This is a genomic window from Ochrobactrum vermis, from assembly GCF_002975205.1.
GTDB lineage: Bacteria > Pseudomonadota > Alphaproteobacteria > Rhizobiales > Rhizobiaceae > Brucella > Brucella vermis.
In genome coordinates, this window is sequence record NZ_PCOC01000001.1 from 229,031 (window position 1) to 459,716 (window position 230,686).

Genomic DNA, 230,686 nt, shown 5'->3' on the forward strand with positions numbered 1-230,686 from the left:
ATCGAGGCCGAAAATTTCCGTCAGGCTTTTCCCGAGGCTCGTATCATGTTGGCACCGAGCCCCGACAGAACCGGCGGAGCATTGATCGCGGTCGACAAGGATGATCTGGTCATTGGCGCTACGCGTGCAGCCCGTCTGGCAATGGGTCTTGACGATGCTGCTCTGGCAGTTTCGTTGCCGGCAGCAGATCTTCTCGGCTGGCATGCCGATCCACGTGAAGACATGGCAGAGTCGGAGCGGAGCGTTATTTTGCGGGCTCTTGCGCGCGCCGAAGGGAATATTTCGGCCGCTGCCGGACTTTTGGGCATCAGCCGTGCCACACTTCATCGCAAGCTGAACCGCCTGAAGATCATTCGTTCGCATTAGAGCGCGTTTCGATCTGATTGAATCAGATCGGTGCCCTATCTATTTGTTCAGACGCGCATCTTATCCGAAAACCGTTCCACACTTTTCGGGATGTGTTCTAAGCAGAAATAAGCGGACGCAACTGTCTCAATATTGCGACACATAACCTTGCGAGCTTGAATGCGCGGGATGACTCTTTCGTGTCGCCGGGCGATCCTCGACCATCAAGCGCTGTAGGAGCAGCGTTGTTTTTGGGAGGATGTCATGAACAAGGTTGAATTCAGCCGGACAGTGAAGCCGGCTTTTGCAAAGCGCTACGGAAATTTTATCGGGGGCAAATGGGTCGAACCCAAGTCGGGACGCTATTTCGAGAACACCTCGCCAGTGAACGGCCAGGTGCTTTGCGAAGTCGCCCGATCGGATGCTGCCGACGTTGAAGCGGCTCTCGATGCAGCGCATGCCGCCAAGGATGCCTGGGGTAAGACGAGTGCGGCTGAACGCGCACTTATCCTCAATCGCATTGCTGACCGGATTGAGGAAAATCTGCCCGCACTCGCTGCCGCCGAAACATGGGACAACGGCAAGCCGATCCGCGAAACCACCGCTGCCGATCTTCCGCTGGCTGTCGATCACTTCCGCTATTTCGCCGGTGTCATCCGCGCACAGGAAGGCGGCATTTCGGAAATCGACCACGACACGGTCGCCTATCACTTCCATGAACCGCTGGGCGTTGTCGGCCAGATTATTCCGTGGAACTTCCCTATCCTGATGGCGGTGTGGAAACTGGCTCCGGCGCTCGCCGCTGGCAATTGCGTGGTGTTGAAGCCCGCTGAACAGACCCCGGCCTCAATCCTAGTGCTGATGGAACTGATCGGCGATCTTTTGCCCGCAGGCGTGGTCAATGTCGTCAATGGTTTCGGTCTCGAAGCAGGCAAGCCGCTGGCATCCAGCCCGCGCATCGCCAAGATCGCATTCACCGGCGAAACCACGACCGGTCGCCTCATCATGCAATATGCCAGCCAGAACCTCATCCCGGTCACGCTGGAACTTGGTGGCAAGTCGCCCAACATCTTTTTCAAGGATGTGGCAGCCGAAGACGACGACTTCCTCGACAAAGCCATCGAAGGTTTTGTGATGTTCGCGCTCAATCAGGGTGAAGTCTGCACCTGTCCGAGCCGTGCACTCGTCCATGAATCGATCTACGACAAGTTCATGGAAAAGGCGCTGAAGCGTGTGGAAGCCATCGTGCAGGGCGACCCGCTCGACCCGGCCACGATGATCGGCGCGCAGGCGTCGAGCGAGCAGCTTGAGAAGATTCTGAGCTATCTTGATATCGGTCGTCAGGAAGGCGCCGAAGTGCTGACCGGCGGCGAACGCAATGTTCTGCCGGGTGATCTGGCGGGCGGCTATTACGTCAAGCCGACCGTGTTCAAGGGCAACAACAAGATGCGCATCTTCCAGGAAGAAATTTTTGGACCGGTCGTGTCTGTTGCAACCTTCAAGGACGATGCGGAAGCGCTGTCGATTGCCAATGACACGCTCTACGGTCTCGGTGCCGGTATCTGGACCCGTGACGGCACGCGCGCGTATCGCTTCGGTCGCGCCATTCAGGCGGGCCGTGTGTGGACCAACTGCTACCATGCCTATCCGGCCCATGCGGCCTTTGGCGGTTACAAGCAGTCGGGCATCGGTCGCGAAAACCATCTGAAGATGCTGGAGCATTATCAGAATACCAAGAACATGCTGGTGAGCTACAGCCCGAAGAAGCTGGGCTTCTTCTAAGGGGCGTTATATTCAGGCTCTGGCGGCCTGCAAACGGCATTCTTCTCCGCTTCCGGTGCTCGCGTACCTTTAAGTACGCTCCGCTCCGGTTCTCGAAGAACACCATCTTCGGCACGCCATAGCCAGAATCTAATCACCCCTTGTCCTCGTCACTGGGCGAGTTGCAATGCGAAGAATGCGTCTCCGCATTGCGTCTAATCAAAGAGCATTTCAGTCTTCCATGTCAGTATTGCGTTGGAAGAACGGTATCAGTTCACCCTCCCAAGGGGACTGACGAAGGGGCCTGGGCGAAAATGCCCGGGCGACCCTTTCCGACCGGAAGCCATCACGCGGCTGGCTGGACGCGGCAACAGGGTGCACCATATTTCCGACTACATTTCTTCCGTCCCGTCTCGGGGAACAGCTTGAAAGAAACTCAATTCGATAACGAAGGAGAGACTTTATGGCCAAGACAATGAAAGCGGCAGTGGTACGAGAATTTGGCAAGCCGTTGACAATCGACGAAGTGCCGATACCCGAACCGGGACCGGGCCAGATTCAGGTTGCCATTCAGGCTTCCGGCGTCTGCCACACCGATCTTCATGCCGCTGAAGGCGATTGGCCGGTGAAGCCCAATCCGCCGTTTATCCCCGGTCATGAAGGCGTTGGTTTCGTGTCGGGTGTCGGTGCTGGCGTCAAGCATGTGAAGGAGGGCGACCGCGTTGGCGTTCCATGGCTTTATACGGCCTGCGGTCATTGTCGCCACTGTCTCGGCGGTTGGGAAACGCTCTGCGAAGAGCAGCTCAATACCGGCTATTCGGTCAATGGCGGCTTCGGGCAATATGTGGTCGCCGATCCGAATTTCGTCGGCCATCTGCCGAAGAATATCGATTTCAACGAGATCGCGCCTGTGCTGTGTGCCGGTGTCACAGTTTATAAGGGCCTCAAGGTGACGGACACCAAACCGGGCGATTGGGTGGTGATTTCCGGCGTTGGCGGTCTCGGTCATATGGCGGTGCAATATGCCAAGGCCATGGGGATGAATGTTGCTGCCGTCGATATTGACGACAAGAAACTCGACCTTGCCCGTAAGCTTGGCGCGACGGTGACGGTCAATGCCAGGACGAATAAGGATCCGGCAGCCTATATCAAGAAGGAAACCGATGGCGGTGCGCAAGGCGTGCTGGTGACGGCGGTTTCTCCTATCGCCTTCGAACAGGCGCTCGGCATGGTGTCACGCGGCGGCACGGTTTCGCTGAACGGCCTGCCGCCGGGCGATTTCCCGCTGTCGATCTTCAACATGGTGCTGAACGGCGTCACCGTGCGCGGCTCCATCGTCGGCACCCGCCTCGATTTGCAGGAGTCGCTCGACTTCGCCGCGGACGGCAAGGTGCGCGCTACTATCCGCACTGAAAAGCTGGAAGATATCAACTCCATCTTCGATGATATGCGTCAGGGTAACATTGAAGGTCGGGTGGTAATGGATCTGACACAATAATGTTCAGGCGTTAATCTTAGAACGGGCATCGTAAAAGTGCCCGTTCATCTTCTTGGGAGGACGATATGGCGGAGGAAAACCTGGATGAAGGTCGAGGTCAGGTCAGCGCTACACCGGCAGCGCTCGATCTCATCCGTGAATTGCAGGCCGAATATGGGCCGATCATGTTCCACCAGTCGGGCGGTTGTTGTGACGGGTCATCGCCGATGTGCTATCCGCAAGGAGAATTCATCGTCGGGGATACGGACGTAAAACTTGGAGAAATCGGTGGCGCTCCAGTCTATATCAGCGGTCCGCAATATGAAGTTTGGAAGCATACTGAACTCATCATCGATGTCGTTCCGGGGCGCGGAGGCATGTTCTCCCTCGACAATGGACGCGAGCTCCGGTTTCTGACGCGCTCGCGGGTTTGCTCGGTTCCGTGATTTCCCTTTTCGTTTTATGTTGAAGCGGTTAGTTAGATCGGAGAGGGAGGGAGACGATCCGATATGGCCGCAGCAGGAAAACGAGCAACCATTCATGATGTGGCACGTCTTGCCGGCGTGTCGATCAAGACAGTTTCGCGCGTCTATAATGACGAACCGAACGTGCGTGAAGCCATTCGCGAAAAGGTCAGGCAAGCCGGAAGCGAATTGCGTTACCGGCCCAATGTTGCCGCCCGTAATCTTGTTGAACGGCGTTCACATCTGATCGGGCTGTTCTTCGAGAATCCGAGCGCCAGCTATGTCACCGAACTGCAGATGGGTGCGTTGGAACGGCTGCGCGACACGCGATATCGGTTGCTGATCTTTCCTGTCGAAAATCGTGAAGATATTCGTGGTTCGCTGATCGAAACGGCACATGCTTCCGGTCTCGACGGTATCATCGTGACACCGCCCATGTCGGACGATCCGGAAATTCTGGCCGAATTGACTGCCTCAGCAATGCCTTTTGCCCGTGTCGCAGGTGATGTGAATGTGCATCCGACCGACAGTGTCACAATCGATGACGAGGCGGCTTCCGTCGATCTCATGGAGTATCTTCTGAAGCTCGGTCATCGTCGCATTGCAATCGTCATTGGCGATCCAACCCACCGCTCAGCGGAGCTGCGTCTCGCGGGTTATCGGCGCGCGCTGGAAGATGCCAGAATCGAACGTAATCCCGACTATGAGGTGCAGGGTGGTTTTAGTTTTGCAAGTGGCCTCGCGGCGGGAAAGAAGCTGCTCTCGCTTGAGGAGCCACCGACCGCCGTGTTTGCGTCAAACGACGATATGGCGGCTGCCGTCATGCAGATCGCCTATGACCGTAACATCGCGATCCCTGATCAGCTAACGGTGGTCGGCTTCGATGACAGTGCAATTGCCTGCATGGTTTCGCCGCAGATCACCACCGTCCGCCAGCCGATTTTCGAAATGACCCGCGATGCAGCGGATATGCTCCTCAACCAGATCGAAACCGGCCATTTATCGCCCTCACGACGGATCGAGTATAAACTCATCATCCGCCAGTCGTCAGGTAAAGCGCCAGTCTAGGGAACAGGCTCTACAACTGACTCTAGCTCTGTGTCGGGTGCGAGGGGAAGAATCGCTCGCGGGCAAAATTGCGACCGAAGATCATATCGTATTGCAGCATCTGATAATCGCGCAGGAGCGGAGGGAAAGGCGGCTTCTGTTGCCAGCCTTCCTCGGCATTCTCTGATCGGTCGAAAACCGCGTGATTGTCAACGACCCGGTATTGTTCGTGCAACTGACGCAGGAAGCCTGTGTAATAGGGATGCTGCATCCCGGCCATGTCCAGAATGTGCAATGGCAGGAAGGCGGGGCTGATCGTACCGGTTCCCTGCTCGGCGCCACGCTTGTTTGACCAGAGGACAAGTGGCGTTTCATGCTGCAACATCAGATCAGCGGCAGGGGCCGTGCGACTTGCAACCCGGTTTGCCATAAATCCGGTCTCCACATAGACAGGACCGAGTGGTGGCAGATGATCGCCGAAGAACACCAGAATGGTTTCGCGTTCGCGCTTGGACGCCCAATCCATCAACCGTGCAAGGCTTGCATCAGCATCCATGGCGCCTTGTGAATAGGAGCGGATCGACTGGCGCGTATGCTCACTGGTGTCGGCCTGGACCTCTAGTTTGGAATCCGGGTAGCGATTGGTTTCGTAAGGGCCATGCCCCTGAAGGGAAACCGCGAAGAAGAAGAATGGCGCGTCCGTGGAATCTGCCTCGCGGATGATTTCATCGGTCAATGCCGCGTCGGAGGCCAATGAGCCGCGTTTTTCCAGCGGAGGCATGTTTTCTTCTGACATGAACCGGTCGAAGCCCATGTTTTCATAGACGGGACCACGATTCCAGAACCATTGGCGGTAGGGATGGATGGCACGCGTCGCGTAGCCCTGATCCTTGAAAAAGCTTGCAAGCGAGGGAAGCGGACGGCGAATATATTGCTGATAGGGGATGCTGCCGGAGGGTAGGAATGCTTTGGAAAAACCGGTCAGGGCCTCGAACTCGACATTGGCGGTCATGCCGCCAAATTCCGGCGAGAAGACATGTCCGGATTGTTCGGCACGGACTGTCGGGATCGGGTCTGCGCTGAAAGCCACACCCGGAAGGCGTGTCGGATCCCAAAAAGATTCGCTCATTACCATAATGACGTCAGGCTTGCTGGTGTCGAAGGCAGCAGGGATTAGCTGCGCAGGCGGCTCAATGGCGGCAATCGCTTCCGGCGAATAGCCTTCAGGGGCGAAGACAGTGGCCATTGGCACATTCAGGATGAAAGCCATGGTAAAGCCGTTATGCGCGTAATTTTCCTTCTGGTCCCACATGATCGGCAGAATGCGCAGGCGGTCGCGTGCAAGCGAAAACCTGGCATAGTCTGAAATCACCGCGAACCAGGCAAGCAGCGGTAGCGCGAAGGCGAGACGCAACATCCGTCCTTTTCTCGGGATCGGATCGAAGCGTCTCCACCAATACAGCGTGACGGTGATCATTAATGCTGCGGAGGCGATGAGAAGCAGCGCTATGCCCAAGGCACTCCATGGCCGGTCACGTACGAGCAGCGGTAGAAGGTCGACAATCTGGCGGGCATAGAGAAAATCGCTCGGATAAAGCGGATCGCCAAGATAGAGGCTTTTTTCCCGTGCTGTTGCGGCGGCGATCAGCGCCAGCGGACCGATAACAAAAAAGCCATAATGAATTCGCCCGAAAATGGCGTCGCTTGCTGTCAGCACCACGACGAAGAGTGCAACGGTCGTCCATGCGGGCTTATGCGGCGTGCGGAAGAACTGCATCGTGTCAGTGAACGAGCCGCGCACAATCCATTCGATGGAGAAAACGAGCAAGGTCGAGAGCACGATGGACGCAAGCGCGATTGCGGCAAGACGCAGGGGCCACGCAACACGGGTAGGCCCGAAAATCGCGGCATCGATCCAGCGACGCGTAGCGGTATTTTCCATCACACCCGGCATATTCTACTCACCAATTCCCGAACTTCTACAAAAATCCTGTCACATTTCCGTCATGGAAATGTCAAGCAACGCTTGGGCCGCGAGTGATACGCACCGTGATCTGAATGAATGATGAATGGAGAATATAAAATGAAAACAGGGCCGGAAAGATCGCGGCCCTGTCCATGGTAAGATAGCGGATCGGATTACGAAATGACGTCTTCCAGTCCTTTGGTCAGTTCCAGCGCCTGACGCTCGAACAGCCGGCGATAGATGCCGCCCGGCCTGCGAATTAGCGCGTCGTGGTCGCCTTCCTCAAGGATCTTGCCCTTGTCGAAAACCAGCAACCGGTCAAGCGCACGGACAGTCGAAAGCCGGTGTGCAATGACAAGCGTTGTACGACCGATCATCAGCCGTTCCATTGCCTGCTGGATCAGCACTTCCGATTCTGAATCAAGGCTCGATGTCGCCTCATCCAGAATAAGGATCGGTGCATCTGCCAGAAACGCACGGGCAATAGCCACACGCTGACGTTCACCGCCCGAAAGCTTCACACCACGTTCACCGACAAGCGTCGCGTAGCCCTTAGGCAGACGCATGATGAAGTCATGCGCACTTGCAAGCTTTGCAGCTTCTTCGATCTCCGCCTGTGTCGCGCCGGGGCGGGCATAGGCGATGTTTTCGGCCAGTGTCCGGTGGAACAGGATCGGCTCCTGCTGCACGATAGCAATCTGCGAACGAAGCGAAGCCTGTGTGACTTCGGCAATGTTCTGTCCGTCGATTTTGATGGCACCACCACTCACGTCGTAAAGACGCTGGATGAGCTTGACGAATGTCGTCTTGCCCGAGCCCGAATGACCAACCAGACCAACCCGTTCGCCAGCTTCAATCTTGACCGAGAAGTCGCGATAGAGAGCTGCATCATGATTGCCGTAATGGAAGGTGACGTTATCAAACGTGATCTCGCCATTTCCGATCTTGATCGCGCCCGCACCCGGCTTGTCGGCAATGCCGTAAGGCTCGGCCTCGATCTGAACCAGTTCTTCCATATCGTTGACCGAACGTTGCAGGTTACGGATATGCATACCCACATCGCGCAGATAGCCCTGCAACATGAAGAAGGCCGTCAGAACGAAGGTGATATCGCCCGCCGTTGCCTTGCCCTGGCTCCAGAGATAGAGCGCAAAGGCAATGACCACACCGCGCATCACCAGCAGGTTTACACCCTGAATGAAGCCGTTCAGCGTGCCGATCAGCCACGTGCGGCGTGTACGACCGCGCCACTTGGTGACGACCTTTGCAAGACGCCCATCTTCACGACCTTCCGCACCGAATGCCTTGACAACGGCGTTGCACGAAATAGCGTCGGCCAGAGCGCCGCCCATACGTGTGTCCCAGCTATTGGCAAGCGTTGCCGCAGGAGCGACAAAGCCAAGCGAAATCACAATCGTACAGACGATGAAAAGCACTGAGCCGATCGCAACAAGAAGACCCATCACCGGCCAGTACCACGACAGAAGTGCTACCGAGCCGAGCAGCATAAGGATCGACGGCAGCAGCGCTACGATCAGCGTATCGTTGAGCAGATCGAGCGCCCACATGGCGCGCGAGACCTTACGCACCGTCGATCCGGCAAAGGCATTCGCATGCCAGTCGGTCGAAAAGCGTTGCAGCTTGTGGAACGAGCTGGCCGCCATGTCGCTCATGATCTTCAATGTGAAGTCAGTAATGACATAGAAGGTCAGCTGACGCGTGATCAGTGCCAGCGCACCCAGCGCAAGCAGGACGATCAACGCGTGAATGGCTGCATCCCACGCTGCATCATTGCCCAATGAAAGCGCATCGACCAACCGCCCTGAATAGAGTGGCGTCAGAACATCTGCGGCTGTTGCAAGCAGCATGCCGATTATCATCAGCGCCAGCCGCAGAGGTTGACTTCGCCAATGGCCGAATGTGTAGCCGAGGACGTTGCGGAAGGCAGGTCCCCGGAAATCTATACGAAACCGAGTCATATCTATAATACCAGGCCGCGTTGAAACGGATTCTGGTTCCTTTAAAGAAGACAAAACAAGCAGCCAGTGATGGCTGCGGCAAATTTGGAAGTTTTTTTGAATGCGCCCTCTTAGGGAGGGCGTTCAGGCCTTAGCCTGCAATGCGGGCCAAAGACTTAAAGCTTGGAAGCGCCCGCGCAAACACTGGGCACCATCGGGAATGGGTAATAGACACGCATCTCATACCTCTTGCCAGTGTTGCAGATGCGTGCACAATAAATGAGCATAAAATTTTGCCAAGGCAAAAAATGAAGACTTTTCTATCCGCTCATTTGACTGTGACAAATTTGCAAGCCTTGTTCTGAGCCATGCCGATGCAGTCTTTCAGACTTGTGCCGAGCTCGCATTTTCACTTTTTTCGTTACAAGGCGGCTCCGGCCTTGCAATTCAACGGCTGATGGGTGATGGGTCATTTTGAGATATATCAGAGCCGTGCGGCGCACAGGGAGAGTTCATGACAATTCATCAAAATCTGATCGCTGGCGAGTGGGTTGGCGGTGACGGCACTGCCAACATCAACCCGTCCGACACCAATGATGTTGTGGGAACCTATGCACGGGCAACTGCCGAAGACACCAAGACAGCCATCGCTGCTGCGAAGGGCGCTTTCCCGGCCTGGTCCCGTTCCGGGATTATGGAGCGCCACGCGATCCTGCGTAAGACAGCAGACGAGATTCTGGCGCGCAAGGACGAGCTTGGCCGTCTCCTGTCGCGCGAAGAGGGCAAGACGCTAGCTGAGGGCATCGGTGAAACCATCCGCGCCAGCCAGATTTTCGATTTCTTCGCGGGCGAAGCCTTGCGTTTGGCTGGTGAAGTTCTGCCGTCTGCACGTCCGGGTATCGGTGTCGAGATCACCCGCGAACCGGTCGGCGTCGTCGGCATCATTACGCCATGGAATTTCCCAATTGCTATTCCGGCCTGGAAAATCGCTCCGGCGCTGTGCTACGGCAATACCATCGTCTTCAAGCCGGCCGATCTGGTGCCTGGCTGTTCCTGGGCGATTGTCGATATCCTGCATCGCGCCGGATTGCCGAAGGGTGTTCTCAACCTTGTTATGGGTAAGGGTTCTGTGGTCGGCCAAACCATTCTGGACAGTGCCGATGTTCAGGCCGTCACCTTCACGGGCTCGACGGGCACGGGCAAGCGCGTTGCGGCTGCCTCCATTGAACATAACCGCCGCTTCCAGCTTGAAATGGGCGGCAAGAACCCGGTCGTCGTTCTGGACGACGCCGATCTTGATGTTGCGGTCGAGTCCGTGGTCAATTCGTCCTTCTTCTCGACCGGCCAGCGTTGCACCGCATCCTCGCGCATCATCGTGACGGAAGGCATCCACGACAAGTTTGTTGCCGCCGCCATCGAAAGGCTGAAGGGCGTCGTGGTCGACAATGCGCTGAAGCAGGGCACGCATATCGGCCCGGTCGTGGATGAAAGCCAGCTTCAGCAGGACATGGATTATATCGAGCTTGGCCGCAAGGAAGGCGCAAAGCTTGCCTTTGGCGGCGAACGCCTGAACCGCGAAACGCCGGGCTTCTATCTCCAGCCAGCACTTTTCACCGAAGCCACCAACCAGATGCGCATCAGCCGCGAGGAAATCTTCGGCCCGGTCGCTTCGGTCATCCGTGTCAAGGATTATGAAGAAGCGCTTGCCACCGCCAATGATACGAACTTCGGCCTGTCGTCGGGCATCTGCACGATGAGCCTGAAATATGCGACCCATTTCAAGCGCAATTCGGAAGCGGGCATGGTGATGGTCAATCTGCCGACTGCCGGTGTCGATTTCCACGTGCCGTTCGGCGGGCGCAAGGGTTCGAGCTACGGTCCGCGTGAGCAGGGCCGTTATGCTGCCGAGTTCTACACGACGGTCAAGACGGCCTATACGCTGGCCTGATAGCGGTCTGAATGAATGTGAAAACCGGCGGTTTCCCCGCCGGTTTTTTATGCGGCTTTTTTCGGCCAGGCGGCAAGCTTGCGGGCGAAATGCGATACCATGCCATGCAGCAGCATGGTGAAACCCGCCAGCACGAACAGGCAGGCGAACATCAGATCCACCTTGGCGCGTCCATTGGCGAGCAGCATCAGATAGCCGAGGCCCTTCGATGCGCCGACCCATTCGCCCACCACAGCGCCGATGGGCGCGTAGATGGCGGCGAGGCTCAAACCCGACGCCAGCGATGGAAAGGCTGAGGGGATGCGGATGCGAAACAGGATCGCCATGCGCCCGGCCCCCAGAATTTCCGCCGCGTCGATCAGGCTGCTATCGGTACGCCGCATGCCGTCGAAGAAGGTCGAAACGATGGGGAAGAAGATCATCAGCACCGTGACCGCGATCTTCGATGCGGGACCGTAGCCAAGCCACAAGGTTAAAATCGGGGCGAGGGCGAAGATCGGGATCGCCTGACTGAACACCATGGCGGGCATGACAAGCCGCTGCGCCAGCGGCGACATCATCAGGCAGATGGCGGTGGCGATGCCGACCGCACTGCCGAGGGCGAGGCCGCCCAGCACTTCGCCGATGGTGGCGGCGGCATTTTCTGCAATCAGCCCGGCATTGCCGATCAGCGCCAGCACCACATCGAGCGGGCCGGGCAGAATGAAGCGCGGCATCTGGCCGATGCTCACTACCGCCTGCCAGATGGCCAGCGCCACCGCCGCCGACAGCAAGCCGTCGGCGATGCGCCTTGTGCGGGAACGATTTGAAATCGTAGCGTCCAATTATGCTGCCTTCATCATTTTGCTGACGCAGTTTCGGACGGAAAACCGGTTCCCACTTTTCCTGAAACTGCTTTCAACCCCATCGACCAGAACTCGGCTTCGAGCCTGCTTGCGGTGGCAAAAATCTGGCAGAGTTTTGCCCAGCGCGGGCTTTTCTCGAAGTCGGTGCCGATGCGGTCTTTGGCGGCCTGATCGAACAGCTTGCCGACCGTGTGGCACATGTCCTGATATTCAGGCCCCGCATAAGTATCGATCCACTCCTGATAGGGTGTGCCGGGCAGGGCGGTCACCGCGAGGTTGAGGCCGATCTCGCCATAACCATGCGCGCAGGGTACGAGCGCGGTCAACAGATCAAGGAAGTCGCCCGCCTGCCCGCAGTCGAGCACATAGCGCGTATAAGCGAGGTTTTCCGGCTCTTCCTTGGTCGCGTAAAGCTCGTCTTCGCTGATCCCCTCGCGGGCGCAGATGCTGACATGCAGCGGCAATTCCATATGGGCGAGACCGTGCATGATATCGGCGCAGAGCCGGGTTTCCTGCAATGTATTGGCCTTGACGACGCCGAGCGCGAAGGCGCGGGCATAATGGTGCAGATAGACATAATCCTGACGCAGATAATGCAGGAAGGCAGCTTTCGGCAGCGTGCCGTCGCCCAATCCGCGCACGAATTCATGCTCGATATAGGGCTTCCAGTCGGCAAGCGTTGCGGCGCGAAGGCGCGTGAACAGTTCGGATGAATAATGCGGCTGTGGCTGGCTCATGACTTGCTCCCTTCGGCGTTGACGTCGATGGCGAATTTCTCGACCGGCAGGATGGAGGGCACCAGATTGTGCTCCTTGAGATAGGCCTCATAACGCCGCCAGCGACCAGTATCGAGGCTCGCCGGTGCGCGTGAAAAGCGTGCGACCGTGTCTTTCCAGGCGCGCTGGTTCAGCTCGTCCTTGAGTTCGGTGCTGTAGGATGAAAACAGCTCATAACCCTTGTCCGGGTGATTGACGATATATTGCGCAGCCTTTTCGGTGGCTGCGAGGAAGCGCGAAATCTTGTCCTTTTCCGCCGCATCCAGTTTGTCGGAAGCGGCGACATAGACCAGCTCGTCATAGACCGGCACGCCCTCTTCCTCGACGAAGAAGCATTTGCCGGGCACGCCTTCAACAGTCATCTGGTTCAATTCGACGTTGCGATAGGCCCCCATCACCGCATCGACCTGCTTCGACATCAGCGATGGCGCCAGCGAAAAATTCACATTGATGAGTTCAACGTCGGAGAGTTTGACGCCATGCTGCCCGAGAATGGTGCCAAGCAAAGTTTCCTCGGTTCCGGCGACCGAATAGCCGATCTTCTTGCCCTTGAGATCGGCGATGGCATTCACCGATCCGTCGTCGCGGGTCATCAGGCAGTTGAGCGGCGAGTCGATCAAGGTCCCAACACGGACCAGCGGCAGCCCTTCATGCACCTGAAGATGCACCTGCTGCTGATAGGAAATGGCAAGATCGGCCTGTCCTGCCGCCACCATTTTGGTGGGCGTCGAGGCGTCGGCAGGCGCGACGATATCCACGTCCAGCCCGGCGTCCTTGAAATAGCCGAGCTTGTCGGCGACGATGATTGGGCCATGATCGGGGTTCACATACCAGTCGAGAATGAGCTTCAGCTTGTCGTCGGCGTGAGCGGCGGTGGCAGCGGTGAAAGCGAGGCCGAACAAGGCGGCGAAGACGGTCTTTTTCATGGTGTCTGCTCCAGAGCATGGTCAGCATAAGCGCGCGTGGTTTCGATCCATCGGCGCAGGCGGCTTTCGGGGTCGGCATTGAGGGTGATGTCGGTGACGACGGACACGATATCGGCGCCCGCATTGAAAACGCCCGGCGCACGTTCGACGCTCATACCCCCGATCCCGACCAGCGGAATGTCGCCGATCTGCGCCTTCCATTGGCCAAGGCGGGGCAGGCCCTGCTCGTGCCATTTCATCTTTTTCAAAATGGTCGGGTAGATGGGGCCAAGCGCGATATAGTCAGGCTTGACCGACAAAGCGCGGTCGAGTTCCGCTTCGTCATGGCTCGAAACACCCAGTTTCAAACCACCGGCGCGAATGGCGTCGAGATCGGCATCGTCAAGGTCTTCCTGTCCGAGATGGATGAAGTCGCAGCCTTCTTCCAGCGCGAGCTTCCAATAGTCGTTGACGATCAGCTGGCAGTCATGCGCAAGGCAGATTTCCCGTGCGGCGCGGATTTCACTGCGCAGCTCCGGCTCGGTCTTGTCCTTGACGCGCAACTGTACCAGCCTGACGCCGAGCGGCACCATGCGCTCCAGCCATTTTGCGCTGTCGAAGATTGGGTAAAACGGATCGAGGGCCATTACAAAAATGCCTTTCCGAGAAGAGGGGTGGATGGCGCGGCCATGTCGCGCGCTTCGATGGCGTCCGCTTCGAAAGCGAGCCGCCCGGCTTCAACCGCAAGCGCGAAACCGCGTGCCATGGCGATGGGATCGCCTGCCTTGGCAACGGCGGTGTTGATGAGCACGGCGTCATAGCCCAGCTCCATCGCCGCAGCCGCATGGGACGGCACGCCGATGCCGGCATCGACCACCAGCGGAATATCGGGGAAATGCGCCCGCATGGTCTTCAGTGCGTAAGGGTTGTTGAGGCCACGGCCCGAACCGATGGGCGCGCCCCAGGGCATCAGCACCTTGCAACCGGCTTCAATGAGCTTTTCCGCGACGACGAGATCGTCACTCATATAGGGAAAGACCTCAAAACCGTCGTCGCAGAGTATGCGCGCTGCTTCGACCAGACCGAACGGGTCGGGCTGCAACGTGTCGTGGTCGCCGATCACTTCCAGCTTGATCCAGTTGGTGCCGAAGATTTCACGCGCCATCTTGGCCGTGGTCACCGCTTCGCGGGGCGTGTGGCAGCCTGCCGTATTGGGCAGAATGGCAACGCCCAGTTCGCGGATCAGCGCCCAGAAGTCCTGTCCGGCGCGGGCCTCGCCGCTTTCGCGACGCAGCGATACGGTAACGATCCCCGCCCGCGAGGCGCGCACCGCATCGGCAAGAATAGCGGGCGATGGATATTCCGCCGTGCCGAGCAGCAGGCGGCTTTCAAACGTTTTGCCGTAGAATTCGAGCATCTCAGCCTCCCTGCATCGGGGCCAGAACTTCAATGCGGTCGCCAGCCGAGAGGGTCGCGGTGGCGCGCTCGTCGCTGGCCACGAATTCGCCGTTCAGCGCGGTTGCGACCACCGCTTCGTCGAGTTCGATTTCGGCGAGCAGCGCCGCCAGATTGGCCGCTGCCGTGGTGATGACTTCACCGTTCAGCACGATCGTCATGCATAGTCCTCCACAAATTCGGGCCTGGTTTCGGGCGCGGTCGCGCTCGCAACCGCCATGCGTGCTATCGCCGGCGAGAGCAGGAAGCCGTGGCGGTAAAGCCCGTTGACATAGATGGTTTTGCCACGCCGTCTCACGCGGGGCAGGTTGTCGGGAAAGGCGGGACGCGCATCGACGCCGGTTTCGAGAATTTCCGCCTCGCCAAAGGCCGGATGCAGGGCGTAAGCCGCGCTCAAAAGCTCCAGCGTCGAGCGCACGCTGATGCCACTGCGCTGATCGCTTTCGATCATCGTCGCACCGATCATGTGCACACCGTCGCCACGCGGCACGATGTAGAGCGGAATGCGCGGATGCAGGAGGCGCACCGGCCGCGAAAGGTTGATGTCCCGCGAGCGGACAACCAGCATTTCCCCCTTGACGCCGCGCAGATCCGGCAGTGCATCGCGGGCGCTAAGACCGCGTGCATCCACCACGATATCCGCATCGCTCATCGCTTCATCGGCTTCCGTATTGAGGTGAAAGACGACACCCTTTCGTTGCAGGTTTCCGGCCAGTTCAACCAGTGTCTTGCGCGGATCGAGATGCCCTTCACGCGCGAAGAACAGGCCCTGCCGGAAACGCCCGGCCAGATCGGGTTCCAGCGCATTGATGCGGTCGTGGTCGATTGTGTCGAAGGCTTCCGTGCGGCGGGCGAAACGGCGCAACTCGCTGGCATCGCGGTTGTGCGACAGAACCAGCGTGCCTTCGCGCTTGACGCCGGAGACGTGCTTTTCCCACCATCCGATGGATTCCTGACCGAGCCGCACCACAGGCTCTTCGGCGCTTTCGCCCTCGCACCATGGCGCCAGCATGCCGCCCGCAAGCCACGAACAGCAGTCGGAACCGATCTGCGGGCTGCGGGCAATCACCGTGACGGCATGGCCCTGATCGGTGAACTCGGCGGCGGTGGCAAGCCCGGCGACACCCGCTCCGATGATGGTGACGCGCATCACGCAATCTCCTCTGTTCGGATCGTCCAGAGGTTATGGAAATGATGCACCGGCCCATGGCCGTGTCCGATCTTCAACGTATCGGCGGCGCGGATTGCCCCTTGCAGATAGGCGTGCGCGTTCAGAACGGCTTTCTCCAGCGGCAGGTTCTTGGCAAGCTCTGCCGCAATGGCCGAGGAGAGCGTGCAGCCTGTGCCATGGGTGTTGACGGTGAGGATACGCGGCGCCTCGACGCGCAGCGTCGGCTGATCACGACGCACCAGCAGGTCGACGCAGATTTCGCCTTCCGCATGACCGCCCTTCATAAGAACGGCCTTCGCACCGAGTTCGAGCAAGGCGCGGCCCTGTTCTTCGGCGTCTGCATCGTCGAGCGCAAGATCGCAGCCGAGCAGGCAGGCCGCTTCCGGTCGGTTGGGCGTCAGCAATGTGGCGAGCGGAATGAGTTTCTGGCGCAAAAGCGCGATGGCGTTTTCACTCAAAAGCCGGTCGCCCGACTTTGCCACCATCACCGGATCGACAACGACGGGACCGGAAAAATGCGCAAGGCCGCGCGCGATGGCGTCGATGGTTTCAGGTACGGAAACCATGCCGATCTTCACTGCCGCAACATCGAGATCGCTGAAAACAGCGTCGATCTGCCCTGCTACGATGGCGGGCGGGATATCGTGCACCGCGCTTACCGCGCAGGTGTTCTGCACGGTCACAGCGGCAATGACGCTTGCGCCATAAACGCCAAGTGCGGAAAATGTCTTGAGGTCGGCCTGAATGCCAGCGCCGCCGCCGCTGTCGGAACCGGCAATAGTCACACAGATGGGCACAGACCGCGTCTGGCCATTGTTGGTTTTGGTTCGGGAGAAACTATGTTTCTGGTTCATCGTGTCGTCTCTCATTCCGAACGGAAAAATGAGACGCCATGAACCTTTATGGAGCGTAAGCTCCTGTGGGGATGAACCCCGTCCGCGACGCATCAAACTCCGTTCCCTACGCAGGTATTACCCGGATCAGGTTCAATGGGTTAACGCGAGAACGCGCCTCTCAGCCTCTTGCGAGGCACCCCAACGAATTTTGCATCCATAGGCATAGGCCGGAAGTTTTGAACGGTCAAGCAGTGTTCTGTTGTGTCTGGTACTGCGTCTGACGCGATGAAAACGCGATAATCAGAAAAAACTTATATGAAAGGGCTTTTCATATATGGTTTGTTAAAACCATTAGTCGTAATCTCTCTGCGGGGAAGTGTGCCTGGGTGGCAGTCCTCGCCTGTCGGCTCGTGAACTTGTCTGTTCATGAACACATGCGGAATATGATGTTCCAGTGAAAGGTTTTGTTGGCTGAATTAGCGGACGACACGTGTCGGTGCGGAGCAAGGGGTACATGATGGGGAAGCGGAAAGCCGGTCCGGAACGGGCGGAATGCATCATGGCGAGCACGTCCCAGCAGGATTTCCGTATTCTTTTCACCACCCATCCGACGCCGATGTGGGTCTATGATCCACAAACCCTGGGCTTCATCATCATGAACGATGCGGCCTATGCGCTTTACGGCTACACGCCCGATGAGCTGCCGGGCATGACTGTTCTCGATATTCGTCCACATACAGAACGCGAGCGTATGCTGAGCGCTGTCCGTGATCGTAGCGATCTGGAGCGCCCGGAGCGCTGGCAGCATTTGCGCGCGGATGGCGAAATCATCGAGGTTCTGACCTACGGGCGGGAAGTGCAGTTCGACGGCAGGGAAGCAATTCTGGCTATTGTTCAGGATAGAACGGAGTTGGCGGAAGCCAATCGTCAGGCAAGTCACGCCCAATCCTTACTGGACAGTCTCGTCAATAATCTGCCGCTTGGTGTTTTCGTCAAGGATATGCACGACGGCGGCCGTTATGTGCTCTACAATCAGGCTGCATCAACAGCGAGCGGACAGACGATAGAAGAAGCTATTGGCTCCACCGACCTTGATTTATTTCCCGAGCGCGAGGCTGCTGCTTTCAGCCAGCAGGACCGCATGGCGATGCGACGCCGGGAGGTGTTGAGCGTTGAACGCAAGGTCGCGCGCAAGGATGGAACTTCGCGAACGATGCGGATCATCAAATGCTCGATCCCACCGGTCGAGGACAACGAGCCTCGCTATTTGATTGGGCTTGTTGAAGATATTACCGAACGGCGCGAGATCGAGGAGCGCATGGCACATATCGCCATGCATGACAGCCTGACCGGCCTGCCGAACCGTGCCTATTTTGCGCACCATGTTGAGAGTCTGCTGAAAAAAGGTGGAGATTCTGAACCTTTTGCCTTGTTCTATCTCGACATAGACCATTTCAAGAACATCAACGACAGTATCGGCCATCAGGCAGGTGATCAGCTTCTGCAGGAAGTGGCGCGTCGGCTGAAGCAGATCACGACTTCAGATGAATTCATCGTTCGACTGGGTGGTGACGAATTTGCCATCGTTTATCGCAGCGGAACGCTGGCCCAGATTGCGATGTTCGCTGACCGTATCCTTTCCGCTTTTCAGGATCCGTTCAAACTGGTCGGCAACTCGGAATTTGTCACTTGCAGCATGGGCATTGCTCAAGCGCCGTTGCATGGTGATAACCCGGATGCGCTGATGCGCAATGCCGATCTTGCGCTTTACGCTTCAAAATCAGGCGGACGTCGCACATTCCGTTTTTATCAGCACTCCCTGCGTCTGGCAGCGGAGAAACGCCATGTCATGACCGGCGAGCTTCGACAGGCTCTGCTGGATGAACAGTTCGAGCTTCATTATCAGCCGATATTCAATCTTGAGAGCGGTAAGATTTCCGGTTTTGAAGCGTTGATCCGCTGGCGTCATCCGGGTCGCGGTATGGTTTCGCCTGCAGAGTTCATCCCGTTGGCAGAAGAAACAGGACTGATCGGACCGATCGGGGACTGGGTTTTGAGCACAGCATGTCGGGAAGCTGCGTTCTGGCCTGAGGATATAAAAGTTTCCGTCAATCTTTCGCCGGTCCAGTTCAGCCAGACCTCGCTTCTGCGCTCTGTCACCGATGCGTTGCAAGCCGCAAGCCTGTCCCCCGACAGGCTCGAACTTGAAATCACGGAGTCGGTCTTTCTTTCGAACAGCAAGAACAATATCGAGCTTTTGTTTGAACTTCGCCGATTGGGCGTTCGTATTGCGATGGATGATTTCGGAACCGGTTATTCTTCACTCAGCTATTTGCGAGCATTCCCATTCGATAAAATCAAGATTGATCGCAGTTTCGTTTCGGGGATTGAGGTCGATGCGCGCGATCTGGCCATCATCCAGGCCGTGGCAACTCTTGGTGCAGGCTTCAACATCGTCACTACGGCTGAGGGCGTGGAAACCGCGCAGCAGCTGGAGCGTTTGCGGACTGAGCGTTTTGGCGAAGTACAAGGCTTTCTGACCGGGAGGCCTATGCCTGCCGGGGACGTGCATTCCTTTATCCAGAACCGCAGCAACGTCGGTCTGGAAATGCCTGCAGCGCATAACAGATTGCCGATTTAGGATATGCTACGTTGCCGTTGCGCAGGGCTTTATAAGCTTTCGCGCCAATTAAAAACCCAAATCAAATGCTGCTTTGAAAAAGGGCTTGACCTTCCAACGGTGGGAAGGACTATCTAAGGAGCAACTCTCGAATTGTGCCCGTTGGGGCAGTGAAGGGAATTGCTATGAACAAGCCTGTTAATCACGAAACCATCAGCTTTCCTGTACCTGTTGAAGGGATGAGTTGCGCATCCTGCGTGTCGTCCGTGGAAAAAGCCGTGTCCAAAGTTCCCGGCGTTGACAAGGTTTCCGTCAATCTTGCAACGGAACGCGCTGATGTGACCTTCAAGGGTGCGCCGGATCTGCCTTCAGTGATAGATGCCATTCGCAAGGCAGGTTACGAAGTCCCAGCGGCAAGCATAGACCTGGCAATTGAAGGTATGAGTTGCGCGTCTTGCGTCAGCAAGGTTGAGAAGGCGTTGAACAGTGTACCCGGTGTCACCCGCGCCAGCGTCAATCTCGCAACCGAACGGGCTCATGTCGATCTGGCCGGGCAGGTGCCGGTTAGCGAACTGATAAAAGCGGTTGAAAATGCTGGTTACGAGGCGCGGTCGCTCAATGACAAGCAGGGCGGCGACCAACAGGAAACTCAATCAGAGAAACGGGACGCGGAAGCGGCTGAGCTGAAGAAAAGCGTCATCCTTGCCGCGGTTCTTACATTGCCGGTATTCGTGCTCGAGATGGGGTCGCATCTCATTCCGGCGGTTCATATGTTCGTCATGGACCGGATCGGCATGCAGAACAGCTGGTATCTGCAGCTTGTGCTCACCACGCTGGTTCTATTCGGACCAGGATTGCGTTTCTTCAAAAAAGGCATACCGACGCTCCTGCGTGGCACACCTGACATGAATTCTCTTGTCGTGGTGGGTACACTTGCGGCCTGGGGCTTTTCCGTCGTTGCGACATTCCTCCCGGGTGTGCTGCCCGAAGGTACGGTGAACGTCTATTTCGAAGCTGCCGCGGTCATCGTCACGTTGATCCTGATCGGGCGTTATCTGGAAGCGCGCGCCAAGGGACGCACGAGTGCGGCTATCAGCCGGCTGGTCGGCTTGCAGGCAAAATCAGCGCGGGTTTTGCGCGATGGACAAGCAATCGACGTGCCACTTGAAGATGTTCGAGCGGGCGACGTCGTACAAGTTCGTCCCGGCGAGAAAGTTCCGGTCGATGGTGAGGTGATTGAAGGTTCGTCCTATGTCGATGAATCGATGATCACGGGTGAGCCTGTGCCTGTCGCCAAGGAAAAGGGTGCGGAAGTGGTCGGCGGCACGATCAACAAGACCGGTGCTTTCACCTTCCGCGCCACCAAGGTTGGCCGCGACATGGTGATCTCGCAGATCATCCGCATGGTCGAGGACGCACAAGCCGACAAACTTCCTATTCAGGCTATGGTCGACAAGGTGACAGGCTGGTTCGTTCCTGCCGTGATGGCAGCCGCTGCATTGACCTTCGCTTTGTGGCTTGTGATCGGCGGTACGGGGATGCTGGGCTACGCACTGGTGAACGCCATTGCGGTTCTCATCATCGCCTGCCCATGCGCCATGGGCTTGGCTACACCCACCTCCATCATGGTTGGTACGGGTCGTGCAGCCGAGTTTGGCGTCCTGTTCCGTCGCGGCGACGCGTTGCAGACCTTGCGTGATGCTTCCGTTATTGCCGTCGACAAAACCGGCACGCTGACACAGGGAAAGCCTGCACTGGGTCATTTCGCGGCGGTTGATGGCTTTGAAAAGGACGAACTTCTGGCGCTTGTGGCAGCGGTTGAGGCGCGTTCCGAACACCCGATCGCCGACGCAATTGTGGAAGCAGCGAAAGCGAAGGGGTTGAATCTTGCGGATGTGTCAGCTTTTGAAGCAGTACCCGGTTTCGGCTTGAAGGCTCATGTATCTGGCCATGAAGTTGCCATCGGCGCTGATCGTTATATGGCAAAGCTCGGGCATGATGTTGCTGTGTTTGCCAATGATGCGAAGCGTCTCGGCGATGAAGGACAGTCTCCGCTCTACGCTGCCATTGACGGAAAGCTGGCGGCAATCCTGACCGTTGCCGACCCGATGAAAGAAACCACGCCTGCGGCCATTGCTGCCCTGCACCAACAGGGGCTGAAGGTGGCGATGATCACCGGCGACAACCGTCGCACGGCACAGGCAATCGCAAAACGTCTGGGCATAGACGAAGTGGTGGCGGAAGTCCTACCGGACGGTAAGGTCGAAGCGCTGAAGCGTCTTTCGGCTGGCGGCAAGCGGATTGCCTTTGTCGGCGACGGCATCAATGACGCGCCAGCCCTCGCTGCCGCCGATGTTGGTATCGCCATCGGCACCGGCACGGATATCGCGATTGAGAGCGCAGACGTCGTCTTGATGTCGGGCGATCTGCGCGGAGTGGTCAATGCCATTGCAATATCGAAGGCGACGATACGCAATATCGGTGAGAACCTGTTCTGGGCTTTTGCCTATAATGTCGCCCTGATCCCTGTAGCTGCCGGTGTTCTTTATCCTTTCACTGGAACGCTGTTGTCGCCGGTTCTGGCAGCAGGTGCCATGGCATTCTCAAGCATTTTTGTTCTGAGCAATGCCTTGCGGCTCAAGGCTTTCAAAAGCCCGATAGAGGTTTGAGCAAAAGAAAAGGCGCGGTCGCGGCCGCGCATTTTCGCTTTAGTGGGTTCCTACAGCCTTGCCGTAAGTGCGCACGACATTGCGAACCGCTTCGACCATCAGGGCATGCGGCGTTGCTTCGACCGCACCCGAGGCGACGGCCGGATAAAGCGTACCCAGATACTGGCTGATCAGCGTTTCGGGTATCTTGCGACCTTCCAGACGCTTCAAAAGCGCATCGACGGCGGCGGTCGCCACCGGGTGCGGCCAGTAATAGCGGATGCGGTCGCTATAGGAGAAATGGCGTTGCAGGCGCAGTTCCTCCGCGTCGCCGTGATAGTATTTTTCCCAGTTCTTCGGCTCGGCCAGAAGCAGCGCTTCCATCTTGCCGCGCAGGGTTTTTTCATCCGGCAGCTTGTCGAGGAAAGCCGCAATCTGGTCGAGACCGTAAAGCGCCTCGCGCAGTGCAAACGTCAGGCCGGGGCCGACTTTCAAAATGGCAAAACCGTCGTGCACGAGGTCGGAAAGCGCTTCCACCGGTTGGTAATCGGTCGAATGGGCTTCGAACACGAATTGCGGCATTTCGCTCAGAACACCGCTCAGCGCCGTCGCTTTTTCGCTGTTGTAGAAGACGACATTTTCGTTGCCGAATTCGACACCCGGCTGCACCACAACGCCGATGGCGCGGGCAAAGGCGTCTTCCAGTCCCAGTGCCGCGAAAGCCTTGCGGTGAATGGCGACGGTTTCGACTGCTGCGCCCGGCGTGGTCAGTTCCAGCTCTTCGATTTCTTCCATCGCGCCGCCGGGAATTGGCACTTCAGTGCCGATGATATAGACCGGCAAGTCATATCCGGCTTCGCGGGCCGCTGCTTCCGAAACCTTGGCCAGACGCGCGGCGCGCTCGGCGGTCACGGCATCAGGCAGCGCGACTGGCTCGCCAGCGCAGCCCATCGACGTATCGAGATGGATTTTGGTGAAGCCTGCGCGCACAAAGGCATCAATCATCACATCCGACTTCGCAAGGGCTTCTTCGGCTGGCAGATGCTTCCACGGGTTGGGGCCGAGATGGTCGCCACCCAGAATAAGCCGCTTGGTGTCGAAGCCGACGCGCGCGGCGATGTGTTCCACGAAGCGGCGGAAGTCGACAGGCGTCATGCCCGTATAGCCGCGATCCTGATTGACCTGATTACAGGTGGCCTCGATCAGCACGTCCGTCTCGGCCGCCATGCCTTCGAGGAGGGCTGCTTCGATCACCAGCGGATGTGCAGAGCAGATAGATGTGATGCCACCGCGAACGCCGCTGGCGTAACGGGCGGGAAGTACGCTCAGAACGTTCGTGCTGCTCATGCTGGAACTCCGTTTTTCTGCAAGAAGGCTACAATTTCAGCCATGGTCGAGGTGCCTTCCATCGGTCCCTTGACGCCGACGGCGCGAGCGCCGGTGGCATTGGCGATGACTAGAGCTTCCTTCGTTGCCATGCCGCGCAGCCAGCAGGTGATGAATGCCGCGCCAAAACTGTCGCCCGCGCCGGTCGGGTCGATTTCATTGACCTTGAAAGCAGGCGCGAAAACTTCGCCGGACTGGTCGAAATAGCTGGCGCCGTCCGCGCCGCGCTTGATCACAACGGCTTTGATACCGCGCGCCAGCAGTTCTTCTACGGCGGCTTTTTCCTCGGTCGCCTTGGTGAAGAGGAAAATTTCCGGGCCGCTCGGCATGAACAGGTCGGTGTTTTCCAGCGCATGGGCCAGTGCCTGGCGCATGCCCGGCAATTCCAGCATTTCCTTGCGGATATTCGGGTCGAAGGACACTGTGCCGCCCTTCGCCTTGATGCGGATTGTCGCCTCGTGGATCGCCGAAACGATACCATCGGAGAACAAGGCCGAACCCATAATATGCAGGTGATCGGCGGTCTCGATCAGCTTGTCGGCTTCCGGTGTCAGGCCAATCGCGCTGCACGCGCTGTGCTTGATGTTGAAGATGAAATCGCGATTGCCATCCGGGCGATAGCGCACGAAAGCGCTGCCGGTCGCGGCTGTGGGGTGTACGCCGATGGCCGAAACATCCACGCCGTCTTTTTGCAGGCGCTCGACATTGAGCGCGCCGAAATCGTCATTGCCGACCGCGCTGACCATGCCGCAAGGCTGGCCCATCTTGGCCGCCTGATCGATGAAGATCGCAGGCGCGCCGGAAGCGAACGGGCCGATCAACGGGATGGCGGATTTGAAACCGTTGCCGGTTTCCACGGCCATGATCTCGACGACGATTTCGCCGATGGTGATGATCTTTTTCATGAGGTGCACCGCAATTACGTCCGTACGGATTTGGAGCGCACATCGAGCCAGACCGCGACCAGAATGACCACGCCCTTGACGATGAGCTGATAGAAGTAAGGCACCGACAGCATGTTCATCCCGTTATTGATGACGCCGATGATAAGCGCGCCGAGAATGGTGCCGACCATGGTGCCGACGCCGCCAGCAAGCGAGGTGCCGCCCAGAACGACTGCCGCAATGGCGTCGAGTTCATAGCCCATGCCCGCATTGGTCTGCGCCGAGGACAGGCGCGACGAGAGCAGAATGCCGCTGATCGCCGCCATCACGCCGGAAAGCATGAAGACGATGATCTTGATGCGGTCGACACGGATGCCCGAATAGATCGCGGCTTCCTTGTTGCCGCCCGACAGGTAGATGCGGCGGCCGAACACGGTCTTGGACAGCAGGATATAGTTGAAGATGAACAGGACGCCGACGATCCAGATGATGATCGGCAGGCCGAGCCAGTTTTCCGACCCGATGGCGAGCCAGGTGTCGTTTTCGATGATTTCCGGCGCGCCATTGGTCGGCAGGCTGACCATGCCGCGATAGATGCCCATTGTCGCGACCGTCACGATGAAGGAGGGCAGCATCAGTTTTGCCGAAAGCACACCATTCAGTCCGCCCATGATGGCGCCCGCCGCGAGCGTGAAAACCACGGTTGGCACAAAGCCGAACCCCATGGAGAAGGCTTGCGCCGCCACCATGCCGGAAACCGCGATGATGGAGCCAATCGAAAGGTCGATCTCACCGAGCAGGATCACATAGGTCATGCCATAGGCGGCAACGGCAATCACCGCCACCTGCTGCATGATGTTCATGAAGTTGTTGAAAGCGAGAAAGCGCGGGTTCAACACTGCGAAGACCACGCAGAGCACGGCCAGCGAGACGATGATGCCGCCATATTGGCGCACCAGCGGGGAGGAGAAAAGCGAACGGCGGACTTCCGCGTCCACGGCTTTCTTCTGGAGATTTTGGGGGTTGCTCATAGGTGCATTCCTGCTGCGTAGCTCATGACGGTTTCGGGCGTAAGGCCATCGGCATCGACAATGGCGGCGACATGCTTGTTATGCATGATGGCCACCCGGTCGCTGAGGCCCAGCACTTCCGGCAGTTCGGAGGAAACCATCAGGATCGCCGCGCCATTGGCGGCAAGTTCACGGATGATGCGATAGATTTCGAATTTCGCGCCGACATCGACACCGCGTGTCGGCTCGTCGAGAATGAGGATGCGCGGCTTTGTTTGCAGCCACTTTGCCAGCACGATTTTCTGCTGGTTGCCGCCGCTGAGCGATCCGGCAACCGTGTCGATGGATGCCGTCTTGATGGCAAGGCGCAGAACTTCCGCCTTGGCGGCAGAGCGCTCTGCTCTGGAACGCATCAGGCCGAGCGGGCCAGTCAGCTGGCCAAGCCCCACCATATTGATGTTGCGCTCAACACTATGCGGAAGAACAAGGCCTTCTTCCTTGCGGTTCTCGGTCACGAAAGCAATGCCGTTGCGAATGGCATCGGTCGGCGAGGCAAGCGTGATGGCTTCGCCTTCGAGCCTGATTTCGCCCGTGGGCCGCAGCATCCCGAACAGCGCCTTCATCACATCCGAACGACCCGAACCGACCAGCCCGAAAAGCCCCAGGACTTCGCCCGGCTTCACATCGATGGAAACCTCGTGGAACTTGCCCGGAACGGACAGGTTCTTCGTTTCGAGAATCGGCGGAACATTGTCCGAAGGACGCGGCGCTTCACGTGGGGGATAGATATCGTTCATCTCACGACCAACCATCAGCGCGATCAGACGGTCGATGCTGGTCTCGCTCTTTTCGGCGGTCGTGACATATTCGCCATCGCGGACAACCGTAATGTCGTCGGAAAGCCGCATGATTTCTTCCATACGGTGCGAAATATAGATGACGGCAGTGCCCTTGGCCTTCAGGCGCTCAATGATCGAAAACAGAATTTCCGCTTCGCTGTCGGACAGCGACGAGGTCGGCTCGTCCAGAATGACGACGTCGGCGGGCTGGCTCAAGCCCTTGGCGATTTCGACGAGCTGACGCTGGGCAATCGAAAGATCGCCGACCTTGGCGCGGGGATCGACCGGAAGTCCCAGATTGGCAACAAGCCTGGTCGCTTCCGCATTCAGCTCGCGCTCGCGGATGAAGCCGAAACGGCTCGGCTCATGGTTCGCGAAAATATTCTCGGCAACGGTCAGGTTGCGGGAGAGGCTCAATTCCTGAAAGACGATGGCGATGCCGCTGGCGCGCGCATCGCGCGGGTTCTTTGGCGCATAGGCCGCGCCTTTGAGCAAAATCGTGCCGGAGGTCGGCTTGAACACGCCGGCCAGAATCTTCATCAGCGTGGATTTTCCGGCGCCGTTTTCACCGAGCAGCGTATGCACGCGGCCACGACGCACGGTCAGGTTCATGCGCTTCAGCGCGATGACCGGGCCGAAGGATTTCGCGATATCGCGAATTTCCAGAACCGTATCCGCTGCCGTCTTCTGCCCGGATGTGGTTTCTGTCACAGGAGTTGTCACTTTTGAGGCCTCCACGCTCCGTTTGCTACAGTCTGTCACGAACCGGATATGGCCGGGTCTGCACAGTCCTGCTGTCTAAAGGGATGCGGTGGCGGCTCGGAAAGGGGAGGCTTTCCGGGCCGCCACACGCTGAAAGGAAACAGCGACTGGGAGGAGTGTCGCTGCTTCACGCGGTGTTACTTGGTTTCGCCGTCCTTGGTGACGACGCCCGGAACGATTGGCTGCTTGGCCGGAACGCTCTCGCCCTTGATGACCTTGGCAGCGGTTTCAACCGCAACCTTGCCCATCTGATCTGGATATTGCGCTATAACGCCGACCATGATCGGGTCGTTCTTCACGGCGTTGCGGGCTTCTTCCATGCCGTCAAAGCCGATCACCTTGACCTGATTTTCGAGCTTGGCGGCCTTTACAGCCGATGCGGCGGCAAGTGCAGCGTCATCGCCGAAGCCGAAGATGCCGACGATATCCGGGTTGGCCTGCAGGATGTTCTGTGCCGTGGCCAGAGCTTCCGAACGGGTGATGCCCGGCTGGATCGCCACGATCTTGATGTCCGGATACTTGGCGATGGTCTTCTTGAAGCCTTCGACACGATCAACGACCGACTGCACGGTCGGATATTCGATGACGGCGACATTGCCCTTCTCGCCGATGGACTTTGCCATCAATTCGCCAGCCTTTTCGCCACCGGCAAAGTTGTCGGTACCGACAAAGGATGTCACGTCCACATTGATTGCAGGCACGTCGACGGTGATGACCTTGATACCAGCCTTTTCAGCCTTGTTGATGGCCGAGCGGACGCCCTTGCTGTCAACCGGCGAAATGATGATGACATCGACGCCTTTGGTGATGAAATCTTCCACATCGGCGAGCTGCTTGCTCAGGTCCTGATTGGCGATAGAAATTTCGAGCGGCACGTTTTCAGCCTGCGCTTCCTTCTTCATCGCGTCAGCGAGCGAGATGTAGAACGGATGCTGCTGGGTGAGAAGCGATGCGCCAACGCCTTCGGCAGAGGCAGCACCCGCCATCATGGCCAGAGCAACGCCGGAAAAGAGAATGCGGCCGAGAGAAGTGCGAAACATGATTTCCTCCGAATAAACCGGCGTCTGCCGGGGTGTCCTTCTAACAGGGACATGAATGATGACTTACCTGCTGGTTCATCGGACCGCAGCACTTTGCGTCAGTCTTCAAACCTACCGGAAGGGCAGGTGCCTTCAGCCCATTATCGAGCTTCTCTAGACATGATGGAGCTTGTTCAACGTGTCAATATAAAATTTTTCACGTGTAAATTTATAACGATTGAATTTGAGGTCAATTCGCGGGTGTGAATGGGGAAAACGCTGTGAATGATTGGATCGTGGTTCGTTGGGGCGTTGAAATTTGTTGCTTCTGCATGAAAATAAATTTACGCATGAAAAGAAAGCCGGGTAGCGCCTGAAAATCGCCTCGATACCCGCGATGGGAAAAGCAGGGCATGGCCGAACAGAAGATCAGGACGATGGAAGAGTTCGCAGCGGCAAGCGGATTGTCTCGTCCTACGGTCTCGAAATATTTCGATAATCCCGAAAACGTAAAACCTTCAACACGTGCACGTATCGAGAAGGCGCTCAAGGACTACAATTACCAGCCCAACATTTTTGCAGTCAGCCTTAATCGCAAGAAGCCGAAAAATATCGGTGTCATTGTTCCGCATATTTCGGATCCATTTTATGCAGAGATAATCCGCCAGATCGAAATGCGTTGTCTGGCTGAAGGCTACTGGACCATTGTACTGTCTTCACATGGTGAGAGAAAACTTGAAGCGCGAGCGATGCGGACGCTGATGTCTCTCAAGATTGCCGGCGTCCTGATGGCTCCCCTCGGTTTCGATACGGATGCGAAGCTTCTTGCCAGCTTGTCGGATTCGATACCTGCCGTTTTTCTGGACAGCCGTATCAGCGATGATCAGCCATTTGTTGGTACTGATAACCGGCAGAGCATCGGGAACATCACCGAATATCTCTATCGAACAGGGGAGCACCCCTGCTTTCTGGAAATGCCGGCTGTAAACCAGAATGCACTCGAGCGGCGTTCAGCCTATATCGAAACTATGGAGAGGCTCGGCGTTGAGCCGATCGTGCTGCCTATAACCGCAAAAAACTGGAATTTTGAGGAACTGGGTTACCAGGAGGCTAGCCGGATTCTTGATCGCGGCGGGTTTCCGACGCGTACCGTTTTGTGTGCCAATGATCGTCTCGCCTTTGGCGTTATTTCCGCGGCCTTCGAGCGTCGGCGCCATGTGGGACGCGAAGAGGGCTGCGATCTTCGTGTCGCTGGCCATGACGATCATCCTTTGAGCCGGTTCACCTGTCCGCCACTGACGACTGTTGCGCAGGATTATCGGCAAATTGCGGAACTCGGTCTCGATATGCTTTTCTGCCGTATCAATACGCAGGAAAGCGGTGCAGCGGTCGAGAAGGAAATCCGCCGTCTTGGTAGTCATCTCATCATGCGTGGCTCTGCCTGAAGAAACATTTCTTCGTCGTCTGGATTTTTTTCATGCACGCCTATGTGGATAGGCAGGCAGCATGGAGTTGTGCGGTAAACGAATTGCTGCAAGACTTGCGACCCATATACAGGAATGCCTCGAAATTGGTGAGCGGTTGATCCGCGCAGTTTTCCCCCATTTGCGGGATACTGAATATGCTGGAAGGGGGTAACGTCTTGCTTATCTGGTTAACTTCTATCGTCCTTCTCCTGATCGGGCTTGCGCTCGGTGCGGGAGGCATTTGGCTCGCCATGCTTGGTGGCAGCTGGTATTATATACTTGCGGCGATCGGCTTTCTGCTGACCGCCGTTTTGCTTTTCCGACGCAGTGCTGCTGCGCTGTGGGTCTATGCTCTTGTCATTCTCGGATCGCTCGGATGGGCTGTTTATGAAGTCGGTTTCGACTGGTGGCAGCTTGGCGCGCGCGGCGGCATCATTGTGCTGCTTGGATTCTGGATGCTGACACCATGGATCAGAAAACCATTGAACAATGGGACGGGCGATAGCGGTCTGCCGCTGGCGGCAGCGTCAGTGATTGCGGTCGTGGTCGCCGGCTATGCGATAACGCAGGATTCCTACAATATCACCGGAGATTTGCCGACGGAAAAGGTGGCTGCAACAGCGGATCTTGGCGGCAATGTTCCTGATGGCGAATGGCATCAGTATGGTCGAACGCCTTATGGCCAGCGCTACTCGCCGTTGGCGCAAGTAACGTCGGAAAATGTTTCGAAACTCCAGGTTGCCTGGCAGTATCAGACTGGCGACGTGAAGCAGCCCCAGGATGTGGGAGAAACGACCTATCAGGTCACACCACTCAAGATTGGCGATTCCCTTTATCTGTGCACACCGCATAACTGGGCCATTGCGCTGGATGCCGCAACCGGCAAGGAGAAATGGAAGTTCGACCCCAAAGTTGGCTTCAATACCGACCGCCAGCACCAGACTTGCCGTGGCGTAAGCTATTGGAAGGATGCAACTGCAACGGCGGGAGCGAAATGCGCTGAACGTGTCTATCTGCCGACGTCAGATGCCAGACTGATCGCACTGGATACGGCAACCGGAGAAATTTGCACGGATTTCGCCGATGGCGGGACGCTCGATCTCAGTCACGGAATGAAATACAATCCGGCAGGATATTATTACTCCACGTCACCCCCTGTCGTTGTCGGAGACAAGATAATCGTTGGCGGTGCCGTGAACGATAATTACTCGACTGAGGAACAGTCGGGCGTCATCCGCGCATTCGATATCCGCACCGGTCAACTTCTGTGGAACTGGGATTCGGGTAATCCGGATGTGACCACGCCGCTACCGGAGGGCGAACACTATACGACGAACTCTCCGAACAGTTGGTCCGTTTCAAGTGTCGATGAGAAGCTCGGGCTGATCTTTGTTCCGCTCGGCAACAAAGTGCCGGACCAGCTTGGTATGGATCGCAGCGAGAATGTTGAGAAATTTTCTTCATCCATCGTTGCTCTCGATGTGAATACCGGGCAGCTTCGCTGGGTGCGCCAGACCGTCCACCACGACCTTTGGGATATGGATGTTCCCGCCCAGCCGGTGCTTCTCGACATCAATGGCGTTCCGGCACTTGTCGGCCCGACGAAACAGGGCGATCTCTACGTTCTGGATCGGCGTACCGGCGAGCCGATCATTCCGGTCAGGGAAATCCCGGCTCCGACGGGCGCAATTCCGGAGGACCATACGGCTCCCACGCAGCCGATCTCGGACCTTACTTTCAGTCCGCCTCCCTTGCGCGAAAGCGACATGTGGGGCGTGACAATGTTCGATCAGCTCGCTTGTCGTATCAAGTTCCACGAATTGTTCTACGAAGGCCGATATACCCCGCCTTCACTGCGTGGAACGATTGTCTATCCGGGCAATTTCGGTGTGTTCAACTGGGGTAGCGTGGCAGTGGATCCGGTACGGCAAGTCATGTTCGGCATGCCGACCTATCTCGCTTTCACCTCACGCCTGGTTCCACGTGCGGATATCCCACCAAAGGGACAGGATGAAAAAGGAAGCGAACAGGGCTTGAATCGTAACGACGGCGCTCCGTATGGCGTCTTCATGGGGCCATTCCTCGGGCCGCTTGGCATTCCGTGCCAGACGCCGCCATGGGGTTATGTTGCTGGCGTCGACCTGCGTACCGGCAAGATTGCCTACAAGCATCGGAATGGCACGATCCGCGATATGTCACCGGTTCCGCTTCCGCTGAAGGTTGGCGTTCCGGGCATTGGTGGACCGATGATCACGGCAGGCGGCGTTGCCTTCCTCGGGGCAGCCGTGGACGATTATCTGCGCGCCTATGATCTGACTTCGGGCGAGCAGCTTTGGGAGGCTCGACTTCCTGCTGGCGGCCAGTCAACACCGATGACCTATACGGTCGGCGACCAGCAGTTCGTACTGATGGTGGCCGGTGGCCATGGTTCAGTCGGAACCAAACCGGGTGATTACGTGATTGCGTATACGTTGCCCAAAGGCTGAGTCAGTGGAGCATAATCCGACCGGAGTGAAACGAGGATCGATAAGATTATGCTTAAAATAGATGAGTTAGAACGCCGATCTGATCCAATCAGATCGGCGTTCTAACATGAAAGCAAGAATGCCAGGATCGTTCCCGGCGCTCTTTTGCGACACTCTCAGATTTTACCGTGTAGCAGCTCGCCTTTGCGAGGAGCGGGACGTTTACGGTTATCCGGGTTGCTTTCTGATAGCTGATGGATGATGGGGCAATCGGGGCGATTGTCGCCATGACAGTTTTTGGCCAGATGGCGCAGCGTATCGGCCATCTCCTGCAACTGGCGCATCTTGGCTTCAAGCTCCTCGACATGACCGAGCGCCACCTTCTTGACATCGGCGGATGCGCGGTTGCGATCGCTCCAGAGCGCCAGCAATTCCTTGATCTGTTCAACCTGAAAACCGAGATCGCGGCTGCGACGGATGAAACGCAGGGTCTCGACATCTCTCTGCGTATAGACGCGATAGCCCGAACCGGTTCTCTCGGCAGCTTCGATAAGTCCGATTGTCTCATAATGGCGGATCATCTTCGCCGATATGCCAGATGATGCAGCTGCCTGCCCGATGTTCATCCCGTTCCTCGCTGGCTGGTCGTTTGCAAGGATATAGGAATGCTGCGGCGCCTTTCAAAGAGGGACGATGCTTTCAGATAGTGCGTCCGGAACGCTTCATGAGATAATGCTCAATTGCTTGAAACCCATCGAAGATGAGTATGGCGAGCGCCGCCACCACGAGCCCGCCTTGCAAAACGAAAGCAAGATTGTTGGAAATGAGCCCGGCTATAATGACTTCCCCAAGTGTTCTGGCGGCGACCGTCGAGCCGATGGTAGCCGTTGCAAGGCCAATCACGGCAGAAAGTCTGATACCTGCCAGAATGACCGGCATGGCGAGCGGAACTTCGACTTTGACAAGTCGTTGCGCGCTGGTCATTCCCATGCCGCGCGCCGCCTCGATGACAGGCGATGGAAGGGTTGTCAGTCCCGTCAGTGTATTCTCGAAAATCGGAAGCAGACCATAGAGGAAGAGGGCAATCAGGGTTGGCTTGTCTCCGAAACCGAAGACTGGCACCGCCAGTGCCAGCACCGCAACAGGAGGAAAGGTCTGGCCGATATTTACAAGACTGCGTGAAAGCGGCAGAAACTCCGCCCCTTGCTTTCTGGTCACAAAGATCGCCATCGAGACGGCGACCATCGTGGATGCAAATGTTGCCAGAGCAACCAATCCGAGATGCTGCAAGGTTAATGTCATGAAGTTGGCGCGATCATAAATGACAGGCACCCCCTCGTTGACGAGAGGTCGAAACAAGGGCTCGAAAAGATGAGGCTGCAACAAAAATAACAGCAACACGCCAAAAAGCAGCGCTCGCGGAACAAGGGACAAAAACAATCTCATGCCGGACGCTCTGCCTGGTGCAGAAGCCTGTCCAGAGTGACTTGCCCAAGCGGTCTTCCATCATGGTCAAGAACAGGAAGGGCTTTCCGCCCCGACCATAAAAGTTCTGCAAGTGCATCACGTTGCGATGCTGTTACGGGCAATGTTTCACCACTTGCGTCACCGGGCTGCAGCACCGTTTTAAGATCCATGAGGGACAGGAGGCGGAAGGGGCGCTCGCCTGTCCCGACAAGGCGTTCGACGAATTCTGTTGCCGGATGGGCGAGAATTTCCGCAGGTTGGCCATATTGCAGCAGTTTGCCGTCATCCATGACGGCGATACGGTCACCCAGTGATATCGCTTCCTCCATGTCGTGTGTCACAAGGATTATGGTCGTGCCAAGGCGTTTCTGGATTGCCTTGAGGTCTTCCTGCGCTTTGGCCCGAATAACCGGATCGAGTGCTCCGAATGGCTCGTCCATGAGAAGGATGTTCGGTCCGGCAGCGAGCGCACGCGCCACGCCGACGCGTTGTTGTTGCCCCCCGGAAAGTTCATGCGGATAACGGTCGCGATAATCCGCTGGTTCAAGCTGGAAAAGGTCAAGCAGTTCATCGACGCGGGTATCGATGCGTTGTTTTTGCCAACCGAGCAGGAGAGGCACCGTCGCGATGTTTTCTGCAACAGTGCGATGCGGAAAGAGCCCGTTCTGCTGGATGACATAGCCAATTCGTCGCCGCAGAACATGGCCGGGCTCATCCATGATACTGTGGCCATCGATGCGGATTTCTCCGCCAGTCGGCTCGACCAGACGATTGACCATCCTCAGCAAGGTGGTCTTGCCCGAACCGGATGTCCCAACGATTGCTGCAATGCTGTGGGGTTCGATGGAAAAGCTCACAGCGTCCACCGCTGCGCGTCCATTGTAGCGCTTTGTGATATGTTCGAACTCGATCATAGAGAGCTACCTTTCTCAGTGATTTCGATGGCAGCGTCGAGAATGACAGCAGCACCAAAGGCGAGAAGAACGGTTGGCAAGGCGCCCAGCAATACAAGATCCATTGCCGTCTGCCCGATACCCTGAAAGATAAAAGTCCCAAAGCCGCCGCCGCCAATCAATGCAGCAATCGTCGTCAGGCCGATATTTTGCACCATGACGATCCGTATGCCGGTGAGAATGACCGGGAACGCCAGTGGAAATTCTGTCTTGAAGAGACGCTGCAGGCGCGTCATGCCCATACCACGCGCTGCATCCGTCACTGGTTCGGGAACCTGTGCCAGTCCGGCTACGGTATTTGCCACGATCGGCAGCAGCGAATAGAGGAAAAGCGCAACGAATGCCGGTGCTGCGCCAATACCACGAATGCCGAGAGCTGCTGCCCAGGGAAATTGCGTGGCGAACCAGCCGAGTGGCGCAATCAAAATGCCGAACAAGGCCATTGATGGAATGGTCTGCACGATATTAAGGCTGTTCAATATGAAAACGCGAAGTTTCGGTAAGCGATGGCAGATAAGCCCTAGCGGAATACCCACTACTGTGGCCGCCACAAGTGAACCTAAAGCCAGAGCAATATGTCGTTCTGCTTCGTTCCAGAAGCTTTCCGCACGGCTTTGATATTCCTTCATGAATGAAATGCTGTCCCAGAGCCCCGAAGAAAGCAGCGCAGCAAGAAGCAATCCCGCAATCACCAGCAGGCCGACACGTAAAAGCGGGCCAGCCCGCAGCCGGACCAGCCCATCCGCGACATAAAGTGCACTGGCGAAGAACAGCAGCCAGAAACCGGAAGCTGGGGAGACGCGGGCATAATTGTTTCCTGTTGGCGATAGGTATGAGGCAGCCAGCCCGATTGCCGCCATGACGGATGCGAGACAGAACAGAGCAGCAAGGAGCCGCAACAACCTGTGACTATGGATAACACCGATCAGCAGCCCTGCTGCCACAATAACTGCAAGCGATAGCGCCCATTCGGTCGGTAGAGCCTCAAAAAGATAACGAGGCTCACCTTGAACGATGCGGTTTGCCCGGAAGTTTGCGAATGGCAGAAGCAATCCCGTCAAGCCGATCGCTGCAATGACAAGTCCGAGCTTGTCGATGCATGTGAACAAGCTCTTCGTGCCATTTACCAGGATCGTCTGGCGTGTTGCATTCATACCCGGCAAATATCCGCTATCCCACTCTCTACTTTAGAAAACCGTTGGTCTTGAGAAAATCCTCGGCTACCGCCTTTGCCGGTTCACCACCCAGTTGCACGCGACCGTTGAGTTCCTGAAGGGTTGTGAGATCAAGTTTCTCAAAAACCGTCTTCAGCAGCTCTTCGATTTTGGGATTCTTCTCCAGTACTTCCTCACGGATGATTGGAGCTGGCTGATAGACAGGCTGCACATGCTTGTCGTCTTCGAGCACGACGAGCCCTGAGGGAGCAATGCCGCCATCTGTGCCGTAGACCATGGCCGCATTGGCGCCATTGGTCTGGTTGGCTGCGGCTGCGATGGTAGCCGCAGTGTCGCCACCTGAAAGTGTAATAAGCTGGTCAGGTTTCAGGGTGAAGCTATAGGCGGTCTGGAAGGCAGGCAGAGCCGCTGCCGAGTTCACGAATTCCGACGAGGCCGCCAGAATGACCTTTCCGCCTCCCGAAATGTATTTTCCGAAGTCGCTGAGGTTCGTAAGTTTGTTTTCATCGGCGACATCCTTGCGAACAGCAATCCCCCAGGTGTTGTTCGCCGGTGAAGGCGCCAGCCAGACGATCTTGTTGGCATCGTAATCGAGCTGTTTTGCCGCCTCAAATGCCTTGGCGGGATCTTTCCAAAGCGGATCGTCCGCCTTGTTGAAGAAAAAGGCGGCATTGCCCGTATATTCAGGATAAATATCGATTTCGCCGGCGGTGATCGCCTTGCGGACGACGGGGGTGGCACCGAGCTGGATGCGATCGGTTGTCTGGATACCATTCGCATTGAGAACGGCCAGAATGATATTACCGAGGACGCCGCCTTCGGTATCGATCTTTGAAGAAACGACCACCTGTGCCTGAGCGTGGCCGGAAAACTGAAACGCGCCCGCAAAGAGGGCAAATGCGACGGCACTCCCCTTCAATAGGTTCCTGTACGACATATCCTTCATCCCATCGCGCTGATTGTTCCTTGTGAGGATAAACTATAGCGCGAGCGGGAAAAGGAAACTGCCGTTCGACACCCCTCCTGACAGCAGGCTGGCAGGAGGGGTGATGTCATAAGGCTGGCTCAGGCAGCAAAATCGTTTTGCGTGCCATGTGCTTCAATAGCCTGCGCAAGGCGTTGCAGCGCATGAACATAAGCTGCCGAGCGGACAGTCACATTATGCTGCTTGGCGTGGTTCCAGATTGCGCGACCTTCGCGTTCCATAATGGTTTTCAGGCGCTCATGGATTTCTTCAAGCGTCCAATAATAGCCCTGACGGTTCTGTACCCACTCGAAGTAGGAAACCGTCACACCGCCCGCGTTTGCGAGAATATCCGGCAGGACGATGACGCCCTTTTCCTCCAGGATCTTGTCGGCTTCCGGAGTGACAGGGCCATTCGCAAGCTCGACAATCAGCTTGGCCTTGATGGATCCCGCATTGTCTGCATGGATCATGTTTTCCATGGCGCTTGGTACGAGCACATCGCAATCGGCAGCAATCAGCTCATCCGGGGTGATCGCTTCATGGCCGTTTTTGCCAGCGGTTGAAACAACCGACTTGTTCTGCGCTTTTGCTTCCAGAAGTGCATCGAGATCAAGACCATTGGCGCAGTAAACAGCACCGGACGAATCCGATACAGCGACGACCTTGTGACCATCGCTTGCCATCAGCTTGGCGATGAACTGGCCGGCATTGCCAAACCCCTGAACCGTGACACGGAGCTGCGATGCGAGGCCCAGATCTTGCGACAGATGACGCACAAGGTAGAAACCGCCGCGCGCCGTGGCATCATTACGCCCGAGCGAACCACCCAGTGCCAACGGCTTGCCAGTGATGACAGCAGGTGAGGATTGCCCGACAATCTGGGAGTATTCGTCCGCCATCCAGCCCATGATCATGGAATTGGTGTAAACATCCGGTGCTGGAATGTCACGATCCGGCCCGATGATACCGGAAAAGGCCTGAATGTAGGCGCGCGAAAGGCGTTCCAGCTCAGCCTTCGAAAGTTGCCGTGGATCGACCTGAATCGCACCCTTCCCGCCGCCATAGGGCAGGTTCATGACCGCGCATTTGAATGTCATCCAGAAAGCGAGGGTCTCGACTTCTTCCGCGGTCGATTCCGGATGGTAGCGGATGCCGCCCTTCGTCGGGCCACGCGTATCGTCATAGCGGCAGCGCCATGCAAGAAAGGATTTGCGCGAACCGTCGTCCATACGGATCATCAGCCGCACCTTCATGGTTTCACGCGCATATTTCAGCTTCTCGATGACATCCGCATCAATGTTGATATGGCCTGCAGCCTCGTCCAGACGGACAAGTGCGCTTTCGAGTAGATTCTCCTTAGTCACGGAATCACCTTTCTTGCGTTTATTTTATTATGGGTGCGATTTTACGAAAGAATGCGTAGTCCTTTGCGCAATAAAAGAAAAGGAAAAAGGACAATAATGTTGTCCTATTTTATGGGGGTGGTTTTTGAAACTGCTTTGCCGTCAGGTTGCAGACGTTGCCTTGCTTGTTCATGGTCGGACGAGATGTCGCGAAATGGTGGGCATGTCGTATTTGTGGCGTCTTTTGACGCAAGCCTGCTGTCGGGCTTGAAAGGGAAACAATACAAGTATCATCAAAGGCTTCGCTTGTGCCGTCAGGGCGCTTGCAGTCGCGAAACTGGTGGTTGTCCATGTCCCGCTTTTCTGCAGCTTCTATTATTAAAAACGCGCTTTCCGGTAACAAGAACTGGAAGCCGCAGTGGCCGAATGCCGAACCCAAGGCCGAATATGATGTGATCATTGTCGGCGCTGGTGGGCATGGTCTGGGTGCCGCCTATTATCTGGCCAAGGAACACGGCATCACCAATGTCGCGGTCATCGAAAAAGGCTGGCTTGGCGGTGGCAATACTGGGCGCAACACCACCATCATCCGCTCCAACTATCTCTATGACGAGAGCGCGCATCTCTACGAACATGCGATGAAGCTGTGGGAGGGGCTGAGCCAGGACCTCAACTACAATGTCATGTTCTCGCAGCGCGGCGTGATGATGCTGGCGCATACGGTGCATGATGTGCAGAGCTTCAAGCGTCACATTCACGCCAATCGTCTCAATGGCATCGACAATGAATGGCTGACCAAGGAGCAGGCGAAGGAATATTGCCCGCCGCTCGATATTTCGGCCAATGCGCGTTATCCGGTTGTTGGTGCCACCTTGCAGCGGCGCGGCGGCGTGGCCCGTCACGATGCGGTTGCATGGGGCTATGCGCGTGGCGCGACTGAGCGCGGCGTTGATATTATCCAGAATTGTCCGGTGACGGCCATCCGCCGTGATGCGTCGGGCCGGGTGACAGGCGTGGATACGCCACGTGGTTTCATCAAAGCGAAGAAAGTGGCTGTTTCTGCTGCTGGCAGCACATCCATTGTCATGGATACGGCAGGCGTACGGATGCCGCTTGAAAGCTTCCCGCTACAGGCGCTTGTTTCCGAGCCGGTCAAGCCGATCTTCCCTTGCGTGGTCATGTCCAACACGGTTCATGCCTATATCAGCCAGTCCGACAAGGGCGAGCTGGTGATCGGTTCCGGCACCGACCAGTATGTCTCTTACAGCCAGCGCGGCGGTCTGCCGTTGATCGAGCATACGCTTGCGGCCATCTGCGAAGTCTTCCCGATCTTCACCCGTATGCGGATGCTGCGCAAATGGGGTGGTATTGTTGATGTCACGCCGGATCGTTCGCCGATCATTGGCAAGACGCCGGTTCCGGGCCTTTTTGTCAATTGCGGCTGGGGCACGGGCGGCTTCAAGGCGACACCGGGTTCGGCGCATGTCTTTGCGCATACGATCGCCCGCGACGAACCACACTGGATCAACGCGCCATTCACGCTTGAACGCTTCACCACCGGTCGTCTGATCGATGAAGCGGCTGCTGCCGCCGTGGCTCACTAAGGAAATAGGGGAAACACAAAATGCTTCTTATCCGTTGCCCTTATTGCGAGATGGAACGTCCAGAGCTTGAATTCGCCTATGCAGGCGAAGCGCATATTGCGCGTCCAGCCGACCCATCGACGCTTTCCGATGATGAATGGCGTGATTTCCTGTTCACGCGCTCCAATCCACGCGGCGCCCATTATGAACGCTGGCGGCATATCAATGGCTGCGGTCGCTTCTTCAATGCGGTGCGCGATACGGTGAGCGACAAGTTCGTCACCACCTACAAGGCCGGTGAACCCCGTCCTGCTTTGGCAGAAACTCCGGCTGCGGAGACGAAATAATGACCGATATGCGCATTCATAACAAAGGCCGTGTCAACAAGGCCAAGTCCGTGCGTTTCAGCTTCAACGGCAAGACCTATTCCGGCTTTGAAGGCGACACGCTGGCATCTGCCATGCTTGCCAATGGTGAACATCTGGCCGGTCGTTCGTTTAAATATCACCGCCCGCGCGGCATTCTTTCTGCCGGTTCCGAAGAGCCGAATGCGCTGATGGGCGTTTCGCGTGGACCCGGCCGCTATGAGCCGAACACCCGGGCGACGGTTCTCGAACTCTATGACGGTCTCAAGGCCGAAACCCAGAACCATTGGCCGTCGCTCAAGCACGATGTCGGCGCGATCAACGATGCGTTCTATATGTTCTTCTCGGCAGGCTTTTACTACAAGACTTTCATGTGGCCCAAAAGCTTCTGGAACAAGGTCTATGAGCCTTTCATCCGTGGCGCTGCCGGTCTTGGCAAGTCGCCATCCGAACCGGACCCGGACACCTATGCCAGCCGCTATGCGTTCTGCGACGTGCTTGTCGCGGGTGGTGGACCTGCCGGTCTGGCCGCAGCCCTTGAAGCCGCAAAGAGTGGCGCGAAGGTTATCCTCGTTGACGAGCAGGCCGAATTTGGCGGCTCGCTTCTGTCGGAACCAGAGCCGGTCATCAATGGCCGCGCAAGCTGGGACTGGCTCAATGAAACCATTGCTGCGCTGAAAGCCAATCCGAATGTCACGCTTTTGCCGCGCACAACGGCCATCGGCTATTACCATCAGAACATGGTGGGCCTTTGCGAACGCCTGACCGATCATCAGGCCAAGCCAGCCACTAATGCACCGCGTGAGCGTATGTGGCGCGTGCGTGCCAAGCAAGTGGTGCTGGCGCAGGGCGCTATCGAAAAGCCGCTGGTCTTTGCAGGCAATGACCGTCCCGGCGTGATGCTGGCATCGAGCGCACGCACCTATCTCAACCGTTACGGCGTTAAGGTCGGCAATCAGGCTGTCGTTGTCACCTCGCATGATAGCGCTTGGCTTGCGGCTTTCGATCTCGCGGTTGCAGGCGTCAAGGTTCTAGCCATCATCGATGTGCGTTCAAGCGTTGCCGACAGCCTTATTAATCGTGCAAAAATGCTCGGCATTGAAACACTGACCGGCTGGACTGTGACGGACACAGGTGGACGCCATCGCGTGTCGTCGGTTCGCGCTAATCCGGTTTCCAATGGCTCGGTCGGTGCTGCGCGCACGATTGCCTGCGATGTGCTGCTGATGTCTGGCGGCTGGAATCCGAGCGTGCATCTTTTCTCGCACACGAAAGGCTCTCTCGTCTGGGATGAGGCGCGTCAGATCTATCTGCCGGGCGAACGCACCGAGGAAAGCCGCTGCGCCGGTGCAGGCAATGGCAATTTCGATCTGCAGGCCGCATTGCGTGAGGGTGCGGAAGCGGGTGCTGCTGCGGCCTCGGATGCCGGGCATAAGGCCAAGGCGTCTGAATATGCGGTTGCCGGCGATTTTGTCTGCGATGGCGTAAGCTGTCGCGAATTGCCAACGGATCGCGATCCGGGCAAGGCTAAGGCTTTCATCGATTTCCAGAACGATGTGACCGCCAAGGATATTCGTCTGGCCGTGCGTGAGGGTTTCCATTCCATTGAGCACGTCAAGCGCTATACCACCAATGGCATGGCGACCGATCAGGGCAAGACCTCGAACATCAATGGTCTGGCTGTTGCCGCCGACGCACTCAAGCGTCCAACGCCGCAGGTTGGTCTCACGACCTTCCGCCCGCCTTATACGCCGACGACCTTTGGGGCTTTCTGCGGTTATAATCGCGGCAAGCTGTTCGATGTGACACGCAAGACGCCAATCGATAGCTGGGCTGAACAGCATGGCGCAGCATTCGAGCCAGTCTCGCTGTGGCGTCGCGCATGGTACTTCCCGAAAACTGGCGAAGACATGCATCAGGCCGTGGCGCGTGAATGCAAGGCAACCCGCCAGTCGCTTGGCATGTTCGATGCCTCCACCCTTGGCAAGATCGAAGTGGTTGGCCCGGATGCAGCGGAATTCATGAACCGCATGTACACCAACCCATGGACGAAGCTTGGTGTCGGGCGATGCCGTTATGGTCTGCTGCTTGGCGAAGATGGCTTCATCCGCGATGATGGCGTTGTCGGTCGTCTGACGCAGGATCGTTTCCATGTGACGACCACGACCGGCGGTGCCGCGCGTGTTCTCAATATGATGGAAGATTATCTCCAGACCGAATGGCCGGACCTGAAAGTGCGGCTGACCTCGACCACCGAACAGTGGGCCGTGGTGGCAATCAATGGCCCGAATACGCGCAAGCTCATTGAACCGATGGTTGAGGGGCTGGATATTTCTGATGAAGCCTTCCCGCATATGTCGGTTGCGGAATGCAAATTCCTAGGCGTGCCAGCGCGTCTGTTCCGCATGAGCTTCACCGGCGAGCTGGGCTATGAAATCAACGTGCCTGCGCGTTTTGGCCTGTCGCTCTGGAAGGCGCTTTATGAGGCCGGTCAACAATATGACATCACGCCTTACGGCACCGAAACCATGCACGTTCTGCGCGCGGAAAAAGGCTATATCATTGTCGGTCAGGACACGGACGGCACGATAACACCCGACGATGCAAGCCTTGGCTGGGCTGTTGGCAAACAGAAGCCGGATTTTGTCGGCAAGCGCTCGCTGGCTCGCCCTGATATACTGAAGTCTGACCGCAAGCATCTGGTTGGTCTTTTGACCAACGACCCGAAGCTGGTTCTGGAAGAAGGCGCACAGATTGTTGCCGATCCAAAACAGGCGCTGCCGATGACCATGCTTGGCCATGTCACTTCGTCCTATTGGAGCGAGGCCCTTGGTCGGTCTATCGCGATGGCCGTGGTATCAGGCGGCAAGGATCGTATGGGCGAAACGCTTTATATGCCGATGTCTGATGGTAGCGTACACGAGGCGGTTGTTTCGGGCATGGTCTTCTATGACCCCGAAGGCAAGAAACTGAACGGATAAGGATTGAACCATGCTTGTTGAGACAAAACCTTATTCGAACCGCAAGGTCGTCATTCCAGGTCGTCTGGAAATCCACGCAGCCGATGACGCTGCCCGCTTTGTCCTGCGCATTGCTCCGGAAAAACTGGCCTTGGCTGAAAAGGCACTGGGTGCAAAATTCCCTGCTAAGATCGGTGGCCTTACGCGCAGTGGCGATATTGCCGTTGCCTGCATCGGACCGGATGAATGGTATATCTGGGCCGAGGAAAACAAGGGCGCAGCCATCGTGCAAGCTTTCGCCAAGCTCTATGAAACCGAGCCGCATAGCCTGACCGAGGTCAGCCATCGCGAAACCGGCATCGATATTTCCGGCCCGCAGGCCGAATGGCTGTTGAATGCCGCTTCCCCGCTTGAGCTCTCAAAGATGAGCTTTCCGGGTGCTGCCCGCACGATCTTCGATCATGCCCAGATCATCCTGCTGAAATGGGACGCCGATCATTACCGTATCGAAGTGTGGAACTCATTCGCAGATCACGTCTGGACCCTGCTGGAGCTTGTGAGCCAAGAGGTCGAACTGGCGATCTGATTGATACCTTATTCCTCTCAAAACGCCGCCCAACTGGGCGGCGTTTTTGCATTCGGAGGCCAACTTCAGTCTTGCCTTCTATAAATCCATATGTGAAGACTATATTTACATAAGAAATTTATGAGGAGGATATTTCCCGATGTCGGAAAGCGAACTGCCGCTGAGCGGGCTTGTCGTTGTCGATATGAGCCAGTTTCTGTCGGGGCCTTATTGCTCTTTGCGTCTGATGGATCTGGGCGCACGCGTCATCAAGATTGAACGACCCGATGGTGGCGATCTCTCGCGCAGGCTTTATCTGAGCGACACGGAAATCGGGGGCGATTCCACGATTTTTCATGCGATCAATCGCGGCAAGGACAGCCTTGCGATTGACCTTAAAAATCCTGACGATATGGCGGCTTTGAAGAAACTTCTCACGCAGGCCGATGTGCTGATCCAGAATTTCCGTCCTGGTGTCATCAAGCGTCTTGGCCTTGACTACGAGGCAGCCAAAGAAATCAATCCGCGTCTCGTCTATGCATCGATCAGCGGTTATGGCGAAGAAGGTCCATGGGTCGGGCGTCCGGGACAGGATCTGCTGGCGCAAGCGCGTTCGGGCCTGATGTGGTTGAATGGCGATGAAGGGCAAGGACCGGTGCCATTCGGTCTTGCTGTTGCCGACATGCTGGCAGGTGCTGCAGCAGCGCAAGGCATCCTTGCGGCACTCGTGCGACGCGGCATCACTAATAAAGGTTCGCATGTCGAAACCAGCCTTCTTGAAGCGCTGGTCGATTTCCAGTTTGAAGTGCTGACCACCCACCTTAATGATGGTCGTCGCCTGCCAAAACGTTCCGATTTCCGCAGCGCCCATGCCTATCTTGCAGCGCCTTACGGTGTCTATCCGGCAGCGGACGGTTATCTGGCCATTGCAATGATGCCGATCCCGAAACTGGCGGCACTTCTTGGAACCGACACACTAGCGCCGTTTGCAGATGATCCGAAAATTGCATTCAACAAGCGCGACGAGATCAAGCGCCTGATCGCCGATCGTATCGCCCAAAAGACCGTTGATGAGTGGCTCGCCATTCTGGAACCGGCTGATATCTGGTGCGCGCGCGTTTTCAACTGGGAAGAGCTGCTTGCAAGCGAAGGCTTCTCGGTTCTCGACATGCTCCAGACGGTGACGCGCGAAGATGACGTTTCCATCACCACCACACGTTCGCCGCTGCGTATCAATGGACAGCGTCCGAAGGTGGCACGCGCCGCACCGCGCATTGGTGAAAACAGCAAAGAAATTCGTGAGGAGTTCGGACTTTGAGCACCATCAAGCTGAAAGGCATGACCTGGAGCCATCCGCGCGGCTATGACCCGATGGTTGCTGGTGCCAAACAATGGTTGCAGGATAAGGGTGTCGAGATCGAGTGGGAAAAGCGGTCGCTGCAGGATTTCGAGACCTTTCCGGTCGAGGAACTGGCGCGCAATTTCGACATGATCGTGATCGACCATCCGCATGTGGGCCAGATCACCAAGGAAGGCTGTCTACTGCCGCTTGATGTGCCGGGCCGCGAAACGGAACTCAAGGCGCTTGCCGATGGTTCCGTGGGTCAGTCCTTCCCAAGCTATAACTGGCAGGGGCGGCAATGGGCATTTCCGTTAGATGCCGCGACGCAGGTTCAGGCATGGCGTCCGGATTTGATGGACAAGCCCGCAACCTCTTGGGGCGAGGTGCTGCGTCTTGCCCGCGCCGGGAAAGTTCTGCTGCCATTGCGCTCGCCCCACTCGCTGATGTGTTTCTACACGCTGGTCGCCAATGCCGGAACGCCTTGCTCAGTGGAAGGCGAGCTGATCTCTGTTGACGATGGCGCCAAGGCGTTCGAGCAACTGCGCGAGATTGCTTCGCTGGTGAAGCCGGAATGTTTCGGCATGGACCCGATTGCCGTGTTTGAGGAAATGGCAAAGCCGGAATCCGAAATCGCCTGTTCACCGCTGATCTACGGCTACGTGAATTATGCCATGCCGGGTTTCCGCGACCGCCTGATCCGCTTTGCCGATATTCCATCGGGTCCGGCGGGTGTTGCAGGGTCGGCTCTGGGGGGGACTGGCATTGCGGTTTCAGCCTTCAGCAAGCATCCGGAAGCAGCTATCGATTTTGCCTATTGGGTGGCAAGCGGCGACGTACAGAAGGGACTTTACGCAGCCTCCAACGGTCAGCCGGGACATGCCGACGCATGGGAAGACGATAGTGTGAATGCGGCGACGTCCGATTTTTATCGCGACACGCGCGCGACCCTGGAAGGCGCATGGGTGCGTCCGCGTCACGATGGCTATATGCCGTTTCAGGAAGCAGCCTCCGAGCGCATCAACAAGGGCTTGCTGGACAATGAGAAGGCGGAAGATGTCGTTGCCGATCTCAACCGGCTTTTCCGCGAAAGCTTCTGATTAATATGGTTTGGCTGGCGGTAAATCCGCCAGCCTGATTACAAATTACAATTTCCAGAGACGCGTTGCATTCTCAGAGAGAAGCAGCGCTTTTTCGTCTTCGCTGCATCCTTCAAGAAGCGCATGGGTTGTCGCAACCCATGTCGAAAGCCCGGCATCGACATTGCTTGCTAAGGTGCAGACCGGCCAGTCGCTGCCCCACACGATCCGCTCCCAGCCGAATGACCGAATAACATGCTCGACATAGGGGCGCAGGGTTTCTACGGTCCAGTTTTCGACATCTGCATAGGCGACCACACCGGAAATCTTGGCGACCACATTGTCGCGTTGCGAAATCTCGGTAATCCCCTTCTGCCAGCTTTCCAGCGCACCTGATTTGATATCAGGAACGCCGCAGTGATCGAGCACAAACTGCACGTCTGGGGCAAAATCGGCCAGCGCTAGCACCTTGTCGACCTGATGGGGAAGGGTGCAGAGATCGAAGGTCAGGCCAGTGCCTTCCAGCCGCTTGATATTCTCTCGAAACAGCAGGCCCTCGGAGACATTATCGGGTACGACATGCAGCACGCGACGAAAGCCCTTGACGAAAGGATTGCTGCGGCTCTGTTCTAGATATTCGGCAAATTCCGGTTCTTCCGGGCGGCAGGATGCAATTGCACCTTTGATGAAGCCATTTGACCCTATGGAAATCTCTTGAATGTGGTCAGTTTCAGCTTGAATGGCATCCTTCGCCACATCCACTTCCATATGCAACGCCGCATTAATGCCGCAGCGTTCGGCCTGCTTCCGATAGGTCTCAAACAGAAAGTCGCGGTTCAAGGCTGGTACGTCTCCCAGCCATGGATAATTGAGCGCGCTTTTGTCTATCAGATGCAGATGAGTATCGATAATCATGAAAACTCTCCTCTTATGTCATAGTTTCAAAAAAGAAGAGAGTTTTCAAATAAGAATTATCGGTCTCGTTTATTCTGTTGTTCCGATATCGGAACCGACCAGCTTTGAGAGGTCTTTGACTGTCTTCTGCAACAGGTCGATGGTCTGTGTGATATCGGGTGCGGACGCCGAATTGACGAGTGTGACATAAGGACAGGTCAGGGCTGCGATGCAGGAACCGTCAGGGCCGAGAATCGGCGCCGAGAGGTTATAGACGCCAGCCACCTGCGCACTTGGCATCATTTCATAGCCGCGCTCGCGGATCTGATCGAGCCGCTCATAGAAGCTTTCATCGAGCTTGATGCTGTCGCTGTCTTTTACATATTCGGCAATCATCATCTTGCGCTCTTCCGGTGAGCGGAAGGCAAGTAGCACATGACCGGAACCCGTATCGAACAGACTGATATGCGAGCCGACGCGGATCGAGATACCCCAATAATCCGGGGCTTCCTGCTGTGCAATCACCACGACGGAGCCACGGTCAAACACGGCAAGCTGGTTGGCCTGTTTTGAACGGTCGGCAAGTTCGCGCATGAAGGGCGTCGCAAAGGAAGCAAGCCTGCGCACCGGCGCATGAAGATGCGCAAGGCCGAACAGTTTAAGCGTCAGCGAATAGCGGTCGCCTTCGAGCTTGGTCACGTAACCGCGCTTCACCAGCCGATCGAGCATCCGGTAAAACTCGTTAGGGCTGCGGTCGAGATGTTTGGCAATCTCGGCCTGGCTTAATCCGCCATCGACGCTTGCCAGCAATTCGAGAATATCCAGCCCCTTGTCGAGCGCCGGCGCGCGATAACGATCATCTGTTTCCAAACTGGTTCCCTTCGTGAATAGCATACTTCATATACGAACATCTCGGGCGATGAAAGTAGTGAAGCCATCGAAATCGCCTTGACCGATTGTGAATAGTATGTTTGCATATAAATATAGGAAGCACAATCGGGTGCGGACTGGGGAGTTGTCCGTAAAAGCGTCGGCCTGAAGTCAGATTGGATTTTCAGGAAACACGATGATCGGGCTCAAGGAGGTTAGAGCGCCGTATGGGGCGCCCGGAAGGGCACGCGGTGTTCTGGTAGGAGGAGAAGCATGAGGCATTTCACGACATCTGTACTGGCAGGTTCTGTGCTGCTGGCTGCAGGGATGGTTTCTGCGGGGGCTGCGGAACTTCCGGGCAAATTTGAAGGCGTCACAATTGACGCCAAGCTCATTGGCGGTCAGCAATATGAAGCGCTTTATTCGCGCATTGCTGAATGGGAAAAGGCGACTGGTGCCAAGGTCAACATCCTGTCCAAGAAGAACCACTTCGAACTGGACAAGGAAATCAAGTCGGACATCGCTTCGGGTTCGATCAACTGGTGCGTTGGTTCCAACCACTCGTCCTTTGCGCCGCAATATCCTGATCTCTACGCCGACCTGAACGGTTTGCTTCCAAAGGAAGAAATCGAAGGTTTCGTGCCGTCAGTGATCAAGGCTTCGACGCTTAACGACAAGCTGGTCATGCTGCCACGCGCGCAGTTCGACGTCTCGGCGCTCTACTATCAGAAGAGCCTGTACGAAGATGATGCCAAGAAGACCGCTTTCAAGGAAAAATACGGCTACGATCTGGCACCACCAAAGACCTGGAAAGAAGTTTCCGATCAGGCTGTGTTCTTTGCTGATCCACCGAATTTCTACGGCACACAGTTTGCGGGCAAGGAAGAAGCCATCAATGGCCGCTTCTATGAAATGCTCGTTGCTGAAGGCGGTGAATATCTCAAGGACGGCAAGCCAGCTTTCAATTCGGAAGCCGGTGTCCGTGCGCTCGATTGGTTTGTCAATCTCTACAAGGCCAAGGCAGTTCCTGCCGGCACGACAAACTATCTCTGGGATGAGCTGGGCGCTGGCTTTGCATCGGGCACCATCGCAATCAACTTGGATTGGCCAGGCTGGGCGACCTATTTCAACGATCCAAAGTCGTCGAAAGTCGCAGGCAATGTCGGGATCGTTCCTCCACCTGCAGGTTCATCGGGCAAGCGCACCGGCTGGTCGGGTCATCACGGCTTCTCGGTCACTGAATCCTGCGGCACCAAGGAAGCTGCTGCTTCGCTCGTCTGGTTCCTGACCAATGAGGATTCGCAGAAGCAGGAATCGGCTGCCGGCACGCTGCCAACCCGTACCGCTGTCTGGGATTATGTCATCGAACAGGCTGCTTCCGATCCATACAAGAAGGAAGTGCTCTCGGTATTCCAGGAAACGGCAAAGACCGCTTTCCCGGTTCCTCAGACACCATCCTGGATCGAAATTTCAAACGCTGTCTATCCTGAGCTTCAGGCCGCGATCCTTGGCGACAAGACTTCGCAGCAGGCGCTTGACGATGCAGCCAAGAAAGCAACGCAGATCCTCGAGGATGCAGGCGAACTCTGATTTCGCTTGGTAACTCTATGGCCCGCCTTTGGGAAACCGACTGGCGGGCCATTTTGACAGGTTTTCCCCTTAGAGTGCCATGCATCCAATTGGACACATAAAGGACGCTCTAAACTATTGAATCTACGCATCGTGCTTTTCAAAAATCGATTTCGATTTTTAGGCCGGTGCTGTGGTCCGCCGCTTCGGAAGAACAATGTTTAAACGAATTTCCCCGCCGGTACTGCTTCTGCTTCCGGCCTTCATCATTCTCGCGGCGGTGGTCCTGTTTCCCCTCGCGCTTTCGCTTTATTCAAGCTTCACGCCATTCCGGCTGACGCGCCCTGACAGCCTGTTCACCTTCATCGGCCTGCGCAATTATCAGCGCATCATGAGCGATTGGGTGTTCTGGGCTGCATTCATCCGTACGGTGATCTTCCTCACCATCGCGCTCAATCTGGAAATGCTGCTCGGCCTTGGTCTGGCGCTGCTCATCAATAAGGCCACCCATGGCCAGCGCGTTTTGCGCACGCTGATGATGTTCCCGATGATGTTTTCGCCGGTGCTTGTCGGCTTCCAGTTCAAGTTCATGTTCAATGACAATATCGGTCTGGTGAACAATGCGCTCCAGTCGCTTGGCATTACCCACAACGCTATTCCATGGCTGATCGACGGTAATCTGGCGCTGTTTGCGATTTTGCTCGCAGAAGTCTGGATGTCGACCTCGGTATTCGCAATCCTCATTCTGGGCGGTCTTCTGTCCATGCCGCAGGACCCGGTTGAAGCGGCGCGCGTTGACGGCTGTACGCCATGGCAGACATTCTGCTATGTCATCTGGCCTTATCTTATGCCATTTGCCTTTATCGCAATGACCATTCGTTCGCTCGATGTGGCGCGTGCCTATGACATCGTGAAGATCATGACCGATGGTGGCCCGGCACGGCGAACCGAGCTGATCTGGACGCTGGTCGGGCGCACCGCCTATTCGGATGCGCAGATGGGCTTGGCCAATGCCATGGCCTATGTCGCGATCCTGCTCTCGATCCTCTTCACCGTAATGTTCTTCCGCAAGCTTGCAGCCGCACGCGCGCAAATTGGAGCGGAGTGGTAATCATGGCTTCCAAAACCCTCTCTAATGATCAGCATCGCCTGCTGCGTCGCGTCAAGAAAGTCGCCTACCTCATCGGCCTGTTTCTGGCGATGACCGTCATCTGCCTGCCGGGCCTGTGGATCGTGCTGTCCTCGCTGCGTCCGCCGGTCGAAATCATGGCAAAGCCGCCGGTCTGGATCCCGCAGGAAATCACGCTGGAAGCCTATCGCGCTATGTTCTCGGGCGCGGGCGCGGGGGGCATTCCGGTCTGGGATTATTTCCGCAACTCGCTCATCATTTCGGTCACCTCGACTGTGATTGCGCTGATCGTCGGCGTATCGGGCGGCTATGCCTTTGCGCGCTTCCGCTTCTGGGGCAAGTCTACAACCTTCATCGGCCTCATGCTGACGCGTTCGGTGCCGGGCATTGCGCTTTCGCTGCCGCTCTTCATGGTGTTTTCCCGCGTTGGCATCATCGACACGCATTTCGGCCTCATCCTGACCTATGTGGCACTGAATGTGCCGTTCACGATCTGGCTGATCGACGGTTTCTTCCGTCAGGTGCCGAAGGACCTGGCCGAAGCAGCACAGATCGACGGCTGCACGCGCTGGCAGGCTTTCTGGCAGGTGGAGTTTCCGCTGGCCGGTCCCGGCATTGCGACGGCAGGCATCTTTGCCTTCCTCACCTCGTGGAACGAATATGCACTGGCATCCCAGCTCACCCGTTCCGTCAATTCCAAGACCCTTCCTGTCGGTCTTCTCGATTACACCGCTGAATTCACCATCGACTGGCGCGGCATGTGCGCGCTGGCGGTCGTGATGATTATTCCGGCGCTGACCCTCACATTCATCGTCCAGAAACACCTCGTTGCTGGTCTGACGTTCGGCGCGGTTAAAGGTTGATATAGCAATGGCCCAGCTTTCCATCAAAAATCTCGTCAAGCGCTACGGCAATATCGGCGTCGTGCATGGCATCAATCTCGAAATCGCGGACAAGGAGTTCGTCGCGCTCGTCGGTCCGTCCGGCTGCGGCAAGTCCACGACGCTGCGCATGATCGCGGGTCTGGAATCCATCACCGATGGCACGCTGGAAATCGGCGGCAAGGTGGTGAACGATCTGCCGCCGCGCGACCGCAACATCTCGATGGTGTTCCAGTCCTATGCGCTTTATCCGCATATGTCGGTGCGCGAAAACATGGGTTTCTCGCTGAAGATCGCCAAGCAGCCGCAGGCGGACATCGACCGCCGCGTCAATGAAGCCTCGGCCATTCTCGGCCTCGAAGCGCTGATGGAGCGCCGCCCGGCGCAGCTCTCCGGCGGCCAGCGCCAGCGCGTTGCCATGGGTCGCGCCATCGTGCGCAATCCGGAAGTGTTCCTGTTCGACGAACCGCTGTCGAATCTTGATGCCAAGCTGCGCACCCAGATGCGCACCGAAATCAAGAAGCTGCACGCCAAGGTGCAGTCCACGGTCGTTTACGTGACGCATGATCAGGTCGAAGCCATGACGCTTGCCGACCGCATCGTCATCATGCGCGATGGCCATATCGAGCAGGCCGGAACCCCGGATGAAGTCTTCAAGCGTCCGGCGACGCAGTTCGTTGCCGGTTTCATCGGCTCCCCGCCGATGAATATGGGCGAGGCGACGGCAACGGGCGGCGATCTGGTCTTCGCCAATGGCGACCGCCTGCCGCTGCCTGCACAGTTCCAGGGCAAGGCCAAGGATGGCTCCAAGGTAACATTCGGTCTGCGTCCGGATGATGTCTTCCCGAAAGGTCATGGCATTTCCACCAGTGACGCCGTGTTTGAGAAGGACATGCGCGTTTCGATTACCGAGCCGCTCGGCAATGAAACGCTGGTTTTCGTGGAATTCGCCGGCAAGGAGTGGGTGGCGCGCATGCTGAACCCGCGTCACCTGCAGCCGGGCGAAACCATCACCATGCAACTCGATCTGTCGCAGGCGCATCTGTTCGATGTGGCAAGCGGCAAGACTTTGGCAGTCTGATCATGGCACGTATTGAAAAAGTTGAACTACGCATGGTTGACCTTCAGCCGAAGGTCAAGCGCACCGATGCAATCCAGAGCTTCGTCAGCCAGGAAACGCCGATTGTCACCATCACCGATAGTGATGGTGCGGTGGGTACGGGTTATAGCTACACCATCGGCACCGGCGGTTCGTCCGTCATGCGCCTGTTGAGCGACCATCTCGTGCCGCTGATCATCGGTGAGGAAGCCGATTGCATCGAAGCCATCTGGCGCAAGCTGGAATTTGCGACGCACGCCACAACCATCGGCGCGATTACCGCCTTGGCGCTGGCGGCCATTGATACGGCACTTTGGGACTTGCGGGCAAAAAAGCAGAACCTGCCACTTTGGAAACTCGCTGGCGGTGCCAAGGATCGCTGCCCGCTTTATACGACCGAAGGCGGCTGGCTGCATATCGAGAAAGAAGCGCTGGTCGAGGATGCTCTGCAAGCCAAAGCCAAGGGGTTCTCCGGTTCTAAGGTGAAGATCGGCAAGCCACATGGTTCGGAAGATTATGCGCGTCTTTCGGCTGTTCGTGCAGCCGTTGGTGACGGCTTCGAAATCATGACCGATTGCAATCAGGGCTTTACGGTGGACGAAGCCATTCGTCGTGCCGAGCGCCTGAAGGAGCTTGATCTGGCTTGGATCGAAGAGCCGATTCCGGCTGACGATCTCGACGGCCATATCCGCCTGACGCGCTCCACCCCGACGCCGATTGCGGTGGGTGAATCGATCTATTCGATCCGTCATTTCCGCGAATATATGCAGAAGGGCGCATGCTCCATCGTGCAGGTGGATGTGGCGCGCATCGGCGGCATCACGCCATGGCTGAAAGTGGCACATGCGGCGGAAGCCTTCGATATTCCGGTTTGCCCGCACTTCCTGATGGAACTGCATGTGAGCCTTACTTGTGCTGTGCAGAACGGCCGTTATGTCGAATATATCCCGCAGCTCGATGAACTGACCACCAAGGGTATGGAAATCCGTGATGGTCACGCCATCGCGCCGTCTGAGCCGGGCATTGGTATCGAGTGGGATTGGGACGCGGTGCGTGCCCGGTCAATCTCGGAATTCACCTGCGAGATTGTGGAGGCCGCATGACCACGCCCGTAAAACAGCGCATGGGCATGGTGATAGGGCTCAATGCGGAAAAGATCGCAGACTATAAGAAGCTGCACGCTGCCGTGTGGCCGGAAATTCTGGCGCTCATCTCGGAATGCAACATCACAAACTATACGATCTTTCTCAAAGAGCCGGAAAACCTGTTGTTCGGCACATGGGAATATGTCGGCACCGACTTTGAGGCCGACATGAAGAAGATGGCCGATAACCCGAAAAATCAGGAATGGTGGTCCGTCTGCATGCCGTGCCAGAAGCCGCTCGAAACCCGCAAAGAGGGCGAGTGGTGGGCGATGATGGAAGAGGTGTTCCATCATGACTGAGGCTTTCGATCCGAAGACGCTGCGCCAGTGGTGGGCAAAGCCGTCCGCGCCGAAGCCCATCGTGATCTTCGGCGCGGGCAGCATTGTCGGCGACGCGCATCTGCCCGCCTACAAGAAGGGCGGCTTTCCGGTTGCAGGCATTTTCGATCCCAATCTGGACAAGGCGCGGGAACTTGCCGACCAGTGGGGCGTCAAGGCTTATGCCAGCGCTGAGGAAGCGATTGCCGTCGAAGGCGCGATCTTCGATCTGGCGACGCCGCCATCGGCCCATGCGAAAATCCTGTCGCAATTGCCGGAAGGTTCAGCCGTTCTGATCCAGAAGCCGATGGGCAGCGACTTGGCTAGCGCGACGGAAATCCTGAAGGTCTGCCGCGCGCGCAATCTGAAAGCGGCGGTGAATTTCCAGCTTCGTTTCGCGCCGATGATGCTCGCGCTTTACGATGCCGTCGATAAGGGCCTGCTTGGCGAAGTGGTGGATTTCGACGCATGGCTGGCGCTTGCCACGCCATGGGGTCTGTGGCCTTTCCTGAAAGGTCTGCCGCGCATCGAAATCGCCATGCATTCAATCCATTATCTGGATTTCGTGCGCGGTCTGCTCGGCAATCCGCTCGGTGTTCACGCCAGGACCATTGGTCATCCGAACCACGACGTGGCCCAGACCCGCACCGCCGCAATTCTCGATTATGGCGACCGCGTTCGCTGCGTGCTGTCGGTCAATCACGATCATGATTTCGGCCGCAAGTTTCAGGCCTGCGAGTTCCGCATCTGTGGGACTGAAGGTGCGGCCTATGTGAAACTGGGCGTCAATCTCGACTATCCGCGCGGTGAGCCGGACGAGCTCTGGATCAAGCCCAAGGGCGGTGACGACTGGGTTTCCGTGCCGCTTGAAGGTGCATGGTTCCCGGACGCTTTCCTCAACCGCATGGCGCAGTTGCAGCGTTTCGCGACTGGCGAAGATGCTGAACTCGTCGGCTCGGTCGAAGATGCCTGGCACACCATGGCGCTTGTCGAGGCCGCCTATCAGTCGAGCGCAGCACCCGCCACGCCGCTTGCCGCAAAACCGGAGGGCTGACCATGGCCGAACAGAAAATCTACTACGAAGATTATGAAATGAACCATGTGCGCCTCACCACGGGCCGCACCATTACCGAAACGGATTTCGTGGTCCATGCCGGGCATACGGGCGACTTTTTCCCGCATCATATGGATGCGGAATTCGCCAAGACCTTGCCGGGCGGCCAGCGCATTGCGCATGGCACCATGATTTTTGCCATCGGCGTCGGCCTGACGGCGACGTTGATCAATCCGGTTGCTTTTTCCTATGGTTATGATCGCTTGCGGTTTATTCGTCCGGTGCATATCGGAGATACGATCCGCACGCGGGTTACGATCAGTGCGAAGGAAGATGACCCCAAGCGCGCCACGATGGGACGCGTGACGGAACGTTGCGAAGTGCTTAATCAGCGGGATGAAGTGGTGCTCGCTTGCGACCACATCCTGCTTGTCGAACGGAAGGCTTGAAAATGACGATACGCTTTGATGGAAAAACCGCGCTGGTGACAGCCGCAGCACAAGGCATTGGCCGCGCCAGCGCGCTGGCCTTCGCGGAAGCGGGCGCCAAGGTCTATGCGACCGACATCAACACCGATGCCCTCAAGGAAATCGAAGGCGTCAACGGCATCATCACCCGCAAGCTCAATGTGCTTGACGAGGCGGAAGTGAACGCGCTTGTCGCCGAAATCGGCCAGGTGGACATCCTGTTCAACTGCGCAGGCGTCGTTCATGGCGGCTCCATCCTCGAAATGAAGGACGAAGACCTCGACTTCGCCGTCAATCTCAACATCAAGGCGATGATCCGCACCATCCGCGCCGTACTGCCGGGCATGCTGGAGCGCAAGGACGGTGCCATCGTCAACATGGCTTCCGTCGCCTCGAGTGTGAAGGGCGTGCCGAACCGTTTCGCCTATGGCGTCACCAAGGCTGCCGTTATCGGTCTCACCAAGGCTGTCGCCGCCGATTATGTCGCCAAGGGCATCCGCTGCAACGCGATCTGCCCCGGCACGGTCGAAAGCCCGTCCTTGCAGGACCGTCTGCGTTCGCAGGGCGATTACGAAGAGCAGCGCGCGGCGTTCATCGCCCGCCAGCCGATTGGCCGCATCGGCCAGCCGGAAGAAATCGCTGATCTTGCCGTTTATCTCGCTGGCGCGACCTACACCACAGGTCAGGCGTACAACATTGATGGCGGCTGGACGATTTAGTCCTAGCGCCCTCTCTTTCATCCCCTAAAAGGAGCAAACTCATGAAATTTCTTCGTTACGGTGAAGCCGGTCAGGAAAAGCCGGGCATTCTCGATGCCGATGGTGCGATCCGCGATCTTTCCGCCCATGTAAGCGACCTTTCCGGTGCGGCTCTGACCCCCGATGCGCTGGCCAAGCTTGGCGCAATCGACATCAATTCGCTGCCGAAGGTTGAAGGCAATCCGCGCCTCGGCCCGTGCGTTGCAGGCACCGGCAAGTTCATCTGCATCGGCCTCAACTATGCCGACCACGCTGCCGAATCCGGCATGGCTGTGCCGCCTGAGCCGGTCATCTTCATGAAGGCCACCTCGGCCATCGTCGGCCCGAATGACGACGTTCTCATCCCGCGCGGCTCGGAAAAGACCGACTGGGAAGTCGAGCTCGGCATTGTCATCGGCAAGACCGCGAAATACGTGTCGGAAGACGATGCGCTGGATTATGTCGCCGGTTACTGCACGCTGCATGACGTTTCCGAACGCGCTTTCCAGATCGAGCGCGCCGGTCAGTGGACCAAGGGCAAGTCTTGCGACACGTTCGGCCCGACTGGCCCATGGCTGGTGACGAAGGACGAAGTCGCCGACCCGCAGAACCTGAAAATGTGGCTCACCCTCAATGGTGAAACCATGCAGGACGGCTCGACCAAGACCATGGTCTACGGCGTTCGCCACCTCGTTTCCTATCTCTCGCAGTTCATGTCCCTGCAGCCGGGCGACATCATCTCCACCGGTACGCCTCCCGGCGTCGGCATGGGCATGAAGCCGCCTCGCTACCTCAAGGCCGGCGATGTCGTCGAACTCGGCATCGAAGGCCTCGGCACGCAGAAGCAGAACGTGCGCGCTGACATCTAGGCTTTGTTTACGCATGATCCCGAAACCATTCCCATGTTTTGGGATCATGCCCTGATCACGGATATATCATGACGAAAATCACTGACCTGCGCGTCTTCGATCTGCGTTTCCCGACTTCGCAAAGTCTGGACGGCTCGGATGCCATGAACCCGGACCCGGATTATTCGGCGGCCTATGTCATCCTCGATACGGATGATGCGTCGCTGAAGGGCCACGGCCTTACCTTCACCATCGGACGCGGCAACGACATTTGCTGTCAGGCGATTCTCGCCATGCGTCATCTGGTCGTGGGTGCCTCGATGGATGATTTCCTCGCGGCCCCCGGCAAGTTCTGGCGTTACCTGACCGGCGACAGCCAGCTGCGCTGGATCGGCCCGGACAAGGGTGCGATGCATCTTGCCACCGGCGCTGTCGTCAACGCCTTCTGGGACCTGGCTGCAAAGCAGGCGGGCAAGCCGGTATGGCGGCTCGTTGCCGACATGTCGTCGGAAGAAATCGCCGACATTGTCGATTATCGCTATCTCACCGATGCGCTGACGCGCGACGAAGCCGTCGCGATCCTGCGCAAGGCGGAAGCGGGCAAGGCTGAGCGCATCGCCACGCTCGAAGCGGAAGGCTATGCCTGCTATACGACGTCGGCTGGCTGGCTCGGCTATGACGACGACAAGCTGCGCCGTCTTTGCCAGGAAGCCATTGATGAGGGTTTCCACCACGTCAAGATGAAGGTCGGCCGCGATCTCGAAGACGATATCCGCCGCCTGACCATCGCGCGCGAAGTGATTGGTCCCGACCGCTATCTGATGATCGACGCCAATCAGGTCTGGGAAGTCGATCAGGCGATCGAATGGGTCAACAAGCTGGCCTTCTCGAAGCCATTCTTCATTGAAGAGCCGACCAGCCCGGACGATGTGGCAGGCCATCGCAAGATTCGCGAAGCCATTGGCGATGTGAAAGTCGCGACCGGCGAAATGTGCCAGAACCGCATCATGTTCAAGCAGCTCATCGCGGAAGGCGCCATCGACATCGTCCAGATCGATTCGTGCCGCATGGGTGGTCTGAACGAAGTTCTGGCCGTGCTGCTGATGGCTGCCAAGTTCGGCAAGCCGGTCTGGCCGCATGCGGGCGGTGTGGGCCTGTGCGAATATGTGCAGCATCTGTCGATGATCGACTATGTGGCCGTTTCCGGCACCAAGGAAGGCCGTGTGATCGAATATGTCGATCATCTGCACGAGCATTTCATCGACCCATGCGTCATCAAGAACGCGGCCTATATGCCGCCATCGCTGCCGGGCTTCTCCATCGAGATGAAGCCGCAGTCGATTGCAGACTATACGTTCAAGGGCTGAACGCCATCGTTCTAAAATGCAGAAAAGCCGCGCTGAAAAGTGCGGCTTTTCTCTTTTCCAGATCCTAAAGGAAGCGGATCATCAACGCGCCGGTGAGCAGTAATACGGCTCCCGCAACGCGACCTGCGGTGATCTCTCGCACCGCAACGCCCATGAAGCCGATACGGTCGGCCAGCAATCCGGCCATAAGCTGACCGGCCACGGCAAGACCCATGACGGCGGCGGCACCGATGCGTGGTGTCAGCAGGATCGATGCGGTGACATAGATGCAGCCCAGCGCACCGCCCGCGACGAACAGCCAGCCTGCGGGCACGTTGAACGACGGAAGGTTGCCGGTCGCCTTTGCGGTTATGGCCGAGACGATGGCGAGAATGACCGCGCCTGCCAGAAACGAAATCGCAGCGGCAGTCGGTGGGGAACCAAGTCCGCGCGCAAGAGCTGCATTGATCGGCGCCTGAATGGCGATGCAGGCACCCGAAAGAATGCCGAACAAGGTCCAGAGCATGGAGATTTCCTCACTTGGAGAAGAATTTGGCGGGAGCTTATGAGATTAAAGTACTTGCAGAGGAAACCCAATAGGTCAACGTTTCGGACGGCCATGCTGATAGATTAACAAACAAAAGGTCCGGTAAAATATATACAGCTATGTAAGTATATGGAAAATTAGATGGTGCCCGGAGGCGGATTCGAACCACCGACACGCGGATTTTCAATCCGCTGCTCTACCAACTGAGCTATCCGGGCATCCGTAACAAGCGATTTGCTCGTTCAAGGCGGTGTTGGTTCCCGCCGGAAGTGGGTGGGTTATAGCATTAAATTTCGTGCTGTCCAGCACCGTATCGCAATTTTTATCAGCTTTTCTCACATCTTTGATAAATAGCTGATTTTATTGGAGGAAGCTGCTTTGCGGAGAGCCTAGTTTCCTTGTTCTTCCTCTTCGTCAATCGGCTTTCCTGGCAGTACGTAGCTACCGGACAGCCAGCGATTGAGATCAATGCTTTTACAGCGTGGTGAACAGAATGGGTAGGATTCGCGCGCTGAAGGCTTTCCGCATTCCGGGCAGGGACGTGCAGGACGCAACGGTGTCACGCGTGCACCCGCTGCTGTTGATATGTCCTTCTTGTCGCTCATGCTTGTTCTTCAGACCTTCCCGCTATCCCAGTTCGCGTAAACCGGATAGTCGACATCGTTCAGCAGGTTTATGGTCTCCTGCAGCGGTAATCCGACCACGTTGGTATAAGAGCCAACGAGCTTCACGACGAAACTACCTGCCAGTCCCTGGATAGCATAACCGCCGGCTTTCCCTCGCCATTCACCGGACGAGAGATAAGCATCCATCTGCTGGCGAGATAGCCGTTCGAAACGTAGCCGTGTTTCAACCAGCGTCTGACGTAAATTCCCGTTGGGCAAGACAAGGCTTACACCTGTAAAGACCTTATGTGTACGTCCGGAAAGCAGGCGCAAACACTCCCTTGCTTCGTCGGCAATCTCGGTCTTGGGAAGAATGCGACGACCAACAGCTACAACCGTGTCGGCGGCAAGAATGAACGCATCGGCGAAACTTGCATCGTCCTTGAGCTGTTCCTGTGCCTTGCGCGCCTTTTCCCGCGACAGACGTCGCGCCAGCGAGCGCGGGTGTTCCGCGCGCTGCGGCGTTTCATCTATATCGGCCGGATAGATATGGTCCGGTTCGATGCCTGCTTGCCCAAGAAGCTCGATCCTGCGTGGAGAACCGGAGGCAAGAACCAGCTTGTGTTGCGCGCTCATCGAATAGACATTTCCTGGAACGGGGACGGTTTGCTTACTTGAAGCGATAGGTGATGCGGCCCTTGGTTAGATCGTAAGGGGTCATCTCAACCAGAACTTTGTCACCGGCCAGAACGCGAATGCGATTCTTGCGCATACGACCGGCCGTATGAGCGATGATTTCATGTTCGTTTTCGAGCTTCACACGGAACATAGCATTGGGCAGCAGTTCCGTAACAACACCCGGAAACTCTAGGACTTCTTCTTTCGCCATGCGATACCTGTTTCTTTCTTTGATAAAATGCCGCTCTCGAGCGGTCTTTAGGTCGGAATTTGCGCGGAACCTATATGATTAGGCGGCATTTGTGAACAACGGAATTCCGCGAACTTAATGCTGGAGCAATTCCAGTAAAAGTGCGAAGCGGTTTTGCGTAGGATAATGCGCCGAAACAAATAGTTAGAGCGGTTCCGTCGATTCCGTACTAGCCGGAACCGTTCTTGTCAAAACGCTGCGTAATTTGCCGCTTCAGACGATCACGCACATCGCGATAAGCCGCCATGATCTGGCTTCTGCTGCCCGTCACGAGTGTAGGGTCCGGCGTCGGCCAATATTCAACAGCAACCGAGAAACCGCGCATTCGCTCAAGCACCGTATGGTGAGCGAGCGGTGTTAGCGTTACGATCAAATCAAAATAACCATCCGCAAGTTCTTCAAGGCCACGCGGTTGCCTATTATCGAGCGATAAGCCTTCTTCTTGAAGTACAGCATCGACAAAGGGATCGCGTTCGCCCCGTTTCACACCCGCGGAAGCTACATAAATATTGGGTGGCAAGGCCTGTCTTGCAAGTAGTTCCGCCATTGGTGAACGAATTGCATTCTTACCGCAGACGAAAAGCAGCGACGTTGGCAAGCGCTGTTTATGATCTTCGTTGTCATAGGCACTAACAGTCACGGGAGGTACATCGGTGATGGCCATCGATGATCAGCCCCTCCAGTGCAAAACGCAAACAAGTGTGAAGAGCCGCCGTGCAGTGTTGAAGTCAACCTCGATCTTGCCCTTCAGCCGAGCCTGAAGCGTTTGTGATCCTTCATTGTGCAGCCCACGGCGACCCATGTCGATCGCTTCGATCTTGCTCGGTGTGGCTGAACGGATCGCCTGATAATAGCTTTCGCAAATCATGAAATAATCCCGTACGACACGACGCAAAGGCGTGAGCGAGAGAATATGGGTCGCGACGTCTTCACCAGTTTCTCGTGCGATGGCGAAGATCAGTCGCGATTCCATCAGCGAAAGCTTCAGCCGGTAGGGCCCGCCCGTATCGTCTCCGAGGGGATGAAAAGAATTCTCTTCGATGAGATCAAAAATGGCCACCGCGCGTTCATGCTCGACGTCAGGCGTCGAACGCCCGATGGACTCATCGAGCTCGACGTCAACAAGGCGGGCATTTGGAACACCGGCAGTCATGTCACCTCATAGATTCAACCGGATGGCAACAGACTGCGCGTGAGCATCGAGGCCTTCGGCACGGGCGATCTCGATTGCAGCAGGTCCGAGGACACGCAGTTGATCAGGACCGAGCTTGAGAAGCGACGTACGCTTCATATAATCGAGAACGGATAAGCCGGATGAAAAACGCGCCGAGCGTGCCGTTGGCAGAACATGGTTGCAGCCGCCGACATAATCACCGATCACTTCTGGTGTGTAGCCACCGATGAAAATCGATCCGGCATTGCGGATTTTTGGCAACAAGGCTTCTGGGTCGGCGGTAGCGATTTCCAGATGTTCGGCCGCAATGCGATTGGCAAGAGGAATGGCTGCTTCGAAATCATCGATCAGAATGATCGCACCGAAATCACGCCAGCTAGCGGCCGCAGTCTGTGCGCGTGGCAGATTGCGGAGCTGCCTTTCGACGGCTTCTTCCACTGCTGTCGCCAGAGCTTCATCGTTGGTCATGAGGATCGACTGTGCAGCAGTATCGTGCTCCGCTTGCGCAAGAAGGTCGGCGGCGATCCAGTCGGGATTGTTGTCTTTGTCGGCAATGACCAGTACTTCCGACGGACCGGCGATCATGTCGATGCCAACCGTGCCGAAAACGATACGCTTAGCCGCCGCAACATAGGCATTGCCGGGGCCGACAATCTTGGCGACCGGTCGAATTGTTTCGGTGCCATAGGCGAGGGCAGCAATAGCTTGCGCACCACCGACACGGTAGATTTCGGAAACACCCGCCAGACGAGCTGCTACCAGAACCAGTGGATTGAGGATGCCGTCAGGTGCCGGAACCACCATGACGATGCGCTCCACACCTGCCACCTTGGCAGGAACGGCGTTCATCAATACAGAACTGGGATAGCTTGCCGTCCCTCCCGGAACATAAAGCCCCACAGCCTCAATGGCTGTCCAGCGCGAGCCGAGCTCAACGCCAAGCGCGTCTGTATAACGGTCATCTTTCGGTAGCTGACGCGCATGATGTTTTTCGATGCGCTCGTGAGCAAGTTTCAACGCCTCAATGGTTGAGGCAGGAGCTGCATCGAAAGCGGCATTGATTTCAGCTTCAGTGACCGCAATTCCAGTTCTATTGAGATCAATCCGATCAAGGCGACGGGAATAGTCGATGAGTGCACTGTCGCCTTCGCGACGCACGCGATCAACGATTTCGCGGGCTGCACGGTCAACGTCTTCAGAGGCCTCACGCTTGCTGGCGAGAAATGCCACGAAATTATTCTCGAAATCGGGATCGGTTTGCCTGAGCGTCTTGGCCACGCTTCTATTCCTTCAAATATGCTTTGCCTGACTGGCGTCTGGCTGACGAAAGACGGTTTGGTATAACCTTCTCTCAGACATTATGGCGAGGAAGTGATTCTGTTTCCCACGCCGCGCCGAGATCCGTCATTTGCGCTTCGATACATTCTACTTCAAGACGGATAGCCGCATTTGTCGAAAAAGTCAGTTCTATTGTTCCGGCAGGTGTTTCACCTACAGTGAACTGAATGGCCATCAGGGAAAGCACTTCATCGGATTTCTGACGGTCAATTCCGGTGGCCTTGGCCGCAATCACACGGTTGAAGTGCAGGGCCGTTTTCCGGCGTTGATATTGCGGCTTGCGTAGGAATTTGGGCTTGCTTTCCTCCCAGACAAAGCGGTTTGCAGTCAAAACGAAACGCTTCTCGTTCCCGAGATACTGGAGATCAGATACTTTCAAGACTGCGTCCTGAAGATGAGCGGACAGGACCTGTAAATCCTCCTCATCCAGCGCCACAAGCTTCAACATATCCATATTCCAGCACCACTTTTCCGTTGTCGGTCAATAACAGCTCCCGGCGGGCGGAAAATCAATTACCCACTTGGCCAGTTATCAACTTGGCATGTCAAAACAAAAAAATCGACAGGCTTTTCAAGCCTGTCGCCCTTCAACTGGAATCTCAAACGTTAAGCAAGAAAAAGCCGGAGCAATGAATGTCACTCCGGCCCGGTCATATCAACCACTGATACGTTCCACTATCGCGCCGCAACGTGACAGTTTTTCTTCGAGACGCTCGAAGCCGCGATCCAGATGGTACACACGGTTGACCGTGGTTTCGCCCTCGGCAGCAAGGCCCGCAATTACAAGAGACACCGAAGCGCGGAGATCCGTTGCCATCACCTGTGCGCCTTTCAGGCGCTCGACGCCTTCGACCGTCGCAGTCTGGCCGGACAGGGAGATTTTTGCGCCAAGGCGTGCCAGCTCCTGCACGTGCATGAAACGATTCTCAAAAATGGTTTCCGTGATGTGTGAAGTTCCCTTCGCCATGGTCATCAGGCCCATGAACTGAGCCTGCAAGTCTGTCGGGAAGCCGGGGAACGGGTCTGTCGTGATATCCACAGGGTGAATACCATGGCCATTGCGGACAACGCGAAGACCGCTATTGGTCTCGGTGATTTCAGCTCCAGCTTGCCGCAGCGTATCGAGGGCGGCTGAAAGCTGGCTTTCCTGTGCGCCTTCCAGGAGTACGTCGCCCCCGGTCATGGCGACAGCCATGGCATAGGTTCCGGCCTCAATACGATCCGGTATAACGCGGACGCGCGCGCCTGACAGGCTGGTAACACCTTCAATGTAGATAGTATCGGTTCCGGCACCGGTGATCTTCGCGCCCATGGCATTGAGGCAGTCGGCGAGATTGACGACTTCCGGTTCGCGTGCCGGGTTCTCGATTATGGTTTCACCCTTGGCCAGAGCGGCGGCCATCAGCATGACATGCGTGGCACCGACCGAGACCTTGGGGAAGCGATACCGCCCGCCGACAAGGCCACCTGTCGGCGCGCGCGCCTTGGCATAACCGTTTTCGATATCGATTTCTGCGCCCAGTGCCTGAAGGCAATCGAGCAGCAGATCAACCGGACGCGTACCGATGGCGCAGCCGCCCGGCAGAGACACGGTTGCTTCGCCCATGCGCGCCAGAAGCGGGCCTATCACCCAGAAGCTTGCGCGCATTTTAGACACCAGCTCATAAGGAGCGGTGGTATCGACAATATTGCGAGCGGTAAAATGAATCGTGCGCGAATAGGCGCCGTTCTGGTGTTCGCGACGGCCATTGACCGAATAATCGACACCATGATTGCTGAGGATGCGGATCAACTGCTCCACGTCGGCCAGATGCGGCACATTTTCGAGCGTCAACGTATCGTCGGTCAGAAGCGAGGCGATCATCAACGGCAGGGCAGCGTTTTTTGCGCCGGAGATTGGAATGATGCCGTTGAGCTTGTTGCCACCGACGATTTTGATGCGATCCATGCTGTGTCACCTTCTGGGCCGATGCCTTGCCCGATAAAATTGCACCAAATCCGGCAACCCTTGTGGCGCGGTGGCGCTGCGTCATGAAATTACGAGTCTTGCGGCCAAATTACGTCAACGACGAATCACGATGGGACGATATCGCTGCAAAGAACAGAAATGAGCTTTTACCGCAGAGCCCCCCTATCTTCAAGGAAGGCTTTGTTGCTGTGATTCTCAGTCAGTATCGTCGCTGGCAGCAGTGATACCGTCATTGCGTTCATCTGCTTCACCTGCGCGACGTGATCGCGATTGCGCTTTGCGGCGCATCAGATTCGCGCGCAATTCTTCGGCACGACGCTTTTTGCGTTGGTCCGATTGGGCTTGTTTCTCTTTGCTGGTCGTATTTTCGCTCATGTCGGTCTTCTACTACGGGAAAAAGGGCCAGAAAAGCGGCTTTCAAATCCATGCCCGACAGATTTCCACATTATGTGAAAAGAAATGCAATTGCTTGCTTGCGATTTGCGTAATGATGTGGCAGAAGTCCGCCGCACTCAAGAGATTGCTGCGGTAGCTCAGTGGTAGAGCACTCCCTTGGTAAGGGAGAGGTCGAGAGTTCAATCCTCTCTCGCAGCACCATTATCCTCTGATTGAATTCCAAAAATTCAGTTTTCTAGCGGTCCCCATGAATGCTGGTCATTATGGAAAGCGCTTTTCTTTCGCAGTCGACCTTTTCGATGTATACTGATTGGCAGATCGTCTGGCTTCAGCCCGGCGGATTGGCATCACGGGACACAGATTTATTCGGTGACCGTACGAAAAGCCGGAAATTGCGTGCAGGCCATGTCCTGACCGCCTCCTCGCCGTCAGGACTGCCTAACCCGCAGGAGGAGCGTCATGGCACAGTTTCATGTTATTGCAGGACGAGACCAATCAACCTTCTACCCTGAAGTTAGACGCATCCGCATGACGGATGTATTTGAAGCCTTGCGTCTGGGATTTGACGACTTCTGGGCAAAGCCTTCGCATTATGTTTTTCTTTGTCTCATATATCCCTTCGCAGGCTTGCTCATCACCTATTGGAGCACGAACGCAAACGCGCTGCCGCTTTTGTTCCCTTTGATGTCCGGTTTTGCTTTGATCGGCCCGATTGCCGCGTTGCCGCTTTATGAGATGAGCCGACGTCGCGAAGAGAAGTTGGATACGTCGTGGAAGCGCGCGCTTGATGTGACGCATTCTCCGGCATTGCCTTCTATCCTGGCTGTCGGCGCTTTTCTCTTCGCAATCTTTGTCGCATGGCTGTTGGTGGCCCAGAACCTCTATATTCACTACTTCGGCCCGATGCCTCCCGAGAACTTCTCGATGATGATGAACCAGATATCATCGAGTGAAGAAGGGCGTAGTTTGATCTTCATGGGCTGCGGGATCGGATTGCTTTTTGCAGTCGTTGTTCTGTGTTCGACGATTGTCACTTTTCCAATGCTGCTCGATCAGGATAGCGGTGCAGCGGCGGCAACTGCGACATCGTTGCGTGTCGTCATACGCAATCCCTTGGAATCGCTGCTTTGGGCGGCAATTGTAACCGCGATGCTAATTGTGGGTTTTGCCACGATGTTTGCCGGATTGGCATTGGTAATACCGATCCTCGGGCATGCGACCTGGCATCTGTATCGCAAGACAGTTCGGCGCCCGGCGCCAATGCGTATTTGACGACAGAATTGATCTGTAGATCCCACCCGAAACATCGCTTCGGGTGGGATTGCGATGGCTTTTGATTAAACTCTTTCAATCTTTTTGAGGTGTGGCGGCGTCCTGCCGCACCCCACCCCCCCTTTATTCTGCGGCTGGATCTGCTTTAGAAGAGCTATACGAGATTCGCGCAGATGATAATAAATAACAATAAGTTAGCGGAGCTCTCCTCGCAGCGCGTCAACGGGCTGGGTGGGCTTTCGATACATTTCAAGGACGGGCGTTCGCGCATTTCCAGGCTTTACCAGGAAGGCGCGGCCAAGATCCGCATGCCGCAGGTCGGAAGCGATCCGCTGGAAGCTATCCTGATTAACACATCAGGAGGGCTGACAGGCGGTGATCGATTGCGATGGGATGTGGAGCTTGGCGAGAACGCTTCGGCTGTCGTAACCACGCAAGCCTGTGAGCGCATCTATCGCTCAGGCGGCGGCGAGGCGCGCGTCGCCACGCGTTTGAAGGCGGCAAAAGGCACGCGTCTTGCTTGGCTTCCGCAGGAAACCATTCTGTTCAATCGCTCCGCGTTGTCACGAACGCTGGATGTAGAGTTGGAGGAAGGGGCGGAAATCCTGGTGGTGGAGGCGACTATTTTCGGACGTCTTGCCATGGGCGAGCGGGTTAATGAGGCAGCGTTCAGTGATCGTTGGCGCATGCGGTTAGGCGGGCGGCTTGTGCACGCCGAAGAATTTAGGCTGGGGCCAAACGTTGGGGCCGAATTGCAAGCTCGCCCAGTGACCGATGCGGCCTTTGCAGTTGCCACCGTGCTTTTGATTTCAGGGGAAGCTGGGAAACATCTGGAAGCTGCTCGGCGGATCATTGGGGAGGAGGGTGGTGCCAGCCTCTGGCAGGTTGGCGCGGCGACCAAGCTGATAATGCGGCTTTACGCGCCGGATAGTTACACGTTGCGCAAACGACTGGGGCCATTGCTTGCCCTGCTTAACGGCAAGGCAGGACTGCCTAAAGTTTGGACATTTTAAGTTCGCGGCAATACCGCCGCTTTTAACGCCAGCGGAATGAATGCCGCTTTGAAAGTATGAAGTTTGGAACGAAGTCATGAACTTGACGCCCAGGGAAAAAGACAAGCTTTTGATCGCCATGGCCGCCACGGTTGCCCGCCGCCGCCTGGAGCGTGGGGTGAAACTCAATCATCCGGAAACTATCGCATTGATTAGCGATTTTGTCGTTGAGGGTGCCCGCGACGGGCGCACCGTTGCCGATCTTATGGAAGCAGGTGCGCACGTTATCACCCGAGAACAGGTGATGGATGGTGTGCCCGAAATGATCCACGACATTCAGGTCGAAGCCACATTTCCCGATGGCACAAAGCTCGTGACGGTTCACGAGCCGATCCGCTGATTTTCAGGTTTCGCCGACGTGAACCTGTTTTTTGAAAGGTACGATAATGAAGAAGACTACGGTCCTTGCCGCAGGTGCAATGGCGCTCACCACAAGTCCTGCCTTTGCCCATCTTAATCCAGCCGAACATGGCTCGTTCGCGGCAGGCTTCACACATCCGCTCTCCGGCGCAGATCATATTCTGGCAATGGTTGCGGTGGGACTTTGGGCTGCTATGCTTGGCGGACGGGCTCTGGTCGTCGTCCCGGCTGCTTTTGTCAGTGTGATGCTGCTTGGCTTTGTGGCGGCACTTCTGGGCATGCCTTTGCCCTTCGTTGAGCCGGTTATTCTTGCTTCGGTGGTAGTGCTCGGACTTATGGTCGCGCTCGCCCTCCCTGTTTCACCGGTTGTCGGAGCGATCATCGCTGGCTTCTTTGCCTTCTTTCATGGCCACGCGCACGGCGGAGAAATCGGAGGTGCAACCTTCCTTTCCTATGCAGCCGGATTTGCATTCGCCACTGTGCTGCTGCACGCCACTGGTATGGGAATTGGCCTTGCAACTGGACGGATTATGACAGGCAAGAACGGCAGGGTTGCTCTGCGCCTGGCTGGAGGCGCCACGGCGCTTGGCGGTCTGATGCTGATGGTCGGGTGAGGTGTGACATGATCCCCGGCGAAATTATTACGCAGGACGGCGATGTAGAACTCAATCAGGGACAACCGACTATCACGATCAAGGTCGCCAATACCGGCGACCGCCCGATCCAGGTCGGTAGCCATTTTCATTTTTATGAAGTGAATGCGGCACTTTCTTTTGAGCGAGAAAAGGCACTTGGACAGCGATTGGACATTGCTGCGGGTACCGCCGTGCGATTTGAACCTGGCCAGGAGCGCGATGTGACATTGGTTCCAGTGGGCGGCAAGCGCGAGATCTACGGATTTCGCCAGATGGTCATGGGAAAGCTTTAGAACAAGGTGACGGAGACATTTCATGCCAGCCAGAATTAGTCGCGCCACCTATGCGCAGATGTTCGGCCCGACGGTCGGTGATAAGGTGCGCCTTGCCGATACGGAGCTTTTTATCGAAGTCGAACGGGATCTCACCACCTACGGCGAAGAGGTAAAATTCGGCGGAGGTAAGGTTATCCGCGATGGGATGGGGCAAAGCCAGTTGTCTCGCGCCGATGGCGCGATGGATACAGTTATTACCAATGCCCTGATCCTTGATCATACCGGTATTTATAAGGCCGATGTGGGACTGCGCGACGGGCGCATCTCGGTGATTGGCAAGGCCGGAAATCCGGATACGCAGCCGGGTGTTTCGATCATCATCGGACCCGGAACGGAGATTATCGCCGGTGAGGGCAAGATCCTCACCGCAGGCGGTATTGATACGCATATCCATTTCATCTCGCCGCAACAGGTGGATGAAGCACTCAATGCAGGCATCACCTGCATGGTCGGTGGCGGTACCGGACCTGCCCATGGCACGCTGGCAACCACGTGTACGCCGGGGCCGTGGCATATAGCTCGCCTCATTCAATCGTTTGATGGTCTGCCGATGAATATCGGCGTGTTCGGCAAGGGAAATGCTTCACTGCCCGGCGCATTGGAAGAAATGATCCGCGCGGGCGCCTGCGGTTTGAAGCTGCATGAGGACTGGGGCTCGACACCAGCCGCGATCGACAATTGCCTTTCAGTCGCAGATCGGTTCGATATTCAGGTTGCGATCCATACCGATACGCTGAATGAAGCTGGCTTCGTTGAGGATACGTTGGACGCTTTCAAGGGACGCACGATCCATTCCTTCCATACGGAGGGAGCTGGCGGCGGACACGCTCCGGATATTATTCGCGTGTGCCAGTATCCGAACGTGTTACCAGCTTCGACAAATCCGACCCGGCCTTACACGGTCAATACGATTGCAGAGCATCTCGATATGCTGATGGTGTGTCATCACCTGTCCCCGGCAATCCCTGAAGACATTGCCTTTGCAGAAAGCCGCATCCGGAAGGAAACAATCGCTGCAGAAGATATCCTGCACGATATGGGGGCGTTCTCCATCATTTCCTCCGACAGTCAGGCTATGGGCCGTGTCGGTGAAATGATCATTCGCTGCTGGCAGACCGCTGACAAGATGAAGAAGCAACGCGGCAGTCTTCCCGACGACAAGCCAGGCAATGATAATTACCGGGCTCGCCGCTACGTTGCAAAATACACCATCAATCCAGCTATCGCCCATGGCATGGCGCATGAAATCGGTTCGGTGGAAGTGGGCAAGCGCGCTGATCTCGTTTTGTGGAACCCTGCGTTCTTCGGGATCAAGCCGGAAATGGTGCTGCTTGGTGGCTGGATCGCAACTGCGCCAATGGGCGATCCGAATGGCTCGATTCCAACGCCGCAACCAATGCATTACCGTCCGATGTTCGGCTCGTTTGGGAAAGCACGCACCAACACCTCCATCACCTTTGTCTCGCAGGCTGCGATGGATGAAGGTCTTCGAGAGAAGATTGGGGTGGACAAGCAGATGGTTGCAGTGGCCAATACCAGAGGCGGTATCGGCAAGCATTCCATGATCCTCAATAATGCGATGCCGCAAATGGAAGTTGATCCGGAAACGTATGAAGTACGAGCGGATGGCGAACTTCTCACGTGCGAGCCTGTCGACGTCGTGCCAATGGCGCAGCGTTACTTCATGTTTTAAGCTTGAAAGGCAAACAAATGTTTCGTGCCACTGCCATTATCCGTGCTGATAAGGTGATCGACGCCGTGCCTGCCGGTCATGCCGTTCTTGAACGCGATGAACGTCATCTGCGGCGTAAAGCCATTGTTCTGGACGACGGCGAGAAGGTGCTCGTCGATTTTGCAGAGCCGGTTGTGCTCGAGCACGGCGACCGGCTTGTTCTTGATGACGGGCGCGAGATTGAAATCCGTGCTGCGAGCGAGGAACTTTATGAAATCCGCGGGCGTAATCCGCTTCACACAGCTGAACTCGCCTGGCATATCGGCAATCGGCATCTCGCAGCTCAGATCGAGATTGATCGTATCTTCATTCTTCGGGATCATGTCATAAAGGCCATGCTTGAAGGGCTTGGTGCGACAGTCATGGATGTAACGGCAATTTTCAGTCCGCTGCGCGGGGCCTATTCTGGCGGCCATTCGCACAGTGACCATGAAAATCATCATGGTCATCACACGCACGATCATGAGCATGAACATCATCACCACCACGACTGACACCACCACCGCTTTGCTGCGGTTGATGGCCTGGCTATCGCCAGTCTTTCCGGTGGGGTCGTTCAGCTACAGTCATGGACTGGAGCGGGCCGCCCATGATGGCTTTGTCACAGACATAGCCATCATGGGCGATTGGCTGGGCTGGCTTGTAACGCGTGGCTCCGGGTGGAACGATGCCGTGCTTTGCGCTGAAAGCTGGCGGTGTGCTGTTGCTGAAGGCGACCTTGTTGAAGTTGCTGAATTGGCCGAGGCATTGGCTGGTTCGCGTGAACGTCATATGGAAACGATGCTGCAAGGCGGTGCGTTCCTGACTGCGGCGAGAAGTTGGCCCGGTCCGGTTTTCGACCGCCTGCCGAAAGATTGCCCCTATCCGGTGGCAGTCGGTGCTGTCGCGGGCGCAAATAAAGTGCCCCTTGGATTTACACTCGCGGCCTTTCTGCAAGCTTTTTGCTTCAATCTTTTGCAGGCATCGATCCGTCTTTCTGTGATGGGGCAGAACGGCGTGACAGCAACAATGTCGGATCTGGAACCGGTTCTCGCCGAAACTGCGGCGCGAATAGAAAAAACAACATTGAGTGACCTAGGGTCTGCGACTTACATTAGCGACATCATGGCCATGAAACACGAAACCCAACATTCGAGGCTTTTTCGCACATGACAAAGAAAAACGGACCCTTGCGCATCGGTATTGGTGGACCGGTGGGATCGGGAAAGACCACGCTGACCGAAAAGCTTTGCAAAGCGCTACGTGATAAATACTCGGTCGCCGTGATCACCAATGATATTTACACACAGGAAGACGCCCTCATTCTGGCGCGTTGCCAGGCTTTGTCCGAAGACCGGATCATGGGCGTCGAAACGGGTGGATGTCCGCATACGGCAATCCGCGAGGATGCCTCCATCAATCTTCAGGCGATTGCGGAAATGAACCGGCGGTTTCCGGACCTGGATATCGTTTTCATCGAATCCGGCGGCGACAATCTCGCAGCCACGTTCTCGCCTGATCTGGCCGATCTGACGCTTTATGTCATCTCTGTTTGTCAGGGCGAGGAAATTCCGCGTAAAGGCGGTCCTGGTATCACTCGGTCAGACTTTCTCGTGATCAACAAAAGCGATCTTGCTCCTCATGTTCGTGTCGATCTCGACGTTATGCAGGGAGACGCTGCTCGGATGCGCGGCAAGCGTCCGTTCGGGTTCACGGACCTCTATCGCGGTAAGGGTGTATCGGAGATTATCGATTTTCTCGTTGAGAATGGTGGGCTGGAACCGCGCTAACTATGGTTGTTTGTTAAGCCGTTTGCGAGCCTCATGTTGCGAGGTTCGCAAATCGATGATTGGCTTGGGATAAGTGCTGCCTAGAACAAGGCCGGCGTCGGCAAGTACATCATTCGGCGCCTCAAATGGCTTGTGTAGCCATTTGTCGGGCAAGTTGGATAGTTCCGGTACCCAATGCCGGACATAACGCCCGTCGGCATCGAATTTTTCGCCCTGCAAGATCGGGTTGAATACCCGAAAATATGGCGCGGCATCCATGCCGCAGCCAGCCACCCACTGCCAACTTCCCGGATTGCTGGCGGCGTCCCCGTCCACGAGCGTGTCCCAGAACCATTTTTCACCTTTTCGCCAGTCAATGAGCAGATTCTTGGTAAGAAAAGATGCCACAAGCATTCGCACGCGATTGTGCATCCATCCGGTCGCCCAGAGCTGACGCATGCCAGCATCGATGATGGGAAAGCCCGTCAATCCGTAGCGCCATGCTTTGAAAACAGTTGGGTCGCTGCGCCATTTTATACCGGACAGTGTTTCACGCATATCGTACTGGCTGATGTCCCGGCGATGATAGAGCTGATGATAATTAAAATCGCGCCAGATCAGCTCAGACAGGAACTTTTCGCCACCGGCGCGTGCTGAATGGTGCTCATCCATAAACGCCAGCGTGGCGTGCCATGCCTGACGAGCGCTGATTTCTCCGAACCGTAGATGAGGCGAAAGTCTTGAGGTTCCATCAATGCCGGGAATGTCGCGATCCCCGGCGTAAGTCGGAAGTACGGTCTCCAGAAAATGCGTCAGGCAACCTCGCGCTGCATCTTCTCCAATCTCCCAAAGACCGTGCAGCTTTTTTGTCCATGATGGAGCATCGCGCGATACCGCATCTCTTGGCGTGATTTCAACATTCCATTGTCTTCGCGGAAGCGGGCGGGGCACATGTTGCAGACGCAATGCCTTAGCAAAGGGTGTAAAGACCTGATAGGGCGCGTTGTGCCCCGTTCCTAGCTCCCAGGGTTCGAGTAGAAGATTGCCGGTAAATGACGTTACGCTGGTCCCACTCTCTTTGAACAGCGCCTTCAGTTTCGCATCAAGTTCACGCTCTGCCGGTGCGTAGCGACGGTTCCAGAATAGTTCGGTAATGTCCAGTTTCGCGATCAACTGAGGAAGGATATCCCTTGGATCGCCGGTTTCAATGAGCAGTTCGATACCACGATCGGCCAACTGTCGTCGTATCGCTTCCAGACTTTGATCCAGCCACCACTGCGCCGCGCCGCCGGGCACACGTATCTCCGCGATAGTCTCGTGAATGTAAACCGCTACAATATTGCCACCTGTCTCTACGGCAGCATCCAGTGCGGGATTGTCATTGATTCGAAGATCGTTACGCAGCCAGACAAGCGCGTGATGCTTCATCAGAAAAATCCCATTGCAGAAAATTGATGCTGACTCACATATAGCGGAGAGAGCAAAAACTTCACTAGGTTGGGATTAGTCAATTCGGAAAATATGCGAAGCAACGCATAAGCATGCTCGGCATAATGCCGAAATAAATCACTGAATTGTCTTGAGAAGAATGGCGCACCCGAAAGGATTCGAACCTCTGACCCCCAGATTCGTAGTCTGGTGCTCTATCCAGCTGAGCTACGGGTGCTTGCCTTGTGTGCCGCTTGCTGCGGCGATGGGCGGTTGATAATCGGACGGATCGCTAAATGCAAGCGTCTTCTTAGAAAAAAATGTGGTTCTGCGAAGATTTATTGTCAGCCCCCGCATTTCCGGGCCTTTCAACCAAAACAGGCACAACGGCAGATTGTCTAAACGCTTTCTTCTGCCCGTTGGAAACTACGGCCCTCGCGTTGCGTCGGTAAATCAGGGATACGAATCTCGAAATGCGCTCCAACCGGGCGGTCTTCCCTAAGCTCGATTGTCCCGCCATGCGCGCGGATGAGTTCTTGTGCGATAGCGAGGCCGAGGCCGGTGCCATCACTCCGTGTCGATCCTTTGAAAGCCGTGAAGAGATTGTCGCGGGCCTTCTGTGGCAGACCGGGGCCGGTATCTTCAACACCGATGATCGCCGTTGTCCCAATTCTTCCAGCTGAAATCGTGAGCCGCTTGATGGTTGCCTCATCATTGGTCTGATCGCGTTCCATCGCTTGCACAGAATTCCGGCAGAGATTGCTCAGTACACGGAATAGCTGCTCCGAATCGACATTCAGTTCGAAATCTTCCGGGACAAGATTTTCGAACTCTATGCTGCTTTCCGAATTGGGGCTCAGGGTTTCCTGTACGTCCGCGATAATTGTGTGCAGCAGAATGCGGCGCGGGCGTGGTGGTGCTTCTTGCGAGCGGCCATAGGCCATCACGCTTTCGGAATAGCTGATTGCGCGGCTGAGTGTGCGAATGAGTTTGGGCGCAAACCGCTGCACCATTGGGTCTTCGGTATCGGCAAGCCGATCCGACATCAATTGCGCCGAAGCCAGAATATTGCGCATGTCGTGGTTGATCTTGGAAACGGCGAGGCCTAGGTCGGCGAGATGTTTTTGTTCCTTGAGCGTTCTCTGAAGATCGCTCTGAATATGGGATATTTGGCGCTGGGCTACGCCGAATTCATCCTTGCGGCTTTCAGGCACGAGGATGAGTGCGGGATTGTCCGGCGATGTGGCGAAATCGATCATGTTACGATGCATGATGCGCACCGGCCGCAGCAGCATTTCGTGAATAATCAGGTAGATCAGGCTTGCCGCTATCACCGAAATGATGAGCGAGATAAAAGTCACGTTGCGCGCATAGACGAGCATGGCATGTCGGAGAGGGGCATCCGAGGTCACGATTTCAATGATACGATCCGGAGAACTGGATGCCGAAACCGAACCATAGATTCGTAGGGTCCTGTCTCCACCGTCGAACAACGTTCCGAATGCGTCCCAAATGGCAGCCGCTTCACTGATATTGTTGAGATCAATGACCTGATCGATCTTGCCAGGAACCTCTGACATGGCGAGTAGGCGTGATGCACCGGCTTCTCGCATGGCAATTGCCTTTGTGCCGGTTGCAAGAAGCACCTTGTCCTGAATATCGCGCGGCACATCCATGTTGCCACCTGCGGCGAGAACCTCACTGACAGCCCCCACTGTATCCAGTCTTGAGCTCATCCAGCGCACGCGCATATTGGCGACGGACGGAACGAAGATCAGAACTTCAGTGATCAGCACTGCAAGCGCCGTCAAGAGCAGCAGTTTGCTTGAAAGCCGGTTGCGCCAGGGCAAACTTGTGAACTGAGTTGGTGAGAGCCGTTCAACGGTCGCAGTCTGAGAGGCTGCTTCAGGGGAAGGCGCGCCCGTGTCTGTGGTCTTTTCAACAACCGCCATAGCCTGCTTCCAATTCAAGGCGAACCGGCTCAATTGCCGCGGTGCTTCAACCCGTACGCCGTCGAAACGCAATACACAAAGGTAGCCTCCTATATATGGAGCCAACCGATAAATCCAACAGCCTTTGTTCAATCGGTTAAGAACACAACCGTTTCTGCGGGTTCGTGGAGCAGCATTACCGAAATTTAACTCGACGGCTTGAGCTCTTGCGTGCAAAATCTTGGCGGGAAAAATCCATGCATCCTTATGGGTTGTGTGATTTGCGTAATGTGAAGGCAATCATCATTCTGATACTATTTGCTGGCATTTTCCGCGTCCGACATAGTGGTATTTGAATACGAGGTCCGTCAGGGTGACGGTAAACCTCGGCGGAGAGCTGAATGAAATCCTTGAAGCAGATTGCCTTGTGCCTGCTCATAGCTGCAGTCGCGGTCGGCGGCTGGTATGCATACAAGAACAAGAATGATGTGGTGAAGGCTGTCGCGACAGGCGAAGGGGCGCCAAGAGGCGAGGGAGAACGTTCTGCGCCGCTCGTGGTTGTCGAGGCGGCTGGCGAAGAGACCATCAATAACCGCTTGACGGCTATCGGCTCAGCACGGGCCCTTAGTACCGTATCGATAACCCCATATTCCAGCGGATACATGACGAAGCTTTACGTCAAGGCTGGCGATAGCGTGAAGGAAGGCGACCCGGTTGCTGAGCTCGATGCCGAGACGGAGAAGATAGCCGTCGCCAAAGCCGAAACGGCGTTGAAAGATGCACAGACGACGCGCCAGCGCATTGCAAAATTGCGGGCGACAAACACTGCAACTGAAGTCCAGGTGGTCGAGACGGAACTGGCCGTCGCCAATGCACAGCTTGTTTTACAAGATGCGCAGCTTGCTTTGAGCCGGCGTACGGTTCGCGCGCCAATTTCCGGTATTGTCGGCATTCTTCCTGTCAATGTGGGGAACTACATTACTGCACAAACATCTATCGGTCGTATTGATGACCGATCGAAAGTGCTGATCGATATCTGGGTGCCGGAGCGGTTCGCGCCGCAGATCAAGGTTGGCCAACCATTGACTGCAGAATCGACTGCTTTCCCGGGGGAGACCTACAGCGGCGAGATCAACGCGGTTGACAATATGCTGGATGAGACGAGCCGTACGCTGCATGTCCGTGCAGAAGTGCCAAACACGCAGGATCGTCTGCGCGCAGGCATGTCGTTTTCCGTCACGGTTCTCTTCCCCGGTGATCGCTATCCCTCTGTGGATCCGTTGGCCATTCAGTGGGGAGCCGAAGGTTCCTATATCTGGCGCATCGAGGACGGTGTAGCCAAGAAAATCGTTGCTCGTATCGTTCAACGCAATTCAACCAACATTCTCATTGATGGCCCGGTGAAGCAGGGCGATATGATCGTCACGCAAGGTGTTCAAACTGTGCGAGACGATGCACCGGTGCGTGTAAAGGGCGAACAGGGTACGGCGCTGGCCGAGCCCGCCCCGGCAAAACGCGTTGCAGGATGAGGATGAAAGCGTGACAGGTCACAATTCCCCATCCGGCAACGGTGGATCGACGGCATTATTTATCCGTCGACCAGTTTTTGCTTTCGTTATAAATGTTTTGATTGTTGTCGCGGGCCTTGCGGCTTTCGCGGGCGTAGATATTCGTGAGCTACCGGACGTTGACCGACCGGTCGTGACAATCAGTACAGATTTCAGTGGCGCGTCCGCTGAAACAATCGATCGTCAGTTGACGCAGGTGCTTGAAAACGCCGTTGCGCGTGTTTCGGGGGTGAAGTCTATTTCCTCGACATCTTCGTTCGAACGCAGCCGCGTTACGGTAGAGTTCAACGATGGTGTGGACCTGAATGTTGCAGCCGCAGATATGCGTGACGCAATCTCTCGTGTCGCCAACGATGTGCCGGAAGAGGCGGATCCATCGCGCATCATCAAAGCGGATTCCAATGCTGATCCGGTGATGCGTCTGGCGGTGACCTCCGACACTATGTCTGTCGATGACATGACCGTTTTGGTCGAAGACCAGATACAGGATATTCTGTCAGCGGTGCCTGGCGTTGCCGACGTTCAGATCAACGGTGACCGCGACAAGATTTTCCGCATTGATATCAATCAAGCGCGCCTCGCGAGCTACGGTCTGACTATTGCCGATATAACCACAGCGCTCTCTTCCATGGGGCTCGACGCCCCTGCCGGTTCCTTGCGCAGCGCTGATCAGTCCATTGTGGTCCGTGCAACGGCAAATCTTGAAAAACCTGGAGATTTCGAGAACGTTTATATCAAGGGACGTACGCAGATCCGTGATGTGGCGACCGTTACGCTTGGGCCGGATATCGAAAGTTCGGCAGTGCGTTCCAACGGCAAGACGGCAATCGGTCTCGGTATCGTGCGTCAGGCACAGTCGAATACACTCGACATTTCGGAAGGCATACGTGCTGCGGTTGCCAATTTGCAGAAGACTTTGCCTGAGGGTGTTAATATTGCGGTCACCAGTGATGATGCGAATTTCATCAATGGTGCTATCCACGAGGTGGAAATCGCGCTGATCGCATCGGTGATTATCGTCGTTGCAATCATCTTCGTCTTCTTGTGGGATATACGCGCTACGCTCATCCCGGCCTTGTCCATGCCTGTCGCCCTCATAGGCACGATTGCAGCCATCTATCTGGCAGGATTTTCGGTCAATATTCTTACGCTTCTGGCGTTGGTCCTTGCTACTGGCCTTGTCGTCGATGATGCCATCGTGGTGCTGGAGAACGTTGTTCGACGACGCAATCAGGGGATGGGGCCGCGCGCTGCGGCGGTGCTTGGCACGCAGGAAGTATTCTTTGCCGTCATCGCGACAACGCTTACGTTGGCAGCAGTTTTTGTCCCGATTTCGTTTCTGCCGGGGCAGGCGGGCGGCTTGTTCCGTGAATTCGGGTTTGTTCTGGCGATTGCTGTTCTTTTGTCATCTGTTGTCGCGCTGACGCTTTGTCCGATGCTTGCTTCTCGCTTTCTCAAGGAGGGGAACGGCGAAGATGGAGGCCATGGTCCGCTTTTCCTGCGCCGTATCGGCAGGGGGCTGGCAACCTTCTATCGAAAGACGCTGCACATTTGTCTGTCAGCGCCGTTCGTGGTTGTACTCGTCGCAGTGCTGTTCGCAGGAGCATCCTATGTCGGTTACGGTCTGATCCGTCAGGAATTGACACCTTCGGAAGATCGTGCCGTTGCACTGCTGCGTGTCAACGGGCCGCAGGGTATCAGCGTGGAATTCCTCCAATCACAGCTCGATAAAATTGAGGAAGCGGTCCAGCCTCTGCGCGATAGCGGTGAAATCACCACCACCTATGCCATTGCGGGTTCTGGCGGGTCGTCCAATAACGGCTTTGTTGTCTTGACGCTGGCACCGTGGAAGGAGCGCGCTCGTAGTCAGCAGGAAATAATGGCTGACATTACCCAACGCATCAAAGGCATAACAGCGGTGCGTATTTTTACGACCCAGCCGAACAGCCTCGGTATTCGCGGTGCAGGTAACGGATTGCAGTTTGCCATTGTGGGTAGCGACTATGCCAAGCTACAGCCTGCTGCGCAGGCGGTCGTCGACGCACTGGAGAAAGATCCGCGGTTTGTGCAGCCCCGTCTTTCCGTTGAGCCGACCCAGCCGCAGCTTTCTGTTGAGATTAATCGTGAGCGCGCCTCCGATCTCGGTATTGACATTACGGGGCTCGCAAATGCCGTGCAATCCGTGCTTGACGGACGCAAGATCGGATCAGTCTATGTCGGAGATCGCAGCTTCGATGTGAAGCTCGTTGCCACCACCAATCCGATCAACGATCCGACCGATCTTGAAAACATATTCATGAAAACAACGGACGGCCGCTATGTTCCGATGTCGTCCATTGCAACGGTTGTTGAAAAAGCGGTCCCACCGCAGCTCAATCGCGAGACGCGCCAACGGTCGGTTTCTATAACGACAAATCTGCGCGACGATTTCGCGTTGGGTGATGCCTATAAGGCGGCGCAGGAAATCGCAGCACCTCTGCTGCCGCCGGGAAGCCATATCATCCCGCTGGCAGAAGCTTCGACGCTTAGCGAAACATCGAGCGGCCTTGCAATGGTGTTCGGCTTTGCCATCATCATCATTCTTCTGGTGCTCGCTGCGCAGTTCGAAAGCTTCATCAGCGCACTGATCGTGATGGCGACAGTTCCTCTGGGCCTTGGTTGTGCGGTTTTCGCTATGTTGCTTACGGGTACAAGCCTGAATGTCTACAGCCAGATAGGCCTTGTGCTCCTGGTCGGCATCATGGCGAAGAACGGTATTCTGATCGTGGAATTCGCCGACCAGTTGCGCGACAAAGGCTTGAGTGTTCGCGAAGCAATCGAGGAAGCATCGAATATTCGCCTCCGCCCGGTCTGCATGACGATGATCTGCGCGGTTCTTGGCGGCGTGCCGCTGGTTTTGGCGAGTGGTGCGGGCGCGGAAGCGCGCGTGGCTTTGGGCTGGGTGATTGTGGGCGGGCTTGGCCTTGCAACGATTGCGACGCTTTATGTGACGCCCGTTGCTTATCTGCTGTTGGGACGCTTTACGCAGCCCAAAGCAGAGGAAGAAGCACGTCTGGAGCGCGAACTCGTTCGGGCCGTGGCTTTGGAAGAGAAGTTGAAATAGAGCGATAGACGGACAAACAAAAACCCGGAAGCGCGCTTCCGGGTTTTTCATATTGAAATGCCGATAGATTATTTCTTCATGGCATCGGTGACCTTAGCGGTCCATGCGCCTTCCGGCTTCTTGGTAATGACCGGATCGGAACCGCCGCCGAGAAGCGTTTCGACTGTGCGGTCGGCAGCGGCGACATCGAGCGTGCCGTCCGAGCCGTCAATCAATTTGGCTATTTCCTTGACCATACGCTCCTGAACTTCCTGCTTCTGTGCACCGGAAGAATCATTGTCGAGAATGATTTCGGCTGCTTCGTCAGGATGTTCGGAGGCATATTGCCAGCCCTTCATCGAAGCGCGAACAAAGCGGGCAAGCTTGTCGACCATTGCAGGGTCATCAAGGCTCTTATCAAGCACGTAGAGCCCGTCTTCCAGCGTGGCGACGCCCTGTTCTTCATAAGGGAACACGACGAGCTGATCGGCAGGAATACCGGCATCGATCACCTGCCAATATTCATTATAAGTCATGGTGGAAATACAATCGGCCTGCTTCTGGATCAGCGGATCGACATTGAAGCCCTGTTTGAGGACAGTCACGCCATCCTTGCCGCCTTCGGTCGGGATTTTCAGATGGCTCATCCATGACAGGAACGGATATTCATTGCCGCCGAACCAGACGCCAAGCGTGCGACCCTTGAAGTCTTCAGGCTTGGTGATGTTGGTGTCCTTACGGCAGGTCAGCATCATGCCGGACTTCTTGAATGGCTGTGCGATGTTGACGAGCGCAACACCCTTTTCGCGAGTGGCGAGTGCGGATGGCATCCAGTCGACCACCACGTCAGCACCACCACCGGCGATCACCTGTGGCGGAGCAACGTCCGGGCCGCCTGGCTTGATGTCCACGTCGAGATTTTCGGCTTCATAGAAGCCTTTGTCCTTGGCGACGTAGTAGCCTGCAAACTGTCCCTGCGTCACCCATTTGAGCTGCAAGGTCAGCTTGTCGGCTGCCATTGCCGAGCTGCTCATGAGCGCGAGCGCCAGTCCGGCTGTTCCAAGGCATAGAGAAATTGCCTTTTTCATTTCAGTTCTCCTCTGGTTCTTTTTTATTGCGCGCATTTGCCCGAAAATCGGTTCCCACTTTTCGGAATGCGCTTTGGTCTACCTTATGGTGGCAGATGCCAAATCGTTCGGCTTATGCCCTCCTGTATGAAGGGTGCCAGAATGTCATTTTGCGCTCGATCAACGCGATCAGCCCGTAAGAGAGCGACCCTGCAAGAGCGGCTACAAAGATTTCAGCCCAGACCATGTCGACATTCATGCGTCCGATTTCCGCGGATATGCGGAAACCCATACCGACAATCGGCGTGCCGAAAAACTCGGCGACAATCGCACCAATCAGTGCCAGCGTGGAGTTGATCTTGAGCGCATTGAAAATGAAGGGCATGGCTGCTGGAAGGCGCAGTTTGATGAGCGTCTGCCAGTAGTTCGAGCCATAGGTCTGCATCAGGTCGCGTTCCATCGAACCACTTGCCGCAAGTCCCGCAACCGTGTTCACGAGCATGGGGAAGAAGGTCATGATGATGACAACCGCTGCCTTCGACTGCCAGTCGAAGCCGAACCACATCACCATGATCGGTGCGACACCCACGATGGGAAGGGCGGCAGCAAGATTGCCAAGCGGCAGCAAGCCTTTCCGCAAAAAGGGCACGCGATCAGCGATGATCGCCGTAATGAAGCCCAGTCCGCAGCCCGCGATATAGCCGATGATAACGGCCTTCATGAACGTCTGCTGGAAGTCGGCCCACAGGATCGGAACCGAGCTCGTGATCCGCGCCCATATGACCGACGGGGCAGGCAGAAGCACCTGCGGCACGGCAAACAATCGAACGGTGACTTCCCAAAGGAGAAGCATCGCAATGCCGAAGAGGGCAGGGACGGCAATGTCCAGCAGCTTCTGGCTGTGCGGGTTGCGCGCCTTGAGGCTCGCTACCCAACCTACAATTGCCCATGAGACGGCAATCAGCGCGATAATGATTATGACGTTCATCATCATGCCGCCGCCCTTTCTGGTCTTGCACCCATACGTCGGTTAACGATGCGTGCGATCAGTCCGACAAGTGCCACAAGCAGTCCCGCCATGATGGCCGCTGCGATGAGGGCGGCCCATATCTGAACCGTTTGACCGTAATAGGAACCAGCCAGCAAACGCGCGCCAAGACCTGCGACTGCACCCGTTGGCAGCTCACCGACGATCGCGCCCACAAGGCTGATGGCGACAGCAATTTGCATCGATGTGAACAGGAAGGGCATGGCCGCAGGCCAGCGCAGTTTCCAGAACACCTGATTGCGCGATGCATTGTAAGTCCGCATGAGATCAAGATGCATGACATCGGGGGACCGCAGTCCCTTGACCATGCCCACGGCGACGGGGAAGAAGGAGAGATAAGTTGATATGATGGCCTTTGGCAGCAGGCCCGAAATGCCGATGGCATTCAGCACCACAATAATCATTGGTGCGATGGCGAGGATCGGGATTGTCTGCGAGGTGATAATCCATGGCATCAGGCTTTTATCGAGTGTGCGTGAATGCACGATGCCGACAGCGAGCAGCACACCAAGTGCTGACCCCAGTACGAAGCCGAGCAATGTTGAAGAGAGCGTCACCCAGCCATGATAGACGAGGCTGCGCTTCGAACTCGGCTTTACATCAAAGACGGTTTTCCAGATTTCTTCTGCAACCTGATGCGGCGCTGGAAGGACCGGACGGTCCTGATACATCGTGTTGGCAACTATGGTCGAGAATGCAATCTCGGTTCCGGCGCGCTCGGCCTGATCGCGCTCAAACGGCGCGTTCAGGAATATCGCAGCCACATACCAGAGCCCGATGATGACGGCGAGAACTGTTGTCACCGGTACAAATTTGTCGCGAAAAAAGGCTGTCATTTCCGCCCCCCTTCACCTGATTTTTGCCCCCGCCATTTATTCATGGATATGCCCCAGCCGCAGGCCTTCGCGCACGCGATGGGCTATCTTCAGAAACGCCTCGGATTCCCGGATATCCAGTGTTCGGTCAGCACCAAGATCGCAGTCGATAATTTCATGAATGCGGCCGGGACGCGGGCTCATGACGACGATCTTGGTGGAAAGGAAAACAGCTTCAGGAATGGAGTGCGTTACGAAGATGACGGTTTTCTGTGTCGCAGCCCAAAGTTTCAGGAGTTGTTCGTTAAGGTGATCGCGAACGATTTCATCGAGTGCGCCGAACGGCTCATCCATCAGCAGCATGTCCGGGTCGAACGACAATGCCCGCGCAATGGAAGCGCGCTGCTGCATGCCGCCTGAAAGCTGCCATGGAAACTTCTTTTCAAACCCGGTTAGGTTCACCAGAGAGAGGTTTTTTTCGATCCGTTCTTTGCGCTCGGCAGCACTGTACCCCATGATTTCAAGAGGAAGACTGATATTGTCCTGAATGGTGCGCCACGGAAAGAGGGCTGCTGCCTGAAAGACATAGCCATAAGAGCGGTCAAGCCGCGCCTGTTCGGGCGTCTTGCCGTTGACTGTCACAGAACCGGATGTTGGCTGTTCGAGATCGGCCACCACACGCATCAGTGTGGTCTTGCCGCAACCAGAAGGCCCAATGAAAGAAACAAACTCACCGCGTTTGACAGTGAGATTGATGTTGGAAAGCGCATGAACCGGACCATCATTGGTCTCGAACACCAAGGAGAGATCCTTGATGTCGATCACTGTTTGCGCGTTTACTTCGCCCCGCTCCGGGGCCATGCTGTCATTCAAGTTCATGCGCGGTTCCCGAAGCTGGACGATGGCCATGGTTCAGACCCCTATCGGCATATGTTCGGCGCTGCGCTCCACCTTGCGCGGGGCCACGATTTCCTTCCATTGTGACAGTGCCCGGTTGACTGCGCCGTTTGGCTCACGCTCGATGAAGCGCCCGTCGCCCGGTTCTGCCGTGACACGGCCCTGATCGTAAGCGATGCGCCCGCGTGACAGCGTCATCTTTGGCAGGCCCTTGAGCTCAAAACCTTCAAACACATTGTAATCAATGGCAGAATGCTGCGTCTTGGCAGAGACCTTTTTGGTCGCCTCCGGATCCCAGATGATGAGATCAGCGTCTGCCCCTGGCAACACTGCGCCTTTCTGCGGATAGATATTGAGAATCTTCGCGATGTTGGTGGAGGTAACGGCCACGAATTCATTGGGCGTCAGGCGACCGGTACGAACTCCGCGGGTCCAGAGCACGGGAAGCCGTTCTTCCAGGCCACCTGTACCGTTCGGGATTTTGGTGAAATTGCCAATGCCATGGCGCTTTTGCTCGGTGGTAAAGGCGCAGTGATCGGTTGCCACAACTTGCAGGCTTCCAGCGGCAAGTCCGGCCCACAAGCTATCCTGGTTGACCTTGTCACGGAACGGCGGCGACATCACGCGCCGCGCGGCATAGTCCCAATCGCGATTATGATATTCGCTTTCATCGAGCGTCAAATGCTGGATGAGCGGCTCGCCATAAACGCGCATACCCTTCTGGCGGGCTCGGCGAATTGCTTCATGGCTCTGCTCGCAGGAGACATGCACCACGTAAAGCGGCACACCCGCCTGATCGGCGATCATAATGGCGCGGTTGGTGGCTTCACCTTCCACTTCCGGCGGGCGCGAATAGGCGTGGGCTTCCGGCCCGTCATTACCCTCGGCCATCAGCTTGGCCTGTAATTGCGCAACGATATCGCCATTTTCAGCGTGAACGAGCGGCATCGCGCCAAGTTCGGCGCAGCGCTGGAACGACGCGAACATCTCGTCATCATTGACCATCAAGGCGCCCTTATAGGCCATGAAGTGCTTGAAAGTATTGATGCCGCGCTTCACAACTTCCGGCATTTCGTTGAAGGCGCGTTCGCTCCAGCCGGTGATTGCCATGTGGAACGAATAGTCGGTGCGTGCCTTACCTGCCTTCTGGAACCACTCCTGAAGCGCGTCGAGCAGATTGCCTTCTGGTCCGGGCAGCACGAAATCGACAACCATCGTAGTGCCGCCAGCAAGAGCTGCGGCGGTGCCAGTATCGAAATCGTCGGAGGAATAGGTTCCCATGAAGGGCATCTGCAGATGGGTATGCGGGTCGATACCACCAGGCATGATATAGCAGCCGGATGCATCTATAACTTCATCGCCGGAGAGATTATCGCCGACAGCGACAATCTTTTCGCCTTCGATGAGAACATCGGCTTTAAAGGTGCGGTCAGCCGTGATGACGGTTCCGCCTTTGATGACCTTTGCCATTGTTCGTCGTTCCCCTTTTTGGTTTTGTTGCGAACAGTAGCAGTAGTGGATGGTTGTGAAATCAGCTTACAATTTCAGCAGTCTCCAATACCGCATGCAGAAGCACGTCGGTTCCCGCCGACGCCCATTCCTTCGAAATATCCTCGTCTTCGTTGTGACTGAGCCCATCTACGCAAGGACACATGATCATGGCCGTTGGTGCGACGCGATTGACCCAGCACGCATCGTGGCCTGCACCGGAAACAATGTCGCGGTGGCTATAGCCGAGCCGCTCCGCTGCATTGCGGATCGCCTCCACACAGCCAGTGTCAAAGGTAACCGGGTCGAAATGCCCAGCCACCTCGATCTCGATCCCGATGCCCAGTTCTTCGGCGATTTTAGGTGCTTCCTTTTCGAAACGCGTTTTCATCCCGTCCAGAACATCTTGGTTGGGCGAACGGAAATCGACGGTGAAAACAATCTGGCCTGGAAGCACATTGCGCGAATTGGGCGAGACATCGATATGGCCGACACCACCCACTGCATCCGGCTGGTAGGACATGGCGATCTCGTTGACGAGTTGCAGCATCTTGCCAAGGCCAAGGCTTGCGTTCTTGCGCATCTTCATCGGCGTAGAGCCGGTATGCGCTTCCTTGCCCGTCAGCGTCACTTGCAGCCACCACAGGCCCTGACCATGGCTGACAACGCCGATATCCTTTTGCTCGGCTTCTAGAATTGGTCCCTGTTCGATATGAAGCTCAAACATTGCGTGAATTTTGCGCTGCCCAACCGGTTCATTGCCTTTCCAGCCGATGCGCTCCAGCTCATCACCGAATTTTTTGCCCTTGGCGTCGGTGCGCTGATAAGCCCAGTCTTGCTCGTGAACGCCGGCAAAGACACCGGACGAGAGCATTGCAGGCGCAAAACGCGTACCTTCCTCATTGGTCCAGTTCACCACCACGATAGGGCGCTTTGTCTTGATATTGGTGTCGTTGAGCGTGCGCATGACTTCAAGTCCGCCGAGCACGCCGAGCACGCCGTCAAATTTTCCACCAGTTGGCTGTGTGTCGAGATGGCTGCCCATATAGACCGGATCGGCATCCGCATCTTCGCCGGGGCGAAGGAAAAACATGTTGCCCATCGTGTCGACGGTCATCGACAATCCGGACTTTTCACACCAGCTTTGAAATAGTTTGCGGCCTTCGCCGTCTTCATCGGTCAAGGTCTGGCGGTTATTACCACCACGCACACCGGGGCCGATCTGGGCCATGTCCATCAGACTGTCCCAAAGACGATCGCCGTTGACTCTAAGATTGCTGGTGAGCACCATGCGCTCTGCCTCCGCATTATGTATGTGCGTTCAAATTCGAGCCATTATACTGCTAGCTCGTATCCACCCGCCAATATATGTTCCCACGACCTGGCTCTTTGGCCACAATATTCTTGCCTTGCTGGCAAAAACTTGACTAGTTGGTCAAATTGCAGGCTAGAAGAGCGTTTGAATATGGTCAAGCGCTTTTGAAAAATTCTACACTGCTGAAAGGTGTCAAATGGCCACAGCTCCTTCAGACTCACGGACCGACACGGTCGGAAACGAGAAGATGTCGAACGAGAAATCGGAAGGTGCAACGCGTATTCAGGGTATAAATCGCAGGCTTATCCTCGACGCAGCACTCGAGGTTTTTTCCGCTTACGGATTTAGGGGTTCGACGGTTGATCAGATCGCCGAGAAGGCGGGCATGTCCAAGCCGAACCTGCTCTATTATTTTCCGCGCAAGCAGAACATTTACGTGACCGTGCTGGAGGATACGCTCGCCACCTGGCTGGAACCTTTTGAACACATCGATCCAGATGGTGAACCGCTGGACGAGTTGCGCCGTTATATCGCCGTGAAGCTGGAAATGTCGGCGAAAAAGCCGGAAGCCTCGCGCCTTTTTGCCAATGAGATTCTGCATGGCGCCCCGGCAATTTCCGACTTTCTTAAAGGACATCTGAAGCAGTTGGTTGATGAAAAGGCGAGGGTTATTCATCGGTGGATAGCTGAAAAGCGCTTGGCGCCGGTCGATCCTTATCACCTGATTTTCACCATATGGGCGGTAACGCAGCACTATTCGGATTTCTCCGTGCAGGTCGGTGCCGTTCTCGGGCGGCGTTCGGAGGAGGCGGGGTTCTACGATGAAACGGCCAAAGCGTTGAGTGCCATCATTCTTGACGGCATTCGCCCACGGAACGAAAATTCGCCATCATGAAGACGATTCGAATTTCAGCAGCTATCGTCCGCGATGAAGCGGGCAGTTTCCTTCTTGTACGCAAGCGCGGCAGCGAGATTTTCTTCCAGCCTGGCGGCAAGATCGATGCAGGCGAACAGCCTGAAACAGCGCTTATCCGCGAGATCAAGGAAGAGCTTGGCATCTTGATCGACCCAGGCCAGCTCCGCTATGCGGCAAAGATGTCGGCTCCCGCCGCCAACGAAGACGATGCGACGGTCGAGGCGGAGTTGTTTCATCTTGCGTTGAAAGACGGCCAGATACCGGTTGCATCCAGCGAGATTGAAGAGCTTCTCTGGAATTCGCCGGGTGACACAACGCGCCCGGTCGCTCTGTTATCGCAGAGCATTCAAACGCGTTTCGCGAAGGATTACTGAACCGTTCGCGGCTCTACACGGTTTCCGTCCGTGTCGAACAGGTGCAGATGTTGAGCTGGAAAACTCACATGAACTGTACCTTCCGCGTGTAGCGCATCGCGATCGAGCGTGAAAACTTTGAACGGCAATCCATGCAGGCTGAGATGCAGGATAATACCGAACCCGGTTGGCTCGACCAAATCCACATGCGTCGGGAGATTGCCTGATTGTTCCATCGTCACATGCTCGGGCCGGATACCGAGTGTCGCTGCGGCGCCATCATCGATGGACATGGGCTGTGACAATGCGATTTGTGTTCCGTCCTTGAGGCTCAGATGTGCTTTGCTGTTTTGTTCCCGATAGGTGACGTCCAGAAAATTCATCGCGGGTGAGCCGATGAACCCCGCTACGAAAAGGTTCGCAGGACGGTCATAGAGTTCGAGCGGCGATCCGACTTGCTGCACCACACCACCATGCATGGCCACGATGCGGTCGGCAAGCGTCATAGCTTCGATCTGATCGTGGGTGACATAGATCGAGGTTGCTTTCAGCTCGCTGTGCAGTTTCTTGATTTCGGCACGCATCTGCTCGCGCAGCCGCGCGTCGAGATTGGAAAGTGGTTCATCGAAAAGAAAAGCCTTTGGTTGACGGACAATGGCGCGGCCCATCGCAACACGCTGTCGCTGGCCACCGGAAAGCGCCTTCGGGCGTCGCTCCAGAAATGGTTCAAGACCAAGCTTGGCGGCTGTCGATTTGATGGCGCTCGCAATCTTCTCTTTCGGTGTTTTGCGCAGCCGCATACTGTAACTCATATTGTCGGCCACACTCATATGCGGATAGAGCGCGTAGGACTGGAAGACCATCGCAATGTCGCGGTCTTTCGGCGCCAGTTCGTTGACACGCTTGCCGCTGATTTGCACCTGACCGGCGGTTATCTCTTCAAGGCCGGCGATCATGCGCAGAAGCGTGGACTTGCCGCAGCCCGAAGGGCCAACCAGCACGATAAATTCCCCGTCTTCGATCTCAAGGTCGACACCGTGAAGCACGGCCAGTTCGCCATAGCTTTTGCGTACAGACTGAACGTTGATGGAAGCCATTGGAAACCCTTTCAGCCTTTGACTGCGCCGGCTGTCAGGCCTTGCACGAGATAGCGTTGAATGAGGAAGAAAAAGACGCAGGCCGGGATAAGAGCCAGAACGCCGGCCGCCATCATCTGCCCGAAGTCGACAGAGAATTTGGACACGAAAGTCAGGAGGCCGACCGGGAAGGTCGCAGCGTCATTGCCCGATATAAGCATCAGTGCGAAGAGCAATTCACTCCATGCGGCGGTGAAGACAAAGCCGAGCGTTGCCGCAATACCGGGCAGGGTCAACGGCAGGATGATCTGCCGGAAAGCCATGAACTGTGTCGCGCCGTCGATCTTGGCAGCTTCTTCAAGATCCTTTGGGATGCCGTCGAAGAATGACTGCATCAGAAACGTAGCAAAGGGTACGTTGAATGCCGAATAAACGACAATCAGTCCGAGCAGACTATTTGTAAGGCCGAGCGGTGCCATGATCTTGTAGATAGGCGCTATAAGCATCACCAACGGAAACATCTGGGTCAAAAGCATCAGTGCGACAATCCAATATTTGCCGCGAAAATTGAACCGTGACAGCGCGTAACCTGACAGTGATGCGAACAACGTTACTACAATTGCCGTCGACCCGGAAACAATCAGGCTGTTGCGAAAGAAGAGCGGAAACGAACTGTGATTCAGGACGTGTCCGAAATGCTCGAATGTGGTGCGTGACGGCCAGAGTCTCACACCTTCGCTGTAGAGCAGATCGTTCGGCGTGACCGAGACTTTCAGGACCCAGAATAGTGGAAACAGGGCAAACAGCACATAGAGCAGAATTGCACCGCGGTGGGCTCCGGTCAGGAGAAATTTGCGAGCGGTCATGATCTCAATCCTTGCTCAGCAATGACTGACGCAGGAGTACGATCAGCATGGAATAGACGAGGAGAAGCAAAAGCAGCACGAGCGCAATTGCCGAGGCGTAACCGAAATCCAGCCGCTTGAAAGCTTGTGTAAAAATATAGCTCGCCACGATCTGCGTGCGGTCGGCAGGCCCGCCGCCGGTCATTACAACGATCAGGTCTGCACTGTTCGCAATCCAAACCGTGCGCAACAAAATGGTGATGGCCATGGTCGGGGCGAGATAGGGAAGAGTGATCGAAAGAAAACGCTGCACAGGTCCGGCGCCATCTATGGCCGCCGCCTCGTAGAGATCACGAGGAATGGCTTGAAGCGCTGCCAGCATGGTGATCGCGAAAAACGGAATACCCCACCAGACACCTGCGGTGATGATACCCCACATAGCCAGATTGGGATCGGAGAGAATATTGTTCGGTTCGCTCATCAATCCGAGTGCGTAGAACCAGTGCGGCAACGGACCGATGACAGGATTAAAAAGCCAGGCCCAATTCAGGCCGGAGAGAAATGTGGGCACGGCCCACGGCAGGAAGACCAGAGCTTGAGCGATGCCGCGTCCGGCAAAGGGCTTGTCCAGGAGCAACGCCAGAATTAGCCCAAAGACGAATTGCAGCAGAACGGAACCGCCGGTCCACCACAGGGTATTTTTAAGCGCGTCATAAAAAGAGCCGTCCTCGGCGAGAGTGCGAAAATGTTCCAGTCCGATGAAACCGCCGGAGAATGGATTGAGGAGTTGTATGTCGCGGAACGCATAGGAAATACCAAGAACTAGCGGCACGAGCATGATCGCACCAATCAGGATCAATGCTGGTGCGCTATAAAGGTAAGGTTCCGATGCATGGGCAAGCCGCTGCAGGAAACTACGTCTGTCTTGTAGGGGGATAGTGGTGGTCATCACTCGCTTTCCCGTTGGAGCGTGGATGGGTGCGACATGAAAGGTCGCGCCAATTCAGGAGACAGGCGCAGATGACCCGCGCCTGTCTTCGCGGTTTACTTTTTGCCGGTCAGGAATTTTTGCTGTGCCTTGGTCAGATACTCTGCCCACTGGTCGGCCAGTTCGTCGGGGGTGATTTCACCCAGCAATGCCTGCTGCGAGGTCTTGATGACGAGCGAATCCTTGAAGAAGGCAAATTCTTCCAGATAGGTCGGCATAACAGTCGGCGTCACGTCCTTGTCGGCAAGCTCGTCGAACCAACCCTTGAACTGAGCTGTTTTGTAGAACGGATCGTCCTGGGCGGATTTCAGAACCGGCAATGCTCCGGTTCGCTTATTCCACGTGACATTGCCCTCCGGACCTTCCAGCGTCGCAATCAGTTTCCAGGCAAGATCCTTGTTCTGGCTGCCACTCATGATTGACCAGCCAGCAAAGCCGATAGTCGGGAAGGCTTTGCCATCAGGCCCCTTTGGCATAATGGTAACACCAAAATCCTCCGGCTTCATACGCTCGGCAATGGCTATAAGTGCGTCCGGGTCCTGATTGAGGAAAGCACAGGTGCCGCTATAGAAACCGGCCACGGTTTCATTGAAGCCCCAGTTGACGCTGTCCTTCGGAGCAAGGCCATTTTTGTAAAGGTCGACGACCCAGGCAAGGCCCTTCTTCCAGCCGTCGCTGTTCATGGTCGAGGTGCCGTCCTCATTGAAGAACGTATTGTTGCCTGCCATCGATGCGCCAAAGATGACCCAGCTGTTCAGCCCGCCGGGTCCGCCGCGCAGACAATAGCCAGACTTGCCCGGAAGCGCTGAAATTTTCTTCGAGGCTTCGAGGAATTCGCCCATGGTTTTCGGCGGTTCGGAAACACCGGCTTCGGCGAGCAGCTTTTTGTTGTAGAACATGGCATTCAGGTAGAAGCCATAAGGCAGCATGTAGGCCGTATCTTTGACGCTACGGCCAAGTTCCAGCGCGCGGTCGGTCAGGTCCGGCGTGGCCTGCCATTCCTTAAGATATGGCTCGAGACTCTCCAGCATTCCGTTGTTGGCATAGAGCGAAACCCAGGTGTCAGGCATTTCCATCACGTCGGGAATTTCGCCCGACGACACCATGGTCGCAAATTTCTGGAAGGATTCACCCCAGGGTAGCGAGATGATTTCCACCTTCGTGCCGGGGTTTGCTGCTTCGAATTTAGCAACGATAGACCTCAACGTTTCGGTGCGTTCCGGACTGGTGATGACTTCCACCAGCTTCAAGGTCGTATCGGCCATGGCCGTGCCGCTCATCAGCATGGCGGCAAATGCGGTTGCGATCAGTTTCTTCATGTGTCGTTCCCCTTTTTTATCCTCACGACTGTTTGTTTATGCAGTGGATGCGGCGATTGCCTCCTCAAGGTCCCGCCACAAGGCCTCTGTACCTTCCAGGCCGACATGTAGACGGACGGAGCGCGGATCGATGCCAAAGGTATGGGCGGAATTTGGCTGGGCGCGTTGCTGCAACACGACCTCGCCAGGGACGATCAGGCTTTCATGCCCGCCCCAGCTCACACCGAGTTTGAACAGCTTCAAATGATTGCAAAGTGTCCGAACGTTCACGCTATCATTGAAAATAACCGAAAAAAGCCCCGAGGTGCCCGCCAATCCAGCGGGAAGACGGTTGGCCAGCGCCGGGTGGCACACCGTTTCTACAATATCGAGTGCCTGCAGGCGTTTGGCGATTTCCAGCGCGGATGCCTCATGTGCTTTCATCCGAGTGGGTAACGTGCGCATGCCACGGACCAGCAGCCAGGCATCAAAAGGCGAAAGCTTGCCGCCAAGATAGGGATAGGTCTCCGCCCGGATCATGTCGACGAGGACTTTCGATCCGGTCACAACGCCAGCCACGACGTCACTGTGGCCGCCGAGATATTTCGACGCCGAATGTACAACGAGATCAACGCCAAGCGACAGCGGACGCTGGAAGATCGGGCTGGCCCAACTGTTATCAATAATGGTGAGGACGCCATTGCGCTTGGCGATTGCGGCCAGTGCGCCGACATCATGGGTTTCCATTACCCAGCTTGTCGGGCTTTCCATGTAGAAGATTTTCGCGCCGGGCAGCGCCTTCCCGACTGCTTCCTCGTCTCGGCCATCGACATACTCGACTTCGACACGCATCCGCTTCAGGATCGTGCCGAACAGGCGGAATGCATCGGGATACACATGGCGCACGGCGACAATGCGATCCCCCGGCTGAACAAAAGCCAGAACGCTGGCGGAGATCGCCGCCATGCCGCTCGCGAAGCCCAGTGCGTCTTCACCGCCTTCAAGTTTCGCCAGCATTTCTTCAAATGCGCGCACGGTCGGGTTGAGGCCACGCGTATAGATCGGCCGCACCTTCTCGCCCCGATAGGAGGCGACCATGTCGTCATAGCTCGGAAAGGTGAAAAGCGATGTCTGCACGATAGGCGGTACGACGGCGTCGAAAGCGTTGCCTTCATCATGCGCAACTGTCAGTGCGGCGAAATCGAGCGGGGCCATCCCGTCAGTCATTTGGACATTTCCTTGATATCTTCCTCGACGATGTCGAGTATTTTCAGAGTTTCCTGCCTTGCGGTCTCAGGATCCTGAGCCACGATGGCGTTGAAGAGTGTGCGGTGGAATGGAAAGGTCCGTCGTGCAAAATCAGGCCGATCAAATGGCTCCGACCAGAAGCTGACAAAGGCATCGCGCATCTGTTCCAGTAATTGCCGAAATAACGGATTGTGAGTGGCGTCATAGATGGCAAGATGAAATGCGAGGTCTTCCGGACCGGATGTGCCCTTGGCGAGGTGCACACGCTCCATTTCGTTAAGTTTTTCCTCAATGATCACAAGATCTTGGGCAGTTCGTTTACGGGCCGCCACCAAACTGGCTTCGGCTTCTATGCCGCGCCGTATCTCCAACGTCTGCAGCAACGCATCACGCAATTGGGTGGGGTTGAAGGAAAGCGGCATATGAATGGTGGCCGCAGTGATTGGCTTGAGAAGATAGGTGCCGCTGCCTTTGCGGGTCTCAATGACGCCAAGGGCCTGAAAATGTCGGATTGCCTCCCGAATAGTGGAACGCCCGACGGCAAGTGCGGTCATGAGTTCCCGTTCAGCCGGCAGGCGAGCACCTGCTTGAAGCTGCGCAGTCTGGATATAGGTGGCAAGTGCTTCCGTGACCTGCCGCGCCCGGTCCATGGGCGGCAGAGGCGCTATGGAAAGCTTCCCATCTCCCATTGCAAAATCCTGTCCTGTTGCCTGCTTTAGTGACGACAGCTTGACCAGACCTGTTCCCAATTATGATTAAATTGGTCTGACATCATAGTACTATGGTTGAAAAACTATCTGTGTCAAGCGGCCAGTTTGCCGAGTTCATTTGCATGTGAATGGGCCATTCGCATGCGCAGTTTTTCTTATTGCGGACAGAAGAGGTTGCCCCTATCAATCCGGTGAGGAGGCAACGTATTGTTTGCGTTGCAAGGGAGTGAAATCGCATGCAGTTAAAAGCAGCAGAAAAGCAGACGCTTGGCCGTACCGGTCTGACCGTGACTGCGCTCGGTTTAGGAACAGCGCCTTTGGGTGGGCTTTATGCTCCTGTGTCTCGTGCCGATGCGAATGCCTTGCTGGAAGCCGGTTGGGACAGCGGTATCCGTTATTTCGACAGCGCCCCGATGTATGGTTATGGTCGCTGCGAGCATCTTCTCGGTGATATGCTGCGCGAAAAGAGTGAGCGTGCAGTCGTTTCCACCAAGGTCGGGCGCCTGATGACCAACGCGCGCGCTGGTCGCACGCTGCCGCCATCGCCGCCAAAGAATCCGCTCGATTCGGGCTGGCACAACGGCCTCAATTTCCGTGAGGTTTTTGATTACAGCTATGACGGTGTCATGCGCAGCTTCGATGACAGCCAGCAGCGTCTCGGCTTTCCGGAAATCGATCTTCTGTATGTTCATGACATTGGCCGCGTAACCCATGCTGACAGGCACGAGTTTCACTGGAACGCGCTGACCAAGGGTGGCGGCTTTCGCGCACTGACAGAATTGCGCGAGGCAGGCAATATCAAGGGCTTCGGTCTTGGCGTGAATGAGTGGCAGATCATTCGCGATGCGCTGGAAGAGGCTGATCTTGATTGTTCGCTTCTTGCTGGACGCTATTCGCTGCTCGATCAGGTGTCGGAAAAGGAATTTCTGCCGGTCGCACAAAAGCGTGGCATGGCGCTGGTGATCGCCGGTGTGTTCAACTCCGGCATTTTGGCAGCACCGCGCGGCGGCGAACAGAAGTTCGATTATGCCGACGCGCCTGCTGAAATCATCGAGCGCACCAATCGCCTGCATGATATTTGCGATCAGTTCAATGTGCCGCTTGCCGCTGCCGCCATGCAGTTTCCGATGAGGCATGAGGCCGTCAGCTCCATTTTGATTGGTGTCCGTTCACCAGAACAGATCAGGCAAAATGTCGTCTGGTTCGAGCAATCGATCCCGGATGAATTCTGGACGGCTCTTCGCTCCGAAGGTCTCACTTCGTAATCATGACTTCCAAAATTCTCTGCGTTGGTGCCCTTACCATGGACACCATTCTCCGCCTCGATGTGCTTCCTTACGCGGCAGGTAAATATCTGCCGCGCGAAGCCGTCGAAATTGCAGCGGGCATGGCTTCAAGTGCCGCTGCCGCGATTGCCCGGCTTGGCGGCGACGTGGCGCTTTGGGCTTCTGCGGGGACTGATCCGGTGGGCGATCGCGCCATAGCGGAGCTTGAAGCCGAAGGCATCGATTGCGCTTATATCCGGCGGCTGGAAGGCGCGCGCACCGCATTTTCTTCGATCCTCGTTGATGCGAGCGGTGAACGCATTATCGTGCCTTTTTATGATCGTAGGCTTGCAAGTCCGTCTGATCCGGTGCCGCCGATTGCGGCGGGAACCTATGCGGCTGTCATGACCGACGTGCGTTGGCCGTGGGCCGCCGAAATGGCACTTCGTGCGGCACGCGATGCCAGTATTCCGGCCATATTGGATGCTGATACGGCACCTGTTGAATTGCTGGAAAAGCTGTTGCCGCTTGCAACGCATATCGTTGCGTCGGAACCTGCAGCAATCAGTGTGACAGGGACGACGGATTTGGTCGAATGTGTCCGCATTTTAGCTGACCGCTATGATGTTTTCACATCTGTCACGGCTGGCGCAGATGGCTGTTGTTGGGCGGCGGGTGCTGGCAAACCGGTTTCCCATTTGGCTGGCTTCAAGGTTGATGCAGTGGATACGCTGGCCGCGGGCGACGTCTTTCACGGCGCATTCGCACATGGTCTGGTTGAAGGCAAACCGATGATTGATATCATCCGTTTTGCAAATGCCGCAGCCGCAATCAAATGCGCGCGTTTTGGTGGGCGAGGTGGTTCGCCAAGCCAAAAGGAAGTTATTTCCTTCATCGAAACCGGCTTGGTTCCTGCCTAGAGCGCGTTTCGATCTGATTGGATCAGATCGGCGCTCTAACTTCTTCTATTTCAAACATAATCTTATCGACCCTCATTTCACTCCGGTCGGATTATGCTCCAAAAGCCAGTCAAAAACCGTCCCAAGATAGTGCGATTACGCGCTGAACTCGAATTGACTATTTACTAACATGTTAGTATGTGCAAACTTAAAGTTCAAACTTGGGAGGAGCCAGTTTTGGCACATAATCATTCCGGGCAGGAGCGCTTCGGGCTCTCTGCTGCACTTACCACACCATTCGACGCAGACGGCAAAATCGATGTCAGCCGTGCTCTGAAGCACGCGCGCGCGCGCCTCGATAATGGCTGCTCAAGCGTAACCTTGTTTGGCACCACCGGCGAAGGTTCTTCGATTGCCGATGCCGAGCGCGCCGCTCTTCTCGATGCATTTATCGCAGGTAGCTTTCCGGCTTCGAACATTGTTGTCGGCGTCATGGAAAATTCGGTTGCCGATGCGGTCCTGCAGGCAGGTGATGCACTGCGTCGCGGCTGTAAGGCCATTCTTCTCGCACCGCCTTCCTATTTCAAGAACCTTTCCGATGAAGGCCTGTTCAACTGGTTCTCGTCAGTCTTCGAAGGTTTGGCTGGTGATGCCCGTAGCATCATTCTCTATAATATTCCGTCGGTTACTGCCGTGGAGCTTTCGGTCGATCTCATCAGCCGTCTTCGCGCAGCTTTTGGTGACATCATCACCGGCGTTAAGGATTCGTCCGGCACCTGGGCCTATACGGAAAAGCTGCTTGCAGCCCACAAGGACATTGCGATTCTGATCGGCGATGAACGTGATCTTGCAGCTGGTGTACGTCTTGGCGGACAGGGTGCAATTTCTGGCATGGCCAATCTATTTCCGGATCGCCTTTTGCGAATGGTCAATGGCGGTCAGGATGATGCCGAGCTTGTTGGTGCCGTGCAGCAGTTGCTGAACTATCCGGTAACGCCTGCGGTCAAGGCTATGGTCGCGCGTCATACAGGCGATATGGAGTGGCGTCGGGTGCGTGCGCCGCTCGTTTCACTCAACGATGCGGATTTCAATGCAATTGGTAGTGTATTCGACCGTTTGCATATGGCAAAAGCTGCCTGATCACGACATAAGCGAATGGGATAGAGAGGGGACAGGTTTTGGCGGACGATCACAACGAACCGGTAAAATTGCGGGACAAGGCTTATCAGAGCTTCACCCAGCATTTGCTGGCGCGTGATTTTCATCCGGGCCAATTCGTTTCTCAGCGCCAGCTTGTCACAATGACGGGCTTGCCATTGGGCGCGATCCGCGAACTGATCCCGCGCCTTGAAGCGGAAGGTCTTATCAAGACTGTGCCGCAGCGTGGCCTCCAGATCGCCCATATCGATCTCAATCTGATCCGCGAAGCGTTTCAGTTCCGCCTTTTCATCGAAAAGGAGTCGATTGCGATTTTCTGTCAGTCGGCTTCCGATGAACTGCTGCGGTCGCTGCGTGCCGAACACGAAGACACGCTCAATCGCGCAATGAGTGAAGGCGAAACGCCCGAGTTGGAAGAGCAGGCGCAAAATATCGACTGGAGCCTGCATGATACGATTGTCGGCTCGCTCGATAATGAAATTATCTGGCGTGCCTATCAGACCAACACAATCAAGATGCGCCTGATCAATCAGGAGCGCTTCCGCATCACTGGACGCGTTATCCCTGTCATGCAGGAACATTTAGCCGTCCTTGCTGCAATCGAAACACGGGATCCGCAGACAGCCATGGATGCCATCGCCGTCCACATCAACAACGCACGGAAGCTGGCTTTGCACATTTAACGACCAAGGCCGGGCAAGAGGAGTTGCCAGGCCGGAAAAATTACAGGGGAGGAGCATGCAATGAATTTATTACGTCCAACACGTCGTCAGTTTCTGGCGGGAACAGCGGCCATTGCCGCCTCAGGTGTGACGGGCATCAGCCCGTCTTTCGCGCAGTCGTCCGTTGACTGGAAGAAATTTGCCGGAACAACGCTAGAAGTAAACCTCATCAAGAGCCCGCGCGGCGAAATCCTTCAGAAATATCAGAAGGAATTCGAAGAGCTGACCGGCATCAAGGTGAACTCCGAGCAGATGCCGGAACAGCAGCAGCGTCAGAAGGCGGTGATCGAGCTGACCTCGGGCCGTCCGAGCTTCGACGTGATCCACATCAGCTATCACGTTCAGAAGCGTCAGTTTGAAAAGGGCGGATGGCTTGCTGACCTGAACCCGTTCCTGAAGGATCCGACGCTGACTGATGCGTCGCTCACAGAAGCTGATTTCGCAAGCGCCGGTCTGACCTTCGCCAAGGATGCCAATGGCCGCTTCGGTGCACTGCCATTCTCGGTCGATTACTGGATCATCTACTGGAACAAGGAACTCTTTGCCGCCAAGGGCATCGAATTCCCGAAGACCTTTGAAGAGCTGGTAGCAGCCGCCGAAGCGCTCACCGATCCATCGACCAATACTTACGGGTTCGTCGCGCGCGGCATGAAGAACGCCAATGCGCCGGTCTATACCAGCCTCCTGCTCGGCTATGGCAAGCAGTCGGTTGATGCAGATGGCAACCTGCAGACGGATTCGGCTGAAGGTATTGAAGCTGCCAAGCTCTATCAGCGCCTGATGACCAAATCGGCACCTCCAGGCGTTGCAGGCTTCAACTGGGCTGAATGCCAGTCGAACTTCCTGCAGGGCCGTGTCGGCATGTGGCTTGACGGTATTGGTTTTGCACCGCCGCTTGAAGATCCGAACAAGTCGCGCGTTGTCGGCAAGGTTGGCTATGGCGTCATGCCAGCAGGCCCGAATGCACAGGCAGCACCAACGACCGGCGACGGCATCGGCGTGACGGAAGCTTCCAAGAACAAGGAAGCCGCATATCTCTATTGCCAGTGGGCTATTTCCAAGGAAATGGGCGCTCGCCTGTTGCAATCTGGGTCGGGTGTTCCGTTCCGCAAGTCCGTCATCGACGATGAGGCAGTGCGCAAGGGCGTCACCATGCCGGAAGGCTGGGTTGAAGCTCTCTCGAAATCTGCACCAATCAGCCAGCTCTGCCTGCCGGTCATCGTGCCTGTCACGGAATTCCGCGACATCATCGGTGTCGGCCTGACCAATCTTTTGAATGGTGCTGATGCAGAAGCTGAAATGAAACGCGCGACGGAAGAATTCCGTCCGGTCCTCGCACGGAGCGAAGGAAAATGACATCTGCCGCCCCGACAGGAGCAAAAACGGGAGCTGCTGCCAAAGCAGCTTCCTCCACCAGGGCGGTGACAAGCCGTCTGCGGCCGAGCTACTGGCCGTTTGTTCTTCCAGCCTTGATCACTGTCGGGGCGGTGATCGTCTTCCCATGGGTGTTTACACTGTGGATGAGTACCAACCAGTGGCAGCTTGGCGGCGAGCAGAGCTTTGTCGGTTTCGACAATTATTTGCGTCTTGCAACCGATATGCGCTTCTGGGAATCCATGTGGCACACGGTTGTTTATACGGTTCTGTCAGTCGTAGCACCGATGATATTGGGCACGATTGCAGCGCTGGTGTTTGACAGCAAACTGCCCATGCGCGGGCTGTTGCGCGGTATCTTCGTCATGCCGATGATGGCAACGCCGGTTGCGGTCGCGCTGGTCTGGACGATGATGTATCACCCGCAGCTGGGTGTACTGAACTATCTTCTGTCGCTGATCGGCATTCCGCCGCAGGAATGGATCTTCAACCAGAGCACGGTTATCCCGTCGCTGGTTGCTGTTGAAACCTGGCAGTGGACGCCGCTGGTCATGCTGATCGTGCTGGGTGGCCTTGCATCCATGCCGCGCGATCCGTTTGAAAGCGCGGAAATTGATGGTGCCAATGGCTGGCAGAAATTCCGTTACATCACGCTTCCGATGATCCTGCCTTTCATCATGGTTGCCGTCATCATCCGCTCGATTGATGCGCTGAAAAGCTTCGACATCATCTTTGCAATGACGCAGGGCGGTCCGGGAACAGCATCGGAAACCATCAATATCTATCTCTATAATGTGGCGTTTTCTTATTATGACATTGGTTACGGCTCAGCGATTGCCGTCGTGTTCTTCATTGTCATTATCGCCATGTCGATGATCCTTCTGGCGCTGCGCCAGCGGACCAAGTGGAACAGCTGAGGACAGATCATGGCAAGCAAGTCTATTCTTTCAAAGCTTGGCACGGCACTCGTGGTGTTCGTCATCGTGTCGCCTGCAATCTTCTTCTTCGTCTGGATGCTGTCGCTTTCGTTGAAGTATGAAATCGACAATGGTGCTTATCCGCCGATCCTGATTCCTGAACGCTTCGCCTGGTCGAACTATACCGGGATTTTCGAAACCAACGACTTCCTGCTCTATTTCTGGAACAGTCTTCTGGTCACAGGAACCGCGACCTTGCTGGCATTGATTGTCGGCGTTCCGGCAGGCTACGGCATTGCGCGACTGCGCGCCAACAAGTCGGCAATCGTCATCATGATTGCGCGTATGACGCCGGGTCTGTCTTACCTGATCCCGCTATTCCTGCTGTTCCAGACGCTCGGTCTTCTCGGCACGCTCTGGCCGCAAATCATCATTCATCTGGTCGTCACCGTTCCAATCGTGATCTGGATCATGATCGGCTATTTCGAGACAACACCGATGGAGCTTGAAGAAGCAGCCATTATCGATGGTGCTTCCTCGTGGCAGGTGTTCATGAAGGTGGCACTCCCGATTGCCAAGCCCGGCGTTGTGGTGTCGCTCATCCTCGCGGTGATCTTCTCGTGGAACAATTTCGTTTTCGGCATCGTGCTCGCAAGCCGCGAGACACGCACCCTGCCGGTCGCAGTTTACAACATGCTGTCCTTTGAACAGGTCAGCTGGGGTCCGCTTGCAGCTGCTGCCCTTGTGGTCACATTGCCGGTCCTGTTGCTAACCGTATTCGCACAGCGCCAGATCGTTGCAGGTCTGACCGCAGGCGCCGTCAAATAAGAGTTGAGGTTCAAGATGGCATCTGTATCCATCCGAAATGCAATCAAGAAATATGGCAATGTCGGCGTTCTGCATGGCGTGTCGGTCAATATTGAAGACGGCGAATTTGTCGTGCTGGTCGGGCCGTCGGGCTGCGGAAAATCCACGCTTCTGCGTATGATCGCAGGGCTTGAGGAAATCAGCGATGGTGAAATCGCCATTGGTCCGCGCGTGGTCAATGACCTGCGCGCCAAGGAACGCGATATCGCCATGGTGTTTCAGAATTATGCGCTCTATCCGCATATGACGGTGGCCGACAATATGGGCTTCGCGCTCATGCTGAAAAACGCCCCGAAGGAAGAACGCGACAGCCGTGTTAATCGTGCGGCGGAAATTCTCGGCCTCAACAAGCTGCTTGACCGCTTTCCACGCCAGCTTTCCGGTGGCCAGCGCCAGCGTGTGGCTATGGGCCGTGCGATTGTTCGTGATCCACAGGTGTTTCTGTTTGACGAACCGCTCTCCAACCTTGACGCCAAGCTGCGCGTGCAGATGCGTGGTGAGATCAAGGGGCTGCATCAGCGTCTGAAGACCACCACGATTTATGTGACCCACGATCAGATCGAAGCCATGACCATGGCCGACAAGATCGTCGTCATGCGCGATGGTCTGGTGGAGCAGATCGGCGCGCCGCTCGATCTTTATGATCGTCCGGCCAATATGTTTGTCGCGGGCTTCATCGGTTCGCCATCGATGAACTTCGTCAACGGCAAGATCGAAGAAGGTTCGTTTGTGACTGATGGTGGCTTCCGTATGCCGCTTCCTGAAGGCGACTACGCAAGCCTTTCGGGCAAGGCCGTTTATGGCATGCGCCCTGAGCACATGAAGATTGCCGATAACGGCGTGCCGGTCACAGTCGAAATCGTTGAGCCGACCGGTTCGGAAATCATGGTCATGGGCAAGCTTGGCGATCAGCCAGTCACTTGCCTGTTCCGCGAGCGCCTGACGGTGCGTCCAGGCGATGTGCTGACCATTGCGGTTGATCCAGCAACGAGCCATGTGTTTGAGCCGGAAAAAGGCATGCGCGTTAGTCGCTAAACATCAAATGTAACAAAAGAAAACGCCGGGCATTGGCCCGGCGTTTTCAATATTTGTGTTAGCGCGCATCCGGTTCCGAAAACCGGTTCCCACTTTTCGGAATGCGCTTTACTCCGCTGCTTCCTTGACGGCCATCGGGTTGTTCGGATGAGTCGTCCAGTTGGCATATTGTGCCGGGATCGGTGCCTTGGTGCGTGGATCGAAATCACCGATCTGCTCCATGGTGATGCAATCCTCGACCGGGCAGACATTGACGCAAAGATTGCAGCCAACGCATTCCTCATCGATCACCTCAAAGTGCCTCGCACCATTCACCAGATTGGTGATTGCCTGATGCGAGGTATCTTCGCAGGCAATATGGCAACGACCGCACTTGATGCAGGAATCCTGATCAATCCGTGCCTTGGTGACATAATTGAGGTTGAGATACTGCCAGTCACTCACATGCCCTACGGCCATGCCGCGGAAATCATCAAGCGTCTGATACCCCTTGCTATCCATCCAGTCGGAAAGACCATCGATCATTTCTTCAACGACCTTGAAGCCATAGGTCATTGCAGCAGTACAGACCTGAACGGTGCCGCAGCCCAGTGCAATAAATTCGGCCGCATCGCGCCATGTGGTAATGCCGCCAATGCCTGAAATCGGCAGGCCATAGGTTTCAGGGTCGCGTGCAATTTCCGCCACCATGTTCAGCGCAATCGGCTTGACCGCTGGTCCGCAATAACCGCCATGGCTGCCGCGACCGTCAATGGACGGAACCGGCGACATGCTGTCGAGATCGACCGACACAATGGAATTGATCGTGTTGATCAACGATACGGCGTCGGTGCCATTGGCCTTTGCGCCGCGTGCAGGCTTGCGGATATCGGTGATGTTCGGCGTCAGTTTGGTGATCACCGGCATCCGGCTATATTGCTTGCACCATTTCACGACCATGCCGACATATTCCGGCACCTGACCGACAGCAGCACCCATGCCGCGTTCGCTCATGCCGTGCGGACAACCGAAGTTCAGTTCGATGCCGTCAGCGCCGGTTTCTTCTACCAGTGGCAGTATGGCTTTCCATGCTTCTTCTTCGCATGGCACCATGATCGAAGCGATCAGTGCGCGGTCGGGCCAGCGCATCTTCACTTCTTTCATTTCGCGCAAGTTCACTTCGAGCGGGCGGTCGGTGATCAGCTCAATATTGTTAAGACCAAGCAATCGCCGGTCAGCGCCATGGATAGCGCCATAGCGCGGACCATTAACATTGACCACCGGTGGGCCTTCAGAACCCAGTGTTTTCCAGACCACGCCACCCCAGCCAGCCTTGAAAGCACGCTCGACATTGTAAGCTTTGTCAGTCGGCGGAGCCGAAGCCAGCCAGAATGGGTTTGGCGACTTGATACCGAGGAAGTTCGTTGAAAGATCAGCCATGTTTACTCTCCTCAGCCCTGTTCCTGGCCCAAAGGCACACTGCGGTCACGCGAAGCAGACGGGGTTGGCGCATGAAGCGCGCCGCCCGACAGTACCGCATCGGCAAAGCCTTCAATCGCTTCGGGACGTTTTGTCAGCGTCGCATGGATGGATTCGGCGGCAACCTTGCCGTCTTCCACTGATGCAACGGTCAGATCCTGACCACCTGCAACGCAGTCGCCCCCGGCCCAAATGCCCTCAATGGATGTGCGACGTTCATCATCGACGCTGATGCGTCCTTTGGAGAGGCCGATGCCTGAACCTGCAATTGGCTCTGGTTCAAACTTCTGACCGATTGCCTTGAAGACCTGATCTGCTTCAAGAATGAGATATTCGCCGGTGCCGGAAAGCTTGCCGCTATCGGCATTTGTATATTCAAACACAACCGCATTGACCGTGCCGTCTTCGCTCCGTTCAAGCGCGTGTGGCTGCAACCAGTGACGGATGACCACGCCATGAACCTGCGCCAATTCCTGTTCATAGGCGCTGGCATTCATGCTTTCCTGACCGCGACGATAAACGATTGTCACGTTTTCAGCGCCGAGCTTCTTTGTCTGGATTGCAACGTCCACTGCGGTCATGCCGCCACCAATAACCACAACATTGCGGCCAACGGGCAGGGACGAGAGGTCTTTTGCCTGACGTAGATTGGCGATGTAATCAACGGCATCAATCACATTGGGCGCGTCTTCGCCAACAAGTCTCAGATCATTCACTCCGGGCATACCCATGCCGAGGAACACCGCATCATAGCCCGCTTTCAAAGCTTCAATGGTGATGTCCTGACCCAGCGTCTGGTTATACTCGATATGGATCGCGCCAATTTTCAGCACGAATTCCAACTCGCGCTGGGCGAAATTATTGACCGTCTTATAGGCGGCAATACCATATTCATTAAGACCGCCGCCTTTGGCGCGGGCTTCAAAAATAGTGACCTGATGGCCATGCATCGCAAGGCGGTGCGCCGCAGAAAGACCCGCTGGACCCGCGCCAACAATGGCGATGTGCTTGCCGGTATCAGGTGCGCGCTTGAATGGGTGATTGCCGGTTTCCATCAGAACATCGGTGGCATAGCGCTGCAATTCACCGATCTTGACCGGTTTGCCTTCTGACGTTTCGCGAACACACACTTCTTCGCAGAGCGTTTCGGTCGGGCAGACGCGGGCGCACATGCCACCTAGAATATTTTCTGAAAGAATGGTCTTTGCCGCACCAATTGCGTTGCCGGTATTGATTTGGCGAATGAAACGCGGAATGTCGATGCTGGTCGGACATGCATTCATGCAAGGCGCATCATAGCAATAATAGCAGCGGTCGGATTCAACGAGGGCTTCATGCTTGTTGAGCGGCGGATGCAGATCATCGAAAACATGCGCATAATCGGCCTTTTCCAGCCGCGAGCCATGGATATCAGGCCCGTTCGCATGTCCCGGATTATCAATTGCATCAATAGGCGAATTCTCTGCTGATCTCATCGATCGCATCTCCCATTTTTGCTTGTTCAGGCGCGGGTCCCTTTGCGCACCTTGAACTCTGTTCCAGGCTGCGATCTTTACCGTCGCATGATGCCCGTTAATGACAGGATGACAGATTTTTACGGAAGGTCAAATTTTTTATCATCTGGTCAATTTATGAGAATTACTTACCAGAAATAGCAAAAAGGCCCGGCTTTGGAAGCGCGGGCCTATGATATTGAGCTCCGATGAAAATCAGAGTGGATCGGATTTGAGGCCGTCCGCTGTCGCTTTTGGGTCCGGGAGGGTTTCGGCTTCTTTGGGGAGTGCTGGGCGTGAGCTTAGTACCAGTGCACAGCCAGCAATGATGACGGCAGCGCCGACAAACTGGATAAACGACAGCTGTTCCTTGAGGAATACCGCGCCAACCAGAACCGCGATTACAGTGACTGCAAATTCGACGCTGATGGCTTTTGTCGGTCCGACATTTCCGACCAGCCTGAAATAAAGCACATAGGTAAGCGCGCTCATCACACATGCCGAAATCAGCAGATATGCGAAATCAACGAGCCCTGGCATGGCTGGCACAGGAATGGCAACAATCAGCGGCAAGGTCAGGATACCACCAAACACGAATGCGCCGATGGTGGTTTCCCATGAGCCGGTGCTGGACAAGCGGCGGCTGGCATAATTGCTGCCGAAAGCTGCCGAGAAGCAGGAGAAAAGCACTGCAATGCAGCCCATGATAAATTCAGGCGTAACCGCAACTGCCGGGAAGCCGACCAGCAGCACGATGCCGGTGACACCAAGCAACAGGCCAACGAGGCCGCGTGACGTGATGCGTTCTAGCCCCCAGAGCTGGCTGATAACCATCGAGAAAAGCGGAATGGATGCAACGCAAATCGCGGCCATCGCCGTTCCAATCAATGGCGTGCCGTAGGAAAGGCCGATCAACTGGCCCGCAACGGTGGTTGCACCAACAACGGCGAAGGGTTTCCAGCCAGCGTGAAAATCGAGTCCGCGTCCAGAGAATTTCGCAATCGCAAAAAGTGTTCCGGCGGCAATGAAGGAGCGGAAGGCAACCGCACCAGCCCAGCCAAAAGCTTCGACCACCCGCAGGACCACGAGGAACGATAGTCCCCAGGCCACGGCAAGAAAAATATAGGTCGCGATATCTCTGGGTTTCATGCCGATGGGCTTTCAGGAAGTATTGCGAATTATCGAATTGCTCAAGAGAAAGCGAAACTGTCGATTTTATAAGGATTGAAGCGAGATCAGGTCGTTTTTGCGGCGGCGTTCGACGCCGCTTCTGCGATATTGGCAAAGAAGCGGTCCGCGATCTTTCGCGCGACCGAGCCAAGCAGTTTCGTGCCGATTTGAGCCACTTTGCCACCGGCGTCTCCACGTATGGCGTAGGATAGAATCGTGTCGTCGCCATCTTCGTTCAGGCGCACATCAGTTGCGCCATGTGCAAATCCCGCTATGGAACCTTCGCCATGGCCTGAAATCGTATAGGAGATCGGCGGTTTCATATTCGACAATTCCAGAATGCCGTGAAAGCGGACTTTCAGGATTCCGAAGCTCACCTTGAGGGCGGCTCGTATTTCTGTTTCCGAAATGCGCTCGATATCATCGCAACCGGGAATGCAGGATTTCAGCGTTTCAATATCGTTCAACGCATCCCATACCGCCTGTCTTGGCGCTGCTATGCGTTCTTCACCTGTCAGGTCCATGCTTTGCTCCGAGGTGGATCACTCTAAATTGATCAATATGGTGTATATGACACTCTGTCCAAATTGGAAGTTCGGTAATTTATTTGCCGCAAATCCTCTCTAGAAGGCTTAATGTCCGCGATTAAATCGATTTGATTCGGGAGTAGCATCATGGCAAGAGACGCGACGAAGGTTGAAGCAACGGTCGCTAAGCTGAAAAAGCATTGGACGGAGAGCGCCCCGCACGACATGCGCGCGGCATTTCAATCCGATCCGGGCCGGTTCGAGCGTTATTCGCTGTCGCTGGACGATCTCTTGTTCGACTGGTCGAAATGCCGGATCAATGACGAGACCATTACGCTTCTGAAAGAATTGGCGCAGGCCGCCGATGTGGAAGGCCGCCGCGCCGCCATGTTCGCAGGCGAACACATCAACAATACCGAAGACCGCGCTGTGTTGCATGTGGCCTTGCGCGACACCTCGTCGAAGGAAGTGCTCGTTGACGGCCACAATGTGCTGCCGGACGTGAAGCAGGTTCTGGATCGTATGGCGGCCTTTGCCGACGGCATCCGTTCGGGCGCGCTGAAGGGGGCGACGGGCAAGAAGATCACCGATATCGTCAATATCGGCATTGGTGGTTCCGATCTCGGCCCGGTTATGGCGACGCTGGCGCTGGCGCCTTATCACGATGGCCCGCGCGCCCATTTCGTTTCCAACATCGATGGCGCCCATATTGCTGACACGCTGGCTCCGCTTGATCCGGCGACGACGCTGATCATCATCGCCTCGAAGACCTTCACGACCATCGAAACCATGACCAATGCGCAGACGGCGCGCAAATGGATTGCCGATGCGCTGGGCGAGGCGGCTGTGGGCGCGCATTTCGCTGCCGTATCGACGGCGCTCGACAAGGTTTCGGCTTTCGGCATTGCCGAAGAGCGCGTCTTCGGTTTCTGGGACTGGGTTGGCGGTCGCTATTCGGTATGGTCGGCCATCGGTCTGCCGGTGATGATCGCCGTCGGTCCCGAAAACTTCCGCAAGTTCCTCGCCGGTGCGCACGCCATGGATGTGCATTTCCGCGATGCGCCTATGGAGAAAAACCTGCCGATGTGGCTCGGTCTGATCGGCTACTGGCACCGGGCGATCTGCGGCTATGGCAGCCGGGCGATTATCCCCTACGATCAGCGTCTGTCGCGTCTAGCCGCCTATTTCCAGCAGCTCGATATGGAATCGAACGGCAAGAGTGTGACCGTGGACGGCAAGCCGGTTTCCGGCCCGACCGGACCAGTTGTCTGGGGCGAGCCGGGCACCAACGGCCAGCACGCATTCTTCCAGCTTCTGCATCAGGGCACCGATACGATTCCGCTGGAATTCATCGTGGCGGCTAAGGGTCACGAACCGGCGCTCGACAATCAGCATGAAATGCTTCTGGCCAACTGCCTCGCGCAGTCGGAAGCGCTGATGAAGGGTCGCACGCTGGACGAAGCCCGCGCTCAGTTGCAGGCAAAGAAAATGCCGGAAGCCGATGTCGAACGCATTGCGCCGCATCGCGTCTTCTCCGGCAACCGCCCGTCGCTGACGCTGGTTCACGATATGCTCGATCCCTATGCGCTGGGTCGTCTGGTCGCGCTTTATGAACACCGCGTGTTCGTTGAGGCGCAGATTTTCGGCATCAATGCTTTCGACCAATGGGGCGTGGAACTGGGCAAGGAACTGGCGACCGAATTGCTGCCAGTGGTTTCCGGCAAGGAGACGGCTGGCACCCGCGACGCCTCCACGCAAGGTCTTGTCGCGCATCTGCACGCACGACGCAAAGCTTGACGGCATAATCCTGCGTAATAGAAATGATGTGGAGCCGGGTTTGCACCAGACCCGGCTTCATTCGTATGAAAATGAAATGGGATGAGAAATGAAGACTGAGATCATCGAATTTGCGGGCGACGTGCCGGGAAATGCCATCGAACTGCGCGTGCTGCGCTTTGCGGGCAAGGGCGGCGATGCGCCGACCGCTTATCTGCAATCCTCCCTGCACGGTTCGGAACTGCCGGGGCAGGCTGCACTTCATTTCCTCATCCCTATGCTGAAAAAGGCTAGAGAAGAAGGCCGCATTCTGGGCGATATCACCGTGGTGCCGCAGGCCAATCCGGTCGGTTCGAACCAGTGGCAGGCCTATCAGCATCAGGGTCGCTTCGAGATGTTCTCGGCAGTGAACTTCAATCGCGCATTCCCGCTCCTGCCGGATTTCAACACGTCGGAACTGCCGGGGCCGGACGCGCCCGAAGGTTTGGTGAAGCGTCTCAAGGCAACGCTTTTGAAGCTCGCACTGCCGAATGACATCGTGCTTGACCTGCATTGCGACGATGAGAGCGAAAATTACGTCTATATCGCGAATGAATTCGTGGAAGACATGAAGGATCTGGCCGTCGCGCTCGATTCCACGGCGATCCTTGCCTGGGATACGACAGCGGATGCCGCCTTCGAGGAAGCCTGTGCGCATCCCGTTCTGCAACTGCCGAAGGACAAGCGCGACATGAAGCGCCGCGCCGTGACTACGGTGGAATTCCGCGGTCTGACCGATGTTTATGCCGATATGGGCAAGGGCGATGCGGAAGGTCTCTACAAGTTCCTCGTGCATCGCGGCGTCATCCGCGACGAGAGCGTCAAGCTCGACCTCGACTATAAGGGCCTCATATCGCCGCTCTCCAATGTCGAAATGGTCCGCGCGCCGCAAGGCGGCATGGTGTTCTTCCATGTCGAGCCGGGCGATCAGGTGGAAGCAGGCGCAAAGCTTGTCACGATTGTCACCGTGCCGGGCGAACCGGAACACGACATTGTCATGACCGCCCCGCAGGCCGGTCGCATCCTGACGCGCCGCTCGCTGCGCTATGTGCGCCGGGGTGACGATCTTCTGAAACTGCTCGGCGCGAAGCCGTCTACCGTCAAGAAGCGCGCGGGCGCACTCGAAGCATGAGTGCGACGCCCTTTGCCGACCGCCTGAAAGACATCCGTGCCGTTCTTTTCGATAAGGACGGCACACTGATCGATTTCGACCGCACCTGGTTTTCAGTGTCGTGGACATTGGCCCAGCGTTCGGCCCAGCGCTTGGGAGAGGGCGGCGAGCAGCATGCTCGCTCCCTGCTCGATGCTGGCGGCTATGACTGGGCGGCAAAGCGCTTTCGCGCCAATTCGGTGATCGCGGCGGGCACGGTGGAAGACATCGTTTCGCTCTGGCATCCGGAACTGGACAAGGCGGATTTGCGTAGCCTGATCGGTGAGTATGACCGTTATGCAGTTGAGGAGGGCGCGCGTTCGGCGGTCGCCATCGAAGGTCTGCGCGAAACGCTGGAAGCGCTGCGCGCCATGGGCTATCGGCTGGGCATCGCGACGAACGATTCTGAGGCGAGCGCTCATGCGACGGCCAAGGCGCTCGGCATTGAGAGCTTCTTCGAGGTGATCATCGGCTATGACACGGCAGCGCGTCCAAAACCCTTTCCCGATCCATTGCTGCATTTTGCGGAGAGGCTCGGGCTTCAGCCGCGTGAAGTCGCCATGGTGGGGGATAATCTGCATGATCTCGAAACGGCCCATGCGGCGGATGCGGGGCTGGCCATTGGCGTTCTGTCGGGCAACAGCCCGCGCGAGGCACTGGAACCGCATGCCGATGTGGTGCTTCAGTCCATTGCCGGTCTGCCGCAACTGCTGAAAGCCATAACGTAAAGCTTTCCGTTTTCTGATCTTCCGTTCAGAAGAATTCATCGCAGTGAGCCTTGCGGAAGCGGGGTCCTGCGGTAGCATGGCCGGGTTACAACCTCATCCGAGCTTAAGCCCATGATCCTTATCGGCCAATATGATTCACCCTTCGTGCGGCGCGTCGCAATCGCTATGCGCCTGTACGGCCTGCCATTCGAGCATTGGCCATGGTCCACATTCGGCGACCGTGACCGGCTTGCGGAATATAATCCGCTCAGCCGTGTGCCGACCCTGTTGCTCGACGATGGCGATGTGCTGATCGAAAGTGCGGCAATCCTCGATTATCTCGATGAGATTGCCGAGGCCGGAAAACCGCTGATCGCTGGTCACGGCATTGAGCGGCGTCAGGCGTTGAAGATTTGCGCGCTGGCCACGGGGCTTGCCGACAAGGCGGTGAGCCTTCTCTATGAGGGCCTTTTGCGCAAGGAACAGTCGCCGGTCTGGGTGGAGCGGTGCGAAACGCAGATCGGGCGTGTACTGGACGTTCTGGAGCAGGACCTTTCCGCACGCGGTTCGTCCTACTGGTTTGGAGCCGATATCGGGCACGCGGACATCGCGGCTGCCTGCGCCTTGCGTTTTTTGCGCGAGGCGCATCCGCATCTTTTCGACGAAACGAAATATCCGGCGCTGGCTACGCTCGCCGGGCGCTGCGAGGCGCTCGCTCCCTTTCAGGAAATCGTGCAGCCGCTTGCCCCGCCATCGGCCTGATCGAAAGAGAAAAGCCGGGGCGAAAACCTCGGCTGTTGATTTTGGCGATCAGTCGCGCAATTCGCGGCGCAGGATTTTACCCACATTGCTCTTCGGCAGGCTTTCGCGGAACTCGATTTCGCGCGGGCGCTTGTAGTTGGTGAGACGTTCGGCACAATAAGCCTTCACATCATCTTCGGTCAGGCTCGGGTCGCGTTTGACGACGTAGAGTTTCACCACTTCACCGGAGTGCTCGTTCGGTATGCCGATGGCGGCCGATTCCACGATGCCGGGATGGCCGGCAGCCACTTCCTCGATCTCGTTCGGATAGACATTGAAACCGGATACAAGGATCATGTCCTTCTTGCGGTCGACGATCTTTGTATATCCGCGTTCGTCCATGAAGCCCATGTCGCCGGTACGGAAGTAACCATCGGGCATGATCGCGCGGCTGGTCTCATCGGGACGGTTCCAATATCCCTTCATGACCTGCGGGCCCCGCACACAGATCTCGCCCACTTCGCCGAGTGAGAGATCATTCCCATCATCATCGCGAATGGCAATTTCGGTAGACGGGATCGGTACGCCTATCGTGCCTGAAAACTCGGTCGCATCGAGCACATTGGCACTCGCCACGGGTGAGGTTTCAGACAGGCCGTATCCCTCGGTGATGACACAGCCGGTCATTTTCTGCCATCGTTCAGCAACAGGGCGCTGCACAGCCATGCCGCCGCCAAGCGTCAGAAGCAGAGGCTTGAAATCGAGCGTCTGGAAATCCGGGTTGTTCATCAGTCCGTTGAACAGCGTATTGAGCCCCGGAAAGATATGGAACGGGTACTTTTTGAGTTCCTTGACGAAGCCGGGAATATCGCGCGGATTGGGGATGAGAATATTGCGCGCACCGAGTTTCAGGCCAGTCATCGCATTTACGGTGAGCGCGAAGATGTGATAGAGCGGTAGCGCACACACGAAATTCATCGCTTTCGGTTTGCCCTTGTTGCGGAATGCGACCGCTATCCAGGCGTCCATCTGCTCGACATTGGCGATGATATTGGTGTGGGTGAGCATCGCACCCTTTGATATGCCTGTCGTTCCACCTGTATATTGCAGGAAAGCAAGATCGGAGCCCTGAACAGGTGCTGGGTTGAACGATTTGCCACGCCCTTGCACTAGTGCGTCCTTGAAACGGACATGACCAGGGATCGTCCATTCGGGTACAAGTTTCTTCACCTTGCGGACGACAAAATTAATGATGTGCCCTTTGAAACCATGCATGTCGCCCATTGAAGCAACGATGATGTTGGGCACATGAATGGAAGGCAGCGCCTTCTGTACGGTCGCGGCAAAATTTTCAAGGACGATGAGTGCCTTGGCGCCGGAATCGTTCAATTGGTGTTCAAGTTCGCGTGGGGTATAAAGCGGATTGACGTTCACAACGACAAAGCCCGCACGGAGAATTGCCGTAAAGGCAATTGGATAATGCAGGACATTCGGCATCATCACCGCAACGCGGTCACCCTTGACGAGGCCGCGCGACTGCAGAAAAGAAGCCAATGCGCGCGAGTGGTCGTCGAGTTCCTTATAGCTAAGATCTTTACCCATACAGGTGAATGCGGGGCTGTCTGCGAATTGTCGGCAAGACGCCAGGATCATATCGCCAATGGAGGTCGCCTTGCTGAGGTCGATCTCGTGCGGAACACCAGCCGGGTATGATTTGAACCAGATTTTTTCCTCCGTCGGCGCAGTCTTGCCTGCTGAGTCTGCTGCGACGGATTCAACTATGGATGCACTTTGCCCAGTCGTTTTTTTCGCCATTTCTTCTCCCCGGATTGCTCCGTCTTAAATTGGGCAGCTTGTGCGCCCGCCGTCTCCCAAGCCGCCCGCCCCACGGACAGCTTCCTCGTTCATAAATGTGGTCGAGTTTTATACTCTTCGCAAGAGTTACATTGACGTAAGCGTAAATTATAAAAGAGTCGAGCGTCTTTCCCAATTTTGAAGTTTGGCAATCACAATAGGTTGAAACTTGCTATTGGGGAAAATAGCAGGACCGGCGGGCAAACGATATCGCAATTGTATCCCGCAACGCGTCTAATGGGTTTCCGTCGCCTGATTTCTCATGGATCGAATGAGTATCGAGATCGCCTTGCCGCCATACGTTACAAGATCATAGTCTCTGTCGCCTCGCAGCCATTCATTGAGAAGCCCGCTCAATATGGAAAGCAGGACCGGTGCTGCCGTATCAGCGGTCCATTCCTTCGAAAGCTCCCCACGTCTTGCGGCCACGTCCAGCAGTCCTGCGAACAATGAGAGGGCATTGGCACGCGCTTCCCTGAGACGTTCTTCGAGCGGGGCCATTTCGCCAACGAACTCGCATCGCTGGTTGATGATAGTGAAGATGTTCTGTTGGCGCTCATCGCTCGAGAAAAGCTGTAGCGCTTGAATAATCGATTGTTCCAGAACGTGCATCGGATTGGGGTGATTGACCGCCGCTGCCTGCAACATGATTTCTTCTTGCGGGAACCGCGCGCTGCCTATGATTGTGCGTACGATCTCAAGTTTGTCGTGAAAGTGGAAATAAACAGCGCCACGCGTTACTCCGGCATGACAGGCGATTTCCATCAGTGTAGATTGATTGACACCGCGCTCGAGGAAAACCTGCTCGGCAGCCACCAAAATGGCTTCCCGGGTTTCGGCGGCCTCGGCTTTCGTTCTTCGCATGACTTCTCTCGGGTGGATGCAGGCTAATGGCCCAGTTTACCGCTAAATCTAGATAACTCATTCGTGATCTGTAATATTAGGTGATTGACTATAACACGGTAGTTCGTGTTTACAAACACTCGTGTATGTTAAATTGGCAGCACCGCGCGACAGCAAGGGCACTCCCATCATGACTATGAACCGTTCTATTCGGCTTTTTGCGGCAGGGGCCGCATTTCTTGTCTTTGCGGGGCAACCCGTTCTGGCGCAAGCACCGGGAGGCGCCACGCCACCTCCGCCACAGGTATCCGTTACCGTGGTCAAGCCGCATGACGTACCTGTTACCTACGAATATGCGGCGCGTATCAGTGCCTATCGTGATGTCCAGGTGCGCGCGCGCGTGGGCGGAATATTGCTTCACCGCAATTTCACCGAAGGCACGGAAGTCAAAGCTGGCGACGTGTTATTTGAAATAGACCCTGCACCTTATGAGGCGGAGCTTGAAAAGGCTCAGGCACAAGTAGCTCAGGCTGAAGCGCAGTATCAGCAATCCATCCGAGACGCTGAGCGCGCCGAACAATTGGTTCAGCAGAAGGTACAGAGCGCAGCCGTTCGCGACTCGGCTTTTGCGACCCGTGACTTGAACAAGGCAGCGGTTGCAGCAGCCAAGGCACAGCTCCGTACGGCAGAGCTCAATCTGAGCTACACCAAGGTAACCGCGCCAATCAGCGGTATTACCAGTCTCGAACAGGTCAATGAGGGCAGCCTCATCGGTACCGATGCATCCTCAAGTCTCCTGACCTCGATCATGCAGCTCGATCCGGTTTACGTGAACTTCTCCTTCACGGACACGGAAGCGGCCGAAATCGACCGTTTGCGTGCTGAACGCGGCGCTACGGGAGAAGATGCCAATCGCCTCAAGATCAAGGTCCTGTTCGGTGACGGTCAGGCCTATGATCATGAAGGAACAATCGACTTCACGTCCTCGTCGCTTGACACGGAAACGGGAACCCTCGGCGCCCGTGCTGTCGTTGAGAATCCAAATCGCCGTCTGATTCCCGGTCAGTTCGTTCGCGCGGTGATCCTCGGCATCGAGGTTAAGAACGCTATCACGATCCCGAAGGCCGCCCTGCTTCAGGGCCCGCAAACGCAGTTCGTTTACGTGGTCAACAAGGACAACATCGTCGAAGTGCGGCCGATCACGGTTTCTCGTGAACTGAGCGATGCATGGCTGGTTTCCGAGGGCCTCAACGCAGGGGATCGGGTCATAACCGAGGGCCTCATCAAGGCCGCTCCGGGACGTCCGGTCAATCCGGTCGACGCAGCTACTGAAGCAGGCAATCAGGCATCGCCGGATAAGGCCGGTGCTGAGGCTGGCAAAGAACAGGCGGCAGGCAAGCAATGAATAGGTTTTTCGTCGACCGCCCGGTTTTCGCGGCGGTCATCTCCATTGTTCTCGTGCTGGCTGGCCTGATCTGTATCCGGATCCTGCCGATCGCCCAGTATCCTGAATTGACGCCGCCGCAGGTGGTCGTCAGTGCGACATATCCCGGTGCAAGCGCCGAAACAGTGGCGCAGACTGTTGCTGCGCCGTTGGAACAGCAGATCAACGGCGTCGAGAACATGCTTTATATGCAGTCCTCGAGCCTTGGCAGCGGTACCATGCAGCTGACGGTGACCTTCGCTTTGGGCACCGACCCGGATCAGGCCACTATCAACGTCAACAACCGCGTACAGCGTGCAACCTCGTCTCTTCCGCAGGAAGTTCAACGTCTTGGCGTTACGGTGGACAAGCGTTCCACCACGATTCTGGGCATGGTTGCCATGTTCTCCAACAGCGATCGCTATGACCGCACTTATGTCGGTAACTATGCGCTCCTGAATGTCGTCGACGACCTCAAGCGCTTGCAGGGCGTTGGCGACGTGCAGTTGCTTGGCAATATCGACTATTCGATGCGTATCTGGCTGCGTCCCGACAAGCTGGCGCAATACAACCTGACCCCGAGCGATGTATCGACTGCTATCCAGGAGCAGAATGCGCAGTTTGCAGCAGGCCGCTTCGGCGATCAGCCGGACCCGCAAGCCGGACCGTTCACCTATACCGCGACCACGCAGGGACGTCTGCCGGATGCTGCGGCATTCGAAAACATTATCCTGCGCTCAAGCTCCAACGCCGCGACCCTTCGTCTGAAGGATGTCGCCCGTGTCGAGCTCGGTACGGAAAGCTATCTCGTCGACAGTAATCTTAACGGCACATCTGCGGTGCCGATTGCAATCTATCTGCAGCCGGGCGCAAACGCGCTCAACACGATGGAGCTTATCCAGAACCGTATGGATGAGCTGAAAGCGAGCTTCCCGGCAGGTATCGATTACTCGATACCGTTCGATACGACGAAGTTCATCAAGGTCTCCATCGAGGAGGTGGTTCACACTTTCATCGAGGCGATTATTCTCGTTGTGCTGGTGGTGTTCATCTTCCTGCAGAACTGGCGGGCGACACTCATTCCGATCATCGCAGTGCCGATCTCGATTATTGGTACTTTCGCGGGCATGTATGTGCTCGGTTTTTCCATCAACCTTTTGACGCTCTTCGGTCTGGTGCTGGCAATCGGTATCGTGGTCGACGACGCTATCGTGGTTCTGGAAAACGTCGAACGTATCATGACGACGGAGAAACTGTCACCGCGCAAGGCTGCCATCAAGGCTATGGGTGAAGTGACGGGTCCGGTTGTCGCGATTGTTCTCGTGCTCTGCGCAGTGTTCATTCCTGTGGCCTTCATGGGTGGCCTTGTCGGTGAAATGTATAAGCAGTTCGCCGTCACCATCGCGATTTCGGTGACGCTGTCCGGTCTTGTGGCTTTGACACTGACACCGGCACTCTGCGCGTTGATCCTCAAGCCGGGTCATCACGAGCCGATGCTGCCGTTCCGTATTTTCAACCGCTTCTTCGAGCGGGTGACAGACGGGTATTCTCGTGGCGTTCGCTTCTTTTTGAAACGCGCCGCAATCGGTCTCATCCTGTTTGCAGGTCTTCTTGGCGCTACATACTATCTTTTCGAAAGGGTTCCGGGATCGTTGTTGCCAGACGAGGATCAGGGCTTCCTGTTCAGCGTCGCAGTGCTTCCTCCTGCCGCCTCTTTGGAGCGTACAACGGCGGTTCTCGATCAGGCGAGCGCGAATATCCGGAAGAGCCCGGCTGTGGAAAGCGTCTTCGCGGTATCCGGTTTCGACCTTCTGTCGGGCGGTCTGAAAACCAGTGCGGGCACGATGTTCATCATGCTCAAGGACTGGAAGGAACGCACGACGCCTGAAACCGATGCGCGCAATCTGCCTGGTGCCTTCATGGCTATGAATGCGGGCATCAAGGACGGACTCATTCTTGCATTCAACCCACCTCCGATCATGGGCCTCAGCACGACCGGCGGCTTTGAGCTCTATGTTCAGGACCGCACAGGCGGAGGTGTAGAATCGCTAACGCGAGCAACCAAGCTCATCACCGAGGCTGCGGCCAAGCGACCGGAGCTGCAGGGGGTGCGCACGACGTTCGATCCGAACGTTCCGCAGTATGACATCCAGCTTGATCGCGAAAAGGCGAAGGCTATGGGTGTGCCGATCAACTCTGTATTCACTGCGATGCAGGCAACATTCGGCAGCCTCTACGTTAACGACTTTACGCTGTTTGGCCGCAACTATCAGGTCAATCTGCAATCGGAAGCCGAGTTCCGCCGCGATCCAAGCGACCTCAAGCACGTCTTCGTACGGGCTAATTCCGGCAGCATGATCCCGCTCGATGCTCTTGTGACGGTCAAACGTATTGTCGGTCCCGATCAGCTTGAACGCTTCAACGCCTTCAACGCGGCCAAGATTACCGGCAATCCGGCACCGGGTTTCACATCCGGTGATGCGATCAAGGCGATGCAGGAAGTCGCTGCGGAAGTTCTTCCGCAAGGCTATCAGATTGCATGGACCGGTTCGGCCTATCAGGAAGTGACCACTAGCGGTACAGGCACGCAGGCTATGATCTTCGGCCTCGTCATGGTGTTCCTTATCCTGGCTGCGCAGTATGAACGCTGGAGCTTGCCGCTTGCCGTCATCACCGCAGTGCCGTTTGCAATCTTTGGCGCATTGTTGGCGACTGATCTGCGCGGGTTGACCAATGACGTGTATTTCCAGATCGGTCTGGTGACACTCATAGGTCTGGCAGCGAAGAATGCGATCCTGATCGTGGAATTTGCCGTGCTGGAGCGCGAGACGGGCAAATCTGCCTTCGACGCGGCATTGTCTGCTGCACGCCTGCGATTCCGCCCGATCGTGATGACCTCGCTGGCCTTCATTCTCGGCGTGGTGCCGCTCGCGATCAGCACGGGTGCCGGTTCGGCAAGCCGTCACTCGATTGGTACGGGCGTCATTGGCGGTATGTTGGCGGCAACGTTCATCGCGACGTTCTTCATTCCGATGTTCTATAGTCTGATAGCGCGTAAGCCTCCGAAGAAGCCGGAGGACGAGGACACGCAGGATGTGACCGACAAGAGCGAACAGGCGGGCAATCAGCTCTAGTTCGCGCCCGTTTCGGAACACAAAAGCCCCGCCTTTCGGCGGGGCTTTTTGCATTGAGCAGATGCCAGAATCGAAGCAACCGCTAGAACAGCGATGCGATACTTTGAACGATCGCCCAGGCTAGAAAGGTTGCGGGTACGCTGAGCGCCGCAAGCATGATGCCAAGAAACACGTAGGCGGCCTCATTGGGCGAGCGCTTCGTTTGCTCCGGAGTCTTGTGCCATTGAGCAGGAACGCCATCGAACATTGTATAAATCCTCCTTCTCCCTCAATCTGATTATTGATGAGAGGCTGATTTGTTCAAGTAAAAATAAATGGATGTATTTATTGAGATTTTTATGTTAGAAGCGGCGCAATTCGTGCTGAAGAATGCGCACTGCTATCGGTTTTTATGCAATCAGCTTGAGTTATATATTTGAAAGAAAATAATTTTACTTTTCTACTGTAAGTATCGATATATCGGAATTTTCAAAAATATCTGAAAATTCGCTTGGTATCGAATCTTCTCTGCGTCAAAATGGCACGTAATGGGCGGCCCTATTTTATCGGCCAGATCCGTCTGATGCTCCCTCAGTAAAAGCTGTTGGGAAAATAACGCAGATAGAGCTCCGTTAACGTGCCTTTCTGCTGCAGGGCCTGAAGGGCATTGTTGAGGGCATTGACGAGAGGAACGTTTTGTTGCGCTACAGCAATGCTGAGGCCACTGCCAAGATATTGCGGCGCAAGATAGGGGCCGGCTGTGAATGTGCAGCACGCATGGCCTTCAGGGCTATTCAGCCACATCGAAAGTGCCATGCCGTCATGGAACACAGCACTTATCTTGCCGCTTTTGAGGTCGGCGAGCATGAGTGAATCATCAGAGTAAGGTTTAGCGACTGCCTGAGGAAAATAGCTTTTCAGAAGCTGCTCATGGGCGGTACCGCCAATTACGCCAACACTCTTTCCTTTTGTTGCCATAATTGCGTCGTCGCTAAACGCGCCTGCATTGGTCGTCGCAAATCGCGCAGGCAATCGCATATAGGACCGTGAGAAGACAAATTGTTTGCGGTTTGCTTCGGTTGGTTTCCACCCGGCCATGATCGCTTCCGCCTGTCCGCTAAGAAGGCGCTCTTCAAGCTCGTCCCATGGTACAGCTTCAATCTGACAGATGTCATCGACGCCCAATTGATGACAAAGCGCTTTGGCAAGGTCGACGTTGTAGCCGGAAAGCTGCCCCTGATCGCCCAGCATGTTGAACGGGGGGAAATCGACAGTTGTGATAAAGCGCAACCGATTGAGCGCTTGCAAGGACGGCAATGGCAGGCGTTCTTTCTGGTTGATGAAGGATGGAGCTTCCGGTTGAGTCTCCGAAGCCCAGGCACCATGGACGCCACATGTGAATACCAGCACAGCTAGAAGTCTTGGTAGGTAGCGTTTCATAATCCGTTTCTGCTTTTTTCTCGATAAGTTCGTGTTACCCGAAAAATCAAGCGGCAAGCAATACTCAACGAAAGTCCAATGAAAATAAAGGTTGCAATTCGCTTATAGTATATTACCTTCCGATTGTAATTTTATCGAAATAAGTACCTAATAAAGAAATCGATAAAGTAATTATAATTGTAAATTCCTAAAACATAAATTGTAAATATTCAGTAGTGCGGGGGTGCTATGAGTAGTGTATCGATTGCGTTCGATCTGGAGATATGCAGTGCCATATCAGCCAGATTGGAACAATGTGGCGTGTCTAGAGATGCGTTGTTGGGGGCCTATAGTGCGGCGGCTCATCATGGAACATCTTTTTGTGCGGAACTGGTTCAGCGGGGTGATGTTGCGGAATCGGTCATTTATGCAGCTATCGCTGATATTTTGGGGGTGGAATTTACAAACGAGGCGCTACCCTCTCGCATTTTCGTCTCTGGTGAAGAAAAGCCGTCGGCTTTCGTTGATGTTGGCCAGGTCATGGTGCTCGGTACGGACGGAGGTAGCTATCTCTATATAGCTCCGTCGGATAATCGTATCAGAACGCTCCGGGATCATATTCTTGCGACACCACAATTGAAGAGCCGGATCCGTATCTGCACACCGACGCTGTTGAAACACATCATGCGGCAACGACATCAGAAGGATCTGATCACACGGGCACATGAAATGACGCCGCAGTCGCTTTCAGCAGCGCGTGTTCTGGATACGCCTCAGGCATTTATCATTGCCATGGCGATCTATGCGTTCTTCGCCTGCATGCTCAACTGGCCGATGATAACGCTTCTGGTGCTTCACGTTACGCTGTCGATATTCTTCTTTGGCTGCGTGATGATCCGATTGTTCGCGGCTGCCTCGGGACGAAGATTGAAATTTCTTGAGCTCAAGAAATGCAGGCCGCGTGATTTACCAAGCTATTCCGTCCTCGTCCCGCTGTATCGGGAGCAGGACGTGATCGGTCAGCTTGTTTTGAGTCTGAAGCGGTTGAACTGGCCGGCAAGCAAACTTGATATCAAGCTTGTCTGCGAGAAGGATGACTTTGATACGATAGCGGCGATACGTCGTGAGCGACTGCCATCAAATTTCGAATTGGTTCTCGTGCCGTCCGGTGGGCCCAAGACAAAGCCAAAGGCGCTGAATTATGCATTGCAGTTTGCCCGAGGCGAAATTGTTGCGGTTTTCGATGCTGAAGATCGTCCCCATCCCGATCAGTTGCTTGAAGCATGGCAGACCTTTCAGGCAGAAGGCGACAAGCTCGCCTGTGTACAGGCGCCGCTGATTATCGGGAATTTTCGCCATAATCTGCTGACGCGAATGTTTGCCTTCGAATATGCCGCACTTTTTCGGGGGCTGTTGCCGTGGCTTGCTTCTCGAGGGCTTGTCATTCCGCTCGGAGGTACCTCCAATCATTTTCGACGATCATGTCTGGAAGAGGTCGGCGGCTGGGATGCTTACAATGTCACGGAAGATGCCGATTTGGGTGTGAGGCTCGCCCGATTTGGCTATCGTATCGGCGTCATCACGCGTGGGACTATTGAGGACGCACCGGTCAACTACGACATTTGGAGAAAGCAGCGCACACGCTGGCTCAAAGGATGGATGCAGACCTGGCTCGTTCACGGGCGCCAGCCTTATAATACCTGGCGCGAACTGGGTTGGTTCAGATTCACCATCAATCAGATCTATACATTGGGTATTATCGGTTCTGCATTGTTGCACCCGTTTATGCTGGTCATGTTCTTCACATTGCTGGTGAGCACTGCATTCAGTCCGCTGACGTCTCACAGCGTATGGTTGCTGGCGCTCGACGTAATGAACATTTTGATGGCTTATGTGAGCTTTTATCTTCTTGGCTCCAGAACTATGGAGCCGACGGAACTGGGAGGTTATGCCTACCTGTTTTCGATCCCGATTTACTGGGTGTTGATTTCGATATCGGCCTGGCGGGCGCTATGGCAGCTGGTGCGTATGCCGCATTTGTGGGAAAAGACTCCGCACCAGCCTAGCCTGTTTTACATCTCAGCGAATGACGGGGTGAGGAATGTAGAACCGCGGCCGATGATCGATTGATCCTCTGGTCCAATTGCCTGAAGGTCTCTTCCTTCATAGGGCAGTGTCAAAAGGATGCGCCGGATTGCAGCCAGTCTGGCGCGCCTCTTGTCATTCGACCGAACGATTGTCCAGGGTGCGTAACCTGTATCGGTCCTTTCAAACATGGTATGCAATGCATCGGAATAATCATTCCAGCGAGAAATGCCCGCCACATCCATAGGTGAGAATTTCCAGTTCTTAAGCGGGCTGTGCCGACGCTCATGAAAGCGCTTGAGCTGCATTTCCTGACCGATATCCAGCCAGAATTTGAAAAGATGAATACCATCTGTAACGATCATGCGCTCGAAATCGGGTGTTTCAGTCAGGAAAGTTTCAAGCTGCGTTGATGTGCAAAAGCCCATCACGCGCTCCACACCCGCCCGGTTGTACCATGAGCGGTCAAATGTGACGAACTCGCCGGCAGTTGGGAAATGCGCGACATAACGCTGGAAATACCATTGACCCTGTTCGGTTTCGGTCGGCTTCGGCAATGCAACATTACGGGCAGTTCTTGGGTTCATGAACTCCCGGATCGTGAAGATGGTGCCGCCCTTGCCTGCGGCGTCACGACCTTCAAAAACGCTGATAACGCGTCCGCCTGTATCCTGAAGCCAGTATTGCAGTTTGACGAGTTCGATCTGAAGCCGCTCGAGCGTTTCTTCATATTCATCCGACTTCATCTTGGATGGATAAGGGTATCCGCCCGACTGCAGCGCATTATCGTCGATCCATTTCGGCAATTTTGGATCGTTTATGTCAAACGAATGCACTGCCCCATCAATTTTCAGCTTGATTGGCTTGTCGCCTGGCTTTGCCTCGTCTTTTTTGTCTTTCTTTTTGTTAGCTGTCTTCGAACTGTCACCCACGGCAATTCCCTTTCGTTTATATCAAAGCATGATATGGGCTGTTTGGAAGCCGCGTAAAGGACGTTCAAACATTTCCGGATAAAGTCGATGCCACAACCGCAGAAGGAAGCAGCATGAGCGAGGCAGGCAACCGCACAGATCCAGAACCACAAGCCGAGAAGTCGATTTTCGAACCGCTTCTCCGGGTCAAGGGCGTTGTGATCGCCAGCATGGTTCTCGCTGTCTGCGTGTTGGCCCTCGATCTTCCGTTTTGGTTTCGCGCAGGTCTGCTGGCCGTCGTCGTTCTAGGCGCTGTATGGCTTTCAAGCGAAGTTGCAAGCAGCGAGCCGGATGAGACGCCAGCAAAAAATATAGCACCCAATGAAATGGCGGGGGTATCAGGCGAGCGCCTGGCTGATCTTCTGACCGATCCGATGGTCGTTTTCGACCATGGCGGCACGGTTCGGTTCGCCAATTCTGCAGCTCTCGATGCGTTTCAGTCGCTGGAAACCGGCACCGCGCTTTACTTACGATTCCGGGCGCCGGAAATGCATGCCCTCATTCAAGGGGTTATTGCAGACGGAGAAGCGCGCAGCATTGAATATTTTGAACGTGTCCCGATGGATCGCTGGTTCAAAGCCATGGTCAAGGCTCTGCCTGACAAGGACGGCAGACCTGAACTTTTTGTTCTGCTGTTTCGCGATCAGAGTGAAACGCGTCGCATCGACCGCATGCGGTCGGATTTTATCGCAAATGCAAGCCATGAATTGCGCACGCCTCTGGCCTCGCTTCGCGGTTTCATCGAAACGCTGCAAGGTCCAGCCCGAAACGATACGGCGGCGCGTGATCGATTTCTGGATATCATGCAGAAACAGGCCGAACGCATGTCACGGCTGATTGATGATCTATTGTCCCTGTCACGTCTCGAAATGCGGGCACATCTGGCTGTCAATGAATGCGTGGACGTGACTTCCATTCTCAATCATGTTGCCGATACGCTGACGCCATTGGCCGCAGGCCTCGATATCAGTATCGAGCGTGATCTGCCTGATCATCCGGTGAATGTTACGGGCGCACGTGATGAGCTTATTCAGGTATTCCAGAATCTCGTTGAGAATGCCTGTAAATATGGACAGGCTGGCAAGCGTGTCATCGTAAAACTGAACGAAGACAATAGTGGCAGTTCTGCGGAAATCGTGGCGTCAGTCCAGGATTTCGGTCCGGGCATTGCAGCGGAACATTTACCACGCCTCACGGAGCGCTTCTATCGGATTGACGTTGAAACAAGCCGCGCTCAGAAGGGCACGGGTCTTGGTCTTGCTATCGTCAAACATATTCTTGCTCGCCATCGAGGCCGTCTGGTTGTTCGCTCCCAGTTGGGTGAAGGGTCGACGTTTACGGTGCGGCTGCCGAAGCGAGCCGCATAAGCTCTATCTAAGATTGCGAAGCAGCTGCCATTTCAACGGACGAAGTTTTCGATAGAGCGAAGTCATGCGTAACCGTTCCAATGAATGGGCGAGGATGAGCGACATGCGCCCTCGAAAAGTGACCGATCGGATATAGTCGCGCAGTGGTGTTGTCTGATCACATAAGCCGACTTTCCACGGCTCGTCGCCAAACCCAAGATCGAAACTCATATAGCCGTCTGTTTTCAGTTCATTAAGCAGGCGCAGTATCAGCACTTTTCCGGGTGAAAATCTGCTCCATTTGCCGTTCTCGAACGTTGTGATCATTGCACAGTAGTGACCATTGCGGACGACGCTCCACATCGTGGCCAAGACCGTTTCCCCTATCGCGAGTGCCGAAAGATGCAGGGCGTTGTATTGTGCCAGTTGCTCGGTAGCCTCTTCAAAGAAGCGCTGCTTCTCGGGATGCGCGTCGAAACCAGGGACCATGGTTTCTTCAAAGCGCCGTTGCTTCTGGCGCAACATAGCCCCTAGAAGCACGCGCCGCTCCGCTTCGGTTTGCGCGACAAAGAACCGATGTTCACCCATCTGCTGAAGCGTTCGATCACGTTTTTTTATGTTGCGAATACTCTGTACGGACCGCTCTATCTCATCCATCGGGCGAGCCAGAGATATGGCGTGTGCAGATGCGTTGGAAGGTCGGTTTGTTATCTGCCACAACGGATTTGCAAGGCCTTCAACTCGCTCTGGTATTTTATTAAGCGCCATCAGATCATGTGAGGGGACCGCCGCGGCGACCGCTTCGAAAATACGTGTTGCCGTGTTGTGAGAAAGCTGCGCTGCGGCTGGAAATATGACGGGTCCATTATAATCGCTTACACCCTCATCGATGAATGAAAGCACGCGGGAACCGTAGACACGGGTAATAGCGAGTGGCAGAAAAAGAAGTGGGGTGCCGTCATGCAGGCGAACCTCGCTCAAGCATAGCTGCACACCGGATTTCTGCCCGTAACTCGCTTCCCATGCCTTCAGGAAGGATCTGGCCTGAAACACGAAAAATGCGCTGCCGGTTTTGTCATCGGCATCCGGCCAGTCGGCGGATAGCTGCTCCGTGCTGCTGTAAACCCGAATGTCGAAATCATTGGTCAGCATGAAGGTCTTTCAGATCATCCTAAAATTTGGGAAATTTCTATAATCTGAGCCTGACGAATCTCATTTTATAGTTGAAGTGTTTAGTAGATTTGAAACCAAAGGAAACTATGAAATGCTGGCTTGAGCCAGTAGATTTCTTTGCACATGCTTTCTCTCAAATAGGGTAACGATGTCTGTTTCGATTATCATCAAAACTTTGAACGAGGAAAAGCGCATCGCCGAGGCTGTGGAGAGCGCCTTGAAAGCTCTGCCCGGCGGAAAAGTGGAAGTAATTGTAGCGGATAGTGGATCTACCGATCGCACAATAGAGATCGCACGATCCTATCCGATCAAAATTGTGCAGATCGAGCCTCCTGCGCAGGCTAGCTGTGGCCTCGGTCCGCAGCTGGGCTTCCAGTATTCGGCACAGCCCTATATCTGCCTGATCGATGGCGATATGATACTCGAGCCGGATTTTCTACCGGCTGCCCTCGACTATCTCGACAAACATCCTGACGTTGGCGGTGTGACCGGCCATGTCGTGGACCAGATTCTGGAAAGTCTTGAGTTCCAGCGTCGTGCGAAGCGCCATTCGCCGGAAGCGCGCGCAGGTGACATTGATCGCATGAATGGCGGCGGGCTCTACAGGCGCGGCGCGATAGAGCAGGCGGGTTATTTCTCTGATCGCAATCTTCATGGACACGAAGAGTTTGACGCAGGGGTTCGCCTGCGCAGCAAGGGCTGGAAGCTCTACCGTTTGGATCGTCCTTTCGTGCAGCATTTTGGCTATACGATGAATGCCTACAAGCTTCTGGTTCGACGCTGGAAAAGCAAATATCTGCGTGGGACCGGTGAAGTGTTGCGTGCGGCGATTGGACAGCCGCATCAGAAAAACTTGTTCCGTGAATTGCCGGAGCTCCGGCTTTGGGGCGCGGTCTATCTTTGGTGGCTGGCAATCCTAGCAGCTCTTGTTTTTGTACCGGGATGGTCGCTGGCAATTCTGGTCGCGGCCATAATTGCAGTGGCTCCGTTCGTGGCGATGTCTGTTCGGTCTCGTAGTATCGAACTGGGCGTCTATGCGGTGGTCGCATGGATCTTTCATGCAGCAGCACTTCCACTCGGCTTTTTTCAGCCGCGCCGCAAACCAACCGACTGGATCGAAAGCAAGATTATAAGAGAGCCGTGATGAAAGGGTTGCGACTGGTCATATCTGCTTCGCTTATAGGCCTCGCAATGCCCGGCGCCAATGCTGAAGAATGGCTTCCGGTCACAGAAAACAATCTCGAAATTTCCGCAGAAAGCCCTCTGGATTTTTCAGGTTTTCTGCCAAATACCCCGATTGACGAGAAAAATCGTTTGATCGCAAATGCTGACGGGCATTTCGCGCAGGCTGACAAGCCGGATCAAGCGATGCGGCTACAGTGTGCGGCGATTGGCTGGGGGCCTCCATCTTCAGGCGACGTGGATCATGCGTTCATCGATCGATATGTCCGACAGCTCCGCTTGCATGGCTACAACATAGCCCGGTTTCATTTCGTCGATGCCGATCTGATGCTTGGACAGGCGCGCGATTTCGACTTCCGTCCCGAAGCGCTTGACCGGACGCGCTACCTGATGGCAGCGCTCAAACGTGAAGGTATTTACTGGATCATTGACGGGCTTACGTCTGAAAGCGGCGCTTTCGGCGGAAAGGACACTGATCGTTGGGGACTGGAAGGTAATCTGAAGCGCCGGGCCTTTGTGGAAGATGCGGCATTCGAACATTGGCTGCGCTTCCAGAAAGAAGTCTACGCTACAGTCAATCCCTATACCGGCCTTTCACCTCTAGAAGATCCTGCTCTCGCTCTGGTCATTCCGTTCAACGAAAATGGTATCGAGTTTACGAGCTTCGTGCATGAGAATGACGATGGGACCAGATTTTGGCCGGGTTATCGTCCCGCGTTCAATGCATTCCTCATAAAACGCTATGCCGATACTGCTGGCTTGTCACGAGCATGGGGTGGTTTGGCCTCCGACGAAAATCTGGAGCAGCAAACCATCCATCTGCCCGAAAGCCGCAGCAGTGGGGGGAGGAGGCTCCGGGATTTTCAGGCCTTTCTCGTCGAAAGTGAACGTTTGCTGGCGCAACGGATGGAGGGGGCGCTGCGCGATCTTGGCTATCGCGGTCCGATCGCCCCTTACAACAACTGGTTCACGGTCCAAACGGCCCTTTCGCGACAGCCTCAGAAAGTGGTGGCGGCCAATACCTATCAGGACTGGATCGGAACTCTCAGCCCGGGTACGGCAATCAAGCATGCGAGCTCGATTGCCGACGCTGCTTCCTATGTCAGTGAGATCGCTGCCGGGCGCTGGATCGGCCGGCCGTTTCTTGTGACCGAGTATGAGCAGCTGTTCTGGAACAGTCATCGGTATGAGGCGGGTCTGGTGTTTCCGGCCTATGCGGCATTGCAAGGCTGGGACGGTATCTGCCGTCATGGCCAGGGACCCCTGACGCTTGCATTTGATGAGGCAGCTCCGTTTCGTCAACGTATCGTGCCGTACACTTTCGCGGTAGATCCGGTTGCGCGTGCCGGCGAAACACTGGCAGCGCTCCTGTTTCGCCGGGGAGACGTCGAAACCGCAGCTTTCGATGTGCCATTCATGACGCAAGGAGAGACGAGCCTTGGTGAATCGCTCGAACTTCGGGAACCGGCCCGGCTGAAACCGCTAGCACTTCTTGGCGGGATTGGTCTTGCCGCGAAGGAACTGGCGTGGCCGCAAGGCTTGCAGAAAAAAGTCGCGGTTGACTATCGGAACGTGTCACTCGACAACGTGTTACAGCGCTTGAAAGCAACAGGACTTCTTTCGGATGATAACGTGACCAATCCCTCGCAAGGCTTGTTTGAAAGTGCCACCGGTCAAATCCGGCTCGACCGTAACAAGCAGCGGATGCACGTGGTCACACCTAAGACAGAGGCTATCGCCTTTGCCGAACTGAAAAATCGGCTGACTTTGAATGAGTTATCCATTGGTAATGCCGAGGAAAGAGGCTTGTTTGCTGTTTCGGCAATTGATGAGAAGCCGCTGAAGGACAGCGAAAAGCTGCTGATAATTTTCGCCAGCGATGCTCGTAATACTGATATGCGCTTCCGCGACAAGGCGGAGAAAGTCATAGAGGATTGGGGGCGACTGCCCGTCACTTTGCTGCGCAATCGGGTGGATGTGAGACTGGCAGGAAATACGATTTCATGGATGCTCTCGCCAGTCGGCCTTGACGGCAAGGTTCACGAAGAAATAGCGGTGGGGTCCGGCCCCATTGCTTTCCGGCTTGATAACGCAGCGGGCAAGGAGGGGCCGACGACTTTCTTCCTTTTGGAACGAAAACTCGCAGTTCAATAGAAGTCTGTCGATAGCCTGCTCCAGCTTTCGCCAGCCAATCCGCCAATGAAAATATCATTGCGGTGTACCGCGTTCAACATGTCCGCGCTTGCAGTAACAACACAGACATTGGCTTTCAGACGAAAGAACATGATGGATTGTTGCGAAAGGGCATTGAGATAGCGCGGGTCTACCCGGCCTTGCGCTGCGATATGCCCTTCTTCCTGCACGTGAAGCAGCATCGCATCGACGGCATGTTTTTCCGTTCCGGCTTGTGCGATGACGTTCAAAACTTCAGCCATGCCGTTGGGACGGCTGTAGTAACAGAAAAAGCCGCTCGGACTGCCGGTATGGTCGTTGATCGCGCAGAGGTGCAATGTACCAGCAGCCTGATTGTCCAACGCCATCTGAAACAACCAGTTGATGTCGCTTTCGGTCCAGACCGGATGGGCCGAATAGCTCTCGAGCAAGCCAGGAACGAGTGAGACCGCTTCTTCAAGCGCTATTTCCTTCACATTCGCTCGGGATTTGGCGGCTTTCTTGATCGGGGGAAGCGGAAAAAGCGGGTTGAGCATTTTGCCGACTGAACTTGTCGCCCATCCATCAAGGATCGGCCGCCGTTCGGCGAGGTAACTGGCCACATAGCTTGCTGCTTGGAACACGCGGGTCCACCCAAGCCCGTGTGTGCTGAGCGTCACCCCTCCTATAGCCTCGAAATGTCTGAGGCTCACTGGCGCCGCACTGTCGCTGAAATTGAGTATCTTGTCGCTTGGACGCAAGGTGAGGGTCAGTTCGGCGGCACCGCGTGGCGACATGTCCGGCTTCATCATGAAAGCACATAGCAGTCGCCCCATGATCGTTCGGCCATTGACCCTGTAGGGGATTGGGAGAACCGAGAGGGCGCTATCGATCCCACCATGATCGTCCTCGTGCACGACACTGCCGATTGCAGGATCGTAATAGGGGTTCTCAAAAAAGAACTTCTGAAAGAACTGATCGAAGTTTTCGTTACAAGATTTCGATTGTGGGCGGAAAACTTGCTGGAACAGGGTGCGGACGGCTGGAATATCGTCGGTATCCATCGCGCGAACACGTCGCGATTTGGTGCCATTTGCTGGTATCGAAACATGCGCCATCTAAGCCCCCACTTGCTTGAAACCGCCTTTTTTCTCTTCTGCGTCACGACTCCGGCGAACGAGGTAGATAACGCAACCCCACGATGCCAACACGATACTGATTTCAATTACGTAAATGGCCGCGAAAGTTCCTGTGATCGGGGCGTACCACGTTGCCAATGCCAGAAGCGGCGCGCCGAGGATATTGCCTGTGTTCAGGACCGCAGTGCGGTAGCTGTGCTGGCTTGCTGCACCCAGGAGATCGACCGCTATCGACCATAAGGCAACGAACACCGTGATCCAGCAAAGTGTGCGGCAGAAGGAAACCAGCGTGTCGTATTCGCTGCCGAACAGATAGGGCAGGTAAGGCGCGATAATAAACACAGCCAGCGATGTGAATATGCCAATCGCAAAAGCAGCGCCGAGCAAGCGCATCGTGATCGGCAGGGCATGATGAATGCCATTTGCGCTGGCGCGTGCCAGATGAGGATAGACGAGACGGTTCATCGCCTCGACGGTCAGTGTGCTGCTGTCGATGATGCGGCGGGTGACGCCATAACTGCCGACGACGCTTGGCGGCATCAACGTGCCGAGGAGCAGAAGGTCTGCGTTCTGGCGGACTGCCTTAAAGATGAACTGCGATGCAAACATCACACCGAGCCGCAGTTCGTCGCGTACAATCGTGTATTGCGGCCGACCGAGCCTGCGCAAGAACAGGGCATAAACTACGGCGACCAGTACATGAACCCCGAATTGCCAATAGGCCCAGCCGACAACGGTAGAGACGCCGAATACGAGGCAAGCGATTGCTGCGGCAATCGTGCGAGCCACGGCAAATCCAACAACGGAGAGATTGGCGGATATGAAGTCGGTATGTGCGATATAGATCTGCTCGACCAGCAGGATAAGGCGCACCAGCACAATGTTCGTGACAAGCAGCAGGAAAAGCCCAACCAGGTTGCCGGAGAATTCCGGAGCGCTGCTTAGCCAGAACGGCAGTATCAGCATTCCAGCAGCGACGAGTATGATGCCGGTTATTGCGATGAGAATAAGATTGTGGCCAAGCATTGCCGGATAGATTGCCCGATCCTGCGCCACGCGACGCACGAGGCACTCTGCTCCGCCAAGGCCACAGATGAAAGTGGCGATGCTGGTTACCGCCATGACCGTCACGAACAGACCAAACTCGTGAGAGCCGAGATATCGCGCCAGAATAGCAAATGTAAAAAGCTGCGCGATGTTTGCCGCGAAAAGGCTGCCGCTAGAAGCTGCGTAGGACAGTAATGTCGACCAATGGCGTTTCAAGTTTTTATACCAAATGTTCAGGCTGTTCCAGCCCAGCGTGCTTTTGGGAGAATAAAAGACGCGCTCGAATTTCAAGAAAAGCTTATGGCAGCGAACCGGATTATTTTTCGTAAAGCTTCTGGTGGTGAGACATATGCTCCATCTTCTCTTAATCCCGAAAAACACGAAGTGCCAAGCATGTCGGCCAAAATTTGTGAGGATCTATAGGACTAAATGACCATCATTTGCATTTTAGTGACACTCTTGCACGAGATTGCCTTTCATTAACCGAATTTTTTAATCTTTAAGTCTAATGAAAACAGTAGCGCCATGTTTGCGCTATTGAGTGAACTTCAGGGGCGACTAATGTACACCTTGCGCGACCTCGCTTCGAAAGCACAGGTAACGGAGACCGGCGGTGAAAATCTGGCCTCCGTCGATGACCGGTTGCGCGCAGTCAGACGCGAGACGCATATCGCCCGTGAAGAAGAAAAAGTCACCGAAACAGTCGCACCCGTAAACAAGGGACTGATGCTGCCTCAACTCGACCTGTTCGAGGCGCTTGCCTGGATGCGGGCTCGGTGGATTTTGATCGCGGCACTGGCAATAATAGGTGGCTTGGCGGGGCTCGCTTACGGCATGACGGCAAAGCCGCGATACACAGCCTATACGGATTTGCTGGTTCCGCCGTCTGGGCTCCAGTTGTTGCCGAACGATGTCTATGCTCAAAGCATGCAAGCCGATAGCCAGATTCTCGACATCGAAAGCAAGATGCGCATCCTGACTTCCGGGAATGTACTCCGGCGGGTCGTGACGGACTTGAAACTGAATGAAGATGAGGAGTTTGTTCCTCCTCCGCCCGCCTTCGATCTGCGGGCTATGCTGGGCCTCAGCAAACCGGCGGGTCCAAAAGATGACACGCTGACCGCGGTTCGCGCACTTTCGCAGCGGATCAACGTTACGCGACCTGAACGGTCCTATCTGGTTACGATTGCTGTCTGGACCGAAAATCCCGAGAAATCCGTGCGGGTTGCGGATTCTCTGGCGAGTGCTTTCCAGGAAGAAGTCGCACAAGCGGATGCCGATGGGGCGGGGCGCGCTGCCGCCGCCTTGTCCGAACGGCTGTCTTCGCTGCAGAAAGCAGCAACTGGGGCGGAAGAAAAAGTCGCGGCGTTCCGCAGGGCGCATGGTCTGCAGACTGCGGGCGGGGAACTCGTCAGCACCCAGTCGATGACACAGATCAACTCCAAGCTGGTCGATGCCAAAGCGCGCGTCGCCGATGCAAGCACGCGCTATGAGGAACTGACCAGGGACACGGGCAGCGCAGTTAGCCCGGCAAGCACGTTGCAGTCGCCCACCATGACAAACTTGCGTGGACAATATGCATCGCTGAAACAGCGTTACGATGCTCTCACCATGACCTACGGGCCGCGTTATCCGGAACTGATAAACACGGAACGTCAGCTTGCCGGTCTGGAACAGCAGATGATGCAGGAGCGGGCACGTATCCTGCAATCGGCCAAGGTTGATCTCGATCAGGCAAATGCCGTTGTCGCAGCTCTCAATGCGCAGGCAGCTTCCGCACGTTCGGCTGTCGCACTCGACAATGATGCGCAAGTTCAGCTTTCAGACCTCGAACGTGACATGGCCGCCAAAGTGGCGATCTACAATACGTTCCTGACCCGGTCGTCGGAGACAAGCCAGCGCCAGCAACTTGATGCGACGAACATTCGGATCATTTCGACCGCCATTCCTCCCATCAGTCGTAGCTGGCCGCCCAAGACTATGGTGCTTGGTGTCGGCGGCGGCATCGCTGGAATGGGTCTTGGCGTGGTTCTCGCACTTGGTTTGGGCTATCTTGGTGCGTGGCGGCGAAACCGAGAGGATCTGGTCTGACTTGGCTGAGTTATCGGTACATTGCCGTGTGGAGACACAGCCGCGAGTCTCGTCGACTATCGGGGCTGCACTCTTTCTCTGCATGTTCTTGTTTGTCTGGATAGGCACGAGCCCCTATCCCGATCTTGGCACTGTTACCGGTGTGACTGCTACAGCCGCAGCATCCAGTTCGTTGAACCAGCTGGTCACCTTGTTCCTTACAGGCAGCTTTCTGGTTTGTGCGCTAAGCGGCTCCATGCGCAATGCCGTCATGCAACCGCGCCTTTTGATTGGTCTGATTTTCTTTTGGCTCTTCCTGACCGCCTTGCTGTCGGCTCATCCCATGATTGCCAGCAAGAAGGTCGTCCTGTCTATCCTGACCGCCTTGAATGCGAGCATTTTTCTTATATTGCCGCAATCCGAACGCCAGATGGCGCGGTTGCTGGCAATTGGTTCATTGATAACGCTGGCATTTGCTTATTTTGGCATAATCTTCATGCCGCAACGCGCCATTCATCAGGCGACTGAAGTCATCGAGCCCATGCTGGCCGGTTCGTGGCGCGGTCACTATCCGCACAAGAATGCTGCCGCTGCATCGCTGGTGCTGATGAGCTTTTTCGGGCTCTATATCTGGAAAGCCGGGTTACCAAAAACCGGTCTGCTTATCGTCGCCCTTTGCGTGTTTTTCGTTCTGCATACGGGCGGCAAGACATCGACGGCCATGTTGCCCTTCATTGTCCTGATGTCGCTGGTCTTTGTCAGGATGAAATGGACGCGGGTTTTCATTTCGATCGGCGGGATTGTCGCCTTCAACGTTGTTGCCGTCGGTGCGGCTGTCTTCGATCCCTTGCGCGAGCTTGTTCAAAGCCTGGGAGTGGACGCCAGCTTCACAAATCGATCCGATATCTGGAAACTCGCATTCGCTGCTATTTCGGCCAAACCGATATTTGGTTATGGTCTGGACTCGTTCTGGAAAACCCCTGAAATGGTCTATGCGGGCGGCGGCGGTGCCAGTTGGGCTGTTGCAGCCTTCAATGCGCATAATTCTTTCCTGGATATGATGATCAATGCGGGGGTTATTGGTTTAATTCTGACGCTTATCTGGATAATGGTCTTGCCGCTGCGATACATTAAGGAAGCGGAAAGCACAGATAACGACCCTATATTAACGCTCCTTTATATTCGCCTTTGGCTTTACGGATTATATATGTCTTGTATGGAAAGTACGTTCTTTCAGAACGGTGGGGCATTGTGGTTCTGTATTATGGTTGCTGTCTTCGGATTGCGCTTGCAGGCAAAGGCGAGGCTCGTCTGAAACAGCTTTTGGGGGGCTGGGGCAATGGTGGAAATGGATAGTCTCGAGCGGGCGCGCAGTCGCCTGGAATGGTATGCCATTCGGCTGAACGACAGTATCAGTCGTCGGTTCCCATTGCGTCCGTTCTGCTTGCCGAAAAATGAGCGGATCATCACTTTTACGTTCGACGACGTGCCCGATACGGCGGAGAGCGCCGGGGCCGCTATTCTTGACGAACATGGGGTTCACGGCACCTTCTATATTGCTGGAAATCTGGTTGGTACGAAAGAGACCAAAAGGAACCTGATCACGCAGGAAGGGTGCCGCAAGCTGGTCGAGCGTGGGCATGAATTGGGTTGTCATACCTATAGCCATCTCAAAGTCCCTTACGCCGGAGCGCGGGAGATCGCTTCCGATCTTGATCGTAACACAGCCTATCTCGATGCGTTCGAGCCGGATCGCGCTGAACTACGCAATTTTGCTTATCCTTATTGCGCATCTTCGATGATGTCGCGTCGGCTTTTTGCCGATCGTTTCGCAACATGTCGCGGCGGCGGTAACCGGATCAATCGCGGCATGATCGATCTGGCCTTTTTGCAAGCGGTCGAAATTAGGCAGCCCGATGACGAGGCCATACGCCAGACCCGTTGGATCGACGATCTGGATGCCAATCCCGGCTGGCTCGTCTTCTACACGCACGATGTCAGCGATACGCCAACCGAATTCGGGTGCAAACCTGAAACATTTGAACGCCTCGTATCTCATGCAATGAGAAGTGGAGCGACTGTTCTTTCTGTTCGCGAGGCCTTGGCGCGCCTTGGCGCGCAACGAGGTGCTGCTTGACGCATGTAAATGAAAAGGAACATCGCCTGTTGGCGATCAATAATTACTTTTATCGGCGCGGTGGCGCCGAGACTGTTTTTCTCGACCATATCAAACTGTTTTCTGAAAACGGCTGGCAAACAGCCCCCTTTGCCATGCAGCATCCGGACAACTTTGCGTCCGACTGGTCCTCTTATTTCGTTTCGGAAATCGAGTATGGCCGGGAAAGCAGCCCGCTTACCAAAGTCGTGCAGGCAGGCAAGATCATTTACTCATGGGAAGCGCGCGACCGCATCAAGGCGTTGATCGAACGGTTTCGCCCGAATGTCGCGCATGCGCACAATATCTATCATCATTTGTCGCCGTCGATTTTCCCGGTTCTGAAAGACGCGGGTGTCCCGACGGTTATGACGGCGCACGACCTGAAGCTGGCCTGTCCGGCCTATAAGATGCTGTCACATAACCAGATCTGCGAACGCTGCAAAGGCGGACGCATCTATAATGTGGCGCTTCACAAATGCATCAAGGATTCCACGACTTTGAGCGGGCTGGTTTTTGTCGAGACAGCGATCCATCGCATGCTCGGTCTCTACCGCAATACGCTTGACCGGATTGTTGTGCCTAGCCGGTTCTATATTGCCAAACTCGCGGAATGGGGCTGGCCGGAGGAAAAGCTGGTCTATATCCCCAATTTCGCTCATACGGACGATCTGAAACCCTATGAGGATGAGGGCGATTATTTCGCCTATGTCGGAAGATTGGCGCCTGAAAAGGGGATCGGCACTCTCATTCGTGCCGCAGCCAGTGCGGGCCAGAAACTCGTCATTGCAGGCACCGGGCCTGAAGAACAGTCATTGCAGGCACTCGCGGCTGAGACAGGCGGTGACGTCACTTTCGCAGGCTATGTCTCGGGTGAGCGGCTGCATCGCCTGATTGGAGAAGCGAAAGCGCTCGTCCTACCGTCTGAATGGTATGAGAATGCTCCGATCAGTATTCTGGAAGCTTATGCTCTTGGGGTGCCGGTGATTGGCGCTGACATTGGCGGAATTCCTGAAATGATCATCGAAGGTGAGACCGGAATGGTCTCGCGTTCCGGGAGCGCCGACGATCTCGCCCGTGTTCTTGGCAATTTCGCGGAATTAACGCCGCAGGCACGACGCAAGATGGGAAATGTAGGCCGGGTCTGGGCCGGCAACGAATTCTCACCGCAGGCGTACAGAAACCGCACGCTGGAGCTTTACGCCGAGTTGGGGGCGCTTTGATGGTCCGAGAAGACAAACGACCTCGCGTCATGATGCTGGGCTTGCGTGGCGTTCCGAATGTTCAAGGCGGAGTGGAAAAACACGTCGAGGAGCTTGCGCGGCTCTATGTGACAAAGGGCTGGGATGTCGAAGTCATCGGGCGTCGTCCTTATTTGGAAAAGAAGCAACCTTATGTCTGGGAAGGTGTGCAGGTGACGCCGATCTGGGCACCAACCTCCATGAAATTCGAAGCGATTGTTCACACAGTGCTGGGCGTGTTGCGCGCGGGCTTCAAACGTCCGGATGTTGTGCACATTCATGCAATCGGCCCGGCTCTGGCTGTTCCCTTGGCGCGACTGCTGGGGTTGCGCGCAGTCGTGACGCATCATGGTTTCGACTATAATCGTCAGAAGTGGGGACGGCTTGCGCGCACGATGCTGAAGCTTGGCGAATGGTGCGGCATGCGGTTTGCCAATGCGCGTATCGCGGTATCCAACGACATCGCGCAGACCATGCAACAGCACTACAATGTGCCGATTACCTTCATCCCGAATGGCGTTACGCTCCGTCCTGCCTGCCGGGATGAGACGTGGCTGGAGAAGCACGGTCTGACCCCGGGCCGCTACATTGCTCTGGTGGCCCGTATCGTTCCGGAAAAACGTCAGCTCGATCTCATCGAAGCCTTCGCAAAACTTTCCGATCCTTCTCTGAAACTGGCTCTGATTGGTTCTGCAGAATATACCGCTGAATATGCCGGAGCCGTCCGCGCCGGAGCTGAAGCTGTGCCAGGTGTTGTGTTGACGGGTGCACTTCAGGGCGAAGAATTGTCGGCCTTGTTCAGTCAGGCGGCCTTGTTCGTTCTACCTTCCAGTCATGAGGGTATGCCAATCGCGCTTCTCGAGGCAATGGGATATGGCTTGAACGTGCTTGCGAGCAATATTACTGCTAATGTCGAAGTAGGGCTTCCGGAAGAAAATTACTTTCCGCTCGGCAATGTCGATGCGTTGAAGAGTGCGTTGCGGCAGAAGATCGACAAGCCCCTGACTAGTGAGCAGTCGCAAGAAATGATCGACTGGATTGCGCGGGATTACAGCTGGAACGGCATCGCTGATCGCACGCTGGAAGTCTATACATCCATCCTAAAATAGAAATTTGGTCTATTAAAAAAATGGCCCCGAAAGCACTCGCTCCGGGGCCAGATGTCTCAAATCTCGTACTTGCGTTAACGAGCCCGGCGGCGCTCTCCAGTCGGCTGGAAAGCCATGCGCGAATGATAGCTGCAATAAGGGCTCGATTCACCGGATTCGTGACCGCAGAAATGAAAATCTTCATTCAGCGGGTCGCCGATCGGCCATTTGCAGGTGCGCTCACTCAGTTGCAGCAGCGAGAGACGGCGCGAAATCGGCACCACCACATCGGAGGCAGGCTTGATCACCGTTTCCGCAACTACGTCTACGGCATAGTCCACCTGAAGGGCGGTGGCGCCAACCGTCTTGGTAACGGTAGCCGTGCGCATTGTCGTTGTATGTACGCCGGTTGAATGTTGTGCTGCTGGACGCGGCGCAGCGGCGACCGTGTTGACTTTCTTGCTGCGTGGAGCAGCGGTCGTGGTCTTGCCACGGCCCGAAAGCTTCAAACGGTGCACTTTGCCGATCACTGCATTACGGCTCACGCCGCCAAGCTGCGCTGCGATCTGACTTGCACTCAAGCCTTCGCTCCACAGTTTCTTCAGTAGTTCGACGCGTTCGTCTGTCCAGTTCATCGCCCTGGGCTCCAATCAATTTCGTTATCCGGAATCCGCCAGTGTTCTCGGATTGCTCCAAGCGCAAACACCATATCTATCCGGGTGACTAGGTCCGCCGCACGAAATGTAGCTTTAATCTCTAAAAAGAAACTACAGTATTCAACGACTCTATGACAAGGGATAGCCTTGTCAGGCAGATTCCATTTTTATGGTTTTCCCCAACTTGGGTGCTAAAGACGGTTTTTCTTTGGTCCAGCGCCGAAATTTTGCACGCAATTACCACTGAACTGAAAACCCGGACTGTTTCAGGATGGAACATCGCAAGCTCGCGGAGCGGACATGCCGTCTGGCAGCCTCAACCGAGGAAGGCCTTTATCTATATAGAGTGAGTGTCCACGTAAAGGCATCTACGGTCAGAGAATGATGCAAGGTTGCGAAAATGCATCAACTCATGCTGAAAGATGGCCGTCAAACCTTGCTTGCTTTGATTGACATTTTTTCCATGAACGCCAATATACGCGCGAGATAAATATGCCGCCCTGAGGGCGGTTTTTTATTTCTGCCGGAGGCTCAAGCGAGGAGCATGAAGCTAGCCGGTCCATTCCTCATATGTCTCACTATTATATCGCGACAGCTAGGGATGGAATATCGGGCGTTTTTTGAAAGGTGGGAACCTTCTCAGATGTCCGAGGACTGATTATGGGAAACACAGCCGTGCCAGTTCAATCGGGCAGGCTGCAAAAGGGCTTTGGAGGCCTGACGTTATGACCGACGCTACGACCGTGCAACCGCTTTACGACACCTACAATCGTGCGGCTCTGCGCTTCGAGCGAGGTGAGGGCATCTGGCTTATTACCGAAGACGGCGAACGTTATCTCGATTTTGCGGCCGGTATCGCCGTGAACTCACTTGGTCATTCGCATCCGCATCTTGTGGAAACGCTGAAGACCCAGGCAGAAAAGCTGTGGCATCTGTCGAATGTCTATGAAATTCCAGCACAGGAAAAACTTGGACAGCGCCTTGTCGAGAATACCTTCGCCGACAAGGTGTTCTTCACCAATTCCGGAGCCGAAGCTCTTGAATGTGCAATCAAGACCGCGCGCCGTTATCAATATGTGAGCGGTCACCCGGAACGTTTTCGCATTGTGACCTTTGAAGGCGCCTTCCATGGCCGTACGCTGGCCACGATTGCGGCTGGCGGTCAGGCCAAGTATCTCGAAGGCTTCGGGCCGAAGGTCGATGGTTTCGATCAGGTTCCGTTCGGCGATGAAGCGGCATTGCGCGCCGCTATTACCGATGAAACCGCAGGGATACTGCTCGAGCCCGTGCAGGGTGAAGGCGGTCTGCGCGGCTTCCCAGAAGAATTTATGCGCATGCTGCGCCAGATTTGCGACGAAAAAGGCCTTCTGTTGATCCTCGATGAAGTGCAGACGGGCGTTGGCCGCACCGGCAAGCTGTTTGCGCATGAATGGGCGGGCATTAGACCGGACATCATGGCTGTCGCCAAAGGCATCGGCGGCGGTTTCCCGATGGGTGCCTGCCTTGCAACCGCTGAAGCAGCCAAGGGTATGACCGCCGGCGTTCACGGCACGACCTATGGCGGCAATCCGTTGGCCATGGCTGTCGGCAATGCGGTGCTTGATGTTGTTCTGGCTGATGGTTTTCTTGAAAATGTTCAGTCAACCGCTCTGGTCATGAAACAGGGGCTTGCTTCCATCATTGATCGCTACCCGAACATCGTTTCCGAAATTCGTGGTCGCGGTCTGCTTATCGGCATCAAATGCGTGGTACCGAACGCCAGCCTCATTCAGGCTCTTCGCGATGAGCACTTCTTGAGTGTTGGTGCCGGTGACAATGTGGTTCGCTTGCTTCCTCCGCTGGTTACGACACCGGAAGAAGCGCGCGAAGCGCTGAAGCGCATCGAAATGGCGGTCGAACGGCTCGCAACTGCAAATCCGATCAGCAAGACGGCGTGATATCATGGCTAACGATAACGGGATCAAACACTTTATCGACCTCTCCGCTGTTCCGGCGTCGGAGCTTCGCGCAATCATGGAAGATGCCAAGGCGCGCAAAGCGCGCCTGAAGGCGGGAGAAATAGAAAGCCCCTTTGCAGGCAAAGTGCTTGCGATGATCTTCGAAAAGCCGTCCACGCGTACGCGCGTGTCGTTCGATGTGGGTATGCGCCAGCTTGGTGGCGAGACAATTATGCTGACCGGTTCGGAAATGCAGCTCGGGCGCAGCGAAACCATTGCGGACACGGCGAAGGTCTTGTCGCGCTATGTCGATGCGATCATGATCCGCACCACGTCGCATGAGCGCATGCTGGAACTTGCTGAATATGCGACCGTCCCTGTCATTAATGCACTGACGGATGATACGCACCCTTGTCAAATCATGGCTGACGTTCTTACATATGAGGAACATCGCGGCCCGATCAACGGCAAGACCTTTGCCTGGATGGGGGATGGCAATAATGTCCTCCACTCATTGGTCGAAGCTGCGGCGCGTTTTGATTTCAACGTCAATATCGCAACGCCGGAAGGCAGTGAACCCAAGTCGCAATATGTCGATTGGGCGAAAGCGAACGGCGCGAGCATCATGTCCACCATCGACCCGGAATGGGCGGTAAACGGTGCGGATTGCATCGTGACCGATACATGGGTGTCGATGGGGCAGGAAGACCATGCACGCGGCCACAACGTTTTCATGCCCTATCAGGTCAATGCGCGACTGATGGCAAAAGCTGACCCGAAGGCGCTTTTCATGCACTGCCTGCCTGCCCATCGCGGCGAGGAAGTGACGGATGAAGTGATCGATGGACCGCAATCGGTCGTATTCGATGAAGCGGAAAACAGGCTTCACGCCCAGAAAGCCATTCTGGCCTGGTGTCTGCAAGGAGCATAATTTGGCTGATAAGACCAGCAACGAGCATACCGAAGTCGAAAACATTCAGGTCAATCTGGGCGATTTCGACTTCGCAGGCGATGACGCCGTTGTGCCCTTTCAGGTGGAAGGACTCGACGTGCGTGGTCGCGCGGTTCAGCTTGGCACGAGCATCGACGGCATTCTGAAACGTCATAATTATCCGGAAGAAGTTGCCCGTCTGCTGGCGGAGGCAACTGTATTAACCGTGCTGCTCGGCACGTCGCTCAAATTCGAAGGCAAGTTCATCTTCCAGACGCAGTCCGACGGTCCGGTCGACATGCTGGTGGTTGATTTCCGTACTCCACGTTCGGTGCGTGCCTATGCGCGTTTCGATGAGGAGCGCTTGAAGGATGCGATTGCAGCCCATAAGACGAAGCCCGAGGAGCTGCTCGGGCGCGGCACGCTTGCCTTCACTGTGGATCAGGGCACTTATACCCAGCGCTATCAGGGTATCGTTGCGCTGGATGGTTCGACATTGGAAGAAATCGCCACGACCTATTTCCGTCAGTCGGAACAGATTCCGACCGACCTGAAGCTGAGTGTGGCCAAGCTTGTCGAGCGCGGTGCCGATGGAAAACCTGTCGAACAGTGGCGTGCCGGCGGACTGATCATTCAGTTCCTGCCGGAATCCGAACTGCGCGCCCGCATGCCGGATCTGCCGGGAGGAGATGAGGATGAAGCCGAAGTCGCCCTCCATCCTGAAGACGACGCGTGGGATGAAGCTCGTTCACTGGTCGGGACGATTGAAAGTTCGGAACTGACAGACCCGCAAGTGGGCTCTGAACGGCTGCTTTACCGCCTGTTTCATGAACGCGGCGTACGCGTCTTCGATTCTCTGCCGGTACTGGACGAGTGCTCATGCTCGCGGGAAAAAATTTCCGGCGTATTGTCAGGCTTTACGGCTGAGGAAATTGCGGAAAGCGCGGACAACGGCAAGATTTGCGTCACCTGTGAATTCTGTTCGAAACGCTATGAGTTTGATCCGGCGGAGTTCGTGCAAAAGGCCTAAGCTGATCTTATTGCAAGCAAAGGAATGGCTCGCTGCTGGTCGTGGCGAGCCATTTCTATATGGACTTAACTTAATTCAAAGTGCGTCTTTGTTCGGGAATATCGAGCGAGAAAGCGGGGATGTCCACGTCGAACAGGCTGTCGCCGGAACCCTGCATCTGATAGCGCCCCACCATAACGCCAGAGGTGGTCGTTAGCGGGCAGCCCGAAGAATACTGAAATGAATCGCCTGGTTCGAGGGTTGGCTGTTCGCCAACCACGCCTGATCCGCGCACTTCCTCGACATACCCGTTCGCATCGGTAATCTGCCAGTAACGCGAACGCAGCTGCACGGTTTCGGCGGAATTGTTGGCTATGGTTATGCGATAGCCCCAGACATAACGGTTTTCATCGGGTTCGGACTGATCTTCCAAATAGAAAGGTTCGACCGAAACTTCGATCCCCCGCGTTACCGCTCTGTACATGCACACCCGCCCTACATTCGCATCGGTCTTGGCACTTGCAATCTGGCGAGGCCGGATAGCATAGGTGCTTTTTACTCAACGGTTCGCCGGTTTTGTTCATGGGAGCCGTTATTGATCCACCTATCGCTAAAGTTGCGGGGGAGGTCAATAATTCGGGTCGGTAAATGTGCGGCAATTGCCGGAATGTTCCGGCAATTGCATCGTTTGAGCCTCGGTTTGCAGCCTAAATGCCACAATATCGAGAAGCGAGTGTTCAGCGAGCGATCTTCAGTGCTGCTTCCACGTCTTCCACGAGGTCCTCAGTATCTTCTAGGCCGAGCGAGATTCGCAGCAGACCGTCCGAAATGCCCAGCTCCGCTTTCGCTTCATCGGAAAGGTTTTTGTGCGTGGTGGTTGCCGGGTGGGTAATAAGGCTTTTTGCGTCACCCAGATTGTTGGAGATGCTGAAAACCTGCAAGGCATTCTGGAACTTGAATGCCGCATCCTTGCCGCCTTCCAGTTCGAGAGCGATAAGCGTCGAACCGCCGGTCATCTGCTTGGCGATAATGTCGGCTTGCGGGTGATCTGCCCGTCCCGGATAGATCACGCGTTTCACGCCCGGCTTGCCGGCCAGGAAGTCGGCAACCGCAGTTGCGGACAGTGTTTGCTGGCGTACGCGTACGGAGAGCGTTTCAAGACCCTTCAGCATGATCCATGCATTGAACGGGCTGAGGCCCGGACCTGTATGACGGAAGTAGTCCTGCAGGGTGTTTTCAATCCATTCACGATCGGAGAGGACGACGCCCCCAAGGCAGCGTCCCTGACCGTCGATATGCTTGGTTGCAGAGTAAACGACGATATGTGCACCCAGCTCCAGAGGCTTCTGGAAAAGCGGCGTGGCGAAAACATTGTCGACGATCAGTTTGGCGCCCGCTTCATCGGCGACCTGCGCTACGGCGGCAATGTCGATGATTTCGAGCGTCGGATTGGACGGGCTTTCAAGGAACATCACCTTGGTGTTCGGGCGAACAGCCGCTTTCCAGTTTTCAATATCGGAGCCGTCGATGATCGAAATCTCGACGCCGTACTTCGGCAGAATTGTCTCAACGATGTAGCGACATGAACCGAAGACAGCGCGCGCAGAAATCACGTGATCACCGGCCTGCACCTGGCACAGAATGGCTGCTGCGACCGCTGCCATGCCGGATGCAGTGGCGCGCGCCTCTTCAGCGCCTTCCAGCGCGCACATGCGCTTTTCAAACATATCCGTGGTCGGGTTGGCATAACGCGAATAGATGAAACCCGGATCCTCACCCTTGAAGCGCGCTTCGGCGGCTTCGGCATTGGGATAAAGGAAACCCTGCGTCAGAAACATGGCTTCCGACATTTCGGCAAACCCGGAACGCAACGATCCGGCATGCACAAGTTCAGTTGCAGGGCGAAATTTACGGGTATTCTCAGTCGTCATTTTTCCAACCTGTCGAAAGCTGGTCGGCCGGGGCAGGATAGTCGAGCCTCGGCGGCCAATAAAAAACCGGCCTTGCGAAAACGCAAAAGGCCGGTAACGAACCGCGGCCTTTTTTAGCGAATTCTTTAACGTGGCTGCAAGCCGGCCGGCCAAATCACCACGGAACACTTTTCCATTATGCCTGTTGAGTAGAGCCGTCAATGCCGAAACAGTCTCATTTCGGGAAAAGTACATCCCGTACGTCCCGATAATACTCGGATTCCTGCGGAAAACCCGGTTTCAGGCTGCTCCAAGGGTTGGCATTGACGCTGCGACCGGTCAATGGTCTTTGTCAAGTAATGCTACGGCATCGGCCCAAAAATCGATTTCGATTTTTGGAAAGTACGATGCATAGATTCTAACAGTTAGAGCGACCTTTATGCGTCCAAACGGACGCACGGCGCTCTAGGCTACGGAGTGTCGGGTTGATGGTGCAGAAAGATGCTGGAATTCTGGCGGATGCGGATATTTCCGCGCTGTTTGAAAGCGGTTTGCTGGCGTCTCCACGCCCCCTTGATCCTGATCAGATACAGCCTGCAAGCCTCGATCTGAGGCTCGGTGCAAAAGCGTATCGTGTCCGCGCCTCCTTCATGCCGGGTCCCGGTACGCCGGTCATCGATAAGCTGGAACGTCTGAAGCTGCACGAGATCGACCTGACTGCTGGTGCAGTGCTTGAAACCGGTTGCGTTTATATCGTCCCGCTCCTCGAAGGCCTGGCGCTGTCGCCAGACCTCTCGGCATCGGCAAATCCGAAAAGTTCAACGGGCCGCCTGGATATCTTCACCCGCGTTATTGCTGACGGGGCGCAGGAATTCGACAAGGTGCCTGCGGGATACAACGGCCCCCTTTATCTGGAAGTCAGCCCGCGCACATTCCCGATCGTCGTGCGCACGGGTTCGCGCCTGTCGCAAATACGCTTCCGCAAGGGGCGGGCCCAGCTTGACGAGGCAGAACTCGCTGCACTGCACAATGCGGAAACGCTGGTTGCGGCCGAGATGCCGAATATCTCCGGCGGTGGCATCGCCCTTTCGGTTGATCTTTCGGGCGGTCCTGACAGGCTGATCGGTTATCGCGGCAAGCACCATACGGCTGTGGTCGATGTGGACAAGCGTGCCGCGCACGACATTCTTGATTTCTGGGAGCCCATCTACGATCGGGGCGCGCGTGAACTCGTGCTTGATCCGGATGAATTCTATATTCTCGTTTCGCGTGAGGCTGTGCACGTTCCGCCGCTTTATGCGGCTGAAATGACGCCGTTCGATCCACTGGTCGGCGAGTTCCGGGTTCACTATGCAGGCTTCTTCGATCCGGGCTTTGGACATAGCGCTGCAGGTGGCACCGGCAGTCGTGCCGTTCTGGAAGTCCGCAGCCACGAAGTTCCGTTCATTCTGGAGCACGGACAGATCGTTGGGCGCCTCATTTACGAGCACATGCTGCATCGCCCTTCAGCACTTTACGGCGTCGATCTCGGCTCCAACTATCAAGCGCAGCAGTTGAAGCTTTCCAAGCATTTTCGTTGACTATATCAGCCTCCTCCAAGCAGATATAGTTTTGGGCGGAGGAGAGCGACCTAAGTGACCAATGGAATTGAACGGGATCAGGTCAAGAAGCTGCAAGCGGCAACAGATGTCCCGCAACGCAGGCTATCGGTTGGTATTGTTGCGCTACCGGGCTTTACGCTGAGTGCACTGAGCCTTTTCCTCGATCCTTTTCGCCTTGCTGCCGATGATCGCGACAAGAGCCGTCAGATACGCTGTGCGTGGAAAATCTGCACGCTATCGGGGGCTCCTGTTACGTCCAGTTCCGGTATGGTGATCGAGCCAACCGCTCCTATCGGCGAACTCGACGATTGTGACTATGTCGCAGTTGTCGGCGGATTGCTCGCGCAATATCGGCCGCGACAACAGGCGCTGGTCGATCTTATCAAGCGCGCCGACCGACGTGGAAAGACCGTGGTTGGTCTTTGCACGGCTGCCTTTCTGCTGGCGGAAGCCGATCTTCTGCCAGATCGCAATTGCTGTGTGAGCTGGTTCCATCGCGACGATTTTCTGGAGCTTTTCGACGGTTATAGCGCTGATACGACCAGCCTGTTTCACCGGAGCGGAAGACACTTCACCTGCGCGGGTGGGTTAGGTACGGCATCGCTGGCGCTTTCAATCATACAGACCGAGATTTCCGAGGAACTGGCGCGCAAGAGCGCATCCATTCTTATGATCCCCTATGAGCTAGTGCGCTCCGAGCAGCCTGCCTTGAGCTTCAACGGCGTGCGCTCGCCGATGATCCGCAAGGCAATACGGATTTTCGAAGAAACACTGGAAGACCCTGTGCCGATGATCGACGTTGCGCGTCGGCTGGGAATTTCCGTTCGTCAGATGGAACGTGGTTTCAGGCTCGCCCTCGAACGAACGGCATTCGAGGTTCGCGAGGAGCTCCGGGTCAAAAAGGCCAAGGAACTCTTGTCTGAAACAGGCCTGTCGCTGCTTGAGGTGGCTGTTGCAAGCGGCTTCACCGATACGCGGAGCATGAACCGCTCGTTCACACGACAAAAGCAGAAGGCTCCGCGCGATTACCGCAAACAGCGATAGGCAAGCGCAGAACTTGCGAAGGTGGCACGGACAGCCTATTTCTTGCGCGATGAATCTGCCGCTTTGGCGAATAATACCAAAACCCGAAGGTTTTGGTTAAGCCAGAGTGGCGATTGCACTTTTTGAAGGCGTGATGCGTTGGCATCACAATGCCTTGGCAGAGACACAGGAGATTTGCATGTCGGATGGTGTGAACCGTTTTCTTGGCGATACGCCCGCCCGTATCCTGATCAAGCTGGTGCTGATTTCGCTGGTCGTCGGCGTGGTTATGAGCGCGTTTCACTGGACGCCCTATGATATTTTCTATGGTATCCGCGATTTCTTCCTGCGCCTTTGGAATATGGGCTTTTCGGCAATTGCAGGCTTCGTCGATTATTTCATCCTTGGTGCGGCAGTCGTTATTCCTGCCTTTATTTTGCTCCGTATCCTCAGCTACCGGAAATGAACTCAATTCGGTAATTGGATAGCTCAGATAGGCAATGCAGCAAGAACAAGGATTAACATTGAACCGGCGCGGCTTTCTGCTCCTCGCCGGAGGAGCGCTGGCGGTGTCGGCAATGCCATCGAACATGGCATCGGCTGCGGGGGATAATGAGCCCACGCAGATTTTTAACGCTATTCGCAAGGCAAACGGTCTGCCTGTGATGGCGACAGATTCCAAGCTTGAGCAAGCCGCTCTTTATCAGGCCCGGCGTATGGCGAGTTATGGAAAGATCGGTCACAGTGTCGGCTGGGGTAACGGTTTTGTCGCTCGACTGCGCCAGGCGGGTATCCGCGGACCGGCAGCAGAAAATGTGGCATCAGGACAGCGGGATACACAGGCTGTCTTCGACGCATGGATGAAATCGCCGGGCCATCGCAAGAACATGCTCGATCCGACTTTCGAGCATTATGGCCTTGCTTGGGCCACGCCTGAAAGCAAACCCACCTATATGTACTGGGCTATGATGCTCGGATTGTAACGGCTTCGTTTCTCCTGACAGTTCGCTGTCAGGAACTGCGACAATCCGGTGGCCGATTTCTCTGTAGTTTCGAGTGATTCCAGAGTAGATCATTTCGATCCAGAGCATTTCCAGCAAAAGTGCGAAGCGGTTTTGCGTAGGATAATGCGACAGAAGAAATAGATAGAACGGTTCCGACGATTCGATATCAACCGGAACCGCTCTAAAAGGGCATGCATTCGGGACAAGCATTAATGGATCAGTCGCTGCAACGTGCTGGTGGCGTAACAAGGCCGTTCGAAGTAACGCATCGGATGGTGATGCTTATCGCCATTCCCATGACGCTTGCCGCAGTCACGACGCCACTTCTCGGGCTCGTCGATATGGGCGTTGTCGGGCAGATGGGGCAGGCCGAACTGATCGGTGGTCTGGCGATCGGTGCGCTCGTCTTTGACTTCCTGCTGTCGCTGTTCAATTTCCTCCGCTCCGGCACGACCGGTCTCGTTGCGCAAGCAGTGGGTGCGGAAGATGCCGTGGAAGAACAGGCAATCTTCTGGCGGGCAATCATCATAGCGGTTGTGGCCGGTAGCCTGATGATCCTGTGTCTGCCGATCATCGTGGCCGTCTCATCCACCTTCATGCATCCAACGTCTGCAACGCAGGAAGCCATGGCGACATATGTGTCGATCCGCATGTTGTCGGCACCGGTCGCGCTTATCAACTATTCGATACTGGGATTGGTTCTTGGGCGTGGGCAAGGCCTTGTCGGCCTCGGTCTTCAGGTGCTGCTCAACGGTATCAATATCGTGCTCTGCATTATTCTCGGGCTCGAACTCGGCTGGGGCGTGACGGGCGTCGCATGGGCCACTGTCACCGGCGAAACGGTCGCGGCGATTGTCGGCATGTTCATCGTAGTTCGGCATTTTCGTAAGGATGCATCGCTGCGCCCGAACTGGGCGCGGATTGTTCAGAAACAGGGTATTCTGCGCATGTTCGCGGTCAATCGCGACATCATGATCCGTTCATTCCTGCTGCTTACAGCTTTTGCGTTCTTTACGCGGGCAGGGTCTGATCTTGGCACGGTCACCCTTGCGGCCAATGCCGTGCTGTTGAATTTTTTCCTCGTTGCCGGTTTCTTTCTGGACGGGATGGCGGCGGCTGCCGAGCAAATTGTCGGACGGTCGATCGGGGCGCGTTACAGCCCGGCATTTGTGCGAGGCGCCAAGCTTACTTTCGTCTGGGGACTGATCATGGCGAGCATCATTGCCTTTTTCCTGCTGGCATTTGGCGATGCAATCATCGGGCTTCTGTCCAAGGCGGAAGACGTTCATGCCGAGGCCCTGAAATATCTGCCCTGGGCGGCGTTGACAGGGATTACAGGCTTGCTGGCCTTTCATATGGACGGCGTTTACATTGGTGCCACGTGGTCGCGTGACATGCGCAACATGATGTTTCTGTCGCTCGCATTGTTTATGGTTGTTCTTTATGCGGCAAAGCCCGTGATGGGTAATCACGGGCTTTGGCTGGCTCTTAACATGTTTCTGTCAATCCGTGGCGTCACGCTTCTAGCGATCCTGCCGCGACGTTATCGTACAGAATTCGTCACTTGATTACGCGGGTAGTTCGCGCTTGGCCCATTCCTTGACGTCCCGGTCGCGCAATGCGGCAATATTGGCAACGCCCTCGCGTTTCACAGCAGCGGACAAGCCGCGCACAATTTCGGCAGGCAGGTTTGGCCCACGATAGATCAGACCTGTATAAAGCTGGACGAGATCGGCGCCTGCCTTGATCTTCGTCAGCGCCGTCTCGGCGCTATCCACGCCGCCGACACCGATCAGGGGCATGTCAGCCCCTACGCGTTCGCGCATCCGGGCAAGGACGATGGTGGAGCGGTCGAAAAGCGGTGCGCCAGAAAGGCCACCCGTTTCATCGCGATTAATAGTGCTTTTCAATCCCGCGCGCGAAAGCGTCGTATTGGATACGATGATGCCATCCAGCTTCTGTTCGGTTGCCTCGGCAGCAATATCGTCCAGTTCTTCATCGGTCAGATCGGGTGCGATCTTAAGGAAAACGGGACGCTTCAGCGTGCACATCTTGCCTTCTTCGTTGCGGGCATCAAGTACACGGCTCAAAAGCTCCCGAAGACTGTCGCGAGCCTGAAGATTGCGCAGACCCGGTGTGTTGGGCGAGGAAATATTGACCGTGAAATAGCGTGCGAGTTGATAGAAGCGCCGAATGCCGGCAACATAGTCGGCAATGCGGTCTTCTGCATCCTTGTTGGCGCCGATATTGACGCCCACGATGCCGATGTTGCCTGCACGTTGTGACAGGCGTTTAAACGCCGCATCATGGCCTTCATTGTTGAAGCCCAGACGGTTGATAACCGCTTTATCATCTACGAGGCGGAAAATGCGCGGGCGCGGATTGCCGCTTTGCGGGCGCGGCGTGATGGTACCGATTTCGGTGAAGCCGAAACCAAGTTTCAACAGCGCGTCCGGCACTTCGGCATTCTTGTCATAACCGGCCGCCATGCCCAGCGGATTTGGAAACTGCAGGCCCGCGACCTTAACGGAAAGAGCCGGATCGTTCGGCGCACCGCAGGTCACAAGACCTGTCTTCAGGCCCGCGATGGAAAGGCCATGTGCCTGTTCCGCGTCGAAGGCAAACAGGGCGCGTCGCCCGAGAGTTTCAAAAAGCCCACTCATTAATCTTCCAGCTCCGGAAAAATGTGAAGACCATCGTCGCCCAGTGGCAAGATTTCAACCTTCAAGACCGCGGCAAGCGGCAGCTCGCCATAAAGATGAGGAAAGAGGGCTCCGCCGCGTGAAACTTCAAACTTCAATGCTGCGCCAAGTGCGGAAGCATTCACACTGATCAAAAGCAGATTCCGCTGGCCGGCAAAATGCTTGGCTGCCGTTTCCCGCACCTGTGTTGCAGTGGAGAAATGGATATAGCCATCGGCAATATCAACCGGAGCCCCGGTAAAACTACCGGCCTGTTCTGCTTGTGCCCAAAGTTCGCGCGGAGCGATCTTATAGATGATCTCATTGGTCATGGCTGCTCTCTAGACCGAAATTCTTCGGAAATCAAAGTCCCGCATGTTCGATTTTCGTCGTAAACGTCCCATATGATGGGGACATCTCAAAGAGAAGCTGAAGGGAATTGCATTATGTTGAACAGAAAGACATCGATCATCCGCAATCTGGCTGCTGTTGCTCTTCTCGGTTCAGCGCTCGTTCCGGCCAATGCGCTTGCGCAGGAAAACGGACGTTTTCGGCTGGAAGGCACGGAAACCGGCTATGTCCGTCTGGACACCAGAACCGGGGTAATCTCGACCTGCACGGAGCAGCAGGGTCAGCTTGTCTGTAAGATGGCGACAGAGGATCGCGAGGCTTATGAGAACGACATCGCCGATTTGCAGGATCGCGTAAAAAAGCTTGAGGACAAGGTTTCCGCCCTTGAAGGAAAGGGCGGAAGTGCCGCGTCGGGTCTTCCGAGCGAACAGGAGTTCGAGCAATCCATGAGTTATATGGAACGCTTCATGCGCCGCTTCATGGATATTGCGAAAAGTTTCGATAGCGAGCCGGAAAGCCTGAACGATGGTGCCGCGCCGGGCGGTCGGACCTGATGATAAGGAAAAAGGCGCCATACGGCGCCTTTTGATTACTGGGCGAAACGCTTTGTCGCTTCGATCAATTCATGGGTAATGCCGGGTTCCGTGACGGCGTGCCCTGCATCCTCGACGATCTTGAGGTCAGCTTCAGGCCACATCTTCTTCAACTGCCAGGCATTGATAAACGGTGTGCAGATGTCATAGCGGCCATGGATGATCACGCCGGGAATATGCCGGATGCGATCGACGTTGCGCAAAAGCTGGTCATCGGAATCGAGAAAGCCCCGGTTCTGGAAATAGTGGCATTCAATACGTGCAAACGCGATGGCGTACTGATCTTCGCCAAAGGCATCGACGCGGGCGGGGTCAGGGAGAAGTGAAATGACAGAGCCTTCCCAACGCGCCCAGCGTCGTGCTGCTTCAAGCTGCACTTGCGGATTGCGATCAGTCAGACGCTTGTAATAAGCGGCAATCATATCGCCGCGCTCGGCTTCCGGTATATGTTCCTGATAAGCCTCGAAATGGTCCGGAAAGAGAATGCTCGCGCCGTTGGAATACATCCAGTCGACTTCGAAACGGCGGATCATGAAAATGCCGCGCAAAACAAGTTCCGCCACACGATCCGGATGGGATTGCGCATAGGCTAGGCCGAGCGTCGAACCCCAGGAACCGCCGAAAACCTGCCAATTCTCGATGCCGAGATGCGCGCGAATATGCTCCATATCCGCCACAAGATCCCAGGTCGTGTTTTCACGCAGTTCCGCATGCGGCGTGGAACGACCGCAGCCGCGTTGATCGAACAGGATGATGCGGTAGCGCTCGGGGTCGTGCAGACGACGCATGGTCGGCGTGATGCCGCCGCCGGGGCCGCCATGGATCATGATGACCGGCTTGCCGTCTGGGTTGCCGCATTGCTCGACATGGATTCGATGCAACGGAGAAACCTGAAGCATCTCTTCTTTGAACGGTTGGATCTCTGGATAAAGCGTATTGCGCGTCATGAAATGCCTTTTTGGTTCCCTTCCATTCGGATGGCCGGGCCGTTCCTATATTATTTCAACGCTCAGCCTAACATACAATGCGGCCAGATGGCGGCAAGGCGTAATGTGAAAAGGGGTTAGCAACGTGAATTTTGGTTGCCCGCGTCAAAAAACGGCATAAAACGGAATGGTTGGCTGATTAGCCAGCACCGCGAGGGAGGAGACCTGAAACAATGGCGCGCGAGGCTCATGCACTTCATCATCGCTGACGATCACCCGCTTTTCCGGGGAGCACTCAGGCAGGTCCTTTCTGGGCAGTCACAAAGTGTGGAAATCATCGAAGTCGGCGATTTTGACGCCGTCAAGAAACTGGTCGGCGAGCGAGAGGATATTGATCTTCTGTTGTTGGATTTGACGATGCCGGGCGGAACAGGGCTGTCCGGTTTGGTGACTTTGAAAGCCTTGCAACCAGCGCTTCCAGTCATCATCGTCTCGGCAACGGACGATGCAGCAACCATCCGCCATGCAGTCGAACTCGGCGCTTCGGGCTTTATCTCGAAATCCGCCAGCATGGAAACCATTGGCGAGGCCGTGCGTACCGTTCTGGCAGGCGATATCTGGACACCGGCCGATATCGAACTGGATCATCCGCACGACCCTGAAATTGAAGCGCTCATTGCGCGGCTGCGTGCCTTGACACCACAGCAGACACGCGTGCTGACCATGCTTGCCGAAGGTTTGCTGAACAAGCAGATAGCCTACGAGCTTGGCGTATCGGAAGCCACGGTCAAGGCGCATGTGTCGGCAGTGTTGCAGAAACTCGGCGTCGACAGTCGTACCCAGGCGGTCATTCTTCTGTCACGCATTGGCAACGACGCACTGAACGCGGATTGAATGCTGCGCGTTACTGAGCGGCATTCTGCGCTGACGTATTGTCCTGCCTCGCATGATAAGAATGCGATAGCAGGGAACGCAGTGCAGCGGGCCGAAGCGGCTTGTGCAAAACCGTGACATTTTCATCCTCAGCGCGCTGACGGACTTCCTTTGAGCGATCGGCTGTCAGCAGGATGGCCGGGATCTCCACCTGAAACGTCTCGCGCGCAAAGCCAATCATATCGAGACCGTTTTCATTGAGCAGATGATAATCTGCAACGATCACATCGGGCGGGGCGGAGTGATCGGCACAATAGTTCTTCAATGCGGTTCCGCTGCTTAGCGTTGTGATCCGACAGCCCCAACCGCGAAGCAGTGTTTCCATTCCGGACAGAATACTGGCGTCGTTATCGATACACAGAACATTGAGTCCGGTCAGCTCCAGCGCCCGTTGCAGGCCGCGGCGGCTCTTCACTTCATCGGTGGCTACTTTTTCCTGCGAAACGGGAATGCGCAGGGTGAACATGGTTCCCTTGTCTGGCTTCGACGACAGCGACAATGGCAACGATAACAATCTTGCGATGCGGTCGACGATTGAAAGGCCAAGCCCCAGTCCTTCTGCTTCGCGCATTCCTTCATCCAGCCTTGTGAACTCCCGGAAGACAAGTTTCAGTTTTTGCGAAGGGATGCCAATACCGGTATCGAGCACCTGAAGTTCTACAAAGGATCCACGACGCCGGACGCCGAGCAAAATGCCGCCCTTGCGGCTGTACTTGATGGAATTGGAAACAAGGTTCTGGATCAAGCGCCGCAGCATGTTGCGGTCAGTTCTGACGACGATACTTGACGGTACAACACGCAACTTCAGCCCCTTGGCGGCTGCGAGAGGAGAAAAGTCGGTTGCAATCTGGCTCATAAGCTTGTCGAGGCGAAATACCGACAGGTCCGGTTTAAGAGATCCGGTGTCCAGTCGGGAAATATCCAGCACCATACCCAGAATGGCTTCCACCGCTTCCAGCGAGGAATCGATGTTGCGTGCGAACTCGCTGGTTTCGGAGCGTCCAAGTTTTTCGGCAAGCGCAGTACTGTATAATCTTGCTGCATTGAGCGGTTGCAGAATGTCATGGCCTGCTGCTGCCAGAAAGCGTGTCTTCCCCTGATTGGCTTCTTCCGCTGCCGTTTGTGCCTTGGCGAGCTGCTGGTTGACGCGGGTCAGTTCTGCCGTGCGATCCGCCACGCGCTGCTCCAGCATTTCCGCCGCCTTCTGACGCGTGACATCAGCTTCGACTGCTGCCGTGATATCGGTATATGTCGCGACAATACCGCCGTCCGGCATGGGGTTGGATTGAATTTCCAGCACTTTGCCAGTCGATTTCATATTGATGCGCCATGGCTGGCGTGCAGCAGCAAGCGAGCGGATCACACCGTTTTGCGCGTTGAACGATATATCGCCCCGGCGGTGCAATTGTTCCACGATATCCGAAACAGGTATACCGACCTGCATCACCTCATCGGGAAGGTTGAGCAGCTTGCGGAATTGCCGGTTCCAGCATGTCAGCCTCAGATCCTTGTCGAGAACGGTGATGCCTTGTTCCATCTGATCGAGGGCGGTCTGCAGCAGGTCGCGGTTCTGCTGCAAAGCGGTCGAAGCGTCGTCCAGGAGCTGCCGCGCGTCACGCCCGGAAGCATCACTCTTCTGCAACAGCAGTGACAGGACAAGGCGTGCCGATGCGGAGCCAACGGCTGTGCCAAGAAGCTGTTCTGCATGACGGATCAGCGGGGTGTCGACGGTCATGCCTGGATCGAGACGCCGCTGTTCCCTTCCTTCAAAACGAAGAAAGGCGCGTTCGACGCGTTCAGCGCCGAGATAGCGCGCCATGGTAGCTTTCAGTTCGGCAACCGTGACAGTTGTGCGGAAACGCTTGAGTGTTGGCGTGCCGATAAAATAACGTGGCAGGAAGATACTTGCCTGAATGCGTTCGAGTGGCGTCGAGGCGCGTGAAAGGGAACCAAGAATGTAGAAGAGCGTATTGGCCGCAAGGCTCCACATTACACCGTTGGTCAAGGGAAGAGCGTTGGTTCCGAAAAGCGCCTCGGGACGCAGGGCGGTAAAGCCAAGAAAGCCGTCGCGCAAAATCGCGGCATTTTCCGGCGCCATGGTTGGCAGCAACAATGTGTAGGCCCAGACAAGAAACCCGGCTGATAGTCCCAGCATGGCACCGCGTCCGTTCGCATTGCGCCAGAACAACCCGCCGATGAAGGCTGGAACGAATTGCGCGATCGCTGCAAAGGAAACAAAACCGATCGAAGCCAGATGGATGTTGTTGGAGGTAAAGCGATAATAGGCGAAGGCCAGCGCCAGAATACCGATAATGGTAAGGCGGCGTGTGTTCAAAATGACCTTGGTGAGGTCGCGTTGTTCTGCCGCGTGTTGCTTTGCCAGCCGCCGGATGAAGAGCGGCAGCACCAGATGGTTGGAAATCATGATCGAAAGCGCAACACAGGCGACGATGACCATTGCGGTTGCTGCCGACAATCCGCCGAGAAAGGCGACGAGCGCGAGCCAGTGGGCGCCCGCTGCAAGTGGCAGAGCCAGAACGTATAAGTCTCCGCTGACATTGCCTCCGAGCGTCATTACGCCGATGAGTGCGATGGGAAACACGAAGATATTGATGAGCACCAGATAAAGCGGAAACAGCCAGGAGGCGGTTCGCAATTCCTTTTCACTGCGGCTTTCCACCACTGTCACATGAAACTGCCGCGGCAACATGATGATGGCAGCGGCACTGAGCGCGCTTTGCACGATCCATGTGCCGATGGATGTCTGGTAGTGGAACGCTTCCAGCGCCTCCGGCGATTGGGAAATCTGATTGAACAGCTGCGATGGGGCGCCGAACAGAAAGAAGGTGCAGGCAAAACCAACGGTCAGGAAGGCGCAAAGCTTGATGACGGATTCCAGAGCCACAGCCAGAATGAGACCGTTCTGGTGCTCCGTGGCGTCGGTATGGCGCGTACCGAAGAGGATTGCGAAGACAGCGAGCACAGCGGCAACGGGCAGGGAGATATCGCCGAATATGAAAACTGACGGATCGACTGCCGATCCATAATGCTCCATGACCAGCCCGACACTCCCGGAAACGGCCTTGAGCTGCAGAGCGATATAGGGGATTGAGCCGACGGCTGCGATACAGGTTGCGAGGGATGCTACCCCAAAGCTTTTGCCATAGCGGGCAGCGAGGAAGTCGGCAATTGACGTGATATGTTCGGATTTCGCCAGTCGAACGATGTGCCGCAGCAACCGGTTGCCAAGTGTAAAGACGAGAATAGGCCCGATATAGATCCCGAGGAATTCGAGGCCGCGCTGTGCCGATAGGCCGACAGAGCCGAAGAAGGTCCAGGACGTGCAGTAAACAGCCAGGCTGAGTGCGTAGATATAAGGGCGTGGAGCACTGTTCCAGCGCGAGGTGCGCCGGTCGCCAATACTGGCTACCGCAAACAGCAGCAGCAGATACAAAAAAGCGGCGCCAATAATACCCCAGCCCTGCATAGCCGGCTTGTTCCCTCACTCCTCGATTATGATTTGACGCAAGCACTTTCGGTGCGCCCGTGCAAGATTATTGATGAAAAACAGTGCGTTTTCGCCGCTTCATCTTTTCTTTGGTAATTTTCGCCTACAAACTAGGAGTGTGATCCTGAAAAGTGCGCGTCACTTTCATGATCGCGTTTGAAATGGCAGAGCGCGTTTCGGTTCCGTTTTTGGAAAACGGCTTTGCCATCCATCGCCAGTTTACTGGTGTCCAGGTTGATTTGGCGAACGCTACCGCAGCAGGACGGCCCTAACGGTCCGCGTTCGTGAGGGAGACAGGCTTATGCTAAAGGAATTCAAAGAATTCGCCTTGAAGGGCAATATGGTCGATCTGGCCATCGGTGTCATCATCGGCGGGGCGTTCGGCGGCCTCGTCAACTCCATCGTCAATGATATCATCATGCCGATCATCGGTCTGGTGACTGGTGGTATCGATTTTTCGAACATGTTCATACAGCTTGCAGGTGAGCCCAAGACCACGCTGGCAGCTGCTCGTGATGCCGGTGCGACCATTGCATACGGTAATTTCATCACACTTCTCATCAACTTCCTGATCATCGCATGGGTATTGTTCCTTGTGGTGAAAGCGATGAATCGTATGAAGAAGAAGGAAGAAGCAAAGCCGGAACCGGAAGCACCGCGCGAAGAGGTTCTTCTGACCGAAATCCGCGATCTTCTGGCAAAGCAGAAAGCCTGACCGATCCAGGATTGGTGAATGAAAGCGGAGCCCTTGCGGCTCCGTTTTCTTTTGATCCATAAATGTGGTTGATCTGACCATCACAAAAAGCCGCGTGATTTCGCTAACCGGCCTTGATAAGCACGAAATCAAAATCGAAATTCAACGCGGGGAAATCATGACGCTCATCGCCAATCTTCGTCAGGAAGCTGCCCTTTCGCCGGAAAGCGGTATTGTCGCGGTCGCCAATCACGGGCGCGGACGCGAAGGGCTTATCCCGCTCTGGGTGGGGGAGGGCGATCTGTCGACGCCGGACTTCATTCGCGCTGCGGCTCAAAAAGGTATCTCGGACGGCGAGACCTTCTATACCTGGCAGGCTGGCATCCCAGAGCTTCGAGAAGCGCTCGCAGGTTATCATGCCCGCCATTTTCCGCTGTCTCTGAAGCCGGACAATTTCTATGTCACCGGTTCTGGTATGCACGCCATCGAGATGGCGCTGACAGCAACGGTTGGAGCGGGTGAAGAAGCGATTTATCTTTCACCAGCCTGGCCCAATTTTGTCGGGGCGGCTGGTCTTGCAGGCGCCGTGCCTGTGCCGGTGGAGCTCGAATTCGGTGCCAATGGCTGGATGCTTGATCCGCAGAAAATTGCAGCCGCCATCACGCCGCGCACAAAGGCGCTCTTCATCAATACGCCGTCCAATCCCACTGGCTGGACGGCGGATCGCGAGACACTGCAATTTATTCTCGATCTTGCGCGCAAGCATGGACTTTGGATCATTGCAGACGAGATTTATACCCACTTCTATTATGGTGGCGGTCGGGCTCCATCTTTCATGGACATCATGGAGCCTGATGATCACATCATCTTCGTCAATTCGTTCTCCAAGAACTGGGCGATGACAGGTTGGCGCGTTGGCTGGATGACGGTTCACCCGTCATTGGGGCCGGTCATTGAAAATCTGATCCAGTATTCGAATTCGGGCGTTGCGCAATTCATGCAACGTGGCGCCGTTGCAGCCCTTGATGAGGGAGATGCCTTCATTTCGATGCAGGTCGAGCGGGCGCGGTCCACACGTGATCGCCTGTGTGCTGCGCTTTTGTCGACAGGCAAAGTTCGCCTGACACCGCCACAGGGCGCATTTTACCTTTTCTTCGGCGTGGATGGTGTCGAAAATTCCGTCAAGGCAGCCATCGATATGGTGGACAATGCCAATGTCGGCCTGGCGCCTGGCAGCGCGTTTGGCCTTGGCGGCGAAGGTTTCTTCCGCCTTTGTTTCTGCCGGGACCCTGAGCAGGTGGATGAAGCTGCAAGGCGGCTTGTGCGCTGGATCGAAAAGCTCTGACGAAAAAAGGCCGGTTGAACCGGCCTTTTCATTTGGGTGATCGGCTTATCAGCCGCCGGCCTTGGAGACCATCAGCGGAATGATCCGTTCGGAGCTAGCTGGCTGTGAGATCGTTGACTCAGCGTAAGGAATGCCGAGTGTATTCCACACTTCCAGCAAGGCATCTTTGAGACCGTCGATCAGCGCGTCGTCATGCAAAGGCGACGGTGTGATGCGCAGCCTTTCGGTTCCGCGCGGGACCGTCGGGTAATTGATCGGCTGGATATAGATGCCATGCACCTCCAGCAGGCGATCACTGGCTTTCTTGCACAGCTCAGGATCACCTACCAGAATCGGCACAATATGCGTTTCAGACGACATGACAGGGAACCCTGCAGCGGAAAGCACGTCCTTGGCGCGCTGGGCCTGACGCTGCTGGCCATCGCGTTCGACCTGCGAGGTCTTCAGATGCCGTATGGCGGCCGTTGCGGATGCGGCGACTGCCGGGGGCAGGGAGGTGGTGAAGATGAAACCCGGTGCATAGGACCGCACGGCGTCAACAATTGCACGTGAGCCGGTAATATAACCGCCGAGAGCGCCAAAGGCCTTGGCAAGCGTGCCCTCGATAACATCAATGCGATGCGCAAGGCCATCACGTTCGGTAATACCGCCGCCACGCGCGCCGTACATGCCAACGGCATGAACTTCGTCGATATAGGTCATGGCATTATATTTGTCGGCCAGATCTGCAATTTTCTCGATTGGCGCGATATCGCCATCCATCGAGTAAACGGATTCGAACACGATCAGCTTCGCGCGTGCCGGATCGGCTGCTTTCAGAAGCTGCTCCAGATGCTCGACATCATTGTGACGGAAAATCTTCTTCTCCGCACCCGAACGACGCACACCTTCGATCATCGACGCGTGGTTCAGTTCGTCGGAAAGGATGAGACAGTTCGGCAGCAGTCTGGCAATCGTCGAAATCGAAGCTTCATTGGAAACAAAGCCAGATGTGAAAACGAGACCGGCTTCCTTGCCGTGCAAATCAGCAAGTTCGTTTTCCAGTTCAACCAGCGGATGGTTGTTCCCGGAAATATTGCGCGTGCCGCCGGAACCTGAGCCAGCATTGCCAGCCGTATCGCACATAGCCTTGATCACGTCGGCGTGGTGTCCCATGCCGAGATAATCGTTGGAACACCAGACGGTGATTTCGCGGGCAGTGCCATTGTTGCGCCAGATAGCTCGGGGGAAGCGTCCGACAATGCGTTCAAGATCTGCAAAAACGCGGTAACGCTTCTCGGCGTGCAACTGGTCGATCGCTTCTTCGAAAAAACGGCGATAGTCCATAATGCGCTCCTTAGTCTGTGCCCTAACTAGCGCTTTTGGCACTTGCCGTCCATGGCGCATTCGTGGGCAATTTGCCACGTTTGTGTGAAGCAGCATTGATTGAAATCAAGCAAATGCGCTCGACGTTCAAAATAGTCGTGACGAATTTTTCATCACGAAGCATGTCGGAGCATGTCGCAGAGTGATTGGCTTAGACAAAGAGTTGCTTGAATGAATGGCAACAAACTACCAGCTATTTTCCATATTCCTTAAAAGCTCGGCACCTGTATGAAACCAACGCAGACGGCGATGAACTATCCGGCCTCGACGGCGGGGGATTGGGTGCCGTATTGGCGCGCGTCACCGATGCGCCATTTGCGTTTGCGATGGCGGCATGCGCAGCTTTCGGTTCCGAACTGCAAAGACAAGGCCAATCTTATTGCCGCGTCCGGGAGCTTCGAGGCTTTACGGCCGGACGATCTGCCGCTTGTCTGCGTCGTTCGCAATGCGGCGCCCTATATGAAGTCGTTCCTGCGCTACTATCGCCAGATGGGTGTTACGCGTTTCATCGTCGTGGACGACCGGTCGGACGACGGCACAACCGAGATTTTGTCCAGTTCGCCTGATGTGGATTTGTTCGGTTCGAATATGCGTTACGCACAAGCCGATCGCGGGCGCGTCTGGCGCGATGCTCTGTTCAATCTCTACGGACGGGGGCGCTGGTATCTGTCCGTCGATGCCGACGAGTTCTTCGTCTTTCCGAGAATGGAACAGCGGGACATCCGCTCATTTATCAGTGAACTGGAGCAGAATGGAATTCGCCGCTGCCTGGCGCCGATGATCGACATGTATCCCGGTGGATTGTTGCGTGACGGCGTTTTTGTCGATGACGGGTCGAGGTATCCGTTCGAGATTTCCTCACATTTCGACGGCGACGGTTATACAGCGACACCGGAGAAGTTTGGCGTAGCAGTGCGCGGTGGCCCACGTCTACGCTTGTTCGGGCGCAGCATGCGGCTTTCCAAGTTCCCCTTGATGTGGGTCGACAAGAAGACGGACTATCGCCGGGGCAGCATTCACGGACCGGGACCTTGTTTCCGGAATTTTCTTCCGGCAACCGGCGCTCTTCTCCACTACCGCTTCTCGTCACTTTCAGTCGGCGAGTTCAAGCGTATTGCGTCGGAAAAAAGCCATGCGGGTGGTGCTGAGCACTACCGCGCAATCGTCGAGAACGAACGTTTTTCGGACGATCTCTCGCTCGTCTATGAAGGTTCGGTTCAATATACGGGGCCAGCCTGCCTTGTAGAGCGTGGCTTTATGGCAGATTTGCGCGAAATAGAGCATGCTACCAAGCCGAAGAGACGACTTAGCGCGTAAATGTCTTGCGCAGGAACTGCAGTAAGATGTCATTGCGCCTGATCGTAAGGCGCGGAATGCCGAACGGATCGTCAGTTGATCGTGCGCGACGTTTTTCTGTGGTTGTGGCGTTTTTATAGCCCGCTGCTTCGACGATCTTGCGTGTCGCTGCGTTTTCTCCACCGTAAGGATAGGCGAAAGACGTGACTTCGCTGCCGAGCAGATCTTCGATCTTTATGCGCGACTGCCGGATTTGCGATATGGCTTCGTGCTCGTTTGCTTCCGGCAGAAAGATATGGTCGAGCGTATGGGAGCCGACTTCATGACCAAGATTCGCCCACTCACGCAATTCGGCTGCGCCCATGCAGTTAGCACGCGCAACGCCGATCTTCTGATCCCAGAGATTGAAACCGCCGATCTGGTTGGCGACGAAATAATTCGTCGCGGTGAAACCAAATTCCTGCAGCACAGGCAAGGCGTTGCGGAAAACATTTTCGAAGCCGTCGTCAAAGGTGATGACAACGACTTTGCCCTGCTTCCCGCCGTAAATATAGGGAATTGCATCCTTCAACGATAGGCCGCGATAACCCAACCGTTTCAACCAGGCCATTTGTTGGCGAAAACGGGCCGGATGCACGATCATACTGCGGTACGGCGCGCGATGCGTCGGCGGCACATCAATCTGGTGATAAAGAAGGATTGGAACGGGCACGGGAAACCTCAAACAGCTGCGCGCGAGCGCGATTTTATCTTCCAGCGGTAAAGCGGGCGCAATATTTCACGCTTCAGCTTGTCCGGCAGGGAACGCGATTTTTGAATCGTACTGCCGCCAAGCTGCACCGAAATTTCCCTCACTCCGCCGGGAAGGACAGACAGCGGTTTGAGCCCGGTAACCCAGTTCATTTGCGCTGTGGTGTCGACCGGGCGATCGAAGATTTGTGTTGCGGATAGCAACCGTTGCGCCGCTTCGCGCCCGACAAGCTGCGCAACCATGCCAAGACCAACCGGTACCGGCTCAATGATCCGCAACGTTTCGGTGTTCAGCACCACACGCCCGCTTTCCCGATCGCGAAAGGGAAAGCGGATGAAACTGTCAGTTTCAAGAACCTGACAAGCCGCAGAATAAGCTGCGGCAAATTCCGACGTCAGTTCAACATCATCTTCCAGCACGAGACCCGCATCCAGCCCCTGATCAACAATTGCCTGCCAGGCCTTCCGGTGCGAAAGAAAACAGGCGATTTCGTTCGTGCTGAGCTGAAATGGATAGCGGGGCTTGTGTGCCGACCGCCGATAAACGCGGCTGATCGTTTGGGCATCGAGTATGCGCCCATCGACGGCTTTGACCACATCGGTCTCTACCGGCAGCTTTCGAATGAGCTCTTCAACTTGCGGCTGCCGGTCGGTGGCGCGCTCCAGATGAACGATGAAAGCCTTGACGGCCCTCTGTGGGCCGCCATTGGAGGTGATATCAGGACGCGTTTCGTTCATGGTCCATATCTACCTTGCAGCACACAGAAAGCTCAAGGTATTTTGCAGATCAGACCGGCTTCCAGCCCGGCTCGACGCTGTCGGCCTCCGCCCGCCACAAATCGGCGTAGTCGACATTCTGCCAATCCTTGAACCATGGCCCGCCGCGCGTATAGTGCACGACTTTCGGCAGTCCGGTTTCCGGCTTCTCGTTCCAGCCTTCCAGCCAGTTATAATCCGTTGGCAACGCACCGATTTCATCGTCGGCAGCCCATTGCATGCGGTGGAGATATGCGCCGGTTTCGCGATTGATCAGCTCTGGCGTCAATTTGCGTGTCGAGGGATGCTCGCAGTTGAACAACATGCATGAAGACCAGTTCTTGCGTGGATAGCTGGTCTGCACCTTGCCGTCCATCTTCACGCTGTCCTTGGGTTGATAGTCGTGCTGAACGCAATAAACGGCCTTCGAAGGATCGTTATAAGATTGGAGGCCAGCTATATCGCCCAGGAAAAGAAAGTCACAATCGCAGAAAAGTGCCCACCCCTTATAGCCCGCAAGCCATGGTGTGAAAAACCGCGAATAGGTAAATTCTGTCGATGCCAGCGGATCGACTTCCCGTGTGTAGGCCCCTTGATCGACAAGGTCCTGCAATTTGATCGGCACGATCTCCAGCGGGATAGAGGAATGCTTTAATGCGGATGCTTTGGCCACTTCATATGCGATGGGTTCGCGAGAATCCCACCCGATGAAAATGCGTAACGGTTCACTCATTCATATGCTCCTCTTAAAGAGATTGTGTCGTGATCGTCCCCACGTTTCTGCCGGAAACATAGTGATGGCGCGGGATTACTGGATAAGGTTGATGCGTCCGGATTGGACTTTCTTTTCAATCCAACTGCGCTCATCTCCCCATGTATGGCGTTTCCAGCCTTCCCAGGTGAAGCCGCAGATTTTCACGTCCCAGCTTTCCTGCGGACATTTTCCGAGCATGTACCAGATGCCGAAAAAGCCAGTACTTGGAAAAGCTTTGCTTATATTCTCATCGGTTACACCCAGCTCTTTGCATCCGGCCAGATAGAATTGGGGCGGCATTATCCGGATTTCCTTGCCGGCAGAGCCGACAACTTCAAGGGTTTGCATCGTCCAGTCACCACGCCTTCCCTTGAGACGGGAGAGGAAATTCGGACCAGGGTGATACTTGCGGATGATACTCGGATGGTAGGCAAGCATCACTTCCTTGGCTGCCTTGAAAGTCGGTGTCAGCACGAAGCCCGGATCGCGTAGCCGTCGCTGCATCGGCTTGCTGGAGGTTGCCAGCATCAAAAGATCTGTCCGGGTGCCGCTCATGCCGATGGATTGCTTGGGCTCATTGAAGCGGACAACGAAATCTGCCGCATCCACTTCGGCGGAAAGATCGCGCGGCAAAGGCGCATTGCCGACGATGATCAGTGTCTTTTTCATGCACTCCAACTCTAACTAGAATGAACCAGTGCCAGTTGCGACATAGCAGTTATATCTAAATTAGAATTACAGAATGATTACAATAGTAGGGGCTATTCTGTTGGGGAGTTTTGAAATCCGGGAAAAACACTAGGATTTCGCAGCCTTCACGGCAGCCATGCAGGATATGCACTTCTCAAACGACGAAGAAAGGCGGAAGCTCTTCATTGGGAGGAAGATAAAAAAGGGGATACCACCATGAATCTTCGTACCCATTTCCAACGCTGGATGCAGTATCGCGAGAATATTCGCGAACTTAATGGCTGCACGGACCGCGAGCTTTCTGATCTTGGCCTGTCGCGCACCGATATTCATCGCGTCGCACGCGAAGCGGCTTTTGCCTGAGCAGTAGCTGAGGGCCGTTTCCTCGGTTCGGGAACCGGCCCTGCTTCGATCCGCCGGATCTTCTAATGCTTACGCGTCACCTGGCTTCTTGAAGCGGATGTGAATATTGTCGCCTGCGAGGTCGAAGCCAGCATAGTTGCGCTGAAAGGCAATGAGCGCGTCATTTACGCCCTTTGAAAAATCGTCTTCCTGCACGTCGATATGGTGCCGGTATAGGATCCTGTCGTCCTTGTAGAATATAACCTGACCTTCCATCATAGCCTCCTTCTGATGAAGCGCAGCGCAGAAATCCGTCGGCGGTTTCAGGCGTCATGCGCTTTGAAACGGGTGGGTAGAGCAATGTTCTACACACGGGCCTATGGCTGAAGAGGTGCCAAGGGCACTTATCCAGTCGGTATATCTATTTGAGATAGGCGACAGGACGGACGTTTCAAGACGATGCGGTGTCGGTTCCGGCTTTACTCAGCTCGAGCCAGGCACGAGCGGCGTGAGACAGGAATGCGCCTTTTCGCCAGATCAGAGCCAAATGCCAGTTCACGTCGGCACCTTTGATTCTGTGGATGCGCACGCCCGGATGATGCCGCTGTTCCGCGATCATTTTCGGCAGAAAGCCGATGCCCATGCCTGCCGCTACTAGTTCAACGATGAAGTCGATCTGACTGGAGCGGACCGCAACGTTTGGAGAGAATCCATGCGAACGACATGCATCGAGGATGATATGATTGAGGGCAAAACCGCTCTCGAAAAGTATGAACGGCAAGTTGGCAATATCCTGCAGCGAAACGCCATCGCCATGCGCGAGCGCGTGGTTTGTCGGAAGCAGTGCCACAACCGGTTCGCATCGCACGTCCTGCCATTCGAAACTGTCTTCGACCGGCAGAAGCGAAGCCGCGAGTTCCACATCTCCGGCAAGCAGCAGTTCCTCCAGCCTTCTGCTGCCGTGCTCAACCAGCTGAATATCGATCTCCGGATAAAGCTTCGTATAGGCCGCGAAGACGGGAGCGAAAAGCACACTGGACCCGATGGGCGGCAGGCCAAGTTTCAGCAGGCCGCGCTTGAGGCCGCGCAGTTCGCCCAGCTCGGCCAACATGTCGTCCTTTTCCGCCAGCATGGCAATCGCACGACGAAAGACAATCTCACCTGCTGTGGTGAGGCGGGAGGGCGAGATTTCACGATCCAGCAGAACCAGCCCCAGTTCGTCCTCAAGCTGCCTGACAGCCTTGCTGACGGTCGACTGGGTCGCGTTGATGGTTTTCGCGGCGGCGGAAAAACCGCCTTGCCGCACCACTTCGACGAATGCCTGGAAGCTGCGCAAGTTCATGAGCCATTCTATTACGGAATAGCTGCAATGAAATCAATTCATTTCTAGAATAGAGCCTGAGGGCCTATATTCACCCTTGAAAATGCATCAGTTCCCATTGGAAAAGCACATGAACGCCCACAGCCTCTTGATCCGGTTTCGTTACGCACTGCATCACAGCCGTTTGATGCAGATCGCGACGCTGGTTGGCTTCTGGCTGGCGGGTGAGCTTTTCGTCCGCCTCGTCGGCCTGCCTCTTCCAGGCGGCATTGTCGGCATGGCGCTGGTGCTGGCTCTGCTTTTGAGCGGTCGCGTCAGCCTGTTCAGCATGAAGCGTGGCGCAGAATGGTTTCTTGCGGAGATGCTGCTCTTCTTCGTTCCTGCAGTCCTTGCAGTTCTCGAGCATCAAGAACTGATCGGTCTGCTTGGCCTGAAAATCATGGCTGTTATTCTGCTGGGCACGTTGACGGTTATGAGTGTCACCGCATTGACGGTTGATCTCTGCTATCGCTGGAGCCTGCGTTATGTCGCTAAGTAACCCGCTCGTAGCAACACTTTTCTGGTCCGCCGCAACGATCCTGCTTTATCTTGCTGCCAAGCGCGTCTATCGCCGCTTCCCGATGTGGTGGCTGACCCCGCTCGCAGTCACCCCCTTGTTGCTGATGGCGCTGGTCATCGGGCTCAATCAAAACTATCGCGGTTATTTCAGCGCCACCCATTGGCTGGTCGCACTGCTCGGACCCGCAACGGTTGCCTTCGCGATCCCGATTTACCAGCAGCGTGCAACGATTCGTCGTTATTGGCCGGTGCTTCTGGCGGGCGTGGTCGTTGGAAGTTCTTCAGCTATGGCGTCGGCATGGGGGCTTGCGCATCTACTGGGTCTCAACGAAGCGATCAGCCTCAGCTTGATGCCCCGCTCGATGAGCACGCCGTTTGCGATGACGGTTTCGGGCGACATTGGCGGTACACCCGATCTGACTGCAATCTTTGTGGTACTGACCGGTGTGTTCGGTGCGGCCCTCGGTGAAGTGATGCTCAACTGGTTGCCGATTCGCTCGGCACTGGCACGTGGAGCTCTCTTCGGCATGGGCGCGCATGGTGCTGGCGTGGCCAAGGCACATCAGATCGGCAGCGAGGAAGGCTCGATTGCCGGGCTGGTCATGGTGCTGGTGGGGTTGGTGAATGTGCTTGCAGCGCCTCTGATTGCCCACCTTCTGTAAGGTCTGTTTTTACAAGCCTTTCGTTAAAAATGCCCGGTTTCCTGGCGTTTTCTGTATTGGCGCACTTGCCTTTTTCTTGAGCGTCAACGTCTTTGCATAACTGATATGCATTAATGGCCGTTGCTGCAGGGCGAGGGGGCAGGTAAACATTTGTTCATCGAGTTCACTCCTCCTCCCAGAACTCGATAACGAATACGGCACTCCTCCTCCCAAGCCGTATTCAAGATCAGGCCGCGCATCCTCCTCCCGCGCGGCCTTTTTCTTTTTCAACTCCCCGTTTCCTATTCCGGTTTCGTCTCCCCGCGTTGACAATGCGTAACCGTGCAGCCCCATAGGCAAGCTGCAGCATCTGCTCTATTTCTGGCTCAAGTTATGAATCGGGGAGACAGCGTCCATGACAAGCGGCATCCACCACATCACCCTCATCACCCGAAAAGTGCAGGCGAATGTCGATTTCTACGCCGGCTTTCTGGGGTTGCGTATCGTCAAGAAAACGGGTGGGTTCGAGGACGCCGAACAGCTCCATCTGTTTTATGGCGACCGCTCGGGAACACCCGGCTCACTCATCACCTTTCTGGTCTGGGAAGACGGTGCCAAGGGGCGTGTCGGCCATGGCCAAGTCAGTGAAATTGCACTTGCCATTGATCGCACCGCTATCGGTTTCTGGCTCGAACGCGCCTTACGTTACCACGTGCCGTCCGAAGGGCCGGTTCAGGAGTTCGGCGAACCCGTTCTGCGCCTGCGCGATCCAGACGGGGTGATCGTCAAGCTGGTCGGCTGCGATCTTGCCGCCAACGATGCGTGGGAAAGCGACGGAATTTCCGCAGCTTTCGCCGTCAGGCGATTACGAGCTGCGACCATTCTGTCCGAAGCTCCGGAACAGACTGCGGGTTTCATCGAACGCTATTTCGGTTTTAGGCCCTCGGCAAAAGAAGGCACCATAGACCGTCTTCTGTCGGATTCCGGTGATGTTATCGATGTTCGCGATGCGAGCGGCTTCTGGCCGGGCATCCCCGGTACAGGCATCGCCGATCATGTCGCTTTCCGTGCCGCCGATACCGGCGAAGTGGAAACGGCGGAGAAAGAACTGTCAAAGCTCAACTCGAGTGCCGTCAATGTACACGACCGCAAATATTTCACGTCGCTCTACGTGCGTGAACCGGGCGGAACGCTGTTCGAATTTGCAACCGATGCGCCGGGCTTCACAATAGACGAGTCGGTTGAAAAGCTGGGCCGGTTCCTGTTCGTGCCGCCGGGCAATGAAGAAAAGGCGGATGCTATCCGGGCGCGGATGCCGCAATTTGCTCTACCGGGCGAAGAGCGCGTCATCTATCGCGACCTGCCTTTCGTTCACCGGATACACCAGCCTGAAGATCCGGATGGCAGTACGCTGGTGCTTTTGCACGGCACTGGCGGGAACGAAAACGACCTGATGCCTTTCGCCCGCAAGGTCGCACCGCGAGCAACGCTTCTGGGCGTACGTGGCCGCAGTACGGAAGAGGGTATCCAGCGCTGGTTCCGCCGCTTTGACCTGAAGCGGTTTGATCAGGCTGATATTCAGTTCGAAGCGCAGGCATTCGAGGCATTTGTAGATGGCGCTGCAACTGCGTACGGCATTGATCTGAATCGGACGGCCTTTATCGGCAACTCCAACGGTGCAAATCTGCTAGCGGCCTTCATGCGTTTGCATCCGCATGTGGTTCGCACGGCAGTGCTTCTGCGCGGTCAGGAGGTTCTGGAAGAACAGCCCGAAGGCGCTGATTTGTCGGATGCTTCAGTGCTCCTGATGAACGGCGCTTCCGATCCTTTTGGAGATGCGACCGGAGCGTTGGAAAAGATATTGAGAGAAGATGGGGCTACTCTCACGACCAGCACGGTCGATGCCGGGCACGCGCTCATCGATCAAGATATCCGCATCGCGGGCGACTGGCTTCGGGGCAAGCTTTAGAGCGCATCCCGAAAAGTGTGAAACGGTTTTCGGATAAGATGCGCGTCGAAACAAATAGCTAGAGCGCCGATCTGTTTCAATCAGATCGGCGCTCTAAATGAAAAGGGCTGCGGGAAAATCCGCAGCCCTTCTTTATTAATCGAGTGGTTTCAGGTTTCGCTCGATGGCTTCACGCTTTCCTTCGAGGAAAGGTGGAAGCGACAGGCTTTCGCCAAGGCTTTCAAGTGGTTCATCAACTGCGAAGCCCGGCCCATCGGTAGCGATCTCGAACAGAATACCGTTCGGCTCGCGGAAATAGAGCGAGCGGAAATAGTAGCGTTCGACCTCGCCGCTGGACGGCATACGCACGGACCGCAGGCGGTCGACCCACTCCTGCATGCTTTCCTGATCCGGCGTGCGGAATGCGACATGGTGAACCGCGCCGGCACCCTGCCATGCAGTGGGCAGGTTGGGCTGTACGGCGACATGCAGTTCGGCTGCAGCGCCGCCCGGGCCCATGGAGAAGACATGGACATGGCCGTCGCCATCAGGCGAGGCATAGTCGCCGGTCTGACGCATATTCATGACCTTTTCCAGAATGATCTGGGTCGGTGCCAGTTCGGGAACGCTGAGCGTGATCGGTCCAAGGCCCCTGATCTGTCTTTCTGTGGGGACCGGGCTCCTGTCCCAGCTATGCGCTTCACCCGCGCCACCATCGTCGGTCAGGCGCAGGCGCTGCCCCTCTGGATCATCGAAGTCGAGAACGGCCCGCCCTGCAACTTCGAAAATATCGCCTGCCTGAACGCCTTTATCGTTCAGGTGCTTTCGCCACCATTCAAGACTTTCGACGCCGTTCACACGCAAACCAGTACGGGTGACGCTGTTGGTGCCGCGCTGTTCGCGCTGCACAGGCCAGTCGAAAAAGGTGATGTCCGTGCCGGGCGATGCCAGTCCGTCTGCGTAGAACAGATGATAAGCGCTGGTGTCGTCCTGATTGACGGTTTTCTTGACAAGCCGAAGCCCGAGTGTGTCGCTATAGAAGCGTCGGTTGCCGGGCGCATCGGCGGTAATGGCTGTCAGATGGTGCAGCCCTGTCAGTTCCAATGCCATTTTGTGCCTCCTTCAGAAACGGAGTTGCTGTTGGCGGATATATCGGTCTGGCTTGATCTTGAAGAAAGTATCCCTTGTTGAACAGTGTGTAACCCATAAGCCGCAATCGTGTTGCGTTTCGACAATGGTGGATAATTGGGGCTTGGCAGAACGTTTCATGTAAAGAATATATTAACCCTCAAAATTCGGGTGTAAGAGACCTATAGGCGTAGCTTTGAGGGAGTTTGGTTTTGCGGCGCGTTTTTTCTCGGACTGCCCCTGCGTTGCTTGTGCTTTTGTCCCTGCTTGCCGGTTGCGCCAGCCGGCCTGAAGGCGTGCTTGTTCCGGTCGGCGATGTTGTTTCTCCCGGTACGACAAAGGTTGATCTTGTCGTCGCGACCACACGCCGCCCTTCCGATAAGCCCGGTATTCTCTTCTCAGGCGAGCGCGACAAGCTGGTGTCGCTCAACGAGATCGTTGTATCCATTCCGCCGGAAAAGAACCGCAAGGCGGGCGAAGTGCAGTGGCCCAAGAAACTGCCGCCCAATCCGCAGAAGGATTTCACCACCGTCAGCGTCACGCCGCTCAAGACCGATGTGGAGATGGCAGGCTGGGTCCGCCCGCATCTCACCAAGAGCCGTCGCGTCATGGTGTTCGTCCACGGCTTCAATAATACGTTCGAGGATTCCGTCTACCGCTTTGCCCAGATCGTGCATGATTCCGGGGCCGATGTTGCGCCGGTGATCTTCACCTGGCCATCGCGCGCCAGCGTGTTCGACTACAATTACGACAAGGAAAGCACCAACTATTCCCGCGATGCGCTGGAGCAGATCCTGCGCGCCATTGCTCGTGAGCCCGAGGTCAAGGACATTACCGTCATGGCCCACTCGATGGGTAGCTGGCTGACGGTAGAGGCCCTGCGCCAGATGGCGATCCGCGACGGTCGCGTGAATACCAAGATTACGGATGTCATTCTGGCTTCTCCCGATCTCGACGTTGACGTATTCTCGAAACAGTTTCTTGCCATGGGCAAGCCGCATCCGCGGTTCACTCTCTTCACATCCCGGGACGACAAGGCACTTGCATTGTCACGACGCATTTCCGGCAATATCGACCGCCTCGGCCAGATCGATCCGTCAATCGAGCCGTATCGTTCCGAGCTTGAAAAAGCAGGTATTACTGTTATCGATCTCACCAAGCTCAAGTCGGGCGATAGGCTCAACCATGGCAAATTCGCCTCCAGTCCGGAGGTCGTGCAGTTGATCGGTCAGCGCCTTGTTGCGGGTCAGACGATCACGGATTCGCAGGTCGGTCTTGGAGATCGTCTGGGTGCGGTCGCCATGGGTACTGCACAGGGCGTCGGTACTGCTGCGTCACTGGTCGTGACGGCGCCGATTGCCGTGTTCGATCCAAACACACGCAAAACCTATGACGAGCAGATCGATCGCTTTGGCCGCGCTGTCGGCAATACGGTTGGTGCGGTGACGATCCCGACGCAGTAAATGGGTTGAGAGCGCTTTGCCCGTGCAGTTGTCATATTCAGGCTGACGCTGTAGGACTCGCGGCCAATAAATTTGGGCCGCGAGGAGGACCTCATGCAGATCATCCGCACCATCGAGGAATTGCGTCAGGTTCTGGCACCCGCAAGGCAGGCTGGAAAACGCATCGGCTTCGTGCCGACCATGGGCTATCTTCACAAAGGCCATCTGGAACTTGTTCATCGGTCGCGCGCCGATAATGACGTGACGGTCGTGTCGATCTTCGTCAATCCGCTGCAATTTGGCGCGACTGAAGATCTCGACAAATATCCGCGCGATCTGGAGCGCGATGCGGCTCTGTTGCGCGGGGCAGAGGTCGATTACCTCTTCGCGCCAGCCGTTAGCGACATGTATCCGCGTCCGATGCAGACGGTGGTGGATGTGCCGACGCTCGGCAACCAGATGGAAGGCGAGGCGCGTCCCGGCCACTTCGCCGGGGTCGCGACGGTGGTCAGCAAGCTTTTCAATATCGTTGGCCCCGATGCCGCCTATTTTGGCGAGAAGGATTTTCAGCAGCTCGTGATCATCCGCCGCATGGTGGAGGATATGGCCATTCCGGTACATGTTGTCGGTGTGGAGACGGTGCGGGAGGATGACGGGCTCGCCTGTTCGTCTCGCAATGTCTATCTGTCGGCGGAACAACGCGCCGCCGCTATCATCGTGCCGAAGGCGCTCGATGAGGCGGAGCGGCTGTATCGCTCCGGTATGGATGATCCCGACGCGCTCGAAATGGCGATTCGCGCCTTTATCGCCACGGAACCGCTGGCGACGCCGGAAGTGGTGGCGCTGCGTGACCCCGAAACGCTGGAACGCCTGACGGCGGTGCAGGGGCGTCCGGTGCTGCTTGCGCTGTTCGTGCGGCTTGGCACGACGCGGCTTCTCGATAATCGCGTCATTGCGCATGTCGCGCAGGAACAGGCGGCCTGAGATGAGCGCACCCGTCAAACAGAAACGACTAACGCCCAAGGCCATTTCGGCTCTTAAGGGTGAACGCCCGATTGTCAGCCTCACCGCCTATACGACACCGATTGCGCGTCTGCTCGATCCGCATTGCGACTTGCTGCTGGTGGGGGACTCGCTCGGCATGGTGCTTTACGGCATGGATTCTACCCTTGCCGTAACGCTCGACATGATGATCGCCCATGGGCAGGCGGTGATGCGCGGGGTGGAGACGGCTTGTGTCATCGTCGATATGCCATTCGGCTCCTATCAGGAATCGAAGGAACAGGCGTTTCGCAACGCCGCCCGCGTGATGCAGGAAACCGGCTGTGACGGCGTCAAGCTTGAGGGCGGCGAGGAAATGGCCGAAACGGTCGATTTTCTGGTGCGTCGCGGCATTCCGGTGTTCGGTCATGTCGGGCTGATGCCGCAACAGGTCAATACGGTCGGCGGTTTCCGTTCGCTGGGACGCGATGACAATGAGGCCGACCGCATTCGTTGCGATGCGCAGGCCATCGCCGACGCCGGTGTGTTTGCGCTGGTCATTGAGGGCACGGTGGAGCCGCTGGCGCGCGAGATCACGGCATCGCTCTCCGTTCCGACGGTTGGCATCGGGGCATCGGCTGCCTGCGACGGGCAGATACTGGTTTCGGACGATATGCTGGGGCTGTTCCAGGATTTCACGCCGCGCTTCGTCAAGCGTTTTGCGCAACTGGCGCCGCAGGTGTCCGATGCGGCGAAAGCCTATGCCGAGGAGGTGCGGGCGCGCACATTCCCGGGACCGGAGCATGTTTTCGGCGCCAAACCGAAAGCCTGACCTCTCTTTGCTTTTCGCATTATCCTACGCAAAACCGCTTCGCACTTTTGCTGGAAATGCTTAAAACCTGTGCCGTATGGCGGTAGCGCCTTGTAATTATTCGTCAATCGCGTTCAATGTCGGAACTGTTTTCCGGAGTTGCCGTGACCGACGATATTGCCCATACCGAACTGATTGCCGTGCTGGCTGCCGTGACCAGCGAACAGCCGCGCGTCATGACCGTGCGGCAAGGGCAGGCTCTTCCCTCCGGCCCGTTCGAAAGCGAGCATCGTTCGTTGCAGTCGGGTCTGCGCGCCTGGGTGCAGTCGGAAACCGCGCATCCGGTCGGCTATCTGGAGCAGCTTTACACTTTTGCCGACCGTGACCGCCACGCACAGGGCGAGCGCATCATCTCGATCAGCTATCTCGGCCTCGTGCGCGAAAGCGATGCGGCGGCAGGGCAGGCGGGCTGGCGCGGCTGGTATGATTATCTGCCGTGGGAAGATCACCGTCAGGGCGAACCGGCCATCATGGAGCATCTCAACAATGCGCTCCTTGTCTGGGCCTATCGGGCCGAAACACCGGAACTGACCGCGCAGCGCATGCGGCGCATCGCCTTCACCTTTGGCTTTGACAATGGAGAGTGGGGCGGGCGCTGGAACGAAGACCTCGTGCTGCAACGCTATGAGCTGCTGTTCGAGGCAGGCTTGGTGGCGGAAGCCGGAATGAAGGAAGACGAGAACGGCCGTTCCATGTTTGCCGATCATCGCCGCATCCTTGCCACGGCGATTGCGCGGCTGCGAGCCAAGATCAAATATCGCCCGGTGGTGTTCGAATTGATGCCGGACAGTTTTACGCTTTTGCAACTCCAACGGACTGTCGAAGCGCTGGCGGGTCTGCGCCTGCACAAGCAGAATTTCCGCCGCCTGATCGAGCAGCAGGATCTCGTCGAGGAAACCGGCGAAAGCGACAGCGAAACCGGAGGTCGCCCGGCAAAACTGTTCCGTTTCCGCTACTCGATTGTCGAGGAACGCGCCCTTTCCGAGCGCCATCTGGCCGGAGCCAAGCTGCCAATCTCTCGCGATTGACAATATACTCGAATCGAGTATAAGTTCATAAACATGAAATACTCAGATTGAGTATAAATGGGCATGCCAGCGTATTTCCAGCAAAAGCGTAAAACGCTTTCACGTGAGGCTGATGCGTAACGCATGTCGATGAGCTGGGAGGCTCGCACATGAACGATCATGTTTCCGTTTCGCAACTCTATGACCGCGTGGCCAAGGTGCTGCCCAAGGCGGATTGGCTGGGCTTCGAAGACGATGTCGCCGCCATTATCGAGCTGAAGAAAAAGCGCAATGCCGTCATCCTTGCGCATAATTACCAGACGCCGGAAATCTTCCATTGCGTGGCCGATATTGTCGGCGACAGTCTGGCGCTGGCGCGCAAGGCTGCGGAGGTCGATGCCGATGTGATCGTGCTGGCGGGCGTGCATTTCATGGCCGAGACGGCCAAGCTGCTCAATCCAGGCAAGACGGTGCTCATCCCCGATATGGCTGCGGGCTGTTCGCTGGCCGACAGCATCACGCCGGAAGATGTGGCGTTGCTGCGCGAGGCGCATCCCGGCGTGCCGATCATCACCTATGTCAACACATCTGCTGCCGTGAAGGCGGCATCCGATATTTGCTGCACCTCCGGCAATGCCAAAAAGGTGGTGGAGTCGCTTGGCGTGCCGCGTGTGCTGATGATCCCCGACGAGTTTCTGGCGCAGAATGTGGCGCGCGAAACCAATGTCGAAATTCTCGCCTGGCATGGCCATTGCGAGGTGCATGAGCGGTTCACGCCCGACGATATCCGCGAATTGCGCGAAAGCCATCCGGGCGTCGTGGTTCTGGCGCATCCAGAATGCCCGCCGGAAGTGGTGGCGGTCGCCGATTTTGCCGGTTCCACGGCGGTTATGTCGGATTATGTCGGCGAGAAGAAGCCGCAGCGTGTCGTGCTTTTGACCGAATGCTCGATGAGCGACAATGTTGCCGTCGATCACCCGGATGTCGAGTTCATCCGCCCGTGCAATCTCTGCCCGCATATGAAGCGGATCACTCTTGCCAATATTCGCGATGCGCTGGAAAACAATCGTCATGAAGTGACAGTCGATGCAGCACTGATGGAGCCTGCCCGGCGTGCTGTCGAGCGGATGCTGGCGGTATGAACACGGCCTGGACTGCCCCGGTCCCAGTCCTCGTCATCGGCAGCGGCCTTGCCGGGCTGATGACGGCGCTCACGCTGTCGCCGCAGCCGGTTCTGCTGGTGACGGCAGGAACCCTCGGCCTGTCCGGTTCCAGCATGCTGGCGCAAGGCGGCATTGCCGCAAGTGTCGGCGCGGATGACAGCGCGGCGTTGCATCTGGCCGATACGATTGCGGCGGGCGACGGCCTGTGTGACGCAGGCGTGGCGGCGGAAATCATCGCGGCGGGCGCAGACGTCGTTGCGGCGCTGGAAGCGCATGGCGTGCACTTCGACCGCAAGGCGGACGGTTCATTTTCACTCGGTCTGGAAGCTGCCCATAGTCGCCATCGCATCGTGCATGTGGATGGCGATGCGACCGGCGCGGGCATCATGCGCGCTCTAACCGCGAAGGTTCTGGCGACGCCTTCGATCACCGTCATGGAAAACACCCGCGCTCTGCGGCTCATCTGGCAGGATGGTCGTGTGGTCGGCGCTTGTCTTGAAAATGTCGGCCCGGTCGCCGCGCGCGCCGTGGTGCTGGCGACGGGCGGGATCGGCGGACTTTATAACGCAACGACCACGCCGCTCGGCAATCTCGGCCAAGCTGCGATATTGGGGGCTGCTTTGGCAGGCCGCGCGGGCGCTGAGCTTGCCGATATGGAGTTCGTGCAATTCCACCCGACAGCGCTTGCCGTTTCTGCGCCGCGTCTGCCGTTGATCAGCGAGGCGGTTCGCGGGGAGGGCGCCAAGCTTGTCAATGATCGCGGCGAACGCTTCATGGCGGATGTTCCGGGCCGCGAGCTTGCGCCCCGTGATGTGGTGGCGCGCGCCATCGGCAGCGAGATCGCGCAAGGGCGCAAGGTCTATCTTGATGCATGCACGGCTCTGGGGGCGCGTTTTGCAACCCGGTTTCCCGGTATCGATGCGCTTTGCAAACAACACGGCATCGATCCGTCCCGCGATCTGATCCCGGTCAGACCGGCCACGCATTACCATATGGGCGGGATCAAGACTGACGCCGATGGGCGCAGCGGTCTGCCGGGTCTCTGGGCCGTGGGCGAAGCGGCTTGCACCGGCCTGCATGGCGCCAACCGGCTTGCCAGCAATTCGCTGCTTGAAGCCGCCGCGATGGGGCTGCGCGCCGCCCGCGCGCTTGGTGATGCAGAAGCGGTTGCCGTGCGGCATCCCCTGCCGGTCAGCCTGCCGCAAGGTGCGGACGCTGAACCCGTACGGCGGATCGTTTCCCGCCATCTTGGCCTGCTGCGTGATGAAGAAGGTTTGCGCTCTGCAATCACCGCCCTTCTCCCCCTCGCAGAGACCGACGATGCCGCAGCCGTGGCGCTGGTCGTTGCGGTTGCGGCATTTGAACGGTGCGAGTCCTGCGGCAGCCATGCCCGCACCGACTATCCCGCCAAAAACGCGGCACCCGCCCGCAGCTTTTTCACCTTTCCGGCAGCTTTCGCACTGGCACGCGAAATAGCCGCGCCTCACCCTGTTACAAGGACTGCATGATGAACCTGCCGCGCTTGTCTCCGCTTGTCGTAGAACCGCTGGTGCGCGCCGCACTTCTGGAAGATCTGGGGCTTGCTGGCGATATTACCAGCAATGCGGTGGTGCCGGAGGATCACCGCTCGGCCATGCTATTCAGCCTGCGCCAGCCGGGTGTCATTGCCGGGCTGGATGTGGCCGAAATGGCATTTCGTCTGGTCGATCCGGATGTCACATTCGAACGTCTGGCGCGGGACGGTCAGTCTCTTGAGAAGGGGGCGGATGTTGCCCGCGTTTCCGGCTCGTCCCGCTCCATTCTGGCGGGGGAGCGCACCGCGCTCAATTTTCTCGGCCACCTGTCCGGTATCGCCACGGCGACGGCTAATCTGGTGAAGGCGGTTCAGGGCACCAGGGCCTCCATCGTCTGCACGCGCAAGACAACGCCGGGACTGCGTGCCTTGCAAAAATATGCGGTCAGGGCAGGCGGTGGCATGAACCACCGTTTCGCGCTTTATGATGCGGTGTTGATCAAGGACAATCACATCGCGGTCGCTGGCGGCGTGCGCGAGGCCATCGAGCGCGCCAAGGCCGGTGCCGGTCATATGGTCAAGATCGAGGTTGAAGTCGATACGCTGCAACAGCTCGATGAAGCCATGGTTCTCGGCGTCGATGCGGTGCTGCTCGATAACATGTCACCTGCGCAATTGCGTGAGGCGGTGTCGGTGATCGGCGGGCGCGCCATTTCGGAAGCTTCCGGCGGCATCACACCGGAAACGGTGGCGGCAGTGGCTGCCAGCGGTGTTGATCTGATTTCGGTCGGCTGGACCACGCACAGCGCGCCAAACCTCGATATCGGGCTCGACTTTGAAGAGTTGACATGAAAAAGGGAGGCGATTGCCTCCCTCTTTATCTAGATAGCTGCGAGCCTTACTTTTCGACGAAAGCCTTCTCGATGACGTAATGTCCGGCTTCGCTCTGGCTGCCTTCCTTAAAACCACGTTCTTCCAGAATCTGCTTGGTTTCCGCCAGCATTTCCGGGCTGCCGCAGAGCATCATGCGGTCGTCTTCATGATTGAATTCAGGTAGGCCGACATCGGTAAAGAGCTGACCCGAACGAATAAGATCGGTCAGGCGGCCGCGATTCCGATAGGGTTCACGCGTGACTGTCGGATAATAAATGAGCTGCTTCTTCACCATCTCGCCAAGGAACTCATCCTGTGGCAGCTCGGTGGAGATGAAATCCGTATAGGCAAGTTCTGCCACCTGACGCACACCATGAACGAGAATGATCTTCTCGAAACGTTCATAAGCTTCCAGATCACGGATGATCGACAGGAATGGCGCGAGGCCGGTGCCGGTCGAGAGCAGCCAAAGATTTTTGCCGGGTTTCAGATTGTCATAGAGCAGCGTGCCGACCGGCTTCTTGGACAGGATGATCTGGTCGCCAACTTTCAAATGCTGCAGCTTGGAGGTCAGCGGACCGTTCGGTACCTTGATCGAGAAGAATTCCAGTCCGTCTTCGTAAAGGCTCGACGCAATCGAATAGGCGCGTGTGAGCGGCTTACCGTTCACTTCCAGGCCCATCATGATGAATTGTCCGCTCTGGAAGCGAAAGCCAGGGTCGCGCGTCGTGCGGAAGGAAAACAGCGTGTCGGTCCAGTGATGGATGTCGGTGACGGTTTCCTGATTGAAGTTGCTGCTCATTTTCGGAACTGTCTCTGTCTTGCTCCAGCACCGCTTGGGAGGACGGCGCCTATGGAATGGATTGGTTGGTCAGTCTTTATCGGTCATTGCCGCATTTTGCCCGCAGTCATGCAGCTCCGGGGAGTTCTGCATCCTCTGCAGGCAAAACGCTTTGATTGCAATCAATGTAAGCGCGTCATGCTGCCTTCAGGGTGGCTTCCGCGAATTCGTAATTGGCCAGCTTGTCGAGGAAGTTCGTTACATAGTCAGGCCGACGATTACGGAAATCGAGATAATAGCTATGCTCCCAGACATCAAGCCCTAATAGCGCCTTGCCTTCGCCGGTTGCCAGCGGATTGGAGCCATTTGGCGTCTTCGTAACCTTCAGCTTGCCGTCATTGGCCAGAACCAACCACGCCCAGCCCGAGCCGAACTGGCCAACCGCCGCCGTCTTGAAGGCTTCCTTGAACTGGTCGACGCCGCCGAAATCCTCGACGATCTTCTTTTCCAACGCGCCCGGAAGGCGTCCACCGTTTGCTGACAGGTTCTGCCAGAACAGGTCGTGGTTCCAATGCTGGCCGGCATTGTTGAAGACCGGAGCGAGATCGGCCTTGTCTTTCGCAAACAGCACGATTTCCTCAAGCGACTTGCCCTTGAGCGCATCGTTCTTTTCAACGAAGCCGTTGAGCGCCGTTACATAAGCCTGATGGTGCTTGCCGTGGTGCAGCTCAAGCGTTTCGGTGCCCATGCCGACGCCTTCAAGAGCGTTGGTCGCATAGGGAAGCGGAGGCAAGGTGAAGCTCATTTTAGACTCCTTGATATACAACTATCTTGATAATTCTGAGCGGATCGCTTAATTTAACAAGATAATTCTTCTTTAAATCGAAAACAGGCAATATGTCAAGAAATGACTTTCTAAATACCGACGAATTGGGAGCACGTTCTCCCGCCGAGAAGATCATGCTCGCGCTCAAGATGCGCGGTGCGCAGACGGCTGCCGCAATTGGCGAACATCTTGGCACCACCGGCGAGGCGGTGCGCCAGCAGCTGGTGCGGCTGGCCGAGGAAGGTCTCGTCGCGCCGCATTCCGTATCGCAGGGCGTCGGTCGCCCCTCGCAGTTCTGGGATCTGACGGAAACCGGTAACAAGCGCTTTCCCGATACCCATGCCGATCTGACCGTTCAGCTTCTGCATTCCGTGCGCACCATTCTCGGCGACGATGCGCTGGATACGCTGATCGCCCATCGTGAGACCGAGACGCGCCGTCAGTATCAGACACGTTTGAAGGACTTGTCTCTCGATCAGCGGGTGAAGGAACTCGCCGACATCCGGTCCGCAGAAGGCTACATGGCCGATGCCGAAAAGCGCGAAGATGGCTCATGGCTTCTCATTGAAAATCATTGCCCCATTTGCGCTGCCGCCGATGCCTGTCAGGGTTTCTGCCGGTCGGAGCTTCAGGTATTCAGGGCCGTGCTGGGCCCCGATGTTTCGGTAAACCGCACCGAGCATATTCTGGCGGGTGCGCGGCGCTGCGCCTACGTTATTTCGCCCGCCGCTTGATTACACTTTCAGCATTGCGCAGGCTGGGGCCGTCTTGCGCTACGAACAAGAGCGAGTGCTGACAGGAAAGCCAGCGCAGACAGAACGGCAAAACCGGAGAAGAGCCAAAGTGCGGCATGCGCAGTGCCGGCAAAGCCGCCGGGATTGGTGAGCCCGGCCATATTGGCAATCATTCCGGCAAGTGCTGCACCAAGCGCTGTTGTGAAAAGCTGTACCATGGTCACGGAAGCGGTGGCCAGATTCTGGTCCTCTGCGTCGGCGCGCTTGAAGATGCGGGTCAGCAAATGCGGCCATGTCAGGCCAACGCCGAAACCGATCACGGCCAGCGCGATGCAGATTGGCAGCAGATTGTACCAATGTCCTTCGCTTCCAGCCGGAATGAGAACGGCCAATGTCACCATGCCTGCCACGCCCATGACAGGAGCGGCGAGAATGACACGATCGGTGCGCCCTGCGGCAACCCCTGACGATCCGATGGAGCCGAGCGTCCAGCTACCGCCCATGATTGCAGCCAGATATCCTGCAACGAGTGGCGACTGATTGTGCAGCACTTGGAAGAACAGCGGCACGAACACTTCCGCGCTGGTCACCGAGGCGCTGAGGAAGGCAAGCGTGAGATAAAGCGCCCCGAGTTTCTGGATGCTGAACGAGCCTTTCGGCAGAATCCGCCTGCGGGCTTTCATTTCCACCACTGCAAGAAGAAGCAGCAAGACGACGGCAAGCACCACACCACCAGCATTCCATACCAGTTCGGATGAAATGCTTCCGGCCGAAACGGCAAGGACGGCTGCAGTCAAAAGGATGAGCTGCGGCCAGGCCAGCCGGTCATTGCTGGCGGCGGAGCCGGATTCACGCGGCAGCACCGTCATGGCCATAATGGTGAATACGGCGATAACCGGGGCGAGTGACCAGAAGGCTGCGCGCCAGATGCCGAGCTCGGCAAAAACGCCGCCAATGGCAGGGCCGACGAGCGTGGCCACGCCCCACATACCGGAAACGAGGCCGATGGCGCGAGGCCATAGCGCCTCGTCGAAAACAATGCGGATCATGGAATAGGACAGGGAGAGCATCAAGCCGCCGCCAAGGCCTTGTATGGCCCGCCCCGCCAGCATGACGGGCATGGATGGAGCGAGGCCGCAAGTCAGAGTTCCGGCAGCAAATATAATTGCTGCAATCAGATAGGCACTGCGCGGGCCCGCCTGCGAAAGCAGGCGCGGCACGAGGGCCGAACCGAGAATAGATGCGGTGACGAACAGTGCTGTGTTCCAGGCGTAGTAATCCATGCCGCCAATATCGGCGACGACCGTTGGCAAAATGGTTGTGGCAATGAACACGTTGATGGCATGAAGCGCAACGCCGCCGACAAGCGTCAGCGAAACAATGGCGTTTCTACCTGCAAACAGGTCTCCCCAACCGGCGGTCGGCTTGTGATCCTGCATTTTATTTTCCTTTGACTGTCATTACGCGAGCGTAAGCCTGAATGAGGTCGCCCCGAACATGGAGCCAATGGCTACGCTCGCACCTATAATTTGTCAAGCAAATGCTTGTTTAATTAAATTGATGATACTCCGGGAACTGTAGCAAGCTATCTTGTTGGGCAGAAGCTCTTTGTCCAGACAAAGACTTTCAATGAAAACAACGCTGCAAAAGGGAAGCATAAGGGAAGGGGTTCAAATCCTCACAAAAAACTCTATATGAAGCGCGTACCGCCAAAGGCGAGGAAGTAATCCGCGATAGCTTGTGGGGAAATTTTTTCCCGATAATGCTGTGGCGGATTTGTGTTTCTGTCACAAGCTTCCTATAAGCCTTCGAATAATTCGGGAAACTACTTGCGTGTTTCCTCAACTTGGCAAACCAGCCTTGCTGGCGAGGCCAGATTTCCCCTTATGGACGACCCGGAACTGCCATGATCCAGACGCCTTACTACCTGATCGACAAGACCAAGCTGAAGCGGAATATGGAAAAGATCGCCTACGTGCGCGAGAATTCCGGCGCGAAGGCTTTGCTGGCGCTGAAATGCTTCGCGACATGGTCTGTGTTCGATTTCATGAGCCAGTATATGGACGGCACGACCTCGTCCTCGCTCAACGAAGTGCGTCTCGGCCACGAGAAATTCGGCGGCGAAACCCACGCCTATAGCGTTGCCTATGCCGATCATGAGATCGATGAAGTCATCGCCAATGCCGACAAGATCATCTTCAATTCCATCGGCCAGCTGGAACGCTTCGCCGACAAGGCAGCGCATATCAAGCGCGGTCTGCGCCTCAATCCGGGCGTGTCGTCATCGAGCTTCGATTTAGCCGATCCAGCGCGTCCGTTCAGCCGCCTTGGCGAATGGGATGTGATGAAAGTCGAGAAGGTCATGGACCGGGTGACTGGTTTCATGATTCACAACAACTGCGAAAATTCCGACTTCGGTCTTTTCGACAAGATGCTGACCGATATCGAAGAAAAGTTCGGCTCGCTTCTGCACCGGGTTGAATGGGTCAGCCTTGGCGGCGGCATTCACTTCACCGGCGACAATTATCCGGTCGATGAATTCTGCGCGCGCCTGAAGGCTTTCTCGGAAAAGTTCGGCGTGCAGGTCTATCTGGAGCCGGGCGAAGCCTCGATCACCAAAACCACGACGCTTGAAGTGACGGTTCTCGACACGCTGTTCAATGGCAAGAACCTCGCTGTCGTCGATAGCTCGATCGAAGCCCATATGCTTGATCTGCTCATCTATCGCGAAAAAGCGAAGATGGCGCCAAACAATGGCGAGCATAGCTATATGGTCTGCGGCAAGTCGTGTCTTGCTGGCGATATTTTCGGCGAGTTCACCTTCGACAAGGAGCTCTCCATCGGCGACCGCCTCTCATTTGAAGATGCGGCCGGTTATACGATGGTCAAAAAGAACTGGTTTAATGGCGTTAAAATGCCAGCCATTGCCGTGCGCGAACTTGATGGCACGGTCAAGCTTGTCCGCGAATTTGATTATGCGGATTTTGAGGGTTCGCTCTCCTGAACCCTGCGTCGCGGTATTACTCAGCGGCGTAAAGCTTAAACAGGTTCCGCGGCTGAGAGCGCCGGGGACGAGAAACAGATGGCGGGAAACCGCTGGAAGAGGAAGCATCGACAGAAAATGAAGAAGAACGTTCTCATTATCGGCGCCGGGGGCGTGGCACAGGTTGTTGCACATAAATGTGCGCAAAACTCTGACATATTGGGCGATATCCACATTGCGTCCCGCACGGTTGAGAAATGCCGCAAGATTATCGATAGCGTGCATGAAAAGAAGAGCCTCAAGACCGAGGTGAAGCTGGAAGCGCATGCGCTGGATGCTCTGGATATTGAAGCCACCAAGGCTCTGATCCAGAAGACGGGTGTTCAGATCGTCATCAATGTCGGCTCGGCCTTCCTCAATATGTCGGTCCTTCGTGCCTGCATCGATACGGGCGTTGCCTATATGGATACGGCCATTCACGAAGATCCGAAGAAGATCTGCGAGACGCCGCCATGGTATGGCAACTACGAATGGAAGAACTTGCAGGAATGCGAAGAGAAGGGCATCACCGCTATTCTCGGCATCGGCTTTGATCCGGGCGTGGTCAATGCCTATGCGCGTCTGGCTGCCGACGATTATCTGGATGAAGTGAAGTCCATCGATATCGTTGACATCAATGCCGGTTCGCATGGCCGCTGGTTCTCGACCAATTTCGATCCGGAAATTAATTTCCGCGAATTCACCGGTACGGTCTATTCCTGGCAGAAGGGTGCATGGCAGTCGAACAAGATGTTCGAAGTCGGCCACACCTTTGACCTGCCTGTCGTCGGCCCAAGCAAAGCCTATATGACCGGCCATGATGAAGTACATTCGCTATCCAAGAACTATCCGAACGCCGATGTCCGCTTCTGGATGGGTTTTGGCGATCACTACATCAACGTCTTCACGGTGCTGAACAATCTGGGCCTCCTGTCCGAACAGCCGGTCAAGACCGCTGAAGGTCTGGAAGTCGTGCCGCTCAAGGTGGTCAAGGCTGTGTTGCCCGATCCGTCGTCGCTTGCGCCGGATTATACCGGCAAGACCTGCATTGGCGATTTCGTCAAGGGCACCAAGGACGGCAAGGAGAAGGAAGTCTTCATCTACAACGTTGCCGACCATAAGGACGCTTACAACGAAGTGGGTTCGCAGGGCATTTCCTACACGGCTGGCGTTCCGCCTGTTGCAGCCGCAATCCTGATCGCTTCGGGCGAATGGGATGTGAAGAAGATGGTCAATGTGGAAGAGCTGAATCCGAAGCCTTTCCTCCACATCCTGAACCAGATCGGCCTGCCATCCCGCATTAAGGATGAAGACGGCGACCGCGCGCTCGACTTCGCGTGAACGCGGAATAAGAGACCTGAAAAGCCCCGCTTTGGCGGGGTTTTTTATTGCGCGCTTCATGCTGCGCTCTGCCTTCTTCGATCCTCATCCTGAGGAGGCCCGCAGGGCCGTCTCGAAGGATCGAAGAATGACGATGGAGGACAGCGTTGCGTTGCCAGTTCCATCTGGACCTCGCCCTTCGAGGTTTCGCTTCGCTCCGCACCTCAGGGTGAGGGGTGTGGCGCTCGATAAAGAGGTCAGAAGAGCGGCGGCGAGAAGGTGCGCGGGGTGATTGAGATTCTGGTGATGACGAGACGAAAATGGTGTTTCTCGAGAACCGGAGCGGAGTGTACTTTAGGGTCCATGAGCACCGGAAGCGAAGAGAAGCGCCATTTGCAGGCCGTCAGCGCCTGAATATCATTCGCCCCGGGGCCAGGTATCGGATAACCGATACCCGCCCGGAAACGGATCGCTCGGATCGAGCATCAGCTGAGCGGTTCCCGTCACCCATGCGCGGCCGGAAATGATCGGGCTGATGGCGGGCTTACCCGCTAATTCCAGCGCCTTGTCGAGACGACAATGAAATTCCGTACCGAGCACGGATTTGCCGATAAAGCGTTCGCCGACTTTCATCTGGCCTTTGGCGTACAGCACGGCCATACGCGCAGAACATCCGGTGCCGGTTGGCGAACGGTCGAGCTTGGCCGGACGGATCGCCACCGTGTTAACGCCGGTCAGGACATCGCCCTCGCGCGTGACCGGCTCGGTGATCTGGCAAAACGAAATGTGGTTCCAGTCCTTTTCCGGATGACGGAAACCAAGCTGCTCATTGGCGGCCTTGGTGATCCTCACACCAATCTCGGCCAGTTCGCGTGCCTGACCCGGCTCGATCTTCATGCCGATCTGCGCCGCATTGATAATGACAAAACTGTCGCCGCCATAGGCCGTATCGACGGTAACAGTGCCAAGTCCCTCGACTTCGAGCGCTGCATCCAGCCTATCCGCGAAAGACGGCACGTTGCGCACGCTGATGCGCTCGGCCTTGCCGTTGCGGCACTCGGCTTCCACTTCGATGACGCCGCCCGGTGCTTCCAGAACCATGCGGGTTACCGGCTCCTGCATCGGGATGATGCCGCTGTCGAGCAGAACTGTTGAAACGCAAATCGAGTTCGAACCCGACATGGGCGGTGTGTCGGCAGGCTCCATGATGATGAAACCCATCTGCGCGCGCGGGTCTTTCGGCGGCACCAGAAGATTGACGTGGCGGAACACACCGCCGCGCGGCTCATTCAGCACGAAATTACGTAAAGTTTCGTCATTGGCGATGAAACGCGACTGCTCCCACACCGTTTCGCCCGGAGGAGGGGCCACGCCACCGACGATGACATCACCGACTTCGCCCTCCGCATGACAGCCGACAATATGGATGACTTTGGTGCTGCGCATGACGCCTCCTGCAATTAGAGCGCATCCCGAAAAGTGTGAAACGGTTTTCGGATAAGATGCGCGTGAAAACAAATAGTTAGGCCACCGATCTGATGCAATCGGATCGGTGGCCTAACGTAATTATTTCTATCGGTTAGGGCGTTGGCGTCAATCCTTTATCGGACGGGCAATTGCGCTTTCGCGCCAGAATGAGGATTTCATTCCTCTCTATGTCAGGAGACGAAAAATCCATTTCGAGACGTGTTGCTTCTTTGAACAAGTCTGTTATCCATGGTGCTCTTATTTTGTGCAAATCGATGCGCAGCCCGCTTGGCTCCGGATCAGTTTCTGGAACATACACAACGTTCCCGATAGAAATTGAACAACCCGAAAAACGGGGTGTGGTCGCTTTCCGAGCGATGGACACCCTTAGCCGGCATGGGACGGTCGATGATCGTATTTCCACGCCTCTTCTCAGATTGACATGGTCTCTGATGTTCCGGGGTGCGGCCTCAATCAAAATGGAACATCCGGCGGATTGACGGTCCCGGGTGTTTCGGGGAGCTGACTATGGACAGGACAATCGATGCGGGTTTGCAGGAACCCCACGAAACCAGCGCGCAACGCTGGGGCAGAGAGATGGCAGCGGCACTGAAACTTGGCTGGCCGCTTATCTTCACCAATCTTTCGCAAGCAGCGCTGACGGCGACCGACGTTATTTTTATCGGCCGCCTTGGGGCGAATACGCTCGCTTCGGCGCTGTTGGCGACGAGCTTCTATCATACGCTAATGATCTTCTCGATGGGGCTTGTCTCGGCTGTAATGCCGATGATCGCCATTGCGCTCGGCAAGAACCGCCATTCGGTGCGCGATGTGCGCCGCACCGTGCGTCAGGGATTCTGGACTGCGATCATGATCGCGATCCCGGTGTGGGTCGTACTCTGGCATTGCGAGGAGATTTTCCTGTTCCTGGGCCAGCGCCCGGATATTGCAGCCCGCTCGACGGATTTCATGCACACGCTGCAATGGGCGCTGCTGCCTTATCTCGGCTATATCGTCCTGCGCTCGTTCTTTGCGGCCATGGAAAAGCCGATGTGGACGTTGCTTGTCGCCGCACTGGCCATCGGCTTCAACGCGCTTGCAGGCTGGACGCTGATTTTCGGTCACTTCGGTTTTCCACGTATGGAACTGCACGGTGCTGGTATCGCCACCACGGCGTCGAGCACGATGATGTTCCTCGGACTTGCATTCATCACGCTGCGTCACCATCGTTTCCGCCGCTATCACCTATTCGGCCGCTTCTGGCGTCCCGACTGGGCGCGCCTGCGCGAGCTCTGGCGCATCGGCATCCCGATGGCGCTGACATTTGTATTTGAAACCTCCATCTTCTATGCCGCCGTTGTCATGATGGGCCGGATCAGCCCGACTGCGATGGCCGCTCATGCCGTGGCAATCCAGATCGCATCGCTCAGCTTCATGGTGCCGCTCGGTTTCGGGCAAGTTGCAACCGTGCGTGTGGGCAGAGCCTATGGCGCCGGCCATCCCAAGGCGATTGCCTATGCTGGCTGGAGCGCCTATTTCCTCGGTGTCGGTTTCATGGCCGTGATGGGGCTCTTGATGGTCCTCATTCCGCGTTTGTTCATTGGCGTGTTCCTCGATCTCCACGATCCGCAAAATCTACCGGTGATGGAACTGGCCGTGACTTTCCTGGCGCTGGCAGCCCTCTTCCAGATCGTGGACGGTGCGCAGGCCGTCGCTGCAGGCATGCTGCGCGGGTTGCGCGATACACGCGTTCCGATGTTTTTGGCTTTGTTCGGCTATTGGGGAGTGGGATTGCCACTTGGTGCGTTGCTTGCGTTCAAGTTCGAACTCGGCGGCGTGGGTATCTGGCTCGGTCTTGCCGCCGGCCTCGGTATTGTCGCGGTACTGATGACGCTGCGGTGGCGTAAGCACCTCGCACATATCTCGGCCCATCCGGCCTGACAAAAGAAAAAGCCATACGCCGCGACAGGCGTATGGCTTTCAGATCGCGATACTTGAGGCTTATTTCGTCAAAGCCGCGATGCGGTCGAGGGCTGCGCCGAAGCCTTTCAGCGAAATCTTGAAGGCGACCGGCTGGCTTGGGCTCAAGGCAGTGGTCGTGACGTTGATATTGGTACCAGCCTTGAGAGCTGCGACCTGCTTGGCTTCGAAGCTTACCGGTGCCAGGCAGCCCTGTGGCAAGCAGGTGGAGAAAGCGAGATTCGGTCCGGTGACTTCATCAATCTTGAGCGAAGCGCCCTTGGCGAGATCAAGGCCGAACGGCATCAGAATGACGCCTTCAACCTTGCCGCCGGCGACATTGTGCAATTCTGCGGTGAGGACGCGCTGACCGGTCTGCGTGCTGCTCTGGTCCTGTCGCATGACGCAGATGCTTGTTTCTTTCTGGCTTTGACAGGAAACGGTCCAGTCCTGGTAGGTCTCCTGAAGGGTGCTTGCTCCGCCGGGGAGGGGAGCCGCCAGCACTGGTGCTCCGGAAATGGCTGCGAGCGTGAATGCAAGACCGATTGCGCGATAGCTTTTCATAAATAGATTCTCTCTGAAATGAATGAGTCCCAGAACCGTATACTCGGACACTATGTCCAGGAAAACATTATTGAGCATAAAATATTCGTGTATTCAACTATGATTTATCTTTTATATTTTACTTATATAAATATAGGTCAATATATTATTGGTTATTTGGTCCGCTTTTTCTTTGGGGCAAGGTTTTGCTTATAGCCCCTTTCCCTCACAATTTGGGAATTTTAGAGTGCGTTCTGATCTGATTGAATCAGACGGGCGCTTTAACTGTTTGTTTTAACGCGTATCTTGGTCCGAAAACTGTTTCACACTTTTCGGGATACGCTCTAAAGTCGCCGGGTGACAAGTCGGTCCGTTGTGCCTGGAGGAGAAGACGTGACGCTGCGTTATCAGATCGTTGCACTGGCGATTGTGCCGCTCATTGTGGCTATTTTGACGGTTACGGCCTTTATTACCTGGCAATCGGCAAATCTCGTTCAGAGCAGTATCGCGACTTTCGAGAAGAATATGCTGAAAGCCAAGGAGACCGAACTCCTCAATCTCACCAATCTGGCGCTTTCTTCCATACAGCAGATTTACGACGAGGCTGGTCCCAACGATACCGCAGCCATGGAAAAGGTGCGGGAGATTCTGACTTCGCTCGACTACGGCCGCGATGGCTACTTCTTTGTCTATGACTATGACGGCAACAATGTCGTCCATCCGCGCCAAACCTTCCGGCCTGGCCACAACTGGCTTGATCTCGTCGATCCCGACGGCGATCGCGTTATCGCCAACCTGATTGGCAAGGCGAAGGAAGGCGGAGGACTACATCAGTATAAATGGGAAAAGCCGTCGAGCGGCGAGATGGCCGACAAGCTCTCCTTCGCCGTTGGTCTGGATAAATGGAAGTGGATGCTTGGAACGGGCGTCTATCTTGATGATGTTTATGCACAGACCGCAGCAGCCAATGCGGATTTCCGCGCCAATATCCGCACGACATTCCTGATCGTCAGCCTGATTGCCGTACCGGCTGTGATGCTCGTTTTCGCGACCTGTATGCTGCTTAATCTGCGGGAACGGCGCATGGCCGATAACAAGCTAAAAGAACTGGCACAGCGCATCATCGATACGCAGGAAGAAGAAAGAGCGCGTCTGGCGCGTGAACTTCACGACGGTATTTCGCAAAATCTGGTCGGTGTTCGCTATGCCATTGACCTTGCAAGCCGTCAGGTGAGGATGGGCAGTGGGGGTGCACCTCTTGCGATCGAGAAAGCATCGGATGCACTCAACGGCGCAATCAAGGAGGTGCGGCGGCTTTCGCATGATCTGCGTCCACGCATTCTGGATGACCTTGGTCTGACAGTCGCGCTCAAAGCCTTGTGTGCGCATTTTTCGGAACGAACCGGCATTGAAACGCAACTGGAAGCAAGCGGGCTGAATGAAACGTTGAAGCCGGAGGCAAGTACCGCGCTCTATCGGGTCGTGCAGGAAGCGCTCACCAATGTCGAGCGCCATTCTGGTGCAAGTCATGTGGGGATCCGACTTTGGGGCTCCAACGGTAAGGTTACAATGACGGTGGCCGATGACGGCAATGGTTTCACGGCACGTGACCTGAAGGATCAGTTGTCGGGGCTGGGCTTGCGCAATATGCAGGAACGGATGGCACATTTTGGCGGCGTGCTCTTGGTTGAAACCAGCGCAGATGGTACGCAGCTCACCGCGCGTTTGCCGAAATCGGCAACAGAAAGAAAGCGGGAACCGGAAGTCGCATGACGAACGAATGCAAGATCCGCGTATTGCTCGTGGACAATCATCCGCTGGTGCTGGACGGTCTGCGGGCTGTGCTCGAAACCTATGACGATATCGATATTGCAGGTGCGGCTTCCAATGCGCGGGCCGCGCTGGAACTGGCGCTGACCGTCAATCCCGATGTCGTGTTGATGGATATCAATATGCCGCTTCTCAACGGTATCGACGCTATCGAACTGTTCAAGAAACAATTGCCGGGTATCCGCATTCTCATGCTTTCCATGCATGACAGCCGCGAATATATCTCGACCTCGATCATGCGCGGCGCGTCGGGCTACGTGTTGAAGGACGTGTCCACGACTGAAATTGTTGCCGCCATTCATGCGGTGGCTTCAGGAGGCACATACTTCTCATCCGGTGTTTCGGAAGCGTTGCTCGACAGCGGAGAAAAAAGGTCGGAAGGCCTGTCCGCCCGTGAAAATGACGTGCTGGTACTGGTGGCCGAAGGCGGCAGCAATCGCGAGATTGCAACAAGGCTCGGTATTTCGGAAGCAACCGTCGAAACCCACCGCAAGAACATCAAGAAGAAACTTGGAATCGCCAGCACGGCCGGTCTTACACGCCACGCTATCGAGAACCGGTTGCGCCTGTCTTCGCAGTAACGGATATTCAGCCTCATCCCTGATGCGCCTTACCCACTAATGGGTAGGGCTTTGTTTCTTAGAACTTTCGTCCGCTTGCAGCATGGATTCGCCGGTCCTATCATTCGCTCCAAAACCGCTTGAGGAGGCGGAAAAGGAGGGGAGGAGCGATGTCAGTCTTGCTGGCGTTGTCGCGCGCTATCGACGCGGCCAATAATTTCATCGGAAAATCCGTATCGTGGCTGATACTGGTGGCAGTGCTCATCAGCGCTATCAATGCGACCACGCGCAAGCTGTTCAATGTCAGTTCCAACGCCTGGCTGGAAGCGCAGTGGTATCTGTTCTCGGCGGTCTTTCTGATCGCAGCCGGATATACACTGCTGCATAGCGAGCATGTGAAGGTCGACCTTCTCTACAGCCGCTACTCGCGACGAACCCAGCTTCTCGTCGAGATCTTCGGTACGATCTTTTTCCTCATGCCTTTTTGCCTCATCACGATCTATCTCTCGTGGCCCATCGTGGAAGCCAAGATTGCAAGTGGTGAAATTTCCAACAATACGGGCGGGCTCGTCTTGTGGCCGGTCTGGGTGCTGATCCCGATCGGCTTCACGCTGCTCGCATTGCAGGGCATTTCCGAACTCATCAAGCGCATTGCCATTCTGCAGGGGCGGATACCGGATACGGTTGCCGTAGAAGATGCAGAAGCACAGGCGCTTTGAGGGGAATGGATATGTTTGCTTTTATCGCGGAAAATCTCGCGCCGCTGATGTTTCTATCGCTGGTGGTCATATTGCTGCTCGGCTATCCGGTGGCTTTTGCACTGGCCTTTGTCGGTTTTGCCTTCGGCTTCGTCGGCATCGAAATGGGGCTTCTGCCTGTCAATCTGTTCGGAGCGATACCGGATCGCATCTTCGGGCAGATGTCGAACGAAACATTGCTTGCTATCCCGTTCTTCACCTTCATGGGGCTGATATTGGAGCGAAGCGGCATGGCGGAGGATCTGCTCGATACGATTGGGCAGCTTTTCGGCCCTGTGCGTGGCGGGCTGGCCTTTGCCGTTATCGTCGTCGGCGCACTTCTGGCGGCGACCACCGGCGTCGTTGCCGCTTCCGTTATTTCGATGGGTTTGATTTCGCTCCCGATCATGCTGCGCTACGGCTATGATCGGAAAGTGGCCAGCGGCACGATTGCCGCCTCCGGCACGCTGGCGCAGATCATTCCGCCAAGCCTCGTTCTGATCGTTCTTGCCGATCAGCTCGGCCGTTCGGTCGGCGACATGTACAAGGGTGCACTGGTTCCCGGCCTCCTGCTGGTTGGATTCTATTGCGCCTTCATAATCGGCATGGCGATCCTGCGACCGGAATCGGTGCCAGCATTGCCACCGCAAGCCCGCACACTGAAGGGCTGGAAGCTGCTGCAACGCGTTGTGATCTCGCTTGTGCCGCCGCTTGTGCTGATCTTCCTTGTTCTGGGTACGATATTCATCGGCCTTGCAACCCCGACGGAAGGCGGCGCGATGGGAGCGGTTGGCGCTCTGCTTCTCGCGATCATCAATCGCCGCCTCAATATGACGATCCTGACGTCGGCGCTTTATGCCACAGCGAAACTGTCGTCCTTCGTCATCTTCATTCTGCTCGGCGCACGCGTCTTCTCGCTCACCTTCTATGGCGTCAACGGCCACGTCTGGGTCGAACATCTGATGACGTCCATTCCTGGAGGCGAAGTCGGCTTTCTGATCGTTGCCAATCTTCTGGTGTTCTTTCTGGCCTTCTTCCTCGATTATTTTGAGCTGGCCTTCATCATCATCCCGCTTCTGGCGCCGGTGGCAGACAGCCTTGGCATTGATCTCATCTGGTTCGGGGTCATGCTGGCGGTCAACATGCAGACATCGTTCATGCATCCGCCATTCGGCTTTTCGCTCTTTTATCTGCGGTCGGTCGCTCCAGCCCGGCCTTACAAGGATAAGGTGACAGGCACGACCATCCAGCCGGTGACGTCGGGGCAAATCTATATGGGATCGATCCCGTTCCTTATGATCCAGCTTGTCATGGTCGGCATCATCATCGCCTTCCCCGGCATCGTCACCCACTACAAGAGCGGTCACCCACAGGCAGATCCGGCTTCCATCCAGATCAATGTGCCGATGCCAGATGCCGGCGGCGGTAATCCGTTCGGCGCGACACCCGCACCTTTCGGGGCGCCTTCGCCTTCGAACGAGCCTCTGCCAGCGCCGTCCTTCGGTTCGCCGCAACCGAGCTTCGGACAGGACAAGGACCAACAGCAAAAACCTGCGCAATGAGGGGAAAAACGAGCATTGCGTAGGTCCTGATAAAACCAGAACAATCTTAGGAGGAGACACATGAAACAGGATTTGAACCGTCGCAGTTTTTTGACAAAGGGAGCCGCAATCGGCGCTGCCGCGGCGACAAGTGGAGCCGCTCTGGCGACACCGGCAATCGCGCAGGAGCTGCCGACGCTGCGCTGGCGTTTGACCTCGGGTTTTCCGAACAATCTTGATACCATCTATGGCGGCGCGGTCTTCATGGCTGATGCCGTGTCGAAGATGACTGGCGGCAAGTTTCAGATTCAGGTGTTCCAGGCTGGTGAAATCGTGCCGGGTCCGCAGGCCATCGATGCGGTTCAGGCCAATACGGTCGAAATGGCGCATACATGCGGCTATTATTTCACCGGCAAGAACCCGGCCTTCGCCATCGGCACTGCCATTCCCTTCGGCATGAACACCCGCCTGCAGAACGCATGGCTCTATCATGGCGGTGGCAACGAACTTTATAATGCCTTCCTCGCCGATTACGGTATCGTCGGCATCGTCGGCGGCAATACGGCTGCCCAGATGGGCGGCTGGTATCGCAAGGAAATCAAGAGCCTTGAGGACCTGAAGGGCTTGAAAATGCGTATTGCGGGCGTTGCAGGCGAGGTCATGTCGCGTCTTGGCGTGGTCCCGCAGCAGCTTCCTGGCGGCGATATCTATCCGTCGCTGGAACGCGGCACGATCGATGCGGCAGAATGGGTCGGCCCCTATGACGACGAGAAGCTCGGCTTCTACCAGATTGCACCTTATTACTACTATCCAGCCTTCTGGGAAGGCGGGGCGTCGGTGCATTTCTTCATCAACAAGCAGCAATATGAAAGCCTGCCGGAAGCTTACAAGGTGGCGCTCAATACGGCGGCCGAGGCTGCTACCCAGAACATGATTTCGCTTTACGATGTGAAGAACACCGCTGCGATCCGGTCTCTGGTTTCCAAGGGCGTGAAGCTTCAGCCGCTACCGCGCGACGTTCTGGATGCTGCCTACAAGGTCGCTTTCGAACTTTATGCGGAATACAACGAGAAAAACCCAGCATGGGCGAAAATCTATCCGAGCTGGAAGAAGTTTCGCGACGAGGGCTTCGAATGGTTTCGCGTGGCCGAATATACTTATGACAGCTACGTCTATGCGCAGCAGGCGGCGGGCAAATAAACCCGCGAGCCACATAGCTGCGAGGCAATTTATGGAACGGGGCCAATTGGCCCCGTTTCTTTTTCCATTATCAGAAACAAATAATTTTATACATACAAATTGCTAGTTCAAATACATTTAAAAATTATTCTTAGTTATATTTTTTTAGCTTTTAATTGTTACAAAGTAAAGATGTTTATAATTAGTGCTATATTTAACACAAGGCACGGTGAACCATATTTAATTCTTAAAGTTGGAATTGATATACTTGATCTATCTATTCTATGAGGTCTCGTCTGAAAATTTTCTGGAGGCAATGAAATGAAGATCAAGAGCGTGTTGTTCGGCTCGGCTGCGGCACTGGTTGCAACCACAGGAGCATATGCTGCGGATGCCGTTGTGGCGCCCGAACCTGAATCTGTTGAGTATGTTCGCGTCTGCGACGCTTATGGTGCCGGATATTTCTACATTCCGGGCACCGAAACCTGCCTTCGTGTATCCGGTTATGTGCGTTATGACGCCGCTGGCGGCGACAATGTTTACGGTCGCGGTTTCGTCGATCGTGACGGTAGCGTGGATACGAACCGTAAATCCTGGGACAACAAGGCTCGCTTTACGCTACGCCTTTCGACTGCTTCGGAAACCGAACTGGGCACTCTGAAGACCTTTGCCGAAACCCGTTATGATTGGGGTAATGGTATCGAGGGCTCTTCCGGTTCGCTGCGCTTTGCCTATATCCAGCTTGGCGGCCTGCGCGTCGGTCTCGATGAATCGGCCTTTGTCTCCTTCCCGGGCTATCTCGGCGACGTTATTAACGATGACGTGATCCTTGCCGGCGGTTATCGCACCGGCCTGATCAGCTATACGTTCACTGGCGGGAACGGCTTCTCGGCGATCCTGTCGCTGGAACAGGGCAACAACGACAATACCGATAGCAAATACGGCTATGACGGCGTCATCAAGGACTACATGCCGCATGTCGTTGGTGGCGTGAAGTATGAAGGCGGTTGGGGCAAGCTTGCAGCCGTTGCAGCATACGACGCGCGCAATGAAAAATGGGCCGGTAAGGTTCGCGCCGACGTGAACATTACGGACCGTTTCTCGGTCTGGGCGATGGGTGGCTACAAGTCCATGAAGGACCAGTACATTAACGCGACCAACGGCAATGGTGACGTGATCGGTCCGGTTCGCGCGATCAGCAGTTTCTATGGCACCTGGGGTGGCGATTGGGCTGTTTGGGGCGGCGCGGCATTCAAGGCGACCGACAAGGCCGTCATCAACGCTCAGCTTGCTTATGACGGAACGAGCACGTTCGCAGCCACGGCCAATGTGGCCTATGAAATGGTTCCGGGCTTCACTGTCACGCCGGAAGTTTCTTACACCAAATGGAGCGACAGCAAGTCCTATCTTAACGGCAAGGATGCCGTTCAGGGTATGGTCCGCTTCCAGCGCTCGTTCTGATGCTGATCCGGGAGGTCTCTACAGGTCTCCCATTCACGTCTGAAGAGTAATGCCAACTGTTCGTCTTGGGCGTTCAGGTTAATGTGTGTAGATGTATTAATTTTAATGCGTTTTAGTTTATTGGTACAATCTATTTGCAAGAATATTATAGCGTGATGATAAACGAATATCGAAGCGTCGAATTTTTAATTTGAATTTCGATATGTCTGTACTATCTTGAAAGAACCATTCGATAGCGTAGAAGGACTGCGCTGTTTTCAAATCTGATCTCCAGTCGGAAGAATGGTACGGCGAGCTTCGGCTCGCCGTTTTTATTTTGGCAGTGCGTGATCTGGGTTCCTCGGCGCATTTCTCCAGATTCTGGAAAACTCCAGAAACGAAAAAGGCCGGAATGATCCGGCCTTTTTCGTTGTGTCGTGCATCCGAGAGTATGGGTTGATCCGAGCTCGGCGCCGCCCTATCGCGAAAGTTTCATATGGCGGTTGACGTCCTTATAGAGCAGATAGCGGAATTTGCCGGGACCGCCCGCATAGCAGGCCTGCGGACAGAAAGCGCGCAGCCACATAAAGTCACCGGCTTCCACTTCCACCCAATCCTGATTGAGCCGATAGACAGCCTTGCCTTCCAACACATAAAGCCCGTGCTCCATGACGTGGGTTTCGGCAAACGGAATGACGCCACCCGGTTCAAATGTGACAACGGTCACATGCATGTCATGGCGCAGATCGTTCGGGTCAACGAAGCGCGTCGTCGCCCAGGCACCGTTGGTATCCGGCATCGGGCTCGGAGCGATATTGTTTTCATTGAGGAAAAGCGGTTCCGGGACGTCTAGCCCGTCGACATATTCATAAGCCTTGCGTACCCAGTGGAAGCGGGCCGTCGCAGTGCCATTGTTGCGGAGCGTCCAGCCGCTCTTCGGCGGCAGATAAGCATAGCCGCCTTCGGTCAGCGTGTGCGTCTTGCCTGCCACGGTGACGGCGATCTCGCCCTCGACCACGAACAGCACGCCTTGCGCGCCTTCATCCAGTTCGGCGCGCTCGCTGCCGCCGCCCGGCTGCACTTCCATGATGTATTGCGAGAAGGTCTCGGCAAAGCCCGAAAGGGGACGCGCGATCACCCAAAGCCGCGTCTTGTCCCAGAACGGCAGGAAGCTCGTCACGATATCGCTGAACGTGCCCTTGGGGATCACCGCATAGGCTTCGGTGAACATGGCGCGGTCGGTGAGGAGCTGGTTTTGCGGCGGCAACCCGCCCGTTGGTGCGTAGTAAGTGCGATTGTTCTTGTCGTTGCCCATGGCGGGAATCCCTTATGTAAGAATCTGAGCATTCACAGCGAAGTACGGGACGGTCGTCGTGAAATGTAGAGAACGAAGCGCCCGGAAACGGACCGTCCGGGCGGCAGGATCAGTAGAGCGCTTCCGGTAGAATATCCCGGAGGCGCAGAAGAGCGATGCGTTCCACCTGGGCGCAGGCCGTTTCGAATTCCGTGTCACGATCATTGGAAACACGACGCTTGAAGGTGTCGAGGATTTCCCGCTTGTTGCGGCCCTTGACGGCAATAATGAACGGAAAGCCGAACTTCGCGGTATAAGCATCGTTCAATTCGGTGAATGTCTGCTTTTCCGCATCGGTGAGTGCATCAAGGCCGGCACCGGCCTGTTCGGCAGTCGATTCCGCCGTCAGCCGCTTGGCCTGTGCGAGCTTACCGGCAAGATCCGGGTGCGCCTTCAAAACGGTAAGCCGCTCATCTGCGGCGGCGGAGCGAAATACTTTTGTCATTGCGGCTGCAAGGCCCGATGCGGTGTCTTCCTCCTGGCCGAAACCGGCATCATATGCGCGTTCGGCGATCCAGGGTGAGTGCTCAAAAATGCTGCCGTAGCGCGCGACGAAATCATCTTTACCGGCTTTCGAAGGAACGACATCGGCAGCGACAGGCTTGTAGTTTTCGTGCCAGTGACGGGCGATGTCGACGCGTTTGGCGATCCAGACCTTGTCATGGCTTTGCACATAGTCGAGGAACCGTTCGAGCGCGGCCACACGGCCGGGACGACCGACAAGGCGGCAATGCAGCCCGATGGACATCATCTTCGGTGCGCCTTCTGCACCTTCGCGATAGAGCACGTCGAATGTGTCCTTCAGATAGGTGAAGAACTGGTCGCCGGAATTGAAACCCTGCGGCGTTGCAAAACGCATGTCGTTGGCGTCAAGCGTATAGGGCACGATCAGGTGCGGTTCCCGTGGACCTTGAACCCAGTAAGGCAGATCGTCGGCATAGGAATCGGCGGAATAGAGAAAACCGCCTTCTTCCATCACCAGTTTCAGCGTGTTGTCGGAAGGCTTGCCCTGATAAATGCCAAGCGGGCGCGAACCGGTGAGTTCCGTATGAAGTCGAACCGCATCGCGGATATGCTCGCGTTCGATCTCTTCGGGAACGTCCTTATATTCCCACCACCGCAATCCGTGGCTGGCGATTTCCCAGTCAGCCTCTTTCATGGCGGCAACAGCTTCGGGATTGCGCGCCATCGCAAGCGTCACGCCATAGACAGTGACAGGCATGTTGCGGCGGATGAAGGCGCGCCACAGGCGCCAGAAGCCGGAGCGCGCGCCATACTCATAGATGGATTCCATATTGAGGTTGCGCTGACCCTTCCAGGGCTGCGCGCCGACAATCTCGGACAAGAGGCATTCGGAGGCCGCGTCGCCATCGAGAATGTTGCATTCGCCGCCTTCCTCGTAATTGACGACGAACTGAACTGCGATATTGGCTCCACCCGGCCAGCGCGGATCTGGCGTGTTGCGTCCGTAGCCAACGAGATTGCGCGGATATTTCATTTCGGGTCTTCCCTCGTTTTCGTTCGTTTTACGCATGATAATAAAGATTTATCGCTATTATTCCCCTTCAAAAATTTGAAAGACATCCAACGATAACCATCTTTCAGAATGAGGGGGATCGAGAAATACTGAATGCTGGGAACATGGTGTGGTTTGCGGCCCCCACAGTCGATGGCGACGTCGGGTCGAAATAAACCACCGGAAATCAAAAGCTTGTAACATTTTCCAGTCTACTTGATTAGAGAATCAGCAAGCTGCAGGAGTGCAAATGGGTCAGGAAAAGAGCGGTAATGGCCGGTTGACGACGCATGTCCTCGACACGGTAAGCGGCAAACCGGCTGCAAATCTGCGCATCGAATTGCGCCGCGTCGAGAATCAGCAGGCCGAGCCAATCCGGGAAATTCGCACCAATGAGGATGGCCGCTGCAGCGAACCGTTGCTGTCGGGCGAGAAGTTGCGGGCAGGTTCCTACGAGCTTCTGTTCCACGTCGGCGAGTATTTCGGCAAGACCGGCGATGCCATTCCGTTCCTCGATGTCGTCCCACTGCGCTTTGGCATTTCCGATGAAAAAGCGCATTATCATGTACCGCTTCTCGTTTCGCCGTTTTCCTATTCCACCTATCGCGGGAGCTAAGCGCCATGAACCAGTCTGTGCACCAGTCCGTGCGACACACGATCCGCTTTCTTCTGAACGGTGAAAAGATCGAACTCGATCGTGTTTCCCCGACCGAAACGCTGCTGGATTATCTTCGGCTGTCCGCCAAGCTGCGCGGGACCAAGGAAGGCTGCGGCGAAGGCGATTGCGGCGCGTGCACGGTGCTGGTCGGCAAGATTTCCGATGGCAAGCTCGTTTATGAGAGCGTCAATGCCTGCATCCGCTTCATGGGTTCGCTGGATGGCTGCCATGTTGTGACGATCGAGCATCTGCGCGGGGCCGACGGTGATCTGCATCCGGTGCAAAAGGCGATGATCGAGTTTCATGGCTCGCAATGCGGCTTCTGCACGCCGGGCTTCGTCATGTCGCTCTACGCTCTGTGGATGCGCGAGCCGAAACCAGCCGATGCGCAGATTGAAAAAGCCTTGCAGGGCAATCTTTGCCGCTGCACGGGCTATGAGGCGATCATGCGCGCCGCCCGCATCATTTCCGATTACGGTACAGTCATGGAAGACCCGCTTGCAGCCGAGCGCGCCCATGTTCTTGAACAGATGACAGCCATGCGCGACGGTGTGCGGGTGGAAGTGGGTGAAGGCAAGGACCGGTTGATCGTGCCTGGCGATCTCGATGACTTCGCCACCCTTCTGGCCGCAGAGCCGAAGGCGACGATCGTTGCCGGTTCGACCGATGTGGGCCTTTGGGTCACCAAGATGATGCGCGACATTTCCCCGGCCGTCTTCATTGGCCATCTGGAGGAATTGCGTTCCATCCGTGAGGAAAACGGTATCGTTACCATCGGCGCAGGTGTGACCTACACGGAAGCATTCGGATTTCTCGCCAGGCGCGTTCCGCAGCTTGGGAGCCTCATCAACCGCATTGGCGGCGAGCAGGTGCGTAATATGGGAACCATCGGTGGCAATATCGCCAATGGTTCGCCGATCGGCGATACGCCACCGCCGCTGATCGCGCTCAATGCAAAGCTGACCCTGCGCAAAGGGGCGGAGCGCCGCACCATACCGCTGGAAGAGTTCTTCATCGCTTATGGCAAGCAGGATCGCCAGCCCGGCGAGTTTGTCGAGGCCGTGCATGTGCCGGTGCCGCGCGAAGGAAGCCATTTTGCCATTTACAAGGTGTCGAAGCGCTTCGAGGAAGACATCACGGCGACGCTCGGCGCTTTCCATCTGACGCTCGATGCGGCGGGCAATGTGGAAACGGTACGCATCGCCTATGGCGGCATGGCCGCAACGCCGAAGCGCGCCAGCACGGTGGAAGCCTTGCTCACCGGAAAGCCATGGACCGAAGCAACGGTCGAAGCGGCATTGGAAGCCTATTCACAGGACTATACGCCCTTGAGCGATATGCGCGCGACAGCGGATTACCGGCTGCTCGCAGCGCGCAACCTGTTGCGGCGTTTCTTCGCCGAAACGGAAGGCAGTTACACGCCGCTGCGCGCGGCTGAAATCGCGGCGGCGTGAGGAGGCAATCATGAACAAGCATCCTGCAAACGCATTGAAGGCTGCCCGCATTGTCGGCGGTGTTGCCACCGATCAGAAGCACGATTCCGCGCACAAGCATGTGACGGGAACGGCTGTCTATATTGACGATATACCGGAACCCGAAGGCACGTTGCATATTGGGGTCGGCTATTCGTCCGTTGCGCACGGTTCGTTCAAATCCATTGATTTGTCGGCAGTGCGCGCTGCTCCCGGTGTGGTCGATGTGTTGACCTACAAGGACGTGCCTGGCGAAAACGACGTTTCGCCGTCAGGTATGCATGACGACCCGATCTTTGCCGTCGACAAGGTTGAGTTCCACGGCCAGCCGATCTTTGCGGTTATCGCGAAAACACGTGATCAGGCGCGCCGCGCCGCGCGTCTGGCGAAGATCGAATATGAGGAAGCGGCGGGCATCTATTCCATCAAAGCGCTGGACGGTCTCAAGGACCGGCTTGTCACCACGCCGCTGACGCTGAAGCGCGGCGACGCGCGCGCCGCTATCGACGCTGCGCCGCACCGTATCAAGAACCGCATGTATCTTGGCGGGCAGGATCATTTCTATCTTGAAGGCCAGGTTTCGCTGGCTATCCCCGGCGAGGATGAGGACGTCACCGTCTATTGCTCCACGCAGGGGCCGAGCGAAACCCAGCATCTCGTTGCCCATGCACTGGGCGTTCCAAGCCATTCCGTGACAGTGGAAGTGCGCCGCATGGGCGGCGGCTTCGGTGGCAAGGAAACACAGGCCAACCAGTGGGCGGCAATCGCTGCCATCGCTGCCAAGAAACACAAACGGGCCATGAAGATCAGGCTCGACCGCGACGAGGACATGACCTCGACCGGCAAGCGACACGACTTCGTCATCGATTATGAAGTCGGCTTCGACGATGACGGCAATATTCTGGGCATCGATTATCTGTTTGCCCTCAATGCCGGGTTCTCGGCAGACCTTTCCGGGCCGGTGGGTGATCGCGCCCTGTTTCACTGCGACAATGCCTATTTCTTTCCGGCAGTTCATGCACAGTCGGCGCCGCTTTACACGAACACTGTGTCGAATACGGCGTTTCGCGGCTTTGGCGGCCCGCAGGGCATGGTCGGCGCGGAACGCGTTATCGATGAAGTGGCTTTCGCTGTCGGCAAGGATCCGCTCGAAATCCGCAAGCGCAATTTCTACGACGAGATGGGAAAAGATGGCACGCGCAATGTCACCCCCTATCACCAGAAGGTCGAAGATTGCATAATTCAGCGCATCGTTGCGGAACTTGAAGAAAGCTCCGATTACGCAAAGCGCCGCGAAGCGATCCGCGAATTCAACGCAAAAAGCCGTTATGTGAAACGGGGCATGGCGCTGACGCCGGTGAAATTCGGCATCTCCTTCACCAAGACGGAGTCCAATCAGGCTGGCGCTCTGGTGCATGTCTATAATGACGGCTCGGTGCACATGAACCATGGCGGCACGGAAATGGGGCAGGGGCTCCATCTGAAAGTGGCGCAGGTCGTGGCCGAGGAATTCCAGATCGACATCGACCGGGTGAAGATCACCGCGACCACCACTGCCAAGGTGCCGAACACGGCGCCAACGGCAGCCTCTTCCGGTGCCGACCTCAACGGTATGGCGGCACAGGACGCTGCCCGACAGATCAAAAAGCGTCTCATCCATTTTGCGGCACAGCAATATCAGGTGCCGGAAGATCAGGTTGTCTTCCTTCCCAACCGGGTTCGTGTCGGCAATCAGGAAATCAGCTTCAACGATCTTGTTAAGCAGGCCTTTATCGGTCGCGTGCAGCTATCGGCAGCAGGTCACTACAAGACGCCGAAGATCCATTGGGATCGCGCCAAGGGTCGGGGCCACGCCTTCTACTACTATGCTTACGGAGCGGCTTGTTCCGAAGTTTCCGTCGACACTCTGACTGGCGAATATGTGGTGGAGCGCACCGATATTCTGCATGATACCGGGCGTTCCCTGAACCGCGCCATCGATATCGGTCAGGTTGAAGGCGGCTTCGTGCAGGGCATGGGCTGGCTGACGACAGAGGAGCTTGTGTGGGACGATAAGGGGCGGCTTCGCACCCATGCGCCTTCCACCTACAAGATCCCGCTGGCTTCCGACCGGCCCAAGATCTTCAATGTAGCGCTGACAGACTGGTCCGAGGCCTATGAGCCGACGATCCATCGCTCCAAGGCTGTTGGCGAACCGCCGCTGCCGCTTGGGCTGTCGGTCCTGCATGCGTTGGCCGATGCCATTGCCAGCGTGGCGGATCACAAGGTCTGCCCGCGGCTCGATGCGCCAGCTACACCGGAACGTGTGCTGATGGCCATCGAACGGCTCCGCAAGCAAAAGGGCTAGAACTATGCCGGGTGCACGCGACGATATCCGGGCCTTTCTCAACCGGCGTCCTGACAGTGTGCTGGTTGAAGTCACCGATGTGAAAGGGTCTGCACCCCGCGATGCCGGGGCGTGGATGCTGGTTGCCCGCGACATGATCTTCCGGACCATCGGCGGCGGGCAGCTTGAATATATGGCGATTGACCATGCCCGGAAAATCCTGCTCGGCGGCAGGGACTCACCCATGGATGTTCCACTTGGTCCGGAAATCGGCCAGTGCTGCGGCGGACGGGTAGGCTTGTGCTTCAGACGTGTCAGTCGCGGGCTCACCGACGAGCTTGTCAGCAAGGTCGATGCGGAAATAGCCACGCGCCCACATGTCTATGTCTTCGGTGCAGGGCATGTCGGCGATGCGCTGGCAAATGCCCTCTCGTTCACGCCCGTCCGGGTCATTCTGGTGGATACGCGTGAAGCGGAATTAATGGCCTGCGATGTGCCGGGCGTCGAAACCTGTCTTTCGGCAATGCCCGAGCAGGTGGTGCGTTCCGCGCCACCGGGCAGCGCTTTCATCATCCTCACCCATGACCATGCGCTGGATTTTCTCATTGTCACTGAGGCTTTGCAGCGGCGCGATGCCGTCTATGTCGGCATGATCGGCTCGAAGACCAAAAAAGCCACTTTCAAAAATTGGTTGAAACGCGAAGTCGGTAACGACAATCTTTTTGAAAATCTGGTCTGCCCCGTCGGCGGAGCTGTGGTAAAAGACAAGCGGCCGGAAGTCATCGCGGCGCTGGCCGCTGCCGAGGTTCTGACCGCCGTTTTGACCACGAGCAAAGTCTCGCAGCCTGCCTGATTTGGCAGGCCGCTTTTTTTGAGCGCATCCCGAAAAGTGTGAAACGGTTTTCGGAACAAGATGCGCGTTAAAACAAACAGATAGAGCGTCGATCTGATTCAGTCGGATCGAAACGCGCTCTAAGCCAGCGCTTCCCGTATCAATCGCTGGCACCGTTCCGTCATGAAATCGATGATCAGACGCACCTTCGGATCCTGAAAGCGCTTGTGCGGGTAGATCGCAGCAAGCTGGATCGGCGCCGGTGGCGTGTTTTCGAGGATGGGGACCAGCCGTCGGTCGCGGATATATTCCTTCACTTCGAACAGCGGCTTGTTGATGATGCCGCGTCCACCGAGCGCCCACTGCGTCAATACGTCACCGTCATCCGAGTCATAAGGTCCGGTGACTTCGAACTTGCGCAAGCCTTCCGCCGTCTGCAGCGACCAGTAATACTCCTTCGAGCCTGGAAAGCGCAGCAGGAGGCAGTCATGCTTGTCGCCCAGCAACTCGTCAGGTGACTGCGGAAGCCCGTGTTTCTCGAGATATTCAGGCGCTGCACAGATTACGCGCTCGCAATTCATGATGCCGCGCATGCGCAGGTTTGAATTCTCCAGCACACCGAGCTTGAAGGCCACATCCACGCCTTCGCTCATGATATCGACTTCATGATCGGACAGGCGAAGCCGCACTTCGATGTCCGGATATTTGTCGTGAAATTCCGGAATCCCCGATGCAATCAGCCGTCTTCCGAAGCCAAGCGGGGCGGTGATGCGAATCGATCCTTTCGGATTTTTCGCCAGTTCAGCGACGGCGGCCTCCGCTTCATCCACGGCCTCGAGGATTTTCAACGCCCCGTCATAGAATACGCGACCGTGTTCGGTCGGCGTGAGTTTGCGCGTCGTCCGGTTGAAGAGCCTGACTCCCAGATGCTTCTCCAACTCCTTGATTCGATTGCTCGCAACTGCTGGCGATGCGCGCTGGTCGCGACCCGCCGCAGATAGATTTCCCAATTCGACAACGCGCACAAAAACGCGCAGATTATCAAGATATGACATACGTCCCCTCCACGATTGTCTAGATTTTTTTGAAAGTGCTGGTCGTGATGTGACGTTCCCTGAACCTGATTCCTTTGGCACATAATGCAACAACGAACAATGGGGCCCAAAAATGGGTCAAGAAATGGGAGTGCCTGATGTATGATTTTGCCGTAGCCTGGGACTGGCTGGGCTTCGCAGCGCGGTGGCTGCACGTGATTACCGCGATTGCGTGGATCGGCTCGTCCTTTTACTTCATTGCGCTCGATCTGGGTTTGCGCCAGCGTCCCGGCTTGCCGGCAGGCGCGCACGGCGAGGAATGGCAGGTCCATGGCGGTGGTTTCTATCACATCCAGAAATATCTGGTTGCGCCCGCCGAAATGCCGGAACACCTGACCTGGTTCAAATGGGAATCCTACGCCACCTGGCTGTCGGGCTTCACACTGCTCTGCATCGTCTATTATGCTGGCGCCGATCTCTACCTGATCGATCCGAATGTCCTCGATGTGTCTGTTCCGGTCGCTATCGCCATTTCCATCGGCTCGCTGGCGTTTGGCTGGATCGCCTACAACACGATCTGCAAGCTCATGCTCGGCAAGAGCGATACGCTGCTGATGGTGATGCTCTATGTCGTGCTTGTGTTCGTTGCCTGGGGCTACACGCATCTGTTTACCGGACGCGCCGCCTTCCTGCATCTTGGCGCGTTCACTGCCACGATCATGTCGGCCAATGTGTTCATGCTTATCATCCCGAACCAGAAGATCGTGGTGGCGGATCTGATCGCAGGCCGCAAGCCGGATCCGAAATACGGCAAGATCGCCAAGCAGCGTTCGACGCATAACAACTATCTGACGCTGCCTGTGCTGTTCCTGATGCTGTCGAACCACTATCCGCTGGCTTTCGGGACCGAATTCAACTGGATCATCGCCTCGCTGGTATTCCTGATGGGCGTCACGATCCGTCACTGGTTCAACACGCAGCACGCCCGCAAGGGCAGCCCGACCTGGACCTGGCTGGTAACGGTGATCCTGTTCATCATCATCATCTGGCTCTCGACGGTGCCGAAAGTTCTGACTGGTGAGCCGGAAGAACAAAAGGTCTCGGCATTGCAGCAATCCTTCATCTCGGACCCGCACTTTGAAAAAGTGCGGGATACCGTTATGGGGCGCTGCGCCATGTGCCATGCCAAGGAACCAGGCTGGGAAGGTATCATTGCGCCGCCGAAGGGCGTCGTGCTGGACACCGACCGGGACATCGCCGCGCATGCGCGTGAAATCTATTTGCAGGCAGGCCGTTCGCATGCCATGCCGCCCGCCAATGTCACTGGTGTGAGCGAAGAAGAGCGCCAGCTTCTTGCCTCCTGGTACCAGTCTGCCACGCAAGGCCCGAAATAAGGACCACGACTAAAATGACCAAGCTTCTGATCCGCGGCCGTGTGCTGACCTTTCGTGACGAGCCGCAGAGCCTCGATGACAATGCCGCTTATCGCTATATCGAAGACGGCGCTGTTCTGGTCGAAGATGGCCGTATCCTGCGCCTCGGAGACTATGCCGAAGTCAGTGCCGAGGCAGGCAGCGATGTAAACGTCGCCGACCATCGCCCGCACCTGATCCTGCCCGGTTTCATCGATACGCATATCCATTATCCGCAGACGCAGGTAGTCGCTTCCTATGCAGCCAATCTGCTGGAATGGCTCAACACCTATACGTTCGTCGCGGAGCAGAAATTTGCCGACGAGCAGCATGCCGAATTCATTGCGGAGCGCTTTCTTGACGAGCTGATCCGCCACGGCACCACCACGGCAGTTGCTTATTGCTCGGTGCATCCGCAAAGCGTCGATGCCTATTTCCGCGCGTCGCAGCATCGCAACATGCGTATGCTTGGCGGCAAGGTGATGATGGACCGCAATGCGCCGCCTGCACTTTGCGACACGGCACAGTCCGGCTATGACGATACGAAGGCGCTGATCGCGCGCTGGCAGGGCAAAGGCCGCCTCGATTATGTGATTACGCCGCGCTTTGCGATCACATCTACGCCTGAGCAGCTCGAAGCAAGCCATGCGCTTGTCCGTGAGCACCCCGGCAGCTACATCCAGACGCATCTTTCAGAAAACCACGACGAAATCGCATTCACCAAGTCGCTCTATCCTGATGCACCGGACTATCTCGGCATTTACGAGCATTACGGCCTGTTGGGCAGCAAGACGCTGCTCGGCCATTCAATCCATCTGGAAGAGCGTGAAGTGCGCGTCATGGCGGAAACCGGCTCGATTGCCGTCTTCTGCCCGACCTCCAACCTGTTCCTCGGTTCCGGCCTCTTCGACCGTGATCGGTTGCAGGCGGCGGGTGTACGGATGGCGGTGGCGACCGATGTGGGCGGCGGCACCAGTTTCTCGATGCTGCGTACCATGGACGAAGGCTACAAAATCCTGCAGCTACGTGAACAGCGTCTGAACCCGTTCCAGTCCTTCTATATGATGACGCTCGGCAATGCCCGCGCGCTCTCCATGGAAGACAAGATCGGTACGCTCGATGAAGGCACGGAAGCCGATATCGTGGTGCTGGATTCATCGGCCACATCACCGATGCGGCTCCGCATGGCAGCTGGTGCGACGCTGGAGCAGGAACTGTTCCTGCTGCAGACGCTGGGGGATGACCGCGCCATCGTCGAAACCTATGTGGCGGGGAAGCCGCTCAAGGCGGAACTGGCTTAATCAACCAATCCTTGGAGGAGGATGGCCCGCAGCGGAGCGATCTGCTGCGGGCCCTTGTGTTTTAAAGCTCTTCCGGCCGCTTGCCGCCCATGGCGCGGGTCAGCTCATCGGCGGTGGAGCGGATCAGCGGTCCGAATTCCTCGAGCTTCTTTTTTGGCAAACGCACTGCGGGCCCGGAAACGGAAATACCGGCAATCGCTTCGCCATATTCATTGAAGATGGGAGCAGCGATGCAGCACATGCCGAGCGTATGTTCCTCATCGTCAATTGACCAGCCGCGTGTGCGGGTCGCCTGAATATCTTTCAATAGGGCAGGCAGGCTGTCGAGCGTGCGCTGCGTGAAATGTTCCAGCGTTCTGCCTGAAAGGGTGTGTGCGATTTCCTTGTCCGACCAGGTGGACAGAACAGCCTTGCCGATGCCGGACGCGTGGATTGGTCCGCGGCGTCCTGGTCTGAAAAACGCGCGCATCGGCGCGTGGCTTTCGATCTGCGAGATGAAGACGACATCGCCGCTGTCCTCGACACCGATATTGGCGGTTTCCCCACTGGCTTCCATCAATTGCTTGAGATAAGGCCGCGCCAATGTGCCAAGCTTGCGGAAGCGGCGAAAGGCATTGCCGATTTCGAAAGCCTTGACGCCGATGGTCCAGTCGCCGCTTTCCGCATCATGCGAAACCATGCCGTGATTGGCGAGCGATGACAGAAGGCGGTGCACGGTTGAGGGCGCCATGCCGCTCTCGTCGGCAAGGTCGGTCAATGTCGAGCCGTCATTCGCGGCAATCAATGCCAGCAGCTTCAGGCTTCGGTCCAGAACCTGCACAGACGAGGGCGCGGCATTTTCCGCTGCCTTGCGGCCGCGCTTCGCTTTTGCCTGTTCCATGAGCCGCCTCCGATTCCCTGTTGTTTCATCACTACCCTATCCCCGTGAACTGGGAAAGTGCGTGGCGATTATCTCCATTCCGTTGAAAATCTTTATTTCCATATAATGGTATGCATTTCCATTTTTTGATAATAGCATTTGTAAATGGAGTAGGTTTCCATAGGAGGAATGGCCATGGCCAGAATGCGTGCAGTCGATGCAGCCGTGCTTGTGCTGGAAAGAGAAGGGGTCAATTGTGCTTTCGGCGTGCCGGGTGCAGCGATCAATCCATTTTACTCGGCGATGAAAGCGCGCGGCTCGATCCGCCACATATTGGCGCGTCACGTCGAGGGTGCTTCGCATATGGCCGAAGGTTATACCCGTGCAGAACATGGCAATATTGGCCTGTGCATCGGTACTTCCGGCCCGGCGGGCACGGATATGATTACGGGTCTTTATTCGGCTTCCGCCGACTCGATCCCGATCCTCTGCATCACCGGTCAGGCCCCACGTGCGCGTCTCGACAAGGAAGATTTTCAGGCCGTCGATATCGCTAAGATCGCAGCGCCTGTCACCAAATGGGCAGTCACGGTCATGGAACCGGCACTGGTACCATTTGTTTTCCAGAAGGCATTCCACATCATGAAGTCGGGCCGCCCCGGTCCGGTTCTGATCGATCTGCCGATTGACGTCCAGCTTGCCGAAATCGAATTCGACATCGACACTTACCAGCCGATGGAGGCCTATAAGCCTGCCGCAACGCGGGCGCAGGCCGAAAAGGCGCTCGCCATGTTGAACGCGGCGGAACGTCCGCTGATCGTTGCTGGCGGTGGCATCATCAATGCCGATGCTTCCGATCTTCTGGTCGAATTTGCCGAGATCACGGGTATTCCGGTTATTCCGACCCTGATGGGCTGGGGTGTCATTCCTGACGATCATCACCTGATGGCGGGCATGTGCGGTCTTCAGACTTCGCACCGTTATGGCAATGCCAATCTGCTTGCCTCCGATGTCGTTATCGGTATCGGCAACCGCTGGGCCAACCGTCATACGGGTAACGTCGATACCTACAAGAAAGACCGCAAGTTCATCCACATCGACATCGAGCCGACGCAGATCGGTCGTGTCTTTGCGCCGGACTTCGGTATCGTTTCAGATGCAGGCAAGGCGCTGAAGCTGCTGCTCGACATCGCGACCGAATGGAAGTCTGCTGGCAAGCTGCGCGACTGGTCAGGCTGGGCCAGCGAATGCCAGGAGCGCAAGCGCACCATGCTGCGCAAGACGCATTTCGACCAGACGCCGCTCAAGCCGCAGCGGGTCTATGAGGAGATGAACAAGGCGTTCGGTCGTGATACCTGCTACGTGACGACCATCGGCCTCAGCCAGATCGCGGGCGCGCAGTTCCTGCATGTCTATCGTCCGCGCAACTGGATCAATTGCGGTCAGGCCGGTCCGCTCGGCTGGACGCTGCCTGCGGCGCTCGGTGTCCGTGCTGCCGATCCTGATCGGCCGATTGTTGCACTTTCAGGTGACTATGATTTCCAGTTCATGATCGAGGAACTGGCGGTCGGCGCACAGCACAAGCTGCCCTACATTCATGTAGTCGTGAACAATTCCTATCTCGGCCTCATCCGGCAGGCACAGCGCGGCTTCAACATGGATTTCGAGGTGAGCCTCGCCTTCGATAACATCAATGCCGACGGTGACGCGGAAAAGGGTTACGGCGTCGATCACGTGGCGGTTGCCGAAGGGCTCGGCTGCAAGGCGATCCGGGTGCGCAGCCCCAACCAGTTTGCCGAAAGTTTTGAACAGGCAAAAGCGCTCATGGCAGAGCATCAGGTGCCGGTGGTTCTGGAATTCATTCTGGAACGCGTTACCAATATCTCCATGGGTGTCGACATCGATCAGGTTGTCGAATTCGAGGAACTGGCCGAACGTGGCGAAGATGCACCGACCGCTATCGCAGCACTTTTGGATTAAGAGCAATTCCCGGTTTTGTCCGCAATTGCGCAAATAGAGAATTATAAGGAGGCGAAAATGCCGAGATTTGCAGCCAATCTCACAATGCTTTTCAACGAAGCGCCTTTCATGGATCGCTTTGCGCTGGCCGCAAAGGCTGGTTTCACCGGGGTGGAATATCTCTTCCCTTACGAGTTCAACCGGCATGAGCTGAAGGCAGCGCTGACCAAACATAACCTGGCGCAGGTCCTGCACAATCTGCCCGCAGGTAACTGGGCTGGCGGCGAGCGCGGCATTGCGGTTCTGCCGGATCGTGTCGATGAGTTCCGTCGCGGGGTGGCCGATGCCATCGATTACGCCACGACGCTGAACTGCTCGCAGGTCAACTGCCTTTCCGGCATTGCGCCACAGGGCATCGATCCAGACGCGATGCGCGCCACTTTCGTCAGCAATCTGCGTCTGGCCGCAAAGGAACTGGGCAAGCATGGCATTCGCCTGCTGATCGAACCAATCAATCATTATGACATTCCGGGCTTTTACCTCAACACGGTAGAGCAGGCGGTTTCGATCATTGATGAAGTAGGCAGCAACAACCTGTTCATCCAGTACGACCTCTATCATCAGCAGCGTACACGCGGCGAACTGGTTGCGACCTATGAGCGTTACAAGCCGCTGATTGCCCATATCCAGCTTGCCGACAATCCGGGCCGCAATGAGCCCGGTACCGGCGAGATTAACTATCCGAACGTGTTCGAAGCCCTGAAAAACGCCGGATACAAGGGCTGGATCGGCTGCGAATACAAGCCGAAGACCGCCACCGAGGAAGGGCTAGGCTGGTTCAAAAACTATGAAGCCGAACGGCTGACCGCATAAGTTGGAGCGCATCCCGAAAAGTGTGAAGCGGTTTTCGGACAAGATGCGCGCAAACAAATGATTGGAGCGCCGATCTGATAAAATCAGATCGAAAAGCGCTATTAAGGAGTAAGCGAAATGGCCAAGATCGGCTTCATCGGACTGGGGATCATGGGCAAGCCAATGGCGCGGCATCTGCAGGATGCGGGTCATGAGCTTTTCACGTCGAAGCATATTGTGCCGACGCACAAGGAACTGCTCGACAACGGCATGCAGATTCTCGATACCCCGAAGGATGTGGCAGCGCATTGCGACACCACCATCCTTATGCTGCCGGATACGCCACAGGTAGCTGAAGTTCTCTTTGGCGAGAACGGAGCGGCAGAAGGTCTCGGCAAGGGCAAGACGCTTATCGACATGAGCTCGATCTCGCCCATCGAGACGAAAGAGTTCGCTAAGAAGGTGCGGGCGACGGGTGCGGAATATATCGATGCGCCGGTTTCCGGCGGTGAGGTCGGCGCGAAGAACGCAAGCCTATCGATCATGGCTGGTGGAGCACAGGCAACTTTCGATCAGGCGCTGCCGCTCCTGAAGCTGATGGGCAAGAACATCACGCTCGTCGGTGATTGCGGCGATGGCCAGACCACCAAGGTCGCAAATCAGATCATCGTCGCGCTTAACATCGAAGCTGTCGCCGAAGCGCTGGTTTTTGCTTCCAAGGCAGGCGCAGACCCGGCAAAGGTACGCGAAGCCCTGATGGGGGGCTTTGCATCGTCCCGCATTCTCGAAGTGCACGGCGAACGCATGATCAAGCGCACTTTCGACCCGGGCTTCCGCATTTCGCTGCACCAGAAGGATTTGAACCTTGCGCTGCAGGGCGCAAAGGCGCTCGGTGTTTCGCTGCCGAACACGGCCACGGCTCAGGAACTGTTCAATTCCTGTGCGGCTCATGGCGACGATGGTCTCGACCATTCGGGTCTGGTGCGCGCTCTGGAGCGGATGGCGAACCACGACGTCGCCTGACGCTACAGTTGCTAATTCAGGGATTTGAATTCTCTGGAGGGAGAGGGTGGAGCTGGCTGCTTGGAGGAGGTGGCCGGCTCCATTGATTTTATTGGTGCGGCGCGGAATAGTCCTGCGAGCCACAAATCACATCGGGAATCTCATGACTGCCATCGCCGATCCGAAGAAGTTTCTGACCAGCCTTTTCGATGCCGCTGTTGCGGCTGCCGATCCTGAACTGGTGATCCGCGCCAATCTTCCAGCCAAACCGAAGGGGCGCACGATTGTCATCGGTGCGGGCAAGGGCTCGGCGCAGATGGCGGCGGCTTTTGAGCGGGCATGGGAAGCTCCTCTGGAGGGCGTGGTGGTCACCCGCTATGGCTATGGCGCGCCCTGCGAACGCATCGAGATCATCGAGGCTGCACACCCAGTTCCCGATGCAGCAGGGCTTCAAGCCTCGAAGCGGATGTTCGATGCCGTATCGAACCTGACAGAAGACGACCTCGTGGTGGCACTTGTTTCCGGTGGTGGCTCCGCCTTGTTGCCGTCGCCGCCGGAAGGGCTGACGCTTGAGGATGAAATCGCCGTCAACAAAATCCTGCTCGCTTCCGGTGCGCCGATTTCGGCAATGAATGCGGTCCGCAAACACCTGTCGACGATCAAGGGCGGCAGGCTTGCCGCAGCCGCACATCCGGCAAAAGTGTTCTCGCTGGTCGTCTCGGATATTCCGGGCGACAATCCGGCCTTTGTGGCCTCCGGCCCGACTGTGCCGGACGAGACAAATCGCGACGAGGCGTTGAAAATCATCGAACGCTATCGGCTGGAATTACCACAGGCGGTACTTGCCCACATCAAGAGCGAAGCTGCCCACGCACCGAAGCCGGGCGACAAGGTTTTCGCAGGCAATGAAGTGCGCGTCATCGCCTCGGCTGCCGTTTCGCTGGAAGCGGCAGTGAAGGAAGCCGCGCGCCACGGCGTCGAAGCGGTGATCCTGTCCGATGCGATGGAAGGCGAGGCGCGGGAAGTGGCGCATGTTCATGCGGCGATTGCCCGCGAAGTGGCTGACCGCGACCGCCCGTTCAAGAAGCCGGTGGTCATTCTGTCAGGCGGTGAAACGACAGTCACCATTCGCGGTAAGGGCGGTAAAGGCGGGCGCAACAGCGAGTTCCTGCTGTCTTTCGCTCTCGACATTGATGGTTATGAAAATATCCATGCGCTTGCCGCTGACACGGATGGCATCGACGGTTCGGAAGACAATGCGGGAGCCTTTGCCGATGGTTCCACAGTTTCACGCTTGCAAAAGGCGGGCGAGGATGGCGCGGCGCGGCTCAATGCCAATGATGCATGGACGGCATTCGACGCCATCGGCGATCTGTTCGTACCGGGGCCAACCGGCACGAATGTCAATGATCTGCGGGCTATTTTGATAGTGGCTTAGTTTCGTCGTCGAGCAGGATGCGATTGGCGGCTCCATCCAGATCGTCATACTGGCCGTTTTTCAACGACCAGAGAAAGGCGACAAGGCCGAGCAGGCCTAGAAACAGCGCGATGGGAATGAGAAAGAGAAGTCCGCTCATTTGTGCGCTTCCTTGATGACGGCAACAGGCGCGATTGTCTTTTGCGTCTGCTGCTTTTGTTTTCCGGCCCGCAACCGCAAGGCGTTGCTGACGACCACGATGGAAGACAGCGACATTGAAAGTGCAGCCACCAGCGGGGTGACAAAGCCGAAAATCGCTATCGGCACCGCTATGATATTATAGCCGATGGAAAGCGCAAAATTCTGGCTGATCAACCGGCCCGCTTCCTTCGAGACCGCAAAGGCAAGCGGCACCGCCGACAGGCTTTCGCGCAGGAAGACGAAATCGGCGGCATTGCGGCCAATATCGGCAGCGGTCGCCGGGGCCATGGAAACATGGGCGGCGACGAGGGCCGGAGCATCGTTCAATCCATCGCCGACCATCAGGACCTTGCGACCTTCGGCCGACAGTTTCTGCACCAGTTCCGACTTGTCGGCGGGCAATACCTCCGCCTGGAAATTATCGATGCCGAGATAACCCGCAAGCTTCTGCACGGCAGGCAACCTGTCACCCGAAATGATACTAAGCTTCAGCCCATTGCGCTTCAGTGTGGCGATCGCTCCGGCAGCGTCTTCACGCGGCTGGTCTTCGAAGCGGAAGGCCTCAACCAGTTTTCCATCGATGGAAAGGCAGGTTTCGGGACCATCGGCGTGAGGTATGGCGGCGCTATTGTCTGCCCAGTCGCGCTTGCCAAGTCGATAGATGGAGCCGTTCAGTTCCGCTTCGATGCCTGCTCCCGGCACTTCCTCGATACGGGTAAAGGCGGTCATCGGTTTTGCACCCGAGAACAGCGCAAGCGCCCGCGACAGAGGATGACGCGAATAAAGCGACAGCTCGGCGGCGATTTCCAGATTGTGGGGATCGATGGCGTCGACATTGATCAGGCGTGGCTGACCGAGGGTCAAAGTGCCAGTCTTGTCGAAAATGGCGGTATCGACCTCGGCCATCCGCTCCATGGCGGAGCCGTCCTTGATCATGATGCCGTTTTCAAACAGGCGGCGGGCCGCAACCACCTGAACGATTGGTACCGCCAGCGCCAGCGCGCAAGGGCAGGTGATGATGAGGGTACAGATCGCGATATAGATTGAACGATACCAGTCGCCGCCGGTGTAGATCATCCAGCCGACAAATGCCGCAAAGGCAATGGTGTGAACCATCGGCACGTAGAGTTCGGATGCGCGATCGGCAAGACGACGGTAATAGGCGCGCCCGCCTTCGGCGACATCCATCAGCCGCACCATTTCGGCAAGGAAGGAATCCTTGGCTTCCGCCGTCGCCCGGATGATGAGCGGTGTGGATAGATTGAGCGTGCCGGCGCGAATATCCGATCCGGGGCCAACCGGGACCGCATCGCTTTCACCCGATGCAATGGCGCAGTCGAGTTCCGAGCGGCCTTCTTCTACCTTGGCATCGACAGGCACCCGTTCGCCCGCCGCAAGAATGATGCGCATGCCGGGGCGGATTTCGTTGACCGGCAGGTAGTTACGTTCGTCATTCTCACCGATCACCACGGCGCCACGGCTGCCGAGCTGCGCCAGACCGCGCACCGCAGAACGTGCCCGCGCCCGCATCATATAATCGAGCGTGCGGCCGATCAGCAGGAAGAACAGCAATGTTACCGAGGCATCGAAATAAGCGTGCTGGCCATGATGCAGGGTTTCATAAACGCTCATGCCGAAGGCAAGCGTGATAGCGAGCGCGATCGGCACATCCATGTTCACGCGCCCTGCGCGCAGCGCATTCCACGCGGAAACATAGAAAATCCGGCCTGAATAGATCAGCGTAGGCAGGGCGATAAGGCCGGAAATCCAGTGAAACATATCGCGTGTTGCGGCGTCGGCGCCCGACCATACGGCAACGGACAGAAGCATCACATTACTGGAAGCGAAGGCAGCGACGCCAAGCGCGATCAGAAGGCGCGTGAAGGTAGGGTCTTTGTCCTGCGCCATGTCGAAGATATGCGCTTCGTAACCGAGCCTGCGCAACGGATCGACCACATCGGGCGGTGTCTCGCCGTCTTTCCAGCGCACGGTCACGCGGCGTGCCGTCAAGTTGACGCGGACATAGGCAACGCCGGCGATCTTGCCGAGCGTCTCCTCGATATTCTTGATGCACAGGCCGCAATGAACACCGGGAACCGACAGGTCGAGCTGCCGAAAGCCGTCACCGAGCGCACGGCTTGCGATCTGCATTTCATCCGCCGAAACGGCCTGAACAACGGTTGCTATCTGAGCATTCTCGACGCAGCAGCTCATAGTATTCTACCGTCCTTCACCAGAACGCGAATGATATGGCGATAGGGGTCTTCAAGACCATAGTCTTTACTGGCATCGGCATTCACTTCCATGATCCAGGCACCTTCGCCAAGTTCAAGCGGGGCAGTCAGTGTGCCGGTTTCGCGGGTGGTGAGCGTGACCTTGGTGTCGTGTTCGTCACCGACAGGGCGTTTGAATTCCACCGTGCCGCCCGTCATGATGACGGCCTTGCCTTCATGATCAGTCAGCTTCCAGGTGAAAACGCCGTTTTCAAAAGCAGGCTTCGACTGCCAGTTCAGCGCGGCCTGCTCCTTGCCGGTCTGGGCTTTGTCGTTGAACTCCTGACTGGCGACATAGGTGTTCTTCACCACCAGCCCGCTCCAGCTATGGATAGCGTTATAGGCCATGGTCAGGTTGACGGCGATAATGACACCGAAGAAGGCGAGCATGATGCCCAGCATATGCCAGCCGGTAAAAGTGCCCGAGGTTTTCGACTTGATCGACATTATCTGCCCTCCGGTGCCATGAAAGTTGCCTTGTAGCGGGCGTGTTCCGCGCCGTTTGCGTCACGCACCTCGATCTCATAGTCCTTGCGATGATCGGTGATCGCATTATGCGGCATGGTGACGAAGACACGCAACGTCTTCAGACGGTCGGGTTCCACCGGTATATCATAATTGCCGTCTGCATCCGACGCTTCATCCTGAACGGTCAGTGTCGCGTCGGGCAGGCCCTCGATGGAAAGACGGAAGGTGCGCGGCGTCGGGATCATGTTGAGCAACTTGACCGTATAACCGTTGCGGATCGAGCCGTCCGACAGAAGCACATATTGCGGGGTGCGGTCGTGCAGCACATTGATGCCAATGCGCTGACGCATGGAGAGCGAGATCACCAGTGTGAGTCCGATCAGCGCCCAGACGATGAAATAGAAGATGCTGCGTGGACGCAGAACTTTCTTCCAAGACAGGTTCTGCACCTTGTCCGAGAAAGTGTTCGGCGCTTTGTAAACACGTGCGGGGTCGATGGGAGCCGTACCGTTATTGGTCGCTAGCGCCATGTTGAAGTCGTAATCGGCCAGTGTCGCATAGGAGATGAGACCACGCGGTTTGTCGATCTTGTCCATCACGGAATTGCAGGCGTCTATGCACAGCGCACAGGTGATGCATTCCAGTTGCTGGCCGTCGCGAATGTCGATCCCCATCGGGCAGGCGGCGACACAGGCATTGCAATCCACGCAATCGCCCACGGTTTCGCCGGTAGCAATGGCTTTCTTTGAATGGCGTGAACGCGGTTCGCCACGCCAGTCATTATAGGTGACGGTCAGGGAATTCTCATCCAGCATAGCGGCCTGGATGCGCGGCCAAGGGCACATATAGGTGCAGACCTGCTCGCGCATCAGTCCGCCGAATATATAGGTGGTGGCGGTGAGGATGGCGACGGTGAAATAGGCGACAGGTGCGGCCTGACCTGTCACAAAATCCGTAAGCAGCTTCGGCGCGTCGGCGAAATAGAAAATCCATGCGCCACCGGTCAGCGCGCCGATCAGAAGCCACGCGGAATGTTTTATCACCCGCTTCCAGATCTTGTCGAACGTCCATGGGCCCTTGTCGAGCTTCATGCGCGCATTGCGGTCCCCTTCGATGGCGCGTTCGACGACCAGATAGAGATCGACCCAGACGGTCTGCGGACAGGTGTAGCCGCACCAGGCGCGACCCGCGACAGAGGTCACGAGAAACAGGCCGAGGCCTGCCATGATGAGAAGGCCTGCGACGTAGTAGAATTCCTGCGGCCAGATTTCGACGAAGAAGAAATAGAAGCGGCGGTTGGCAAGATCGATCAGCACTGCCTGATCGGGAGCATAGGGCCCGCGATCCCAGCGCAGCCAGGGCGTCAGATAGTAGATGCCCAGCGTAATGAGCATGACAATCCATTTGAAGCGCCGGAACTCGCCCTGCACGCGCTTCGGAAAAATCTTCACCCGCGCCGCATAAAGCGACTGGCGGATATTGGGGGAATTGACTGCCTGAACGTCAATGCGCTCGACATCGTCTGACATTTGCCTTGCTCCTGAAGCGTGATCCCGGAAAGACAGAAGCTGGTTTTCCGGAATGATCGCACTTGCAACAATTGAGAGCGGGGTGGTTATTCGCCGTCCGTTCCAATGCAGTGGTTTGAACTTTGCCCCGACCTGCCGTTTAAGCCGGGAACACCGAGAGCATTTCTTGTTTAAGATGAAACGTTAGAAATGCTCTATCTATTTGTTTTAACGCATGTCTTTATCCCAAAATCGGTTCCCTCTTTCGGGAGATATGCTCTGGTCCCCGCATCGGTTCCGATGCGGGGACCAGTTATTATTACTCACCGCCGCCCAGCGAATGGACGAAGATGGCAAGCTGTTTGACGGTCGCATCGCCGAGGCGTGTTTCCCATGCGGGCATGACACCATGCTTGGGATGCGAGACCTGACGCACGATGGCGTCCTCGCCGGAACCGTAGAACCAGATTGCGTCCGTCAGGTTCGGTGCGCCGAACTCGCGCAGGCCCTTGGCATCCGCACCATGGCAGACAGCACAGTTCTCAGTGAATACCTTCTGCCCTTCCGGCACCATTTCAGGATTGTGCGGCGTGCCGGAGAGGCTGACCACATAAGCGGCAACATCGCGGATCTGCTGCGGTTCCAATACGTCGACAAATGCCGGCATTTCGGAAACGCGCGTGTCGGCATCATCCTTCGAACGCACGCCATGACGGATAGTCGTCAGGACGTCGTCAATGGAACCGCCCCACAACCAGTCGTCATCGTTGAGGTTCGGATAGCCCGGCGCTCCTTGCGCGCCAGAGCCGTGGCACTGGACGCAGTTGACGCGGAAGGCAGCAGCGCCACCGGCAATCGCATATTGGCGAAGGTTTTCGTCCGCCAGAATCTCGTGCACATCCTTGGCCTTGATCTGGTCGATGATGCCTTGACGCTCGCTATCGACCCTGGCGGTTTCTTCCCAGAAAGTGCCACGGCTCGACCAGCCAAGCATGCCTTCCGTGGAGCTGGAAATCAGCGGCCAGGCCGGATAGGCGATCACGTAGGCAAGCGCCCAGAAGATGGTTGCATACCAAGTCCACAGCCACCAGCGGGGCATCGGATTGTCTAGTTCCCTGATGCCGTCCCATTCGTGTCCGGTTGTGGGTACGCCGCTGACTTCATCGATCTGTTTGTCAGTCATTTTTGTCGTCCTTGAATGGAATTTCCTTCGCTTCATCGGCTTTCTTTTTGCTTCCCGGACGGAAAGCAAAAAGAATGACAAAGACAAAGAAGAGCGCCATGGCAAGCAGGCCCCAGCTATCGGCGAAAGTGCGTAGGGTGTTGTAATCCATCGCTAAATCTCCGCTTTATCTCGCCTTGGGGGACTGATCGTAGATCGAGAAGTCAACGAGGGTGCCGAGCATCTGGAGATAGGCGATGAGCGCGTCCATCTCCGAGATCATCTGCGGATTGCCGTCGAAGTCGCCGAGCTTGGCCTTGGGGTAACGTGCCTCGATGCCGGATGTATCGGCGTCGGGAGAGGCCTGTGCCTTCAGATCGTCAAGCGCGCTGTCGATCATTTCCTGCGTGTAAGGCACGCCGACTGCCACATTGGCTTTCAGATTGCCTGCGATGTTGGAGGCGTCCAGCGGACGGTTCTTCAGGAAAGCATAGCTTGGCATGACCGATTCCGGCACAACGTCGCGCGGGCGGACAAGGTGCTGCACGTGCCACTCGTTCGAGTAGCGGCCACCGACGCGCGCAAGGTCAGGCCCCGTGCGCTTCGAACCCCACTGGAACGAATGATCGTACATGGATTCCGCAGCCAGACTGTAATGGCCGTAGCGCTCCACTTCGTCGCGGAACGGGCGGATCATCTGGCTGTGGCAAAGATAGCAACCTTCACGCACATAAACGTCGCGGCCCGCAAGTTCCAGCGGCGAGTAGGGGCGCATGCCCTCCACTTTCTCGATGGTGTTTTCGAGATAGAAGAGCGGTGCGATTTCAACGATGCCACCGACCGTGACCACGGCGAGCGATGCGATCAGCAGCAGCGTTGCGTTTTTCTCCAGCTTGGAGTGGTTCTTTAGTATCGACATAAATCACACGCTCCTTATTCGGCAGGCTGCATGGCTGCACCGGCAACGGCCCGGGCACCGCCCATTGGCACTTCGTTGCGCAGATTGCCGCGAATGGTCTGATAGACGTTCCAGGCCATCACGAGGCCACCGGCGAGGTAGAGCACGCCGCCAAGCGTACGGATGACGTAGTATGGGAACATGGCGAGCACGGTTTCCGCGAAGGAATAGACGAGGAAGCCCTGATCGTCGTATTCGCGCCACATCAGGCCCTGCTGAATACCGGCAACCCACATGGCTGCCGCATAGAGAACGATGCCGAGCGTTGCCAGCCAGAAGTGCCAGTTGACCATGCGGATCGAATAGAGCCGCTGGCGGTTCCAGAGCTTCGGTGCGAGATAATAGACGGCGGCAAACGAAATCATGCCGTTCCAGCCAAGTGCACCCGCATGAACGTGACCGATGGTCCAGTCCGTATAGTGGGACAGCGAATTCACGGCCTTGATCGACAGCATCGGGCCTTCAAAGGTCGCCATGCCGTAGAAGGCGATAGCTGCAACCATCAGGCGGATGATCGGATCGGTACGAACCTTGTCCCATGCGCCCGAAAGCGTCATCAGACCGTTGATCATGCCACCCCAGGACGGCATCCAGAGCATGATCGAGAACACCATGCCGAGCGTCTGCGCCCAATCGGGAACGGCGGTGTAATGCAGATGGTGCGGACCAGCCCAGATATAGAGGAAGATGATCGACCAGAAGTGCACGATCGACAGACGGTAGGAATAGACCGGACGTTCTGCCTGCTTCGGTACGAAATAGTACATCATGGCCAGGAAGGGGACGGTCAGGAAGAAGGCGACGGCATTATGGCCATACCACCACTGCGTCACGGCATCCTGAACGCCGGAGAAAGCAGAATAGCTCTTCACGCCGAGGAAGGAGACGGGGATCGCCAGATTGTTGATGATGTGCAACATGGCGATGGTGATGATGAAGGACAGGTAGAACCAGTTCGCCACATAGATATGCGGCTCCTTGCGCTTCAGGATCGTGCCGAGGAAGACGACCAGATAGGCGACCCAGACGATGGTGAGCCAGATGTCGACATACCATTCCGGTTCGGCATATTCGCGGCTCTGTGTGATGCCGAGCAGATAGCCGGTTGCAGCCATGACGATGAAGAGCTGATAGCCCCAGAACACGAACCATGCGAGATCGCCGCCGATCAGGCGCGCGCGGCAGGTGCGCTGCACGACATAGAATGACGATGCGATCAGGATGTTGCCGCCAAACGCAAAAACAACTGCAGAAGTGTGCAGCGGGCGCAGGCGACCGAAGTTCAGATAGGGTTCCAGATTGAGATCGGGAAAGGCCAGCTGCGCGGCGATAACCACACCGACCAGAAAGCCGGTCACACCCCAGAAAACCGTTGCGATGACACCGTAGCGGATCGGTCCGTCCATATAGGTGGACTGGTCGACCTTTTTCGGCGTCAGGCCGTAATCGGCATTTCGCATCAGAAGAATGGTGAAGATGGCCAGTGTAACGAACAGAATCCACATATGGGTTCTGAACAGCTCATCATGGGAGAATCCGGCCAGAAGCACGGCAAAAAGTGCCCCCAGACCGGAAAGGACTGTTCCAGCGGCGTAGTTCATGAAATCCCCTCGCAGCGCATAACAAGAGCCGTCTCGGATGAGACAGCAATAGCGATAGGTTCCCTATCTGCGTTCTGGATGCAAGTGTCATTGATCTAAATCAAAGACAGCTGCCAAAAGACCCGAAAAATGGGGGCGAGGCGGCATTCTGTGAACTGTTGCAAATGACTTTCAATTGCAAATTATAGAAGTCAGCAGATGCGCCAACGGCAATCCAATTGTAGCGGTGTTATGTCATCCGACAAATTTGCCTGGCACGACAATCGACGCGCTTAGTCCCCCTTGCGGGCGATTGTGCAGCTGCAGTTCGCCGCCCATCCGTTCCGTCGCCATTTTCACGATCGCAAGACCGAGGCCGCTGCCGGTTTCGTTGCGATGTGCGCCGCGAAAGAACCGCTCGGTCACGCGCGGCATTTCGCTTTCAGGAATGCCCGGCCCGCTATCCTCGACAGTGAGCCTGAGCTTGTCCGCTTCGGTTTCGATCCGACAATGCACTGTGCCGTGCTCGGGCGAATGATTGACGGCGTTTTCGATCAGATTGCGGGCGGCGAGCGTGAAGAGGTGCGGGGAGGGCAGTTGCGCCGGTGGGATAGGGTCCGGCAGTTCGATGGAGATGCTGCGCTGGGCTGCGAGCATCCGCATATCCGTCGAAATCGAAACCAGAAGCTGGCGCAACGGTTCAGGCACAGGGCTATCCATTTCGTCGCCGGTTTCCAGCGCCGCGAGATCGAGAAGCTGGTTGACGAGGCGGCTGGTGCGGTCGACGCCCGCCGCTATCTGGCGCACCGCATTGGCGCGCATTGTTTCGTCCTTTGCACCTTCGGCAATCTGCGCCTGCGTCTTCAGTCCGGCGAGCGGTGTCTTCAATTCATGTGCAGCGAAGATCGCAAAGTTGCGCTCACGCTCACGCGCTTCCTCGACGCGATGGAAAAGTCCGTTCAGCGCGGTGACGGCAGGCGCGATCTCCTTGGGCAGGTTCTGTTCGGGAAGCGGGCGCAAATCCTCTGCCTGCCGTTTGGAAAGCACGGATGCAAGACGGCTCAGCGGATTGAGACCGCGCCGCACGCAGAGCCAGATCATCAGCGCCAGAACGGGCAGCATCAGCAGGGCTGGCAGCACAAGACCCGTCACGACATTTTGTACCAACCTGTCGCGAACACTCAGACTATCGCCGACCATGACACGCAGGCCAAGCTGGGTATTTTCTACGGCGAAGACGCGCCATCGGTCACCCGCAACTTCCGTGTCGGAAAAGCCGTTTGCGACATTGGTGAGCCGTACGCCAGGCGCACTTTCAGACCGTCCCAAAAGCTTACCGTCAAGCGCCCATATCTGGCAGAATAGCTGTCGGTCATAGAGTGGAAAATCCGGCATCGGTTTCAACGACAATTGCCCGCCGTCGCCTTCCGGCCCAACCTCCACACGATGCTCGGTCAGAAGCGAATTGACCATACGCGCGGCTTCCATCAGACGCGCATCAAGCACTTTTTCAAGCTGTGACTGGGTGCTGATGTGGATCCATATGACTGCGAAAAGCCAGACGATACAGGTGACGCCGATCAGGATGCCGGTCAGGCGGCTGCGAATGGAATTCATACGTTTGCCCCTGCCAGACGGTAGCCGACCCCGCGCACCGTTTCGATATAATCGGAACCGAGCTTGGAGCGCAGGTGGTGGATATGAACTTCCACCGCATTGCTTTCCACCTCTTCCTGCCAGCCATAAAGCGCTTCTTCCAGCGAGGATTTGGAGAGAGTGGCGGTCGGTCGTTCCATCAAGGCGCGCAGGATCGAGAATTCGCGCCGGGTCAGCCTGACGGGTTCTCCATGGAAACGCACCGACATCTCCGCCGGGTCGAGTTCGACGCCGCGCCATTCAAGCAGGGCATTTGCGCGTCCGGCACCGCGTCGGGCGACCGCACGCACGCGGGCGGCAAGCTCATGCAGATCGAAGGGCTTGCCGACATAATCGTCGGCACCTGCATCCAGACCGGCAATGCGCTCCGGCACCTGATCGCGGGCGGTCAGCAGCAGAACCGGCGTCTCGTCGCGACCGCGCCGCATCGTCTTGAGAATATCGAGCCCTGAGCCGTCGGGCAGCATCAGATCGAGCACCACGGCGTTGTAGTTCTGTGCGGCAAGGGCGGCTTCCGCATCGCCGCAATTCGAAACGGCATCCACGGTAAAACCGGCAAGCCCCAACCCTACAGTCAGTCCGTCGAGGAGGATCGTGTCGTCTTCTACCACGAGTATGCGCATGAGTTCCTGTTTCTGCCCTTATTGACAATTAGAAGCACGCGAGCTTTTCACCGCGCCACCTTAAGGCTGCCTTAAGGTGGCCGGAGCATTCGCCTTTTGCAACATGATCAATTTGCACCGAATCGAATTTATGCGGAAAATCGTAATGCGTTTCTTTACGAGCCTTGCCGGCTTATTCATCAGTTTGTTTCTGGCGCTCGGCCCGGCATTGGCAGCGAATCCGCTGCCGGTCGATCAGGCTTTCCGCCTCAACGTAATGAAGGATACGGATGGCCGTCTGGTACTCAACTGGCAGATTGCGGACGGTTACTATCTTTATCGTGATCATATAGAGGCAAAGGACCATCAGGGAAATGCGCTTGCTGTCGACACGCAACCCGGTCAGCCCAAGGACGATCCGAATTTCGGGCGACTTGAAGTCTATTACACCCATGCCACAGCGAGCATCAAAACAGATACACAGCCGCTGGAACTGACCTATCAGGGCTGTCAGGAAGACGGCATCTGCTACCGTCCGGAAACTCGAACCGTCGATCCGGTCACACTCGCAATATCCAGCGAAATGGGGCAGAAGGCCAAGGCGCTGACCCAGACATCGGTCTTTGCACCGGCTGCTGTGCCACCCGTGGAGCAGAATACGGCGTTTGCTCTGGCGCCCGAAAAGGGTATGGTCGAAGGGCTGCTCGATCAGGGCGGCACCGGGCTGGTGATCGCGGCATTTCTGGCTTTCGGTGTTCTGCTTGCTTTCACGCCCTGCGTTTTCCCCATCTATCCCATCCTTGCCGGAACGCTGGCACGCGAGGGTGAAAAGCTGACAGCAAAGCGCGGCTTCGTGCTTTCTGCCGTCTATGTCGTCAGCCTGGCGCTAGGCTTCGCCGTGGTTGGAGCGATAGCAGGCTGGTCGGGACAGAACCTGCAGATGGTGCTGCAATCGAAATGGACGGCGCTCGTGCTGGCCGGAATATTCACGCTTCTGGCGCTCTCCATGTTCGGCCTGTTCCAGATCCAGCTTCCAACGTCCTGGGTCAGCGCAATTTCGTCGCGTACTGGCCCCCATGGCCAGCAGCGAACAGGTTCCAAGCGTTCCGCTGCCATTCTCGGTTTCTCGTCGGTCTTGATTGTCGGCCCTTGCGTGACAGCACCGCTTGCAGGCGCGCTGCTCTATATCGCGCAGACGGCTAATGTCGCGCTGGGTGCTTCCGCGCTGTTTGCGCTCGGCATCGGCAAGGGGCTGCCGCTCATTGCTTTCGCCACGCTTGGCGCGGGTACGTTTCCGCGTGCAGGTGCATGGATGGAAACGGTGAAGCAGATTTTCGGCTTCGGTTTTCTGGCTACCGCAATCTTCATGGCCGCTCCGCTTCTGCCACCCGGTGTTGATATGGTGCTGTGGGCGCTTCTGCTTTTCGGGACTGCAAGTTTCGCATTTCTCAGGATTCCGGGGCGCAGCATAGTCGCACGCACGATCGGTACGGCAGCTTTGGTTTACGGTGTCATTTTGATGCTCGGCGTGGCTTCGGGCGGAAAAGACCCGTTGCAACCGCTGGCCGCATTCGCTAACCGTGGCGGCAACCAGAATCTGGCCGCGCTGCAATTTGCGCCGGTCGAGACTGTTTCTTCCCTTCAGGAGAAACTTGGCAAGGCGCGCGGCGACAAGCCGACGCTTATCTATTTCACGGCGGACTGGTGCGTAAGCTGTTCCACTGTGGAGCGTCGGGTTTTGCCCGACGCAAGCGTGAAGAAGGCACTTGATGGCTATCAGCTCGTCAAAGCGGATATTTCGCAACTCACCAGTGGCAATGCCGATCTGATGGCAAAGCTTGGTGTGGCGGGTCCGCCGACGATGATCTTCTTCAATCGCATCAGCAAGGAACTGGAGGGGACCAGATTGGTGGGCGATGTCACAACCGCCTCTATCGAACGTTCGGCCGGCCTTGTGAATGCCGACCAGAAATAAAGGATTTTAAGATGGACCGGGGGCTGGGGTTTTGACCGTAGTGAATGAAAAGCGAAATGCGCGGAGAACGCTGTTGCGGATGGCCGTGATGGCCTGTCTGCCTTTTGTTGCCGCAGCATGCACGACTGCATCCGCGGATCGGCCGATTGCCGTCACCATGCCGCAGCCGGTTGCCTTCAAGCCGGAACCTGTTGCAGTTGAACCGGCGCCGGAAGTGCAAACGGCCAAGAGCGAATTTGAGAGCATGTATGGCGCGGTGAATGATCGCGGCAATCTCATTCCGGCACTCGATCTCAACAAGATCGCGGATCGCAATCTGCGCCGGGAAGTCGATTATGCCACGACCGAACCGGTCGGGACCATCGTGGTCGATCCCTATGCGCGCTACCTCTATCTCGTGCAGCCGGGCGGCAAGGCAATCCGCTATTCGGTGGGGGTCGGTCGCGCCGGTCTGACTTTCTCAGGTGATGCGAAGGTCGCCTACAAGTCGCAGTGGCCGCGCTGGACGCCGACAGCCAATATGATCAAGCGCAATCCGGAGCATTACGCAAAATACGCAACTGGCCTTGAGGGCGGCATCCGCAACCCACTTGGTGCCCGCGCGCTCTATCTTCACCGCGATGGCAAGGACACGCTTTACCGCATTCACGGCACCAACGAGCCTTGGTCCGTGGGCAAGGCTGCATCGTCCGGCTGCATCCGTCTCTACAATCAGGATATCCTCGATCTCTACAAGCGTGCCACCCCCGGTGCGCGTGTCGTCGTGTTGGATAAGGCCCAATCGGGCAAAGGAGCAAGCTCATGATGAACCGTCGTCAGATACTGGCCGCAACGGCAGCCGGTGCCGCAACGATTGCGATTTCAAGCGGCGAGAGCCTTGCGCAGCGCGTTCCGACGGTTGCGGAAGTGCTTTACGACAAGGAAATCCCGGTTCTGGGCAATCCGAACGGCAATGTGACCATCGTGGAATATTTCGACTACCAATGCCCTTACTGCAAGAAGGGGCATGGCGAGCTGATGCGCGTGATCAAGAATGACGGCAATGTTCGCCTTGTCATGAAGGACTGGATCATCTTCGGCGACACGTCGGCTTATGCCGCGCGCCTCGTTCTGGCTGCGGAAAAGTCCGGCAACTATGTGAAGGCCATGGAAGCGCTGATGGAAACGCCGGGTCGTCTCACGCCGGAACAGGTAGATGCAGCACTGAAGAAGGGCGGGCTCGATCCGGCAAAGCTCAATGCAGCCTATAAAGCCGATTCAAAGCGCATCAATGCTATTCTTGAACGCAATATGGATCAGGGCGAAGCCTTCAATTTTGGCGGCACGCCTTCCTTCGTTATCGGCACCAAGCTTTATGGCGGTGTCATGAAGGAGCCGGAACTGATCGAAGCGATCAAGGATGCGCGAAAGTCTTGAACGGACACGATTGACGAAGGGCGGAGGTGAAAAAGCTCCGCCCTTTCTGATTCAAAACGGATAATGCTGCGGGCCTTCAATCGTGATCCAGCGCAGATCGGTAAACTCGTTAATGACGGCCTTACCGCCGAAACGGCCATAACCGGAAGACTTCACGCCGCCGAAAGGCATTTGCGCTTCGTCGGCAACCGTCGGGCCGTTGATGTGACAGATGCCGGTTTCAAGCTTTTTCGAAAGCGCCAATGCCCGTTTCACATCCTGACTGAAGATCGCCGATGAGAGACCATATTCAGTATCGTTCGCCACGCGGATTGCCTCGTCGGCATCCTTGACGCGGATGATGGGTTTCACCGGTCCGAAGGATTCCTGCGCATAGATGTTCATATCCGGCGTCACGTGATCAATGATCGTCGCCTCGACGATTGAACCATCGCGCTTGCCGCCTGCCAGAACCTTGCCGCCTTTCGCCACCGCATCCTTGATAAGGGCGTCCATGCGCTCGGCTGATTTGAGGTCGACCAGCGAACCGAGAACGACATTGCCGCGCGGGTCACCAGCAGGCAGGGATCTGGCCTTGGCGGCAAGCTTTTCCGCGAAGGCGTCGGCCACCTTCTCATGCACGATGAAGCGTTCCGTGGACATGCAGATCTGGCCCTGATTCATGAAGGCACCAAAAGCCGCGGCATCGACCGCCTGGTCGAGGTCGGCATCGTCCAGCACGATGAAGGGCGCCTTGCCGCCCAGTTCCAGCAGCACCGGCTTGAGATGCTCAGCGGCCTGTTTGGCGATGATTTTGCCGACATGGGTGGAGCCGGTGAAATTGATACGGCGGATGGAAGGGTGGGCAACAAGGGCCGCAACGATTTCCGGCGCGTCCTCAGGTGCATTGGAAATGACATTGACCACACCGGCAGGGAAGCCTGCATCGTTGAGCGTCTTGACGATCAGGTGATGAACGCCGGGGCAGGATTCGGATGAGCGCAGGATGACCGTATTGCCGCAGGCAAGTGCGGCTGCGATAGCGCGGACGCCCAGAATGATCGGGGCATTCCATGGTGCCATGCCAAGCACCACGCCAACCGGCTGGCGCACGGCCATGGAAACGATACCGGGTTTGTCGGAAGGGATGATCTCGCCGGTAATCTGTGTTGTGAGCGCTGCGGCTTCGCGCAGCACACCAGCGCCAAGATGGACGTTGAAGCCCGACCAGGGGGCGGTTGCACCGGTCTCTTCAAGCATGAGACGGGTAAATTCTTCGGCCCGGCTTTCCATCAGGTCAGCCGCCTTGTTCAGAAGCGAACGACGTTCGGTCGGCCCCGTTTCAGACCAGCTTTCAAAGGCTTTCGCGGCAGATTTTGCAACCGCATCGACATCGGCGAGGTTGGCCGCAGGCGCGGTGGTGGCGACCTTTCCGGTGACCGGGTCCTTGCGGTCGAACGTCTTGCCCGATGCAGATTGAGTTTCCTTGCCATCGATGATGAAGCCGATTGTCGTCATGGTCTTCTCCCTGTTTACCTTTCTCATCATGGTATAAAAGCTGGGAGCTTGCATGATCCTTATTTGTGAACAGACTGTGCAACAGCGCTGTTTCGAATTTGAAAGCAAGCAGCGGAGTGTAGCTTCGACACGGTGGCATTAGCCTTCCTTCATACTCATATTGAAGGAATACGGACATGAACCTTATGACCTTGAAAACCCACGACCCTGATGAAAATCGCTGGCAGAAGGTGCTCGACCGCGACAAGACGTCGGACGGTGCATTTGTCTATGCGGTGCGCACCACCGGCGTCTATTGCCGTCCATCATGCCCGTCGCGGCGTGGAAAGCGCGAAAATGTACAGTTCTTCGACGCTTGCGAAGATGCGGAACGCGCCGGTTTCCGGCCATGCATGCGCTGCAAGCCGCATCTCTCCGAGACACTGGCGACACAGAACAGCATCCGTTATGCCGATATGGTTGCGAGCGCCTGCCGCTTCATCGAGACGGCGGAAGAAGTGCCTTCCCTTGAAGAAATAGCGGCTTCCGTGAAGGCGAGCCCTGCCCATTTCCATCGTGTATTCAAGGAATTCACGGGGCTGACCCCGAAAGCCTATGCCGATGCGCATCGCGCGAAGAAGATGCGGGAGGCGCTCGATGCGCCGGAAATCCGCGTAACTGACGCCATTTATGATGCCGGCTACAATTCCAGCAGCCGCTTCTATGAGGCTTCGGACGGGATTTTGGGAATGACTCCAAAGGCTTACAAGCAGGGTGGCAAGAACGCGGATATTCGTTTTGCCATCGGCCAGTCGACGCTCGGCGCCGTGCTGGTTGCTGCAAGCGGCAAGGGGGTCTGTGCCATCTGGATGGGCGACGACCCGGAAGAACTGATCCGCGATCTGGAAAAGCGGTTTCCGCAAGCCAATCTCATCGGCGCGGACCGTGAGTTCGAGGATATGGTGGCCGAAGTGGTCGGTTTCGTCGAAGCGCCACGCATCGGCCTCGAC

General features: G+C 56.2%; 208 protein-coding genes, 3 tRNA genes and 2 riboswitches (2 of these 213 cut by a window edge). Of the genes, 113 read left to right on the forward strand and 98 right to left on the reverse strand.

Annotated elements, in window-relative coordinates:
* The 5 genes from CQZ93_RS01060 to CQZ93_RS01080 form a co-directional block, all read left to right on the forward strand.
* Positions 1–366, forward strand: the final stretch of a protein-coding gene (locus CQZ93_RS01060; RefSeq protein WP_105540933.1) for a GAF domain-containing protein. 606 nt of this gene lie to the left of the window's left edge; 366 of the gene's 972 nt are visible here — the last part of the coding sequence; its start codon lies off the left edge, out of view; it ends in the stop codon at positions 364–366.
* 243 nt (positions 367–609) lie between these two features.
* Complete coding sequence (gene adh / locus CQZ93_RS01065; RefSeq protein WP_105540934.1) at positions 610–2,127, forward strand: aldehyde dehydrogenase; 1,518 nt, start codon at positions 610–612, stop codon at positions 2,125–2,127.
* A 442-nt stretch (positions 2,128–2,569) separates the two neighbouring features.
* Complete coding sequence (gene adhP, locus CQZ93_RS01070; RefSeq protein ID WP_105540935.1) at positions 2,570–3,604, forward strand: alcohol dehydrogenase AdhP; 1,035 nt, start codon at positions 2,570–2,572, stop codon at positions 3,602–3,604.
* Positions 3,605–3,669: 65 nt separating this feature from the next.
* Entirely contained in the window at positions 3,670–4,029 is a 360-nt protein-coding gene (locus CQZ93_RS01075) for a DUF779 domain-containing protein (RefSeq protein WP_105540936.1), read from the forward strand.
* A gap of 63 nt (positions 4,030–4,092) precedes the next feature.
* Entirely contained in the window at positions 4,093–5,115 is a 1,023-nt protein-coding gene (locus tag CQZ93_RS01080) for a LacI family DNA-binding transcriptional regulator (RefSeq protein WP_105540937.1), read from the forward strand.
* A gap of 22 nt (positions 5,116–5,137) precedes the next feature.
* Here CQZ93_RS01080 and CQZ93_RS01085 read toward each other — a convergent pair whose 3' ends face one another.
* Positions 5,138–7,048, reverse strand: coding sequence for an LTA synthase family protein (locus CQZ93_RS01085; RefSeq protein ID WP_105540938.1), 1,911 nt, complete (start codon positions 7,046–7,048; stop codon positions 5,138–5,140).
* Between the two features lie 185 nt (positions 7,049–7,233).
* Positions 7,234–9,039, reverse strand: coding sequence for an ABC transporter ATP-binding protein (locus CQZ93_RS01090; RefSeq protein ID WP_105540939.1), 1,806 nt, complete (start codon positions 9,037–9,039; stop codon positions 7,234–7,236).
* A 493-nt stretch (positions 9,040–9,532) separates the two neighbouring features.
* Between CQZ93_RS01090 and CQZ93_RS01095 the strand changes: the two genes are divergently transcribed.
* Positions 9,533–10,966 (forward strand): aldehyde dehydrogenase family protein, encoded by a 1,434-nt coding sequence (locus tag CQZ93_RS01095; protein WP_105540940.1) that lies wholly within the window; start codon positions 9,533–9,535, stop codon positions 10,964–10,966.
* 47 nt (positions 10,967–11,013) lie between these two features.
* On the opposite strand, the gene CQZ93_RS01100 is transcribed toward CQZ93_RS01095, so the two are convergent.
* The 8 genes from CQZ93_RS01100 to thiD are packed head-to-tail and all read right to left on the reverse strand — an operon-like array spanning position 11,014 to position 16,972.
* Positions 11,014–11,790, reverse strand: a complete 777-nt coding sequence (locus CQZ93_RS01100) for an ABC transporter permease (RefSeq protein WP_105540941.1) — start codon at positions 11,788–11,790, stop codon at positions 11,014–11,016.
* Positions 11,791–11,804: 14 nt separating this feature from the next.
* Positions 11,805–12,548 carry a thiaminase II gene (gene tenA, locus CQZ93_RS01105; RefSeq protein ID WP_105540942.1) on the reverse strand — a complete coding sequence of 248 codons (744 nt, stop codon included), beginning with the start codon at positions 12,546–12,548 and terminating at the stop codon, positions 11,805–11,807.
* Positions 12,545–13,513: an ABC transporter substrate-binding protein gene (locus tag CQZ93_RS01110; protein ID WP_105540943.1), complete on the reverse strand. Its 969-nt coding sequence runs from the start codon at positions 13,511–13,513 to the stop codon at positions 12,545–12,547. Before CQZ93_RS01110 ends, tenA begins: the two co-directional genes overlap by 4 nt.
* Complete coding sequence (locus CQZ93_RS01115) at positions 13,510–14,139, reverse strand: thiamine phosphate synthase (protein WP_105540944.1); 630 nt, start codon at positions 14,137–14,139, stop codon at positions 13,510–13,512. The genes CQZ93_RS01110 and CQZ93_RS01115 overlap by 4 nt, the downstream gene beginning before the upstream one ends.
* Entirely contained in the window at positions 14,139–14,909 is a 771-nt protein-coding gene (locus CQZ93_RS01120; RefSeq protein WP_105540945.1) for a thiazole synthase, read from the reverse strand. Before CQZ93_RS01120 ends, CQZ93_RS01115 begins: the two co-directional genes overlap by 1 nt.
* Position 14,910: 1 nt before the next feature.
* Positions 14,911–15,108 carry a sulfur carrier protein ThiS gene (thiS, locus tag CQZ93_RS01125; protein WP_105540946.1) on the reverse strand — a complete coding sequence of 66 codons (198 nt, stop codon included), beginning with the start codon at positions 15,106–15,108 and terminating at the stop codon, positions 14,911–14,913.
* Positions 15,105–16,097 carry a glycine oxidase ThiO gene (gene thiO, locus CQZ93_RS01130; protein WP_105540947.1) on the reverse strand — a complete coding sequence of 331 codons (993 nt, stop codon included), beginning with the start codon at positions 16,095–16,097 and terminating at the stop codon, positions 15,105–15,107. The genes thiS and thiO overlap by 4 nt, the downstream gene beginning before the upstream one ends.
* Complete coding sequence (thiD, locus tag CQZ93_RS01135) at positions 16,097–16,972, reverse strand: bifunctional hydroxymethylpyrimidine kinase/phosphomethylpyrimidine kinase (RefSeq protein WP_105540948.1); 876 nt, start codon at positions 16,970–16,972, stop codon at positions 16,097–16,099. The genes thiO and thiD overlap by 1 nt, the downstream gene beginning before the upstream one ends.
* Positions 16,973–17,058: 86 nt before the next feature.
* A riboswitch (TPP riboswitch) is annotated at positions 17,059–17,165 on the reverse strand.
* A gap of 306 nt (positions 17,166–17,471) precedes the next feature.
* Here thiD and CQZ93_RS01140 point away from each other — a divergent pair.
* The gene (locus CQZ93_RS01140) at positions 17,472–19,595 is read left to right on the forward strand and encodes a putative bifunctional diguanylate cyclase/phosphodiesterase (protein ID WP_105543126.1); all 2,124 of its coding nucleotides are present in this window, start codon (positions 17,472–17,474) and stop codon (positions 19,593–19,595) included.
* 164 nt (positions 19,596–19,759) lie between these two features.
* Positions 19,760–22,243: a heavy metal translocating P-type ATPase gene (locus CQZ93_RS01145; RefSeq protein ID WP_105540949.1), complete on the forward strand. Its 2,484-nt coding sequence runs from the start codon at positions 19,760–19,762 to the stop codon at positions 22,241–22,243.
* 39 nt (positions 22,244–22,282) lie between these two features.
* Here CQZ93_RS01145 and CQZ93_RS01150 read toward each other — a convergent pair whose 3' ends face one another.
* The 5 genes from CQZ93_RS01150 to CQZ93_RS01170 form a co-directional block, all read right to left on the reverse strand.
* A complete protein-coding gene (locus CQZ93_RS01150; RefSeq protein WP_105540950.1) occupies positions 22,283–23,569 on the reverse strand; it encodes a D-tagatose-bisphosphate aldolase, class II, non-catalytic subunit in 1,287 nt (428 codons plus the stop codon).
* Positions 23,566–24,513: a tagatose kinase gene (locus CQZ93_RS01155; RefSeq protein ID WP_105540951.1), complete on the reverse strand. Its 948-nt coding sequence runs from the start codon at positions 24,511–24,513 to the stop codon at positions 23,566–23,568. Before CQZ93_RS01155 ends, CQZ93_RS01150 begins: the two co-directional genes overlap by 4 nt.
* A 14-nt stretch (positions 24,514–24,527) precedes the next feature.
* Positions 24,528–25,523, reverse strand: a complete 996-nt coding sequence (locus CQZ93_RS01160; protein WP_286151625.1) for an ABC transporter permease — start codon at positions 25,521–25,523, stop codon at positions 24,528–24,530.
* Positions 25,520–27,064, reverse strand: coding sequence for a sugar ABC transporter ATP-binding protein (locus tag CQZ93_RS01165; protein WP_105540952.1), 1,545 nt, complete (start codon positions 27,062–27,064; stop codon positions 25,520–25,522). The genes CQZ93_RS01160 and CQZ93_RS01165 overlap by 4 nt, the downstream gene beginning before the upstream one ends.
* A 176-nt stretch (positions 27,065–27,240) precedes the next feature.
* The gene (locus CQZ93_RS01170; RefSeq protein ID WP_105540953.1) at positions 27,241–28,143 is read right to left on the reverse strand and encodes a substrate-binding domain-containing protein; all 903 of its coding nucleotides are present in this window, start codon (positions 28,141–28,143) and stop codon (positions 27,241–27,243) included.
* A gap of 392 nt (positions 28,144–28,535) precedes the next feature.
* On the opposite strand from CQZ93_RS01170, the gene CQZ93_RS01175 reads away from it, so the two are divergent.
* Both CQZ93_RS01175 and CQZ93_RS01180 read left to right on the forward strand, forming a co-directional pair.
* Positions 28,536–29,567 (forward strand): LacI family DNA-binding transcriptional regulator, encoded by a 1,032-nt coding sequence (locus CQZ93_RS01175; RefSeq protein ID WP_105540954.1) that lies wholly within the window; start codon positions 28,536–28,538, stop codon positions 29,565–29,567.
* 197 nt (positions 29,568–29,764) lie between these two features.
* Positions 29,765–32,074 carry a glucose/quinate/shikimate family membrane-bound PQQ-dependent dehydrogenase gene (locus CQZ93_RS01180; protein WP_105543128.1) on the forward strand — a complete coding sequence of 770 codons (2,310 nt, stop codon included), beginning with the start codon at positions 29,765–29,767 and terminating at the stop codon, positions 32,072–32,074.
* Positions 32,075–32,229: 155 nt separating this feature from the next.
* Here CQZ93_RS01180 and cueR read toward each other — a convergent pair whose 3' ends face one another.
* The 7 genes from cueR to CQZ93_RS26520 all read right to left on the reverse strand — a co-directional run bounded on the left by cueR (position 32,230) and on the right by CQZ93_RS26520 (position 38,310).
* The gene (gene cueR / locus CQZ93_RS01185) at positions 32,230–32,679 is read right to left on the reverse strand and encodes a Cu(I)-responsive transcriptional regulator (RefSeq protein ID WP_105540955.1); all 450 of its coding nucleotides are present in this window, start codon (positions 32,677–32,679) and stop codon (positions 32,230–32,232) included.
* 73 nt (positions 32,680–32,752) lie between these two features.
* The gene (locus CQZ93_RS01190) at positions 32,753–33,499 is read right to left on the reverse strand and encodes an ABC transporter permease (RefSeq protein ID WP_105540956.1); all 747 of its coding nucleotides are present in this window, start codon (positions 33,497–33,499) and stop codon (positions 32,753–32,755) included.
* On the reverse strand, positions 33,496–34,434 hold the full coding sequence (locus CQZ93_RS01195) for an ABC transporter ATP-binding protein (protein WP_105540957.1): 939 nt from the start codon (positions 34,432–34,434) through the stop codon (positions 33,496–33,498). The genes CQZ93_RS01190 and CQZ93_RS01195 overlap by 4 nt, the downstream gene beginning before the upstream one ends.
* Entirely contained in the window at positions 34,431–35,627 is a 1,197-nt protein-coding gene (locus tag CQZ93_RS01200) for an ABC transporter permease (protein ID WP_105540958.1), read from the reverse strand. The genes CQZ93_RS01195 and CQZ93_RS01200 overlap by 4 nt, the downstream gene beginning before the upstream one ends.
* 28 nt (positions 35,628–35,655) lie before the next feature.
* The gene (gene osmF / locus CQZ93_RS01205) at positions 35,656–36,585 is read right to left on the reverse strand and encodes a glycine betaine ABC transporter substrate-binding protein OsmF (protein WP_105543129.1); all 930 of its coding nucleotides are present in this window, start codon (positions 36,583–36,585) and stop codon (positions 35,656–35,658) included.
* 128 nt (positions 36,586–36,713) lie between these two features.
* Positions 36,714–37,979: a Glu/Leu/Phe/Val family dehydrogenase gene (locus CQZ93_RS01210; protein WP_105540959.1), complete on the reverse strand. Its 1,266-nt coding sequence runs from the start codon at positions 37,977–37,979 to the stop codon at positions 36,714–36,716.
* 109 nt (positions 37,980–38,088) lie between these two features.
* Positions 38,089–38,310, reverse strand: a complete 222-nt coding sequence (locus tag CQZ93_RS26520; protein WP_181153290.1) for a hypothetical protein — start codon at positions 38,308–38,310, stop codon at positions 38,089–38,091.
* Here CQZ93_RS26520 and CQZ93_RS01215 point away from each other — a divergent pair.
* From CQZ93_RS01215 to CQZ93_RS01240, 6 genes are all read left to right on the forward strand, one after another.
* A complete protein-coding gene (locus CQZ93_RS01215; RefSeq protein WP_010658072.1) occupies positions 38,309–39,562 on the forward strand; it encodes a sarcosine oxidase subunit beta family protein in 1,254 nt (417 codons plus the stop codon). The two genes, CQZ93_RS26520 and CQZ93_RS01215, sit on opposite strands and share 2 nt — an antisense overlap.
* Before the next feature lie 20 nt (positions 39,563–39,582).
* The gene (locus tag CQZ93_RS01220; protein ID WP_105540960.1) at positions 39,583–39,888 is read left to right on the forward strand and encodes a sarcosine oxidase subunit delta; all 306 of its coding nucleotides are present in this window, start codon (positions 39,583–39,585) and stop codon (positions 39,886–39,888) included.
* Positions 39,888–42,887: a sarcosine oxidase subunit alpha gene (locus CQZ93_RS01225; protein ID WP_105540961.1), complete on the forward strand. Its 3,000-nt coding sequence runs from the start codon at positions 39,888–39,890 to the stop codon at positions 42,885–42,887. Before CQZ93_RS01220 ends, CQZ93_RS01225 begins: the two co-directional genes overlap by 1 nt.
* Before the next feature lie 10 nt (positions 42,888–42,897).
* Positions 42,898–43,452 (forward strand): sarcosine oxidase subunit gamma, encoded by a 555-nt coding sequence (locus CQZ93_RS01230; protein WP_105540962.1) that lies wholly within the window; start codon positions 42,898–42,900, stop codon positions 43,450–43,452.
* Between the two features lie 139 nt (positions 43,453–43,591).
* On the forward strand, positions 43,592–44,749 hold the full coding sequence (locus CQZ93_RS01235; RefSeq protein WP_105540963.1) for a CaiB/BaiF CoA transferase family protein: 1,158 nt from the start codon (positions 43,592–43,594) through the stop codon (positions 44,747–44,749).
* A complete protein-coding gene (locus tag CQZ93_RS01240; protein WP_105540964.1) occupies positions 44,746–45,870 on the forward strand; it encodes an ABC transporter substrate-binding protein in 1,125 nt (374 codons plus the stop codon). Before CQZ93_RS01235 ends, CQZ93_RS01240 begins: the two co-directional genes overlap by 4 nt.
* 45 nt (positions 45,871–45,915) lie before the next feature.
* On the opposite strand, the gene CQZ93_RS01245 is transcribed toward CQZ93_RS01240, so the two are convergent.
* Positions 45,916–46,764 carry an amidohydrolase family protein gene (locus tag CQZ93_RS01245; RefSeq protein WP_105540965.1) on the reverse strand — a complete coding sequence of 283 codons (849 nt, stop codon included), beginning with the start codon at positions 46,762–46,764 and terminating at the stop codon, positions 45,916–45,918.
* Between the two features lie 69 nt (positions 46,765–46,833).
* The gene (locus CQZ93_RS01250) at positions 46,834–47,637 is read right to left on the reverse strand and encodes an IclR family transcriptional regulator (protein WP_105540966.1); all 804 of its coding nucleotides are present in this window, start codon (positions 47,635–47,637) and stop codon (positions 46,834–46,836) included.
* Between the two features lie 249 nt (positions 47,638–47,886).
* Here CQZ93_RS01250 and CQZ93_RS01255 point away from each other — a divergent pair, with 249 nt between their 5' ends.
* The 11 genes from CQZ93_RS01255 to CQZ93_RS01305 all read left to right on the forward strand — a co-directional run bounded on the left by CQZ93_RS01255 (position 47,887) and on the right by CQZ93_RS01305 (position 58,226).
* Positions 47,887–49,203: an ABC transporter substrate-binding protein gene (locus CQZ93_RS01255; protein WP_105540967.1), complete on the forward strand. Its 1,317-nt coding sequence runs from the start codon at positions 47,887–47,889 to the stop codon at positions 49,201–49,203.
* Between the two features lie 196 nt (positions 49,204–49,399).
* Entirely contained in the window at positions 49,400–50,293 is an 894-nt protein-coding gene (locus CQZ93_RS01260) for a carbohydrate ABC transporter permease (RefSeq protein ID WP_105540968.1), read from the forward strand.
* A 2-nt stretch (positions 50,294–50,295) separates the two neighbouring features.
* On the forward strand, positions 50,296–51,174 hold the full coding sequence (locus CQZ93_RS01265) for a carbohydrate ABC transporter permease (RefSeq protein ID WP_105540969.1): 879 nt from the start codon (positions 50,296–50,298) through the stop codon (positions 51,172–51,174).
* Positions 51,175–51,181: 7 nt separating this feature from the next.
* Positions 51,182–52,273 carry an ABC transporter ATP-binding protein gene (locus CQZ93_RS01270; RefSeq protein ID WP_105540970.1) on the forward strand — a complete coding sequence of 364 codons (1,092 nt, stop codon included), beginning with the start codon at positions 51,182–51,184 and terminating at the stop codon, positions 52,271–52,273.
* 2 nt (positions 52,274–52,275) lie between these two features.
* A complete protein-coding gene (locus CQZ93_RS01275; RefSeq protein ID WP_105540971.1) occupies positions 52,276–53,394 on the forward strand; it encodes a mandelate racemase/muconate lactonizing enzyme family protein in 1,119 nt (372 codons plus the stop codon).
* Positions 53,391–53,735: an L-rhamnose mutarotase gene (locus tag CQZ93_RS01280; protein WP_105540972.1), complete on the forward strand. Its 345-nt coding sequence runs from the start codon at positions 53,391–53,393 to the stop codon at positions 53,733–53,735. Before CQZ93_RS01275 ends, CQZ93_RS01280 begins: the two co-directional genes overlap by 4 nt.
* Positions 53,728–54,807, forward strand: a complete 1,080-nt coding sequence (locus CQZ93_RS01285; RefSeq protein ID WP_105540973.1) for a Gfo/Idh/MocA family protein — start codon at positions 53,728–53,730, stop codon at positions 54,805–54,807. Before CQZ93_RS01280 ends, CQZ93_RS01285 begins: the two co-directional genes overlap by 8 nt.
* Before the next feature lie 2 nt (positions 54,808–54,809).
* Positions 54,810–55,256 carry a MaoC/PaaZ C-terminal domain-containing protein gene (locus CQZ93_RS01290; protein ID WP_078337859.1) on the forward strand — a complete coding sequence of 149 codons (447 nt, stop codon included), beginning with the start codon at positions 54,810–54,812 and terminating at the stop codon, positions 55,254–55,256.
* Positions 55,257–55,258: 2 nt separating this feature from the next.
* On the forward strand, positions 55,259–55,993 hold the full coding sequence (locus CQZ93_RS01295) for an SDR family oxidoreductase (protein ID WP_105540974.1): 735 nt from the start codon (positions 55,259–55,261) through the stop codon (positions 55,991–55,993).
* 41 nt (positions 55,994–56,034) lie between these two features.
* The gene (locus CQZ93_RS01300; protein WP_105540975.1) at positions 56,035–56,880 is read left to right on the forward strand and encodes a fumarylacetoacetate hydrolase family protein; all 846 of its coding nucleotides are present in this window, start codon (positions 56,035–56,037) and stop codon (positions 56,878–56,880) included.
* A gap of 68 nt (positions 56,881–56,948) precedes the next feature.
* Complete coding sequence (locus tag CQZ93_RS01305; RefSeq protein WP_105540976.1) at positions 56,949–58,226, forward strand: L-fuconate dehydratase; 1,278 nt, start codon at positions 56,949–56,951, stop codon at positions 58,224–58,226.
* Between the two features lie 64 nt (positions 58,227–58,290).
* On the opposite strand, the gene CQZ93_RS01310 is transcribed toward CQZ93_RS01305, so the two are convergent.
* The 11 genes from CQZ93_RS01310 to CQZ93_RS01360 form a co-directional block, all read right to left on the reverse strand.
* Positions 58,291–58,731, reverse strand: coding sequence for a DMT family transporter (locus CQZ93_RS01310; protein ID WP_105540977.1), 441 nt, complete (start codon positions 58,729–58,731; stop codon positions 58,291–58,293).
* Between the two features lie 163 nt (positions 58,732–58,894).
* A tRNA-Phe gene (locus CQZ93_RS01315) sits at positions 58,895–58,970 on the reverse strand.
* Positions 58,971–59,141: 171 nt separating this feature from the next.
* Complete coding sequence (yacG, locus tag CQZ93_RS01320) at positions 59,142–59,357, reverse strand: DNA gyrase inhibitor YacG (RefSeq protein ID WP_105540978.1); 216 nt, start codon at positions 59,355–59,357, stop codon at positions 59,142–59,144.
* A 9-nt stretch (positions 59,358–59,366) separates the two neighbouring features.
* Positions 59,367–59,993 (reverse strand): Maf-like protein, encoded by a 627-nt coding sequence (locus CQZ93_RS01325; RefSeq protein ID WP_105540979.1) that lies wholly within the window; start codon positions 59,991–59,993, stop codon positions 59,367–59,369.
* Positions 59,994–60,027: 34 nt separating this feature from the next.
* Positions 60,028–60,246 (reverse strand): translation initiation factor IF-1, encoded by a 219-nt coding sequence (gene infA / locus CQZ93_RS01330; protein ID WP_002965531.1) that lies wholly within the window; start codon positions 60,244–60,246, stop codon positions 60,028–60,030.
* Positions 60,247–60,454: 208 nt separating this feature from the next.
* Positions 60,455–60,949, reverse strand: a complete 495-nt coding sequence (locus CQZ93_RS01335; protein ID WP_286151673.1) for an arsenate-mycothiol transferase ArsC — start codon at positions 60,947–60,949, stop codon at positions 60,455–60,457.
* A gap of 6 nt (positions 60,950–60,955) precedes the next feature.
* A complete protein-coding gene (locus tag CQZ93_RS01340; RefSeq protein ID WP_105540980.1) occupies positions 60,956–61,438 on the reverse strand; it encodes a UPF0262 family protein in 483 nt (160 codons plus the stop codon).
* Positions 61,439–61,444: 6 nt separating this feature from the next.
* Positions 61,445–62,737 carry a histidinol dehydrogenase gene (hisD, locus tag CQZ93_RS01345; RefSeq protein ID WP_105540981.1) on the reverse strand — a complete coding sequence of 431 codons (1,293 nt, stop codon included), beginning with the start codon at positions 62,735–62,737 and terminating at the stop codon, positions 61,445–61,447.
* A gap of 73 nt (positions 62,738–62,810) precedes the next feature.
* Positions 62,811–63,251 (reverse strand): DUF2948 family protein, encoded by a 441-nt coding sequence (locus CQZ93_RS01350; RefSeq protein WP_105540982.1) that lies wholly within the window; start codon positions 63,249–63,251, stop codon positions 62,811–62,813.
* A 201-nt stretch (positions 63,252–63,452) separates the two neighbouring features.
* Positions 63,453–64,745, reverse strand: coding sequence for a UDP-N-acetylglucosamine 1-carboxyvinyltransferase (murA, locus tag CQZ93_RS01355; protein WP_105540983.1), 1,293 nt, complete (start codon positions 64,743–64,745; stop codon positions 63,453–63,455).
* 216 nt (positions 64,746–64,961) lie between these two features.
* Positions 64,962–65,141 carry a hypothetical protein gene (locus tag CQZ93_RS01360; protein WP_105540984.1) on the reverse strand — a complete coding sequence of 60 codons (180 nt, stop codon included), beginning with the start codon at positions 65,139–65,141 and terminating at the stop codon, positions 64,962–64,964.
* Between the two features lie 147 nt (positions 65,142–65,288).
* Between CQZ93_RS01360 and CQZ93_RS01365 the strand changes: the two genes are divergently transcribed.
* The 10 genes from CQZ93_RS01365 to ureG all read left to right on the forward strand — a co-directional run bounded on the left by CQZ93_RS01365 (position 65,289) and on the right by ureG (position 72,317).
* Positions 65,289–65,363: transfer RNA gene (locus tag CQZ93_RS01365), tRNA-Thr, on the forward strand.
* Positions 65,364–65,621: 258 nt separating this feature from the next.
* A complete protein-coding gene (locus CQZ93_RS01370) occupies positions 65,622–66,434 on the forward strand; it encodes a DUF2189 domain-containing protein (RefSeq protein WP_105540985.1) in 813 nt (270 codons plus the stop codon).
* A 173-nt stretch (positions 66,435–66,607) separates the two neighbouring features.
* Positions 66,608–67,447 (forward strand): urease accessory protein UreD, encoded by an 840-nt coding sequence (locus tag CQZ93_RS01375; protein ID WP_105540986.1) that lies wholly within the window; start codon positions 66,608–66,610, stop codon positions 67,445–67,447.
* A gap of 76 nt (positions 67,448–67,523) precedes the next feature.
* Complete coding sequence (locus CQZ93_RS01380) at positions 67,524–67,826, forward strand: urease subunit gamma (RefSeq protein ID WP_105540987.1); 303 nt, start codon at positions 67,524–67,526, stop codon at positions 67,824–67,826.
* A gap of 46 nt (positions 67,827–67,872) precedes the next feature.
* A complete protein-coding gene (locus CQZ93_RS01385; RefSeq protein WP_105540988.1) occupies positions 67,873–68,460 on the forward strand; it encodes a HupE/UreJ family protein in 588 nt (195 codons plus the stop codon).
* 8 nt (positions 68,461–68,468) lie between these two features.
* Positions 68,469–68,774, forward strand: a complete 306-nt coding sequence (locus CQZ93_RS01390; RefSeq protein ID WP_105540989.1) for an urease subunit beta — start codon at positions 68,469–68,471, stop codon at positions 68,772–68,774.
* Positions 68,775–68,796: 22 nt separating this feature from the next.
* Positions 68,797–70,509, forward strand: a complete 1,713-nt coding sequence (gene ureC, locus CQZ93_RS01395) for an urease subunit alpha (protein WP_105540990.1) — start codon at positions 68,797–68,799, stop codon at positions 70,507–70,509.
* 17 nt (positions 70,510–70,526) lie between these two features.
* A complete protein-coding gene (gene ureE, locus CQZ93_RS01400; protein WP_105540991.1) occupies positions 70,527–71,042 on the forward strand; it encodes an urease accessory protein UreE in 516 nt (171 codons plus the stop codon).
* Positions 71,017–71,700, forward strand: a complete 684-nt coding sequence (locus tag CQZ93_RS01405) for an urease accessory protein UreF (protein ID WP_105540992.1) — start codon at positions 71,017–71,019, stop codon at positions 71,698–71,700. Before ureE ends, CQZ93_RS01405 begins: the two co-directional genes overlap by 26 nt.
* The gene (ureG, locus tag CQZ93_RS01410; protein WP_105540993.1) at positions 71,697–72,317 is read left to right on the forward strand and encodes an urease accessory protein UreG; all 621 of its coding nucleotides are present in this window, start codon (positions 71,697–71,699) and stop codon (positions 72,315–72,317) included. The genes CQZ93_RS01405 and ureG overlap by 4 nt, the downstream gene beginning before the upstream one ends.
* Here ureG and CQZ93_RS01415 read toward each other — a convergent pair whose 3' ends face one another.
* From CQZ93_RS01415 to CQZ93_RS01425, 3 genes are all read right to left on the reverse strand, one after another.
* Positions 72,318–73,724 (reverse strand): cryptochrome/photolyase family protein, encoded by a 1,407-nt coding sequence (locus CQZ93_RS01415; RefSeq protein WP_105540994.1) that lies wholly within the window; start codon positions 73,722–73,724, stop codon positions 72,318–72,320.
* A gap of 161 nt (positions 73,725–73,885) precedes the next feature.
* Positions 73,886–73,962 (reverse strand) — tRNA-Arg (locus tag CQZ93_RS01420).
* Positions 73,963–74,122: 160 nt separating this feature from the next.
* The gene (locus tag CQZ93_RS01425) at positions 74,123–75,676 is read right to left on the reverse strand and encodes a sensor histidine kinase (RefSeq protein ID WP_105540995.1); all 1,554 of its coding nucleotides are present in this window, start codon (positions 75,674–75,676) and stop codon (positions 74,123–74,125) included.
* Between the two features lie 380 nt (positions 75,677–76,056).
* Here CQZ93_RS01425 and CQZ93_RS01430 point away from each other — a divergent pair, with 380 nt between their 5' ends.
* The gene (locus CQZ93_RS01430; protein WP_105540996.1) at positions 76,057–77,184 is read left to right on the forward strand and encodes an efflux RND transporter periplasmic adaptor subunit; all 1,128 of its coding nucleotides are present in this window, start codon (positions 76,057–76,059) and stop codon (positions 77,182–77,184) included.
* Between the two features lie 10 nt (positions 77,185–77,194).
* Positions 77,195–80,326 (forward strand): efflux RND transporter permease subunit, encoded by a 3,132-nt coding sequence (locus tag CQZ93_RS01435; protein WP_105543131.1) that lies wholly within the window; start codon positions 77,195–77,197, stop codon positions 80,324–80,326.
* A 68-nt stretch (positions 80,327–80,394) separates the two neighbouring features.
* Here CQZ93_RS01435 and CQZ93_RS01440 read toward each other — a convergent pair whose 3' ends face one another.
* From CQZ93_RS01440 to CQZ93_RS01465, 6 genes are all read right to left on the reverse strand, one after another.
* A complete protein-coding gene (locus CQZ93_RS01440) occupies positions 80,395–81,393 on the reverse strand; it encodes an ABC transporter substrate-binding protein (protein ID WP_105540997.1) in 999 nt (332 codons plus the stop codon).
* A gap of 112 nt (positions 81,394–81,505) precedes the next feature.
* Positions 81,506–82,366, reverse strand: a complete 861-nt coding sequence (locus tag CQZ93_RS01445) for an ABC transporter permease (RefSeq protein WP_105540998.1) — start codon at positions 82,364–82,366, stop codon at positions 81,506–81,508.
* Entirely contained in the window at positions 82,363–83,256 is an 894-nt protein-coding gene (locus tag CQZ93_RS01450; protein WP_105540999.1) for an ABC transporter permease, read from the reverse strand. Before CQZ93_RS01450 ends, CQZ93_RS01445 begins: the two co-directional genes overlap by 4 nt.
* Before the next feature lie 36 nt (positions 83,257–83,292).
* Positions 83,293–84,114, reverse strand: coding sequence for an ABC transporter ATP-binding protein (locus CQZ93_RS01455; RefSeq protein ID WP_105543132.1), 822 nt, complete (start codon positions 84,112–84,114; stop codon positions 83,293–83,295).
* A 33-nt stretch (positions 84,115–84,147) separates the two neighbouring features.
* Complete coding sequence (gene hydA, locus CQZ93_RS01460; protein ID WP_105541000.1) at positions 84,148–85,602, reverse strand: dihydropyrimidinase; 1,455 nt, start codon at positions 85,600–85,602, stop codon at positions 84,148–84,150.
* Positions 85,603–85,663: 61 nt separating this feature from the next.
* Positions 85,664–86,911, reverse strand: a complete 1,248-nt coding sequence (locus tag CQZ93_RS01465; RefSeq protein ID WP_105541001.1) for a Zn-dependent hydrolase — start codon at positions 86,909–86,911, stop codon at positions 85,664–85,666.
* A 220-nt stretch (positions 86,912–87,131) separates the two neighbouring features.
* Between CQZ93_RS01465 and CQZ93_RS01470 the strand changes: the two genes are divergently transcribed.
* Together CQZ93_RS01470 and CQZ93_RS01475 are read left to right on the forward strand one after the other, a co-directional pair.
* Complete coding sequence (locus tag CQZ93_RS01470; protein ID WP_105541002.1) at positions 87,132–87,830, forward strand: TetR family transcriptional regulator C-terminal domain-containing protein; 699 nt, start codon at positions 87,132–87,134, stop codon at positions 87,828–87,830.
* Complete coding sequence (locus CQZ93_RS01475; RefSeq protein WP_105541003.1) at positions 87,827–88,225, forward strand: NUDIX hydrolase; 399 nt, start codon at positions 87,827–87,829, stop codon at positions 88,223–88,225. The genes CQZ93_RS01470 and CQZ93_RS01475 overlap by 4 nt, the downstream gene beginning before the upstream one ends.
* Here the strand turns inward: CQZ93_RS01475 and CQZ93_RS01480 are convergent.
* The 6 genes from CQZ93_RS01480 to CQZ93_RS01505 all read right to left on the reverse strand — a co-directional run bounded on the left by CQZ93_RS01480 (position 88,219) and on the right by CQZ93_RS01505 (position 94,348).
* A complete protein-coding gene (locus CQZ93_RS01480; RefSeq protein WP_105541004.1) occupies positions 88,219–89,301 on the reverse strand; it encodes an ABC transporter ATP-binding protein in 1,083 nt (360 codons plus the stop codon). The two genes, CQZ93_RS01475 and CQZ93_RS01480, sit on opposite strands and share 7 nt — an antisense overlap.
* Positions 89,302–89,312: 11 nt before the next feature.
* A complete protein-coding gene (locus tag CQZ93_RS01485; RefSeq protein ID WP_105541005.1) occupies positions 89,313–90,146 on the reverse strand; it encodes a carbohydrate ABC transporter permease in 834 nt (277 codons plus the stop codon).
* A 4-nt stretch (positions 90,147–90,150) separates the two neighbouring features.
* Positions 90,151–91,074, reverse strand: coding sequence for a carbohydrate ABC transporter permease (locus CQZ93_RS01490; RefSeq protein WP_105541006.1), 924 nt, complete (start codon positions 91,072–91,074; stop codon positions 90,151–90,153).
* A gap of 95 nt (positions 91,075–91,169) precedes the next feature.
* The gene (locus CQZ93_RS01495) at positions 91,170–92,432 is read right to left on the reverse strand and encodes an ABC transporter substrate-binding protein (RefSeq protein WP_105541007.1); all 1,263 of its coding nucleotides are present in this window, start codon (positions 92,430–92,432) and stop codon (positions 91,170–91,172) included.
* A 36-nt stretch (positions 92,433–92,468) separates the two neighbouring features.
* The gene (locus tag CQZ93_RS01500; RefSeq protein WP_105541008.1) at positions 92,469–93,638 is read right to left on the reverse strand and encodes a PLP-dependent transferase; all 1,170 of its coding nucleotides are present in this window, start codon (positions 93,636–93,638) and stop codon (positions 92,469–92,471) included.
* Positions 93,635–94,348 carry a FadR/GntR family transcriptional regulator gene (locus tag CQZ93_RS01505; RefSeq protein WP_105541009.1) on the reverse strand — a complete coding sequence of 238 codons (714 nt, stop codon included), beginning with the start codon at positions 94,346–94,348 and terminating at the stop codon, positions 93,635–93,637. Before CQZ93_RS01505 ends, CQZ93_RS01500 begins: the two co-directional genes overlap by 4 nt.
* 257 nt (positions 94,349–94,605) lie before the next feature.
* On the opposite strand from CQZ93_RS01505, the gene CQZ93_RS01510 reads away from it, so the two are divergent.
* From CQZ93_RS01510 to CQZ93_RS01545, 8 genes are all read left to right on the forward strand, one after another.
* Positions 94,606–95,634, forward strand: coding sequence for an aldo/keto reductase (locus tag CQZ93_RS01510; protein ID WP_105541010.1), 1,029 nt, complete (start codon positions 94,606–94,608; stop codon positions 95,632–95,634).
* Between the two features lie 2 nt (positions 95,635–95,636).
* Complete coding sequence (locus CQZ93_RS01515; RefSeq protein WP_105541011.1) at positions 95,637–96,554, forward strand: PfkB family carbohydrate kinase; 918 nt, start codon at positions 95,637–95,639, stop codon at positions 96,552–96,554.
* A gap of 216 nt (positions 96,555–96,770) precedes the next feature.
* Positions 96,771–97,673, forward strand: coding sequence for a dihydrodipicolinate synthase family protein (locus CQZ93_RS01520; RefSeq protein ID WP_105541012.1), 903 nt, complete (start codon positions 96,771–96,773; stop codon positions 97,671–97,673).
* A gap of 38 nt (positions 97,674–97,711) precedes the next feature.
* Complete coding sequence (locus tag CQZ93_RS01525) at positions 97,712–98,374, forward strand: GntR family transcriptional regulator (protein ID WP_105541013.1); 663 nt, start codon at positions 97,712–97,714, stop codon at positions 98,372–98,374.
* A gap of 60 nt (positions 98,375–98,434) precedes the next feature.
* Positions 98,435–99,769 carry an ABC transporter substrate-binding protein gene (locus tag CQZ93_RS01530; RefSeq protein WP_105541014.1) on the forward strand — a complete coding sequence of 445 codons (1,335 nt, stop codon included), beginning with the start codon at positions 98,435–98,437 and terminating at the stop codon, positions 99,767–99,769.
* On the forward strand, positions 99,766–100,704 hold the full coding sequence (locus CQZ93_RS01535) for a carbohydrate ABC transporter permease (protein WP_105541015.1): 939 nt from the start codon (positions 99,766–99,768) through the stop codon (positions 100,702–100,704). Before CQZ93_RS01530 ends, CQZ93_RS01535 begins: the two co-directional genes overlap by 4 nt.
* 9 nt (positions 100,705–100,713) lie before the next feature.
* The gene (locus CQZ93_RS01540; protein WP_105541016.1) at positions 100,714–101,532 is read left to right on the forward strand and encodes a carbohydrate ABC transporter permease; all 819 of its coding nucleotides are present in this window, start codon (positions 100,714–100,716) and stop codon (positions 101,530–101,532) included.
* Between the two features lie 15 nt (positions 101,533–101,547).
* The gene (locus CQZ93_RS01545; protein WP_105541017.1) at positions 101,548–102,606 is read left to right on the forward strand and encodes an ABC transporter ATP-binding protein; all 1,059 of its coding nucleotides are present in this window, start codon (positions 101,548–101,550) and stop codon (positions 102,604–102,606) included.
* 108 nt (positions 102,607–102,714) lie between these two features.
* Here CQZ93_RS01545 and preA read toward each other — a convergent pair whose 3' ends face one another.
* From preA to CQZ93_RS01565, 4 genes are all read right to left on the reverse strand, one after another.
* Entirely contained in the window at positions 102,715–104,025 is a 1,311-nt protein-coding gene (gene preA / locus CQZ93_RS01550) for an NAD-dependent dihydropyrimidine dehydrogenase subunit PreA (protein ID WP_007873474.1), read from the reverse strand.
* Between the two features lie 11 nt (positions 104,026–104,036).
* Positions 104,037–105,548: an NAD(P)-dependent oxidoreductase gene (locus CQZ93_RS01555; RefSeq protein WP_181153291.1), complete on the reverse strand. Its 1,512-nt coding sequence runs from the start codon at positions 105,546–105,548 to the stop codon at positions 104,037–104,039.
* A gap of 225 nt (positions 105,549–105,773) precedes the next feature.
* Positions 105,774–106,706 carry a DMT family transporter gene (locus CQZ93_RS01560; protein ID WP_105541019.1) on the reverse strand — a complete coding sequence of 311 codons (933 nt, stop codon included), beginning with the start codon at positions 106,704–106,706 and terminating at the stop codon, positions 105,774–105,776.
* Positions 106,707–106,792: 86 nt separating this feature from the next.
* Positions 106,793–107,251, reverse strand: coding sequence for an SRPBCC family protein (locus CQZ93_RS01565; RefSeq protein ID WP_105541020.1), 459 nt, complete (start codon positions 107,249–107,251; stop codon positions 106,793–106,795).
* Positions 107,252–107,401: 150 nt separating this feature from the next.
* On the opposite strand from CQZ93_RS01565, the gene pgi reads away from it, so the two are divergent.
* From pgi to CQZ93_RS01585, 4 genes are all read left to right on the forward strand, one after another.
* Complete coding sequence (pgi, locus tag CQZ93_RS01570; protein ID WP_105541021.1) at positions 107,402–109,051, forward strand: glucose-6-phosphate isomerase; 1,650 nt, start codon at positions 107,402–107,404, stop codon at positions 109,049–109,051.
* Between the two features lie 88 nt (positions 109,052–109,139).
* On the forward strand, positions 109,140–110,201 hold the full coding sequence (locus tag CQZ93_RS01575) for a succinylglutamate desuccinylase/aspartoacylase family protein (protein ID WP_105541022.1): 1,062 nt from the start codon (positions 109,140–109,142) through the stop codon (positions 110,199–110,201).
* Positions 110,198–110,947: an HAD family hydrolase gene (locus CQZ93_RS01580; RefSeq protein ID WP_105541023.1), complete on the forward strand. Its 750-nt coding sequence runs from the start codon at positions 110,198–110,200 to the stop codon at positions 110,945–110,947. The genes CQZ93_RS01575 and CQZ93_RS01580 overlap by 4 nt, the downstream gene beginning before the upstream one ends.
* A 111-nt stretch (positions 110,948–111,058) precedes the next feature.
* Positions 111,059–111,688 (forward strand): glutathione S-transferase family protein, encoded by a 630-nt coding sequence (locus CQZ93_RS01585; protein WP_105541024.1) that lies wholly within the window; start codon positions 111,059–111,061, stop codon positions 111,686–111,688.
* Positions 111,689–111,736: 48 nt separating this feature from the next.
* On the opposite strand, the gene CQZ93_RS01590 is transcribed toward CQZ93_RS01585, so the two are convergent.
* Together CQZ93_RS01590 and CQZ93_RS01595 are read right to left on the reverse strand one after the other, a co-directional pair.
* Positions 111,737–113,482: a long-chain fatty acid--CoA ligase gene (locus CQZ93_RS01590; protein WP_105541025.1), complete on the reverse strand. Its 1,746-nt coding sequence runs from the start codon at positions 113,480–113,482 to the stop codon at positions 111,737–111,739.
* 273 nt (positions 113,483–113,755) lie between these two features.
* Positions 113,756–114,385 (reverse strand): TetR family transcriptional regulator, encoded by a 630-nt coding sequence (locus CQZ93_RS01595; RefSeq protein WP_105541026.1) that lies wholly within the window; start codon positions 114,383–114,385, stop codon positions 113,756–113,758.
* Positions 114,386–114,554: 169 nt separating this feature from the next.
* On the opposite strand from CQZ93_RS01595, the gene CQZ93_RS01600 reads away from it, so the two are divergent.
* The gene (locus tag CQZ93_RS01600; RefSeq protein ID WP_105541027.1) at positions 114,555–115,769 is read left to right on the forward strand and encodes an efflux RND transporter periplasmic adaptor subunit; all 1,215 of its coding nucleotides are present in this window, start codon (positions 114,555–114,557) and stop codon (positions 115,767–115,769) included.
* On the forward strand, positions 115,766–118,921 hold the full coding sequence (bepE, locus tag CQZ93_RS01605) for a multidrug efflux RND transporter permease subunit BepE (RefSeq protein ID WP_105541028.1): 3,156 nt from the start codon (positions 115,766–115,768) through the stop codon (positions 118,919–118,921). Before CQZ93_RS01600 ends, bepE begins: the two co-directional genes overlap by 4 nt.
* Before the next feature lie 82 nt (positions 118,922–119,003).
* Here the strand turns inward: bepE and CQZ93_RS26525 are convergent, their stop codons facing one another.
* Both CQZ93_RS26525 and CQZ93_RS01610 read right to left on the reverse strand, forming a co-directional pair.
* Positions 119,004–119,168: a hypothetical protein gene (locus CQZ93_RS26525; RefSeq protein WP_181153292.1), complete on the reverse strand. Its 165-nt coding sequence runs from the start codon at positions 119,166–119,168 to the stop codon at positions 119,004–119,006.
* A 323-nt stretch (positions 119,169–119,491) separates the two neighbouring features.
* Positions 119,492–120,340: a transporter substrate-binding domain-containing protein gene (locus tag CQZ93_RS01610; RefSeq protein WP_105541029.1), complete on the reverse strand. Its 849-nt coding sequence runs from the start codon at positions 120,338–120,340 to the stop codon at positions 119,492–119,494.
* 228 nt (positions 120,341–120,568) lie between these two features.
* On the opposite strand from CQZ93_RS01610, the gene CQZ93_RS01615 reads away from it, so the two are divergent.
* The gene (locus tag CQZ93_RS01615; RefSeq protein ID WP_105541030.1) at positions 120,569–122,449 is read left to right on the forward strand and encodes a glycosyltransferase; all 1,881 of its coding nucleotides are present in this window, start codon (positions 120,569–120,571) and stop codon (positions 122,447–122,449) included.
* Here the strand turns inward: CQZ93_RS01615 and ppk2 are convergent.
* Positions 122,392–123,336: a polyphosphate kinase 2 gene (ppk2, locus tag CQZ93_RS01620; protein ID WP_105541031.1), complete on the reverse strand. Its 945-nt coding sequence runs from the start codon at positions 123,334–123,336 to the stop codon at positions 122,392–122,394. The genes CQZ93_RS01615 and ppk2 overlap by 58 nt on opposite strands.
* 113 nt (positions 123,337–123,449) lie before the next feature.
* Between ppk2 and CQZ93_RS01625 the strand changes: the two genes are divergently transcribed.
* Positions 123,450–124,742 carry an ATP-binding protein gene (locus tag CQZ93_RS01625; protein WP_105541032.1) on the forward strand — a complete coding sequence of 431 codons (1,293 nt, stop codon included), beginning with the start codon at positions 123,450–123,452 and terminating at the stop codon, positions 124,740–124,742.
* Positions 124,743–124,745: 3 nt separating this feature from the next.
* Here CQZ93_RS01625 and CQZ93_RS01630 read toward each other — a convergent pair whose 3' ends face one another.
* Positions 124,746–125,873 (reverse strand): GNAT family N-acetyltransferase, encoded by a 1,128-nt coding sequence (locus CQZ93_RS01630; RefSeq protein ID WP_105541033.1) that lies wholly within the window; start codon positions 125,871–125,873, stop codon positions 124,746–124,748.
* A 169-nt stretch (positions 125,874–126,042) separates the two neighbouring features.
* Here CQZ93_RS01630 and CQZ93_RS01635 point away from each other — a divergent pair, with 169 nt between their 5' ends.
* Together CQZ93_RS01635 and CQZ93_RS01640 are read left to right on the forward strand one after the other, a co-directional pair.
* Positions 126,043–127,038 carry a glycosyltransferase family 2 protein gene (locus tag CQZ93_RS01635; RefSeq protein ID WP_105541034.1) on the forward strand — a complete coding sequence of 332 codons (996 nt, stop codon included), beginning with the start codon at positions 126,043–126,045 and terminating at the stop codon, positions 127,036–127,038.
* Positions 127,038–129,230, forward strand: coding sequence for a glycoside hydrolase (locus CQZ93_RS01640; protein ID WP_105541035.1), 2,193 nt, complete (start codon positions 127,038–127,040; stop codon positions 129,228–129,230). Before CQZ93_RS01635 ends, CQZ93_RS01640 begins: the two co-directional genes overlap by 1 nt.
* Here the strand turns inward: CQZ93_RS01640 and CQZ93_RS01645 are convergent.
* Both CQZ93_RS01645 and CQZ93_RS01650 read right to left on the reverse strand, forming a co-directional pair.
* On the reverse strand, positions 129,224–130,345 hold the full coding sequence (locus CQZ93_RS01645; protein WP_105541036.1) for a hypothetical protein: 1,122 nt from the start codon (positions 130,343–130,345) through the stop codon (positions 129,224–129,226). The two genes, CQZ93_RS01640 and CQZ93_RS01645, sit on opposite strands and share 7 nt — an antisense overlap.
* On the reverse strand, positions 130,346–131,629 hold the full coding sequence (locus tag CQZ93_RS01650; protein WP_105543133.1) for a lipopolysaccharide biosynthesis protein: 1,284 nt from the start codon (positions 131,627–131,629) through the stop codon (positions 130,346–130,348).
* Between CQZ93_RS01650 and CQZ93_RS26530 the strand changes: the two genes are divergently transcribed.
* From CQZ93_RS26530 to CQZ93_RS01675, 6 genes are all read left to right on the forward strand, one after another.
* On the forward strand, positions 131,618–131,836 hold the full coding sequence (locus tag CQZ93_RS26530) for a hypothetical protein (RefSeq protein WP_181153293.1): 219 nt from the start codon (positions 131,618–131,620) through the stop codon (positions 131,834–131,836). The genes CQZ93_RS01650 and CQZ93_RS26530 overlap by 12 nt on opposite strands.
* Before the next feature lie 138 nt (positions 131,837–131,974).
* A complete protein-coding gene (locus tag CQZ93_RS01655; protein ID WP_105541037.1) occupies positions 131,975–133,504 on the forward strand; it encodes a GumC family protein in 1,530 nt (509 codons plus the stop codon).
* A gap of 1 nt (position 133,505) precedes the next feature.
* Positions 133,506–134,798, forward strand: coding sequence for an O-antigen ligase family protein (locus tag CQZ93_RS01660; RefSeq protein WP_286151705.1), 1,293 nt, complete (start codon positions 133,506–133,508; stop codon positions 134,796–134,798).
* Positions 134,799–134,822: 24 nt separating this feature from the next.
* Positions 134,823–135,620, forward strand: a complete 798-nt coding sequence (locus CQZ93_RS01665; RefSeq protein WP_105541039.1) for a polysaccharide deacetylase family protein — start codon at positions 134,823–134,825, stop codon at positions 135,618–135,620.
* The gene (locus CQZ93_RS01670) at positions 135,617–136,861 is read left to right on the forward strand and encodes a glycosyltransferase family 4 protein (protein ID WP_105541040.1); all 1,245 of its coding nucleotides are present in this window, start codon (positions 135,617–135,619) and stop codon (positions 136,859–136,861) included. The genes CQZ93_RS01665 and CQZ93_RS01670 overlap by 4 nt, the downstream gene beginning before the upstream one ends.
* Positions 136,861–137,988: a glycosyltransferase family 4 protein gene (locus CQZ93_RS01675; protein ID WP_105541041.1), complete on the forward strand. Its 1,128-nt coding sequence runs from the start codon at positions 136,861–136,863 to the stop codon at positions 137,986–137,988. The genes CQZ93_RS01670 and CQZ93_RS01675 overlap by 1 nt, the downstream gene beginning before the upstream one ends.
* A 74-nt stretch (positions 137,989–138,062) precedes the next feature.
* On the opposite strand, the gene CQZ93_RS01680 is transcribed toward CQZ93_RS01675, so the two are convergent.
* A complete protein-coding gene (locus CQZ93_RS01680) occupies positions 138,063–138,602 on the reverse strand; it encodes a GcrA family cell cycle regulator (RefSeq protein WP_105541042.1) in 540 nt (179 codons plus the stop codon).
* Between the two features lie 746 nt (positions 138,603–139,348).
* On the opposite strand from CQZ93_RS01680, the gene CQZ93_RS01685 reads away from it, so the two are divergent.
* The 3 genes from CQZ93_RS01685 to CQZ93_RS01695 are packed head-to-tail and all read left to right on the forward strand — an operon-like array spanning position 139,349 to position 142,521.
* On the forward strand, positions 139,349–140,560 hold the full coding sequence (locus CQZ93_RS01685) for an aspartate aminotransferase family protein (protein WP_105541043.1): 1,212 nt from the start codon (positions 139,349–139,351) through the stop codon (positions 140,558–140,560).
* Between the two features lie 4 nt (positions 140,561–140,564).
* Positions 140,565–141,491 carry an ornithine carbamoyltransferase gene (gene argF / locus CQZ93_RS01690; protein WP_105541044.1) on the forward strand — a complete coding sequence of 309 codons (927 nt, stop codon included), beginning with the start codon at positions 140,565–140,567 and terminating at the stop codon, positions 141,489–141,491.
* A gap of 1 nt (position 141,492) precedes the next feature.
* On the forward strand, positions 141,493–142,521 hold the full coding sequence (locus CQZ93_RS01695) for an Hsp33 family molecular chaperone (protein WP_105541045.1): 1,029 nt from the start codon (positions 141,493–141,495) through the stop codon (positions 142,519–142,521).
* A 70-nt stretch (positions 142,522–142,591) separates the two neighbouring features.
* On the opposite strand, the gene apaG is transcribed toward CQZ93_RS01695, so the two are convergent.
* Both apaG and CQZ93_RS01705 read right to left on the reverse strand, forming a co-directional pair.
* Positions 142,592–142,984, reverse strand: coding sequence for a Co2+/Mg2+ efflux protein ApaG (gene apaG / locus CQZ93_RS01700; RefSeq protein ID WP_105541046.1), 393 nt, complete (start codon positions 142,982–142,984; stop codon positions 142,592–142,594).
* A gap of 253 nt (positions 142,985–143,237) precedes the next feature.
* Positions 143,238–144,431 carry an O-succinylhomoserine sulfhydrylase gene (locus CQZ93_RS01705; RefSeq protein WP_105541047.1) on the reverse strand — a complete coding sequence of 398 codons (1,194 nt, stop codon included), beginning with the start codon at positions 144,429–144,431 and terminating at the stop codon, positions 143,238–143,240.
* A gap of 91 nt (positions 144,432–144,522) precedes the next feature.
* Positions 144,523–144,602: riboswitch (SAM riboswitch) on the reverse strand.
* A 296-nt stretch (positions 144,603–144,898) separates the two neighbouring features.
* Between CQZ93_RS01705 and CQZ93_RS01710 the strand changes: the two genes are divergently transcribed.
* From CQZ93_RS01710 to CQZ93_RS01730, 5 genes are all read left to right on the forward strand, one after another.
* A complete protein-coding gene (locus CQZ93_RS01710; protein ID WP_105541048.1) occupies positions 144,899–145,990 on the forward strand; it encodes a 2'-deoxycytidine 5'-triphosphate deaminase in 1,092 nt (363 codons plus the stop codon).
* A 54-nt stretch (positions 145,991–146,044) separates the two neighbouring features.
* Positions 146,045–147,055 (forward strand): GlxA family transcriptional regulator, encoded by a 1,011-nt coding sequence (locus CQZ93_RS01715; RefSeq protein ID WP_105541049.1) that lies wholly within the window; start codon positions 146,045–146,047, stop codon positions 147,053–147,055.
* Positions 147,056–147,233: 178 nt separating this feature from the next.
* Positions 147,234–147,500, forward strand: coding sequence for a DUF6460 domain-containing protein (locus CQZ93_RS01720; protein WP_105543134.1), 267 nt, complete (start codon positions 147,234–147,236; stop codon positions 147,498–147,500).
* A 34-nt stretch (positions 147,501–147,534) separates the two neighbouring features.
* The gene (locus CQZ93_RS01725; protein ID WP_105541050.1) at positions 147,535–148,017 is read left to right on the forward strand and encodes a CAP domain-containing protein; all 483 of its coding nucleotides are present in this window, start codon (positions 147,535–147,537) and stop codon (positions 148,015–148,017) included.
* Positions 148,018–148,250: 233 nt separating this feature from the next.
* On the forward strand, positions 148,251–149,606 hold the full coding sequence (locus CQZ93_RS01730; RefSeq protein ID WP_105541051.1) for an MATE family efflux transporter: 1,356 nt from the start codon (positions 148,251–148,253) through the stop codon (positions 149,604–149,606).
* Here the strand turns inward: CQZ93_RS01730 and CQZ93_RS01735 are convergent, their stop codons facing one another.
* On the reverse strand, positions 149,607–150,701 hold the full coding sequence (locus tag CQZ93_RS01735; RefSeq protein ID WP_105541052.1) for a quinone-dependent dihydroorotate dehydrogenase: 1,095 nt from the start codon (positions 150,699–150,701) through the stop codon (positions 149,607–149,609).
* Positions 150,701–151,051, reverse strand: a complete 351-nt coding sequence (locus tag CQZ93_RS01740) for a DUF952 domain-containing protein (RefSeq protein WP_105541053.1) — start codon at positions 151,049–151,051, stop codon at positions 150,701–150,703. The genes CQZ93_RS01735 and CQZ93_RS01740 overlap by 1 nt, the downstream gene beginning before the upstream one ends.
* A gap of 114 nt (positions 151,052–151,165) precedes the next feature.
* Here CQZ93_RS01740 and CQZ93_RS01745 point away from each other — a divergent pair, with 114 nt between their 5' ends.
* Positions 151,166–151,624: a hypothetical protein gene (locus tag CQZ93_RS01745; RefSeq protein ID WP_105541054.1), complete on the forward strand. Its 459-nt coding sequence runs from the start codon at positions 151,166–151,168 to the stop codon at positions 151,622–151,624.
* A 35-nt stretch (positions 151,625–151,659) separates the two neighbouring features.
* Here the strand turns inward: CQZ93_RS01745 and pip are convergent, their stop codons facing one another.
* On the reverse strand, positions 151,660–152,610 hold the full coding sequence (gene pip, locus CQZ93_RS01750; RefSeq protein WP_105541055.1) for a prolyl aminopeptidase: 951 nt from the start codon (positions 152,608–152,610) through the stop codon (positions 151,660–151,662).
* Between the two features lie 228 nt (positions 152,611–152,838).
* Here pip and CQZ93_RS01755 point away from each other — a divergent pair, with 228 nt between their 5' ends.
* Positions 152,839–153,483 carry a response regulator transcription factor gene (locus tag CQZ93_RS01755; protein ID WP_105541056.1) on the forward strand — a complete coding sequence of 215 codons (645 nt, stop codon included), beginning with the start codon at positions 152,839–152,841 and terminating at the stop codon, positions 153,481–153,483.
* A 10-nt stretch (positions 153,484–153,493) separates the two neighbouring features.
* Here CQZ93_RS01755 and CQZ93_RS01760 read toward each other — a convergent pair whose 3' ends face one another.
* Positions 153,494–157,009 (reverse strand): PAS domain-containing hybrid sensor histidine kinase/response regulator, encoded by a 3,516-nt coding sequence (locus tag CQZ93_RS01760; protein ID WP_105541057.1) that lies wholly within the window; start codon positions 157,007–157,009, stop codon positions 153,494–153,496.
* Positions 157,010–157,331: 322 nt separating this feature from the next.
* On the opposite strand from CQZ93_RS01760, the gene mscL reads away from it, so the two are divergent.
* A complete protein-coding gene (gene mscL / locus CQZ93_RS01765) occupies positions 157,332–157,745 on the forward strand; it encodes a large conductance mechanosensitive channel protein MscL (protein WP_105541058.1) in 414 nt (137 codons plus the stop codon).
* Positions 157,746–157,902: 157 nt separating this feature from the next.
* The gene (locus tag CQZ93_RS01770; protein ID WP_105543135.1) at positions 157,903–159,069 is read left to right on the forward strand and encodes a pyridoxal phosphate-dependent aminotransferase; all 1,167 of its coding nucleotides are present in this window, start codon (positions 157,903–157,905) and stop codon (positions 159,067–159,069) included.
* Positions 159,070–159,117: 48 nt separating this feature from the next.
* On the opposite strand, the gene hemA is transcribed toward CQZ93_RS01770, so the two are convergent.
* Positions 159,118–160,395: a 5-aminolevulinate synthase gene (gene hemA, locus CQZ93_RS01775; RefSeq protein WP_105541059.1), complete on the reverse strand. Its 1,278-nt coding sequence runs from the start codon at positions 160,393–160,395 to the stop codon at positions 159,118–159,120.
* A 267-nt stretch (positions 160,396–160,662) separates the two neighbouring features.
* Between hemA and CQZ93_RS01780 the strand changes: the two genes are divergently transcribed.
* Positions 160,663–161,751, forward strand: a complete 1,089-nt coding sequence (locus CQZ93_RS01780; RefSeq protein WP_105541060.1) for a glycosyltransferase family 2 protein — start codon at positions 160,663–160,665, stop codon at positions 161,749–161,751.
* Here CQZ93_RS01780 and CQZ93_RS01785 read toward each other — a convergent pair.
* From CQZ93_RS01785 to CQZ93_RS01800, 4 genes are all read right to left on the reverse strand, one after another.
* Complete coding sequence (locus CQZ93_RS01785) at positions 161,741–162,442, reverse strand: polysaccharide deacetylase family protein (RefSeq protein WP_105541061.1); 702 nt, start codon at positions 162,440–162,442, stop codon at positions 161,741–161,743. The genes CQZ93_RS01780 and CQZ93_RS01785 overlap by 11 nt on opposite strands.
* A gap of 8 nt (positions 162,443–162,450) precedes the next feature.
* Positions 162,451–163,218 carry a glycosyltransferase family 25 protein gene (locus CQZ93_RS01790; RefSeq protein ID WP_105541062.1) on the reverse strand — a complete coding sequence of 256 codons (768 nt, stop codon included), beginning with the start codon at positions 163,216–163,218 and terminating at the stop codon, positions 162,451–162,453.
* Between the two features lie 49 nt (positions 163,219–163,267).
* Complete coding sequence (locus CQZ93_RS01795; protein WP_105541063.1) at positions 163,268–163,969, reverse strand: glycosyltransferase; 702 nt, start codon at positions 163,967–163,969, stop codon at positions 163,268–163,270.
* Between the two features lie 75 nt (positions 163,970–164,044).
* Positions 164,045–164,659, reverse strand: coding sequence for a glycosyltransferase family 29 protein (locus CQZ93_RS01800; RefSeq protein WP_105541064.1), 615 nt, complete (start codon positions 164,657–164,659; stop codon positions 164,045–164,047).
* A gap of 237 nt (positions 164,660–164,896) precedes the next feature.
* On the opposite strand from CQZ93_RS01800, the gene CQZ93_RS01805 reads away from it, so the two are divergent.
* The gene (locus CQZ93_RS01805) at positions 164,897–165,043 is read left to right on the forward strand and encodes a DUF1127 domain-containing protein (RefSeq protein WP_105541065.1); all 147 of its coding nucleotides are present in this window, start codon (positions 164,897–164,899) and stop codon (positions 165,041–165,043) included.
* 69 nt (positions 165,044–165,112) lie between these two features.
* Here CQZ93_RS01805 and CQZ93_RS01810 read toward each other — a convergent pair whose 3' ends face one another.
* Both CQZ93_RS01810 and CQZ93_RS01815 read right to left on the reverse strand, forming a co-directional pair.
* Positions 165,113–165,298, reverse strand: a complete 186-nt coding sequence (locus CQZ93_RS01810) for a hypothetical protein (RefSeq protein ID WP_105541066.1) — start codon at positions 165,296–165,298, stop codon at positions 165,113–165,115.
* Between the two features lie 175 nt (positions 165,299–165,473).
* Positions 165,474–166,364: a LysR family transcriptional regulator gene (locus CQZ93_RS01815; RefSeq protein ID WP_105541067.1), complete on the reverse strand. Its 891-nt coding sequence runs from the start codon at positions 166,362–166,364 to the stop codon at positions 165,474–165,476.
* 109 nt (positions 166,365–166,473) lie between these two features.
* Between CQZ93_RS01815 and CQZ93_RS01820 the strand changes: the two genes are divergently transcribed.
* On the forward strand, positions 166,474–166,881 hold the full coding sequence (locus tag CQZ93_RS01820; RefSeq protein ID WP_061345013.1) for a CidA/LrgA family protein: 408 nt from the start codon (positions 166,474–166,476) through the stop codon (positions 166,879–166,881).
* On the forward strand, positions 166,868–167,563 hold the full coding sequence (locus CQZ93_RS01825) for an LrgB family protein (protein ID WP_105541068.1): 696 nt from the start codon (positions 166,868–166,870) through the stop codon (positions 167,561–167,563). Before CQZ93_RS01820 ends, CQZ93_RS01825 begins: the two co-directional genes overlap by 14 nt.
* 9 nt (positions 167,564–167,572) lie before the next feature.
* Here CQZ93_RS01825 and CQZ93_RS01830 read toward each other — a convergent pair whose 3' ends face one another.
* Positions 167,573–167,833, reverse strand: coding sequence for a hypothetical protein (locus CQZ93_RS01830; RefSeq protein ID WP_146114416.1), 261 nt, complete (start codon positions 167,831–167,833; stop codon positions 167,573–167,575).
* Between the two features lie 124 nt (positions 167,834–167,957).
* On the opposite strand from CQZ93_RS01830, the gene CQZ93_RS01835 reads away from it, so the two are divergent.
* A complete protein-coding gene (locus CQZ93_RS01835) occupies positions 167,958–169,511 on the forward strand; it encodes a VOC family protein (RefSeq protein WP_105541070.1) in 1,554 nt (517 codons plus the stop codon).
* Between the two features lie 135 nt (positions 169,512–169,646).
* On the opposite strand, the gene CQZ93_RS01840 is transcribed toward CQZ93_RS01835, so the two are convergent.
* Entirely contained in the window at positions 169,647–170,600 is a 954-nt protein-coding gene (locus CQZ93_RS01840) for a ring-cleaving dioxygenase (protein WP_105541071.1), read from the reverse strand.
* Between the two features lie 224 nt (positions 170,601–170,824).
* Here CQZ93_RS01840 and CQZ93_RS01845 point away from each other — a divergent pair, with 224 nt between their 5' ends.
* The 7 genes from CQZ93_RS01845 (at position 170,825) to nadC (ending at position 178,447) form a co-directional block, all read left to right on the forward strand.
* A complete protein-coding gene (locus tag CQZ93_RS01845; RefSeq protein ID WP_181153294.1) occupies positions 170,825–172,081 on the forward strand; it encodes an alpha/beta hydrolase in 1,257 nt (418 codons plus the stop codon).
* A gap of 93 nt (positions 172,082–172,174) precedes the next feature.
* On the forward strand, positions 172,175–173,044 hold the full coding sequence (gene panC / locus CQZ93_RS01850; protein ID WP_105541072.1) for a pantoate--beta-alanine ligase: 870 nt from the start codon (positions 172,175–172,177) through the stop codon (positions 173,042–173,044).
* A 1-nt stretch (position 173,045) separates the two neighbouring features.
* The gene (gene panB / locus CQZ93_RS01855) at positions 173,046–173,873 is read left to right on the forward strand and encodes a 3-methyl-2-oxobutanoate hydroxymethyltransferase (RefSeq protein WP_105541073.1); all 828 of its coding nucleotides are present in this window, start codon (positions 173,046–173,048) and stop codon (positions 173,871–173,873) included.
* A gap of 116 nt (positions 173,874–173,989) precedes the next feature.
* Positions 173,990–174,940, forward strand: a complete 951-nt coding sequence (locus CQZ93_RS01860; RefSeq protein WP_105541074.1) for an NUDIX hydrolase — start codon at positions 173,990–173,992, stop codon at positions 174,938–174,940.
* Between the two features lie 149 nt (positions 174,941–175,089).
* A complete protein-coding gene (nadA, locus tag CQZ93_RS01865; protein WP_105541075.1) occupies positions 175,090–176,061 on the forward strand; it encodes a quinolinate synthase NadA in 972 nt (323 codons plus the stop codon).
* Positions 176,058–177,590, forward strand: coding sequence for an L-aspartate oxidase (locus tag CQZ93_RS01870; protein WP_105541076.1), 1,533 nt, complete (start codon positions 176,058–176,060; stop codon positions 177,588–177,590). The genes nadA and CQZ93_RS01870 overlap by 4 nt, the downstream gene beginning before the upstream one ends.
* Positions 177,590–178,447 (forward strand): carboxylating nicotinate-nucleotide diphosphorylase, encoded by an 858-nt coding sequence (gene nadC / locus CQZ93_RS01875; protein ID WP_105543137.1) that lies wholly within the window; start codon positions 177,590–177,592, stop codon positions 178,445–178,447. Before CQZ93_RS01870 ends, nadC begins: the two co-directional genes overlap by 1 nt.
* 46 nt (positions 178,448–178,493) lie before the next feature.
* Here the strand turns inward: nadC and CQZ93_RS01880 are convergent, their stop codons facing one another.
* Positions 178,494–179,270, reverse strand: coding sequence for a ferredoxin--NADP reductase (locus CQZ93_RS01880; protein ID WP_105541077.1), 777 nt, complete (start codon positions 179,268–179,270; stop codon positions 178,494–178,496).
* Positions 179,271–179,445: 175 nt separating this feature from the next.
* Positions 179,446–180,054, reverse strand: a complete 609-nt coding sequence (locus CQZ93_RS01885; RefSeq protein ID WP_078337946.1) for a superoxide dismutase — start codon at positions 180,052–180,054, stop codon at positions 179,446–179,448.
* Between the two features lie 155 nt (positions 180,055–180,209).
* Between CQZ93_RS01885 and CQZ93_RS01890 the strand changes: the two genes are divergently transcribed.
* Positions 180,210–180,809: a helix-turn-helix transcriptional regulator gene (locus CQZ93_RS01890; RefSeq protein WP_105541078.1), complete on the forward strand. Its 600-nt coding sequence runs from the start codon at positions 180,210–180,212 to the stop codon at positions 180,807–180,809.
* Between the two features lie 8 nt (positions 180,810–180,817).
* On the opposite strand, the gene CQZ93_RS01895 is transcribed toward CQZ93_RS01890, so the two are convergent.
* Positions 180,818–182,248 (reverse strand): MFS transporter, encoded by a 1,431-nt coding sequence (locus CQZ93_RS01895; protein WP_105541079.1) that lies wholly within the window; start codon positions 182,246–182,248, stop codon positions 180,818–180,820.
* A 467-nt stretch (positions 182,249–182,715) separates the two neighbouring features.
* Between CQZ93_RS01895 and nspC the strand changes: the two genes are divergently transcribed.
* Both nspC and CQZ93_RS01905 read left to right on the forward strand, forming a co-directional pair.
* On the forward strand, positions 182,716–183,813 hold the full coding sequence (gene nspC / locus CQZ93_RS01900) for a carboxynorspermidine decarboxylase (protein WP_105541080.1): 1,098 nt from the start codon (positions 182,716–182,718) through the stop codon (positions 183,811–183,813).
* 117 nt (positions 183,814–183,930) lie between these two features.
* Positions 183,931–185,172, forward strand: a complete 1,242-nt coding sequence (locus CQZ93_RS01905) for a saccharopine dehydrogenase family protein (RefSeq protein WP_105541081.1) — start codon at positions 183,931–183,933, stop codon at positions 185,170–185,172.
* Between the two features lie 396 nt (positions 185,173–185,568).
* Here CQZ93_RS01905 and CQZ93_RS01915 read toward each other — a convergent pair whose 3' ends face one another.
* Positions 185,569–186,597, reverse strand: a complete 1,029-nt coding sequence (locus tag CQZ93_RS01915; protein ID WP_105541082.1) for a trans-3-hydroxy-L-proline dehydratase — start codon at positions 186,595–186,597, stop codon at positions 185,569–185,571.
* Between the two features lie 549 nt (positions 186,598–187,146).
* Between CQZ93_RS01915 and CQZ93_RS01920 the strand changes: the two genes are divergently transcribed.
* Positions 187,147–188,559, forward strand: coding sequence for an MATE family efflux transporter (locus CQZ93_RS01920; protein WP_105541083.1), 1,413 nt, complete (start codon positions 187,147–187,149; stop codon positions 188,557–188,559).
* A 60-nt stretch (positions 188,560–188,619) separates the two neighbouring features.
* Here CQZ93_RS01920 and CQZ93_RS01925 read toward each other — a convergent pair whose 3' ends face one another.
* Positions 188,620–189,141 carry an invasion associated locus B family protein gene (locus CQZ93_RS01925; protein WP_105543138.1) on the reverse strand — a complete coding sequence of 174 codons (522 nt, stop codon included), beginning with the start codon at positions 189,139–189,141 and terminating at the stop codon, positions 188,620–188,622.
* 372 nt (positions 189,142–189,513) lie between these two features.
* Between CQZ93_RS01925 and mctS the strand changes: the two genes are divergently transcribed.
* From mctS to CQZ93_RS01955, 6 genes are all read left to right on the forward strand, one after another.
* Positions 189,514–190,893, forward strand: coding sequence for a two-component system sensor histidine kinase MctS (gene mctS, locus CQZ93_RS01930; protein WP_105541084.1), 1,380 nt, complete (start codon positions 189,514–189,516; stop codon positions 190,891–190,893).
* Complete coding sequence (gene mctR, locus CQZ93_RS01935; protein WP_105541085.1) at positions 190,890–191,531, forward strand: two-component system response regulator MctR; 642 nt, start codon at positions 190,890–190,892, stop codon at positions 191,529–191,531. Before mctS ends, mctR begins: the two co-directional genes overlap by 4 nt.
* Positions 191,532–191,680: 149 nt before the next feature.
* Positions 191,681–192,229 (forward strand): TRAP transporter small permease subunit, encoded by a 549-nt coding sequence (locus CQZ93_RS01940; RefSeq protein ID WP_105541086.1) that lies wholly within the window; start codon positions 191,681–191,683, stop codon positions 192,227–192,229.
* An 11-nt stretch (positions 192,230–192,240) separates the two neighbouring features.
* Positions 192,241–193,809: a TRAP transporter large permease gene (locus tag CQZ93_RS01945; protein WP_105543139.1), complete on the forward strand. Its 1,569-nt coding sequence runs from the start codon at positions 192,241–192,243 to the stop codon at positions 193,807–193,809.
* Between the two features lie 60 nt (positions 193,810–193,869).
* Entirely contained in the window at positions 193,870–194,988 is a 1,119-nt protein-coding gene (locus CQZ93_RS01950; RefSeq protein ID WP_105541087.1) for a TRAP transporter substrate-binding protein, read from the forward strand.
* Positions 194,989–195,288: 300 nt separating this feature from the next.
* A complete protein-coding gene (locus CQZ93_RS01955; protein ID WP_105541088.1) occupies positions 195,289–196,428 on the forward strand; it encodes a porin in 1,140 nt (379 codons plus the stop codon).
* Positions 196,429–196,885: 457 nt separating this feature from the next.
* Here the strand turns inward: CQZ93_RS01955 and CQZ93_RS01960 are convergent, their stop codons facing one another.
* Both CQZ93_RS01960 and puuE read right to left on the reverse strand, forming a co-directional pair.
* Positions 196,886–197,722 carry a bifunctional allantoicase/(S)-ureidoglycine aminohydrolase gene (locus CQZ93_RS01960; protein WP_105541089.1) on the reverse strand — a complete coding sequence of 279 codons (837 nt, stop codon included), beginning with the start codon at positions 197,720–197,722 and terminating at the stop codon, positions 196,886–196,888.
* Between the two features lie 109 nt (positions 197,723–197,831).
* Positions 197,832–199,259 (reverse strand): allantoinase PuuE, encoded by a 1,428-nt coding sequence (gene puuE / locus CQZ93_RS01965; RefSeq protein WP_105541090.1) that lies wholly within the window; start codon positions 199,257–199,259, stop codon positions 197,832–197,834.
* 268 nt (positions 199,260–199,527) lie between these two features.
* Here puuE and uraH point away from each other — a divergent pair, with 268 nt between their 5' ends.
* Genes uraH through xdhC form a run of 4 tightly spaced genes read left to right on the forward strand, consistent with a single transcriptional unit; the run spans position 199,528 to position 204,586 of the window.
* Positions 199,528–199,893, forward strand: coding sequence for a hydroxyisourate hydrolase (gene uraH, locus CQZ93_RS01970; protein ID WP_105541091.1), 366 nt, complete (start codon positions 199,528–199,530; stop codon positions 199,891–199,893).
* Between the two features lie 17 nt (positions 199,894–199,910).
* A complete protein-coding gene (gene xdhA, locus CQZ93_RS01975; RefSeq protein ID WP_181153360.1) occupies positions 199,911–201,389 on the forward strand; it encodes a xanthine dehydrogenase small subunit in 1,479 nt (492 codons plus the stop codon).
* 10 nt (positions 201,390–201,399) lie between these two features.
* Positions 201,400–203,754, forward strand: a complete 2,355-nt coding sequence (gene xdhB / locus CQZ93_RS01980; RefSeq protein WP_105541093.1) for a xanthine dehydrogenase molybdopterin binding subunit — start codon at positions 201,400–201,402, stop codon at positions 203,752–203,754.
* Positions 203,755–203,758: 4 nt separating this feature from the next.
* A complete protein-coding gene (gene xdhC / locus CQZ93_RS01985) occupies positions 203,759–204,586 on the forward strand; it encodes a xanthine dehydrogenase accessory protein XdhC (RefSeq protein WP_105541094.1) in 828 nt (275 codons plus the stop codon).
* 119 nt (positions 204,587–204,705) lie between these two features.
* On the opposite strand, the gene CQZ93_RS01990 is transcribed toward xdhC, so the two are convergent.
* A complete protein-coding gene (locus CQZ93_RS01990; protein WP_105541095.1) occupies positions 204,706–205,620 on the reverse strand; it encodes a LysR family transcriptional regulator in 915 nt (304 codons plus the stop codon).
* Positions 205,621–205,757: 137 nt separating this feature from the next.
* Here CQZ93_RS01990 and CQZ93_RS01995 point away from each other — a divergent pair, with 137 nt between their 5' ends.
* Together CQZ93_RS01995 and guaD are read left to right on the forward strand one after the other, a co-directional pair.
* The gene (locus CQZ93_RS01995; protein WP_105541096.1) at positions 205,758–206,993 is read left to right on the forward strand and encodes a urate hydroxylase PuuD; all 1,236 of its coding nucleotides are present in this window, start codon (positions 205,758–205,760) and stop codon (positions 206,991–206,993) included.
* Between the two features lie 14 nt (positions 206,994–207,007).
* Positions 207,008–208,312, forward strand: a complete 1,305-nt coding sequence (gene guaD, locus CQZ93_RS02000; protein ID WP_105541097.1) for a guanine deaminase — start codon at positions 207,008–207,010, stop codon at positions 208,310–208,312.
* Between the two features lie 61 nt (positions 208,313–208,373).
* Here guaD and CQZ93_RS02005 read toward each other — a convergent pair whose 3' ends face one another.
* Positions 208,374–209,192: an IclR family transcriptional regulator gene (locus tag CQZ93_RS02005; protein ID WP_105541098.1), complete on the reverse strand. Its 819-nt coding sequence runs from the start codon at positions 209,190–209,192 to the stop codon at positions 208,374–208,376.
* Positions 209,193–209,366: 174 nt separating this feature from the next.
* On the opposite strand from CQZ93_RS02005, the gene gcl reads away from it, so the two are divergent.
* The 4 genes from gcl (at position 209,367) to CQZ93_RS02025 (ending at position 214,422) form a co-directional block, all read left to right on the forward strand.
* On the forward strand, positions 209,367–211,151 hold the full coding sequence (gene gcl, locus CQZ93_RS02010) for a glyoxylate carboligase (protein WP_105541099.1): 1,785 nt from the start codon (positions 209,367–209,369) through the stop codon (positions 211,149–211,151).
* A 57-nt stretch (positions 211,152–211,208) separates the two neighbouring features.
* Positions 211,209–212,003: a hydroxypyruvate isomerase gene (gene hyi / locus CQZ93_RS02015; RefSeq protein WP_105541100.1), complete on the forward strand. Its 795-nt coding sequence runs from the start codon at positions 211,209–211,211 to the stop codon at positions 212,001–212,003.
* Positions 212,004–212,120: 117 nt separating this feature from the next.
* Positions 212,121–213,005, forward strand: a complete 885-nt coding sequence (glxR, locus tag CQZ93_RS02020) for a 2-hydroxy-3-oxopropionate reductase (protein WP_105541101.1) — start codon at positions 212,121–212,123, stop codon at positions 213,003–213,005.
* Positions 213,006–213,147: 142 nt separating this feature from the next.
* Positions 213,148–214,422 carry a glycerate kinase type-2 family protein gene (locus tag CQZ93_RS02025; RefSeq protein WP_105541102.1) on the forward strand — a complete coding sequence of 425 codons (1,275 nt, stop codon included), beginning with the start codon at positions 213,148–213,150 and terminating at the stop codon, positions 214,420–214,422.
* On the opposite strand, the gene ccoS is transcribed toward CQZ93_RS02025, so the two are convergent.
* The 10 genes from ccoS to CQZ93_RS02075 all read right to left on the reverse strand — a co-directional run bounded on the left by ccoS (position 214,403) and on the right by CQZ93_RS02075 (position 224,830).
* Positions 214,403–214,561, reverse strand: a complete 159-nt coding sequence (gene ccoS / locus CQZ93_RS02030; protein WP_105541103.1) for a cbb3-type cytochrome oxidase assembly protein CcoS — start codon at positions 214,559–214,561, stop codon at positions 214,403–214,405. The genes CQZ93_RS02025 and ccoS overlap by 20 nt on opposite strands.
* Complete coding sequence (locus CQZ93_RS02035) at positions 214,558–216,816, reverse strand: cation-translocating P-type ATPase (RefSeq protein ID WP_105541104.1); 2,259 nt, start codon at positions 216,814–216,816, stop codon at positions 214,558–214,560. Before CQZ93_RS02035 ends, ccoS begins: the two co-directional genes overlap by 4 nt.
* Positions 216,813–217,322, reverse strand: coding sequence for a FixH family protein (locus CQZ93_RS02040; protein WP_105541105.1), 510 nt, complete (start codon positions 217,320–217,322; stop codon positions 216,813–216,815). Before CQZ93_RS02040 ends, CQZ93_RS02035 begins: the two co-directional genes overlap by 4 nt.
* Positions 217,322–218,872 carry a cytochrome c oxidase accessory protein CcoG gene (gene ccoG / locus CQZ93_RS02045; protein WP_105541106.1) on the reverse strand — a complete coding sequence of 517 codons (1,551 nt, stop codon included), beginning with the start codon at positions 218,870–218,872 and terminating at the stop codon, positions 217,322–217,324. The genes CQZ93_RS02040 and ccoG overlap by 1 nt, the downstream gene beginning before the upstream one ends.
* Positions 218,873–219,170: 298 nt before the next feature.
* Entirely contained in the window at positions 219,171–220,034 is an 864-nt protein-coding gene (gene ccoP / locus CQZ93_RS02050; protein ID WP_105541107.1) for a cytochrome-c oxidase, cbb3-type subunit III, read from the reverse strand.
* Positions 220,027–220,185 carry a CcoQ/FixQ family Cbb3-type cytochrome c oxidase assembly chaperone gene (locus CQZ93_RS02055; RefSeq protein ID WP_024896091.1) on the reverse strand — a complete coding sequence of 53 codons (159 nt, stop codon included), beginning with the start codon at positions 220,183–220,185 and terminating at the stop codon, positions 220,027–220,029. The genes ccoP and CQZ93_RS02055 overlap by 8 nt, the downstream gene beginning before the upstream one ends.
* 15 nt (positions 220,186–220,200) lie before the next feature.
* The gene (gene ccoO / locus CQZ93_RS02060; protein WP_105541108.1) at positions 220,201–220,932 is read right to left on the reverse strand and encodes a cytochrome-c oxidase, cbb3-type subunit II; all 732 of its coding nucleotides are present in this window, start codon (positions 220,930–220,932) and stop codon (positions 220,201–220,203) included.
* Between the two features lie 14 nt (positions 220,933–220,946).
* Complete coding sequence (gene ccoN, locus CQZ93_RS02065) at positions 220,947–222,572, reverse strand: cytochrome-c oxidase, cbb3-type subunit I (RefSeq protein ID WP_105541109.1); 1,626 nt, start codon at positions 222,570–222,572, stop codon at positions 220,947–220,949.
* 234 nt (positions 222,573–222,806) lie between these two features.
* Positions 222,807–224,168: an ATP-binding protein gene (locus CQZ93_RS02070; protein WP_105541110.1), complete on the reverse strand. Its 1,362-nt coding sequence runs from the start codon at positions 224,166–224,168 to the stop codon at positions 222,807–222,809.
* Positions 224,165–224,830, reverse strand: a complete 666-nt coding sequence (locus CQZ93_RS02075) for a response regulator (RefSeq protein ID WP_105541111.1) — start codon at positions 224,828–224,830, stop codon at positions 224,165–224,167. The genes CQZ93_RS02070 and CQZ93_RS02075 overlap by 4 nt, the downstream gene beginning before the upstream one ends.
* A 145-nt stretch (positions 224,831–224,975) precedes the next feature.
* On the opposite strand from CQZ93_RS02075, the gene dsbD reads away from it, so the two are divergent.
* The 3 genes from dsbD to CQZ93_RS02090 all read left to right on the forward strand — a co-directional run bounded on the left by dsbD (position 224,976) and on the right by CQZ93_RS02090 (position 228,200).
* Positions 224,976–226,784: a protein-disulfide reductase DsbD gene (gene dsbD, locus CQZ93_RS02080; RefSeq protein ID WP_105541112.1), complete on the forward strand. Its 1,809-nt coding sequence runs from the start codon at positions 224,976–224,978 to the stop codon at positions 226,782–226,784.
* Positions 226,785–226,863: 79 nt separating this feature from the next.
* The gene (locus tag CQZ93_RS02085) at positions 226,864–227,589 is read left to right on the forward strand and encodes a L,D-transpeptidase (RefSeq protein WP_105541113.1); all 726 of its coding nucleotides are present in this window, start codon (positions 226,864–226,866) and stop codon (positions 227,587–227,589) included.
* Positions 227,586–228,200, forward strand: a complete 615-nt coding sequence (locus CQZ93_RS02090; RefSeq protein ID WP_105541114.1) for a DsbA family protein — start codon at positions 227,586–227,588, stop codon at positions 228,198–228,200. Before CQZ93_RS02085 ends, CQZ93_RS02090 begins: the two co-directional genes overlap by 4 nt.
* Positions 228,201–228,251: 51 nt before the next feature.
* Here CQZ93_RS02090 and CQZ93_RS02095 read toward each other — a convergent pair whose 3' ends face one another.
* Positions 228,252–229,697, reverse strand: a complete 1,446-nt coding sequence (locus CQZ93_RS02095; protein WP_105541115.1) for an aldehyde dehydrogenase — start codon at positions 229,695–229,697, stop codon at positions 228,252–228,254.
* A 176-nt stretch (positions 229,698–229,873) separates the two neighbouring features.
* On the opposite strand from CQZ93_RS02095, the gene ada reads away from it, so the two are divergent.
* Positions 229,874–230,686, forward strand: the 5' portion of a protein-coding gene (gene ada / locus CQZ93_RS02100; RefSeq protein WP_105541116.1) for a bifunctional DNA-binding transcriptional regulator/O6-methylguanine-DNA methyltransferase Ada. It continues 273 nt past the right edge of the window; only the first 813 of its 1,086 coding nucleotides appear in the window; its start codon is at positions 229,874–229,876; its stop codon lies beyond the right edge, outside the window.

Coding starts and splice junctions, on each gene's coding strand:
- adh (WP_105540934.1), top strand. CDS start 610: ATGAACAAGGTTGAATTCAGCCGGACAGTGAAGCCGGCTTTTGCAAAG.
- adhP (WP_105540935.1), top strand. CDS start 2,570: ATGGCCAAGACAATGAAAGCGGCAGTGGTACGAGAATTTGGCAAGCCG.
- CQZ93_RS01075 (WP_105540936.1), top strand. CDS start 3,670: ATGGCGGAGGAAAACCTGGATGAAGGTCGAGGTCAGGTCAGCGCTACA.
- CQZ93_RS01080 (WP_105540937.1), top strand. CDS start 4,093: ATGGCCGCAGCAGGAAAACGAGCAACCATTCATGATGTGGCACGTCTT.
- CQZ93_RS01085 (WP_105540938.1), bottom strand. CDS start 7,048: ATGCCGGGTGTGATGGAAAATACCGCTACGCGTCGCTGGATCGATGCC.
- CQZ93_RS01090 (WP_105540939.1), bottom strand. CDS start 9,039: ATGACTCGGTTTCGTATAGATTTCCGGGGACCTGCCTTCCGCAACGTC.
- CQZ93_RS01095 (WP_105540940.1), top strand. CDS start 9,533: ATGACAATTCATCAAAATCTGATCGCTGGCGAGTGGGTTGGCGGTGAC.
- tenA (WP_105540942.1), bottom strand. CDS start 12,548: ATGAGCCAGCCACAGCCGCATTATTCATCCGAACTGTTCACGCGCCTT.
- CQZ93_RS01110 (WP_105540943.1), bottom strand. CDS start 13,513: ATGAAAAAGACCGTCTTCGCCGCCTTGTTCGGCCTCGCTTTCACCGCT.
- CQZ93_RS01115 (WP_105540944.1), bottom strand. CDS start 14,139: ATGGCCCTCGATCCGTTTTACCCAATCTTCGACAGCGCAAAATGGCTG.
- CQZ93_RS01120 (WP_105540945.1), bottom strand. CDS start 14,909: ATGCTCGAATTCTACGGCAAAACGTTTGAAAGCCGCCTGCTGCTCGGC.
- thiS (WP_105540946.1), bottom strand. CDS start 15,108: ATGACGATCGTGCTGAACGGTGAAGTCATCACCACGGCAGCGGCCAAT.
- thiO (WP_105540947.1), bottom strand. CDS start 16,097: ATGCGCGTCACCATCATCGGAGCGGGTGTCGCCGGGCTTGCCACCGCC.
- thiD (WP_105540948.1), bottom strand. CDS start 16,972: ATGAACCAGAAACATAGTTTCTCCCGAACCAAAACCAACAATGGCCAG.
- CQZ93_RS01140 (WP_105543126.1), top strand. CDS start 17,472: ATGGGGAAGCGGAAAGCCGGTCCGGAACGGGCGGAATGCATCATGGCG.
- CQZ93_RS01145 (WP_105540949.1), top strand. CDS start 19,760: ATGAACAAGCCTGTTAATCACGAAACCATCAGCTTTCCTGTACCTGTT.
- CQZ93_RS01150 (WP_105540950.1), bottom strand. CDS start 23,569: ATGAGCAGCACGAACGTTCTGAGCGTACTTCCCGCCCGTTACGCCAGC.
- CQZ93_RS01155 (WP_105540951.1), bottom strand. CDS start 24,513: ATGAAAAAGATCATCACCATCGGCGAAATCGTCGTCGAGATCATGGCC.
- CQZ93_RS01160 (WP_286151625.1), bottom strand. CDS start 25,523: ATGAGCAACCCCCAAAATCTCCAGAAGAAAGCCGTGGACGCGGAAGTC.
- CQZ93_RS01170 (WP_105540953.1), bottom strand. CDS start 28,143: ATGTTTCGCACTTCTCTCGGCCGCATTCTCTTTTCCGGCGTTGCTCTG.
- CQZ93_RS01175 (WP_105540954.1), top strand. CDS start 28,536: ATGGCCGAACAGAAGATCAGGACGATGGAAGAGTTCGCAGCGGCAAGC.
- cueR (WP_105540955.1), bottom strand. CDS start 32,679: ATGAACATCGGGCAGGCAGCTGCATCATCTGGCATATCGGCGAAGATG.
- CQZ93_RS01190 (WP_105540956.1), bottom strand. CDS start 33,499: ATGAGATTGTTTTTGTCCCTTGTTCCGCGAGCGCTGCTTTTTGGCGTG.
- CQZ93_RS01195 (WP_105540957.1), bottom strand. CDS start 34,434: ATGATCGAGTTCGAACATATCACAAAGCGCTACAATGGACGCGCAGCG.
- CQZ93_RS01200 (WP_105540958.1), bottom strand. CDS start 35,627: ATGAATGCAACACGCCAGACGATCCTGGTAAATGGCACGAAGAGCTTG.
- osmF (WP_105543129.1), bottom strand. CDS start 36,585: ATGTCGTACAGGAACCTATTGAAGGGGAGTGCCGTCGCATTTGCCCTC.
- CQZ93_RS01215 (WP_010658072.1), top strand. CDS start 38,309: ATGTCCCGCTTTTCTGCAGCTTCTATTATTAAAAACGCGCTTTCCGGT.
- CQZ93_RS26520 (WP_181153290.1), bottom strand. CDS start 38,310: ATGGACAACCACCAGTTTCGCGACTGCAAGCGCCCTGACGGCACAAGC.
- CQZ93_RS01220 (WP_105540960.1), top strand. CDS start 39,583: ATGCTTCTTATCCGTTGCCCTTATTGCGAGATGGAACGTCCAGAGCTT.
- CQZ93_RS01225 (WP_105540961.1), top strand. CDS start 39,888: ATGACCGATATGCGCATTCATAACAAAGGCCGTGTCAACAAGGCCAAG.
- CQZ93_RS01230 (WP_105540962.1), top strand. CDS start 42,898: ATGCTTGTTGAGACAAAACCTTATTCGAACCGCAAGGTCGTCATTCCA.
- CQZ93_RS01235 (WP_105540963.1), top strand. CDS start 43,592: ATGTCGGAAAGCGAACTGCCGCTGAGCGGGCTTGTCGTTGTCGATATG.
- CQZ93_RS01245 (WP_105540965.1), bottom strand. CDS start 46,764: ATGATTATCGATACTCATCTGCATCTGATAGACAAAAGCGCGCTCAAT.
- CQZ93_RS01250 (WP_105540966.1), bottom strand. CDS start 47,637: ATGCTATTCACGAAGGGAACCAGTTTGGAAACAGATGATCGTTATCGC.
- CQZ93_RS01255 (WP_105540967.1), top strand. CDS start 47,887: ATGAGGCATTTCACGACATCTGTACTGGCAGGTTCTGTGCTGCTGGCT.
- CQZ93_RS01260 (WP_105540968.1), top strand. CDS start 49,400: ATGTTTAAACGAATTTCCCCGCCGGTACTGCTTCTGCTTCCGGCCTTC.
- CQZ93_RS01265 (WP_105540969.1), top strand. CDS start 50,296: ATGGCTTCCAAAACCCTCTCTAATGATCAGCATCGCCTGCTGCGTCGC.
- CQZ93_RS01270 (WP_105540970.1), top strand. CDS start 51,182: ATGGCCCAGCTTTCCATCAAAAATCTCGTCAAGCGCTACGGCAATATC.
- CQZ93_RS01275 (WP_105540971.1), top strand. CDS start 52,276: ATGGCACGTATTGAAAAAGTTGAACTACGCATGGTTGACCTTCAGCCG.
- CQZ93_RS01280 (WP_105540972.1), top strand. CDS start 53,391: ATGACCACGCCCGTAAAACAGCGCATGGGCATGGTGATAGGGCTCAAT.
- CQZ93_RS01285 (WP_105540973.1), top strand. CDS start 53,728: ATGACTGAGGCTTTCGATCCGAAGACGCTGCGCCAGTGGTGGGCAAAG.
- CQZ93_RS01290 (WP_078337859.1), top strand. CDS start 54,810: ATGGCCGAACAGAAAATCTACTACGAAGATTATGAAATGAACCATGTG.
- CQZ93_RS01295 (WP_105540974.1), top strand. CDS start 55,259: ATGACGATACGCTTTGATGGAAAAACCGCGCTGGTGACAGCCGCAGCA.
- CQZ93_RS01300 (WP_105540975.1), top strand. CDS start 56,035: ATGAAATTTCTTCGTTACGGTGAAGCCGGTCAGGAAAAGCCGGGCATT.
- CQZ93_RS01305 (WP_105540976.1), top strand. CDS start 56,949: ATGACGAAAATCACTGACCTGCGCGTCTTCGATCTGCGTTTCCCGACT.
- CQZ93_RS01310 (WP_105540977.1), bottom strand. CDS start 58,731: ATGCTCTGGACCTTGTTCGGCATTCTTTCGGGTGCCTGCATCGCCATT.
- yacG (WP_105540978.1), bottom strand. CDS start 59,357: ATGAGCGACAAGAAGGACATATCAACAGCAGCGGGTGCACGCGTGACA.
- CQZ93_RS01325 (WP_105540979.1), bottom strand. CDS start 59,993: ATGAGCGCGCAACACAAGCTGGTTCTTGCCTCCGGTTCTCCACGCAGG.
- infA (WP_002965531.1), bottom strand. CDS start 60,246: ATGGCGAAAGAAGAAGTCCTAGAGTTTCCGGGTGTTGTTACGGAACTG.
- CQZ93_RS01335 (WP_286151673.1), bottom strand. CDS start 60,949: ATGGCCATCACCGATGTACCTCCCGTGACTGTTAGTGCCTATGACAAC.
- CQZ93_RS01340 (WP_105540980.1), bottom strand. CDS start 61,438: ATGACTGCCGGTGTTCCAAATGCCCGCCTTGTTGACGTCGAGCTCGAT.
- CQZ93_RS01350 (WP_105540982.1), bottom strand. CDS start 63,251: ATGGATATGTTGAAGCTTGTGGCGCTGGATGAGGAGGATTTACAGGTC.
- murA (WP_105540983.1), bottom strand. CDS start 64,745: ATGGATCGCATCAAAATCGTCGGTGGCAACAAGCTCAACGGCATCATT.
- CQZ93_RS01360 (WP_105540984.1), bottom strand. CDS start 65,141: ATGAGCGAAAATACGACCAGCAAAGAGAAACAAGCCCAATCGGACCAA.
- CQZ93_RS01370 (WP_105540985.1), top strand. CDS start 65,622: ATGGCACAGTTTCATGTTATTGCAGGACGAGACCAATCAACCTTCTAC.
- CQZ93_RS01375 (WP_105540986.1), top strand. CDS start 66,608: ATGATAATAAATAACAATAAGTTAGCGGAGCTCTCCTCGCAGCGCGTC.
- CQZ93_RS01380 (WP_105540987.1), top strand. CDS start 67,524: ATGAACTTGACGCCCAGGGAAAAAGACAAGCTTTTGATCGCCATGGCC.
- CQZ93_RS01385 (WP_105540988.1), top strand. CDS start 67,873: ATGAAGAAGACTACGGTCCTTGCCGCAGGTGCAATGGCGCTCACCACA.
- CQZ93_RS01390 (WP_105540989.1), top strand. CDS start 68,469: ATGATCCCCGGCGAAATTATTACGCAGGACGGCGATGTAGAACTCAAT.
- ureC (WP_105540990.1), top strand. CDS start 68,797: ATGCCAGCCAGAATTAGTCGCGCCACCTATGCGCAGATGTTCGGCCCG.
- ureE (WP_105540991.1), top strand. CDS start 70,527: ATGTTTCGTGCCACTGCCATTATCCGTGCTGATAAGGTGATCGACGCC.
- CQZ93_RS01405 (WP_105540992.1), top strand. CDS start 71,017: ATGAACATCATCACCACCACGACTGACACCACCACCGCTTTGCTGCGG.
- ureG (WP_105540993.1), top strand. CDS start 71,697: ATGACAAAGAAAAACGGACCCTTGCGCATCGGTATTGGTGGACCGGTG.
- CQZ93_RS01415 (WP_105540994.1), bottom strand. CDS start 73,724: ATGAAGCATCACGCGCTTGTCTGGCTGCGTAACGATCTTCGAATCAAT.
- CQZ93_RS01425 (WP_105540995.1), bottom strand. CDS start 75,676: ATGGCGGTTGTTGAAAAGACCACAGACACGGGCGCGCCTTCCCCTGAA.
- CQZ93_RS01430 (WP_105540996.1), top strand. CDS start 76,057: ATGAAATCCTTGAAGCAGATTGCCTTGTGCCTGCTCATAGCTGCAGTC.
- CQZ93_RS01440 (WP_105540997.1), bottom strand. CDS start 81,393: ATGAAAAAGGCAATTTCTCTATGCCTTGGAACAGCCGGACTGGCGCTC.
- CQZ93_RS01445 (WP_105540998.1), bottom strand. CDS start 82,366: ATGATGATGAACGTCATAATCATTATCGCGCTGATTGCCGTCTCATGG.
- CQZ93_RS01450 (WP_105540999.1), bottom strand. CDS start 83,256: ATGACAGCCTTTTTTCGCGACAAATTTGTACCGGTGACAACAGTTCTC.
- CQZ93_RS01455 (WP_105543132.1), bottom strand. CDS start 84,114: ATGAACTTGAATGACAGCATGGCCCCGGAGCGGGGCGAAGTAAACGCG.
- hydA (WP_105541000.1), bottom strand. CDS start 85,602: ATGGCAAAGGTCATCAAAGGCGGAACCGTCATCACGGCTGACCGCACC.
- CQZ93_RS01465 (WP_105541001.1), bottom strand. CDS start 86,911: ATGGTGCTCACCAGCAATCTTAGAGTCAACGGCGATCGTCTTTGGGAC.
- CQZ93_RS01470 (WP_105541002.1), top strand. CDS start 87,132: ATGGCCACAGCTCCTTCAGACTCACGGACCGACACGGTCGGAAACGAG.
- CQZ93_RS01475 (WP_105541003.1), top strand. CDS start 87,827: ATGAAGACGATTCGAATTTCAGCAGCTATCGTCCGCGATGAAGCGGGC.
- CQZ93_RS01480 (WP_105541004.1), bottom strand. CDS start 89,301: ATGGCTTCCATCAACGTTCAGTCTGTACGCAAAAGCTATGGCGAACTG.
- CQZ93_RS01485 (WP_105541005.1), bottom strand. CDS start 90,146: ATGACCGCTCGCAAATTTCTCCTGACCGGAGCCCACCGCGGTGCAATT.
- CQZ93_RS01490 (WP_105541006.1), bottom strand. CDS start 91,074: ATGACCACCACTATCCCCCTACAAGACAGACGTAGTTTCCTGCAGCGG.
- CQZ93_RS01495 (WP_105541007.1), bottom strand. CDS start 92,432: ATGAAGAAACTGATCGCAACCGCATTTGCCGCCATGCTGATGAGCGGC.
- CQZ93_RS01500 (WP_105541008.1), bottom strand. CDS start 93,638: ATGACTGACGGGATGGCCCCGCTCGATTTCGCCGCACTGACAGTTGCG.
- CQZ93_RS01505 (WP_105541009.1), bottom strand. CDS start 94,348: ATGGGAGATGGGAAGCTTTCCATAGCGCCTCTGCCGCCCATGGACCGG.
- CQZ93_RS01510 (WP_105541010.1), top strand. CDS start 94,606: ATGCAGTTAAAAGCAGCAGAAAAGCAGACGCTTGGCCGTACCGGTCTG.
- CQZ93_RS01515 (WP_105541011.1), top strand. CDS start 95,637: ATGACTTCCAAAATTCTCTGCGTTGGTGCCCTTACCATGGACACCATT.
- CQZ93_RS01530 (WP_105541014.1), top strand. CDS start 98,435: ATGAATTTATTACGTCCAACACGTCGTCAGTTTCTGGCGGGAACAGCG.
- CQZ93_RS01535 (WP_105541015.1), top strand. CDS start 99,766: ATGACATCTGCCGCCCCGACAGGAGCAAAAACGGGAGCTGCTGCCAAA.
- CQZ93_RS01540 (WP_105541016.1), top strand. CDS start 100,714: ATGGCAAGCAAGTCTATTCTTTCAAAGCTTGGCACGGCACTCGTGGTG.
- CQZ93_RS01545 (WP_105541017.1), top strand. CDS start 101,548: ATGGCATCTGTATCCATCCGAAATGCAATCAAGAAATATGGCAATGTC.
- preA (WP_007873474.1), bottom strand. CDS start 104,025: ATGGCTGATCTTTCAACGAACTTCCTCGGTATCAAGTCGCCAAACCCA.
- CQZ93_RS01555 (WP_181153291.1), bottom strand. CDS start 105,548: ATGCGATCGATGAGATCAGCAGAGAATTCGCCTATTGATGCAATTGAT.
- CQZ93_RS01560 (WP_105541019.1), bottom strand. CDS start 106,706: ATGAAACCCAGAGATATCGCGACCTATATTTTTCTTGCCGTGGCCTGG.
- CQZ93_RS01565 (WP_105541020.1), bottom strand. CDS start 107,251: ATGGACCTGACAGGTGAAGAACGCATAGCAGCGCCAAGACAGGCGGTA.
- pgi (WP_105541021.1), top strand. CDS start 107,402: ATGGCAAGAGACGCGACGAAGGTTGAAGCAACGGTCGCTAAGCTGAAA.
- CQZ93_RS01575 (WP_105541022.1), top strand. CDS start 109,140: ATGAAGACTGAGATCATCGAATTTGCGGGCGACGTGCCGGGAAATGCC.
- CQZ93_RS01580 (WP_105541023.1), top strand. CDS start 110,198: ATGAGTGCGACGCCCTTTGCCGACCGCCTGAAAGACATCCGTGCCGTT.
- CQZ93_RS01585 (WP_105541024.1), top strand. CDS start 111,059: ATGATCCTTATCGGCCAATATGATTCACCCTTCGTGCGGCGCGTCGCA.
- CQZ93_RS01590 (WP_105541025.1), bottom strand. CDS start 113,482: ATGGCGAAAAAAACGACTGGGCAAAGTGCATCCATAGTTGAATCCGTC.
- CQZ93_RS01595 (WP_105541026.1), bottom strand. CDS start 114,385: ATGCGAAGAACGAAAGCCGAGGCCGCCGAAACCCGGGAAGCCATTTTG.
- CQZ93_RS01600 (WP_105541027.1), top strand. CDS start 114,555: ATGACTATGAACCGTTCTATTCGGCTTTTTGCGGCAGGGGCCGCATTT.
- bepE (WP_105541028.1), top strand. CDS start 115,766: ATGAATAGGTTTTTCGTCGACCGCCCGGTTTTCGCGGCGGTCATCTCC.
- CQZ93_RS26525 (WP_181153292.1), bottom strand. CDS start 119,168: ATGTTCGATGGCGTTCCTGCTCAATGGCACAAGACTCCGGAGCAAACG.
- CQZ93_RS01610 (WP_105541029.1), bottom strand. CDS start 120,340: ATGAAACGCTACCTACCAAGACTTCTAGCTGTGCTGGTATTCACATGT.
- CQZ93_RS01615 (WP_105541030.1), top strand. CDS start 120,569: ATGAGTAGTGTATCGATTGCGTTCGATCTGGAGATATGCAGTGCCATA.
- CQZ93_RS01625 (WP_105541032.1), top strand. CDS start 123,450: ATGAGCGAGGCAGGCAACCGCACAGATCCAGAACCACAAGCCGAGAAG.
- CQZ93_RS01630 (WP_105541033.1), bottom strand. CDS start 125,873: ATGCTGACCAATGATTTCGACATTCGGGTTTACAGCAGCACGGAGCAG.
- CQZ93_RS01635 (WP_105541034.1), top strand. CDS start 126,043: ATGTCTGTTTCGATTATCATCAAAACTTTGAACGAGGAAAAGCGCATC.
- CQZ93_RS01640 (WP_105541035.1), top strand. CDS start 127,038: ATGAAAGGGTTGCGACTGGTCATATCTGCTTCGCTTATAGGCCTCGCA.
- CQZ93_RS01645 (WP_105541036.1), bottom strand. CDS start 130,345: ATGGCGCATGTTTCGATACCAGCAAATGGCACCAAATCGCGACGTGTT.
- CQZ93_RS26530 (WP_181153293.1), top strand. CDS start 131,618: ATGGCGTTTCAAGTTTTTATACCAAATGTTCAGGCTGTTCCAGCCCAG.
- CQZ93_RS01655 (WP_105541037.1), top strand. CDS start 131,975: ATGTACACCTTGCGCGACCTCGCTTCGAAAGCACAGGTAACGGAGACC.
- CQZ93_RS01665 (WP_105541039.1), top strand. CDS start 134,823: ATGGTGGAAATGGATAGTCTCGAGCGGGCGCGCAGTCGCCTGGAATGG.
- CQZ93_RS01675 (WP_105541041.1), top strand. CDS start 136,861: ATGGTCCGAGAAGACAAACGACCTCGCGTCATGATGCTGGGCTTGCGT.
- CQZ93_RS01680 (WP_105541042.1), bottom strand. CDS start 138,602: ATGAACTGGACAGACGAACGCGTCGAACTACTGAAGAAACTGTGGAGC.
- CQZ93_RS01685 (WP_105541043.1), top strand. CDS start 139,349: ATGACCGACGCTACGACCGTGCAACCGCTTTACGACACCTACAATCGT.
- argF (WP_105541044.1), top strand. CDS start 140,565: ATGGCTAACGATAACGGGATCAAACACTTTATCGACCTCTCCGCTGTT.
- apaG (WP_105541046.1), bottom strand. CDS start 142,984: ATGTACAGAGCGGTAACGCGGGGGATCGAAGTTTCGGTCGAACCTTTC.
- CQZ93_RS01705 (WP_105541047.1), bottom strand. CDS start 144,431: ATGACGACTGAGAATACCCGTAAATTTCGCCCTGCAACTGAACTTGTG.
- CQZ93_RS01710 (WP_105541048.1), top strand. CDS start 144,899: ATGGTGCAGAAAGATGCTGGAATTCTGGCGGATGCGGATATTTCCGCG.
- CQZ93_RS01720 (WP_105543134.1), top strand. CDS start 147,234: ATGTCGGATGGTGTGAACCGTTTTCTTGGCGATACGCCCGCCCGTATC.
- CQZ93_RS01725 (WP_105541050.1), top strand. CDS start 147,535: ATGCAGCAAGAACAAGGATTAACATTGAACCGGCGCGGCTTTCTGCTC.
- CQZ93_RS01730 (WP_105541051.1), top strand. CDS start 148,251: ATGGATCAGTCGCTGCAACGTGCTGGTGGCGTAACAAGGCCGTTCGAA.
- CQZ93_RS01735 (WP_105541052.1), bottom strand. CDS start 150,701: ATGAGTGGGCTTTTTGAAACTCTCGGGCGACGCGCCCTGTTTGCCTTC.
- CQZ93_RS01740 (WP_105541053.1), bottom strand. CDS start 151,051: ATGACCAATGAGATCATCTATAAGATCGCTCCGCGCGAACTTTGGGCA.
- CQZ93_RS01745 (WP_105541054.1), top strand. CDS start 151,166: ATGTTGAACAGAAAGACATCGATCATCCGCAATCTGGCTGCTGTTGCT.
- pip (WP_105541055.1), bottom strand. CDS start 152,610: ATGACGCGCAATACGCTTTATCCAGAGATCCAACCGTTCAAAGAAGAG.
- CQZ93_RS01755 (WP_105541056.1), top strand. CDS start 152,839: ATGCACTTCATCATCGCTGACGATCACCCGCTTTTCCGGGGAGCACTC.
- CQZ93_RS01760 (WP_105541057.1), bottom strand. CDS start 157,009: ATGCAGGGCTGGGGTATTATTGGCGCCGCTTTTTTGTATCTGCTGCTG.
- mscL (WP_105541058.1), top strand. CDS start 157,332: ATGCTAAAGGAATTCAAAGAATTCGCCTTGAAGGGCAATATGGTCGAT.
- CQZ93_RS01770 (WP_105543135.1), top strand. CDS start 157,903: ATGACGCTCATCGCCAATCTTCGTCAGGAAGCTGCCCTTTCGCCGGAA.
- hemA (WP_105541059.1), bottom strand. CDS start 160,395: ATGGACTATCGCCGTTTTTTCGAAGAAGCGATCGACCAGTTGCACGCC.
- CQZ93_RS01780 (WP_105541060.1), top strand. CDS start 160,663: ATGAAACCAACGCAGACGGCGATGAACTATCCGGCCTCGACGGCGGGG.
- CQZ93_RS01790 (WP_105541062.1), bottom strand. CDS start 163,218: ATGAACGAAACGCGTCCTGATATCACCTCCAATGGCGGCCCACAGAGG.
- CQZ93_RS01795 (WP_105541063.1), bottom strand. CDS start 163,969: ATGAGTGAACCGTTACGCATTTTCATCGGGTGGGATTCTCGCGAACCC.
- CQZ93_RS01800 (WP_105541064.1), bottom strand. CDS start 164,659: ATGAAAAAGACACTGATCATCGTCGGCAATGCGCCTTTGCCGCGCGAT.
- CQZ93_RS01805 (WP_105541065.1), top strand. CDS start 164,897: ATGAATCTTCGTACCCATTTCCAACGCTGGATGCAGTATCGCGAGAAT.
- CQZ93_RS01810 (WP_105541066.1), bottom strand. CDS start 165,298: ATGGAAGGTCAGGTTATATTCTACAAGGACGACAGGATCCTATACCGG.
- CQZ93_RS01815 (WP_105541067.1), bottom strand. CDS start 166,364: ATGAACTTGCGCAGCTTCCAGGCATTCGTCGAAGTGGTGCGGCAAGGC.
- CQZ93_RS01820 (WP_061345013.1), top strand. CDS start 166,474: ATGAACGCCCACAGCCTCTTGATCCGGTTTCGTTACGCACTGCATCAC.
- CQZ93_RS01825 (WP_105541068.1), top strand. CDS start 166,868: ATGTCGCTAAGTAACCCGCTCGTAGCAACACTTTTCTGGTCCGCCGCA.
- CQZ93_RS01835 (WP_105541070.1), top strand. CDS start 167,958: ATGACAAGCGGCATCCACCACATCACCCTCATCACCCGAAAAGTGCAG.
- CQZ93_RS01840 (WP_105541071.1), bottom strand. CDS start 170,600: ATGGCATTGGAACTGACAGGGCTGCACCATCTGACAGCCATTACCGCC.
- panC (WP_105541072.1), top strand. CDS start 172,175: ATGCAGATCATCCGCACCATCGAGGAATTGCGTCAGGTTCTGGCACCC.
- panB (WP_105541073.1), top strand. CDS start 173,046: ATGAGCGCACCCGTCAAACAGAAACGACTAACGCCCAAGGCCATTTCG.
- CQZ93_RS01860 (WP_105541074.1), top strand. CDS start 173,990: ATGTCGGAACTGTTTTCCGGAGTTGCCGTGACCGACGATATTGCCCAT.
- nadA (WP_105541075.1), top strand. CDS start 175,090: ATGAACGATCATGTTTCCGTTTCGCAACTCTATGACCGCGTGGCCAAG.
- CQZ93_RS01870 (WP_105541076.1), top strand. CDS start 176,058: ATGAACACGGCCTGGACTGCCCCGGTCCCAGTCCTCGTCATCGGCAGC.
- nadC (WP_105543137.1), top strand. CDS start 177,590: ATGAACCTGCCGCGCTTGTCTCCGCTTGTCGTAGAACCGCTGGTGCGC.
- CQZ93_RS01880 (WP_105541077.1), bottom strand. CDS start 179,270: ATGAGCAGCAACTTCAATCAGGAAACCGTCACCGACATCCATCACTGG.
- CQZ93_RS01885 (WP_078337946.1), bottom strand. CDS start 180,054: ATGAGCTTCACCTTGCCTCCGCTTCCCTATGCGACCAACGCTCTTGAA.
- CQZ93_RS01890 (WP_105541078.1), top strand. CDS start 180,210: ATGCTCGCGCTCAAGATGCGCGGTGCGCAGACGGCTGCCGCAATTGGC.
- CQZ93_RS01895 (WP_105541079.1), bottom strand. CDS start 182,248: ATGCAGGATCACAAGCCGACCGCCGGTTGGGGAGACCTGTTTGCAGGT.
- nspC (WP_105541080.1), top strand. CDS start 182,716: ATGATCCAGACGCCTTACTACCTGATCGACAAGACCAAGCTGAAGCGG.
- CQZ93_RS01905 (WP_105541081.1), top strand. CDS start 183,931: ATGAAGAAGAACGTTCTCATTATCGGCGCCGGGGGCGTGGCACAGGTT.
- CQZ93_RS01915 (WP_105541082.1), bottom strand. CDS start 186,597: ATGCGCAGCACCAAAGTCATCCATATTGTCGGCTGTCATGCGGAGGGC.
- CQZ93_RS01920 (WP_105541083.1), top strand. CDS start 187,147: ATGGACAGGACAATCGATGCGGGTTTGCAGGAACCCCACGAAACCAGC.
- CQZ93_RS01925 (WP_105543138.1), bottom strand. CDS start 189,141: ATGAAAAGCTATCGCGCAATCGGTCTTGCATTCACGCTCGCAGCCATT.
- mctR (WP_105541085.1), top strand. CDS start 190,890: ATGACGAACGAATGCAAGATCCGCGTATTGCTCGTGGACAATCATCCG.
- CQZ93_RS01940 (WP_105541086.1), top strand. CDS start 191,681: ATGTCAGTCTTGCTGGCGTTGTCGCGCGCTATCGACGCGGCCAATAAT.
- CQZ93_RS01945 (WP_105543139.1), top strand. CDS start 192,241: ATGTTTGCTTTTATCGCGGAAAATCTCGCGCCGCTGATGTTTCTATCG.
- CQZ93_RS01950 (WP_105541087.1), top strand. CDS start 193,870: ATGAAACAGGATTTGAACCGTCGCAGTTTTTTGACAAAGGGAGCCGCA.
- CQZ93_RS01955 (WP_105541088.1), top strand. CDS start 195,289: ATGAAGATCAAGAGCGTGTTGTTCGGCTCGGCTGCGGCACTGGTTGCA.
- CQZ93_RS01960 (WP_105541089.1), bottom strand. CDS start 197,722: ATGGGCAACGACAAGAACAATCGCACTTACTACGCACCAACGGGCGGG.
- puuE (WP_105541090.1), bottom strand. CDS start 199,259: ATGAAATATCCGCGCAATCTCGTTGGCTACGGACGCAACACGCCAGAT.
- uraH (WP_105541091.1), top strand. CDS start 199,528: ATGGGTCAGGAAAAGAGCGGTAATGGCCGGTTGACGACGCATGTCCTC.
- xdhB (WP_105541093.1), top strand. CDS start 201,400: ATGAACAAGCATCCTGCAAACGCATTGAAGGCTGCCCGCATTGTCGGC.
- xdhC (WP_105541094.1), top strand. CDS start 203,759: ATGCCGGGTGCACGCGACGATATCCGGGCCTTTCTCAACCGGCGTCCT.
- CQZ93_RS01990 (WP_105541095.1), bottom strand. CDS start 205,620: ATGTCATATCTTGATAATCTGCGCGTTTTTGTGCGCGTTGTCGAATTG.
- CQZ93_RS01995 (WP_105541096.1), top strand. CDS start 205,758: ATGTATGATTTTGCCGTAGCCTGGGACTGGCTGGGCTTCGCAGCGCGG.
- guaD (WP_105541097.1), top strand. CDS start 207,008: ATGACCAAGCTTCTGATCCGCGGCCGTGTGCTGACCTTTCGTGACGAG.
- CQZ93_RS02005 (WP_105541098.1), bottom strand. CDS start 209,192: ATGGAACAGGCAAAAGCGAAGCGCGGCCGCAAGGCAGCGGAAAATGCC.
- gcl (WP_105541099.1), top strand. CDS start 209,367: ATGGCCAGAATGCGTGCAGTCGATGCAGCCGTGCTTGTGCTGGAAAGA.
- hyi (WP_105541100.1), top strand. CDS start 211,209: ATGCCGAGATTTGCAGCCAATCTCACAATGCTTTTCAACGAAGCGCCT.
- glxR (WP_105541101.1), top strand. CDS start 212,121: ATGGCCAAGATCGGCTTCATCGGACTGGGGATCATGGGCAAGCCAATG.
- CQZ93_RS02025 (WP_105541102.1), top strand. CDS start 213,148: ATGACTGCCATCGCCGATCCGAAGAAGTTTCTGACCAGCCTTTTCGAT.
- ccoS (WP_105541103.1), bottom strand. CDS start 214,561: ATGAGCGGACTTCTCTTTCTCATTCCCATCGCGCTGTTTCTAGGCCTG.
- CQZ93_RS02035 (WP_105541104.1), bottom strand. CDS start 216,816: ATGAGCTGCTGCGTCGAGAATGCTCAGATAGCAACCGTTGTTCAGGCC.
- CQZ93_RS02040 (WP_105541105.1), bottom strand. CDS start 217,322: ATGTCGATCAAGTCGAAAACCTCGGGCACTTTTACCGGCTGGCATATG.
- ccoG (WP_105541106.1), bottom strand. CDS start 218,872: ATGTCAGACGATGTCGAGCGCATTGACGTTCAGGCAGTCAATTCCCCC.
- ccoP (WP_105541107.1), bottom strand. CDS start 220,034: ATGACTGACAAACAGATCGATGAAGTCAGCGGCGTACCCACAACCGGA.
- CQZ93_RS02055 (WP_024896091.1), bottom strand. CDS start 220,185: ATGGATTACAACACCCTACGCACTTTCGCCGATAGCTGGGGCCTGCTT.
- ccoO (WP_105541108.1), bottom strand. CDS start 220,932: ATGTCGATACTAAAGAACCACTCCAAGCTGGAGAAAAACGCAACGCTG.
- ccoN (WP_105541109.1), bottom strand. CDS start 222,572: ATGAACTACGCCGCTGGAACAGTCCTTTCCGGTCTGGGGGCACTTTTT.
- CQZ93_RS02070 (WP_105541110.1), bottom strand. CDS start 224,168: ATGAATTCCATTCGCAGCCGCCTGACCGGCATCCTGATCGGCGTCACC.
- CQZ93_RS02075 (WP_105541111.1), bottom strand. CDS start 224,830: ATGCGCATACTCGTGGTAGAAGACGACACGATCCTCCTCGACGGACTG.
- dsbD (WP_105541112.1), top strand. CDS start 224,976: ATGCGTTTCTTTACGAGCCTTGCCGGCTTATTCATCAGTTTGTTTCTG.
- CQZ93_RS02085 (WP_105541113.1), top strand. CDS start 226,864: ATGGCCGTGATGGCCTGTCTGCCTTTTGTTGCCGCAGCATGCACGACT.
- CQZ93_RS02090 (WP_105541114.1), top strand. CDS start 227,586: ATGATGAACCGTCGTCAGATACTGGCCGCAACGGCAGCCGGTGCCGCA.
- CQZ93_RS02095 (WP_105541115.1), bottom strand. CDS start 229,697: ATGACGACAATCGGCTTCATCATCGATGGCAAGGAAACTCAATCTGCA.